This window comes from Kribbella sp. NPDC026611, from assembly GCF_040638345.1.
Taxonomy (GTDB): Bacteria; Actinomycetota; Actinomycetes; order Propionibacteriales; family Kribbellaceae; genus Kribbella.
This window is the reverse complement of sequence record NZ_JBEZYC010000008.1, coordinates 171863-394606: the sequence shown is the minus strand read 5'-3', so window position 1 is coordinate 394606 and position 222744 is coordinate 171863. Positions and strand designations below refer to the sequence as shown.

211 protein-coding genes and 3 pseudogenes (1 of these 214 running past the window's edge) are annotated in these 222744 nt (G+C 69.1%); 88 read left to right on the top strand and 126 right to left on the bottom strand.

Annotated elements, in window-relative coordinates; translation table 11 throughout:
• From AB0E69_RS31215 to nadC, 5 genes are all read right to left on the bottom strand, one after another.
• Nucleotides 1-164, bottom strand: a 164-nt coding sequence (locus AB0E69_RS31215; RefSeq protein ID WP_360151660.1) for a sigma factor, incomplete at its 3' end; no start/stop codon positions are given.
• 116 nt (nucleotides 165-280) lie between these two features.
• Complete coding sequence (locus tag AB0E69_RS31210; protein ID WP_360154175.1) at nucleotides 281-1252, bottom strand: zinc-binding dehydrogenase; 972 nt, start codon at nucleotides 1250-1252, stop codon at nucleotides 281-283.
• A 55-nt stretch (nucleotides 1253-1307) separates the two neighbouring features.
• Nucleotides 1308-2816 carry an L-aspartate oxidase gene (gene nadB, locus AB0E69_RS31205; protein WP_360154172.1) on the bottom strand — a complete coding sequence of 503 codons (1509 nt, stop codon included), beginning with the start codon at nucleotides 2814-2816 and terminating at the stop codon, nucleotides 1308-1310.
• Nucleotides 2813-3793, bottom strand: a complete 981-nt coding sequence (gene nadA / locus AB0E69_RS31200; protein ID WP_360154169.1) for a quinolinate synthase NadA — start codon at nucleotides 3791-3793, stop codon at nucleotides 2813-2815. The genes nadB and nadA overlap by 4 nt, the downstream gene beginning before the upstream one ends.
• A 16-nt stretch (nucleotides 3794-3809) precedes the next feature.
• Nucleotides 3810-4682, bottom strand: a complete 873-nt coding sequence (gene nadC, locus AB0E69_RS31195; RefSeq protein ID WP_360154166.1) for a carboxylating nicotinate-nucleotide diphosphorylase — start codon at nucleotides 4680-4682, stop codon at nucleotides 3810-3812.
• Between the two features lie 70 nt (nucleotides 4683-4752).
• Between nadC and AB0E69_RS31190 the strand changes: the two genes are divergently transcribed.
• The gene (locus tag AB0E69_RS31190) at nucleotides 4753-5457 is read left to right on the top strand and encodes an NUDIX domain-containing protein (protein WP_360154163.1); all 705 of its coding nucleotides are present in this window, start codon (nucleotides 4753-4755) and stop codon (nucleotides 5455-5457) included.
• Between the two features lie 15 nt (nucleotides 5458-5472).
• Here the strand turns inward: AB0E69_RS31190 and AB0E69_RS31185 are convergent, their stop codons facing one another.
• Nucleotides 5473-6345: an SDR family NAD(P)-dependent oxidoreductase gene (locus AB0E69_RS31185; RefSeq protein WP_360154161.1), complete on the bottom strand. Its 873-nt coding sequence runs from the start codon at nucleotides 6343-6345 to the stop codon at nucleotides 5473-5475.
• 125 nt (nucleotides 6346-6470) lie between these two features.
• Between AB0E69_RS31185 and AB0E69_RS31180 the strand changes: the two genes are divergently transcribed.
• Nucleotides 6471-7397 (top strand): aldo/keto reductase, encoded by a 927-nt coding sequence (locus AB0E69_RS31180; protein ID WP_360154158.1) that lies wholly within the window; start codon nucleotides 6471-6473, stop codon nucleotides 7395-7397.
• Here AB0E69_RS31180 and AB0E69_RS31175 read toward each other — a convergent pair.
• Together AB0E69_RS31175 and AB0E69_RS31170 are read right to left on the bottom strand one after the other, a co-directional pair.
• Nucleotides 7394-8221, bottom strand: coding sequence for an SDR family NAD(P)-dependent oxidoreductase (locus AB0E69_RS31175; protein ID WP_360154155.1), 828 nt, complete (start codon nucleotides 8219-8221; stop codon nucleotides 7394-7396). The two genes, AB0E69_RS31180 and AB0E69_RS31175, sit on opposite strands and share 4 nt — an antisense overlap.
• A gap of 58 nt (nucleotides 8222-8279) precedes the next feature.
• The gene (locus tag AB0E69_RS31170) at nucleotides 8280-9065 is read right to left on the bottom strand and encodes an AraC family transcriptional regulator (protein ID WP_360154152.1); all 786 of its coding nucleotides are present in this window, start codon (nucleotides 9063-9065) and stop codon (nucleotides 8280-8282) included.
• Between the two features lie 100 nt (nucleotides 9066-9165).
• On the opposite strand from AB0E69_RS31170, the gene AB0E69_RS31165 reads away from it, so the two are divergent.
• Together AB0E69_RS31165 and AB0E69_RS31160 are read left to right on the top strand one after the other, a co-directional pair.
• The gene (locus AB0E69_RS31165; RefSeq protein ID WP_360154149.1) at nucleotides 9166-9462 is read left to right on the top strand and encodes a putative quinol monooxygenase; all 297 of its coding nucleotides are present in this window, start codon (nucleotides 9166-9168) and stop codon (nucleotides 9460-9462) included.
• Nucleotides 9463-9754: 292 nt separating this feature from the next.
• A complete protein-coding gene (locus AB0E69_RS31160; RefSeq protein WP_360154146.1) occupies nucleotides 9755-10597 on the top strand; it encodes a PhzF family phenazine biosynthesis isomerase in 843 nt (280 codons plus the stop codon).
• Nucleotides 10598-10614: 17 nt separating this feature from the next.
• Here AB0E69_RS31160 and AB0E69_RS31155 read toward each other — a convergent pair whose 3' ends face one another.
• Nucleotides 10615-10830, bottom strand: a complete 216-nt coding sequence (locus AB0E69_RS31155; RefSeq protein ID WP_360154143.1) for a hypothetical protein — start codon at nucleotides 10828-10830, stop codon at nucleotides 10615-10617.
• Between the two features lie 112 nt (nucleotides 10831-10942).
• Here AB0E69_RS31155 and AB0E69_RS31150 point away from each other — a divergent pair, with 112 nt between their 5' ends.
• The 4 genes and pseudogenes from AB0E69_RS31150 (at nucleotide 10943) to AB0E69_RS31135 (ending at nucleotide 15121) form a co-directional block, all read left to right on the top strand.
• Entirely contained in the window at nucleotides 10943-11980 is a 1038-nt protein-coding gene (locus tag AB0E69_RS31150; RefSeq protein ID WP_360154141.1) for a hypothetical protein, read from the top strand.
• A 69-nt stretch (nucleotides 11981-12049) separates the two neighbouring features.
• On the top strand, nucleotides 12050-14014 hold the full coding sequence (locus AB0E69_RS31145; RefSeq protein ID WP_360154138.1) for a hypothetical protein: 1965 nt from the start codon (nucleotides 12050-12052) through the stop codon (nucleotides 14012-14014).
• A 30-nt stretch (nucleotides 14015-14044) separates the two neighbouring features.
• Nucleotides 14045-14722: pseudogene (locus AB0E69_RS31140) on the top strand (trypsin-like peptidase domain-containing protein); the annotation flags it as partial.
• A 147-nt stretch (nucleotides 14723-14869) separates the two neighbouring features.
• Nucleotides 14870-15121: a PDZ domain-containing protein gene (locus AB0E69_RS31135; protein ID WP_360154199.1), complete on the top strand. Its 252-nt coding sequence runs from the start codon at nucleotides 14870-14872 to the stop codon at nucleotides 15119-15121.
• On the opposite strand, the gene AB0E69_RS31130 is transcribed toward AB0E69_RS31135, so the two are convergent.
• From AB0E69_RS31130 to AB0E69_RS31095, 8 genes and pseudogenes are all read right to left on the bottom strand, one after another.
• On the bottom strand, nucleotides 15122-16681 hold the full coding sequence (locus AB0E69_RS31130) for an SLC13 family permease (protein ID WP_360154135.1): 1560 nt from the start codon (nucleotides 16679-16681) through the stop codon (nucleotides 15122-15124).
• A gap of 6 nt (nucleotides 16682-16687) precedes the next feature.
• A complete protein-coding gene (locus AB0E69_RS31125) occupies nucleotides 16688-18355 on the bottom strand; it encodes an AbgT family transporter (RefSeq protein WP_360154132.1) in 1668 nt (555 codons plus the stop codon).
• Nucleotides 18352-19851, bottom strand: coding sequence for a leucyl aminopeptidase family protein (locus tag AB0E69_RS31120; RefSeq protein ID WP_360154129.1), 1500 nt, complete (start codon nucleotides 19849-19851; stop codon nucleotides 18352-18354). The genes AB0E69_RS31125 and AB0E69_RS31120 overlap by 4 nt, the downstream gene beginning before the upstream one ends.
• 15 nt (nucleotides 19852-19866) lie before the next feature.
• The gene (locus AB0E69_RS31115; RefSeq protein WP_360154126.1) at nucleotides 19867-20349 is read right to left on the bottom strand and encodes a DUF1269 domain-containing protein; all 483 of its coding nucleotides are present in this window, start codon (nucleotides 20347-20349) and stop codon (nucleotides 19867-19869) included.
• Nucleotides 20350-20434: 85 nt separating this feature from the next.
• A complete protein-coding gene (locus AB0E69_RS31110; protein WP_360154123.1) occupies nucleotides 20435-22999 on the bottom strand; it encodes a LuxR C-terminal-related transcriptional regulator in 2565 nt (854 codons plus the stop codon).
• Nucleotides 23000-23223: 224 nt separating this feature from the next.
• Nucleotides 23224-24048 (bottom strand): c-type cytochrome, encoded by an 825-nt coding sequence (locus AB0E69_RS31105; protein ID WP_360154120.1) that lies wholly within the window; start codon nucleotides 24046-24048, stop codon nucleotides 23224-23226.
• Between the two features lie 94 nt (nucleotides 24049-24142).
• Nucleotides 24143-24367: pseudogene (locus tag AB0E69_RS31100) on the bottom strand (hypothetical protein); the annotation flags it as partial.
• Between the two features lie 320 nt (nucleotides 24368-24687).
• Nucleotides 24688-25503, bottom strand: coding sequence for an SDR family oxidoreductase (locus tag AB0E69_RS31095; protein ID WP_360154117.1), 816 nt, complete (start codon nucleotides 25501-25503; stop codon nucleotides 24688-24690).
• 71 nt (nucleotides 25504-25574) lie between these two features.
• On the opposite strand from AB0E69_RS31095, the gene AB0E69_RS31090 reads away from it, so the two are divergent.
• The 6 genes from AB0E69_RS31090 (at nucleotide 25575) to AB0E69_RS31065 (ending at nucleotide 35754) form a co-directional block, all read left to right on the top strand.
• On the top strand, nucleotides 25575-26351 hold the full coding sequence (locus AB0E69_RS31090; RefSeq protein ID WP_360154114.1) for a helix-turn-helix transcriptional regulator: 777 nt from the start codon (nucleotides 25575-25577) through the stop codon (nucleotides 26349-26351).
• Between the two features lie 128 nt (nucleotides 26352-26479).
• Complete coding sequence (locus AB0E69_RS31085; RefSeq protein ID WP_360154111.1) at nucleotides 26480-27868, top strand: amidohydrolase family protein; 1389 nt, start codon at nucleotides 26480-26482, stop codon at nucleotides 27866-27868.
• Between the two features lie 18 nt (nucleotides 27869-27886).
• Nucleotides 27887-29683, top strand: coding sequence for a serine protease (locus AB0E69_RS31080; protein WP_360154108.1), 1797 nt, complete (start codon nucleotides 27887-27889; stop codon nucleotides 29681-29683).
• Nucleotides 29676-32828, top strand: a complete 3153-nt coding sequence (locus AB0E69_RS31075) for an ATP-binding protein (RefSeq protein ID WP_360154105.1) — start codon at nucleotides 29676-29678, stop codon at nucleotides 32826-32828. The genes AB0E69_RS31080 and AB0E69_RS31075 overlap by 8 nt, the downstream gene beginning before the upstream one ends.
• A 12-nt stretch (nucleotides 32829-32840) precedes the next feature.
• A complete protein-coding gene (locus AB0E69_RS31070; RefSeq protein ID WP_360154102.1) occupies nucleotides 32841-34799 on the top strand; it encodes a DNA/RNA non-specific endonuclease in 1959 nt (652 codons plus the stop codon).
• Between the two features lie 16 nt (nucleotides 34800-34815).
• Nucleotides 34816-35754, top strand: coding sequence for a helix-turn-helix domain-containing protein (locus tag AB0E69_RS31065; protein ID WP_360154099.1), 939 nt, complete (start codon nucleotides 34816-34818; stop codon nucleotides 35752-35754).
• On the opposite strand, the gene AB0E69_RS31060 is transcribed toward AB0E69_RS31065, so the two are convergent.
• Complete coding sequence (locus AB0E69_RS31060; protein ID WP_360154096.1) at nucleotides 35747-38545, bottom strand: AAA family ATPase; 2799 nt, start codon at nucleotides 38543-38545, stop codon at nucleotides 35747-35749. The two genes, AB0E69_RS31065 and AB0E69_RS31060, sit on opposite strands and share 8 nt — an antisense overlap.
• Before the next feature lie 156 nt (nucleotides 38546-38701).
• Between AB0E69_RS31060 and AB0E69_RS31055 the strand changes: the two genes are divergently transcribed.
• Nucleotides 38702-39289 carry a dihydrofolate reductase family protein gene (locus tag AB0E69_RS31055; protein WP_360154093.1) on the top strand — a complete coding sequence of 196 codons (588 nt, stop codon included), beginning with the start codon at nucleotides 38702-38704 and terminating at the stop codon, nucleotides 39287-39289.
• Nucleotide 39290: 1 nt separating this feature from the next.
• Here AB0E69_RS31055 and AB0E69_RS31050 read toward each other — a convergent pair whose 3' ends face one another.
• The 4 genes from AB0E69_RS31050 to AB0E69_RS31035 are packed head-to-tail and all read right to left on the bottom strand — an operon-like array spanning nucleotide 39291 to nucleotide 42871.
• Nucleotides 39291-40226, bottom strand: coding sequence for a TIGR03619 family F420-dependent LLM class oxidoreductase (locus tag AB0E69_RS31050; protein WP_360154090.1), 936 nt, complete (start codon nucleotides 40224-40226; stop codon nucleotides 39291-39293).
• Nucleotides 40227-40250: 24 nt separating this feature from the next.
• Complete coding sequence (locus AB0E69_RS31045) at nucleotides 40251-40880, bottom strand: CoA transferase subunit B (RefSeq protein ID WP_360154087.1); 630 nt, start codon at nucleotides 40878-40880, stop codon at nucleotides 40251-40253.
• Between the two features lies 1 nt (nucleotide 40881).
• Nucleotides 40882-41655, bottom strand: coding sequence for a CoA transferase subunit A (locus tag AB0E69_RS31040; RefSeq protein ID WP_360154084.1), 774 nt, complete (start codon nucleotides 41653-41655; stop codon nucleotides 40882-40884).
• Between the two features lie 7 nt (nucleotides 41656-41662).
• Entirely contained in the window at nucleotides 41663-42871 is a 1209-nt protein-coding gene (locus AB0E69_RS31035) for an acetyl-CoA C-acetyltransferase (protein WP_360154081.1), read from the bottom strand.
• An 80-nt stretch (nucleotides 42872-42951) separates the two neighbouring features.
• Here AB0E69_RS31035 and AB0E69_RS31030 point away from each other — a divergent pair, with 80 nt between their 5' ends.
• Nucleotides 42952-43860 carry a LysR family transcriptional regulator gene (locus tag AB0E69_RS31030; RefSeq protein ID WP_360154078.1) on the top strand — a complete coding sequence of 303 codons (909 nt, stop codon included), beginning with the start codon at nucleotides 42952-42954 and terminating at the stop codon, nucleotides 43858-43860.
• Here AB0E69_RS31030 and AB0E69_RS31025 read toward each other — a convergent pair.
• From AB0E69_RS31025 to AB0E69_RS31000, 6 genes are all read right to left on the bottom strand, one after another.
• Entirely contained in the window at nucleotides 43838-45151 is a 1314-nt protein-coding gene (locus tag AB0E69_RS31025; RefSeq protein ID WP_360154075.1) for a HAMP domain-containing sensor histidine kinase, read from the bottom strand. The two genes, AB0E69_RS31030 and AB0E69_RS31025, sit on opposite strands and share 23 nt — an antisense overlap.
• Nucleotides 45152-45832: a response regulator transcription factor gene (locus AB0E69_RS31020; protein WP_360154072.1), complete on the bottom strand. Its 681-nt coding sequence runs from the start codon at nucleotides 45830-45832 to the stop codon at nucleotides 45152-45154.
• Nucleotides 45833-45895: 63 nt separating this feature from the next.
• On the bottom strand, nucleotides 45896-46516 hold the full coding sequence (locus AB0E69_RS31015) for a hypothetical protein (protein WP_360154070.1): 621 nt from the start codon (nucleotides 46514-46516) through the stop codon (nucleotides 45896-45898).
• A gap of 11 nt (nucleotides 46517-46527) precedes the next feature.
• A complete protein-coding gene (locus tag AB0E69_RS31010; RefSeq protein WP_360154067.1) occupies nucleotides 46528-47421 on the bottom strand; it encodes a hypothetical protein in 894 nt (297 codons plus the stop codon).
• 34 nt (nucleotides 47422-47455) lie between these two features.
• The gene (locus AB0E69_RS31005; protein WP_360154064.1) at nucleotides 47456-48043 is read right to left on the bottom strand and encodes a DUF6036 family nucleotidyltransferase; all 588 of its coding nucleotides are present in this window, start codon (nucleotides 48041-48043) and stop codon (nucleotides 47456-47458) included.
• Between the two features lie 487 nt (nucleotides 48044-48530).
• Nucleotides 48531-49352 (bottom strand): tryptophan 2,3-dioxygenase family protein, encoded by an 822-nt coding sequence (locus AB0E69_RS31000; RefSeq protein ID WP_360154061.1) that lies wholly within the window; start codon nucleotides 49350-49352, stop codon nucleotides 48531-48533.
• 81 nt (nucleotides 49353-49433) lie between these two features.
• On the opposite strand from AB0E69_RS31000, the gene AB0E69_RS30995 reads away from it, so the two are divergent.
• The 4 genes from AB0E69_RS30995 to AB0E69_RS30980 all read left to right on the top strand — a co-directional run bounded on the left by AB0E69_RS30995 (nucleotide 49434) and on the right by AB0E69_RS30980 (nucleotide 52255).
• Nucleotides 49434-49892, top strand: coding sequence for a hypothetical protein (locus AB0E69_RS30995; protein ID WP_360154058.1), 459 nt, complete (start codon nucleotides 49434-49436; stop codon nucleotides 49890-49892).
• A 205-nt stretch (nucleotides 49893-50097) separates the two neighbouring features.
• Nucleotides 50098-51456: a glycoside hydrolase family 76 protein gene (locus AB0E69_RS30990; RefSeq protein ID WP_360154055.1), complete on the top strand. Its 1359-nt coding sequence runs from the start codon at nucleotides 50098-50100 to the stop codon at nucleotides 51454-51456.
• A 38-nt stretch (nucleotides 51457-51494) separates the two neighbouring features.
• Nucleotides 51495-51983, top strand: a complete 489-nt coding sequence (locus tag AB0E69_RS30985; protein WP_360154052.1) for a DUF2505 domain-containing protein — start codon at nucleotides 51495-51497, stop codon at nucleotides 51981-51983.
• Between the two features lie 74 nt (nucleotides 51984-52057).
• Nucleotides 52058-52255, top strand: a complete 198-nt coding sequence (locus AB0E69_RS30980) for a hypothetical protein (RefSeq protein WP_360154049.1) — start codon at nucleotides 52058-52060, stop codon at nucleotides 52253-52255.
• On the opposite strand, the gene AB0E69_RS30975 is transcribed toward AB0E69_RS30980, so the two are convergent.
• Nucleotides 52252-53115 carry an alpha/beta fold hydrolase gene (locus AB0E69_RS30975; RefSeq protein WP_360154046.1) on the bottom strand — a complete coding sequence of 288 codons (864 nt, stop codon included), beginning with the start codon at nucleotides 53113-53115 and terminating at the stop codon, nucleotides 52252-52254. The two genes, AB0E69_RS30980 and AB0E69_RS30975, sit on opposite strands and share 4 nt — an antisense overlap.
• A 124-nt stretch (nucleotides 53116-53239) precedes the next feature.
• On the opposite strand from AB0E69_RS30975, the gene AB0E69_RS30970 reads away from it, so the two are divergent.
• Nucleotides 53240-53872, top strand: a complete 633-nt coding sequence (locus AB0E69_RS30970) for a TetR/AcrR family transcriptional regulator (protein WP_360154043.1) — start codon at nucleotides 53240-53242, stop codon at nucleotides 53870-53872.
• A gap of 1 nt (nucleotide 53873) precedes the next feature.
• Here the strand turns inward: AB0E69_RS30970 and pruA are convergent, their stop codons facing one another.
• The 5 genes from pruA to AB0E69_RS30945 all read right to left on the bottom strand — a co-directional run bounded on the left by pruA (nucleotide 53874) and on the right by AB0E69_RS30945 (nucleotide 59037).
• Nucleotides 53874-55502, bottom strand: a complete 1629-nt coding sequence (gene pruA / locus AB0E69_RS30965; protein WP_360154040.1) for an L-glutamate gamma-semialdehyde dehydrogenase — start codon at nucleotides 55500-55502, stop codon at nucleotides 53874-53876.
• A gap of 117 nt (nucleotides 55503-55619) precedes the next feature.
• Complete coding sequence (locus AB0E69_RS30960) at nucleotides 55620-56072, bottom strand: VOC family protein (protein ID WP_360154037.1); 453 nt, start codon at nucleotides 56070-56072, stop codon at nucleotides 55620-55622.
• Nucleotides 56069-57001 carry a Ku protein gene (locus AB0E69_RS30955; protein WP_360154034.1) on the bottom strand — a complete coding sequence of 311 codons (933 nt, stop codon included), beginning with the start codon at nucleotides 56999-57001 and terminating at the stop codon, nucleotides 56069-56071. The genes AB0E69_RS30960 and AB0E69_RS30955 overlap by 4 nt, the downstream gene beginning before the upstream one ends.
• Nucleotides 57002-57016: 15 nt before the next feature.
• Complete coding sequence (locus AB0E69_RS30950) at nucleotides 57017-57574, bottom strand: hypothetical protein (protein ID WP_360154031.1); 558 nt, start codon at nucleotides 57572-57574, stop codon at nucleotides 57017-57019.
• Complete coding sequence (locus AB0E69_RS30945) at nucleotides 57571-59037, bottom strand: wax ester/triacylglycerol synthase family O-acyltransferase (RefSeq protein WP_360154028.1); 1467 nt, start codon at nucleotides 59035-59037, stop codon at nucleotides 57571-57573. Before AB0E69_RS30945 ends, AB0E69_RS30950 begins: the two co-directional genes overlap by 4 nt.
• Nucleotides 59038-59202: 165 nt before the next feature.
• Between AB0E69_RS30945 and AB0E69_RS30940 the strand changes: the two genes are divergently transcribed.
• A complete protein-coding gene (locus AB0E69_RS30940; RefSeq protein ID WP_360154025.1) occupies nucleotides 59203-59703 on the top strand; it encodes a cupredoxin domain-containing protein in 501 nt (166 codons plus the stop codon).
• Nucleotides 59700-61025, top strand: a complete 1326-nt coding sequence (locus AB0E69_RS30935; RefSeq protein WP_360154022.1) for a hypothetical protein — start codon at nucleotides 59700-59702, stop codon at nucleotides 61023-61025. The genes AB0E69_RS30940 and AB0E69_RS30935 overlap by 4 nt, the downstream gene beginning before the upstream one ends.
• Here the strand turns inward: AB0E69_RS30935 and AB0E69_RS30930 are convergent.
• The 5 genes from AB0E69_RS30930 to AB0E69_RS30910 form a co-directional block, all read right to left on the bottom strand.
• Nucleotides 60986-62227, bottom strand: a complete 1242-nt coding sequence (locus AB0E69_RS30930; RefSeq protein WP_360154019.1) for a glycosyltransferase 87 family protein — start codon at nucleotides 62225-62227, stop codon at nucleotides 60986-60988. The genes AB0E69_RS30935 and AB0E69_RS30930 overlap by 40 nt on opposite strands.
• Nucleotides 62224-62883 carry an HAD family phosphatase gene (locus AB0E69_RS30925; protein ID WP_360154016.1) on the bottom strand — a complete coding sequence of 220 codons (660 nt, stop codon included), beginning with the start codon at nucleotides 62881-62883 and terminating at the stop codon, nucleotides 62224-62226. Before AB0E69_RS30925 ends, AB0E69_RS30930 begins: the two co-directional genes overlap by 4 nt.
• A 67-nt stretch (nucleotides 62884-62950) precedes the next feature.
• A complete protein-coding gene (locus AB0E69_RS30920; RefSeq protein WP_360154013.1) occupies nucleotides 62951-63739 on the bottom strand; it encodes a DUF4097 family beta strand repeat-containing protein in 789 nt (262 codons plus the stop codon).
• Between the two features lie 106 nt (nucleotides 63740-63845).
• Nucleotides 63846-65123 carry a P-loop NTPase gene (locus AB0E69_RS30915; RefSeq protein ID WP_360154010.1) on the bottom strand — a complete coding sequence of 426 codons (1278 nt, stop codon included), beginning with the start codon at nucleotides 65121-65123 and terminating at the stop codon, nucleotides 63846-63848.
• Entirely contained in the window at nucleotides 65123-65782 is a 660-nt protein-coding gene (locus tag AB0E69_RS30910; RefSeq protein WP_360154007.1) for an SAF domain-containing protein, read from the bottom strand. The genes AB0E69_RS30915 and AB0E69_RS30910 overlap by 1 nt, the downstream gene beginning before the upstream one ends.
• Before the next feature lie 169 nt (nucleotides 65783-65951).
• Between AB0E69_RS30910 and AB0E69_RS30905 the strand changes: the two genes are divergently transcribed.
• Nucleotides 65952-66197, top strand: coding sequence for a helix-turn-helix domain-containing protein (locus tag AB0E69_RS30905; protein WP_360154004.1), 246 nt, complete (start codon nucleotides 65952-65954; stop codon nucleotides 66195-66197).
• Between the two features lie 23 nt (nucleotides 66198-66220).
• Here the strand turns inward: AB0E69_RS30905 and AB0E69_RS30900 are convergent, their stop codons facing one another.
• Nucleotides 66221-66766 carry a hypothetical protein gene (locus AB0E69_RS30900; RefSeq protein WP_360154001.1) on the bottom strand — a complete coding sequence of 182 codons (546 nt, stop codon included), beginning with the start codon at nucleotides 66764-66766 and terminating at the stop codon, nucleotides 66221-66223.
• Between the two features lie 139 nt (nucleotides 66767-66905).
• On the opposite strand from AB0E69_RS30900, the gene AB0E69_RS30895 reads away from it, so the two are divergent.
• The 5 genes from AB0E69_RS30895 to AB0E69_RS30875 all read left to right on the top strand — a co-directional run bounded on the left by AB0E69_RS30895 (nucleotide 66906) and on the right by AB0E69_RS30875 (nucleotide 71720).
• Nucleotides 66906-68048 (top strand): LysM peptidoglycan-binding domain-containing protein, encoded by a 1143-nt coding sequence (locus AB0E69_RS30895; RefSeq protein WP_360153998.1) that lies wholly within the window; start codon nucleotides 66906-66908, stop codon nucleotides 68046-68048.
• A 1-nt stretch (nucleotide 68049) separates the two neighbouring features.
• On the top strand, nucleotides 68050-68850 hold the full coding sequence (locus AB0E69_RS30890) for an Rv3235 family protein (protein ID WP_360153995.1): 801 nt from the start codon (nucleotides 68050-68052) through the stop codon (nucleotides 68848-68850).
• A gap of 116 nt (nucleotides 68851-68966) precedes the next feature.
• A complete protein-coding gene (locus AB0E69_RS30885) occupies nucleotides 68967-69917 on the top strand; it encodes a VanW family protein (RefSeq protein ID WP_360153992.1) in 951 nt (316 codons plus the stop codon).
• Nucleotides 69918-69948: 31 nt separating this feature from the next.
• Nucleotides 69949-70656 (top strand): helix-turn-helix transcriptional regulator, encoded by a 708-nt coding sequence (locus AB0E69_RS30880; RefSeq protein ID WP_360153989.1) that lies wholly within the window; start codon nucleotides 69949-69951, stop codon nucleotides 70654-70656.
• Nucleotides 70657-70685: 29 nt separating this feature from the next.
• Nucleotides 70686-71720, top strand: coding sequence for an aminoglycoside phosphotransferase (locus AB0E69_RS30875; RefSeq protein WP_360153986.1), 1035 nt, complete (start codon nucleotides 70686-70688; stop codon nucleotides 71718-71720).
• On the opposite strand, the gene AB0E69_RS30870 is transcribed toward AB0E69_RS30875, so the two are convergent.
• The 6 genes from AB0E69_RS30870 to AB0E69_RS30845 are packed head-to-tail and all read right to left on the bottom strand — an operon-like array spanning nucleotide 71701 to nucleotide 78758.
• The gene (locus AB0E69_RS30870; RefSeq protein WP_360153983.1) at nucleotides 71701-73647 is read right to left on the bottom strand and encodes a hypothetical protein; all 1947 of its coding nucleotides are present in this window, start codon (nucleotides 73645-73647) and stop codon (nucleotides 71701-71703) included. The two genes, AB0E69_RS30875 and AB0E69_RS30870, sit on opposite strands and share 20 nt — an antisense overlap.
• A gap of 44 nt (nucleotides 73648-73691) precedes the next feature.
• Complete coding sequence (locus tag AB0E69_RS30865) at nucleotides 73692-74750, bottom strand: glycosidase (RefSeq protein WP_360153980.1); 1059 nt, start codon at nucleotides 74748-74750, stop codon at nucleotides 73692-73694.
• A gap of 16 nt (nucleotides 74751-74766) precedes the next feature.
• Nucleotides 74767-75585: a carbohydrate ABC transporter permease gene (locus tag AB0E69_RS30860; RefSeq protein WP_360153977.1), complete on the bottom strand. Its 819-nt coding sequence runs from the start codon at nucleotides 75583-75585 to the stop codon at nucleotides 74767-74769.
• A 1-nt stretch (nucleotide 75586) separates the two neighbouring features.
• Entirely contained in the window at nucleotides 75587-76465 is an 879-nt protein-coding gene (locus tag AB0E69_RS30855) for a sugar ABC transporter permease (RefSeq protein ID WP_360153974.1), read from the bottom strand.
• On the bottom strand, nucleotides 76462-77727 hold the full coding sequence (locus tag AB0E69_RS30850; RefSeq protein ID WP_360153971.1) for a sugar ABC transporter substrate-binding protein: 1266 nt from the start codon (nucleotides 77725-77727) through the stop codon (nucleotides 76462-76464). Before AB0E69_RS30850 ends, AB0E69_RS30855 begins: the two co-directional genes overlap by 4 nt.
• A 14-nt stretch (nucleotides 77728-77741) precedes the next feature.
• Complete coding sequence (locus AB0E69_RS30845; RefSeq protein WP_360153968.1) at nucleotides 77742-78758, bottom strand: LacI family DNA-binding transcriptional regulator; 1017 nt, start codon at nucleotides 78756-78758, stop codon at nucleotides 77742-77744.
• Nucleotides 78759-79047: 289 nt separating this feature from the next.
• Between AB0E69_RS30845 and AB0E69_RS30840 the strand changes: the two genes are divergently transcribed.
• Genes AB0E69_RS30840 through melA form a run of 6 tightly spaced genes read left to right on the top strand, consistent with a single transcriptional unit; the run spans nucleotide 79048 to nucleotide 85127 of the window.
• The gene (locus AB0E69_RS30840) at nucleotides 79048-79857 is read left to right on the top strand and encodes an endo alpha-1,4 polygalactosaminidase (RefSeq protein WP_360153965.1); all 810 of its coding nucleotides are present in this window, start codon (nucleotides 79048-79050) and stop codon (nucleotides 79855-79857) included.
• 34 nt (nucleotides 79858-79891) lie between these two features.
• Nucleotides 79892-81199, top strand: coding sequence for an ABC transporter substrate-binding protein (locus AB0E69_RS30835; protein WP_360153962.1), 1308 nt, complete (start codon nucleotides 79892-79894; stop codon nucleotides 81197-81199).
• Nucleotides 81199-82122 (top strand): sugar ABC transporter permease, encoded by a 924-nt coding sequence (locus AB0E69_RS30830; protein ID WP_360153959.1) that lies wholly within the window; start codon nucleotides 81199-81201, stop codon nucleotides 82120-82122. Before AB0E69_RS30835 ends, AB0E69_RS30830 begins: the two co-directional genes overlap by 1 nt.
• Nucleotides 82119-82931: a carbohydrate ABC transporter permease gene (locus tag AB0E69_RS30825; protein ID WP_360153956.1), complete on the top strand. Its 813-nt coding sequence runs from the start codon at nucleotides 82119-82121 to the stop codon at nucleotides 82929-82931. Before AB0E69_RS30830 ends, AB0E69_RS30825 begins: the two co-directional genes overlap by 4 nt.
• A gap of 1 nt (nucleotide 82932) precedes the next feature.
• Complete coding sequence (locus AB0E69_RS30820; RefSeq protein ID WP_360153953.1) at nucleotides 82933-83847, top strand: carbohydrate kinase family protein; 915 nt, start codon at nucleotides 82933-82935, stop codon at nucleotides 83845-83847.
• Nucleotides 83844-85127 carry an alpha-galactosidase gene (gene melA / locus AB0E69_RS30815; protein ID WP_360153950.1) on the top strand — a complete coding sequence of 428 codons (1284 nt, stop codon included), beginning with the start codon at nucleotides 83844-83846 and terminating at the stop codon, nucleotides 85125-85127. The genes AB0E69_RS30820 and melA overlap by 4 nt, the downstream gene beginning before the upstream one ends.
• On the opposite strand, the gene AB0E69_RS30810 is transcribed toward melA, so the two are convergent.
• The 4 genes from AB0E69_RS30810 to AB0E69_RS30795 all read right to left on the bottom strand — a co-directional run bounded on the left by AB0E69_RS30810 (nucleotide 85091) and on the right by AB0E69_RS30795 (nucleotide 91627).
• A complete protein-coding gene (locus AB0E69_RS30810; RefSeq protein ID WP_360153947.1) occupies nucleotides 85091-86047 on the bottom strand; it encodes a nitronate monooxygenase in 957 nt (318 codons plus the stop codon). The genes melA and AB0E69_RS30810 overlap by 37 nt on opposite strands.
• 1 nt (nucleotide 86048) lies before the next feature.
• Nucleotides 86049-89027 carry a preprotein translocase subunit SecA gene (secA, locus tag AB0E69_RS30805; RefSeq protein ID WP_360153944.1) on the bottom strand — a complete coding sequence of 993 codons (2979 nt, stop codon included), beginning with the start codon at nucleotides 89025-89027 and terminating at the stop codon, nucleotides 86049-86051.
• Between the two features lie 196 nt (nucleotides 89028-89223).
• A complete protein-coding gene (locus tag AB0E69_RS30800) occupies nucleotides 89224-90372 on the bottom strand; it encodes a crosslink repair DNA glycosylase YcaQ family protein (protein ID WP_360154196.1) in 1149 nt (382 codons plus the stop codon).
• Nucleotides 90373-90472: 100 nt separating this feature from the next.
• A complete protein-coding gene (locus tag AB0E69_RS30795; RefSeq protein WP_360153941.1) occupies nucleotides 90473-91627 on the bottom strand; it encodes a BTAD domain-containing putative transcriptional regulator in 1155 nt (384 codons plus the stop codon).
• Nucleotides 91628-91785: 158 nt separating this feature from the next.
• Between AB0E69_RS30795 and AB0E69_RS30790 the strand changes: the two genes are divergently transcribed.
• The gene (locus AB0E69_RS30790) at nucleotides 91786-92598 is read left to right on the top strand and encodes a serine protease (RefSeq protein ID WP_360153938.1); all 813 of its coding nucleotides are present in this window, start codon (nucleotides 91786-91788) and stop codon (nucleotides 92596-92598) included.
• Nucleotides 92599-92678: 80 nt separating this feature from the next.
• Here AB0E69_RS30790 and raiA read toward each other — a convergent pair whose 3' ends face one another.
• The 5 genes from raiA to mtrA all read right to left on the bottom strand — a co-directional run bounded on the left by raiA (nucleotide 92679) and on the right by mtrA (nucleotide 98539).
• A complete protein-coding gene (gene raiA / locus AB0E69_RS30785; RefSeq protein ID WP_360153935.1) occupies nucleotides 92679-93305 on the bottom strand; it encodes a ribosome-associated translation inhibitor RaiA in 627 nt (208 codons plus the stop codon).
• 237 nt (nucleotides 93306-93542) lie between these two features.
• Nucleotides 93543-94241 (bottom strand): phosphoribosyltransferase family protein, encoded by a 699-nt coding sequence (locus AB0E69_RS30780; RefSeq protein WP_360153932.1) that lies wholly within the window; start codon nucleotides 94239-94241, stop codon nucleotides 93543-93545.
• Between the two features lie 55 nt (nucleotides 94242-94296).
• Complete coding sequence (locus AB0E69_RS30775) at nucleotides 94297-96075, bottom strand: LpqB family beta-propeller domain-containing protein (protein ID WP_360153930.1); 1779 nt, start codon at nucleotides 96073-96075, stop codon at nucleotides 94297-94299.
• Entirely contained in the window at nucleotides 96072-97643 is a 1572-nt protein-coding gene (gene mtrB / locus AB0E69_RS30770) for an MtrAB system histidine kinase MtrB (protein WP_360154193.1), read from the bottom strand. Before mtrB ends, AB0E69_RS30775 begins: the two co-directional genes overlap by 4 nt.
• A gap of 218 nt (nucleotides 97644-97861) precedes the next feature.
• Nucleotides 97862-98539, bottom strand: coding sequence for an MtrAB system response regulator MtrA (gene mtrA / locus AB0E69_RS30765; protein WP_360154190.1), 678 nt, complete (start codon nucleotides 98537-98539; stop codon nucleotides 97862-97864).
• A 225-nt stretch (nucleotides 98540-98764) separates the two neighbouring features.
• Here mtrA and AB0E69_RS30760 point away from each other — a divergent pair, with 225 nt between their 5' ends.
• The 7 genes from AB0E69_RS30760 to AB0E69_RS30730 all read left to right on the top strand — a co-directional run bounded on the left by AB0E69_RS30760 (nucleotide 98765) and on the right by AB0E69_RS30730 (nucleotide 107533).
• A complete protein-coding gene (locus AB0E69_RS30760; RefSeq protein ID WP_360153927.1) occupies nucleotides 98765-99778 on the top strand; it encodes a hypothetical protein in 1014 nt (337 codons plus the stop codon).
• Entirely contained in the window at nucleotides 99775-100410 is a 636-nt protein-coding gene (locus AB0E69_RS30755) for a DUF4129 domain-containing protein (protein ID WP_360153924.1), read from the top strand. Before AB0E69_RS30760 ends, AB0E69_RS30755 begins: the two co-directional genes overlap by 4 nt.
• Nucleotides 100407-101540, top strand: coding sequence for a DUF4350 domain-containing protein (locus tag AB0E69_RS30750; RefSeq protein WP_360153921.1), 1134 nt, complete (start codon nucleotides 100407-100409; stop codon nucleotides 101538-101540). The genes AB0E69_RS30755 and AB0E69_RS30750 overlap by 4 nt, the downstream gene beginning before the upstream one ends.
• Complete coding sequence (locus AB0E69_RS30745; RefSeq protein ID WP_360153918.1) at nucleotides 101537-102508, top strand: MoxR family ATPase; 972 nt, start codon at nucleotides 101537-101539, stop codon at nucleotides 102506-102508. The genes AB0E69_RS30750 and AB0E69_RS30745 overlap by 4 nt, the downstream gene beginning before the upstream one ends.
• Entirely contained in the window at nucleotides 102508-103800 is a 1293-nt protein-coding gene (locus AB0E69_RS30740) for a DUF58 domain-containing protein (protein ID WP_360153915.1), read from the top strand. Before AB0E69_RS30745 ends, AB0E69_RS30740 begins: the two co-directional genes overlap by 1 nt.
• Nucleotides 103801-103875: 75 nt before the next feature.
• Complete coding sequence (locus AB0E69_RS30735) at nucleotides 103876-106467, top strand: hypothetical protein (RefSeq protein WP_360153912.1); 2592 nt, start codon at nucleotides 103876-103878, stop codon at nucleotides 106465-106467.
• A gap of 22 nt (nucleotides 106468-106489) precedes the next feature.
• Entirely contained in the window at nucleotides 106490-107533 is a 1044-nt protein-coding gene (locus AB0E69_RS30730; protein ID WP_360153909.1) for a patatin-like phospholipase family protein, read from the top strand.
• Here the strand turns inward: AB0E69_RS30730 and AB0E69_RS30725 are convergent.
• From AB0E69_RS30725 to AB0E69_RS30690, 8 genes are read right to left on the bottom strand one after another with little or no spacing between them, the layout of a single operon-like run.
• Nucleotides 107530-108231 (bottom strand): phosphotransferase, encoded by a 702-nt coding sequence (locus tag AB0E69_RS30725; RefSeq protein WP_360153906.1) that lies wholly within the window; start codon nucleotides 108229-108231, stop codon nucleotides 107530-107532. The genes AB0E69_RS30730 and AB0E69_RS30725 overlap by 4 nt on opposite strands.
• The gene (locus AB0E69_RS30720) at nucleotides 108231-109013 is read right to left on the bottom strand and encodes a VOC family protein (protein ID WP_360153903.1); all 783 of its coding nucleotides are present in this window, start codon (nucleotides 109011-109013) and stop codon (nucleotides 108231-108233) included. Before AB0E69_RS30720 ends, AB0E69_RS30725 begins: the two co-directional genes overlap by 1 nt.
• 31 nt (nucleotides 109014-109044) lie before the next feature.
• A complete protein-coding gene (locus AB0E69_RS30715) occupies nucleotides 109045-109371 on the bottom strand; it encodes a metalloregulator ArsR/SmtB family transcription factor (RefSeq protein ID WP_360153900.1) in 327 nt (108 codons plus the stop codon).
• Between the two features lie 22 nt (nucleotides 109372-109393).
• Nucleotides 109394-110338, bottom strand: a complete 945-nt coding sequence (locus tag AB0E69_RS30710; protein WP_360153897.1) for an ABC transporter ATP-binding protein — start codon at nucleotides 110336-110338, stop codon at nucleotides 109394-109396.
• A complete protein-coding gene (locus tag AB0E69_RS30705; protein ID WP_360153894.1) occupies nucleotides 110313-111281 on the bottom strand; it encodes an ABC transporter ATP-binding protein in 969 nt (322 codons plus the stop codon). Before AB0E69_RS30705 ends, AB0E69_RS30710 begins: the two co-directional genes overlap by 26 nt.
• Nucleotides 111281-112165 carry an ABC transporter permease gene (locus AB0E69_RS30700; RefSeq protein ID WP_360153891.1) on the bottom strand — a complete coding sequence of 295 codons (885 nt, stop codon included), beginning with the start codon at nucleotides 112163-112165 and terminating at the stop codon, nucleotides 111281-111283. The genes AB0E69_RS30705 and AB0E69_RS30700 overlap by 1 nt, the downstream gene beginning before the upstream one ends.
• Nucleotides 112162-113196: an ABC transporter permease gene (locus AB0E69_RS30695; RefSeq protein ID WP_360153888.1), complete on the bottom strand. Its 1035-nt coding sequence runs from the start codon at nucleotides 113194-113196 to the stop codon at nucleotides 112162-112164. Before AB0E69_RS30695 ends, AB0E69_RS30700 begins: the two co-directional genes overlap by 4 nt.
• Nucleotides 113193-114986 (bottom strand): ABC transporter substrate-binding protein, encoded by a 1794-nt coding sequence (locus AB0E69_RS30690; protein ID WP_360153885.1) that lies wholly within the window; start codon nucleotides 114984-114986, stop codon nucleotides 113193-113195. Before AB0E69_RS30690 ends, AB0E69_RS30695 begins: the two co-directional genes overlap by 4 nt.
• An 890-nt stretch (nucleotides 114987-115876) precedes the next feature.
• On the opposite strand from AB0E69_RS30690, the gene AB0E69_RS30685 reads away from it, so the two are divergent.
• The 4 genes from AB0E69_RS30685 to AB0E69_RS30670 are packed head-to-tail and all read left to right on the top strand — an operon-like array spanning nucleotide 115877 to nucleotide 119774.
• The gene (locus tag AB0E69_RS30685; protein ID WP_360153882.1) at nucleotides 115877-116470 is read left to right on the top strand and encodes a helix-turn-helix domain-containing protein; all 594 of its coding nucleotides are present in this window, start codon (nucleotides 115877-115879) and stop codon (nucleotides 116468-116470) included.
• Nucleotides 116467-117354: an ABC transporter ATP-binding protein gene (locus AB0E69_RS30680; protein ID WP_360153879.1), complete on the top strand. Its 888-nt coding sequence runs from the start codon at nucleotides 116467-116469 to the stop codon at nucleotides 117352-117354. Before AB0E69_RS30685 ends, AB0E69_RS30680 begins: the two co-directional genes overlap by 4 nt.
• A complete protein-coding gene (locus AB0E69_RS30675; RefSeq protein WP_360153876.1) occupies nucleotides 117351-118940 on the top strand; it encodes an ABC transporter permease in 1590 nt (529 codons plus the stop codon). Before AB0E69_RS30680 ends, AB0E69_RS30675 begins: the two co-directional genes overlap by 4 nt.
• A 60-nt stretch (nucleotides 118941-119000) precedes the next feature.
• Nucleotides 119001-119774: a DUF899 family protein gene (locus AB0E69_RS30670; RefSeq protein ID WP_360153873.1), complete on the top strand. Its 774-nt coding sequence runs from the start codon at nucleotides 119001-119003 to the stop codon at nucleotides 119772-119774.
• Here the strand turns inward: AB0E69_RS30670 and AB0E69_RS30665 are convergent.
• Complete coding sequence (locus tag AB0E69_RS30665) at nucleotides 119746-120516, bottom strand: DUF1206 domain-containing protein (RefSeq protein ID WP_360153870.1); 771 nt, start codon at nucleotides 120514-120516, stop codon at nucleotides 119746-119748. The two genes, AB0E69_RS30670 and AB0E69_RS30665, sit on opposite strands and share 29 nt — an antisense overlap.
• Nucleotides 120517-120586: 70 nt before the next feature.
• On the opposite strand from AB0E69_RS30665, the gene AB0E69_RS30660 reads away from it, so the two are divergent.
• A complete protein-coding gene (locus AB0E69_RS30660) occupies nucleotides 120587-120919 on the top strand; it encodes a helix-turn-helix domain-containing protein (RefSeq protein ID WP_360153867.1) in 333 nt (110 codons plus the stop codon).
• A 61-nt stretch (nucleotides 120920-120980) separates the two neighbouring features.
• Entirely contained in the window at nucleotides 120981-122165 is a 1185-nt protein-coding gene (locus AB0E69_RS30655; RefSeq protein ID WP_360153864.1) for an MFS transporter, read from the top strand.
• Here AB0E69_RS30655 and AB0E69_RS30650 read toward each other — a convergent pair.
• Nucleotides 122143-123138 carry a stage II sporulation protein M gene (locus AB0E69_RS30650; RefSeq protein ID WP_360153861.1) on the bottom strand — a complete coding sequence of 332 codons (996 nt, stop codon included), beginning with the start codon at nucleotides 123136-123138 and terminating at the stop codon, nucleotides 122143-122145. The two genes, AB0E69_RS30655 and AB0E69_RS30650, sit on opposite strands and share 23 nt — an antisense overlap.
• Nucleotides 123139-123220: 82 nt before the next feature.
• Between AB0E69_RS30650 and AB0E69_RS30645 the strand changes: the two genes are divergently transcribed.
• The gene (locus tag AB0E69_RS30645; RefSeq protein ID WP_360153858.1) at nucleotides 123221-124240 is read left to right on the top strand and encodes an RDD family protein; all 1020 of its coding nucleotides are present in this window, start codon (nucleotides 123221-123223) and stop codon (nucleotides 124238-124240) included.
• Nucleotides 124241-124296: 56 nt separating this feature from the next.
• Here the strand turns inward: AB0E69_RS30645 and ahcY are convergent, their stop codons facing one another.
• Nucleotides 124297-125724 (bottom strand): adenosylhomocysteinase, encoded by a 1428-nt coding sequence (gene ahcY, locus AB0E69_RS30640; protein WP_360153855.1) that lies wholly within the window; start codon nucleotides 125722-125724, stop codon nucleotides 124297-124299.
• A gap of 110 nt (nucleotides 125725-125834) precedes the next feature.
• Here ahcY and AB0E69_RS30635 point away from each other — a divergent pair, with 110 nt between their 5' ends.
• Nucleotides 125835-126188 carry a MerR family transcriptional regulator gene (locus AB0E69_RS30635; RefSeq protein ID WP_360153852.1) on the top strand — a complete coding sequence of 118 codons (354 nt, stop codon included), beginning with the start codon at nucleotides 125835-125837 and terminating at the stop codon, nucleotides 126186-126188.
• Here AB0E69_RS30635 and AB0E69_RS30630 read toward each other — a convergent pair.
• The 8 genes from AB0E69_RS30630 to AB0E69_RS30595 form a co-directional block, all read right to left on the bottom strand.
• Nucleotides 126185-127144 (bottom strand): cation diffusion facilitator family transporter, encoded by a 960-nt coding sequence (locus tag AB0E69_RS30630; protein ID WP_360153849.1) that lies wholly within the window; start codon nucleotides 127142-127144, stop codon nucleotides 126185-126187. The genes AB0E69_RS30635 and AB0E69_RS30630 overlap by 4 nt on opposite strands.
• 29 nt (nucleotides 127145-127173) lie before the next feature.
• Complete coding sequence (manA, locus tag AB0E69_RS30625) at nucleotides 127174-128328, bottom strand: mannose-6-phosphate isomerase, class I (RefSeq protein ID WP_360153846.1); 1155 nt, start codon at nucleotides 128326-128328, stop codon at nucleotides 127174-127176.
• On the bottom strand, nucleotides 128322-129398 hold the full coding sequence (locus AB0E69_RS30620; RefSeq protein WP_360153843.1) for an SIS domain-containing protein: 1077 nt from the start codon (nucleotides 129396-129398) through the stop codon (nucleotides 128322-128324). The genes manA and AB0E69_RS30620 overlap by 7 nt, the downstream gene beginning before the upstream one ends.
• Before the next feature lie 10 nt (nucleotides 129399-129408).
• Nucleotides 129409-129612: a Trm112 family protein gene (locus AB0E69_RS30615; protein WP_360153840.1), complete on the bottom strand. Its 204-nt coding sequence runs from the start codon at nucleotides 129610-129612 to the stop codon at nucleotides 129409-129411.
• Nucleotides 129613-130998, bottom strand: a complete 1386-nt coding sequence (locus AB0E69_RS30610) for a phosphomannomutase/phosphoglucomutase (protein WP_360153837.1) — start codon at nucleotides 130996-130998, stop codon at nucleotides 129613-129615.
• 57 nt (nucleotides 130999-131055) lie between these two features.
• A complete protein-coding gene (locus AB0E69_RS30605) occupies nucleotides 131056-131799 on the bottom strand; it encodes a ThuA domain-containing protein (RefSeq protein WP_360153834.1) in 744 nt (247 codons plus the stop codon).
• Nucleotides 131792-132880 carry a Gfo/Idh/MocA family oxidoreductase gene (locus AB0E69_RS30600; RefSeq protein ID WP_360153831.1) on the bottom strand — a complete coding sequence of 363 codons (1089 nt, stop codon included), beginning with the start codon at nucleotides 132878-132880 and terminating at the stop codon, nucleotides 131792-131794. The genes AB0E69_RS30605 and AB0E69_RS30600 overlap by 8 nt, the downstream gene beginning before the upstream one ends.
• Before the next feature lie 93 nt (nucleotides 132881-132973).
• On the bottom strand, nucleotides 132974-133420 hold the full coding sequence (locus AB0E69_RS30595) for a metallopeptidase family protein (protein WP_360153828.1): 447 nt from the start codon (nucleotides 133418-133420) through the stop codon (nucleotides 132974-132976).
• A 31-nt stretch (nucleotides 133421-133451) separates the two neighbouring features.
• On the opposite strand from AB0E69_RS30595, the gene AB0E69_RS30590 reads away from it, so the two are divergent.
• On the top strand, nucleotides 133452-133835 hold the full coding sequence (locus AB0E69_RS30590) for a DUF3499 domain-containing protein (protein WP_360153825.1): 384 nt from the start codon (nucleotides 133452-133454) through the stop codon (nucleotides 133833-133835).
• A 27-nt stretch (nucleotides 133836-133862) separates the two neighbouring features.
• On the opposite strand, the gene AB0E69_RS30585 is transcribed toward AB0E69_RS30590, so the two are convergent.
• The 4 genes from AB0E69_RS30585 to AB0E69_RS30570 form a co-directional block, all read right to left on the bottom strand.
• The gene (locus tag AB0E69_RS30585) at nucleotides 133863-135344 is read right to left on the bottom strand and encodes a DUF5719 family protein (protein WP_360153822.1); all 1482 of its coding nucleotides are present in this window, start codon (nucleotides 135342-135344) and stop codon (nucleotides 133863-133865) included.
• Nucleotides 135341-138256, bottom strand: a complete 2916-nt coding sequence (locus tag AB0E69_RS30580; RefSeq protein ID WP_360153818.1) for a glycosyltransferase family 2 protein — start codon at nucleotides 138254-138256, stop codon at nucleotides 135341-135343. Before AB0E69_RS30580 ends, AB0E69_RS30585 begins: the two co-directional genes overlap by 4 nt.
• 179 nt (nucleotides 138257-138435) lie before the next feature.
• Complete coding sequence (locus AB0E69_RS30575) at nucleotides 138436-138699, bottom strand: WhiB family transcriptional regulator (protein WP_130382502.1); 264 nt, start codon at nucleotides 138697-138699, stop codon at nucleotides 138436-138438.
• A 305-nt stretch (nucleotides 138700-139004) separates the two neighbouring features.
• On the bottom strand, nucleotides 139005-140255 hold the full coding sequence (locus AB0E69_RS30570; protein ID WP_360153814.1) for a hypothetical protein: 1251 nt from the start codon (nucleotides 140253-140255) through the stop codon (nucleotides 139005-139007).
• A 116-nt stretch (nucleotides 140256-140371) separates the two neighbouring features.
• Between AB0E69_RS30570 and cofD the strand changes: the two genes are divergently transcribed.
• The 3 genes from cofD (at nucleotide 140372) to AB0E69_RS30555 (ending at nucleotide 143123) form a co-directional block, all read left to right on the top strand.
• Nucleotides 140372-141349 carry a 2-phospho-L-lactate transferase gene (gene cofD, locus AB0E69_RS30565; protein ID WP_360153812.1) on the top strand — a complete coding sequence of 326 codons (978 nt, stop codon included), beginning with the start codon at nucleotides 140372-140374 and terminating at the stop codon, nucleotides 141347-141349.
• On the top strand, nucleotides 141346-142320 hold the full coding sequence (locus AB0E69_RS30560) for a coenzyme F420-0:L-glutamate ligase (RefSeq protein ID WP_360153809.1): 975 nt from the start codon (nucleotides 141346-141348) through the stop codon (nucleotides 142318-142320). Before cofD ends, AB0E69_RS30560 begins: the two co-directional genes overlap by 4 nt.
• Nucleotides 142321-142445: 125 nt before the next feature.
• Nucleotides 142446-143123: a DUF3105 domain-containing protein gene (locus tag AB0E69_RS30555; RefSeq protein ID WP_360153806.1), complete on the top strand. Its 678-nt coding sequence runs from the start codon at nucleotides 142446-142448 to the stop codon at nucleotides 143121-143123.
• A gap of 1104 nt (nucleotides 143124-144227) precedes the next feature.
• Here AB0E69_RS30555 and AB0E69_RS30550 read toward each other — a convergent pair.
• The 5 genes from AB0E69_RS30550 to AB0E69_RS30530 form a co-directional block, all read right to left on the bottom strand.
• Nucleotides 144228-145322, bottom strand: a complete 1095-nt coding sequence (locus tag AB0E69_RS30550; protein ID WP_360153803.1) for a mannose-1-phosphate guanylyltransferase — start codon at nucleotides 145320-145322, stop codon at nucleotides 144228-144230.
• Nucleotides 145323-145333: 11 nt separating this feature from the next.
• Nucleotides 145334-146404 (bottom strand): NAD(+)/NADH kinase, encoded by a 1071-nt coding sequence (locus tag AB0E69_RS30545; protein ID WP_360153800.1) that lies wholly within the window; start codon nucleotides 146402-146404, stop codon nucleotides 145334-145336.
• A 68-nt stretch (nucleotides 146405-146472) separates the two neighbouring features.
• Complete coding sequence (locus AB0E69_RS30540; protein WP_360153797.1) at nucleotides 146473-147534, bottom strand: hemolysin family protein; 1062 nt, start codon at nucleotides 147532-147534, stop codon at nucleotides 146473-146475.
• Nucleotides 147531-148868: a hemolysin family protein gene (locus tag AB0E69_RS30535; protein WP_360153794.1), complete on the bottom strand. Its 1338-nt coding sequence runs from the start codon at nucleotides 148866-148868 to the stop codon at nucleotides 147531-147533. Before AB0E69_RS30535 ends, AB0E69_RS30540 begins: the two co-directional genes overlap by 4 nt.
• A 46-nt stretch (nucleotides 148869-148914) precedes the next feature.
• Nucleotides 148915-149139, bottom strand: a complete 225-nt coding sequence (locus AB0E69_RS30530; RefSeq protein ID WP_360153791.1) for a twin-arginine translocase TatA/TatE family subunit — start codon at nucleotides 149137-149139, stop codon at nucleotides 148915-148917.
• Nucleotides 149140-149206: 67 nt separating this feature from the next.
• Between AB0E69_RS30530 and AB0E69_RS30525 the strand changes: the two genes are divergently transcribed.
• A complete protein-coding gene (locus AB0E69_RS30525; RefSeq protein WP_360153788.1) occupies nucleotides 149207-149896 on the top strand; it encodes a TIGR03089 family protein in 690 nt (229 codons plus the stop codon).
• Nucleotides 149897-149899: 3 nt separating this feature from the next.
• Nucleotides 149900-150688 (top strand): SDR family NAD(P)-dependent oxidoreductase, encoded by a 789-nt coding sequence (locus AB0E69_RS30520; protein WP_360153785.1) that lies wholly within the window; start codon nucleotides 149900-149902, stop codon nucleotides 150686-150688.
• Here AB0E69_RS30520 and AB0E69_RS30515 read toward each other — a convergent pair.
• The 5 genes from AB0E69_RS30515 to AB0E69_RS30495 all read right to left on the bottom strand — a co-directional run bounded on the left by AB0E69_RS30515 (nucleotide 150599) and on the right by AB0E69_RS30495 (nucleotide 158414).
• Entirely contained in the window at nucleotides 150599-153853 is a 3255-nt protein-coding gene (locus tag AB0E69_RS30515) for an adenylate/guanylate cyclase domain-containing protein (RefSeq protein WP_360153782.1), read from the bottom strand. The two genes, AB0E69_RS30520 and AB0E69_RS30515, sit on opposite strands and share 90 nt — an antisense overlap.
• Nucleotides 153854-153886: 33 nt before the next feature.
• Nucleotides 153887-154300 carry a cyclic nucleotide-binding domain-containing protein gene (locus AB0E69_RS30510; RefSeq protein ID WP_360153779.1) on the bottom strand — a complete coding sequence of 138 codons (414 nt, stop codon included), beginning with the start codon at nucleotides 154298-154300 and terminating at the stop codon, nucleotides 153887-153889.
• Nucleotides 154301-154389: 89 nt separating this feature from the next.
• Nucleotides 154390-155343, bottom strand: a complete 954-nt coding sequence (gene galE, locus AB0E69_RS30505; protein ID WP_360153776.1) for a UDP-glucose 4-epimerase GalE — start codon at nucleotides 155341-155343, stop codon at nucleotides 154390-154392.
• 74 nt (nucleotides 155344-155417) lie between these two features.
• Complete coding sequence (locus tag AB0E69_RS30500) at nucleotides 155418-157505, bottom strand: spermidine synthase (protein WP_360153773.1); 2088 nt, start codon at nucleotides 157503-157505, stop codon at nucleotides 155418-155420.
• Nucleotides 157506-157568: 63 nt separating this feature from the next.
• Nucleotides 157569-158414 (bottom strand): serine protease, encoded by an 846-nt coding sequence (locus AB0E69_RS30495; RefSeq protein WP_360153770.1) that lies wholly within the window; start codon nucleotides 158412-158414, stop codon nucleotides 157569-157571.
• Nucleotides 158415-158666: 252 nt separating this feature from the next.
• On the opposite strand from AB0E69_RS30495, the gene AB0E69_RS30490 reads away from it, so the two are divergent.
• On the top strand, nucleotides 158667-160151 hold the full coding sequence (locus AB0E69_RS30490; RefSeq protein ID WP_360153768.1) for an LCP family protein: 1485 nt from the start codon (nucleotides 158667-158669) through the stop codon (nucleotides 160149-160151).
• A 12-nt stretch (nucleotides 160152-160163) separates the two neighbouring features.
• A complete protein-coding gene (locus AB0E69_RS30485) occupies nucleotides 160164-161162 on the top strand; it encodes a glycosyltransferase family 2 protein (protein ID WP_360154187.1) in 999 nt (332 codons plus the stop codon).
• Here the strand turns inward: AB0E69_RS30485 and AB0E69_RS30480 are convergent.
• From AB0E69_RS30480 to AB0E69_RS30455, 6 genes are read right to left on the bottom strand one after another with little or no spacing between them, the layout of a single operon-like run.
• On the bottom strand, nucleotides 161159-161920 hold the full coding sequence (locus AB0E69_RS30480; protein ID WP_360153765.1) for an ABC transporter ATP-binding protein: 762 nt from the start codon (nucleotides 161918-161920) through the stop codon (nucleotides 161159-161161). The genes AB0E69_RS30485 and AB0E69_RS30480 overlap by 4 nt on opposite strands.
• Nucleotides 161907-162797 (bottom strand): ABC transporter permease, encoded by an 891-nt coding sequence (locus AB0E69_RS30475; protein ID WP_360153762.1) that lies wholly within the window; start codon nucleotides 162795-162797, stop codon nucleotides 161907-161909. Before AB0E69_RS30475 ends, AB0E69_RS30480 begins: the two co-directional genes overlap by 14 nt.
• Before the next feature lie 55 nt (nucleotides 162798-162852).
• Nucleotides 162853-163554 (bottom strand): tyrosine-protein phosphatase, encoded by a 702-nt coding sequence (locus tag AB0E69_RS30470; RefSeq protein WP_360153759.1) that lies wholly within the window; start codon nucleotides 163552-163554, stop codon nucleotides 162853-162855.
• 3 nt (nucleotides 163555-163557) lie between these two features.
• The gene (locus AB0E69_RS30465) at nucleotides 163558-164058 is read right to left on the bottom strand and encodes a hypothetical protein (protein ID WP_360153756.1); all 501 of its coding nucleotides are present in this window, start codon (nucleotides 164056-164058) and stop codon (nucleotides 163558-163560) included.
• 4 nt (nucleotides 164059-164062) lie between these two features.
• Nucleotides 164063-164383 (bottom strand): AzlD domain-containing protein, encoded by a 321-nt coding sequence (locus AB0E69_RS30460; protein WP_360153753.1) that lies wholly within the window; start codon nucleotides 164381-164383, stop codon nucleotides 164063-164065.
• Complete coding sequence (locus tag AB0E69_RS30455; RefSeq protein WP_360153750.1) at nucleotides 164380-165057, bottom strand: AzlC family ABC transporter permease; 678 nt, start codon at nucleotides 165055-165057, stop codon at nucleotides 164380-164382. Before AB0E69_RS30455 ends, AB0E69_RS30460 begins: the two co-directional genes overlap by 4 nt.
• 70 nt (nucleotides 165058-165127) lie before the next feature.
• Here AB0E69_RS30455 and AB0E69_RS30450 point away from each other — a divergent pair, with 70 nt between their 5' ends.
• Nucleotides 165128-165682 carry an XRE family transcriptional regulator gene (locus tag AB0E69_RS30450; RefSeq protein ID WP_360153747.1) on the top strand — a complete coding sequence of 185 codons (555 nt, stop codon included), beginning with the start codon at nucleotides 165128-165130 and terminating at the stop codon, nucleotides 165680-165682.
• A 14-nt stretch (nucleotides 165683-165696) separates the two neighbouring features.
• Here AB0E69_RS30450 and AB0E69_RS30445 read toward each other — a convergent pair whose 3' ends face one another.
• The gene (locus AB0E69_RS30445; protein ID WP_360153744.1) at nucleotides 165697-166878 is read right to left on the bottom strand and encodes an MFS transporter; all 1182 of its coding nucleotides are present in this window, start codon (nucleotides 166876-166878) and stop codon (nucleotides 165697-165699) included.
• A gap of 664 nt (nucleotides 166879-167542) precedes the next feature.
• Nucleotides 167543-168373 carry an SAM-dependent methyltransferase gene (locus AB0E69_RS30440; protein ID WP_360153741.1) on the bottom strand — a complete coding sequence of 277 codons (831 nt, stop codon included), beginning with the start codon at nucleotides 168371-168373 and terminating at the stop codon, nucleotides 167543-167545.
• Between the two features lie 156 nt (nucleotides 168374-168529).
• On the opposite strand from AB0E69_RS30440, the gene AB0E69_RS30435 reads away from it, so the two are divergent.
• Entirely contained in the window at nucleotides 168530-169420 is an 891-nt protein-coding gene (locus tag AB0E69_RS30435; RefSeq protein WP_360153738.1) for a helix-turn-helix transcriptional regulator, read from the top strand.
• An 11-nt stretch (nucleotides 169421-169431) separates the two neighbouring features.
• On the opposite strand, the gene AB0E69_RS30430 is transcribed toward AB0E69_RS30435, so the two are convergent.
• Complete coding sequence (locus tag AB0E69_RS30430; RefSeq protein ID WP_360153735.1) at nucleotides 169432-169920, bottom strand: helix-turn-helix domain-containing protein; 489 nt, start codon at nucleotides 169918-169920, stop codon at nucleotides 169432-169434.
• A gap of 127 nt (nucleotides 169921-170047) precedes the next feature.
• On the opposite strand from AB0E69_RS30430, the pseudogene AB0E69_RS30425 reads away from it, so the two are divergent.
• Nucleotides 170048-170404, top strand: a pseudogene (locus tag AB0E69_RS30425) (GNAT family N-acetyltransferase); the annotation flags it as partial.
• An 81-nt stretch (nucleotides 170405-170485) separates the two neighbouring features.
• On the opposite strand, the gene AB0E69_RS30420 reads toward AB0E69_RS30425, so the two are convergent.
• Both AB0E69_RS30420 and AB0E69_RS30415 read right to left on the bottom strand, forming a co-directional pair.
• Complete coding sequence (locus tag AB0E69_RS30420; RefSeq protein ID WP_360153732.1) at nucleotides 170486-171601, bottom strand: epoxide hydrolase family protein; 1116 nt, start codon at nucleotides 171599-171601, stop codon at nucleotides 170486-170488.
• Nucleotides 171602-171676: 75 nt separating this feature from the next.
• On the bottom strand, nucleotides 171677-172318 hold the full coding sequence (locus AB0E69_RS30415) for a TetR family transcriptional regulator (protein ID WP_360153729.1): 642 nt from the start codon (nucleotides 172316-172318) through the stop codon (nucleotides 171677-171679).
• A 108-nt stretch (nucleotides 172319-172426) separates the two neighbouring features.
• Here AB0E69_RS30415 and AB0E69_RS30410 point away from each other — a divergent pair, with 108 nt between their 5' ends.
• Nucleotides 172427-173872 (top strand): MFS transporter, encoded by a 1446-nt coding sequence (locus AB0E69_RS30410; RefSeq protein ID WP_360153726.1) that lies wholly within the window; start codon nucleotides 172427-172429, stop codon nucleotides 173870-173872.
• Between the two features lie 17 nt (nucleotides 173873-173889).
• A complete protein-coding gene (locus AB0E69_RS30405) occupies nucleotides 173890-175242 on the top strand; it encodes an alpha/beta hydrolase fold domain-containing protein (RefSeq protein WP_360153723.1) in 1353 nt (450 codons plus the stop codon).
• On the opposite strand, the gene AB0E69_RS30400 is transcribed toward AB0E69_RS30405, so the two are convergent.
• Nucleotides 175211-175786 (bottom strand): dienelactone hydrolase family protein, encoded by a 576-nt coding sequence (locus AB0E69_RS30400; RefSeq protein WP_360153720.1) that lies wholly within the window; start codon nucleotides 175784-175786, stop codon nucleotides 175211-175213. The two genes, AB0E69_RS30405 and AB0E69_RS30400, sit on opposite strands and share 32 nt — an antisense overlap.
• Before the next feature lie 58 nt (nucleotides 175787-175844).
• Between AB0E69_RS30400 and AB0E69_RS30395 the strand changes: the two genes are divergently transcribed.
• Entirely contained in the window at nucleotides 175845-176426 is a 582-nt protein-coding gene (locus AB0E69_RS30395; protein WP_360153717.1) for a winged helix-turn-helix domain-containing protein, read from the top strand.
• Here AB0E69_RS30395 and AB0E69_RS30390 read toward each other — a convergent pair.
• The gene (locus AB0E69_RS30390) at nucleotides 176390-176890 is read right to left on the bottom strand and encodes a MarR family winged helix-turn-helix transcriptional regulator (protein WP_360153714.1); all 501 of its coding nucleotides are present in this window, start codon (nucleotides 176888-176890) and stop codon (nucleotides 176390-176392) included. The genes AB0E69_RS30395 and AB0E69_RS30390 overlap by 37 nt on opposite strands.
• 59 nt (nucleotides 176891-176949) lie before the next feature.
• On the opposite strand from AB0E69_RS30390, the gene AB0E69_RS30385 reads away from it, so the two are divergent.
• The 10 genes from AB0E69_RS30385 to AB0E69_RS30340 all read left to right on the top strand — a co-directional run bounded on the left by AB0E69_RS30385 (nucleotide 176950) and on the right by AB0E69_RS30340 (nucleotide 184603).
• Nucleotides 176950-177867, top strand: a complete 918-nt coding sequence (locus AB0E69_RS30385; RefSeq protein ID WP_360153711.1) for a glutamate-cysteine ligase family protein — start codon at nucleotides 176950-176952, stop codon at nucleotides 177865-177867.
• A complete protein-coding gene (locus AB0E69_RS30380) occupies nucleotides 177864-178835 on the top strand; it encodes a hypothetical protein (RefSeq protein ID WP_360153708.1) in 972 nt (323 codons plus the stop codon). The genes AB0E69_RS30385 and AB0E69_RS30380 overlap by 4 nt, the downstream gene beginning before the upstream one ends.
• Nucleotides 178832-179230 carry an MAPEG family protein gene (locus tag AB0E69_RS30375; protein WP_360153705.1) on the top strand — a complete coding sequence of 133 codons (399 nt, stop codon included), beginning with the start codon at nucleotides 178832-178834 and terminating at the stop codon, nucleotides 179228-179230. The genes AB0E69_RS30380 and AB0E69_RS30375 overlap by 4 nt, the downstream gene beginning before the upstream one ends.
• 56 nt (nucleotides 179231-179286) lie before the next feature.
• Nucleotides 179287-181101 (top strand): hypothetical protein, encoded by a 1815-nt coding sequence (locus AB0E69_RS30370; protein WP_360153702.1) that lies wholly within the window; start codon nucleotides 179287-179289, stop codon nucleotides 181099-181101.
• Nucleotides 181102-181138: 37 nt separating this feature from the next.
• Nucleotides 181139-181636: a sigma-70 family RNA polymerase sigma factor gene (locus tag AB0E69_RS30365; protein WP_360153699.1), complete on the top strand. Its 498-nt coding sequence runs from the start codon at nucleotides 181139-181141 to the stop codon at nucleotides 181634-181636.
• Nucleotides 181633-182289, top strand: a complete 657-nt coding sequence (locus AB0E69_RS30360; RefSeq protein WP_360153696.1) for a hypothetical protein — start codon at nucleotides 181633-181635, stop codon at nucleotides 182287-182289. Before AB0E69_RS30365 ends, AB0E69_RS30360 begins: the two co-directional genes overlap by 4 nt.
• Nucleotides 182290-182321: 32 nt before the next feature.
• The gene (locus tag AB0E69_RS30355; RefSeq protein WP_360153693.1) at nucleotides 182322-182801 is read left to right on the top strand and encodes a pyridoxamine 5'-phosphate oxidase; all 480 of its coding nucleotides are present in this window, start codon (nucleotides 182322-182324) and stop codon (nucleotides 182799-182801) included.
• Nucleotides 182798-183502 carry a DsbA family protein gene (locus tag AB0E69_RS30350; protein WP_360153690.1) on the top strand — a complete coding sequence of 235 codons (705 nt, stop codon included), beginning with the start codon at nucleotides 182798-182800 and terminating at the stop codon, nucleotides 183500-183502. Before AB0E69_RS30355 ends, AB0E69_RS30350 begins: the two co-directional genes overlap by 4 nt.
• 73 nt (nucleotides 183503-183575) lie before the next feature.
• A complete protein-coding gene (locus AB0E69_RS30345; RefSeq protein ID WP_360153687.1) occupies nucleotides 183576-184142 on the top strand; it encodes a TetR family transcriptional regulator in 567 nt (188 codons plus the stop codon).
• On the top strand, nucleotides 184142-184603 hold the full coding sequence (locus tag AB0E69_RS30340) for a hypothetical protein (protein WP_360153684.1): 462 nt from the start codon (nucleotides 184142-184144) through the stop codon (nucleotides 184601-184603). The genes AB0E69_RS30345 and AB0E69_RS30340 overlap by 1 nt, the downstream gene beginning before the upstream one ends.
• On the opposite strand, the gene AB0E69_RS30335 is transcribed toward AB0E69_RS30340, so the two are convergent.
• Nucleotides 184580-185014 (bottom strand): MarR family transcriptional regulator, encoded by a 435-nt coding sequence (locus tag AB0E69_RS30335; protein WP_360153681.1) that lies wholly within the window; start codon nucleotides 185012-185014, stop codon nucleotides 184580-184582. The two genes, AB0E69_RS30340 and AB0E69_RS30335, sit on opposite strands and share 24 nt — an antisense overlap.
• A 53-nt stretch (nucleotides 185015-185067) precedes the next feature.
• On the opposite strand from AB0E69_RS30335, the gene AB0E69_RS30330 reads away from it, so the two are divergent.
• Both AB0E69_RS30330 and AB0E69_RS30325 read left to right on the top strand, forming a co-directional pair.
• Complete coding sequence (locus AB0E69_RS30330; RefSeq protein WP_360153678.1) at nucleotides 185068-185724, top strand: alpha/beta hydrolase; 657 nt, start codon at nucleotides 185068-185070, stop codon at nucleotides 185722-185724.
• Between the two features lie 37 nt (nucleotides 185725-185761).
• Nucleotides 185762-186688, top strand: a complete 927-nt coding sequence (locus AB0E69_RS30325; protein ID WP_360153675.1) for an aldo/keto reductase — start codon at nucleotides 185762-185764, stop codon at nucleotides 186686-186688.
• Between the two features lie 15 nt (nucleotides 186689-186703).
• Here the strand turns inward: AB0E69_RS30325 and AB0E69_RS30320 are convergent, their stop codons facing one another.
• The 5 genes from AB0E69_RS30320 to AB0E69_RS30300 all read right to left on the bottom strand — a co-directional run bounded on the left by AB0E69_RS30320 (nucleotide 186704) and on the right by AB0E69_RS30300 (nucleotide 191677).
• The gene (locus tag AB0E69_RS30320) at nucleotides 186704-187978 is read right to left on the bottom strand and encodes a hypothetical protein (protein WP_360153672.1); all 1275 of its coding nucleotides are present in this window, start codon (nucleotides 187976-187978) and stop codon (nucleotides 186704-186706) included.
• Nucleotides 187979-188024: 46 nt separating this feature from the next.
• Nucleotides 188025-188387, bottom strand: a complete 363-nt coding sequence (locus AB0E69_RS30315) for a J domain-containing protein (protein ID WP_360153669.1) — start codon at nucleotides 188385-188387, stop codon at nucleotides 188025-188027.
• A gap of 187 nt (nucleotides 188388-188574) precedes the next feature.
• Entirely contained in the window at nucleotides 188575-188889 is a 315-nt protein-coding gene (locus tag AB0E69_RS30310) for a hypothetical protein (RefSeq protein ID WP_360153666.1), read from the bottom strand.
• 54 nt (nucleotides 188890-188943) lie between these two features.
• Nucleotides 188944-189381: an Hsp20/alpha crystallin family protein gene (locus AB0E69_RS30305; protein ID WP_360153663.1), complete on the bottom strand. Its 438-nt coding sequence runs from the start codon at nucleotides 189379-189381 to the stop codon at nucleotides 188944-188946.
• 1132 nt (nucleotides 189382-190513) lie between these two features.
• Nucleotides 190514-191677, bottom strand: a complete 1164-nt coding sequence (locus AB0E69_RS30300; protein ID WP_360153660.1) for an acyl-CoA dehydrogenase family protein — start codon at nucleotides 191675-191677, stop codon at nucleotides 190514-190516.
• Between the two features lie 135 nt (nucleotides 191678-191812).
• Here AB0E69_RS30300 and AB0E69_RS30295 point away from each other — a divergent pair, with 135 nt between their 5' ends.
• Nucleotides 191813-193150, top strand: a complete 1338-nt coding sequence (locus AB0E69_RS30295; protein ID WP_360153657.1) for a UDP-glucose/GDP-mannose dehydrogenase family protein — start codon at nucleotides 191813-191815, stop codon at nucleotides 193148-193150.
• A 9-nt stretch (nucleotides 193151-193159) separates the two neighbouring features.
• Here AB0E69_RS30295 and AB0E69_RS30290 read toward each other — a convergent pair whose 3' ends face one another.
• The 3 genes from AB0E69_RS30290 to AB0E69_RS30280 all read right to left on the bottom strand — a co-directional run bounded on the left by AB0E69_RS30290 (nucleotide 193160) and on the right by AB0E69_RS30280 (nucleotide 196139).
• Entirely contained in the window at nucleotides 193160-194380 is a 1221-nt protein-coding gene (locus AB0E69_RS30290; RefSeq protein ID WP_360153654.1) for an MFS transporter, read from the bottom strand.
• Nucleotides 194381-194456: 76 nt separating this feature from the next.
• The gene (gene purE, locus AB0E69_RS30285; RefSeq protein ID WP_360153651.1) at nucleotides 194457-194957 is read right to left on the bottom strand and encodes a 5-(carboxyamino)imidazole ribonucleotide mutase; all 501 of its coding nucleotides are present in this window, start codon (nucleotides 194955-194957) and stop codon (nucleotides 194457-194459) included.
• Between the two features lie 9 nt (nucleotides 194958-194966).
• On the bottom strand, nucleotides 194967-196139 hold the full coding sequence (locus AB0E69_RS30280; protein ID WP_360153648.1) for a 5-(carboxyamino)imidazole ribonucleotide synthase: 1173 nt from the start codon (nucleotides 196137-196139) through the stop codon (nucleotides 194967-194969).
• Between the two features lie 306 nt (nucleotides 196140-196445).
• Between AB0E69_RS30280 and AB0E69_RS30275 the strand changes: the two genes are divergently transcribed.
• A complete protein-coding gene (locus AB0E69_RS30275) occupies nucleotides 196446-197006 on the top strand; it encodes a GtrA family protein (protein WP_360153645.1) in 561 nt (186 codons plus the stop codon).
• A gap of 57 nt (nucleotides 197007-197063) precedes the next feature.
• Nucleotides 197064-198275: a GNAT family N-acetyltransferase gene (locus tag AB0E69_RS30270; protein ID WP_360153642.1), complete on the top strand. Its 1212-nt coding sequence runs from the start codon at nucleotides 197064-197066 to the stop codon at nucleotides 198273-198275.
• Here AB0E69_RS30270 and AB0E69_RS30265 read toward each other — a convergent pair.
• A complete protein-coding gene (locus tag AB0E69_RS30265; RefSeq protein WP_360153639.1) occupies nucleotides 198272-198895 on the bottom strand; it encodes a PH domain-containing protein in 624 nt (207 codons plus the stop codon). The two genes, AB0E69_RS30270 and AB0E69_RS30265, sit on opposite strands and share 4 nt — an antisense overlap.
• A 142-nt stretch (nucleotides 198896-199037) precedes the next feature.
• Here AB0E69_RS30265 and AB0E69_RS30260 point away from each other — a divergent pair, with 142 nt between their 5' ends.
• Entirely contained in the window at nucleotides 199038-200432 is a 1395-nt protein-coding gene (locus AB0E69_RS30260; RefSeq protein ID WP_360153636.1) for an OFA family MFS transporter, read from the top strand.
• A 93-nt stretch (nucleotides 200433-200525) separates the two neighbouring features.
• Here the strand turns inward: AB0E69_RS30260 and AB0E69_RS30255 are convergent, their stop codons facing one another.
• From AB0E69_RS30255 to AB0E69_RS30245, 3 genes are all read right to left on the bottom strand, one after another.
• Nucleotides 200526-201335 carry a biotin--[acetyl-CoA-carboxylase] ligase gene (locus AB0E69_RS30255; RefSeq protein WP_360153633.1) on the bottom strand — a complete coding sequence of 270 codons (810 nt, stop codon included), beginning with the start codon at nucleotides 201333-201335 and terminating at the stop codon, nucleotides 200526-200528.
• Nucleotides 201335-203962: a phosphoenolpyruvate carboxylase gene (locus AB0E69_RS30250; RefSeq protein WP_360153630.1), complete on the bottom strand. Its 2628-nt coding sequence runs from the start codon at nucleotides 203960-203962 to the stop codon at nucleotides 201335-201337. The genes AB0E69_RS30255 and AB0E69_RS30250 overlap by 1 nt, the downstream gene beginning before the upstream one ends.
• 98 nt (nucleotides 203963-204060) lie before the next feature.
• On the bottom strand, nucleotides 204061-204687 hold the full coding sequence (locus tag AB0E69_RS30245; protein WP_360153627.1) for a TetR/AcrR family transcriptional regulator: 627 nt from the start codon (nucleotides 204685-204687) through the stop codon (nucleotides 204061-204063).
• A gap of 69 nt (nucleotides 204688-204756) precedes the next feature.
• On the opposite strand from AB0E69_RS30245, the gene AB0E69_RS30240 reads away from it, so the two are divergent.
• On the top strand, nucleotides 204757-205239 hold the full coding sequence (locus AB0E69_RS30240) for an SCP2 sterol-binding domain-containing protein (RefSeq protein ID WP_360153624.1): 483 nt from the start codon (nucleotides 204757-204759) through the stop codon (nucleotides 205237-205239).
• Here the strand turns inward: AB0E69_RS30240 and AB0E69_RS30235 are convergent.
• Entirely contained in the window at nucleotides 205236-206981 is a 1746-nt protein-coding gene (locus AB0E69_RS30235; RefSeq protein WP_360153621.1) for a hypothetical protein, read from the bottom strand. The two genes, AB0E69_RS30240 and AB0E69_RS30235, sit on opposite strands and share 4 nt — an antisense overlap.
• A gap of 103 nt (nucleotides 206982-207084) precedes the next feature.
• On the opposite strand from AB0E69_RS30235, the gene AB0E69_RS30230 reads away from it, so the two are divergent.
• From AB0E69_RS30230 to AB0E69_RS30220, 3 genes are read left to right on the top strand one after another with little or no spacing between them, the layout of a single operon-like run.
• Nucleotides 207085-208662, top strand: a complete 1578-nt coding sequence (locus AB0E69_RS30230) for an acyl-CoA carboxylase subunit beta (RefSeq protein WP_360153618.1) — start codon at nucleotides 207085-207087, stop codon at nucleotides 208660-208662.
• A complete protein-coding gene (locus AB0E69_RS30225) occupies nucleotides 208659-208856 on the top strand; it encodes an acyl-CoA carboxylase epsilon subunit (RefSeq protein WP_360153615.1) in 198 nt (65 codons plus the stop codon). Before AB0E69_RS30230 ends, AB0E69_RS30225 begins: the two co-directional genes overlap by 4 nt.
• 11 nt (nucleotides 208857-208867) lie before the next feature.
• Nucleotides 208868-209227: a hypothetical protein gene (locus AB0E69_RS30220; protein ID WP_360153612.1), complete on the top strand. Its 360-nt coding sequence runs from the start codon at nucleotides 208868-208870 to the stop codon at nucleotides 209225-209227.
• Here the strand turns inward: AB0E69_RS30220 and AB0E69_RS30215 are convergent.
• Both AB0E69_RS30215 and AB0E69_RS30210 read right to left on the bottom strand, forming a co-directional pair.
• Nucleotides 209224-210408, bottom strand: coding sequence for a Maf family nucleotide pyrophosphatase (locus AB0E69_RS30215; protein ID WP_360153609.1), 1185 nt, complete (start codon nucleotides 210406-210408; stop codon nucleotides 209224-209226). The two genes, AB0E69_RS30220 and AB0E69_RS30215, sit on opposite strands and share 4 nt — an antisense overlap.
• 2 nt (nucleotides 210409-210410) lie before the next feature.
• Nucleotides 210411-212114: a DUF885 domain-containing protein gene (locus tag AB0E69_RS30210; protein ID WP_360153606.1), complete on the bottom strand. Its 1704-nt coding sequence runs from the start codon at nucleotides 212112-212114 to the stop codon at nucleotides 210411-210413.
• A gap of 95 nt (nucleotides 212115-212209) precedes the next feature.
• On the opposite strand from AB0E69_RS30210, the gene AB0E69_RS30205 reads away from it, so the two are divergent.
• Nucleotides 212210-213454, top strand: a complete 1245-nt coding sequence (locus tag AB0E69_RS30205) for a neutral zinc metallopeptidase (protein ID WP_360153603.1) — start codon at nucleotides 212210-212212, stop codon at nucleotides 213452-213454.
• 4 nt (nucleotides 213455-213458) lie between these two features.
• Here the strand turns inward: AB0E69_RS30205 and AB0E69_RS30200 are convergent, their stop codons facing one another.
• Both AB0E69_RS30200 and AB0E69_RS30195 read right to left on the bottom strand, forming a co-directional pair.
• A complete protein-coding gene (locus AB0E69_RS30200; protein WP_360153600.1) occupies nucleotides 213459-213785 on the bottom strand; it encodes an MmcQ/YjbR family DNA-binding protein in 327 nt (108 codons plus the stop codon).
• 2 nt (nucleotides 213786-213787) lie between these two features.
• The gene (locus AB0E69_RS30195) at nucleotides 213788-215200 is read right to left on the bottom strand and encodes a DHA2 family efflux MFS transporter permease subunit (RefSeq protein ID WP_360153597.1); all 1413 of its coding nucleotides are present in this window, start codon (nucleotides 215198-215200) and stop codon (nucleotides 213788-213790) included.
• A 92-nt stretch (nucleotides 215201-215292) separates the two neighbouring features.
• Between AB0E69_RS30195 and AB0E69_RS30190 the strand changes: the two genes are divergently transcribed.
• A complete protein-coding gene (locus AB0E69_RS30190; RefSeq protein WP_360153594.1) occupies nucleotides 215293-215844 on the top strand; it encodes a TetR/AcrR family transcriptional regulator in 552 nt (183 codons plus the stop codon).
• Here the strand turns inward: AB0E69_RS30190 and AB0E69_RS30185 are convergent.
• From AB0E69_RS30185 to AB0E69_RS30160, 6 genes are read right to left on the bottom strand one after another with little or no spacing between them, the layout of a single operon-like run.
• Nucleotides 215841-216389 carry a hypothetical protein gene (locus AB0E69_RS30185; protein WP_360153591.1) on the bottom strand — a complete coding sequence of 183 codons (549 nt, stop codon included), beginning with the start codon at nucleotides 216387-216389 and terminating at the stop codon, nucleotides 215841-215843. The genes AB0E69_RS30190 and AB0E69_RS30185 overlap by 4 nt on opposite strands.
• Nucleotides 216386-217687, bottom strand: coding sequence for a DUF58 domain-containing protein (locus AB0E69_RS30180; protein ID WP_360153588.1), 1302 nt, complete (start codon nucleotides 217685-217687; stop codon nucleotides 216386-216388). Before AB0E69_RS30180 ends, AB0E69_RS30185 begins: the two co-directional genes overlap by 4 nt.
• Nucleotides 217684-218667 carry a MoxR family ATPase gene (locus AB0E69_RS30175; protein ID WP_360153585.1) on the bottom strand — a complete coding sequence of 328 codons (984 nt, stop codon included), beginning with the start codon at nucleotides 218665-218667 and terminating at the stop codon, nucleotides 217684-217686. The genes AB0E69_RS30180 and AB0E69_RS30175 overlap by 4 nt, the downstream gene beginning before the upstream one ends.
• Before the next feature lie 8 nt (nucleotides 218668-218675).
• Nucleotides 218676-219266 carry a hypothetical protein gene (locus tag AB0E69_RS30170; RefSeq protein WP_360153583.1) on the bottom strand — a complete coding sequence of 197 codons (591 nt, stop codon included), beginning with the start codon at nucleotides 219264-219266 and terminating at the stop codon, nucleotides 218676-218678.
• On the bottom strand, nucleotides 219263-219991 hold the full coding sequence (locus AB0E69_RS30165; RefSeq protein ID WP_360153580.1) for a DUF4129 domain-containing protein: 729 nt from the start codon (nucleotides 219989-219991) through the stop codon (nucleotides 219263-219265). The genes AB0E69_RS30170 and AB0E69_RS30165 overlap by 4 nt, the downstream gene beginning before the upstream one ends.
• A gap of 17 nt (nucleotides 219992-220008) precedes the next feature.
• The gene (locus AB0E69_RS30160) at nucleotides 220009-221220 is read right to left on the bottom strand and encodes a GNAT family N-acetyltransferase (protein WP_360153577.1); all 1212 of its coding nucleotides are present in this window, start codon (nucleotides 221218-221220) and stop codon (nucleotides 220009-220011) included.
• 96 nt (nucleotides 221221-221316) lie between these two features.
• Here AB0E69_RS30160 and AB0E69_RS30155 point away from each other — a divergent pair, with 96 nt between their 5' ends.
• Nucleotides 221317-222390 carry a GTP-binding protein gene (locus tag AB0E69_RS30155; RefSeq protein ID WP_360153574.1) on the top strand — a complete coding sequence of 358 codons (1074 nt, stop codon included), beginning with the start codon at nucleotides 221317-221319 and terminating at the stop codon, nucleotides 222388-222390.
• On the opposite strand, the gene AB0E69_RS30150 is transcribed toward AB0E69_RS30155, so the two are convergent.
• On the bottom strand, nucleotides 222387-222744 hold the 3' portion of the coding sequence (locus AB0E69_RS30150) for a maleylpyruvate isomerase N-terminal domain-containing protein (protein WP_360153571.1). 338 nt of this gene lie beyond the right edge of the window; only the last 358 of its 696 coding nucleotides appear in the window; the start codon falls outside the window, past its right edge — the gene reads right to left on this strand; the stop codon is at nucleotides 222387-222389. The two genes, AB0E69_RS30155 and AB0E69_RS30150, sit on opposite strands and share 4 nt — an antisense overlap.

Genomic DNA, 222744 nt, shown 5'->3' with positions numbered 1-222744 from the left:
CGATACAACCAGGCCCTCAGCGACGCCCGCTCTTCGAACGAGTCGAAGGCCCGCCAGGCACGCACGTAAGTCTCCTGCACCACATCCTCGGCATCGGCCAACGATCCGAGCATTCGATAGCAGTAGGCAAGCAACTCCGGCCGGTACTGACCGGCGCGCAGCATGAACTCGTCGCCTGCCAACACGGTCCCGGTCACACCGCGAACATTAGCCCGATGCCGGCTCAGGACACGCCAACGAACGCACCCACCGGGGACCGCGACCTCGCCAAGGGTTGCTGTCAGCTGACGGCCAGGACCGTCTTGGCGGGGGCCGAGCGGGACTCCAGTGCTCGATGTACGTCGGCTGCTCGCTTCAGGGGCTGTACGTCGGGCTTCGGCTCGCGGAGGACGTCGCGGGCGACCAGGTCTACGACCGCTCGGAGGGCTGTGCCGACCTTGTCGGGGATTAGGTGGGCCACCGAGCCGAGGCTGAGGCCCTGGACCTGGCGGGTGCCGTGCCAGAACGCGTCGCCCGACAATGCACGGTCGTCACCGCTTGCGTTGCCCAGGACAACCATGCGGCCGAAGGGCGCGAGCAGGTCAAAGGCCTGGGCGCGGAGCTCACCGCCGACTGAGTCGATCACCACGTCGAGCTCACTCAGCTGGTCCAGTTCGTCGGCCAGTACGACGTCGGTCCAGCCGCCGGCGTCGACGACGGCCTGGCGCTTGCCGGGGCTGCCCACCACCGCGATGACTTGCCGCGCGGGGCGCAGTGCGGCCAGGCGGCCGGTGATGCCGCCGAGACCGCCACTCGCGCCGAGCACCAGCACAGTGTCCGTGACAGCGAGTCGCGCGAGATCGTGCAGGGCCAGCCAGGCGGTGACGCCGTTGATCAGGACGCCCGCGATCACCGCGGGATCGACGTGCCGAGGCAGCGCGCAGGTCATCGACGCGTGCGCCACCACGACCTCGGCGTACCCGCCTGCGCGAGCCGTGCGGCCGAAGTCGTTGAGCAGCGCCGCGACCGTCTGCCCGACCGACAGCCCGTGGACATCGTTGCCCATGGCCCGCACCCGCCCGGTCACCTCCAGCCCAGGCACGAACGGCGTCGGCAGCCCGAACTTGCCGGCCCGGAACAAGGTGTCCACGAACCCGGCGCCGGCGTACTGGACCTCGACGGACACCTCACCCGGCCCAGGCGTCGGCTTCGGCCGTTCTCCCAGCCGCAGCACCTCCGGTCCGCCAGGCTGCTCGACCATCATCGCGCGCATCCACCACTCCTGTCGTCGACCACCTTCACATCCACTACTAGCAGACAAGGTCGTCTCAAGCCTCCGAACGCTGAAGTTGCCCGGCCGTCGGTCGGTCTTCCTCGTCGAGACGTACGACGATGTGGTCGTCCCAGCGATGGTCGGAGTGGGGATGGTCCAAGCGCCAGTGGCAACCGCGGCTGTCCTGACGTGCGGTCGCTGCCACGACGACGGACCGCGCCACCGTTGCGAGCGGTCCGGTGCCGCCGGTTTCGAGCTCGTCCGCGGCGGCGTTCAGACCAGCGCCGTCACGACGGATGCCGGCGTACCTGCTCAGGATCGTGCGGATCCGCTCCGGTTCGCGATCCTCGCCCAGCGCGACCTCGTGTGAGCCACCGTAGTCCGCCGCGGGGAGCTCGAGGGTCAGGGCCGTGGCGACGCGCCGCCCGAAGACCAGTCCCTCCAGCAGACTGTTGGAGGCGAGCCGGTTGGCCCCGTGTACGCCGGTCGCCGCGACCTCGCCGACGGCGTACAGACCTGGTACGTCGGTTGCGCCGTTGCGGTCGGTGCGAACGCCGCCGCACAGGAAGTGTTCGGCCGGCGCGACCGGGATCTGCTCGGACACCATGTCGACGCCGATGCGTGCGCAGGAGGCCAGTACGGTCGGGAACCGCCGCCGGAGTACGTCGGGCGCGACACCTGTCGCGTCCAGCCAGACGTGGTCGGATCCGTCCCGGCGCATCGTCGCCTCGATCGCCCGAGCGACGACGTCCCGCGGAGCCAGATCGGCTCGCGGGTGCAATCCGTCCATGATCCTGCGACCTTGGGCATCGCGCAGTACGGCGCCTTCGCCACGGACGGCCTCGGTGACCAGAGGCAACTGACCACTCGTCTCACCGGTGTGCAGCGCTGTGGGGTGGAACTGGACGAACTCCATGTCCACCAGCGATGCGCCGGCTCGCAACGCCAGGGCGATGCCGTCGCCGCGCACCGACGACGGATTGGTGCTCGCCAGGTAGGCATTGCCGATACCGCCGGTAGCCAGTACGACGGCGCGCGCGTCGATCTGCGTGAGCCGGTTGCCGGTCTCGACGAGCACACCGACGATGCTTCCGGAGTCCGACTGGACCAGGCCGACGGTCCGTCCGGTCATCGTCCGGACGCTGGTTCGCCGCACTGCGGTACGGAGCGCGCGATGCACTTCCGCCCCGGTCGCGTCGCCGCCGGCGTGCACGATCCGGGGACGGCTGTGGCCGCCCTCCAGAGTTCTCGACAGCGAGCCATCGGCGTTGCGGTCGAACCGAACTCCGTGGGCGATCAGCTCCGCGAGGCGCTGCGGTCCTTCCTCGACCAGCGCCCGAACGTTGCGCGGATCGCAGAATCCGGCGCCCGCGATGTCGGTGTCCCGCCAGTGGTCGAGCGGATCGTCCGCGCCGTACGCGGCCGAGACCCCGCCCTGCGCCCAGGGCGTGCTGCCGTCTCCCGCGCTGAGCAGAAGTACGTCGCGGGTCGCAGCGAGACCGAGCGCGGTCGACAGGCCTGCCACGCCCGAGCCGATCACGACCACGTCGACGGCGCGCGTCACCGAGCACCCGCAGGCTTGCCGATGGCAACCATCCGCTCGACCGAACGCCGGGCCCGCTCGACGATCTCGGGCGGTAGCTGGATCTCGTCGCGGCCTTCCCGCAGGCATCGCACCAGCAGTTCCGGGGTGATCATCTTCATGAAGCGGCACGAGGCCTTCGGGTTCACCGGCACGAAATTCGTCCGCTGGTTGACCTTGCGCAGCTGATGGAGCATGCCGATCTCCGTCGCGATCAGGGCCGTCTTCGCGGTCAGGTCGCGGGCAGTGTCCAGCATGCCGGCGGTGGACAGGATGTGGGTGCGCTCGGCCGGCAGATCACCCACGCCGGCGAGCCAGATCGCGGACGACGCGCAGCCGCACTCGGGATGGACCAGGACCTCGGCCTCGGGATCGGCCGCGACCTGAGCGCGCAGGTCGGCCGAGCTGATGCCGGCATGCACGTGGCACTCGCCCATCCACACCTCGATGTTGTCCCGGCCGGTCTGCCGCCGGACGTGTGCTCCGAGGAACTGATCGGGCAGGAACAGGATCGGCTGATCCGCCGGAATCGAGTTCACCACCTCGACCGCGTTGGACGACGTACAGCAGACGTCGGCCTCGGCCTTCACCGCCGCGGTGGTGTTGACATAGGCAACGACCGCGGCATCGGGGTGCTCGGCCTTCCAGGCCCGTAGCTGGTCAGCGTCGATGGTGTCGGCCAGCGAGCAACCTGCCTGAGCAGTGGGGATGAGCACGGTCTTGTCCGGGCTGAGAAGCTTGGCGGTCTCCGCCATGAAGTGCACGCCGCAGAACACGATCGTGGAGGCGTCCGTTTCGGCAGCGATCCGCGACAGTGCGAGCGAGTCGCCGACGTGATCGGCGACGTCCTGGATCGCCGGTTCCTGGTAGTTGTGGGCGAGGATCACCGCGTCGCGCTCCTGGGCGAGGCGGCGTACCTCGTCCTGCCAGGTGATCGCTGTGTTCTGACCAATCGTCACAACAGTTCCTTCTTCCTCAGTTGACGCCGTGGTCGCGGGCGACCAGCAGGCTGATGTCGAGTGCCGTGGCGGAGTGGGTCAGGGCGCCGACCGAGACGGCGTCGACACCGGTGGCGGCGACGTCTGCGACGGTGTCGAGCGTGATGGTGCCGGAGGCTTCGAGTTGCGCAGTGGATCCGGAGGCGTTGCGCCGCTCGACGATCTGCGCCATCTCCGCGGGCGGCATGTTGTCCAGCAGGATCCACTCGACGTGGCAGTCCAGCGCTTCGCGGGCTTCCGCCGCGGTGGTGACCTCGACCTCGATCGCCATCCCTCTGCCTTCCGCGGTCATGCCGTCCCGGACCCGGCGTACGGCCGGGAGGATGCCGCCGGCCGCGGCGAGATGGTTCTCCTTGAGCAGGACCATGGCGGCCAGGTCGAGCCTGTGGTTCGTACCGCCGCCACAGCTGACGGCGTACTTGTCCATGGCCCGGAGGCCGGGCGCCGTCTTCCGGGTGTCGAGGAGCCGGACCGGGCGCGCTCCGATCGCGGCCACGAAGGCTGCTGTGAGGGTTGCGATGCCGGACATCCGCTGGACGAAGTTCAGCGCCACCCGCTCGCCGGTGATGATCGAGCGCGCCGTACCACTGATCGACGCGAGCCGCTGTCCAGGGCGGACCGGATCGCCGTCGACAACAGCCGGCCGCACCGTGACAGTGGGATCGATCGCGGCGAACACGTCCTGGAGGAGCGGCAGACCGGCCACGCGACCCGCCTGCTTGGCGACCACCGTCGCCTCGACCTCTAGTTCGGCCGGGACGCTCCATCGCGTGCTGACGTCGTCCACCGCCTGATCCTCGGCCAATGCGGCCGTCACCGCGGTCCGGACCGTCTCCATCGTCAGTGGCATAGCGTGCTCCGACCTCTCGTGGGGTTTTCGCTTCAGAGGCGATAACTAGCTGCACGCTACCATCGGCGGCGTGCCCGCAGCCAAGAAAGGTGATCCGGTTAACTTCCCCAGCTACCCGCACGAGGTGCTGTCGGTGGTGTTGTCGGTCCGGGACGGCGGGTTGTGCGTCCTGCTGTGGAAGCGCGCACGGGACCCGTACCGCGGGCGCTGGGCGCTGCCCGGCGGCGGGGTGGAGCCCACGCAGCGGCTCCGGGACGCCATCACCAGGCACCTGGCGACGAAGGTCGACGTCCGCGACGTCGCACACCTCGAGCAGCTGGCCACCCACAGTGCGATCGATCGCGATCCGCGGGCCCGCGTCCTGGCGACGGCGTACCTCGGCCTGGTTCCGTCCGACGTACAGCCGGTGCTTCCGGCCGACACGGTCTGGCATCCGGTCGACGATCTGCCGCAGACCGCGTTCGACCATCACTACTTCATCGATGCTGCGGTCGGTCGGCTGCGCGCCAAGCTGTCCTACACGAACATCGGCTTCGCGCTGGCTCCCCTGGAGTTCACGATCGCCGAGCTGCGCGATCTGTTCGGCGCCGCGCTGGGGTATGAGCTCGGCGCCACCAACCTGACCCGCGTCCTGACCCGGCGCCACGTCATCGACCCGACCGAGCGCCGGGCCTCCCCCGGTCAGAGCGGCGGCCGGCCCGCGACCGTCTACAAATTCGTCGCCCGCGAGCTGACCGTCACCGACCCCTTCGCAGTACTCCGACCGCCCCGCTGACCGGCCCGGGTGCCCTCAGAATGCGCGGACGGCCGGCGGCAGGCCGGGGAAGTCTGCCGATTCGCTGACCTCGGCCCACTTCTGGACGTCATCGAGCGCTTGTTGGTACACGCGGGTGAGGTTCCGGACGGCTTCGGCGCCGAGGGGCAGGCGGAGCGGGGCGTCCGCCGTGTCGAGCATGTCGCGAATCACGCCCGCAGCGCGGTGCGGGTCGCCTTCCTGTACGCCGTCGGCCTCCGCCATGTTCGCGCGGACAGTACCGATCACCCCGTCGTACGTCGTGCTCTGCGCCGCCGTCTTGAGCACGTCGGCGGCGTTGAACTCGGTGCGGAAACGGCTGGGTTCGACGATCAATACTCGAATGCCGAACGGCGCGACCTCGCCCGCGAGCGCCTCGGACCAGCCCTCGAGCGCGAACTTGCCGGCGGAGTAGCTGCCGACCGCGGGAAACGACATCCGCCCGCCCTGGCTGCTCATCTGCACGATCGCACCCGTACGGCGCTCTCGCAGGTGTGGAAGTACCGCTCGCACATAGGCGGCGGGTCCGAGCAGGTGCTGATCGAGCATGTCTCGCAGCTCGTCGTCCGTGACTTCCTCGGCGGCCCCGACCTGCCCCACCCCTGCGTTGTTCACCAGTACGTCGACGCGCCCGAACACGTCCAGCGCGCGCTGCACGACCGCCGCCGCGCCAGACGTGTCGCGTACGTCGTGCTCGACTGCCAGCAACCGATCGCCGTACTTGGCCTTGAGCGCATCGAACCGGCCGGCCCGGCGCGCCGTACCAACCACCTGCTCACCCGCGTCGAGCGCTGCCTCGGCCAGCGCAAGCCCGAGTCCCGCGCTCGCGCCGGTGATGATCCAGGTCTTGATGTCGTTCGTCGATGTCATGTGCTGGACCCTAGGCATTCGAGCGCACTCAAAGGCAAGCCCAGCGCGGACGGGTCTTGAGGTGGAGTGCGCTCTAGGTTTTACGGTCGATCGGAGGACTGATTCGAGGAGAATCCATCGTGGAGATGAGAGAATTTGGGCGGCTGGGCCGCGTCAGCGCGCTCACGCTCGGCGGGGGCGGCATCGCGGGAGTCTGGGGCCGCACCGGCCGCGCCGAGGCGGTGGCGACCATCCGCGCCGCGATCGACGGCGGGATCACCATGCTCGACCTCGCGCCGGGCTACGGCACGGACTCGGAGTCGGAGCGGGCGGCGGGCGAGGCGCTGCGGCCGTCGGACGACGTCATGATCACTACGAAGGTGCACTCGCAGAACGGCGACGACGACATCCGGCGCAGTCTGCACGACAGCCTGACCCGGCTGCGGCGGGACCACGTCGACCTGTTCCTGCTGCACACGCATCTGAGCCCGCGCGACCGGACGCACCCGGGGACAATCGCCTGGCGGCACTACCGTGACGATGTGCTGCCCGAGTTCGAGCGGTTGCGTGATGAGGGGCTGATCCGGGCCTGGGGCATCACCGCAATCGGGCATCCGGACACCGTGCTCGACGCCTTGCGGGAGGCGCCGAGGCCGGACGCGGCGCAGGTCATCGTCAACCCGATGGACATGGTCGGCGACCTCTGGGTCTTCGACGGGGTGCCGCCGGCGAACGACGCGATCCGGCGGCTGGCCAACAGCAATGGGGTGGGGGTCATCGGGATCCGCGCAGTCGCGGCGGGCTCGCTGACCTCGACGCTCGACCGGGATGCGCCCCCCGATCACCCGGCAGCCGTGGACTTCGCGCGAGCCGAGCCTTTCCGCAAGCTAGCAGCCGAACTCGGCGAAACCCCCGCAACGCTGGCGCACCGCTACGCACTCAGCGTGCCCGGGGTGGCGACGGTAGTACTCGGCGTCAAGAACCGCGCCGAACTAACCGAGTGCCTCACAGCCGAGGCCCAAGGCCCGCTCACTGCCGAAGAGATGCACGCGGTGCTCGCGCTCATCACCTAAGCCACGCCGCAGTAGGCGCCGCCGTGTGTTGCAAGTGTCGGTGACGTGGCGGCCCACAGCGTCGTGGCCGCGCCCTGCTCGGGGGTTTTGAACAAGCCCGGCGTGGCAGTGCCCTCCTGGTCGATCCAGCCTGCCGCAATCATCTCTTCGATTTCCAGATGTCGTTGGAGCGGAGTGAGGATGTAGCCGGGATTGACCGCAAAGGCGTGGACATCGGCCTCAGCGCCGAGCCGGTCGAGGTGGCGGGCGAAGAGGATGTTGGCGAGTTTGGACTGGGTGTAGGCAGCCCACTTGTCGTACCCGCGCTCGAACTGAACGTCGTCCCAGCGAATGGACCAGGCCGGATCCCATCCCGAGGCGACGGACACCACCCGAGCGCCCGCGGCGGAGCGCAACGTCGGCCACAGCAAACAGGTCAAGGCGTAATGGCCAAGGTGATTGGTCGCAAACTGCGCCTCCCAGCCGGCGCCGACGCGTGTCTCGGGACAGGCCATGATACCGGCGTTCGCGATCAGGAGGTCCAGCCTGTCGTGCCGCTCCAGAAACCGTTGGCTGAAGGCGCGGACGGACGCGAGATCGGCGAGATCCAGCTGTTCGACCTCGACCCGTTCGATGCCGTCGAGCGCCTGCTCTGCGGCCTCCGGTCGTCGAGCGGGGACGACAACGTCAGCACCGGCCCGGGAAAGCTCACGGGTCAAGATCAGCCCCAGGCCCGAGTATCCCCCGGTCACCAAGGCCAACCGGCCCGCGAGGTCGACGGTGGACATGACTTCAGCTGCAGTGCTGTTGCCGCCGAAGTCGGAGTGAATAGATTGGTTAGCCACCCCAAAGACGCTAGGCGCTAGACCGCGCTCTAGGTCAAGCGGACAAAATTCCGATGATCTATGGTCGGGGCAGGCTCGGCAAATAGAAGTGTGGTTGGGGCCGGCTTAGCATTCGGCCAGGACTCTCGCCGGCCAGACGGTGAAACTCCTTGATGAAGTGGCTCTGGTCGTAGTAGCCGACGGCCAACGCGACGGGGACTGCGCTCGCCGGCGCCTTGAGGAGCATCGTCCGGATCACCTGCTGGAATCGAACGAGCCGCTGGAATTCCTTGGGTGACACGCCGGCGACCGCCGAAAATCCTCGACGTAGGTGCCGGGTGCTGACGCCCAACGCCGGCGCTAGATCTTGGAGCGAGGTCGAAGCTGGCTGTCGGTACAGCTGGTGAACGGCGGCCATGATCCGCGGATCTCTGCGCGGGGCCGGCTGTCGACGGAGTACTTGCTCGGCCCTGGCGGCACGCACCGCGAGGTCACCAGCGCCGTTCAACGCAGAGGTGAGCTGCCGACCGGCGGGGCCCAGAAGGTCATCGATGTCGACGGCCCGGTCGATCAGGTCTTCCACGGGGTGGTCAGTCAAGTAGGCAAGGCCACCGGCGCGCAGGCGGACGGCGGTGAACGCCACCATCCCATCAGCCCTCAAAGTCCACCGCTCCCGGCGCATACACAGCAGGTGAGCCCGAGGTAGCGCGACCGGACCGTCCGCACCATGTGCAGTGACCTGCGAACCTCGATGGAAGATCAACTCCGCGCCGGTGCCAGGCAACAGTGCCGGCAGCTCGCTCGGATCGCCCTCCCAGGTCCAGATCCGATCGACGTACCGCGCGAGCGCCTGCCCGACCGGCACAAACGTCCTGCGCATGCCACCTATTCTATCTGGTTCACGGCACCGGTCGATGGCCGCTTTTTCCTATTGCTCCTCCCGGGTGACGACGACCATGGTCGCCATGACCACAGTATTCGCCATCCTGAAGGCGCGTCCGGAGCGCGTGAGCGAGGTTCAGCAGGTGCTTCTCGAACTGAAGCGCCTGACGCGGGAGGAAGGGGGTTCGGTCGACTACGGGGTATTCCGTGGGGACGACGGAGTTTTCTTGGTCTTCGAGCGTTATGTTGACCAGTCCGCCTGCGATGCGCACTTCGCTACGCCGTACGTGTCCGCATTTCTTGCCAGCGTGCCGGAACTGTTGACCGGTGAACCGCAGGTCGAGTTCGGGACCGAAGTGTCTGATTCCATTCCTTCGTGACATCGACTGGAACTGGCTCTCGAACGCGGCGTGACGGGCTCAGTGGCTGCGCCCGAGACGATTCGCCGTGCGCACGCGGTACACCCGATCACCGCCGTCCAGAGCGAGTATTCGTTGTGGAGCCGAATCCTTGACGCGACGCCGGCTCAGGTCGCGTTGGCCTGGTGAGGAGGAGGTGTCCGGGAGCCGTTCCGATCCCCGGCACCACTCGTCCGGGGCGGATCGACGAGAATGTGGAGGCGCTGGCGGTAAAGCTCGACGACGGCTGACGCCCGAGGAGGGAGGACCGGTCGTGAGTCTCGAGGTGACTGTCGTGCAGGCGTGTCTGCGGTCGGGACGCGGTGGGAGCCGGACCGCGGTGGTCGAGGACGGCGACTTGAGTGACGCTGCGCGGCGGACGGTACCTGGGGCGGTCGGAGCATCCCAGGCGGTGTTCATAGCCGCGCAGGATCCCGCGGCAGTCAGGCTGCGGTTCTTCACCTCGACCGGCGAGCTCCCCGCCTGTGGCCACGGCACGGTAGCCGCACTCGCGGTACTGGCCCAGCGCAGCGGCAACGACCGGTACGACGGAGTACTGCATTCGACGACACGATCCTTGCCGGGTCACGCCATCGGCAATGCGGGCCATTACAGCGCGGCCTTCGAGCCCGGCCCGATCGACCTGCGTGCCGCGACCATCGAGGAAGCTGATCCGATTCTGTCCGCGTTACGAGTCAGCGCCGAGGTCGCCGGATGCCACGTCGCCTCCGTCGGACGACCGCGTCTGCTGGTCGAGCTCGCCGACCGGCAGACGCTCGCGAACCTGGCGCCCGACATGCCAACGCTGCAGGCGGTCACCGATCGGCTCGACCTGCTCGGCTGCTACGTCTACGTCACACCGTCGTCTGACGGCCACACCGTAGCCCGCATGTTCGCTCCGTCCATCGGTGTTCCAGAAGACATCGCCAATGCCAACAGCACAGCGTGTGCGGCGGCACATCTGTCGACTCGTGGGCACTCGAAGCTGCAAGTGGACATGGGCGACTCCCTGGGCCAGCCCGCGACCATGACCGCCACGGTTACCGGATCGCCCGGCACTCCGATCGTCGAAGTAGGCGGCACCGCGACAATCTCCGGCCGGCACCACCTCGACTGACGGGCTGGCCGTCCACATCACCCCGGGGGTTCGGGGGGTGGGACCTGGAGGACCTCGAGGATGCTGATGCCGAGCATGTCGAGGTGATTCAGGATGCCGGCCAGGGCGGCCTGGTCGGCGAGGTAGCCGTGCAGGACCGTTTGGGCGGGCTCGGGGGCGGCGGTCAGGGACGGGAACGCGTCGGTCAGGTCGCGCGACAGGCTGCCCCGCACCCGGATGACGTAGTGGCCCATGGGAACACACCCCTCTTTCGGGACCCCGAGTCGACTCTCTGCCACAAAGCCCCACGGCAGCATCCCCCGCGCCGTGGGATGCCCGCCGCACCCGAGCACCACAGCCTGGGGTGTGACCTCCACTCCGGTACGGCGGCGGATCCCGAAGCCGCTCCTGCGCTTCGGCCGGGTCGTCCTGATCGTGGTGGTCGTCTGGTTGCTCCTCCGCCTGTTGCGTGGCGTCGACTGGAGCGAGGTCGGCTACGGCCTCACCCACCTGGCCGGCTGGCAGATCGGCGTACTCCTGGTCGCGATGGTGGTACGCCGTTTCGTGGTCGCCAGCCCGCTGGCACTCCTCGTCGACGGACTCCGACCGGTCAAGGCGATGGTCAACGACGTCGCGGCCACAGCCGTCGCGATGATCGCGCCCGCACCGGGTGACGTGATGATCCGGCTGGCCATGCTGCGGTCCTGGGGCATCGGGACCACGCAAGCGGCATCCGGCCTCACCCTCAGCACCTTGCTGTTCTACGTCGCCCGGCTGGCCGCGCCCGCGCTCGGCTTCGTGGTGTTCTGGATCGCACAGACCTTCTACGCGCCGTTCGCGTGGTCGGCGCTGGTCTTCGGCGCCGGCGCGGCCGCGCTCCTCGGCGGTCTCCTGTACGCGCTCAGAGCCGAACGCACCGCCGCAGCGCTCGGCCGGCTCCTCGGTCGCCTGGTGCAGCGTGTACGTCGTTCCAGCCGCGGACCGGACGCCTGGGCGCACCGGTTCGTCACCTTCCAGCAGCACAGCGCCGGCATCATGCGGAGAAGACGCGGGCTGGTGAGCCTCAACCTGCTCGCGCTGATCGTCGCCGAGGCAGGCGTCCTGATCCTGAGTCTCGCGTTCGTTGGCGTCCGGATGGATCGACCGGTACTGCTCCTGCTCGCCTGCAGCTTCCTCGTCATCTACCCGTTGACCGGTCTGCCGCTGATGGGCGCGGGCGTGCTGGAGGCGACGTACGTGAGTTTCGTGTCCGACCACAGCGCGATCGAGACGACGACCCTGATGGCCGGGCTGATCGTCTGCCGGGTCGCAGTGCAGTTCGTACCGATCGTCGTCGGTCTGCTCACGATCCTGATCTGGCGCCGTACCACAGCTGCCGCCGGGGGCATCACCCGAACCGGGTGAGCTTGCGGCCGGATCTCAGGTCGGCGTGGGATGGTGCGCGGCAGGCCCCGCCCCACGCATCCTGTCGCTATGACGGCAACCGTCCGGACCACGGTCACGCTCGCCCTGTCGGCGTTGATCGTGCTCTGCGGCTCCGGACAAGCCAAGGCCAGCGGCCCGGATGACACCGCCGCCGAGCAACTCGCCGACCGGTACGCCCCGGTGGTCAGAATGCAGCAGAGTACGTCGCCGTGCAGGGGCGAACAGTTCCGCCCGACCGCCGTCGAAGGCGTGCTCGACAGCCAAGAGGTCGCCTTGCGCGGCCCGTGGCGTCCGCCCGACCTGATCAAGACCGAGCCGACGGCGAAGGACCTCGGTCTGGGCTATCCAGGCCATTTCCTCGACTTCCCCGGCGATCCGCTGCGCCCCGGCTGCGACTACGCCGACTGGTCCGCGCGGATCGATGCGAACCACCCCGCGACCGTCTACGCCCACGTCGCCACGGATCCGGCGTACCCCGGCGAACTCTCGCTGGAGTACTGGTTCTTCTACGTCTTCAACGACTACAACAACACCCACGAGGGCGACTGGGAGTCGATCCAGCTCGTCTTCGATGTCGCGACCCCGGAGGCCGCGCTGACGACGAACCCGACCGCCGTCGGCTACAGCCAGCACGGCGGGGCCGAGCGCGCGCGCTGGGGTGACGCCAAACTCGAGCTGGCCGGTGGGACGCACCCGGTCGTCTATCCAGCAGCCGGCTCGCACGCCAACAAGTACGGCCAGCGCCTGTACCTCGGCCGCGGCTCAGAGGGTCTGGGCTGCGACGACACCACCCGGCCGCAAGCGGGGATCACCCCGAAGGTGGCGTACGTCCCGATGGCGGACTACGTGCAGGAGTATCCGTGGCTCGCGTTCCAGGGCCGGTGGGGTGAGCGGCAGCGCTCGTTCTTCGACGGACCGACCGGGCCGAACATGAAGGCGTCCTGGACCGCGCCGATCCAGGACGCGGAGAACACCTGGCGCGACGACAGCACCGTCGTACCGGCAGGCTCGCTTCTCGGTCCGAGCAGCACAGGCGTCTTCTGCTCCGCGGTCGCCACCGGCTCCAACCTCGTCCGCGAGACGCTCAACCACGCCTGGTTGCTCGGGCTGCTGATTGCCGTGCTGGTCGCAGTCATCTGGTACGTCGCAAGCCGCACCCGCTGGACCGATGCCGATCCACTCCCCGCGCGCCGCCGCCGAGCGTGGGGCCAGACCGTGACGGCGTCGGTCCAGCTGTTCCGGCATCGCCCCGCCCTGTTCGGCGGGTTCAGCGCGGCCTTCGCCGTCCTCGGCCTGATCACCGTCAGCCTGGCGAGGCTGCAGGCCGAACGGCGCGACGCCCCGATCGATCTCGGTGCACCGACCGAGGACGCGACCGGTTTCTGGGCGTCCGCGCTCGCGCTGGCGGTCACGATCATCACGATCGCGGCGTACACGGTCCTGCTGGCGGCCGTGATGCGGACGCTCGACCAACTGGATCGCGGCAACCCGGTCACCGCGACGGCCGCGCTCCGGTACGTCGTCGACATCCGCCGGCCGCTCGCGCGCGCTGCCACGCAGTACGTCGTCGTTCTGTTCGTGCTGACGATCTTCGTCGCGACGATCCCGTTGGCCGTCTACTACGCCGTGAGTCGCGCGTTCGCCGTGCAGGCCCTGGTTGCCGAACACCTCAACGGAGGTACGGCGCTGCGCCGCAGCCGCCGCCTCGTCCGGCGCAGGTGGTGGCGAACCGCAGGTCCGCTGGCGCTTGTTGTCGGCCTGGCCCTCGCCGCCGGCCCGATCACCGGCATCGTGCTGCTCCTGGCCACCGACTGGTCGCCCGTCCTCGTCGACGTGATCTCGTCCGTCATCTTCGCGATCGCCATGCCGCTCGCCGCCACAGCCGTTGCCTACCTGTACTTCGACCGCGTCGCGACGCCCCCGCCCTCACCCGCCGCGGGGGAACCGGCCGGCGGACCGGAAACCTATTCTCGGGACGGCGAGCAGGGAGTCCAGGTGCGCGCCGACTCCTGAGGACTCCGGAGCGGATCCGAGGAGGCCGAGATGGCCGAGGCAGACACCCACCCTGCCCAACGACTGCCACTCCTCGCCGCCGCCGTAGGTCTGGTCGTCGGCGCCCTCATCACCGCCTTGATCTTTCTCGAGGTCCGCGGCAACGGCTCAAACGCCACAACCGCGTCGGCGAACACCCCGATCGCGATGTGTCCGGCGGTCCCGATCGCCAACCACGTCCTGCCGTCGGTCGTGACGATCGCCGCGCGGCGTGGGAGCCAGAGCGGTACCCGCTCCGGGCAGGTGATCAAGCAGGGCGGCTACATCCTCACCAACGACCACGTCATCTCGGTCGCCACTGCCCCCGGCGGTGCCGTCTCCGTGCTGTACACCGACGGCCACAGCTCGGCTGCCACCATCGTCGGCACCGATCCGAGCACCGACCTCGCGGTGCTCAAGTCAGCCGACGACCCGTTCCCACCGATAACGATCGGTTCCTCGAAGGACCTCCAGGTCGGCCAGCCGGTCGTCGCCCTGGGTGCTCCGCTCGGCCTGAGCAGCACTGTCACCTCCGGCATCGTCAGCGCGCTGGACCGCTACGTGCCGGTCCCGGGCGACGGCGTGACCCACCACCTGGTCGGGGCGATCCAGACCGATGCCGCCATCAACCCAGGCAACAGCGGCGGCGCGCTGGTCGACTGCGACGGCCACCTGGTCGGCGTCAACGCGGCGATCGCCACGGTCCCGAACTCCGCGGGAGTCAGCGGCGGCGGCAGCGTCGGCCTCGGCTTCGCGATCCCGGTCGACCTCGCGATGCCGATCGCCGAGCAGATCATCGCCACCGGAGCAGCGAACCATCCGACCACCGGCCTCCAGGTGCAGGAGATTCCGCCCGCCGCCGCAAAGTCCGCCGGTACGCCGCCGGGCTTGTTCGTCCTCGCGGCCGACGGCCCGGCGGTCAAGGCCGGACTGCGCGCGGGCGACATCATCACCGCGATCGATGGCGCGCCGGCCGTCAGCAGCGAGCAGATCGTCGTCGCGACCCTCACTCGCCGGCCCGGCGACACCGTCAAGCTCGAGTACCAACGAGCGGGTACGGCGGCCACCGCGACCCTGACCCTCGCGTAGTCAGAACGACCAGACCAGCGGGATGACGATCATTGCCGTAAGCAACCACCACCCCAGCACCGGCAGCCCGAGCTTCCAGTAGTCGCCGAAGCGGTATCCGGCCGGGCTCATGATCATCATGTTCGCCGGCGTCGAGATCGGTGTCAGCAGGGACGCCGCACCGGCGACCGCGATCAGCATCAGCACCGGGCGGACCGACGTACCCGTGCCGTGCGCGGCCGCGACGGCGATCGGCGTGACGATCAGGACCGTGGCCGTGTTGCTCACCACCTGTCCGAGGACGGTGGTCAGCACGAAGAGCGCGAGCAGCAACAGGTACGGGCGTCCCGGGCCGATCGCGTCGATGATCAGGTCGGCGATCCGGTCGGCACCGCCGCTGGTCCGGATCGCCGCCGACAACGGGATCAGGGCACCGATCAGGACGACGATCTGCCAGGAGATCGCGCGGTACGCCTGCGCCGGCCGGACGACCCTGGTCAGGACCATCGCCAGCGCCGCGAGCAGCCCCGCCAGTGCGGGTGGTACGGCACCGGTCGCGAGCAGCACCACCATCGCGCCGAGGATCGTCACGGCGATCGAGGCCCGGCGTCCCCACGGCACGGCCTGCCGACGGATCAGCTCCGGCGAGTCGACGAGCAGGATGTCGCGGTCGCGGGTCAGCTCGTCCAGCGCGGACCAGGGGCCGCGAACAAGCAGCGCATCCCCTTCGGCAAGCTGGGTGGGCTTGCCGCCGCGGTCCTTGCCCATCCGCTGCACCGCGACGATCACCAGATCCGCCCCACGCTGCATCCCCGAGTACACCGTTTCGCCGATCAGCGATGATCGCGGTGGGACGACCGCCTCGACGACGCCGGAGTCCCGGCTCATCAACTCTTCGGTACCGCCGAGCGCGTAGTGCAGCTCGAGCGTCTCGGCATGCCGGGCGAAGTCCACGGCCGGGTGCGCGGGCCGCGCGGACGGCAGCAGCCGAGGACCGAGCAGTACCGAGATCGCGATCGTGCCGGCCACCAGCGGTACTCCGACCAGCGCGAACGAGAAGAAGGCGAACGGGCCTTCACCGGCATCCGCCGACGCGTCCGAGACGATGATGTTGACGGGCGTACCGGTCAGCATCAGCAATGCACCCGCGCTGCCGGCGAAGCTGAGCGGCATCAGCATTCGCGACGGTGGCTGGCCGATCCGTACCGCGAGCATCACCACGAGTGGCAGCAGCGCGGCGACCGCGCCGTTCAGCGTGATCAGCGCGGACAGGACCGCGCAGAGGCTGGTGACAGCGATCAGCAGCCGGCTCCGCGTCGTACCGGCGTACCTGACGATGGCCTGGCCGACCCAGGCGGTGACACCCGTCGAGTCGATGCCTTCGCTCACCACGAAGAGCGCGGCGATGAAGATCACCACCGGGTCCCCGAAGCCCGCGACGACCTCGGTGAAGCCGAGCAGGCCGGTCGCCCACAGCGCGAGCGCCGCGAGCAGCGCGACCACGTCGACCGGCAGCCGGTTCCACACGAACACCACGACGGTGAGCCCGAGGACCAGCAGGCTCACCGTGCCGTCGTCCATCGCCGCCTAGCCGAGGTGCACCGGCGCGCCCGGACCCCACGGAATCCCGATCAGGTACCACGCGACGTAGAACAGGGTCCACGCAACCAGGACGATCCCGGTGTACGGCAGCATCATCGACACCACCGTGCCGAGACCGGCCTTCTTCCGGTACCGCTGGCAGACCAGCACGATGAACGGCAGGTAGACCATCAGCGGCGTGATCACGTTGGCCGGTCCGTCGCCGACCCGGTACGCCGCGATCACGGTCTGCGGCGCGATCCCCAGCCGGTAGAACAGCGGGATGAAGATCGGCGCCAGGATCGCCCACTTCGGGATCACGCCCGGCATGATCAGGTCGATCACGAAGACCAGCAGGATGAACCCGACCAGCAGCGGCAGCGCGCCGATGTTGGCCTGCTCGAGCAGGTCGGCCAGTCCGGTCGCGGCCAGCGTGGAGATGTTCGAGTAGTTGAAGTAGGCAATGAACTGGGCGATCAGCAGCATCAGGAAGATCAGGCCGCCGAGCCCGTTGAACGTCTTCACGATCGCGTTGATCACGTTCGTGCTGCCGGTCAGCGACCTGGCGCCGCGCCCGTACCCGAGCCCCGCGGCGAGGAACAGCATCGAGATGATGAAGAGCAGGCTGCTCATGAACGGCGACGACCCGAAGATCTCGCCGGTGTCCGGGTTGCGCAGCGGCGCGCCCGGGATGAAGGTCAGCGCGGACACGATCGCGGCGGCGATCAGCAGGTAGTACACCGACCAGCGCAGACCGCGGGACTCCAGCGCGAGCTCCTCCTCGGTCGGCTGGTGGTCGACGGGCGCGTCGGACGGCGCCTCGGCCGGGTCGTACTTGCCGAGCCGTGGCTCGAGCAGCCGCTCGGTGATCACGGTCATCACCAGCGCGCAGAAGAGCGTCGCGGCGATGCCGAAGAAGAAGTTGTGGGTGACGTTCAGGTGGATGTCGGGGGTGACCAGCTCGATCGTCTCGTTGGTCACCTCGGTGATGATGCCGTCCGCCGGTGTGATCAGGATGTTGACGAAGAAGGCCGCGCTGACCCCGGCGTACGCCGCCGCGATCCCGGCCAGCGGGTGCCGGCCGAGCGACGCGAACGCGGCCGCGCCGAGCGGGATCAGCACCAGGTACCCGGCATCCGACGCGACGCTCGAGATGCCGCCGAGCAGCACGATGATGAAGGTGATCAGGCCCTTCGGGGCGACCTTCACCATCTTCCGGATCAGCGCGGCGATCAGGCCGGCCTCCTCGGCGACGCCGACGCCGAGCATTGCCACCAGGATGACCGCGACCACCCCGAAGTCGTTGAAGTTCTGCACGGCGGTGGTGAAGATGAAGCGGATGCCGTCACCGGTCAGCAGGCTCTCGGCGGTGATCTTCTCGTGGTGCAACTCGAAGTCCGGCACCGCGACCGCGGGCGGGGCGTCGTTGCCGGGGACGCTGGTGCCCTGCGGGTACTCCGGTGCGACCTGGACCGTGGCCGGTTCGGCGACCTCGGTCGTGACGCTGGTCCCGGTCCAGGCCAGGATCTGGGACAGCACGATGACCAGGACGATCAGCGCGAGGAAGATCAGCGCCGGGTGCGGGACCTTGTTGCCGACCCGCTCGACCCCGTCGAGCACCCGTTGCATCCCACCGGGCTTGCGGTGCCGCTCGTCGACCGTCTTGGCGTTCATGACTCGACCGGGGTGAAGGCCAGCGCGAACTCGATCAGCAGCTTCGTGCCCGAGCCGGTCGCGCCTTTGTTCCGCCACGTGCGCGGCGCCGGGGCCTGCGCCGTACCGGCGATGTCGATGTGGGCCCAGGGGCGGCCGTCGACGAACTCCTCGAGGAACAGGGCAGCCGTGATCGAGCCCGCGTTGACGCCACCCATGTTCGTCAGGTCGGCGATCGTCGAGTCGAGCTGCGAGCGGTACGGACGGTGCAGTGGGAGCTCCCAGACCGGCTCATCGGTAACCTCGCCGGCCTGCTTCAGCTGGCTCACCACCTCCGAGCTGTTGCCCATCACACCGGCGACCTCGACGCCGAACGTGCGCAGGCAGGCACCGGTGAGGGTGGCGATGTCAACGATCGCGTCGACCGGTTCCTCGGTGGCGAGCGCGAGCGCGTCGGCCATCACGAGCCGGCCTTCGGCGTCGGTGTTCAGCACTTCGACGGTCTTGCCGTTGCGCATCCGCAGTACGTCGCCGAGCTTCATCGCCGAGCCGGACGGCATGTTGTCGGTGCACATCAGGTAGCCGGTGACGGCCGTCGGGCAGCCGAGGTCGCGCAACGCGGTCATCGCCGCGAGGACGGCGGCGGCGCCGGTCATGTCGTTCTTCATCTGGGCGTGCGACTCGTCGCTCGGCTTGAGGCTGATGCCGCCGGAGTCGTACATGACCCCCTTGCCGACCAGGGTGATCCGGCCCGTCGGGTCGGCCGGCTCGTACCGGAGCCGGATCATTCGCGGCGGTTCCACGCTGCCTCGGTTGACGCCGAGCAGTCCCCCGCAGCCGAGCTCGATCAGCTGGTCCTTGTCGAACACTTCCACCCGCAGACCTGTCGCGGCACCGACCTCAAGCGCGACCTCGGCCATCCGGACCGCCGACAACGTGCTGGCCGGACAGTTCGCCAGGTCCCGGCCGAGGCAGTACGCCGCGGCGATCACGCGGCCGCGTTCCGCACCAGCGGCTGCCTGCTCGGCATCATCGTCGGAGGCCACGACCAGTAGCGACTCGAGCAGTGGCTCGTCCGCGCCGCGGCCGACGAAGTACCGCCAGCGGGACAGCAGCACGCCCTCGGTCGCGGCCTGCGCGAAGTCCGCGACCGAGATGCCGCTCGCCGGGGTGGGGACCTCGATGGCGAGCCGCTTGTGCCACGGGACCGCCCGGGCGAACTCGGCCGCGAGGTCGCGAACGAGCGAGGCGTCCAGGCGGTCCGGCGTACCGATGCCGACGGCAACGCGGACCGGGCCGCCGTCCGTTGCCGCGCGGACAAGCGTTTGACCGCGGTCGGCCGTGAAGCCCACCGCAGCCAGGCCGGCGGAGTCGGCGCCGAGCTCGGCGGCCGGCTCCGCGCCGGCCGCGACCGGGACCGCCAGCGCGTCCGCCTCGGTCATGGCCTGTTTGAGCGAGCCGACGCCGACCGTCGGCCGGGACCGGGTGGAGGGAATCGGATCGAAGTCGTCCGGCATGGTGTGCTCCCCCGATCAGCCCTGCAGGGCCTGGACGAGCTCTTCCTCGCGGTCCTTCGTCAGGTTCGTCTGGATCACCGTCGGGCCGAACGGCTTCAGCGCGTCCACGACCCGGTCCACCGTCGCGGAACGGGCCAGCAGGAACACGGCCGCGTGGCCGATCTGCAGCTCGTGCCCGACGTCCTTGATCAGCTGGTCGCTGATGCCGACATCGGTGAGCTTCCCGGCGATCGCACCGCTGGCGGCACCGACGGCGAAGCCCGCGAGCGGGCTCAGGAAGATCAGGCCGATCAGCGTTCCCCAGAGCGCACCGCTGGCCGCGCCCGCTGCGGTCAGGTTCATCGTCTGCTGGATCCGGACCTTGCCCTTGGCATCCTTGTAGGCGATCGCGGCGTCCTCGCGTTGCAGCAGCTCCTGCTTGGCCAGCTCCTCGGTCAGCTCGACGACGCGTTCGGCGTCCTCGCGGCTGTCCAGACCGAGCACTACCAGATGGGTCATGACGGGTCCCTCCCGGAGTGGCGCGTCACCGTACGCGCCGGACCGCCTCATCCCATCAACGACCCCAGGCCCCGGCCTCCTCCGATTAGGATGACCCGCTTCCTGGTGGGGTCGTCAGGCCGACCTCGCGGGCGGTGCGGAGCGCGGCAGAGCGTTTCTCGACGCCGAGCTTGCGGTAGAGCGACATCAGGTGCGTCTTGACCGTGTTCTCGGTGATGAACAGCGCCTGGGCGATCTCGCTGTACGAGCTACCGAGTGCCAGCTGGTCGAGTACTTCGGCCTCGCGAGCCGTCAGGTGGATGTGGGCCCCGTTGACCACCGCGTCGAGGCGGCGCCCCGGCCGCGCGTCCGGACCAGTCCGAGCGAGCCACGTCGGCCGGGCCGAGCCGCTCCAGGCGGCCAGATGGCCGGAGAGCTTCTCTAGGGTGATGGCCGCGAACGGGTGCGGACTCGGTCCCGCGAGATGCCGGCGCAATACGTCCAGGAACGCAGGTTCGTAGCCGGCCTGGACCAGGCTGTGCAGGAGCCGTTGCGGCGCCGCCCGGTTGAGCGTGTCCACGAGTGAGGCATCGGCCGCCGTGTGGTTCGACGTACGGGCGAGCAGAACCGTGCGGAACGCGCCCGCCGCCGAGGCGAGCGGCAGGTACGCCGCAGTCGAGCCGAGCACCTCCTCGATCGTCGCCGCGACGGACCGCGGATCGTCCTCGCCGATCGTCAGGATCGCCTGGACGAGCTCGACCTCGGACGTGTTCCCGGTTCGCTCGAGTTCCGCGAGCTGCGTCGCGACTCCGCCCCGGTCACCGAGCAGCAAGGCGAGCCACAGACGTGGCAGCGCAAGGTCCCGGGACAGGAACGACGGCAGCGGTCCGGCCGCCGCGAGTTCGGCGGTGAGTGCGGTCAATGCATCGTCGAGCCGACCGGTCTCGATCAGCAGTACGGCGTTCAGCACCTTCCGCAGGCCGGCCACCACGGTGTCGGAGTCGGCCACCTCGATCTCGGCAACCCGTTCGTACCACTGCCAGGCGTCGTCCAGGTGCAGCTCACTCAGGGCCGCGAATCCCAGTACGACGTACGCGCGAACGGCGTACTCCGGCGGCAGCCCGTCCTCTCCGGCTACGTCGAGCGCCGCCTGCGCCGACTGGCCCGCGTTCTGCACCTGACCGCGCACGTACTGCGCGACGGCTCGGTGCGCGAGTCCACCCGCGATCAACCGCGCGTGTCCCGCCATCCGTCCGGTGACCACGGCCTCGTCGAGGTGCCGCACGGCGTCGTCCAGCTCGTCGGCCCAGATCTCGGCGGCGGCGAGTTCGATCAGCAGCCACGCCAGCCGCTCGGCGCCGAGCACGGCCCGGCCGCCGCCGTCCGGATCGAGCGTCAGCAGTGAGGTCGCCTGGCTGATCGCAGCCCGCACGTCGTGCCAGCCGTACCGGGACTCCCACAGGTGCAGCAGCGCCGCGTCCGCCGCCAACGCGTCGTCCTCCGGCGGCTTCGACGCGTTAGCGACCCGATCGGCCGACGCAGCGTCCAGGACCGCGCCGGCGACATCACCCGTCAGCCGGCGCAGCAGTCCACGCACTCCGATCAGGTGCGGGTACTCGTCGACGTCCGGCAGGGACTCGAAGCCCGCTGTCACGAGCGCGAGGTCGCCGCGGGCGAGCAACTCCGGACCGTGGACCAGCAGGATCCGAGCCACCAGCGCCGGATCGTCCGCACCGAGAGCGCTCCGCAACGCGGTCGCGCCGTCGCCCCGGTTCTCGAAGTACGTCGCCGACCGGTGCTGCGCTGCCACGACCATGCGCGCGGCGTCGGTGTCGGCGGCCGCACGTCGCCGGAGCAGCTCGACGAGCAGCGGGTGATAGCGGTACTGCGGTCCGCCCGGGCCGTCGCCGTACGCCGTCACCAGCAGGCCACTGCCCGCGAGATCGGCCAGCATCGCGCCTGCCTCGCTGTCGCCACTCAGGATCGTCGCGAGCTGGGCGGTCATCGTCCGCGCGCCGAACGTACTGAGCAGCATCGCCTGCACCCGCGTGTCCAACGTGCTGACGGTCTCGCCCAGCAGCAGGTCGAGCACCGGTCGCTGGTTGGCGAACGGCCAGACGGCGTCACCGGAGGTCGCCAGGGCGCGTGCCGCGAGAACCAGCGCGGCAGCCCAGCCTGCGGTCCGTTGCTGGAGCAGCTGCACGTCCTCCGAGGTCGCATGCTGGGCGTGCGCCCGGACAAGCTCGGCCGCCTCGCTGTCGCTGAAGCGCAGGTCGCCCGATCGCAGGGTCAGTGCCAGGCCGTGCAGCTCGAGCTCTGGCACCGGTAGCGGCAGGTCGTACCGGCTCGCCAACAGCAGCCGGACCGAGTGCGGCGCCTTTCGCAGTACCTGGGCCAGCTCCGCGACCGTCTCGGCCGGCAGCAAGTGTGCATCGTCCACGACGATCGGGTCCGGAGCGGCTGTGTCGTCACTGGCGAGTTGGTGGAGCGCGAGAGCCAGCGAGTCGGGTCGTTGCCCTGGTACCCAGACCACCGGGTCACCGGACCGTTGCCGACGAGCTACCCAGTCGGACAGCAGCACCGTCTTGCCAGTGCCTGCCGGTGCGACCAGCATCGTCAGCGACGAGCAGGCGCCGAGGTCGAGCGCCGAATGCAGGCGCTGCCTGGACACGAGCGTCAGCGGCGGCCGTGGAATTCCTCCGGCAACCGGTCCATCGAAGTCCTGGTGTGCTGGCGTCGGGGTCGTCACCCGCGTCGCCCCTCCCCTGGCCGACGTTCCGTGCTCTTGACCGACTGGCGTGGTCTTGACCTGCTCCCCAGGCTGAAATATCGAGACTAACCGGTTCGAGCGAATTCCGGCAGGGCCCGGTACTCGTCAGTCCTGATCAGCCTGGATCAGTCGTCGTCCGATGGCTTCGGCTTGACGCGCGGGACCTTCGCGCCGATCCAGACCGCGACGACGACGAGCAGGCCGATCCCCAGCAGCCACCCCCACAGCCCTTCCGACACCGGTCCGAGGCGGCCGAGCGGGAGCCCGCCCGGGTCGGGGGCCTGCTGCAGGCTCACGACGTAGGCGATGATCGCGCGTTTGTCCTCGGGCAGCAGGACATCGTCGGAGAACACCGGCATCTGCTGCGGGCCGGTCAGCATCGCCTGGTAGATGTTGCGCGGCGACGTCCCCATCAGCGACGGTGCGTAGCGGCCGTTCGGGAGGGCGCCGCCGCGGCCGGCGAAGTTGTGGCAGGCGGTGCAGTTCGTCCGGAACAGTTCGCCACCGCGGGCGACCTCGGCCTGCGGCACCTTGCTGACGTCGTATTGCTCGGGCGCCGGGATCGCGGGGCCAGGCGCGAGCGAGGCGACGTACGCCGCGAGCGCTGCGATCTCCTGCTCGGTGAAGACCGGTGGCTTCTGCGGGATCTGCGCGTTGGTCTGTGCCGCCGGCATCCGGCCGGTACTGACCTGGAAGTCGACCGCGGCCGCGCCGACCCCGATCAACGAAGGCCCCGCCTGCCGCCCCTCGCCGTCCGTACCACCCTCGGCGTGTGCACCGTGGCAGCTGGAACAGCCGACCGCGAACAGTTTCCGCCCTTCCTCGACCTGCTGGGACTGGGGTCCGTCCGCCCCGCCGGCCGGTCCCGGGGCGACAACGCCGTACGCCAGTCCCACGACGACGAGCGCGCCGGCGACGACAAGGCCCCGCGGCAGTCGTCTGTTGCGCATGAGCCCCACCTCCCGTCGCCGCGACCAGCAGACAGGAACCACCCCTGGCTGAGATCACCCGAATCAGGTGATCCCGTCACCACCACCTTGTGCGCTAGGTCTGTGCCAGTTGGTGAGCGGCTGATCTGGTTTCGAGGGTCATGGGGAAGAAGCATTCGATCCGGAGCTCTTGCAGGGTCACGTCCTGCGGTGTGCCGAGGGTAGTGACGGCGACCTCCGGCCAGTTGCTGACGTGGCGGCGAACGCCGTTGGGGTGGAACATGCGGCGGAGTACGTTTGCCGGCTCGGGTGGGGTCTCTCGCTGACCGGCCTGGAGGAGGGCGAAGAGGCGGCGGCGTGAAGCCGGCGCTCAGCAGGTTGACCGTGTAGTTCGTCATCGTCGAGATCGCCACGCCGATGATTGCCTCAAGCACCTGTTCCTGGGTCGTCGCCTCCAGGTCGGCGGCGTCCAGGTGGCCGCGCTGCTCGATCAGGGTGCGCGTCAGCCGGGACAGCGCGGCCATCCGGGGATCGGTCGGCCATCGAGGTGGCTCCGGCGGGCACGAAGCCGAACGCTTTCTGGAGGGTTTCGAGAATCTCGTCGGTGGTCATGACGACTACCCTGCGATTCTCGGGGAAGCGAAACAATTCCCTCGGAGGTCAATGCGCTGACGCCTGCTCCGCGAGCGGGCGCCATTCGGTCCAGGTCGCGAGGCGGTCGGCGTACGCCTTCTCTGCCACTGGGTAGGGGTAGGAGCCCAGGAAGAGGCGGAGCGGGGGCTGGTCGGTGTCTACGAGTTGCAGGACGACTCCGGCAGTGACGTCAGGCGCCGCGGGAGTGCGAGCGGCTGCCGTGGTACGGCGAGCTTCGCGGACCGGGTCGTAGGCGTCGATCGGGGTCGTGTGGACCGCGGATGCGCCGGACCAGTCGGTTCCGTAGGGCCCCGGCTCGACGATCGTCACCTTGACGCCCAACGGAGCGACCTCAGCGGCCAGGGCTTCGCTGAGGCCTTCGAGGGCCCACTTCGACGCGTTGTAGAGGCCGAGGGTGGGGAAGGCGGCGATGCCGCCGATGCTGGAGACCTGCAGGATGTGCCCACTGCCCTGGTTGCGCAGTACCGGGAGGACCGCTTGCGTTACCCACAGCGCACCGAAGAAGTTGGTCTCCAGTTGGGCGCGCGCCTGCTGCTCGGTCGTTTCCTCGATCATGCCGAACAGGCCGTACCCCGCGTTGTTGACGACGACGTCGAGCTGTCCGAAGGTTTCGGTCGCCTGCTCGACAGCCGCGAAGACGGCATCGCGATCGGTCACGTCGAGCCTCAGCGGCAGCGCTCGGTCGCCGTACTGCGTGGCCAGTTCCTTGAGGTCGTCCAGGTTGCGTGCGGTCGCCGCGACCTGGTCTCCGCGCTCCAGCGCGGCTTGTGCCCAGACGCGTCCGAATCCTCGGGAGGCACCAGTGATGAACCAAGTTTTCATACTTCGACCGTGCCGCGGCGGTCGGCCGGCAACCAGGCCCCTGCCAGGGGTAGGCAGCTAGGCTCGGAGCGATGAACCTGCTCGGCGATTTCCTCAAAGCGCGACGCGGACGGATCAGCGCGGACGAAGCCGGACTGGTGTACTCCGGCCGACGCCGCGTGCCCGGGCTGCGCCGCGACGAGCTGGCGCGGCTTGCCGGTCTCAGCGAACGGTATCTGACCAGGCTCGAACAGGGCGTCGACCGCAATCCGTCGGCGCAGGTCCTGCAGGCGTTGGCGAAGTCGCTGCAACTGAGCCCTGACGAGACCGCGCACCTGTTTGCCCTTGCCGCTGCGCCGGCCGTGCCGGGCGAGCAGACCGTGGACCTGGCAGAGATCGAGCAACTCGTGGACGCCTGGCCGCAGACGCCGGCGTACGTTCGCGACCGTCAGTTCGACGTGGTGGCGGCGAACAAACTGGCCATGGCGCTCTCGCCGCTCTACACACCCGGCCAGAATCTCGTCCGCGGCATCTTCCTCGACCCCGCGGCCCGCGAGCTGTTTCCGGACTGGTCCGACGTCGCCGCCCAGACCGCCGCCGCCCTCCGCGCCGAGGCCAACCAGCAGTCGCCGTACATCGTCCAACTCGTCGCCGACCTGATGGTCGACGACAGGTTCCGCGAGCTCTGGGCGAAGCACGACGTACGGCCGACCCGCAACGAGCTCAAGGTGTTCAACCACCCGTCGGTCGGCCCGCTGACGCTGCGCCGCCAGTCCCTGGCCGTCGCCGGCACCAACTCCCTCGTCATCATCACGTACCACGCCGAGCCGTCCTCCCCCGACGCCGAAGTCCTCACCCGCCTGCTCTGAGCGCCTCGGCTCGCTCCGAAGACGGGCCGAAGGTGTATCACCGGCGGGGTCGGCTCCCTCCTCATCAGTGGGGAGGGATCGCAATGCCGGTGGTGGATGTTCACTGTCATACGTTTAATGCAGACGACTTGCCGGTCCGGGGGTTCGTCCGGCATGTCGGGTTGCACGATTCGTTGGTCAGTCCCGCAGTTGCGGCGCTGCTCGACACTATTGTGCAGAAGGGCGCCCCGGGGTACGCCGACGAGAAGCCGCGGCTCGACGCGCTGCTCGGCGACAGCATCTTCGAGGACGTTCTGGAAGGACTGGCGCCGGCCGAGAAGCCGGTCGAGCCACTCGACCAGCTCCGGCTCGAGGTCGATGCGGAGCTGACCGATCTCCTGCAGCGCAACCCGGCACTGGTCCGCAGCGCCGCGCAGGACCTGGACACCGAGGAAGGCCTGTTCGACGTCACCCGCGCCGTACGGCGGGCGGTCACCTGGGCGAAGCTGTTCACGAAATCACGCCTGGACCTGACCGGGGTGCTGACCTCGGTCTACTCCGACGTCGACCTCTTCTGCCCGATGCTCGTCGACCTCGGTACGGCGCTCGGCGACAAGGCGCGGACGACGATCCGCGAGCAGGTCATCCTGCAGGAGCAGATCAGCCGGCTCAGCATGCTCGACCGCCTGCCGTGGCCGACGAAGGCGCGGATCCACCCGTTCGTCGGCTTCGACCCGCGGCACGAAGTACGGGCTCGGCAGGCCCGCGACATCGACACGCCGCTCGCCGTCGTCCAGGACGCGGTGCAGCGGTTCGGGTTCGTCGGCGTGAAGCTTTACCCACCGATGGGATTCCGCCCGCTGAAGAACGTTGCCGTCGGCGACATCACGCCTGACGAGGCCAGTGCGCTCAACGAAGTGCTCGACGAGTTCTACACGTGGTGCGAGGCGGAGCAGGTACCGATCACGGCCCACTGCAACAACTCGCAGTACGCCAGTGACGTCTACAAGAACGCCGGACTGGCCGGTCCCGGCGGGTGGATCGATGTCCTGAGCAAGTACCCCGAGCTGCACGTCAACCTCGGCCACTTCGGCGGCGCGCACGCGGTCGAGGACCCGGCGGCCTGGATCTGGCAGATCGCGAACGCGGCCGAGCGGTTCGACTTCCTGTACGCCGACGTCGGCGACCACAAGATCTACGACACCGCGCTGTCCGGGCCGTACCTCGACCGCCTGCACGAGATGTTCGGCCGCGCCACCACCGAGGTGATGCGGCAACGCCTGATGTACGGCACCGACTGGTTCATGCTCGCGATCCACCCGGAGTGGGAGAACTTCCTCACGACGTACCGCGACCTCTACCGCGCCCGGCTCGGACCCGGTCCGGCCGCCGACTTCATGGGCAACAACGCCCTGCACTTCCTCGGCTTCGACGACCACACCAACAAGAACAACCACCGCCTCCGAGACCGCTACACCCGCTACGCCCCTGGTCGCACGCCGACCTGGCTCGCCCGCCCTGTACCGGAAACACCATGACGACAGGGAGGTTCCCCCGTGTGGGACGATGCCGAGCTCATCGAGATCATCACCACCTGCCGAGCCGTTGCCGACGAGGCGCTGGCGGCGATCCAGCAGGACGTGGGCGTGGTGGTGAACCTCGCAGCGTTCGAAACGGTGGCCGGTGTACAGCGGTCGCTCGGTCTGGTGGCAACCGACCCGGCTGAGCTCTGCATCCGCGAGCTCGAGGCGCGCGGTCTGCTGGACGCGTTCGCCGAAGCACTTCGTGCGCGCGGCGTCGAGCTCGACAGTACGGCGGAAGGCTCCGACCGGGTCAGCCTGGAAGGGATGCAGCACTTCGTCGAGCGGGCCAAGGCCTTCCGGTGCCGGATCGAGGTGGACAACAAGTTCAGCGGCTCCGGCTGCCTGGTCGGACCGGGGCTCGTGCTCACCGCCTGGCACGTCGTACGGCGTGCCAAGCCCGGAGTCGTGGAGGACCCGCAGCCGCGGCTGACCGTGACGCTCGCCGACGGCAAGACGCACGAAGCCGCAGTACCGCCGTGCTACGAGTCCCCGTGCGGCAACGACGAGTGGGACCACATCGCTCCGAGCCAGGATGCCGACGTACTGAACCGGCACGACGTCGCCCTGCTCACCCTGCGCAGACCGGCCGCGCGGCACCTCGGGTTCGTGCGGATGCCCGCCACGGCTCCGCCCGCCACCTCCCGGGCGCAGCTCTGGCTGCTCGACTTCCCGGCCGGTGTTGACAAGGGGATGGCGAAGGGTAAGACCTGGAAGATCCCGCACGTCACAGTGCGGCTGCGCCATGATGTGAAGACCACCGAGGGCGGGTCGTCCGGTGGTGCGTGCTTCAACGAGCAGTTCGAGTTCTTCGGGCTGCACCAAGGCAAGTACCGCCACGGATCGGTCGACAAGTCCGGGCGGTTCGTCCCGGCGTCGCTCTTCCTCGACGACCTCGCCGACCTGATCCGGAAGGACATCGCACCGACCGAGCTCTGGCACCTGGACGGGCAGAGCGACCAGTTGGTCATCGGGCGGGACCTCTTCGTCCGCAGCGTCGCTGAGGCGGCCAAGGAGAGCACGCGGGTCCGTGGGATCCGGGTGAAACGCCTCAGCAGCGACGACAAGACAGGTCTCGGCTTCTCGTACCGGATCCTCGACGAGCTGCTGCTCCGGTACGGCGGTCAGCAGCTGCCGGTCTCGGTACCGGTCGGTGACACCGTGACCGACCTGGTCGCGGACCTCGCGGACCGGGTCAGGGCGTTGGGCCTGCAGGTCGTCGAGCCGCCCTCGCCCGGAGGCGTGGATCCGCTCCAGGCCGCCCCGGAAGCAGTGGCCCTCGGGCAGGCTACTCGTTTCGCGGTCGCGGTGAACGAGGCGGCGGCGAAGCTCGGGCGGACGGTGTGGTTCTTCTTCGAGGGGCCGGTCGTGAAGATGTCCGACGCGGCCCGGCTGCAGCTGGAGGGGTTCGTCGCGGCGTGTCTGACGTTGCCGCGGATTCGGGTCGTGGTCGCGGGGCTGGAGACCGTGCAGCTGGGCGGGCTCGAGTTCGGCGATCCGGAGGTGGCGAGTGGCGACGGACCCGCCGGGTTGGTGGTGGACTTCGTCGGCGAGTTCACGCGTGACGACGTACTGAACTGTCTGGCCCGCGCGGCGGCCGAGCTCGCGCCGGATGTCGGTCCGGACCAGATCACGGATCAGACCGAGATCGCGTTGCAGGGCCTAGACCACGTGAACCAGTCTTACGGGGTGGGACAGCTCGGCACTGTCGTCGAGCGGCTGCAGCCCTATCTGGCGTTTCTCCGCGCGCAGGAAGAGGCGCGTCATGTCTGAGTACGACAACGTGCTGCCGACCCGGTCCCGGGCCGAGGACTCGCCGATCGTTGCCCAGGGCATCGAGCAGGCGCGGTTGTACGCCGCCCTGTCCGGACCGTTCGACCCGGTGCAGGCCGTCCGGAGCGTCGAGCAGGTCGAGGCAGCCGGCCCGAGCGAACTCACCGCGATCGCGGCGGGGCTGTCGCAGGCGTGCGACACGATCCTGTCGGCAGTGACCGGACAGTGGTTGATGCGCGGCGTCGAACGGCAGCGGATCCTGAACGGGCTGCCGGCTGACCAGGTACGCAGTGAGGTCGCGCGGCGCTGGGACACAGCGGCGGACGACCAGCCGACGAGGGATCTGCTGAGCGCGATCCAGGCGGTCGGGATCTTCGCTGCCGACGCGGTCGCGACCGCGGTGGCCAGGGCGACGCGACCGGCCCCGGACCGCGAGGACGGGCGGGGTGCCGTCCGGGAGGTGCTGGAGCGGATCGCGATCGGGCTGGGGCGGGCCGGGCCGCTGGCACCGCAGTACCAGGAGGTGCCGCGGGTAAAGGCGGCGCTTACGCATCTCGATCTCGTGGAGTCGGCGACGGCCAACCGGGACCGTGGGTTCTTCGGACGCGATGCAGAGCTCGCGCAGATCATCCGCTGGCTCGACCAGGTCGTCACCCAACGGCCGCTCAAGGCGCTCTACATCGACGGCTTGCCCGGGATCGGGAAGTCGGCGTTGCTCGAGGAGGTCGCGGCGCGGCTGCTGGGCCAGGACGACGACTGGGTGGTCGTCCGGTTGGACTTCGACCGGGCCGGGCTCGATGTACTGGACCTCCTCGGTCTGACGCTGGAGGTCGCTCGGCAGGTGTCTGCACAGGTTCCCGGTGCCGAGCAGGCGATTCAGCACGCTCGGGACCGGGCGGCGAGAGAACTGTCGCTCAAAGGCGGCCGGAAGGGTTCCCCGGAGGATCTCGCCGCGGTGCTGGCGAACGCGCTGAGCAGTCCGCCGCGGCGGATGCTGCTGTTGCTGGACACGCTGGAGGTACTGCGGGCCCGAGGCGAGACGCACCGCGACCGGCTGTTCTTCTGGCTCGACGACCTCGCCGGCTCCCTGGGCGTGCCGCTCGTAGTCGTCGGCGCAGGACGCGGCGAGGCCCTGAACAGCATCTTCGACCGCGTCGAAGAGCGAATCCCCCTGACCGGCCTGGACGACGTCAGCGCAAATCAGCTGCTGCATCGACTCGAGGTGGAGCCGGGATCGTGGTCGGCCGTGCGGGCGGCGGCCGACGGGAATCCGTTGGCACTCCGGCTGGCGGCCAAGTTCACGAACGAGCACGGACCCCGGGCGCTGGCGAAGGCGCGGGGGCGCGGCGAGCTGGCAGTTCCGGTTCTGTACCGCGCGATCTTGTCCCGGCTCGACAACGACGCGTTGAAGAAGCTGGCGATCCCCGGGCTCGTGGTGCGGCGGATCAACGCCGACGTGATTCGGGAGGTGATCGGGCCGCAGGTTGGGCTGAAAGACCTCACCCGTGGTCAGGCTGACGAGCTGTTCCAGGCGCTGGCGGGTCAGCACTGGCTTGTCCAGCCGGACGCGGTGGCGATCGGATTCGTCCGGCATCGCGCCGATGTGCGCCAGATGCTGCTGTCCCCGATGTACGACGCCGAGCCGGCCAAGTCGGCGCGGATCGACCGGGCGGCGGCTCGGTGGTTCGGGGTGCGGAGCGAGGGGTGGGCCGCGGTGGAGTCGGCGTACCACCAGTTGCAGCTGATGCGCCGGCGGACCGCCGTACCACCGATCGATCCGGCGGTGCTGGCCCAGTTGGACCTACCAACGATCGAGGAACTGCCCGAGGTCGCCCAGGACGTCGTACTGCAGAGCCGGGGCGAGCGGTCGACGAGCTTCCGCGGCGAAGTGGCCCAGGCTGGACGACCGCTGGGTGGGAACGCGGTCGCCGAGCTCCGGGCGATGAACGAGAGGTCGGACTGGCTCGAGGGCAACTACATCTACGACCGCGCCTATGCGGGCGCTGCTTTCGACCCGACCAGCCCGGACGCCAACCCGGCAGTCACCTTCCTGTGGCGTTCAGGGCGATGGCGTGAGGCACGCGGGTTGCTCGAGCGGCAGGGTGGTTGGGATCGGGCGGGAGCGCCGGGTCGCGAGGGTCGGTCGCCGTTTGTGCCGGAGGACAACACGTCGTTCCTGGACACGATCTGCCGGCTGGAGCTGGGGGCCGAGCTCAGCTTCGACGCCTGCGTGGAAGCCCTCGTCGAGGATCCGGCGGTCGGGCGCAGCGCGATGAGCCTGGCGATGGAGTCGACCGCTTCCGGGTTGGCGAGCGCGGCGCTGCGGTTCGCGTTCCAGCGGGCCGGGATCGAGTTCCAGCGGACCATCAAGCAGTACGACGTGGCGGCCAACGCCACGACGTGGTGGGAGCAAGGCATCCGGACGACCGTCTTCTCCGGCGAGAATCCGGGCTGGGAGCGCATCACCGGGCGGACCGGCCCCCTGGAGGTCAGCGGCGCCGATCCTTCGGTGGTGACAGCTCGGGCGTTTGCGGTGCTGACGCCGTTCACCGACTTGGTCGCGACGATGAGTCAGTTGCCGGGGCATGAGTACTTCAGTCGGTGGGCGACCTCGGTCGGGCGGGCGTTGGACGAGCTGGGGTATCTCGCACCGCAAGGCTCAGAACCGTGGCACAACCGCGGGTCTGTGCAGCCGCCGCAGGCGCTGGCCGACATGGGGTTGCTCGCGGAGACGATCGGAGCTGCGGCGTACCTGCATGAGGATCCCGACCTGCGGCTGGTGGCGCAAGCGGCTGAGCGTTGGCGGCGTACGACGGCCGGCTCGTGGTCCTACAGAAGCACGAAGCCGACGGCGTGGGCGCGGCCTGTTGACGTCTCGATTGCTGATCGGGTGGAGGGACTGCGGGACGGGTCGGACAGCTACGCGAGGGCAGAAGCGCAGTTGGAGGCGTGGTGTCCGGAGCTGCGGGCTGACGACGTACTCGAACTGCTGCGCCGGCGCGCGCCGAAGATCTACAGCGATGCGGGACAGGTTGCTCGCAAGGACGTCATGGGCGCGGCGGCGCTCCTATTGAGGCGAAATGTGCCGAGTGCGTTTGTGCCGCCGTTCGCTGTGCTGCTTCGGCGGCGGCATTTCCAGATGTAGAGGGGGAAGACCATGACAGAAGGACAGGACGAGGCCGTACGCAAGGCCCGGCTGAGTGCGCGCTTGCAGAACGATGCCCTGCGCAAGGAGATCCTGCGGGCGATCGCCGCGGGTGAGGTTCCGCCGGTGCTGGTGTCGGAGCGGGATGCGGAGGTGCTCGACAAGGGTGACGACCTGGAGAGCGTGCTTCCGGTCGACGAGTTGGAGGCGATCGTCCGGCGGATCGGCCGGCCGCCGTTGCTGGTCGAGAACGATCTCGTCGTCATGCAGCCGCTGCCGGAGTTCGCGGTCGACACCGAGATCCGGATCAAGGCGGTCCAGTCGTACGTGAAGTCGGTCGGGCGGCTGGAGTTCGTCAACTACGAGATGGACTGGGGCGGGACCGGGTGGGTGATCGACGAACCGAGTCCGGGCAGCCGCGTGGTCGCCACCAACCGGCATGTCGCCGAACTGGTCGCCGCGCGAGTGGCGGACGGCAGCGGGATCTTCGTCCGTGCGCCTGCCGGTCCGTTGTACAAGGCAAGGATCGACTTCGCTGAGCAGGTGCATCCCAAACTCGGCGTCGCGCAGCCGGTCGAGGTCACCAAGATCATCTACCTCGCCGACAAGGCGTCGCCCGACGTCGCGCTGCTCCGCATCGAGGGCGCCGGCCTGCCGTCGCCGCTGCCACTGGCCGATCAGGAGGCCGTCCGGGACGAACGGGTCGCGCTCATCGGTTACCCGGCGTACGACTCGCGGAATGACCGGGACGACCAGATCCGGTACTTCCAGGGTCTGTTCGACGTCAAGCGGTTCGCGCCTGGGTTCGTCATGCAGGCGTCCGGCGACGGGGCCGCGCTGCGCCACGACTGCACCAGCCTGGGCGGGAACTCGGGCTCGCCGCTGGTCAATCTGGAGAACAAGAAGGTGGTGGGGATCCACTTCTCGGGGAAGTACAAGGAGGCGAACTTTGCGGTCGGTGTCGGCACGTTGAAGCGACTGCTGGCCGGTGACCGGCCGGCCGTCGCGGTCAGGGCGCGGGGGCCGGTCGCCAAGCCCGAGGCCACGGACGGAACGCACGCCATCTCGTTCTTCGACGGGCGGCAGGGGTACGACGCGGGCTTCCTCGGGGAGGAGCTGGCGGCGCCTTGGCCGGGGCTTGATGCTGCCACGGAAGGGTTGCTGGCGCTGCCGAATGGTGGAGGTTTCGAGCTGCGGTACACGCACTTCGGTGTGAAGTACTACGCAGATCGGCGACAGCCGTTGATGACGGCGGTCAACATCGACGGCAAGCACTCGGTGCGGATCAAGCGTGTGCGGGACAAGTGGTTCGCGGACCAGCGGATCCCGGCCGAGATCCAGCTCGGGCAGGACGACTACAGCGACCCGCAGATCGATCGTGGACACATGGTGCGGCGCGAGGATCCCAACTGGGACGTCGATGCGACGAGCATCGATGATGCGACCGCGCTGGCGAAGGCGGCGAACGCGGATACCTTCCACTACACGAACGCGGCGCTGCAGCACTCGCAGCTCAACCAGGGCAAGCTGCTCTGGCAGGGCCTGGAGAACTACATCCTGGACAGTGCGCGGACGGAGGGCTTCAAGGCGTGCGTGTTCACCGGGCCGATCTTCCGGTCCGACGATCCGGACCTCGTCCCGAAGCTGCAGATCCCGCGGGAGTTCTGGAAGCTGGTGGTGATGCCGGCCACCGGCGGCAAGAAGCTGCACGCGACGGCGTACCTGCTGAGCCAGGGCGACCTGATCCGCGAACTCCTGGAGAAGCGTTCCCGGGTCGAAGCCGTCGAAGGCTTCGTCCTAGGCCCGTACCGCACCTTCCAGATAGCCATCGCCGACCTCGCCGAAGCAACCGGCTACGACCTGAGCCCGTACGTCGCCGCCGACCCCCTCGCCCATCCGCCAGACGAATCCGCCGAATCCCGCGAGCCCGCCTTCGTCCCCCTGGAGACCTTCGACCAGATCGTCGTCTGATTCCTGCGTCTAGTAGTTGGTCGGTCAGCCAGCCCATGAAGACGAGGAGAGGGCGCTCGAGAAGGAGGCGGGTGAGCTCTGGGGACCACGCCTGTACGACGTGATCGTCTGCGGCCAGCGGCCCGGTGCGGCCGTCCGCGGTCCGGGCGGGCTGGAGCTCTTCGACATCAACACGCCGTACGGGCTGGACGACGCGCGGACCGCCGACACCATCGTCGTACCGGGTGGGGACGAGGTGAGCGACCCGCCGGCCGAGGTGGTCGAGCTGCTCCAGGATGCACACCAGCGGGGCGTCCGGATCGCCTCGATCTGCGGCGGCTCGCTGGTGCTGGCCGAGGCCGGCCTGCTCGACGGGCTGGTCGCGACAACGCACTGGACGAGCGCCCGCGTTCTCGCCGACCGCTACCCCAACGTCACCGTCGACCCGAACGTGCTCTTCGTCGACTCCGGCGACGTACTGACCTCAGCCGGTGCCGCGACCGGTCTCGACCTCTGCATGCACATGGTCCGGCAGGACTTCGGTTCCGCCGTCGCCGCCGAGGTCGCGCGCCACATCGTGCTGCCGCCTCTGCGCGACGGCGGCCAGGCGCAGTTCATCGTGCATCCCGACCCCGGCCCGGAGTGCGGCTCGCTGGAAGCCACCATGCGCTGGATCCGCGACCACCTGGGCGATCCGATCACCCTCGCCGACATGGCCGCGCACGCCGCCGTCAGCCCGCGCACTCTGAACCGCAAGTTCCGCGAACAGACCGGCACCACTCCCCTGCAATGGCTGCTGCGCCAACGCCTGCACCACGCCCAGGAGCTGCTCGAGACGACCACGATGCCGATCGAGGAGATCGCCCATCACTGCGGATTCGGTACGTCGATCAACATGCGACAGCACTTCGGTCGCCAGCTCCAGACGTCCCCGAACGGCTATCGCCGCGCGTTTCAGACTGGCCGGGTCAGCTGAGTCCGTTGCGATGGGCAACGGCGGCGGCCTCGGTGCGGGTGGTGACCTGGAGTTTGCGGAGGATGCGGGCGACGTGGGTGGCGACCGTGTTCGGGGAGACGAAGAGCTCGCGGGCGATCTGGGCGTTGGAGAGGCCGCGGGCGAGGGTGCGGAGGACGACGAGCTCGCGGTCGGTCAGACCGAGATCAGGCTCCTCGGCCTCGGCACTGGTTGCCTCGAGCCCCGCCCGCGCAGCCAGGTCGTTGATCTCGGCAAGCAAAGGCGCCGCGGCGAGTCGAGTACCAAGCGCGCGAGCCTCGTCCAGCCGGCGGCGCGCGCCGGGCTTGTTGTTGTTGCGTAGAGCAACATTTGCCGAACCCACGAGAGTGGCCGCCACCTGGTACGTGTCCTTGACCTCGCGCCAGGCCCGCACCGCCGCATCCCACGCCGGCAAGGTCCCCGCCGCGAAGGCGTCGCCGGTTCGCAGTACGGCGGTCACGACCGGCCAGTGCGATGCCTCCGGCAACATCCGCCGTACGTCGACCGACCGGGCCGGGACCTGTCGCCGGCGCCCGGACCGCTCGCGTTCGAGCTCGAGCGCGGCCAGGTACACCGTGGCGACCGAACGCGGATCGAGCCCGTCCCGGTCGCCCAGCTCGGCCAGGGCATCCGCGAGCAGCTTGTCGGCCGCCGGTACGTCGCCCCGCCCGACCTCAAGCGCCACCGCGATCGGCAGCCGTTGGAGCGCCAACTCGCTCCCGGCTCCGGCCGGTGGCGTGATCATCTGCGCAAGCTGACCGGCCGCCTCGTCGTACTGCCCACGCCGGACGTGGACCTCCGCGATCCCGAAGCGCAGCGCCGCGTCGTACCAGGGCGACGGCCCGTCCGCGAGCGCGCCGTACGCGACGTCGAGCGCCTCGTCCCACTCACCGAGCCGGATCAGCGCCAGCGAGCGGTTCTGCGCGAGCATCGTCCCGCGGGCTCGCGCGCGACCCCACCGCTCAGCCTGCTGCTGAGCCTGTTCGAGCAGTACGACGGCCTCGGCCGGCTCGCCCGCATCCGTCAAGGTCTGGCCCTCCCACTGCAGGGAGGTCAGGTAGGTGTGGTGGTCGCGCACCGCCTCCGCCGACCGGCGAGCCTCCAGCAGGTACTTGCGAGCCGGCTCAGGTCCACTGCGGTGCAGGCTGATGCCGCCGAGGATGAGCTGCGCGTCGGCCAGCGCTTGGCGGTCGTCGAGGCGCTCCGCCAGGGCCAGAGCGTCGTGTGCGTGCTGGGCCATGTCAGGCGCCGGAGCAGTGACGAACTCGGTGAAGGCAAGTGCCGACAGCACCCGGCTGCGCAGGACGGTCTCCTCCGGGACGAGGTCGACAGCTCGGAGCAGGTCGTCCGTGCCGGTGCCGTCGATTCGGCAGCGCAGAAGGCCGCGGACGCGCAGGAGGGCGGCGACGCGATGGGGTTCGGCGGCCGGGTCGATCGCGGCGAGTGCAGCGGTGGCGTGATCGACGCCTGCCTGGGAGCGGCCGGTGGCGAAGGATGCCTCGGCGGCGAGCTCCTGGACCTTGGCGCGTTCCACCTCGATCAGGCCATCGGTCCAGAGCTCGAGGACGCGGTCCAGCATGTTGAGTTGCTCGTCGTACGCGTACTGGCGCTCGGCTCGGTCCGCCGCTCGCCACGCCGCCACCAGCGCCTTGGCCGGTTCACCGGCGACCATCCAGTGCCGGGCCAGCGCAGCGGACGCGTCAGGGTCGGGCTCGATCGCTTCGGCGTACCGCTTGTGCAGCTCGCGCCGCTCACCGGGCAGGAGGTCGTTGTAGACGGCCTCGCGAATCAGGTCGTGCCGGATCACGTACTGCGAGCCCACGACGGAGATCTGCTGGCGGCCGGCCAGTTCGCGGATCGCGACGTCCACGGACTCGTCCGAGACCTTCGCGAGCAGGTCGTCCGCGACGGTGCCGCCGGCGACCGCGATGGTGGTGAGGACCTGGCGCGCGGACGGGGACAGGTCGGCGACGCGGTTCAGCAGGAGCGTGGTGAGGCCGTCGGCGGACGCCGTACCGGAGGCGAACAGAGCCTCGACGAAGAGCGGATTGCCGGTGCTCCGGCGGTAGATCTCGCTGCTCGCGACAGGATCCGGCTGACGGCCGTCGATGGCTGCGAGGAGAGCGGTGACGTCCTGTCTGCCGAGTGGCTCCAGCTCGAGTGCGACCACCTCCGGGCGCCGGCCAAGCTCGGACAGGAGCTGCCGAGTCGGGTGCCCGGCTGGGAGCTCGCCGGTACGCACGGTCGCGACCAGCAGTACGGCGGAACTCGCGAGGTTGCGGACCAGGTAGACGAACAGCTCGCGGCTGGACGCGTCCGCCCAGTGCAGGTCCTCGATCACCAGCACCAGCGGGCGCTCCTCAGCGGCCCGGGTGAGCAGGCCGAGGACCTCGCCGAAGAGACGGACCTGACCGCCGGCACCTTCCGGAAACGACAGCTCGGGCAGCCAGCCGGCGAGGGCCGACCCACCGGCCGGGAGCGCGTCGAGCAGGCGGTCGCGACCCCATTCGCGCAGCAGGTTGCGCAGGATCGCCAGGAACGGGACCCACGGCGTACCGTCCGCGCCGAGCTCGAGGCAACCGCCGGTCAGCACCAGAGGATCGCCCTCGAGCGCCGCGACCGCGGCCTGGGTGAGGCGTGACTTGCCGATGCCGGCCTCGCCCGAGATCAGCACGGTGCCCGATCGCCCAGCGCGTGCCTGCGCGTACGCCGCGTGCACGGCCGCGAGCTCGGTCCGCCGGTTGACCAGCACTGGACTGACAACGGCCCGCATACCGGCCATCCTCGCATCTCCCGGGTCCCCGACCCCCGGCAAGCTCGCCGGGTGCAGATCGTGCGGAGCCGGGTGGGATGTCGTTCGATCTGGTGACGACCGGGAGCGGCATCGACGGCGAGGGTGGAGGTACCTCGACGCGAAGGAGACACCGAAATGAGCAACAGGACCGTGGTCGGCAACATCACCCTCTCGCTGGACGGCAAGGTGAACGGGCCGGGCGGCGACTACGACATGGGCTGGATCGCGCCGCACGCCATGACGCGGGGCTCGCTCCAGCACATGAGCCGGGTGACCTCGACGGCCACGACCGCCCTGCTCGGGCGGAAGAACTACGAGGGCTTCGGCGGCTACTGGCCGACCGTGGCCGACGACGAGAACGCGCCGGTGGAGTGCCGCGAGTTCTCCACCTGGCTGAGCCAGGTGGAGAAGGTCGTGTTCTCGACCACGCTGGAGGAGGCTGCCTGGGAGAACAGCCGGCTCGCGTCCACGGACCCGGTCGCGACGGTCAAGGAGCTGCGGCAGGAGCAGGGCGGCGACATCATCGTGCTTGCCAGTTCGAGCGTGATCCGCGCGCTGCTCGCGGCCGGTGAGCTCGACCGCCTGTCGGTCACGCTGTGCCCGGAGCTCGTCTCTGGCGGCGTCCCGCTGTTCGACGAGACGGTCGCGGCGACGTCGTGGACGCTCACGCACTCTGCACCGACCGAGAGCGGCGCCCTCTGCCTGCTGTACGACCGCAAGTAGGTCAGAGGACGCCGAGCAGCGACTCCACGGCCGGGACACGGTCGCGCCAAGGAGTGTCCTTCATCGACCAGAACGCCTCGGTGACGCCGAGGGCCTCCAGCTGCTGGAGGTCCTCGGCGATCTGCTCCGGAGAGCCCGCGAGCGGCAGGCGGTCGCCGGAGAGCGGCTGGGGCGTGATCTCCTCGTTCACGCGGATGACGATCGGCTGTACGTCGGGATCGTGGCTCGCGCCGGCCGCCGCGTTCTTGAAGGTGGTGATCATCGACTTGAGGTCGTCGAGCGGGGCGGTGTTGAGGTTGATCCCGACGCCCGCGCGGCCGGCCCGCTCGAGCCCGGCCGGGGACGCCGTCCCGACGACGATCGGCGGGCCGCCGACCTGGACCGGCTTCGGGTTGACGTCGGACTCGGCGATCTCGTAGAACCGCCCGGAGAACGACACCGGGTCCTCGGCCCAGACCGCGCGCAGCGCTTCGAGGTACTCGCTGAAGCCGGCCCCGCGGCGCTTCATCGGTACGCCGACCGTCTCGAACTCCTCCTTCATCCACGCCTGTCCGAGCCCGACCACGACCCGGCCGCCGCTCAGCTGGTCCAGCGTCGCGAACCGGCGTCCGAGGATCGCCGGCGCGTGGAAGAGGGCGTTGACGATGCTCGTGCCGAGCCGAACGCGGCTGGTGCGAGCGGCGACGAACGCGAGGGTCTCGAGCGGGGTGTACGCCGACTTGTAGAAGTCGGGCAGCGGGAACGACGGCCCGCCGGGTGCGTACTGGACCTCGGCGGTCGGTCGCAGGATGCGTTCGTACGTCCAGACGCTGTCCAGCCCGATCCGCTCCGCACGTTCGGCCGTCTCCACGATGGCCTCGGTCCCGGCGTCGTCGCCGTACGTCGGTAGCGCGATCCCCAGCAGCATGTCGTTCCCCTCCGGTTGCGGACTCGTCACGTCCATCATGGTCATGCAGCTGGGTCAGTGGTGCACGACCCCCGCGGTGGCTTCGATCACGTTGGAAAGGGTGACTCCGGGAGCTAGCTCGATCAGCTCGAAGGCACCTTCATTGACGTCGAGGACGGCCAGGTCGGTGATCACGCGGTGGACGACGCGGCGGCCCGTCAGCGGGAGGGTGCAGGTCTCGACGAGCTTGGGTTCGCCGGTGCGGGTACGGTGCTCCATCAGGACGACGACGCGGCGCGCGCCGCTGACCAGGTCCATCGCGCCCCCCATGCCCTTGACCATCGCGCCGGGGACGAGCCAGTTCGCGAGATCGCCGGACGCCGAGACCTGCATGCCGCCGAGGATCGCGACGTCGATGTGACCGCCGCGGATCATCGCGAAGCTGGTCGCGGAGTCGAAGTACGACGCTCCGGGGACGACGGTCACGGTCTGCTTGCCGGCGTCGACCAGGTCCGGGTCGACCTCGTCGTCGTACGGGAACGGGCCGACGCCGAGGATGCCGTTCTCGGCCTGCAGCATGACGGACGAGCCGGGCGGGAGGTGGTTGGGGACGAGCGTGGGCAGGCCGATGCCGAGGTTCACGTACTCGCCGTCGTGCAGTTCCTTGGCGGCTCGGGCCGCCATTTCGTCGCGGGTCCAGGCCATCTCAGGCCTGCTCGCGGGTTCTGGTGGTGCGCTTTTCAATGCCTTTGCGAATGGCTTGTTCTGGGGTCAGCTGTACGACGCGTTGGACGAAGACGCCGGGGAGGTGGATGGCGTCGGGTTCGAGTACGCCGGTGTCGACGACCTGCTCGGCTTCGACGATGGTGAGGCGGCCGGCCATGGCTGCGATCGGGTTGAAGTTGCGGGCGGCGGCGTGGAAGACGCAGTTGCCGGCGCGATCTGCCACGGCGGCGCGGACCAGGGCGACGTCGGTCACGATCGCTTCTTCGAGGACCATGTCGCGGCCTTGGATCGTGCGGACTTCCTTGGGCGGGGACTCGACGGCGACGGTTCCGTCGGGGGCGTAGCGCCAGGGCAGACCGCCTTCGGCCACGAGGGTGCCGACACCGGTAGGGGTGAAGAACGCGCCGATCCCGGCGCCGCCTGCTCGTAGTCGTTCGGCGAGGGTGCCTTGGGGGGTGAGCTCGACGGTCAGTTCGCCGGCCAGGTACTGACGGGCGAACTCCTTGTTCTCGCCGACGTACGACGCGATCACGCGGCTGATCCGGCCTTGCTCGAGGAGCAGCCCGAGGCCGGCACCGTCCACGCCGCAGTTGTTGGAGACGATGGTCAGGTCGTTGGCGCCTTGCTCGAGCAACGCTTCGATCAGGAACCACGGGATGCCGGCAAGGCCGAACCCACCGACCGCCAGGCTGGTCCCGTTGGGGATGTCGGCGACGGCTTCGGCGGAACTCGGCACGACCTTGTCGACACTCATCCGACGATCACCGGACGGCCTCGAAGACGGCGGCAATGCCTTGGCCGCCACCTATGCAGATGGCTTCCAGGGCGTAGCGGGCTTCGCGGCGGTGGAGTTCGTGGGCGAGGGTGGTAAGGATGCGTGCTCCGGTGGCGCCGAGCGGATGGCCCAGGGAGATGCCGGAGCCGTTGGGGTTGAGGCGGTCGTCGGTGGGGTTGAGTTTCCATTCGCGGAGGACGGCCAGAACCTGTGCGGCGAAGGCTTCGTTGAGCTCGATCAGGTCCAGGTCGTCGAGGGTGAGGTCGGCGCGGGCGAGGGCGGCGGCTGTTGCGCCGACCGGCCCTAGGCCCATCACCTCGGGCGCGACACCGGCTACTGCCCAGGAGCGGAGAGCCAGGAGCGGGCGGAGGCCGCGGCGGTCGGCTTCGGCTCGGGTGGTGACTATGCAGACTGCGGCACCGTCGTTCTGGCCGCTGGCGTTGCCTGCGGTGACGGTCGCCTCGGGGTCGTCCTCGAGCATGATCGGGCGGAGGGCGGCGAGGCTTTCGAGCGTGGTGTCGGGGCGCGGGTGCTCGTCGGCGGTGACCAGCGTCGTCGTACCGCGGCGGCCGGGGACCTCCAGCGGGATGAGCTCGTCGGCGAAACGGCCCTCGGCCTGGGCGGCTACTGCGCGCTGGTGGGACAGCAGGGCGAGTTGGTCCTGTTCTGCGCGGGAGATCTGATAGTCCCGTCGCAGATTTTCTGCGGTCTCGATCGTCCCGCCCGGGACGGGATGGTCTTTCCCTCCGGCCGTCTGGCGGGCACGGATCAGGCGGTCCTCGAGTTGCACGCTGCCGCGGACGCCGGTGCGGAGACCGAGCGCGTAGTGCTCGACCTGCGACATCGACTCGGTGCCTCCGGCAACGACAAGTCGGGCAGCGCCGGTCGCGACCATGCCGGCGGCGTACAGCACCGCCTGCAGGCCGGAGCCGCAGCGGCGGTCGACCTGGACGCCGGGGACACCGATGCCGAGGCCCGCGTTCAGCGCGGCGATGCGGCCGATCGCGGGCGCCTCGGCGTTCGGGTAGCACTGGCCGAGGATGACGTCGTCGATATCACCTTCGCCGAGGCCGGTACGCCGTACCAGCTCGGTCAGGGCCGCGGTGGCGAGGTCCGCTGCCGAGAGCGCCGACAGCGCGCCGCCGAACCGGCCGACCGGCGTACGGATCGGCGCACAGATCACCACATCGCTCATGCCCTCGACGGTAGGCCGCGGGAACCGATATGGAGAAATACTCATATACGCCGAATCAAGACTCTGCGAGTATCAATCCCATGGAGCTGCGCCACCTGCGGTACTTCGTCGCCGTCGCCGAGGAGCGGCACTTCGGCCGTGCGGCCGCCTGCCTGCACATGGCCCAACCCCCGCTGTCGCAGCAGATTCGACAACTGGAGAGCGAGCTCGGACTTCAGCTCCTTCGCCGGACGACGCGACGGGTCGAGCTCACGCCGGCCGGCGAGGCCTACCTCGTGCGGGCGCGGCAGATCGTCGCCGCGGTCTCGTCGGCGGCGGGCGAAGCGCAGCGGGTCGCGGCTGGGTTGCAAGGACGGTTGGTGATCGGGTGCGTGGGGTCGGCGACGTACAGCCTGTTGCCGCAGCTCGTGCGGACGTTGCGCGAGGAGCTGCCCGATGTCGAGGTGTCGGTGCAGGGCGAGATGCTCGCCCCCGCACAGGTCGAGGCGCTGCTGGACGGGCGGATCGACCTCGGTCTGCTCCGGCCGCCGGTGGACGAGGAGGCGCTGAGCCTCGACGTACTGCGCGCCGATCGCCTGATCGTCGCCGTACCGGACGCGCATCGGCTGGCTGCACGGAAGCGGATCCGGCTGACCGAGCTGGCCGACGAGGACTTCGTCATCCACGCCGGCGGCGGCCGCTCGGTCATGCACGACACCGTCCTCGCCCGCTGCCGAGCAGCTGGATTCGAACCCTGCGTCCGCCACGAGGTCGCCGAGACGTCCACCCTCGTCACGTTTGTCGCGGCCGGCCTGGGGATCGCGATCGTTCCGGCGCCGGTCGCCGAACTGCTGGTTCCAGGCGTCGCCTACCGCGCCCTCACCGGCCAAGCCTCAGTCGAACTGGCAGCCGCAACCCGAGCCGACGACGAGGCCCCACACCTGCGCCGCGCCCTGGCAGTCGCGAAAATCCTCGTCACTCCGCCGGCTAAGCGTCCCTCGAAGATCTGAGGGTCAGCACGACCTCGTTGCGGTGAATGGTGAGGTTGCCGCCGGCCGCTTCGGCGCACCTTCTCGCAATGTCGAGGCCGAGGCCGGTGGAGCCGCGATCGCTGCGCCCGCGTTCGCCGGCGCCAAGGGGGATACCGGGACCGGTGTCGGCGACGGAGATGCGCACGCCGTTGTCCTGGCGGGTGAGGGTGATGTGGGCTGGGGTGCCGTCGGGGGTGTGGGCTACGACGTTTTCCACCAGGGCGTCGAGGGCTGCGGCGAGGTCTTCGGCGGAGGAGCGGACCATCGCGGGTGGTTGCGGGAGGTCGAGGGTGAGTTCGCGGCCCTGGTCCTCGAAGAGGGGCTCCCAGAAGGCGGCTCGGGCTCTCGTCACTTCGACGGCGTCGCTGTGCGGGACGCGGCCCTCGCGCTGCGGTCTGCGGGCGGCACTGATGACCGAGGTGAGGGCGCGTTCGAGGGTGTTGACCTGGGTGTTGAGCTCCTCGGCGCTCTCCCGGTCGGGGAGCGCTTCGACCTGGAGGCGGAGCGCGGTGAGCGGGGTCCGGAGGCGGTGCGAGAGGTCGGCGACGGCTTCGCGTTCGACGGCGATCACCTCGTCGATGCGGTCGGCGAGATCGTTGAGTGCGGCCCCTACTTTCGCGACCTCGGCCGGGCCGGTGGTCGGGGCTCGGGCGTCGACGTCGCCCTTGGCGAGGCGTTCCGCAGTACTCGCCGTTTCCTCCAACGGGCGTGCGAGTCGGCGCGACACCAGCTCTGCTCCGAGGATGCTCAGGAGGAGTACCAGGAGGGAGCCGCCGACGAGGATCAGGAGCCTGGGGGTGAGGCCGTCGTACAGCTCGTCGGCGGTCAGGTACAGGCAGACGGACGCCGGGCCGTTCGGCGTGTCCACGCCGACGTCGACAGCTGTGCCGCCGTCGACGTCGCGGTAGTCGGCGTCACCGACCTTCGGCGGTCCTTTGTGCTCGTCGCCGTCGTCGTCGCCGTAGTCCGCGGGCATCGTCTTGGGTTGCGGTACGCCGCCGGGCGGCGGGTTGCCGAGGGTAGATCCGTCCGGCATCCGGACGGAGATCCGGCCGGACACGTTCGCGAGGCCGTCGATGTAGGCGTTGATGTCGTCGGCGGTGTGGTCCTTGTCGCCCACGTAGTACGCGACGCTCTCGGCCTGGTATCGGGCCTTGTCCTTCGCCTCGTTGGCCGTCGTACTGCGGAGCAGCAGGATCAGGGGTATGGCGAACGCGAGCACGACCAGCGTGGTCATGCCGACGGACAGCAGGAGGATGCGGCGGCGCACTCAGGTCTCCGAGAGCTTCACGCCGACGCCGCGGACGCTGTGCAGGAAGCGTGGCTGAGCGGCGGTCTCGCCGAGCTTTCGCCGGAGCCAGGAGAGGTGTACGTCGACAGTCCGGTCGCCGCCGCCCCACGGGAGTCCCCAGACCTCGGCGAGCAGTTCGCGCTTGGTGATCACGGTCCCGGGCCTTCTCGAGAGCGCCAGCAGGAGGTCGAACTCCTTGCGCGTCAGCTCGACCGGCCGCCCGTCGACCGTCACCTCGCGGCTGCGCGGGTCGATCTTCAACGCGCCGACCTCGACCGTCGACTCACCTTGCTGGTCCTGCCCGAGCCGCCGCAGTACGGCGCGGATCCGCGCGTCCATCTGGGCGGCGCTGAACGGTTTGATCACGTAGTCGTCCGCGCCGGCATCCAGCAGTCGCACCACGCTCGCGTCGTCGTCGCGCGCGGTCGCGACGATCACCGGGACCTCACTGACGGCCCTGACCATCGCGAGCACGTCTTTGCCGTCGAGATCCGGCAGTCCCAGATCCAGCAGCAGTACCTCGGGCTTGTCGCGGGCCACGGCGGCGATTCCCTCGGCACCGGTGGCCACGGTCGCGACGACATGCCCAGCGGTCGTCAGGGACTTCCCCAACGACAACCTGATCGCATCGTCGTCCTCGACGAGCAGTACCCGCGCCATGCCATCGAGCCTAACTTCACCACCGTCAAGAAACCCTCAAGCGGCAGTTAACGCACTGGTGGTTCAGGTAGTGGCAGGGGTCCGGGGTGGTTTGAGGCCGTTGGTCCGGAGCTCGAGGGTGGCCAGCTTGGCGATGATGTCGCGGTCGCCGTCGCGCCAGGCGGTGACCGGGTCGGAGGAGATCTTGGCGAGCTTGTGCATCGGCTGGTTGGCCATCGCGCGCAGTGCGAACAGATCCAGGTCAGCCGCGTTGTCGATGAACTTCTGCACCGCCGTCGCCCGCCGCGCGAACCGGATCCGTGGCGGCAACCAGATCAGCAACGCGAACAGAATCGGCAACCCGATCGCCACGCCCGCCAGCACATAAGCGAGCTGCTCGACCGCATGCGCCTGATCCCGCCCCGCCTGCGCCAACTTCCCCGCCGCACTCGCAGCCCCGTCAACCGGCGCCCGCAGCTGGTCGCCCACCACCGGCACCTTCCCGATCGGCTCGGACAACTTCCGCAGGTCCCCTTGCAACCCGTCCCCCGCCTCAGCCGCCTTCCGCCCCGGCGCCCCCAACGCATTCGTCACCCGAAACACCAGCAACCCGAGCTCGACACACAACCACCCCCACCCCACCACCACCAAATCCCCCACCACCTGCCAAAACCGCCGCACCCCAATCTCGGAGTAAACCTTCACAACACAACTCCTTAGAGGCGGTAGGTAGGAGGATGTTGCCTGGGCTCAGGATCCCAAACACCTGAGGCCCAAGCAGTGAGGTACCCGCTTCCGAAGTCTCGCAAGCGTGGCCAGTACTCGTCGGGTTCAGCCAGGTCCGGACGCGTTTCGATCTGCAGCTGATCCAGCAGGTCGTCCAGCGTCCTGCTGACCCGATGCGCTTCAACCATCAACACTTGATCGGGTAGCGAAGCCGAAGCATCCTCGAGCTCGACGAGTACGGACGTCATGTCCAGCAACGCACTCCACGACGGCCGGTAGCGCGGGAGGGCTCCGACGAAATCGTGAAGCGCGGCCGGCCGAGCGACGGAGTAGTAATAACGGTTGGCGCGTGAACGCCGCCGTAGGAGTCCGGCCTTCTCGAGTAGGTCGCACTCGCGGACAACATTGGCCTTTCCGTAACCGGCCCATTCGGCGATGCCCGCGGTCGAAGCGAGCGTAGGTCCCGAAAGGAAGTAGCGGAGGATCTCGGTCCTGGCGCCGACGCCGAAGACTGCCCTCATGCGCAACCATGCACGCGACGGCTGTTCCATCGTGAGCAATGCGGAGCGACCGGTTGTTTCGTACGCGATCGCTTCCGTTGCATCCGGCCAGCGCGCGGCCGAATGCTCGTTGACCGTCGCCGCGAACCAGCCCCAGGCGTCCAGGACGTCACTCGACCGTCCGCGGAGCAGCACGCGCAGCCGCGCGCGCGACACATATCGCCAGTAGTGGATACACCAGTCAAGCACTTCGTCGCGGAGCCGTGGATTGGCATCCGCGACCTGTGCTGTCCGAACGATCAGCGGCTCCGGGTCGATCGCCCAATTCTGGTGCGTCCGTCCCCAACCTGAGACTCCCAGCTCAGCCCACGCGCCCCAGAGCAAATCGCTCTCCAACTCACGGAGCGAGGTTGGCCACTCAGTCGAGGGTGACATCCTCGGCATCCAATCCAAGTTGGGCCAAGACGCTTGTCAGGTTGAGCAAGAAGCCTTCCGATGCATCCTGGGTCCTGGTCCAGCGTGCAGCAGCCAGAAGAACTTCCTGGTTCGGCGCCAACGCACGCAGGTCGGACAGATGCTTACTCTCGTGTGGCCCGAAGCGGTCGACGGCCGCGTAGAGCTTGAAGCAGACCAGGTCGAACCGGCCGACCAGATGGACCTCGAGCGCTCCGTAGTTCCGGACGTCGACCCGAGCCTCATACCCCGCCGGCAGGCCGAAATCGAACAGCCCGGCCGGCTCGTTGTTCATCCAGCGTTCTGAGAGGCCTAGCGCAGCACCCACGTCCCGGACCGCGGCCTCCAGCGAGGCAGGGATGTGGTCAGCCTTGACGTAGTAATTGTCGCGGGCAAGGCCAATGACATCGACGTCAGCGGTTGGCCGCTTGACAACCCCCAGGAGCAGCAGGCTGCTACCGCCGGCCACCAGGATCCGACTCTGCAGACGACGGCTCTGGAGAACGGCGCCGAGCGTGCTCAACGCCCGCTCAAGCTCCTCCAGTGCGAACACTCGACTAGATTACCGAGGCAAATCGAGTATGTAAAGTAGTCGAAACGCCTATCTTGATCGTCCGGAACCGCCTTGGATCGCCATCAGACAGACGAAGCCGAAGAGGGAACGTGGGTGGGGCAGGGTAGTCGCCCTCACCTCCTTGTCCGACGCCAAGTAGCCGGTCCGCGCGAGCTACCACGCCGGCTTCCCTCCACGCGCTGAGATCTCCGGAACAAAAATGCCACCTGGTGGCACTTAATCTCCGAAGATCACCCGTGCCCTCCAGGCTGAGTCGAACCACCGCAGCCCGTCACCAGCAGTACGGCGAGTGGTGCGCCAGCCCGGGGTATTCACCCGCGAGCGCCAGCTCGCAACCCGCCAGCGGTAGCTGGCAGCATGCCGGCGGTAGCCGGAGGGTGGGTGGGAGCGGGCGTAGTGGTCGCGTAGGAGGAGCGGAGCGACGACAGAGCGGCCGCGGAGCACGCGTGGGTGGGCTTACCAGCACCTACAGGGTTGAGCGGAGGTTCCAGAGGAGGGGGTAGTAGCGGAGGTCTAGGCGGCTGCGGAGGTAGGTGGCGCCGGAGGAGCCGCCGGTGCCGGGTTTGGTGCCGATCATTCGTTCGACCATGACTACGTGGCGGGCTCGCCAGGCGGCGGCCAGTTCGTCGTGTTGGAGGAGGGCTTCGGAGAGTTCCCAGATTGCCGCGTACTGCGACCGGTCGCCGGCCACCTTCCGGAGGGCGTGCCGTACGGCGTCCTCGGTGTCGGTGTCGAAGCCGGCCTTGCGGAGGACCTCGAGGTACGCGTCCCAGAGGGTGGGTTCGTCCAGCCGGCGGTGCAGGCGGTCGGTTTCCGCGGTGGTGAGGCCGCGGAAGCGGCGTACGAAGGACGGGTCCTTCGCCCCGGACAGGAACTCGATCTCGCGGAACTGGACCGACTGGAAGCCGGAGGCCGGCGACAACCGGTGCCGGAACTCGCCGAAGTCCTGCGGCGTCATCGTCTCCAGGATGTCGACCTGCTGCGTCAGCGTCCGCTCGATCGTGTGCACCCGGCGGAGCAGGTGCTCGGCCAGCCACAGCTCACCGGACAGCATCGCGTCCCGCGAGGCGGTCAGCTCGTGCAGGACCTGCTTGAACCACAGCTCGTACACCTGGTGGATCGTGATGAACAGCAGCTCGTCGTGCGCCGGCGGTGAGGACTCGAGCCGCTGCTGGTCCAGTAGTTCGCCCAGCCGCAGGTAGCTGCCGTATGTCAGCCGCCCGCCCTCCTCACCGAAGTGGACGTCGGCTCCGCCCCACTGTCCCGCGACCCCGTCACCAGTGCTCATGACACGGAGACTAACCGACCTGTTCGTGACTGGTCAGCGATTGGATCGTTGCACCTGGAGTACGCCGAGTTGAGGAGTTGCATGTCCGCCACGGTCGAGACGCCGATCATCCCCGGTCCGATTCAAGGGCCGACCAGGGAAGAGCCGTTGATCGAGGCGTTGCTGCTGGACGACTACCGCGCGCTGGTCCACCTCGCCTACCTGATCCTCCCGCCTGCGATCAGCCGGGCGCGGCGGGTGGCGGCGGCGCATGCCGTCGTGCAGGGTGCGGTCCCGCCGGGTCTCGCCGTACCGGCGATCGAGCCGCGTGAGGTCCTGCGCCGGCGGGTCGTCGCGCTGGCGACCCGGCGGGCGGCGGAGCGCACGATCCTCGAGCGGGTCGGCAGTGTGTTCGCGCCGAAGGACGACCTCGGGTTCGACCCGTGCGCGCTGACCGTCGATCGTACGACGCTCCGCCGCCGCAGCCGGCGCGGCGCCCGAGTCGCCACCGCCACCGCCCTCGCGGTCGCCGCAGCACTCCTCCTCGCCCTCCTGACCTGACCACCGGGCCCGGCCACGTTCACCCTGTCAAAGCCTTGACGTGATGTGGCCGTCCACCTACCTTCGGTGACACCCCACTCTTCCTACCGCCCCAGGGAGAACTCTCATGCTCGTTGGAATCGTTTCCAGTATCGTCTTGCTCACCACCCTCACCCCCCTCGGAGCACCAGCACCGGCCCAGCCGTCCGGCACCCCGGGAGACACCATGGAGCCGCAAGCAACGATCTGCAACAAGTACTGCGACGCCCGCGACCCCGCCCTCTCCCCCGGCGACCGTGTCCCGGTCTCCACCACCCTCTTCGGCCGCACGTTCAACCTGCACTTCGACGACACCGACGCGATGGGCTGGGCCTCGATCGAGAACGGTGACCCCGGCGACCAGGTCTGGCTGGACCGTTCGATGAACGGCGGCCGCACCTGGGAAGGCATGCTCGGCATCACAGCGATCCCGAGCGGCCAACGCGGCTGGCGCACGCAGATGTTCAACGTCGACGACTGGAACAACCTCGGCGTCGGCGCGCTCCGCGTCTGCGGCAAGGCCGGCAACCGCGCCGACATCGCCTGCTCCCCCTGGGCCCGGACGAGGTGGAACGCCTGGGATCGCCGTACGGCGGCCGCGACCGCGCTGATGCAGGACTACAACCTCTCCACCGGACTGTTCGACACGACCGGCTGGTGGAACTCGGCCAACGCCCTCAACGCGATCATCGACAACATCCGCGTCAGCGGCATGCACAGCTACGAGTACGCGATCGGCCGCACCTACGACCTCAACCTGACCAAGGCCGAAGGACAGTTCCGCAACGACTACATCGACGACACCGGTTGGTGGGGCCTCGCGTGGGTCGCGGCGTACGACCTGACCGGCGACGCGCGGTACCTGCAGACCGCCCGCGCCGACGCCGACCACATGGCGGCGTACTGGGACAACTCCTGCGGCGGCGGGGTGTGGTGGAGCGAGGCGAAGACGTACAAGAACGCGATCACCAACGAGCTCTACATCCACCTCAGCGCCGCGCTGCACAACCGGATCGCGGGCGACACCACCTACCTGCAGCGCGCGGTCGACGGCTGGAACTGGTTCCAGCAGACCGGGATGATCAACAGCGCCAAGCTCATCAACGACGGTCTCGACAGCGCCTGCAGGAACAACGGCCAGACCACCTGGACCTACAACCAGGGGGTCGTCCTGGCCGCCCTCACCGAGTTGTCCAAGGCAACCAACAACTCGGCGTACCTCACCACTGCCCGCCAGCTCGCCGACGCGTCGACCACGGCCGCCGCGATCCACACCGCCGACGGCATCCTCCGCGAGCCCTGCGAGACCGGCGACTGCGGCGGTGACGGCCCGTCCTTCAAGGGCATCTACGCCCGCGGCCTCGGCAAGCTCAACGCCGCGCTCCCGGACCACCCCTACACGCCGTACCTCCAGCGTCAGGCAGACCGCGCGTACGCCGCCGACCGTACTCCGCTGGACCACTACGGCCTGCGCTGGTCCGGCCCGGTCGACCAGCTCGATGCCGCCCGCCAGCACTCCGCCCTCGACCTCCTGAACGCCGTGTGAGGCTTTGGTGACCGAGCAGTAATGCCATGATGGGCGGCATGGAGCTGAAGCTGTCGGCGTCGTACGACGCCTCCCCCGAGGAAGTGTTCGCGATCGTAACGGACACCACCTTCCGCGAGCAGGCCTGCGCGAAGACCAAAGCGCTGTCGTACGACGTGCAGGTGAGCGAGTCCGGTGGCAACACGGTCGTCCGGGTCAAGCGCGAGATGGCGGCCACCGACATCCCGGACATGGCGCGGAAGTTCGTCGGCCAGACGCTGACCGTGGTGCAGACCGAGACCTGGCGCCCGGCCGCTGCCGACGGCTCGCGGACCGCGGACGTGACCGGCGAGATCAGCAACACCCCGGTCACGCTCAAGGGCAAGGCGAGCATCGGCGCGCAGGGCGGCAAGACGGTCCAGGCGATCGACCTGGACGTGAAGGTCGCGGTCCCGCTGATCGGCAAGAAGCTGGAGCCGTTCGTGGTCGACGCGATCCGCTCCGGCCTGCAGAAGGAGCACGACCTCGGCCGCGAGTGGACGCACTGAGAGTGTCGCTACGCTGACGAACTCGCCTCCGGTGGCAACCTGATGAGAAGAGTTGCTCCGGAGGTGAGCCAGTCATGCGAAAGAAGCGTGCGCGGACCGCGCCGGCCGACGCGGACTCGCAGTACTGCGTGTTCTGCGCGACGGTGATGCCGTTCGAACGGATCGAGGCCGCGGATCACCTGGTCGACGAACCCGACGAGTGGATCTGCGTGCAGTGCGGCTCCGCCCTGCTCGTCGATCCACCCGCACAGGAACTGCACCGCACCGCCTAGAGCGGCGGGCCGAACGCGCACACCACCGGGAGGGCGTGCGCGGGGTCGAGCGCGTTGGCGACCAGCTGCGCCACCGTCGGGTCGAACGCCAGACCGACGTGACCGACCGGGTCGAGCGGGCAGCTGTCCTGGACGTACTCGTTCCGGACGCCCGGCTCGCGGATGAACGACGTCTCGTGCGGCGTGACGAGCGCGTCGAACCGGGACGCGATCACCGTGTACTTCACTCCGGGCTGCGCGATCGGGCCGTTGATCACCTGGGCGACGGCAGACCCGCCGACGATCAGCTCGTCGCACGCCTGGCAGCCGAACTGGTTCAGCACCTGGTCGACCAGCGGACCGAGTCCGAGGTAGTCACCCACGCTGACGAGCCCGCCGAACGTCGTACCGTGCGTCGGCGGCGCGAGCGCGACCACCTTGCCAACCTGACCGGCGTACCCGCGGACCTTCGGGCCGTAGATGCTCTGGAACGCACCCTCGGAGTGGCCGACGAGGTCGACCTTCGCGGCGCCGGTCGCCTGCCGGACGCGCTGCACGAAGGCCTGGATCTCGGCCGACGACTGGCTGATCGAGACGGTGCCGCCGACCGGGATCGCCGGGGTCGCCTGGCCGTAGGTGAGGGTGAAGGCGCAGTACCCCTTGGCGGCTAGGAACGGTCCGAGGTACGAGTAGTTGCCGGGGCCGTTCCCGCCGAGGCCGTGTAACAGGACCAGCGGGTCGGGATGGGCGGTGGAGGGCTTGCAGGACCAGTTGTCGACGCCGGACGACGGTACGGCGGTGGCGGCTGGTGCCGTGACGACGGTGGCGACCAGGGCGGCGGCCACCACGGCCGGGGCGATTCGGCGGAACAGGTTGCGCATGAGAGACTCCCCGTGACGAGTGGATCACGGAAAGTGCAGCACGATCTCCGGTTACAAACAAGAGGTCGTGTTCGAAACAAGTTCCCTCGGTTACGGATTCGGTACACGGGGTAACGTCCAGCGCATGAGTAGGACCATACGGGGACTCGACGCCGGCCAGCGCCGCGCCGAACGCCGCGAGCAGCTGCTGGACGCGGCGCTCCGGCTGTTCGCCGCGCACGGCTATCTCGGCACATCGATCGAGCAGATCTGCAGTACGGCGTACATCGGGACGAAGAGCTTCTACGAGCTGTTCGCCAGCCGCGAGGAGTGCTACGTCGCGCTCCTCGCCCGGACCTCCGAGCGGCTCCAGGAGCGGATGGTCGCGGCCGCCCGGGACGCACCCGGCAACGAGCGCGAGGCGGCGCCGCGGCTGCTGGCGACGTTCGTGCACGCGCTCGTCGACGATCCGCGGATCACCAACGTGACGTTCGGGATGGCGGCCGGGATCTCGGCGGCGGTGGAGCGGCAACGCCGTACCAACCGGCGCTGGGCCGCGGGCTTCCTGACCAGCCTCTGGGACCGGTTCGACGGTGAACCGACCGCCGACCAGCGCGCGGTCCGCCACAGCGTGGCGATCGGGCTGGTCGGCGGCATGTTCGACCTGATCTCGGACTGGCTGCTCGAGGCCGAGCTCAGCAACGAACGCCAGGTCGAGGCCCTGATCGACGACCTGACGACCTTCTACATCACCGTCCGCAGAGGTCTGGCTCGTTGAATTAACCCTGGTGCGGGTAGCGGTAGTCGGTCGGGGGCGCGAAGGTCTCCTTCATCGAACGCGGGGACGCCCAACGGATCAGGTTCCACATGGAGCCGGCCTTGTCGTTCGTGCCGGACGCCCGCGCCCCGCCGAACGGCTGCTGCCCGACGACCGCGCCGGTCGGCTTGTCGTTGACGTAGAAGTTCCCGGCCGCGAACCGCAGGTAGTCGGCGGCCTCGGCGATCGCGTGCCGGTCCTGAGCGATCACCGCACCGGTCAGACCGTACGGCGCCGAGTGCTCCATCCCCTGCATCACCGAGGCGTAGTCCGCGTCGTCGTACACGTGCACGCCGAGGATCGGCCCGAAGTACTCCGTCGTGAAGATCTCGTCGGTCGGGTCGTCCGAGACCAGCAGCGTCGGGCGGACGAAGTACCCCTCGCTGTCGTCGTAGGTGCCACCGGCAACGACCTCGATGGCGTCGGTGGACCGGGCCCGGTCGAGCGCCGCCTTGTGCTTGGCGAACGCGCGGTCGTCGATCACCGCGCCGAGGAAGTTCGACAGGTCGGTGACGTCACCCATGGTCAGCGACTCGGTCTCGGCGACGAGGTCGTCGCGGATCCGGTCCCAGACCGAGCGGGCGACGTACGCGCGGGACGCGGCCGAGCACTTCTGGCCCTGGTACTCGAACGCGCCGCGGACCATCGCGGTCTTCAGTACCGCCGGGTCGGCCGACGGGTGCGCCAGGATGAAGTCCTTGCCGCCGGTCTCGCCGACCAGCCGCGGGTAGGTCTTGTACCCCGCGATGTTCGTGCCGACCGTCCCCCACAGCGACTGGAACGTCTTGGTGGAGCCGGTGAAGTGGATACCGGCCAGGTCCGGGTGGGTCAGCGCGGCCTTGCTGACCTCGATGCCGTCGCCGGTGACCAGGTTGATCACGCCGGCCGGCAGGCCCGCGGCCTCGAACAGCCGCATCGTCCAGTGCGCCGCGAACTGCTGCGTCGGCGACGGCTTCCAGACGACGGTGTTGCCCATCAGCGCGGGCGCGGTCGGCAGGTTGCCGGCGATCGCAGTGAAGTTGAACGGGGTGATCGCGTAGACGAAGCCCTCGAGTGGCCGGTAGTCGACCCGGTTCCAGATGCCCGGCGACGAGATCGGCTGGTCGCTGACGATCTGCCGCGCGAACGCGACGTTGAACCGGAGGAAGTCGATCAGCTCGCAGGCTGCGTCGATCTCGGCCTGCTGGATCGTCTTCGACTGTCCGAGCATGGTGGCCGCGTTCAGGGTGTCGCGCCACGGGCCGGCCAGCAGGTCGGCGGCCTTCAGGAAGATCGCGGCCCGGTCGTCGAAGGACAGCGAGCGCCAGGCCGGCGCCGCCGCGAGCGCCGCGTCGACGGCCGCCTGACCGTCCGCCTCGGTCGCGTTGCCGAGAGTGCCGAGCACGTGCGCGTGCTTGTGCGGCTGCACCACCTCGATCGTCGCGCCGCCGCCGAGCTTCTGCTCGCCACCGATCGTGCAGGTCAGGTCGATCGCTCCGGCCGCGGTCAGCTCCTTGAGCTTCGCCTCCAGACTCGTACGCTCGACCGAACCCGGGGCGTACCCCTTGACCGGCTCGTTCGCGGGCGTGGGGACAGCGGTGACGGCATCCATGGGTGCGGTGCTCCTCGATCGACGTGACTGGTTCGCAGCGTCTTTCATGGTGCCATGTCCAACTCCAGACCACGAACCTGACAGGTCCGGTGCGATCGCGGTCACAGAGTGCTGCTGTTAAGGCCGCCAGGGCATGTGTTGGAGCGCCCAGGTGTTGCCGTCCGGGTCCGCGAACCAGGCGTAGAAGACGCCACCGAGGTCTTCGGTTCCGCTGACCTCGACGCCGCGGCCGATCAGCTCCTGGCGCGCGGCCTCGATGTCCTTCACCACCAGGTGCAGCCCGCGCTGGGAGCCGGGCTCCATCGCCATCTGCACCAACCCGGTGGTGAGGCTGATCGAGCAGTAGGAGCCCGGCGGCGTCAGCTGCACGATCCGAACGCCTTCGGCCGGGCTCACGTCGACGTCGCAGACGAAGCCTGCCTGGTAGGTGTAGAAGGCCTTGGCCCGGTCGATGTCGCTGACCGGGACCGGGATCAGCTCGAGCAGGTAGGACCCCGGCGTCACCGGCGGGTGCGCCGGGTCGACCGGGATCTCCGAGCTGTCCGCGGGGATGTCGGTCCGCTCGCTCATGCGGACTTCTTCGCGGCCTTCTTGGCAGTCTTCTTCGCCGGAGCCTTCTTGGCGGCGGCCGCCTTCTTGGCCGGAGCCTTCTTGGCCGCGGCCGCCTTCTTCGCGGGAGCCTTCTTGGCCGTCTCGGCGTCTCCGGACCCGCCACCCGCACGCCGGGCCTTGGCTGCCTCGACCGAGGCACGCAGCGCGGCGACCAGGTCGACGACCTCGGCGCCCTCCGTCTCCTCCTCGTCGGACTCGGGCAGCGGCACACCCTCGGCCTTGGCCATCACGACCTTCTCCAGCGCCTCGCGGTAGTCGTCGTGGTACTGGTCCGGATCGAACTCACCGCGCAGCGTGTCGATGTACGACGACGCCATCGCCTTCTCCTGGGACCGGATCTCCACGTCCTCCGGTGGCGCCGCGAACGACTTGTCCCGGATCTCGTCCGGCCACAGCATCACCTGCAGCACGAGGACGTCGTCGACGGTCCGCAGCAGGCCAAGGCTCTCCCGCGACCGCAGCGCGACCTTCACCAGGGCATACAGCTCGGAGCCGTCGAGGGCGTCGCGAAGCAGTACGTACGGCTTGGCGCCCGGTCCGCCGTCGGCGGCCAGGTAGTACGACTTGCCGAGGTAGAGCGGGTCGACCTGGTCGGCCGGCACGAACTCGAGCACGTCGATGACCTTCTTGCTGGACAGCGGCAGGTCGGCGAAGTCGTCCGACTCCAGCACCACCATCCGTCCGTCCGGCATCTCGTACCCCTTGCCGATGTCGGAGTACGGCACCTCTTCACCGTCGATCGAGCAGACCCGCTTGTACTTGATCCGCCCACCGTCGGCGACATGCACCTGACGGAACGAGATGTCCTTCTCCTCGGTCGCGGAGAACACCTTGATCGGGATCGTCACCATCCCGAACGAGATGGCACCCTTCCAGATCGCCTGCATCGCCATCAGCTCCCGTCAGTTCGACCCTTGGGCCTCTGCCGATCCCTCTGCCGATCCGTTGCGCCCTCGCGGCCCCTCCGCCGCGAGCAGATCGGGGATCTCCTGTGTCGCGTACCACATCAGGTCTTCACCCTCGCACGAATCGAGGGCGAAGAGCGCGTCGTCGTCGCCGTTCTGCGCCGCCTCCCACTGGTCCGCGGCCTTGCCGATCACCGTGGTCGCCTGCGGGGCGTCCAGGTGGACCGACGCCACCGACCGCCACGGGATCACCACGTGCAGCTCCAGCCGGGCGTCACCCAGCTCCATCGAGCCATCGGCCGGCGGTACTGCGCTCACCTCGGCGGCGATCACCACTCGCCGCCGGGAGGTCTCCGGGTCCGCGGCCAGCAGCCCGACCGAGGCGCGGGCGGCCTGTGCCATCGCGGCGTACTCGAGCTCCTCGTCGTCGCCCTCGGCGTACCACTCGCGGAGCGCGGGCGTCACGGCGTACGCCGTCAGCGGCGCCGGGCCGAGCTCGGCGGCGTTGCACGCGGCGCTCAGCAGCCGCAGGGTGGATGGGATGTAGACCCTCATGAGCCCGCCTTCTTGGTGGTACTGCGGGGCTTCTTCCGGCCCCGGGAGGCCCGGTTCCGGCTGCCCTTGGTGGTGTCCAGCAGCTCGTCCAGCGCGTCGGTGACGCACTGGGCGAAGACGGCCAGGTCCGGCATCGCCGTCCGGTCGGCGTTCAGCCCGTAGTAGACCTTGCCGTCGTACGACGTGACGCCGACGGACAGGCCCTGACCGGGCATCAACGGGACCACCGGGAACGACGCCAGCATCGGAGCGCCCTGGGCGTAGAGCGGGAACTGCGGACCGGGCACGTTGGTGATCACCACGTCGTCGATCGGCCGGACCGTGGCGGTCGCGACCCGGGCGGCCAGCGCGTGCAGCGTGGTCGGGGCGAAGCCGGCGATCCCGACCAGCGACCGGGCGCTGACGGCGCGGCCGGTGTCCTTGTACACCTTGGTCTGGTACGAGATCTGGTGCAGGCGCATGACCGGGGAGTTCTCCCCCACCGGGAGCGTCACGGTCGAGGCGATCACCCGGGAACCGAGCGAGGTCGGCTCGTCGTCATCGTCGTCGCGGATGCTGACCGGGACCACGGCGCGGACGCTGCGGGTCGGGCCGACGCCTTCGCCGCGGGTCATCATCCAGGCCCGGAACGCGCCCGCGACCACGGCCAGGATGACGTCGTTGACGGTGCCGCCGTGGGCCGCGCGGATGGTCCGGTAGTCCTCGAGGTCGGTCTGCACAGTCGTGAACCGGCGCTGGCCGGACGTCTTCACGTGCAGTGAGCTCTCCTGTGCGTGCCGCTGCGCCGCCAGCGAACCGACCACGCCGCCGAGCACCTCGCGGACCGAGGTCGAGCCGGTCAGGCTGGCCAGCTCGGCGCGGGCCAGCTCCAGGACGGCGGTCGGATGCCGGCTCGCGTCCGAGAGCACGCCGATGAGCAGCTCCAGCGCGGACGGCGGGTGGTCGGGCTGCCAGGTGTCGGTGGGGGTCTCGTTGGGGTGCGCGGTCGAGTCCAGGACGACCTGGCCGATGTCGACCGTGCTGTTGCCGTCGACAAGCGCCTGGTGGGACTTCGAGATGATCGCGAACCGGTCACCTTGGAGGCCCTCGACCAGGTACATCTCCCAGAGCGGGCGGGCGCGGTCGAGCCGGCGGGACATGATCCGGGCGACCAACTCGAGCAGCTGCGCGTGCGTCCCCGGCCGCGGGAGCGCCGAGCGGCGGACGTGGAAGGTGATGTCGAACTCTTCGTCGTCCACCCAGACCGGTCCGGCGAACCGGCCGGGCACCTGCTGCACCCGCTGCCGGTACTTCGGCACGAACGCGATCCGGTCCCGGATCAGCGCGACCAGGCTCTCGTAGTCGAACCCCTCGTCACCGTGCACCGGCGGCTCGAAGATGTCGACCGTCCCGACGTGCATCGGGGTGGCCGGCGACTCAGCCTTCAGGAAGGTGAGGTCCAGCGACGTCAGCCGGTCGGGCATCCGGGTCACCTTCCTCTCTCTGATTGCTCAACCCTAGCGGCCGGCTCGGACAGTGTGCTGCAACACTGCTGCTACGGGAACACTGCGGTATCGGTGTTCGTCAGGCAAGAGGGTGTGTCTTGCACCCCGAGAAGATCGTGAACCCCTCGAAAGGCTGCTGGACCGATGCGTTCGACGCTTACCCGCGGTGCTGCCACCGCTCTCCTGCCCACCCTCGGCATGCTGGTCCTGGCGGGCTGTGGTGGAGGCGACTCCAGCAGCGGCAGCACCCCGTCGCCGAGCAGCCCGGCCTCGACCCCGTCGACCACCTCGGGGACCACACCGTCGGATGCGCCCTCGACGCCGACGTCCGGGAAGCCGACGGACACGCCGTCGAACACCGCCGACCCCTCGGGTGAGCAGGCCGACGTGACCATCAACGTCACCGTTGCCAACGGCAAGGTCAACCCGAGTGGCGCGAGCATCAAGGTCAAGGCCGGGCAGACCGTCCTGGTCACCGCGGTCAGCGACGCCGAGGACGAGCTGCACATCCACGGCTACGACAAGGAGCTGGAGCTGAGCCCGGGCAAGCCCACCTCGGTCAAGTTCACCGCGAACATGAAGGGCACCTTCGAGGTCGAGACCCACAAGAGCGGCAAGCTGGTCGCAAAGCTCGTCGTCTCGTGATCATTCCAGTCCCACTGCACGGGATTGGTGGGCGGCAGGATCTGCCGGTTCCGTTTGGGCTGGCGGTCGGGGGCGCGGCGGTGGCGGTCGCGCTCTCGTTCGTCGTTCTCGGGCTCGCCTGGCGGAGTCCGAAGTACCGGGGCAACCTGTCGGGCAAGCCGTTGCCTGCCGCAATCACCCGGACGGTCGACGCGGGCTGGTTCCGCTGGGTGGTCCGGCTGGTCGGCCTGGCGATCTTCCTGTACGCGATGGTGTCGCTGATCTTCGGCGTGGACCGGCTGACGAACCCGATCTTCGGGTTCATCTACATCCTGGTCTGGGTCGGGCTGGTACCGATCTCGATCGTGCTCGGCCCGGTCTGGCGGACGCTGAACCCGCTGCGCACGATTCACCTACTGCTCTCGAAACTGCTCCGCCAGCCCCCTTCCAAGGGACTACTGGAGCTGCCGCGATGGGCCGGGCTCTGGCCGGCCGCGCTCGGAATCTTCGCGTTCACCTGGCTCGAGCTGGTCGCACCGGACCGCGCGACGATCCCCGTCCTGCAGGCGTGGATCGCTTTGTACGTGGTGATCACGCTCTTCGGCGCGGTCCTGTTCGGCGACCGTTGGTTCGCGCAGGGCGACCCGTTCGAGGTCTACGCGACGCTGATGTCGCGCCTGTCGCCGTGGGGTCGCCGTACCGACGGCTCGCTGGTCGTACGCCGTCCGCTCGAGAACCTCGACGGCCTCAAACCGCAGCCGGGCCTGGTCGGGATGGTGGCAGCACTGCTCGGCTCGACGGCGTACGACGGGTTCTCGAACTCGTCGACGTGGATCGGCTGGGCGCAGAACCAGGACATCTCGATGACGTGGCTCGGCACCGGCGCGCTGATCGTGTTCATCCTCTTCGTGCTGGTGACCTACTCCAGCGCCACGGTCCTTGCCGGCCGGTTGTCGGACAGCTCGCGGACGTCGCTGCCCGGGCTGTTCGCGCACTCCGTCGTACCGATCGCCTTCGGGTACGTCGTCGCGCACTACCTCACGCTGTTCATCCTCGAGGGCCAGCGGACGCTGATCTACCTGAGCGACCCGCTGAGCAACGGCGCGAACATCTTCGGCACCGGGCTACTCGCGGTAAACACCGGGATCACCAACCACAGCACGGCGATCGCGGTGACCCAGGTGGTCGCCGTTGTCGTCGGCCACCTGCTCGGCGTCACCTCGGCGCACGACCGGGCAGTCGCGCTGTTCCCACGGGCGAAGGCACTGGCGGGTCAGCTGCCGTTGCTCGTGGTGATGGTCGCCTACACCTGCGGTGGCTTGCTGCTGCTGTTCTCTTCCTGAGTCTTCGGCAGCTTGAAGCTCATGACCGCCAGCAGGATGAAGGCGATCATGCCGACGATCAGGTGCGAGTTGCCGGGGATGGACTGCCAGAAGGACCATCCCAGCTCGCGGTCGTCGCGGTACGGCACCCACCAGATCGACCGCAGCACGAACAGGCCGTAGAAGAGGACACCGGTGACGACGGCGGGGTTCAGGCCCCAGACGCGGTTGATGGCACGGATCAGGCTGACGCCGAGCGGGATGATCCACACCCAGTGGTGGCTCCACGAGATCGGCGACGCGTACAGCACGGCCAGCGCCATCACCGAGATCGCAGTGACGCGCTCGTCGGCCAGCCAGTAGCGGCGCGCGATCCACAGCACCAGCAGGCCGAACACGGCCGACAGCACGAACCAGGTCGGCTGGACCCAGCCCGCGTTGTTGCCCAGCCGATGCAGGAAGCCGTTGAACGACTGGTTGCCGGTGTAGGCGATCCCGCCGACGCGGTTGGCGTCCAGGATGACGTCGGTCCAGTACCGCCAGGACTGGTGCGGGACGACCGCGAAGCCGATCGCCATCGTTGCCAGCAGCCCGAAGACGGCATTGCGCAGCGCGCGCCACTGCTTGGTGATCAGCAGCAGGGCCAGGAACGGCACCGGGGTCAGCTTGACGCCGATCGCCACGCCGAGCCAGAAACCGCGCAGGCGGGCGTCGTTGGGCCGGACCAGGTCCAGCAGGATCATTGCTGTCAGCAACAGGTTGATCTGGCCGAACTGGATGGTCTGCCAGACCGGCTCGAGCAGCAGCGACAGGACGGTCAGCGCGACCAGGACCGCGGTGCGCTTGCGGGTGTGGACGAAACTCCAGAACGTCTTCGGCAGGCTGGTCCGCCAGAGCGCGGTGATGCAGAGCACCGAGATCGTGGTCCAGACGACCAGCGCGACCGCCCACGGTACGGCGGCCAGCGGGATCATCGCGATCGCGGCGAACGGCGGGTACGTGAACGGGAGACCGGAGCCGGCCAGGTGGGCGTCGTACAGCGAGTCGCCGTGCAGGAGGACCGAGCCGCCCATCCGGTAGACGCGGAGGTCGATCATGCCGCCGAACAGGCTGCCGATCCAGGCGCCGATCGCGACCAGGACCGCGCAGGCGACCACGGCGACGATGACGCGGCGACGGCCGGCCGGAAGGGTTGGGGAGGAGGGAGGGGTGGTCACGGTCACGTCAGGTCGGCTCCGAACAGGGACTCCAGCGCTCGCCGGGTCTCGTCGTACTCGGTGTGCAGGATCGCGGTCATGCCGACCGCCCGGGCGCCGTCGACGTTGAGCTGCAGGTCGTCGATGAACACGCAGTCCTCCGGCTTCAGGTCGAGGCGGCGGGCGGCGAGCAGGAAGATCTCCGGCTCGGGTTTGCGCAGTCCGACCTCGCCGGAGATGACGATGTCGTCGAACATGCCGTGCCAGGTGTCGCGCGGGTAGGTGTTGCCCCACGAGTTCGACAGCAGCGCGGTGCGGATCCCGGTCGCCTTGGCCCGGCGGATCAGTCCGGCCATGTCCGGCTGGTGCTCGAAATGGGCGAACATCCGCTCGATCAGGCCGTCGGCGGGCACCGGCGTACCGTCGCGGCGGACCAGGATCGAGGCGAGCTTGCGCTCGAAGTCCGGTACGGCGATCTGCCCGCGCTCGAGCGCGTGGACCGGGTTGAGCTCGGCCGTGTCGGCGGTCTCGCTGGGCAGCCACTTGAGCACTGCCTGGAGGTAGGAGTCGAAATCGAAGTCGTCGAGCTCGGCCCACTTGCGCAGGGCCGCGTCGAGGCCCGAGGTCAGCACGCCACCCCAGTCCACCAGCAACCCGCGCGGTACCGCGCGCACCTCAGCCATGGCGGCAAGCCTACTCAGACCGGGATCCCGGTCACCGTCCCCACCCTCGTGGCCACGTGCTGTCGCGTCAGTGGTTGTACTCGATGGTGACGTCGCCGCTGGAGGTTTTGGCGTGCAGGGTGCGGGTGCTGCTCGGGTCGACCTTGACGTTCGCGGACTCTTCGCCGGAGGAGGTCTTGGTGTCGACCTGGTACGACTCGTCGCCGGACGGGATGCGGATCGAGACGTCACCGGAGCTCGACTTGGAATCGACCGACTGCGGGGCGACGGTGAAGTCGAGCGCGACGCTGCCGGAGCTGCTCTTCGTGGTCACGGAGGTCGCGGTCAGGCCGTCGGCATCGATGTCTCCAGAGCTCGACTCGAGCGTCAGCGGACCGCCGGCGTCGTGGACCTCGATACTGCCGGAGCTCGCCTTGATCGTCGCGCCGGCGGGCATCCCGGACAGGTTCACGTCGCCGCTGCTGCTCTCGATCGTCAGCCGCAGGTCCTTCGGCACGGTCAGCACGTAGCTGGTCTTGCACCCGAACCAGAGGAAACCGCAGCCGCCGGAGTTGAGCTCCAGCTTGCCGTCGCCGTACTTCTCCTTCGGGTCGTGACCGAGCGCGGTCCGCTCGAACTGCCGCTCGACGTGCATGTCAGGGCCGTCCCCCGCGCGGATCTCGAGCTCGGCCGACCCGTTCTTGATCACCAGCGCGTCGCCCTGCACCGGGTAGTTGTCGGCGCTGCTCTTCTCGCCGTCGCTCAGCCCGGTGAGCGCCCAGTACAGCCCGCCGAGGATGAGCGCGACGGAGATCGCGATTCCGTACCGCCGCTCGTTGCTCATCGTGCCGGGCGACCGGCCCTGGACCTCGGACATGCTGCTCCTTGAAGTACTGGTCGTACTGGTGGGGACCTCTCCACCCTGACACATCCGGGCGGACCTGTCGGTGGGGTTTACCCCCGGCCTGACCCTGAGTCCGGGGTCAGACGGGAACCGGGGCCAGGTCGTGTGCCACGGCCGCGGCCAACTGCTGGATGGACTTCCGGAGCTTGCTGGATCTGGCGGCCTCGCCGAGGCTGCGGCCGTGGGACATCGCCGCATCCACAGCGTTCTGGTCGAACGGGAGGTGGGCGGCGACCTCGACGCCGGCGTACTGCGCCAGGGCCTCGTTGGCGGCCTCGGCCGGCGAGCCGCCGAGCGCGCTGGAGCGGACCCGGTTCACCACGACGCGAAGGTTCACGGAGGGTACGACGGCGCGAATCTCGTGGACGGCCCGGATCAGGCGGGTCAGGCCGACCGGGTCCGCCGTACCGACGACGATCACCTCGTCGGCCTCCTCGAGCGTGGACACCGTCGCGCCGTTGCGGCGTGGCGCGAGCGAGTCGAAGGAGATCTCCTCGTCGGTCTCGATGCAGAACCCGACGTCCGCCACTGTGAACGGCGCGAGCGTCCTTGCTGTCTGCCAGATCGACTCGACGGCCGCCGGTCGCAGCTCAGTCCAGCGGTCCGCACGGCTCAACCCGGTCAGCACCAGCAGGCGCGGCTCCATCTGCCGGGCGTGCTTCGCGAGCATGATCATGTCGAGCGAACCGTTCGAGGCCGAGCGCGCCGCCGCCGCCAGACCGGAGGTCTCGTCGAGCATCCCGAGCATCTGCGCGACGGTGCCGCCGTACACGTCCGCGTCGGCGAGCATGGTCGGGGTGCCCTTCGCGGCGAGCTCCCAGGCTAGGTTGACCGCGACCGTCGTCCGGCCGGGTGCCCCGGTCGGGCCCCAGACCGCGATCAGCCGCCCACTCCCCTGTGGATAGGTCGGCCGCGGGTTGGCCGCCGTCTCCGGCGTGAGCGGTACGAAGCCGCCGCCGAAGTGGGACGACGTCGCCATCGGCGGGCCGGACTCGACCGCCTCGGTCACGGCGCGGGCGAGGTCGCCCGGGCTGACGTCGGCGGGCAGGATCCGCTCGATGCCCATCCGGCTGAGCCTGTCCTCGGCACCGAAGGGAGCGCCGTTCTCGGTCGGGTCGACCATGGCGAGGACGACGATGCCGCGGGCGTGCAGTGCGGCGACGGCGTCGGAGGAGAGGCGGGGTAGGGCATCTGCGATGACGACGGCGCGGGCCTGTCCGCTCGCGGCGGCCGCCATCACGTCGGCGATGTCGACACAGCGCCGTACGACTCGGATGCCGGCGGCGCGCTCGGTCCGGCGTACGACGTCTGCTTCCCACGGCGCGCCGGTGATGGCGAGGAGGATGGGCGTCGACATCAGCCGGCCTTCCGGACCAGGGTCGGCTCGCCGGTGCTCATCGCGGTGAGGGCGGCCGGGAGCCGGGTCAGGTCGTCCTTGGTCAGGCCGACCAGGACCTGTCTGCGGGCTGTGCCGCCCGAGACGCCTTTGACGGAGTCGATCTGGAGGACCTTGACGTCGCTCCACCAGAGGGTGGCCTTCTGACCTGCGTCCTTCGGCACCACCCAGATGTCCACGGTGTCGCCGTTGGCGGTGTCGGACGGGAGGCGGCCGGTCGCCACCGAGAGCGGGAGCTCGGTGCGGTCGCGGTTGGCCTGAGAGGTGGCGGCGTCCTTGGGTACGAACTCGCCGGCGTCGATCGGGCGGGCGACGATCAGGCCCTTCAGGTCGGCGTCGGCTGCAACGTACCGGCTCGCGTCGTTGCTGCTGGTGAAGCGGACGCGGACGGTGGTGAGATCGGCGGCGGTCAGGGACGTGCCTGGGGTGAGGTCGTGCTTCGCGGCCCAAATCGTGGTGGTGTCGTCGGCGGCGCTGAGGATCTTGGCTCCGGCCAGGGCGGTGATGGCGACCAGCAGAACGCCGAGGACCAGGCGGCCGTCCTTCCACCGCGCCTTCCGGTTGCGCTGGGCCGGGGCGGACGGCGCTCCGAACCCGCTTCGCACTGCTGTCTCGACCACGGCTCGACTCCCCAGTTGTCCTCGACCTCGCTTGCGTCATTCTGCCTGGTTCGGGAGCGCGGTGTGCTCGGTCATCCACAGGGGGTGAGGATTGGGGACAAACGCGGTCGTCCGGTCGTCAACCATGGCAAACTGCAGGAACCAGCCACTACGTGAAGGAGCAGGACGGATGCCGACTCCCCGATTCCTCCAGCTCGCCGATGTCGCCGAGGTGCTCAACATCTCCGCGAACCAGGTGTACGCCTTGGTCCGGCGTGGCGACATCCCGGCGGTCAAGATCGGCGGCCGCGGTCAGTGGCGGGTCGAGTCGACCGAGCTGGAGAAGTACATCGAGCGGCTCTACACGGAGACGAAGCAGTTCATCGACACCCATCCCTTCGGCGACGAGGCCGAGGTCGCGGACGAGGCGCACTAGGTGGCCCGTTGCTTGGGCTCTGATCAGCGGCGGCGGAGGGCTTTGAGGGCCTGGGTGGGGACCAGGCGGACGTTGTAGACCTCGGTGCGGCGGCGGGGCGCGTCGAGCGGGTGCTCGGCCAGCTCCAGGAAGTCGGCGCCCACGCGGTCGATGGTGCCGGTGACGGGAGTGCCGCCGGCGCAGAACAGCGTGACCGGTGAGCGGTCGCGCGCGATGCCGCGGAGCAGGTGGGCCAGGCCGAGCTTGCCCTCAACGGCTCCGGCCGGCTCGGCCCACGGGCCTAGTTGGTGTACTGCGACGAGCGCGGCGGCCGGGATCAGCCACTCCTCGTAGCGCTCGGTCTCGATCAGCAGGCAGTCCTTCCCGACCCGCGTGAGCGTGCCGCGGACCGGGTCGGCGTCGCTCAGCTCGACGCGTACGACGGTGTCGACGGCACCGCGGAGGCGGTCCAGGACAGTGATCTTCCCGACCTCGGCGCGCATCCGGTCGGCGACCTCGCCGTACAGGTCACCGTCCTGCAGCGCCTCGAACTGCGACTCGAGGTCCGCGAACAACGCATCCCATCGCATGCCCGCGAACCTACCGGGTCCCGCAGGCCGCGGTGGTGACTCTGCGTGGGCCAAAGACTTGCTAAACGCGACCATTGCCAGTCTATAGTGATCAAGCCAAGGCAAACTCAAGCAAACTCATAGATCGAGGGTTAACCAGATGACTCGGGTAGTGAAAGGCGGGGTCGCGGGTCTGGCGCTGGTCGCGCTCGGCTGCCTGCTGCGCTGGATGACGGCGGGTTCGATCAGCGGCCTGAAGACGTACGACCTGGACTCGATGACGGTCCTGGCGGTCGGCACAGTCGCGTGGATCGCCTACACCTGGCTGACCCTGGCCGTCGCGGTGACAGTCCTCGAACAACTCCCAGGCGCCCTAGGCGCTCTAGCCGGCGCCCTAGCCAGCCGAATCACCACCCAAACCGCCCAAACCCTCCTCCGCTCCTCCATCGGAGTAGCCGCAGTCACCCCCCTAACAGTCACCGCAGCCCACGCCACCCCCAACCCCTCAACCCCCACCTACCGCACCACCGAACCCCCATCCACCCTCCACCTAGCCGCCCCCAGCCCCCACGACTCAGCCGGGACGCCGTCGCCCCGCCCCGACAACTCCGCAGGTTCTCTCGCCCACCCCAACAACCCCACCGGGTCCTCCGCCCACCCCCGCACCACCGCCCGGCCTTCTGCCGGGGCCCGCGACACCAAGTGGGCTGCCACCGAGCCCCAGTCGACGCTCCACCTCACGTCCTCATCCAGCACGCCGGACTGGCGTTCCACCGAGCCCCCGTCCACCATCCACCTCGCCAACCAGCCCACGCCCTCGGTGGAGACCGCTGGCGGGCGCACCTTCTCCCGCAGGACTGCTGGACTGTCGGACGAGCGCACGCCGACAGCTGCAGACGACCGGGCCTCGCACGACCCCACCGGAAACCGCAGGGCTACTGATGGCCGGGTTGGGGACGTGGGTGGGTGGGGGCGGGTGGGTGACCGGCCGGGTGGGCGGGGGCGGCGGGTGGGGGTGCCGGATCGGCCGGCTGAGGGGGCGGGGGTGCGGTACACGGATCTGCGGTCCGGGGTGCCGGGGCGGGTTGTGGTGCGGGAGGGGGACTCGTTGTGGGCGATTGCCGCGCGGGAGCTCGGGCCGGGGGCTTCGAACGCGGAGATCGCGGCGCGGTGGCCGGATTGGTACGCGGTCAACCGCCGGCTGATCGGGCCCGATCCCGAGCTGATTCTTCCCGGCCAGGTGCTAAGAGTTCCGCCCGTTTCCGCCGGTCCTCACGTTCTGCCGAACCAACAGGAGAAGTGACATGAGCCAGCCACAGAACCTCCGTGCGGACGACCTCCAGCACCGGACAAACCAAACCCCCAGCACCTCCGCCACCCCGGACGACCTGGTAGCACTCGTAGGCGTAGCCACCCCTCGCCTCCACACCGGCGACCACACCGTCCCCGCCACCGTCCACCACGCCGACAAACTGACCACGGACGCCCTCGCCCTCCGCCTAACCGCAATAACCCGGCTAGGCGTAACCGCCACCCCCACCACCCTCTCCACCCTCGCCGCCTACACCACCCTCCAACCCCAATCCCCCACACCCCCGGAGGCCACCGCGACACCGGCGGCTCCGGCTGATGAATCGGCCGAAGAGGAAGCCGTCGAGACACCGGAGCTGGTTGTCGTGGCGGGTGGTGACGACAGTGCTGCTCCCGCGGTGGAGCCCGAGCTGCGGCGGCTCAGGGTGGTGGAGCCTGGGGCTGCTTCTGGGGTGCGGGTGCCGGAGGTTCGGGGGTGGGGTGGGCGGTTGGTTTTGGCGGTTTCTGAGGTGTTGGTGGGGGATCGGCCGGTTTCTCAGTTGGTGCGGTTTACGGATGAGGCGGTGTTCAGTGAGTTGAATCGGCGGGTGCGGTTGCTGGGGTTGAACACGACTGCGGTGACGCGGAGTGGGAAGGAGCGGACTGTCGTGCGGTCGGTTCGGGTTTGTCAGCCGGCGCCCAACGTCGCGGAGGTTGCGGCGCATGTTCGGCACGGTGGGCGGTCGCGGGCGATCGCGCTGCGGATGGAGATTCGCCGGAACCGCTGGGTCTGTACGGCGCTCGAGCTCGGATGAACCCGGCCGTACGTCGGATTCATCAGTTCGTAATGGAGCCGCGCCGAACCTTACTGACAGCTGCGGCATCGTACTGAGCGCGATCCGATACCAGCCTTCTCGTTTCGGGGGAACGAATGTCCGAGAGCACCATCACCATCCCAGCGCCCACCACCCTCCCGTGGCGAATCGGGGTGGAGGAGTTGAGCGACGCGGAGCGCGCCCGGGTGCTGCCTGCGGTACGCCGTCGCCGGCTGAGCGAGCGCCTCCCGCTGCTGTACCCCCTGGCGATCCGCTACCACCGCGGCATCAAGCGACTCGAGTGGATGCGGTCGGCCACGCCGTACGCGCACACCCGGCAGCCGAACGACCTCCCGGTGCGCATCAAGCGGCACAAGTCCCTCCTGCTGCGTCAGCTCGGTGAGACCGAGATGTGGATGCAGCACAACAAGGTCAAGAACCTGCGGCTCGCGGCCGCCCAGATCGACGGGCTGATCATCCGCCCGGGCGAGACGTTCTCGTTCAACAAGCTGGTCGGCAACGCGACCCGCCGCAAGGGCTACCTGAAGGGCATGCGGCTGTCGAACGGCCAGGCGCGCCCCGGCATCGGCGGCGGTATCTGCCAGCTCGCCAACCTGCTGCACTGGATGGTCCTGCACTCGCCGATGACGGTGACGCAGCGGTCGACGCACAGCTTCGACCCGTTCCCGGACAACGGCCGCGTGCTGCCGTGGGGTGTCGGCTGCAGCATCGTCTACAACTACGTGGACCTGCAGTTCCGCAACGACACCGACCAAACCTTCCAGCTCAAGGTCGGCGTCGGCGAGCGGTACCTCGAGGGCGAGATCCTGGCCGACGTCCCGGCCGAGTCGTCGTACCGGGTGTTCGCCAAGGGTGAGCGGTTCCTGCGCGTCGGCGCGGACTACTTCCGGCGGAACGAGATCTGGCGGACGGTGATCGACCGCCGCACGGGTACGCCGGTCCGCGACGAGCTGGTCCGCGAGAACGTTGCCCTGGTCAAGTATGTCCCGGTCGACGTACCGGTCCTGGACGTCGTCCCGCCCGAGCAGTACCCGCCGCGGAGCTGAAACTGTCGGTGGGGCGTAGCAGACTGGAGACGTGATCGAGGTTGTCGCGCCGTACCGGGAGCGCCCCGCGCGGATCCCGGGCGCCGACCTGTGGACGCGTGAGGCCGAGGGCGGCGACTACCGGATCCTGCCCGACGGCTGCATGGACCTGCTGCTGATGCACGACGACCTGTACGTCGCAGGTCCGGACAGTCACGCGTGGATGGGCAACGCCGAGCGCGGGACGCGGTACGCCGGCATCCGCTTCGCGCCGGGTGCCGCGCCGGAGTTCCTCGGCGTACCGGCCCGCGACCTGCTCAACCAGCGAGTCCGTCTTGCCGACCTCTGGTCGCCCACCCGCAGCCGCAAACTCCGCGACCGGATCCTGACCGCCGAGGATCGCGCCGAGGCGCTGGACCTGGGGGTTGCGACCCTGGTCGGGGACCCGTCGGACGGGCTGGTTTCCCAAGTACTGCGCAGCGTCCGTGCCGGTCGGCTACGGAAGGTCGCCGGCGTGTCCCGCCTCGCCGCTGCGCTCGGCCTGAGCGAGCGGCAGCTGCATCGGCGGTGCCTGGATGCGTTCGGGTACGGGCCGAAGTTGCTGGACCGGGTGTTGTGGATGAATGTCGCGCTGGACCAGGCGCGGACCGGGCTGGCGCTGGCGGACGTTGCCGTGCGCACCGGATACGCCGACCAGGCGCACTTCACCCGGGACGTGAAGGCGCTGACGGGTCTTCCACCGCGGATTCTGCTGGGCTGACCGACGCCGGCGTGTCAGCATTGCTGTTCATGACGGGCGAGATCAGTACGGCGACGACGCTGCGGCACAACCCGCTCAACGCAGTGACCGCCACCGTCGAGCGCATCACGTACGGCGACGGACGCAGCGCCGTACGCAAGGAACTTCGCCGGCCGAGCGAGCCGCAGAGTGGTCCCTGGGCCGCCACGACCGACCCGCGGCACTGGAACTACTGGCGGCGCGAGCTCGAGGTCTACCGGGACGACGACCTGCGCGGGCACCTGGCTGACGCCGGTCTCGTCCTGCCCAACGCCGACGTCGAGGAGCACGCGGACGGCGCCGTACTGCTGATGGAAGACATCGGCGGCACCCCCGGTACGCAGTTCAGCCTGGCCGAGCATGCAGCGCTGGCACGCGCATGGGGTCGCTGGCAGGCCCGCCCGGCCGGCGAACGCGACTGGACCTCCATCGGGTTCCTTCGCGACTACTCGACCAGCCGCGAGGTCCCTTGGCACTTGCTGGACGACGACATGGCCTGGCAACAACCCCTGATCGCGGAGACCTGGCCGGCCGGGCTCCGTGAGGGCTGGACCCACCTGCTCGCCAACCGCGACCGCCTGCTCGACCTGGTCGCAGCCCTCCCCCGCGCTCGCTGCCACCTCGACTTCTGGGTCTCCAACGTGGTCCAGCGCCCGACCGGCGAGCTCGCGCTGTTCGACTGGGCGTTCACCGGCGACGGCGCGCTGGGCGAGGACATCGGCAACCACATCCCGGACGCCGTCTTCGACCTGTTCTGGCCGGCCGAGCGGCTGCCCGAGCTCGCCGAGACCTGCGTGGCCAACTACCTCGACGGGCTTCACGAGGCCGGCTGGCACGGCAATCCCGACGATGTCCGGCTGGCGGTCGCCGCGTCGGGGGTCAAGTACGCGTGGCTGCTCCCCGGCCTGCTGGGTCGCGCTGCGGACACCAACCACAACGCGTACCACCAGCAGGCCAATAGCCAGCACCTGTTCCGCCAGCGCGGTCAGGCGCTCGCCTTCGTCGCCAACTGGTGTGCGGAGGCGCTCACCCGAGCACCACGGTGAACCCGCCCGGCGGTACGACGGTACGCGCCGGGCTGCCGTGCGCGTACAGCTCGCCGTACGCCGTGTAGGAGTAGGCGACGCGACCAGGCAGGCTCACCGTGCGCGGCTGGGTGTCGACGCTGACGAGGAGTACGGCGTTGGCGATGCGGAGGCTGCTGATCGTCGGGAGCAGCAGGAGCGCGTCGAGCTGCGCCGTACCAGAGGCGGTTGCGGTGAGCTCGGTCGCGCCTGCTGGGAGGAGGTGCGGGAGCGTGAGTGGCTGGAGCGCGCCGGGCGCAGCAGAGATGCCCTGCGGACCGCACACGTGGGTGATGGTGCCGAGGGCGCGAGAGCCTGTGGTCCAGCTCGTCCGTGGCGGGGCCGTGTCGACGAGGTTGACAACCGGTAGGACCAGGCGGGGCTGCTGTGCTGGAGGCAGGGTCCACGTGGCAGTGGTGGAGAGGGACAGGTACGCGCCGTTGCTCCACTGGGACTCGCCGGTCCACGCAGAAGGCGGCGTGACGACCTGTCCGCCGGTAGCGGTCTCGGCCTCGACTGTGCGCAGGCCGTTGTACGTCGGAGTGCCGGTCAGGCGGGCGACCTCCGGGTGTGCGTCAAGAGCGAGCATGGAGAGCTGGCCGTGGATGGTGGACTCGGCGCCGGAGTTGCGGTTGACGACGCCGTCACCGGAGACGCCGTCGTACGTGCGACCGGTGGCTGGGTCGTACATCGGGGTGCCGGCGCGGTTGGCGCCGAAGTACCAAGCGGCGACAAATGCGGCGACCTGCTTCGGGCCGGGGCGGTTGACGGCGAGGAGGGCCTGCAGGCGGGCGTCGACGCCGTACGCGATCTGGGTGCGGTCGATCGGGACCGGGAGCCAGCCGTTGTCCGGGCCGCCGGCGGTGAGCAGGAGCGGGGTGAATCCGGCGGTGTCGCCGACGGCGGGGTCAAGCAGCCTGCGGTTGTTGAGTGCTGCAGAGGCAGCGGCGAGGGCGGTGGGCATTTGGGCGGCCCAGGCGTGCCAGTCGGAGATCGACTCGGCCCAGGGCATCAGTGCGCGGAAGGGCCAAGTGCGGGTCGTGCCCGCGGCCATGTCCGCGATGCCCTCGGCGAACCGGGCGAGAGCCGTGCGGGCTCGCGGTGAGCCGCCCGCCGCTACGTAGGCAGACAGCCCGAGCACGGCTTCGGCGGTGGCGTCGGCGCCGTTGACGATCAGCCAGGCGGGGAGGCGGCGGCCGTCGACGACGTTGTACTTGCCGTAGTTGACGAGGACCTGGCGGTCGAGGGCGGCGATCGCCAGCTCGAGGCGTTCGCGGAGGAAGCCGGCGAAGGCGCGGTCGGTGTTACGGAAGGCGGCGTACCCCTCCCCTAGTGCCCAGACGGTTCTTGCCAGCCAGTAGGACGGGCCGGAGTCGGACGGGTCGGGAAGCTCGACCGGGTCGGCGCTGGGGTTGAGGGTGCCGTCGGGTTGCATCCAGAGGACGACGTTGCCGTTGGTGGACTGGAGAAACGTCAACCCGCGGAGGAGTCCGTGGGCGGCGTCGCGCGAACTGGCGGCGCCGAACTGTTTCCAGTGCCGGATGTATACGACGGTCGCCCGCCCGATGTCGTCGGCGTTGTACGCACCCTGGCCGTAGGTGTTCGTGGCTGGGTCGTAGGTGCCGCCACCGATGCGTTTGTAGGAGCCGTCTGGTTGGCGGTCCGCATACGTCCAGAGGACACCCAGCGGACCTTCGCCGAACGTGGTGTGACCAGCAGTCCTGGGAGGCGTGACCCAGGACCGTAGGAAATCCAGGTGGCCGAGGTTGGAGAGGCGGCCGGTCCCGGTGGTCGCGGCCCGCCCGGCTTCGCTTCGCTCGCCTGGTGAGGCGGTGGCTGGGAGCGCGCTCGCCACGGGCAGTGTGCTCGCGGCGAACGCGCCGAGGACCGTGCGGCGGGTGGGTGTCATAGCAGGCGATCCGGCAAAGCCGAGGACGGTTCGGCTGGTGGGATTCATGGGAGGCGGTCCAATCTGGCGACGCCGATGGCGGTGTCGGCCATGCCGTAGAAGACGTACGGGGTGCCGTTGACGGTTTCGATCGCGGTGGGGAAGACGACGTTGCCGACGGTGCCGATCTTCTCCTCGTCGGTCTCGGGGACCAGGAGGGGCTCGGCGGTGCGGTCGAGGACGCGGGTGACGTCGGACGCATCGAGCAGCAGCGCGCCGGCGGCGTACCGGACCTTTTGCGTCGTGGGGTCGAAGCCCTGGGGCTGTTCGCCGGTGACGCCGTGGTGCAGGACCAGCCAGCCTTCGGGGACTCGCAGCGGCGCGGGTCCGGCGCCGATCTTGAGCTCCTCGAACGGGTACTCCGACATCGCCACCAGCCGGTGGTTGCGCAGGTGCACCAGGTTCCTCAGGTCGGTCTCGACCGCCGAGACCGGCACGAACGACACCCAGATCCCCGGCCGGTCATCCGTCACCCCGGCCGGCAGGTGCACGCCCTCGCCCTCCCGGAACCACCCCAGATCCCACATCGGCCGGTGCAGCATCGCGTACGACGGCTCGCCGTCGGGACCCGGCACCGGCTCCGGAAAGAACACCGTGTCCTTGTTCGGAAACAGGTTGAGATCCGTGTCCAACGAAGCCTGGTACTCGAAATGCAGCGGCCCGAGTCGACGCCAGTTGCGCAGATCCGAGGAAACAGCGAGGGCCGGCTTGGGACCCAGCGGACCGTACGCGACGTACGTCATCACGTGCAGCCCCAGCGACGGGATGAAGGTCACGCGCGGGTCCTCGACGCCGGCATTGTTCTTGCCTCGCTCCCAGCCTTCGTCCGGGGCCAGGACGACGCTTTCCCGCTCGACGCCGACCGGTACGCCGTCCTTCAGCTCGACCCGGGCCAGGCCCACGCGCGACACGTTGCCCTTAGCAACCAGCCGGGGCAGCAGATAGAGCTGTCCGTCCGGCGTGTGCCCGGTGGCCGGGTTCAGCACGCCCTCGGCCTCCAGCGAGTTGCCCGGCTCGGCGGTCATCAGCACGCCGACACGGGTGAGGGTGTAAGGAACAGTCACGAGAAGCCTTTCGAAGCTAGCCTTTGACGCCGGACGACAGGTTCGTCGAGATGAACCGGCGCTGGAAGATGATGAACAAGGTCACGGCGGGCGCCGCCAGCACACAGGCCCCGGCGAGCACCGCACCGAACGGGTTCGCGGCCCGCGCCGACACCGTCGTCAAATAGTTCGACAACGACACTGCCAACGGCTGCAGATCCTGCTGTTTGGTGATCAGGAACGGCCACAAGAACTCGTTCCACGGCCCGATGAACGTCAGCAGTACGCCGGTCAGCAACGCCGGCCGCACGAGCGGTACGGCGACCCGCCACAGGATGCTGAGCTCCGACGCACCGTCGATCCGGGCCGCGTCGAACAGCTCGGCCGGCAACTGCAGGAAGTACTGCCGGAACACGAACACCGCGGTCGAGTTGATCGCGAACGGCAGGATCATCCCGAGATACGAATCGGCGAGCCCGTAGCTGCGCACGATCAGCACGTACAGCGGAATCGTCAGGAGCTGGAACGGCACGACCTGGATCAGCAGCATCAGGTTGAACACCAGCCCACGCCCGCGGAACTGCAACCGCGCCAGCGCGTACCCGGCGAGCACCCCGAACACCAGCGTGCCGAGAATCACCCCACCGGTGAAGATCCCGGAGTTGATCAGCGACCGCCCGAGATGGATCGACGTGTTGATCTCGCGGTAGTTGTGCAGCGTCAGGTTCCCCGGCGACGGGAACGCCCCGCCGACCGACGGATCCGGTTCGGCCTGCAGCGAGCCGATCAGCATGTAGTAGAAGGGAAACAGGAACACGAAGGCCCCGATCAGCAGCGCGACGAACTTGAGCTTCATCTCAGTCCTCCCTCCCCACGAAGCGGCGTTCGACCAGCGCGAGCAGCAGCACGCCGATGACGAGCAACACCCCGATCGCCGATCCCACGTCCGGGTTTCCTTGCTCGATCCCGCGTTGATACATGATCAGTACCGGTGACGCGGATGCTCCGTCCGGACCACCACCCCCGGTCAGCAGGTAGGGCTCGGTGAAGAGGTTCGCACCCGTGACCGTCGCCAGCAGTACCACCAACGTCGTGGCCGGCCGTACGCCCGGGACCGTGACGTTCAGGAAGCGTTGCCAGCGCCCGGCGCCGTCCATCTCGGCCGCTTCGTACAAGTCTCCCGACACATTCTGCAGCGCCGCGAGGTACAGCAGGATGAAGAAGCCGAGCTGTTTCCAGGTGACATAGATCGCGACCGTAGGCATGGCCAACGACGAGTTCACCAACCAGGACGGGTCCGGTGCGAGCGGACCGAGGACTGAGTTGACCAAGCCGTTGGAGTTGAAGAGGAACAGCCAGACGCCGACAACAGCCACGCTGGCGGTCACATAAGGCACGTAGTAGCTGACCCGGAAGAACGTGCGCCAGCGGATCGCCGCGTTCAGCGCCGTGGCCAGGCCGATCGACAGGACGACGGTCAGCGGGACGTTGATCACCAGGAAGACCAGCACGTTCCCGAAGGCCCGCCGTACCGCCGGATCCGACAACACCGTCACGTAGTTGTCGAACCCGACGAACGGCCGGTCCACGATCGCCCCGGGCGCCGCGAAGAAGTAGTCGTGGAACGACATGTAGACCGCGAAGCCGAGCGGGTACGCGAAGACCGCCAGCAGGAACACGACGTACGGCGTGACGAACGCCGTGCCCACCGGATGATCGCCGAGGAGCTTCCTCATGACTGCTTGACGAGCTCGTCAATCTTCTGCGCGGCCCCGTCCAGGGCAGCGCCCGGATCCTGCTGGCCGAAGATGACGGACTTGGAGTAGGCGTCCCGGAACGTCTGCCAGATCGTGATCGAGTTCGGCACGTTCGGCACCTCGACCGTGCGGGAGGCCTGGTCGGCGAACACCTTGTAGTCCGGGTTCTTGGCGAAGTAGTCGGGGTACGTGCCCGCGACGTCCTTGCGCAGCGGCATCTGCCCGGTCAGCTGCAGGAACTTGCCGTCCTGATCCTTGCTCGTCGCGAACTTCAGCACGTCCGCGGCGGTCCCACGGTTCTTGCAGGCGGAGTACATCGCGACGTTCTTCGCGTCGCTGAAGGTGTGGATCTCCGACGCCGGCTTGCCCGACGAGGTCGGCACCGGTACGACGCCCCAGTCGACCTTCCCCTTGTACGTCGCGATCGCCCACGGACCCACGACCGCCATCGCGGCGGTGCCGTCCACGAACGCGTCACCGGTGTACTTCTCCGGCGACGCCAGCTTGTCGGCGTACATCGTCCGCCAGAACTGCGCGACCCACTTCCCCTCGTCGGAGTTGAACGTCGCCTTGCCATCGGCAACCAACTGCTTGCCGCCGCTCTCGGCCGCGTACAGCGGGTAGAAGTCGAACCAGGACTGGTAGAACTCGTTGCTCGGCGCCGGGTAGATCGCGAACTTCGCCGCCTTCGCCGCGACCACCTTCTTGGACGCCGTCAGGAAGTCGTCGTACGTCGTCAGCTGCGGAGTCGCGATGCCGGCCTTCGCGAACGCCTTCTTGCTGTAGAAGATCATCACCGGGTTCGACTTCCACGGCAGTTGGTAGTACTTGCCGTCCGGCGACTTGTACTGCTTCGCCACGTCACCCGACCGGTCCTCGATGTACGACGCGTCCAGCGGCACCAGACCACCCTGCTTCTGGAACTGTGACACCGACGCCGGCGACGTGTTGAAGATCAGGCACGGCGCGTTGCCGGCCGTGATCGCCGCGCCGATGACTTCCTCGGACGACTTCCCGGTCGGGATCTCCTGCGCGGTGATCTTCTGATCGGCATGCTCCGCGTTCCAGGCCGCGACCATCTGCTTGCCCCAGGCCACTTCCTCGGCGTTGTTCGAGTACCAGATCGAGATCGGCCCACGCGCCTTCGCGGCGGCGTCGGCATCACCAGAGCCGCCGCTACCACCACACGCAACGAGCGACCCGGTCAGCACCAGGGCCAAGAGTCCAGCTTGCACCTTCATGGGAATTCCTCCAGTTACACAGGGCCGGTCGAGCGTCGGACGACGAGTTGCGCGGGGGGCAGCTCGACATCGGGTACGTCGGACTCGCCGTCGACGACCCGGTTGAGGGTCTGGGCCGCCGCCTCGCCGAAGCGGAACGGGTCGGCGCGGACCGTGGTCAGGCCGGGATGCACGTACTCGGCGAGCTCGCTGTCGTCGAAGCCCGCCACGCTCAGGTCGTCCGGCACGGTCAGGCCGGCCGCCTGCGCCGCGCCGAGACCGGCGATCGCCATCCGGTCGTTGGCGTAGACGATCGCGGTCGGCGGCTTCGGCAGCGCGAGCAGCCGCCGGGTGGCCGCGATCCCGCCGGCCGCGGTGAAGTCACCGACCTCGACCGCGGCCGGCTCCAGACCGGCGGCCGCCAAGGTCTCGACGAGAGCTGTCGACCGAGCGGTGGCGTGGACGAATGCGGACGGACCAGCGACATGCGCGATCCGGGTGTGCCCGAGCTCGAGCAGGTGCTCGACCACGGCCCGGGTCCCCGGGCGGTCGTCCAACGTGACGGCCGGGAACGGCGACGTACCGTCCGGCCGGTTCAGCGTGACAGCGGGCAGGCCGAGCTCGACCAGCAGATCGATCCGCGGGTCGTCGTGCCGGAGGTCGGACAGCAGCACGCCGTCGACCCGCCCGTCGCCGGCGAGCCGCCGGTAACCGTCCTCCTCGGACTCCCCCGCGGTCACGACCTGTAGGACCAGGGCCTGTCCGCGCGTGGAGAGCACGCTCTCGACCCCGGCGATGAAGGCCGGGAAGAACGGGTCCGACGACAGCACGGCCGGGTCCCGGGTAATCACCAGACCGAGGGCGAACGCCTTCGAGACCGACAGCGACCGAGCCCGGTTGCTCGGCCGCCAGCCGAGCTCGTCGGCGGCCGCGAGGATCTTGTCGACAGTCGCCTGCGCCAGCCCGGGCCGTCCGTTCAGCGCGAACGAGACCGCGCCCTTGGACACCCCGGCACGCTGCGCCACATCTGCGATCGTCGGCCGCTTGCTCACGGAGATCCTCCATTTAAACCGGTTTAACCAGCATCTAAACCGGTTAAAACCCACACTGTCAAGACTTCGCTCGATTGCGCAGTACCGCAATCTCCGGCCAGTTCCGCGCACTCGTTTGCAGCCAAGTGCTTGACGGCACCGGCGCGCCCGGGTCTACCCTGGGTCGGCAGTGACGCACCCAGCCGGTAGCGGGCCAGCCAGTGGCACAGGCCCGAAGTCCGGTTTTCAGGCGCCAGGGCTCAGGTGAGGCCCGAGGCGGGGTCGCGTCCCCGGGACCGATGGAGCAATCGTGTCCAGACTCTCTCGCCGCCTTGTCGTCCTCACCGCGGCCGCCGCCCTCACAGTCACCGCCTCCGCCTCCGTGCTCACCCGAAGCCCCGCCGACGCGGCCGTGACGCTGCCGCCGACGCACGCCAAGTTCGACTACCAGATCGGCGGCGCGTACACGCCTCCCGCCGGCGTCCAGGTGGTCACCCGCGACCGCACCGCGGCCCCCGCCGCGGGCCTCTACAACATCTGCTACGTGAACGCCTTCCAGGTCCAGCCGGGCGAGGAGGGTCAGTGGGACTCCGACCTGCTGCTCCGCGACGCCAAGGGCAACGTGGTCATCGACCAGGACTGGGGCGAGGCCCTGCTCGACGTCCGGACGTCCGACAAACGGAACCGCGTCGCCGCCAAGGTCAACGGCTGGATCGACGGCTGCGCCGCCAAGGGCTACAAGGCGATCGAGCCGGACAACTACGACAGCTACACCCGCTCGAAGAATCTGCTCACCGCCGCGCAGGCCAAGGGGTACCTGACCCTGCTGGCCACCCACGCGCACTCGAAGAGCCTGGCCATCGCGCAGAAGAACACCGTCGAGCTGGCCGGTGACCGGCAGGCCGTCGGCCTCGACTTCGCGGTCGCCGAGGAGTGCGGCCAGTACAACGAGTGCGGTGACTACGTCGATGCCTTTGGCAACAACGTGATCGTGATCGAGTACACGAACAAGGGCCGTACTACGGCCTGCTCGCAGTACGGCAGCACGCTGACGATCGTGCAGCGTGACGTGGACGTCTCCGTCCCGGGTGACTCCGGGTACGTCCGCAAGACCTGCTGACCCTTCCTTCATCCCCCCGGCACTGGAGACCGCCATGTCTCAGCATGCTCGTACCCTGTCCCGCCGCGACGTCCTGCGCGCCGCGGCTGTCGCCGCAGCCGCCGCAGCCGCCGGTTCGCTGGCCGCGTGCGGCAAGAACGACGACCAGGGCGCAGATCCGAACGGCGTGGTCACGCTCGACCTCTGGCACGGCCAGGTCGACACCGGCAAGGCCGCGATCGACGCCCTGATCACTGCGTTCAACGCCGCCCACCCGAAGATCAAGGTGGTCGGCGGCGGGGGCGGGGTCACCGCGGACAGCATGCTGCAGAAGGTCACCGCCGGCTTGGCGGCGGGGTCCTACCCGGATATCGCGTACATCTTCGGGTCGGACCTCGCCAGCCTGACCAAGAGCCCGAAGATCGCCGATCTCACCGGTCAACTGAAGATCGACGACTACTGGCCGGCCGCCAAGGACGCGGTCAGCGTGAAGGGCAAGGTCCGGGCCGCGCCGGCCTTGCTCGACTCGCTCTGCGTGGTCTGGAACAAGAAGCTGTTCGCGGCGGCCGGTGTGCCGGCGCCGAAACCGGGCTGGACCTGGGACGACTTCACCGCGCTGTCGAAGCAGCTCACCAACCCGGCCAAGGGCATCTTCGGCACCGGCTGGCCGGGCGTCGGCGACGAGGACACGGTCTGGCGGATCTGGCCGATGATCTGGGACCTCGGGGGCGACGTCGTCAGCGGCGACGGCAAGAAGGTCGGCTTCGACCAGGTCGGTGAGAAGGCGCTGCAGACCCTCGACCGGCTGCGCACCGACAAGTCGCTGTACGTCGACCCGAAGCCGGGCAGCGAGCAGCTCTACCAGGTGTTCCTCGGCGGCCGGATGGCGATGGTTGCCACCGGCCCCTGGCAGCTCCCCGAGCTCAACGACAACAAGATCGACTACGGCGTCGTCCCGCTGCCGTCGTACTCCGGGAAGCCGGTGACGATCTCCGGGCCGGACACCTGGACCGTGTTCGACAACGGCAAGGCGAAGGTGCAGGCGGCCACCGAGTTCGTGAAGTGGCTGGCCGAACCCGCGCAGGACATCCAGTGGGACACGAAGGGCGGCAGCCTGCCGATCACGAAGGCGACCGCGGACCTACCGGCCTGGAAGAAGCACTCGAGCGAGACCACCGGGCTGGACGTGTTCGTGCAGGCGCTCGACACCGCGAAGGTGCGGCCGACGATCCCGCAGTACCCGCAGATCTCGCAGCACCTCGGGCAGGCGATCGCCGCTGTGCTGCTCGGGAAGCAGAGCCCGGCCGACGCGGTGAAACAGGCCGTTGACCAGTGCAACCAGGTGCTGGCGGTGCCGAACTGATGGCCAGCGTGGTCGGGACGTTCACCCTCGACCCACGGAGCAAGGCGGCCAAGCGGCGGGCGCGTGGCGAGGGTGCGACCGGGTGGGCGTTCGTCAGCCCGTCCGTGGTGATCATCCTCGGGCTCAGCGTCGTACCGGTGCTGTGGTCGTTGCTGCTGTCGTTCCAGGTGAACGATCTGGTCTCGCCGTCGGAGTGGGTCGGGCTGGCGAACTACCAGGCGCTGATGAAGGACCCGGCCTTCGGGTCGGCGGTCGCGCACACGTTGATCTACACGGTTCTCTACGTGCCGCTGAGCGTGGTCGCCGGGCTGGCGATCGCGATCGCGCTGGACCGGAAGATCGCGTTGATCGGGCTCTACCGAACCCTGGTGTTCGTGCCGTTCGTGGTGTCGGCGGCGGCGCAGGGCGTGCTGTTCTCGTTCGTGCTCGACCCGGAGTTCGGCGTGGCGAACTCGGTGCTGCACAAGGTCGGGCTGCCTGGGCAGGGCTTCTTCAGCGATCCCGGTCAAGCGCTCTACCTGCTGGTCGCGATCTCCTTGTGGAGCGGGACCGGGTTCTGCGTGATCGTCTACCTGGCCGGCCTGCAAGGGGTTTCGAGCGACCTGGTCGAGGCGGCGCGGATCGACGGCGCCGGCCGCTGGGGCGTACTGCGTCATGTCACGCTGCCGACGCTGACGCCGGTGTCGGTCTTCCTGCTGCTGTTCCAGACGATCAACGCGTTGCAGGTGTTCGACCTGGTCTTCGTCACCACGAAGGGCGGACCGCTCGGGTCGACCACGGTGATCGTGTACTTCATCTGGGAGAAGGCGTTCAAGGCGTTCACGGCCGGCTACAGCGCGGCGGCGGCGTACACCTTGGCGGTCGGGTTGCTGATCGTTGGCGTCGCCCTGCAGATCTACCGGCGAAGGGCGGCGGCGCGATGAAGAGATTCAGCGCCTGGCATTTCGTGCTCGCGCCGCTGGCGTTGCTGTTCGCGCTGCCATTGGTCTGGCTGCTGGTCAGCTCGGTGATGAGCAACGCGGAGATCAACCGGTTCCCACCGGCGCTGTGGCCGCACGCGATCAACCTCGGCGGGTACAAGTACGTGCTGGGGAACGCTCTGTTTCCGCGCTGGTTCCTGAACTCGTTCATCGTCTCCGCGGTCGCCGTGACCGCGAACCTGGTGCTCGGGACGCTCGGCGGGTACGCGTTCGCGCGGATCCGGTTTGCCGGGTCGAAGGTCGTGCTCGGGCTGATGCTCGCCACGATGGTGATCCCGTTCCAGCTGACGATGATCCCGACGTTCCTGGTGATGAAGGATCTCGGGCTGATCGACACGCTCGGCGCGCTGATCGTCCCGTCGCTGGTGACACCGCTGTCGGTGTTCCTGTTCCGGCAGTTCTTCGTCTCGCTGCCGCGCGAGCTCGAGGAGGCGGCCTGGATCGACGGGTGCGGGCGGCTGCGGATCCTGATCTCGATCGTGCTGCCGCTGGCCCGGCCGGCATTGAGCACGGTCGCCGTACTGACGTTCCTCGCCACCTGGAACGACCTGACCTGGCCGCTGATCGCGATCAACACCGACACGACGTACACCCTCCAGCTCGGGCTGACCACCTTCCAGGGCCAGCACCACACCCAGTGGGCCGCCGTGATGGCCGGCAACGTCATCACCGTGCTGCCGGTCCTGCTCGGCTTCCTCCTTGCCCAGAAGGCGTTCATCCGCTCGCTGGCCTCTACCGGACTCAAGGGCTGATATGACTTTCGACCTTCTCGTGATCGGTGACGCGAACCCTGACGTGGTGGTCGGGCCGGTCGCGCAACCGATCCTCTTCGGGCAGCAGGAACGGCTGGTTCCCTCCGGTTCGCTGGTGCTCGGCGGCTCGGCTTCGATCATGGCCTGCGGCGCGGCCCGGCTCGGACTGCGCGTCGCGTTCGCGGGCCGGGTCGGTGACGACGCGGCCGGCGAGTTCGTCCGTACGGCGCTGGCGTCGCGCGGAGTCAACGTCGACGCAGTGTTGACCGATCCGGCTCTGCCCACGCCGCTCACCACGATCCTCACCTCGGGCGACGATCGCGCCATCCTGACGTCGCCCGGATGTCTGCCCAGCACAGTGGCGGAGGATGTGCCGCGAGACCTGATCCGGTCCGTACGGCATGTGCATGCGGGCTCGTTCTATCTGCTGCCCGAGTTGGCAGTCGGCCTGGCCGGAATCTTCAAGGAGGCCAAAGCCGCCAAGGCGACCACCTCACTCGACCCGAACGACGACCCGGCGGGCCGATGGGACCGGATGGTTCTCGATCCGATCCTGCGCGTCACCGACTACTTCCTCCCCAACGCCGCCGAGGCTCTCGCCCTGACCGGCCATCACTCCGTGGTGGACGCCGCCGGCATCCTGGCCCGTCGTGGTCCGCTCGTCGTGGTGAAGAACGGCGCGGAGGGCGCTCTTGCCCACAACGGTTCGAGGGTCATCACCGCACCGGCGGTGAAAGTGGAGGCGGTCGACACCGTCGGCGCAGGTGACAGCTTCGACGCCGGCTGGGTGGCCGCCGTACTCAAGGGCATGAAACCCGACCGCGCCCTGGCGATCGCCGCCGCCTGCGGTTCGCTCTCCACCCGCGCCGCCGGCGGGACCGCGGCCCAACCGACCTGGGAAGAAGCGACAGCATGACGACGATTGCGTTCATCGGCGCGGGCAGCGTGGTGTTCACGCAAGGCCTGCTCGCCGACCTGTTCGACCTCGACCTCGGTCCGCTGCACATCGCGTTGCACGACATCGATCCGGAGCGGCTCGACACCGCCGCGGCGGCTGCGGCGTACCTCGCTCAGGACCGTCCGGTGCGGATCACCGCCCACCTCGAACGGCGCGCAGCGCTCGACGGCGCCGACTTCGTGATCAACATCGTGCAAGTCGGGATGAATGCGGCGACGCAGCTCGATTTCGAGCTCCCCGCCCGCTACGGCGTCCGCCAGACCATTGGCGACACCCTCGGTGTCGGCGGCGTCTTCCGCGCCCTGCGCACGTACCCGGTACTGCGCGGCCTCGCCGAGGACATCGCCGCGGTCTGTCCCGACGCCTGGCTGCTCAACTACACGAACCCGATGGCGATGAACGTCTGGTACCTGAAGGCCCTCGGCGTACGGAACGTCGTCGGCCTCTGCCACTCGGTCTACTGGACCATGCAGGGCCTCTCCGACCTGGTCGAAGTCCCCTACTCCGACGTCACCTACCAGGCGGCCGGCGTCAACCACCAGTCCTGGGTACTGCGCTTCGAGCGCGACGGCGAGAACCTGTACGACCGGCTGGACGCGGCGATCGCCAACGACCCCGAACTGCTCCGCCGGGTCCGCGTCGACATGTACAGTCGGCTCGGCTACTACCCGACCGAGACCAGCGAGCACTCCGCCGAGTACGTTCCGTGGTACCTCAATCATGCGTCCGAGGTCGATCGTCTCCGGCTGCCGATCGGCGCCTACCTCGGCATCGTCGCCGAGAACCTCGCGTCCTACGAGCAGACCCGGGTGGCGCTCAAGTCCGGCGAGCCGCTGTCCGTAGATCCCACGATGGAGTACGCACCGCAAATCATCCACAGCATGGTCACCAACACGCCTCGCACCATCTACGCCAACGTCCCGAACCACGGCCTGATCCCCAACCTGCAGTCCGGGGCTACGGTCGAGGTCCCTTCCCTGGTTGACGGTTCGGGCGTGCAACCCACTGCAGTCGGTGCGCTGCCGGCACAGTGCGCCGCGCTCAACCGCTCCTATTTGAACGTCTGCGAACTGGTGGTGAAGGCAGCAATCGAACAAGACCCGCTGGCCATCCGCCAAGCAGTCATGATGGACCCGGCCACCGACCTCCCGGTCGAGCAGATCTGGGACCTGTGCAACGACCTAGTGCTTGCTCACAGCAACTACTTGGACCCGTCGCTGAGGGCGGCCCTCAAGTAGTCCCGGTACGTCGCGAACCCGGCGACGACCTCGGCCGCAGTCGGCTGATCGGTCAGCGCCCCGACGCCCTGGCCCGCGTAGATCGATGCGCGGGCCGGGTCGGCGGCCTTCGTGCCGTCCACGTAGTCGGCGTGTCCGGCGTCGTCCGCCTTCAGCTCCTGCTCGCGGCCTTCCCAGCGGTCGAAGTACGCGTTCCGCAGCGCCCGTCCGCCGAACTCGTCCGGCCAACCAGCGCGCGACGCCGCGTCGAACACCGTCCCGTAGACGGTGTCGGTCTCGTCCGCCGCGATCACGCGCTCGCGCACCGGCTCCGACGTCAGCGCCTCGACGCAGGTGAGGAACGCAGTACCGATCCAGCCACCCGCGGCGCCGGCTGCCAGGACAGCGGCCAGTCCGCGCGGGCCTGAGATTCCGCCGCCGGCAAGCACCGGAAGGTCGGTCAGGTCGAGGATTGCCTGCAGCAACGGCAGCGTGCCCACTGCGTTGCGGCCATGTCCGCCGGCCTCCGCGCCGCGGGCGACGATCACGTCCACCCCGGCGTCGACCGCCTCGCGCGCATCCGCAACCGTCCCGGCCTGGGTGGCTACGGTGATGCCCGCATCCTGGAGCGCCCGGACGTACGGCGCGAAGTTCCCGAAGCTCAACGAAACCAGGTCAGGCTTCAGCTCCAGCACAGCGTCCAGATGCTCGGGACGCTTGGTCACAGACCACGCCATCAACCCGATACCCCAGGGCTTCCCGCCCGCCGCGGCGATGGCGCCCTCGGTCCGGATCCAGTCAGCGGTCACCGCAGAGCCGGCGCCGAGCATGCCGAGCCCACCCGCGGCCGAGATTGCCGCGGTCAGCTTCCCGCCGCTGACGTTGGCCATGGGCGCACCCACCAGGGGCACGCCCAGGCCGAACTTCTCCGTCAGCCACATCTCAGAACTTGTACACGTCCGACTGCGGGTCGCCGTGGCACCGCTTGTACTTCTTGCCCGAGCCGCACGGGCACGCGACGTTACGCGGCGTACCGGCGTACATCAACGAGCCCTCGTCGACCGCTTCCTCGCGCTGGGCCACCTCGTCGTCGCCGTCGATGCTCGGCGCCGAGTACGACAACCGCTGCGGGCGGCTGTCACCGGTCAGGCCCTTGGCCCGTAGCCGCGGCGTGTCCCGCGGGCGTACTTCGTCCTGCGGGCGCGCCTCGTCCCGGCCGGGGAACTCGGCGACCGGTGCGCCCGGGGTGAGGATGTCCTCGATCCGGCGGCCGGCCAGGCTGTTCTCGTCGGCCAGCTCGGCCTCGGAGGCGAGCTCCATCTCGGCCCGCATCGCCTCCAGGTCGACCTCGACGTTGAAGATGAAGCCGACCGACTCCTCCTTGATCGACTCCATCATCGAGGCGAACATGTCGTAGCCTTCGCGCTGGTACTCGACCAGCGGGTCGCGCTGCGCCATCGCGCGCAGGCCGATGCCCTCACGCAGGTAGTCCATCTCGTACAGGTGCTCGCGCCACTTGCGGTCCAGCACGCTCAGCACGACCCGGCGCTCCAGCTCGCGCATCGCGTCCTCGCCGAGCAGCTCCTCGCGCCGCTCGTACGCCGCGGTGGCGTCCTCGAGGAAGCGCTCGACCAGGAAGTCCTGGGTCAGGCCGGCCTTCTCGCCACCGGCCTCCTCGATCAGCAGCTCCTCGGTCAGCTCGGTCTGGTACAGCGTCCGCATCGCGGTGAACAGCGCGTCCAGGTCCCAGTCCTCGGCGAAGCCGTCGGCGGTCGCGCCCTGCACGTAGCCGGTGACGGTCTCCTCGAGCATGTCCTGCACCTGGTCGCGCAGGTCGGCGCCCTCGAGCACGCGGCGGCGCTCGTCGTACACGACGTGGCGCTGCCGGTTCATCACGTCGTCGTACTTGAGGATGTTCTTCCGGGTCTCGAAGTTCTGCGCCTCGACCTGGCCCTGCGCGGAGGCGATCGCCTTCGTGACGACCTTGTTCTCCAGCGGCTGGCTGTCGTCGTTGTTGCGCGACATCGCCCAGTCGACCATCTCACGCTTGAACAGGCGCATCAGGTCGTCCTCCAGCGACAGGTAGAACCGGGACTTGCCCGGGTCGCCCTGACGGCCGGCGCGACCGCGGAGCTGGTTGTCGATCCGGCGCGACTCGTGCCGCTCGGTGCCGAGGACGTAGAGGCCGCCGAGCGCGCGGACCTCCTCCTGCTCCTCCTTCACCTGCTTCTCGAACTGCTCCAGCAGCGCCGGGTACTCCGACTCGTACTCCTCGACGTCCTCCGCCGGGTCGAGCCCGCGGGCCCGCAGCTCCTTGTCGGCCAGGAACTCCGGGTTGCCACCGAGGATGATGTCGGTACCACGACCGGCCATGTTGGTGGCCACCGTGACCGCGCCCTTGCGGCCGGCCTCGGCGACGATCGCGGCCTCGCGCGCGTGCTGCTTCGCGTTCAGCACCTCGTGCTTGATGTTCTCCTTGAGCAGCTGCCGGGACAGCCGCTCGGATTTCTCCACGCTGGTGGTGCCGACCAGGATCGGCTGCCCGGTCGCGTGCACCTCGACGATGTCCTTGACCACCGCGTCGAACTTGGCGTCCTCGGTGCGGTAGATCAGGTCCGGCTCCTCGACCCGGATCATCGGCTTATTGGTCGGGATCGCGACCACGCCGAGCTTGTAGACCTTGGAGAACTCGTTGGCCTCGGTCATCGCCGTACCGGTCATGCCGGCCAGCTTGCTGTAGAGGCGGAAGTAGTTCTGCAGGGTGATCGTCGCGAGGGTCTGGTACTCCTCCTTGATCTCCACCTTCTCCTTGGCCTCGATGGCCTGGTGGAGACCCTCGTTGTACCGCCGGCCGTGCAGCGTGCGGCCGGTGTGCTCGTCGACGATCAGCACCTCTTCCTCGCCCGGGCCGCCGACGACGACGTAGTCCTTGTCCCGGTGGAAGAGGTCCTTGGCCTTCAGCGCGTTGTTCAGGTAGCTGATCAGCGGGGTGTTGGCCGACTCGTACAGGTTGTCGATCCCGAGCCGGTCCTCGACCTTCTCGATCCCGCGCTCGAGGATCGCGACCGTGCGCTTCTTCTCGTCGACGTCGTAGTCGGCGACCCGGCGCTTGGTCTCATCGATCTCGTGGTCGGTGATCCGCGGGTTCTTCCGCTTCAGCTCGGCCTCGTCGGCCAGCGTCCACGCCTTCAGCTTGTTCGCGACCTGGGCCATCTCGACATACCAGCGCTGCGAGTCCTCGGCCGGGCCGGAGATGATCAGCGGGGTCCGGGCCTCGTCGACCAGGATCGAGTCCACCTCGTCCACGATCGCGTAGTTGTGCTCGCGCTGGACGCAGTCCTCGATGCTGCCCGCCATGTTGTCGCGCAGGTAGTCGAAGCCGAACTCGTTGTTGGTGCCGTAGGTGATGTCCTTGGCGTAGGCCACCCGGCGCTCGGCCGGCGACATCTCCGGCAGGATCACGCCGTAGTCGAGGCCGAGGAAGTGGTACACCCGGCCCATCCACTCGGCCTGGTACTTGGCCAGGTAGTCGTTCACCGTGACCACGTGCACGCCCTTGCCGGACAGCGCGTTCAGGTACGTCGGCAGCGTGCCGACCAGCGTCTTGCCCTCACCGGTCTTCATCTCGGCGATGTTGCCGAGGTGCAGCGCGGCGCCACCCATGATCTGGACGTCGTAGTGGCGCTGGTGCAGCGTCCGCTTGGCCGCCTCCCGGACCACCGCGAAGGCCTCCGGGAGCAGCTGGTCGAGGGACTCGCCGTTCTCGTGCCGCTGCTTGAACTCCGCGGTCTGGCCGCGCAACTCCTCGTCGGACATGTTGACGAAGTCGTCCTCGATGGAGTTGACCATCTTCGCGATGCCCTGCAGTTGGCGGAGGATCTTGCCCTCACCGATCCGCAGAACCTTGTCGACAACCTTCATGACGGGAGTTCTCTCCTTGCTGCTGAAACCTGGGATGCGGCCAACGCCGACAGGGCACGCCGGCTCCCTGGGAAGGGCGTGCGTCCCCCATCGTACGGGGCCGGGTGTGCCAAGCCACGCGCGCAGCGTGCCTCTGTGGATGTCGGCGCCCCGTTGAACCCACGCTCAGGCGGCCGGAAAAGTTCCCGTTGCCACGTCAGGAACCGCGCAGAGCGTCACTGAGCGCTGGCGAAAGGTCACCACCGCCGGCCACCCGGACCTGGTCCAGCCCGAGCCAGTCGGCCAGCTGGATCAGCTCGGCGGCCAGCTCCTCCGCCGTCTCCACCGGCGCCTTGGGCTCCGCGTGGGCCGACTGGACGAGCAGCACGCCGCCGGTCCGGTCCGCCTTGAGGTCGACGCGGGCGACCAGGCGGTCGCCGAGCAGGAACGGGAGCACGTAGTACCCGTGGATGCGCTTCTCGGCCGGGACGTAGATCTCGATCCGGTACCGGAAGTCGAATAGCACCTCGGTCCGGGTCCGCTCGAAGACCAGCGAGTCGAACGGGCTGACCAGCGCCCGGGCATTGACCCGCCGCGGCAGCCGCGCGTCCTTGTGCAGGTACGCCGGGCGCTTCCAGCCTTCGATCTGGACCGGCAGCAGCTCCCCCTCCTCGACCAGCTCGGCGATGGCCTGCAGCGTCGGCTCCGGTGCGGTCCGGAAGTAGTCCCGGAGGCACTGGGCGGTCGCCACCCCATGCGCCTGCGCGGCGATCGACACCAGCCCCCGGTGCGCCTCCGCCACGGTCGGCGTCGGCGTGGCGAGCACGCCGGCGGGCAGGACCCGCTCGGGTACGTCATACATCCGCTCGAACTGCTGGTTGCGCCGGGCGACCGTGATCTCGCCGGCGAAGAACAGGAACTCGAGGGCGCGCTTCACGTCCGACCAGTTCCAGCCCCAGTTGTCCTTGGTGCGCTCGACGTCGTCGTCGATCTCGCGGGCCGTCAGTGGACCGTGGTCGCGGACGTCGGCCAGCACCTGCTTGAGCAGGTCGGGCCGCTCCTTGGCGATCGACCGCGGGCCACCCCAGGCCTCGGTGGTGGCGCGGGCCATCCGCCAGCGCATCAGCGGGTGCGTCTCGACCGGGATCAGCGACGCCTCGTGCGCCCAGTACTCCACCAGCCGCCGCGGGGCCTTGCCGGCGGCGCGGTCGAGCAGGTCCCGCGGGTACGGCCCGAGACGCGAATACAGCGGCAGGTACTGCGTCCGGCTCAGCACGTTGACCGAGTCGATCTGGATCAGCTTGATCCGCCCGAGCACCCGCTGCAGCGCCCGCATGTCCGGCACACCCTTGGGCCGCGGATCCATGAAACCCTGCGCCGCCAACCCGATCCGCCGCGCCTGAGCCGTCGACAACACTTGCGTACTCACCCCCAGAATTCTGCCGGGCCCCTCCGACAGAAACCGATCACGGCTGGTTCCTGGGCGGCGTGCCGATCACGATCGCCGCCTGGACGGCGGCCGAGACGATGGCAATCATTTCGCCCGCGAGCACCAGGTCCGACCAGAGGGCCTCGCTGTTCTCCCACCCGCTGAACAGCAGCACGACCGCGCAAAGGTAGACCGCCGCGGACAGGGCCAGCCAGACGCTCCGGCGCCGGATTGCAAGCACCGCGAACAAGACCGGGCTACCGAACCCGAACGTCACCAGGGGAACGACCGCACCACCCAACTGTGCCCAGACAGACGCCCTGGCTCGACGGGTAGGCCGCAGGCGTGGCATCGGCGGCAAGGGCGGTCGCGCCGGGAGGGCCTGTCGCTGGATGGCGCGGGGTGGCAGGGAGTGGAGGGACGGGTCGGAGCGAACCATGCGCTCCCGCAGGTCGTACAGGGCTGCTGAGGGCTCCCTGCCGGTGGTGCGGAACAGGAGCTCACGGTAGTTCTCGTACTGGAACAGAGCATCCTGCTGCCAGCCAAGGCTGTAGAGAGCGATCATCACGGCCGTGCGCAGGCGCTCTCGCAGGGGGAACTCGACCACCGCCGCCATCAGGTCCCGCAGGATCAGCTGCGGCCGGTTCGCGTCCAGCTCGGCGCCGAACAGTTCCTCGAGCACCTCGGCCCGCAGGTCCTGCAGGCGCTCGCGCGCCGTGGCGAAGCCCGGGCCGTCCAGTCCGGCCAGCGGCTGACCGCGCCACCGGCCGAGGGCCGAGCGGATCTCCCTCGACGCCTCGTTCGGGCGCCCCTCGGCGCGGAGCTTGCGCGTCGTCTCCAGGCTGTCCTCGACGACAGTCACGTCCAGCTCGGTCCGGCGCACCTGGAGGACGTACCGGCGGTCGGGGGTCGTGGTCAGCTCTCCGTCGCTGGCGGCCTCACGGTGTGGGTCGACCAGGTCGCGCACCTCGCGCACGAGCGTGCGCAGCTGCTGCGGGCCGTCGTCGGGTGTGTCGTAGCCCCAGACCGCCACGAGCAGGTCGGCGATCGACACCGGGGCGTTCGCGTGCAGGACGAGAGCGGCCAGGACCCGCCGGTGCCGGTCGGTACCCAGGTCCAGGAGTACTCCGTCCTGGAAGACGGCCAGCGGGCCGAGGACGCGGTAGCGCAGTACCGGAGCAGGTAGTTGCATCGATTCCTCCCACCGGACCAGTCCAGAAAATGCTAAGCGCGCGGTGGGGGCATAACTCTGGTGTTACCGCAAGTGGGAGGTGTGCTACGGAGTGTGTTCGGGAGAGGCTCCCGGGGAGGTCGCCCGCCCGCGCGGCCCCTAGGAACCTGGAGTGAGGCATGACAGGAAGAAAGCAGCTGGTGCGCGCTGTCGTCGCGGCCGGTGCACTGACCGCGGCGTCCCTCGGTGCGGTGGCCGTCGCCGGCTCTGCGTCGGCCGCGCAGTCGCCCGACGTACCGAAGACCCGGATCGTCGGCGGCACCGTCGCGCACACCGCGGACTCGCCGTGGGCCGTGGCCCTCAACAACAGCGGCTCGCCCTCGCCGAGCGGCCAGTGGTGCGGCTCGACGCTGGTGAAGGCGAACAAGATCCTCACGGCCGCGCACTGCGCACAGGAGGCGGTTGCCACCTACACCGCGATCCAGGGGCGCGACGTGCTCACCCAGACGGGTGGCAAGGAGTCCAAGGTCAGCAGCATCTGGGTAGACCCGGAGTACGGCAAGCAGCCGGGACATGATGTCGCCGTACTCACGCTGGCGACACCGTTCGACGGCGTGCCCACGCTGGCGCTGGAGACGGACAAGGCGGCCGACACGGCCGGTGCTGCGTCGGTCGTCTTCGGCTGGGGCTCCACGGAGGGCACCGGACCGGAGGACACCTTCCAGAAGGTCGACGTACCGGTGCTGGGCGACGCGTACTGCGAGAAGGCGTACGCCAGCCAGGGATACACGGCCGACGGCGAGATCTGCGCCGGCTACGAGGCCGGCGGCAAAGACTCCTGCCAGGGCGACTCCGGCGGCCCGCTGGTCCTCAACGGCCGCCTCTTCGGCGTCGTCTCCTGGGGCGTCGGCTGCGCGGACGCCGGCAACCCAGGCGTGTACGCCGAGGTCGCCACCTACGCCACGGAGCTGCAGCAACAGATCGACAGCTGAGCACCTCTTGCAGGGGAGAGGGAGAAGGGGCCGGGCAGTTCACCGAACTGCCCGGCCCCTTCGGGTGCTCCTCCCGGGGTCTAGACGGCCAGGCGGATCACGCCGTAGTCGTAGCCGCGCCGGCGGTAGACGACGCTCGGCTGGTTCTCGTCGGCGTCCACGTACAGGTAGAAGTCGTGCCCGACCAGCTCCAGCTCGTAGAGCGCCTGGTCCAGGGTCATCGGCTTGGCGGTGTGGGTCTTCTCGCGCATGACCAGCGGGCCGTCGCCGGTGACCAGCAGCGAGCCGTACTTGTGCGTGGCCACCTCGTCCTCGGTGGCTGGTTCCTCCACTACAGGTGCGTTGCCGTTGATCGGCTGCTTCGCGTTCACGTGCCGAAGGCCCTCCGGCGCTCGCTCGCCACGGTGCACCCGGCGGCGGTCGGCCGCCTTGCGGACCTGGGCGCGGAGACGGTCCAGGCAGACGTCGAACGCTGCGGTCTTGGTCTCACCGCACGCTTCGGCGCGGACCACCGGACCCTTGGTGTACATGGTGAGCTCGACACGCATCGCCCGGTCGTGCTGTCGCGGGTTCTTTTCCTGACTGACTTCCACTTCGCACCGCAGTACCCGGTGATCGACCTTCTCGATCCGTTCGAGTTTTTCCTCGACGTACTGCCGGAAGCGGTCACTGACCTCGCAGTGATGACCCTTGACAACGACGTCCACGGAAACCTCCATCGATCGGCGACTTCTTTTACGTTTCCGGACCCCCGTCGGAGTTACCCGTGCTTCGCCGGTTGCGGTTGGGGCGCCCGAAACGAGAACACCCGCCATCGAGCCGGTCGGACTCCGCGGCCAGGAATCCGGCTGATCCGGTCCTGCGCCACTTCACTGCCCGACAAGCCCGTGCGGGTGTCATAGGCCAACGCTAGTCGGCTTCGGCGAAAACCGGTAGGGAAGTTCTCATGAACCAGACGGTGAACGCCGCCGGGTGGCCGCCAGCACGGCGCAGCCGAGGACCGGGATTCCCCGGGATTCCAAGGCGCGGCACGCCTCCGCGAGCGTGGAACCGGTGGTGATCACGTCGTCGACCAGCAGGACCGGCTGATCCGTCAGCGTTTCAGCCCAGCGCGAACGCGCCGCGAAAGCCCCGGCCAGGTTGGCGGTACGCCGTTCCGCGGACAGCCCGGCCTGGTCGTCGGGACGCCGTGCGACGTGCAGCGCGGACGCCCGGCGGGCGTCGATCCCCTGTCTGCGCAGGGATCGCACGGCGGCCTTGGTGATCCGCGTCAGCGGGTCGTGGCCGCGCTGCCGGACCGTCGTCCGCGACGACGGCACCGGACACAGCCAACCGGCCCGCCGGTCGCCGAGAGCCGCGCGGACGGCCGTGGCGAGCACCTCGCCGAGCGGCCGGGCGAGGGCGTAGCGGGCGTTTTCCTTGTGCGCCAGGATCAGCCGCCGGAGCTCCTCGCCGTACGGCGCGGCCGCGGTCGGTGGCGCCAGACCTACCGGCGACGGGTCCGGCCAGGCACGGAACGGAGTCAAGGTTCGCAGTAGCTCTCGGCAACCACCACAGAGCGTGACGCCGGGCCGGTCGCAGCCCGCGCAGCGTCCACCCAGCACGAGGTCCACGAACGCGTCCCGGGCGGCCACCGCACCCACGATCCGCGATCCTGGTGCCGCCCGGCAACCGGATCGGCCCGAGCCTGTGGACAACTCAGCCCGGGTAGGTGGGGATGACCGTGGGGCCGGTGCCGTCGGGTTCCATCGAGACCCAGGACAGGTCGCGGCTGAGCCAGTGCACGTGCCCGTCCTTGTCCTGGATCACCGGCAGCGTGTCCTGGTTCGTGTTCGACGCTACGCGGGTGGCGACGAAGTCCTGCGACGACCCCGGTAGCTGCTGCAGCTTGGAGCCGTCCTGGTTCACCTGCCACGCCTGCCGGACCGCGCTCTGCACCGGCGCGGTGGTGGTACCGATGACGAGGATGCCCAGCTTGTTCCAGGCCGCGTCGGTGATGTCCTTCAGCTGCAGCCGGAGCGGACGGAACTGGCCGAGCTGCACGTTCTTGGTGCCGATCACCGGTTGGACGGTCCCGGTCTCGACGTACGTCGACTTCTTGCCGGACTTCGACCGCATCACCAGCAGTGCCCGGACCCCGTCCGGTGCCATCCGCAGGACGAGTGGGGCGTCCCCCTTGAAGTCGACCGCGACCGGGCTGAGGTTCCCGTCCCGGCCGCGGACCCGCAGCCGCGGCTTGGAGCTGTCGGCGTGGTCGAGGATCCACAGGTTGTCCTGGGCGTCGTACGTCGGTGTCAGGGTCCTGCCCTCGACCGGGATCCGCTTGACCTCGTCCGGCTTGTCGGTCGAGTCCAGGCGGGCGTACGCGACCACCTCGTCGCCGTCGGAGTTGGTGGTGACGATCGCACCGGAGTCGCCGCGCAGGTTCACCGCGAAGGACTCGGCGGTGTAGTCGTGCAGCTGGCTGGAGAGGAGCGGTTGCGCGGCGATGTTGGACGCCCCGTCCAGGCCCTGGATCCGCTGCACCTTGCCGCCCTGCAGGCCGTAGAGGTTGGTGAGCGAGCCGGCCGGGGCGGTCGGGTCGTACTGGTTGAAGTCGGAGAACGGCAGGATCTCCGGGTCGTCCGGCAGCAGCGGTGCGCCACTGACAGTGATCTTGGCCCGCAGACTGATCTGGTTCAGCGTCCAGACGATCTGCGCCGCCAGGAAGTGTCTGTCCTGGTCCCGGAGCGACCCTGCGGCGTCGTTGAGCGCCACGGTCGCGACACCGAGGTCCACCGGGACCGACACCTGCACTTCGGTGCCCGGTGGTGCCAGCGAGATCACACCGTTCCCCAGGCGGCTGGTGGGGCCCTTCAGTAGCTCCTGGATCAGCTGGGTGGCCGCCTGGCCCGGTGACAGGTTCAGCGGCAGGTAGACCGGGTCGGGGACCAGCATGCCCAGGCTGGGGTTGAAGAAGAACAGGTCCCGGGACGCGAGCTTCAGGTCCACCTGGTTGCTGCCCAGCATCGCGCCGGCCGGTGCGGAGTCGACCCGGAGCTGCCCGTCCACCTTCTTGATCTTGAAGAAGAAGTCGGCGCGCTCCCCCGGCGCGGCCGGGATCCACTCGCCGCGCTCGTCGATGGTGGCGATCTTGGGGGCCGTCAGCTGGATGCCGTTGCCCTTCTTGGCGAGCTGGTCGGGCTGCTGCTCGTAGACGATGGTCTGCGCCTCCGGGTGCCAGTTGGCCGCTGCCTCCGGGGTCATGTACAGCTTGGCCTGGTCGAACGCCTGCGAGTCCGACATGGCCTCCAGGAAGCCGCTCACGATCCCATTGGCATCGCTGCCCGGGCGCGGGGGCTTGGCCTCGACGCCGACGCCACCCAGCTCCGGCGCCAGCCCTTGCCGGCTGCCGCTGCGGATGGTGCCCTTCGTCGGTACGGTCGCACACCCTGCGAGGAGCAGGAGAGCCACCAGCACGGCCACGAGCCGCCTCACCGGTCCTCACCACCGTTCAGCTTCTGGTACGGCGCTCCGACGTCGACCAGGTCGGTGATGACCCGAGCGGCGTCCGCGGGCCGGGCCGGCAGCGGCGAGCCGGTCAGTGTCACGTCCGGCCGGCGCGGCAGCGTCAACCGGAAGTACGCGCCCTCGCCAGGCGATCCCCACGCGTCCAGCCGGCCGCCGTGCAGCCTGGCGTCCTCCAGCGCGATCGACAGACCGAGGCCGGTGCCACCGGTGGTCCTGGCCCGGGCCGGGTCGGCCCGCCAGAACCGGCTGAACACCATCTCGGCCTCCTCCGGCCGGAAGCCGATCCCGTGGTCGCGGACGGCCACTGCGGCGGCATCGTCGTCGTACGCCGTGCTGATCCGGATCGGGAGGCCCTCGCTGTGCTCGATGGCGTTGCCGATCAGGTTGCGCAGGATCCGCTCGATCCGGCGGGCGTCCACCTTGGCCCGGCACGGCACGGGCATGTCCAGCACGACCTCGCAGCCCTTGCGGCCGAGCAGGGTCTCGTGGTTCTCCAGGACGCGGGTGACGATGTCGCGCAGGTCCACGTCCTCCAGGTCGAGCGCGGCCGCCCCGGCGTCGAACCTGCTGATCTCCAGCAGGTCGGCGAGCAGCTCCTCGAACCGGTTGAGCTCGTTCTGCAGGAGCTCGACCGAGCGGCGGCTGATCGGGTCGAACTGGTCCCTGGTCTCGTGCAGCAGGTCCGCGGCCATCCGGACCGTGGTCAGCGGCGTCCGCAGCTCGTGCGACACGTCGGAGACGAACCGCCGCTGCAGCCGGGACAGCTCCTCCAGCCGGCGGATCTGCCGCTGCAGGTTGCTGGCCATCTTGTTGAAGGAGACGGCCAGGCGGGCCAGGTCGTCGGTACCGCGGACCTGCATCCGTTCCTCGAGCTTGCCGGCCGCCAGCCGCTCGGCGATCCGCCGAGCCATCCGGACCGGCGTGACCACCTGGCGGGTGACCAGCCAGGCCACCGCACCGAGCAGGACGATCAGCAGCAGACCTGCGGTCACCAGCGCGCGCTGGACGACGTCGAGCGTGTCCTGCTGCGCGGTGAGCGGGAAGAGGAAGTACACGGCGTACCGCTCGTTGGTGGCGGGGATGCGGAGCTGTGAGCCGATCACCAGACCGGGCACGCTCGGGGCGTCGCGGTAGTTGATCTCCGTGTAGGTGTCGTACAGCTTCGAGTCGTCGGTCATCACCGAGGCCGTCAGCGCCTGCGGGATCGAGTTGCTGTCGACCAGTCCGGTGTAGCGGATCGCGTTGGACGCGGACTTGTCCGTCGGCACCAGCACGACGTCGTACAGACCCGGCCGGTTGGTGCCCAGGACCAGCTCGGACAGCTCCTGGTTGATCGTGTTCTTGCCGGCGGCATTGATCGTGTTGGACAGCTGGGTCAGCTGCGCCAGCGCCTCGGCCTGGGCGCTGTCCCGGCGTGACTCGAGCACGCCGTCGGTGACCTGGCTCATCATCACCCAGCCGACCAGGATCAGCACCAGCGTCGACATCAGCAGGGTGCCGGTGACGATCCGGGCCTGGATGGAGCGGCGCCAGATGTCCGGCCAGTGCTTGGGGTGCGTCCGCCAGAGCGGCTGCGGGTAGGCAGGCCAGTCCGCCGCGGCGGCGGTCAGCTCCAGCTCGGTCCCGCGGGACTCGGTCCCGTGCTCCTCCGGCGGGACCGTGGGCTGCTGCGCCGGACCGGGGGTCGTGCCGGTGACCGGCTCGTCGGCCGGTCCGTCAGCAGCCTGCGACTCTTGGCCGCGTCCGTACTCGATCAGTCCGCACCCGCCTTGTAGCCGACCCCGCGCACCGTCACCACGATCTCCGGGTGCTCCGGGTCCTTCTCGATCTTGGACCGCAGCCGCTGGACGTGTACGTTCACCAGCCGGGTGTCGGCCGCGTGCCGGTAGCCCCAGACCTGCTCCAGGAGCACCTCACGGGTGAACACCTGCCACGGCTTCGAGGCCAGGCAGACCAGCAGGTCGAACTCCAGCGGCGTGAGCTGAATCGTCTCACCGGCCCGCTTCACCGAGTGGCCGGCCACGTCGATGGTCAGGTCCCCGATGGTCAGCGACTCCGGCCCGGGCTCGTCCATCCGGCGCAGCCGGGCCCGGATCCGGGCCACCAGCTCCTTCGGCTTGAACGGCTTGACCACGTAGTCGTCCGCACCGGACTCCAGGCCCAGCACCACGTCCACGGTGTCGCTCTTGGCGGTCAGCATCACGATCGGTACGCCGGACTCGCCCCGGATCGCCCGGCAGACGTCGATCCCGTCCATGCCGGGCAGCATCAGGTCGAGCAGCAGCAGGTCGGGCTTGAACTCCCGGAACGCCGGTACCGCCTTGTCACCGGTCGCACACAGATAGGTGTCGTAGCCCTCGTTGCGCAGCACGATGCTGAGCATCTCCGACAACGCGGTGTCGTCGTCGACGATGAGGATGCGGCCCCGCATCGTCCGGTTACCGTCTGCCACGCCCTACTCCTTGCCGTCCGATCGGTGTGCGGCCGGCGGGTGCCTGCCGTACGCACTACGGATAGTGTCCCATTCCCCGGGTAGTGCACACGCCGGATCGCCGTATGACCCCGGGTTTGGGCTGTGATCATGGTGCACTGCGGGGGTTCACCACAACTCACGCACCAGCCGGTACGACGGTTCACCCCCGAAGGAGGGTAGTCAGTGGCCGACGGGGACATCTCTCTGTACGAGGACATGGCCAACGAGCCGCTCCGCCCGTGGCTGCCCGCCGACCTGCTCGACAACGCCGCCCGGACCATCTCCGACAACAAGACGATCATGCTCGGGCTTCCGGTGCTGGCCGGTATCTCCCTGGTCGCGGTCCAGGCCGCTCTGACCGAGGTCGCCGTACCAGGTGGGCTCAGCGGGTTCTTCGGTGCGGACGACCCGTTCCAGCAGGCCGGTGCGGCGTTGCTGCTCACGTACGGCGTGCAGCTCGTGCTGTTCTCGGTGGTGTCGAGCATGCTGGCCGGGATCATCGCCCTGGCCGCAGTGCGGAGCCAGCTGGCGCAGCGGGTCGGTCCGAAGGAGCTGCTGCGGCTGGTGCGGCCCGCGCTGCCTTCGCTGGCCGCGGTCGGGCTGGTGCAGTCGCTGTCGTTCATGCTGCTGATCGGTGGCTGGGGTCTGGCCATCCTCGGAATCGGGGCGGGTGCTGACGCGACCGGCTCGTCCGACGTGGCCGGTGCGGTCGCGCTGGTGATGATCCTGGTCGGCGGAGTACTGGTGCTGGTGTTCGGCATCCGGCTGGTGCTGGCCGGGACCGTCGTACTGCTCGAGGGCCGGCATGCTCCGGACATTGGGCTCTACATCCCTGCCAGAGTGGGCATCTGGGGCGCGCTGCGGCGGTCGTGGCGGCTGGTGAAAGGCAAGTTCTGGCGGGTGTTCGGCATCCTGCTGTTCGGCGGTGTGGTGGTGAACATCGTCAGCTACGCGCTGCAGTATGGGATCACCGCGCTGGTCATCACGCTCGGCCGGTGGAGCGACGGCAACGACAGCGACGGCGCCGGGGTGGTGGCGTTCGTGCTGGCGGTCGCGGTCGGGTTGGCCGCGGTCATGACGGTGATCGCCAGCCTCGCCTTCATGTCCGCGGTCCAGGCGCTCATCTACCTCGACCTGCGGGTCCGGCGCGAAGGCCTCGACCTGTGGATGCGGCCGGTGCTGCGGGGTCCGTCATGAGGTACCTGCTGGACGAGCCGCCGGTCGACATCGGCCGGGACCAGGCGGCCCAGGAGGCGGCCAAGGAGCTGTCGAAGTCGGCGTACCGGGAGTCCGGTGGCTCGCTGCTCCAGCGGGGCCTGCAGAAGGTGCTGGACTGGGTCGCCGACTTCCTGGACAGCCTGAGCGGGACTTCCAGCAACGGACATGCCGGTCTGGGGATGCTGATCGGTCTGCTCGTTCTCATCGTCGTCGTGGTGCTCTGGCGAGCCGGCATCCTGCGGACCAGCGGGCGGAAGCGGGGCTCGCAGGCGGTGTTCGACACGGACCGGCCGCAGCGGGCTTCGGAGTACCGGGCGCTGGCTGAGCAGCAGGCGGCCTCCGGTGAGTACGCGCTGGCGGTCCGGAGCCGGTTCCGGGCGTGTGTGGCCGAGCTGACCGAGCGGACGGTGCTGGACGAGCGGCCTGGGCGGACGGCGTACGAGGTGGTCGCTGACGCGGTGAAGGTCGCTCTCGACCTTGGCGAGCGGCTGCAGCCGGCCGCACTGATCTTCACTGAGGTTGTCTACGGCAACCGTCCTGGGACACCCGAGCGGTACGCCGCTGTGGTGGCGGCGGACGACGTGGCGCGGACTGCGCGGGTGCGGGTATGAGCACGCCGGTCGGCCGGAGCGTCGGCGAGAGCTGGCGGGTGCTGCGGATTCCGCTGCTCGTCACTGGGGTCATAGTGCTGGCGGCATTTGTCCTCCTGATTGCGTCGAGTGCCAGCACCTCTGGTCCGTTCAGCCCGGACTCGGCGCAGCCGGACGGTGCACGGGCGCTGGCGGCGCTGCTGAAGAACCACAACGTGTCCGTGCACGGCACGGAGGCGTTGACCGCCGCTACCAGCGAGGGCGAGGGCAAGGCGCTCATCATCGGCCCGTCCGGTGCTCTGGACCGTGCCGACTGGCAGGACATCGCGCAGTCGGACTGGGACCACATCATCCTGGTCCGGCCGAGCAGCCGCGCGCTGGAGGTCCTCGCCCCCGGCGTGCACCCGACCGGGAACACCATCGCGTCGCGCAGCCGCGAGCCCGGGTGCGAGCTGCCGGCGGCGGTCAAGGCGGGTACGGCGACGGTCAGCGGGCCGACGTACTCTGCTCCTGGTGATGCGCAGGCGTGCTACGGCGACGGGGTCAACAACACCGTGATCCGAGTACAGACTGCCGGACGGACCGTTGATGTGGTGGGGACCGTCGGCACGTTCACCAACGCGCAGCTGGCCGACGACGGCAACGCGGCGCTGGCGTTGAACCTGCTGGGTACGCACCGGGACCTGACCTGGTACCTGCCGCAGTTCCAAGCGACTGGCGGTGATGACTCCGCGGCTCCGCTGATCCCACCGGACGTTCGGTACATCGCGTGGGCGCTGGCGTTCGCCGTACTGGTCGTCGCGATCTGGCGTGGGCGGCGGCTCGGTCCCGTGGTGGCAGAGCGGCTGCCGGTGATCGTGCACGCGGCCGAGACGACCGAAGGACGCGCCCGGCTGTACCGGCGGTCGCGGGCACGGGACCGTGCCGCGGTTGCTCTGCGCGAGTCTGCGTTGGGGAAGCTGCAGAAGGCGCACCGCATCCCCCAGCGGTCCGAGCCGGTGGCTCTGGTCGCCACCGTGGCCGCACGGACCGGACGGGACCCGGCCATGCTGTACCAACTGCTCTACGGTGAGCCGCCGGCCAGCGACGCCGACCTGATGTCCTTGTCCTACGAACTCGACGTACTCACGCAGGAGGTACGACACCCGTGACGACTACCGAGGTCACCGCCGACCAGGCCAGGCAGGCGCTGGTCGCGCTGCGGACCGAGATCGGCAAGGCAGTGGTCGCTCAGGACACCGCCGTGACCGCACTGGTGCTCGCCCTGCTCTGCCGCGGCCACGTGCTGCTGGAGGGCGTCCCTGGTACGGCGAAGACGCTGATGGTGCGCGCGCTGTCGATGGCGATGCGGCTGGACACCAAGCGGGTGCAGTTCACCCCGGACCTGATGCCGGGTGACGTGACCGGGTCATTGGTGTACGACGCGAAGACGTCGGAGTTCGAGTTCCGCCCGGGGCCGGTGTTCACGAACATCCTGCTCGCGGACGAGATCAACCGGACCCCACCGAAGACGCAGGCGGCGTTGCTGGAGGCAATGGAGGAGCGGCAGGTCAGCGTGGACGGCGTACCGCGCAAGCTGCCGGTGCCGTTCGTGGTGGCGGCGACCCAGAACCCGGTGGAGTACGAGGGTACGTATCCGTTGCCTGAGGCCCAGTTGGACCGGTTCCTGCTGAAGGTGACGATGGACATCCCGCCGCGGGACGCGGAGATCGCCGTACTGGCGCGGCACGCGCAGGGGTTCGACCCGCGCGATCTGGAGGCGGCCGGGCTACGTCCGGTGGCCGGTCCGGAGGACCTGCTCGCCGGCCAGAACGCCGTACGTCGCGTGGCCGTCCGCGAGGACGTGCTGGCCTACGTCGTCGACCTGTGCCGCGCCACCCGTCAGTCGCCGTCGCTCCAGCTAGGCGTCTCCCCTCGTGGGGCTACTGCGTTGTTGGCGGTGTCGCGGGCCTGGGCCTGGCTGTCCGGCCGCGACTACGTGATTCCGGACGACGTCAAGGCGATGGCGCGTCCTTGCCTGCGGCACCGAGTGCAGGTGCGCCCCGAGGCCGAGCTGGAAGGTGTCAACGCGGACGCGGTGCTGGAGAGTGTGCTGGCGACAGTCCCGGTACCACGCTGATGGTGCTGACCGGGCGGACTGCTCTCCTCGCGGCGGCTGGGGTGGTGTTCGTCGCTGTAGTGCTGCCGTCGTGGAGCGGGATCGGTCTGGTTGTGGCTGCGGTGCTGGTGGTGTGCGCCGTCGACCTACTGCTGGCTGGGTCACCGCGGCGGTTGCAGTTCAGCCGCGAGGGCGACACCGCCGTACGCCTCGGCGAGCCGGCTGTGGTCTCGATGCTGGTCACCAACCCAGGCCGGCGAGTGCGGGGGTTGTTGCGGGACGCCTGGTCGCCGTCGGCCGGAGTACAAGACCCACCGCACAAGCTGGACCTGCCGTCGGGTGAGCGCCGACGGGTGACGACGCACCTCATCCCCACCCGACGCGGCGACCGCCAGGCCTCCCGGGTCACGGTGCGCTCGATCGGCCCGCTCGGCTTCGCGGGCCGCCAGGGCTCGCATCAGGTGCCGTGGACCGTGCGCGCGCTCCCGCCGTTCAACAGCCGCAAACACCTGCCCTCCCGTCTGGCCCGCCTACGCGAGCTCGATGGCCGCACTGCGCTCCTCGTCCGCGGCCAAGGCACCGAGTTCGACTCACTCCGCGACTACGTACCCGGTGACGACGTACGCAGCATCGACTGGCGGGCCACGGCCCGGCGCGGCAACGTCGTGCTGCGAACCTGGCGCCCGGAGCGCGACCGCCAGGTGGCCATCGTCATCGACTCCGGCCGGATGTCCGCCGGTCGCGTCGGAGACGCGCCGCGGCTCGACCACGCCATGGACGCTGCCCTGCTGCTGGCTGCGCTCGCGACCCGCGCCGGCGACCGCGTGTCGTTCCTGGCCTGCGACTCCGCCGTCCGCGCCGACGTACGCCGCCCTGCACCGGAGGACGTCCTCCCGTCCTTCGTCAACGCGCTGGCCAACGTCGAAGCCGAGCTGGTCCAGACGGACTTTCGCATCGTCGTCTCCCAGGTCCTGGAACGCCTGGGCCAACGCTCCCTGGTAGTCCTCCTCACCGGTCTGGACCCAGCCGTCATCGAGGAGTCCCTCCTCCCCGTCATCGGCCCGCTCCTCCGCCGCCACGTCGTCGTCCTGGCCTCGGTCGCCGACCCCCGCCTGGACGAGCTCGAGTCCACCCGCACCGACCTCATCGACATCTACAACGCCGCCTCAGCCGCCCGAACCCGCCTCGACCGAGACCGCCTAACCGCCCTCCTCACCCGAGCCGGCGCCACAGTCGTCGACGAACCCCCCGCCCTCATCGCCCCGGCCTTGGCCGACACCTACCTAGCTCTGAAGAAGGCCGGGCGGCTCTGAGAAATCGAGCGCGATTCAATCGTTCGCTCCAGCTCAGGTAACACAATGCGGGATTTTTCGATAGTCAGGGCATAGGTGCGGCCGCGAGGCCGCAGCGGGAATTGCTTTCGCCGGCGGGCTACTCACATCGTTATGAGTTCACATGATGTCTACATTCGCTTGACCAGTGCTTTTGCCGACGTCGTCAAGGCGGGCGGAACACAGACCGCGCAAAACTCTCCGATGGTCCTCTCGCAGCTCTGCGACCTGACCGTTGGTCTGACCAATCGATCGCCGGACGACACCGCCAGGCGCTGGCGTCAGGTACTGCGCGACCTTCCGGTCGACTTCAGATTCCTGGACGCTCAGCTGAATCCACCGCAACTCGGCGAGCCCGTGGCCAACTCGCTGGAGCAAGTCCTGCTGTGGTGGTGCAAACAGCGAGATCAACTGGACAGCTCGCACGCCCAGAGCCACGAACTGTGCGAGCTACTCGGCTTCGTCGGACTCTTCCTGCTCGTCTGCTTCGGGATCCAGGAGTCCGAGGCGCGGAGATCGGTGACCGCCGATCTCCCCATCTTTCTCCAAGCACCGCAGGCAGCCACTCACAACTGCACCGCTACCTGCGGTGAACTCGTGCAGAATATCTTTGTGCAGAACGCGATCAGCCGCGTTTACGACCCCCTGCTGGATCCCGCTCCCAGTCCCGCGACGGATGCGTACAAAGACGCATTGGAGATGTGGAGTCGCCTCGATTTCAGCACCTGCCGGTTCCATCGACACGGAACCACGTCCGTCATCCTCAGGGCGCAGTCAGACCACAAGCACGACCCGGAACTGGCCGTCAAACTGCTGCTTCCACCCTTCCAGAACATCGATGTCATCGCCGAGGCAACCGCGACGTACGCCGATCACTACAGCCCACGTGGGTCAGCCTCCGAAGCCATCGGGTCGCAGGAAGTTCCTGTCGTACGCGCGCTGGCAAGCACCAGATCGTGGATCACCATGCAGTTCCTGCCTGGCAAGACGCTCGCCGAGTTCCTGCAGGCCCATCGCAGCAGCACCACATCTGCCACGGAGCCGGCGCCAAGACATGGAGTCAGCGCGCTTCTGGCCAAGATGAAGCCCAACGCTGCCGACCGGACTCGAACTGGTGTCTCCGGCAGCGTCGATTTCGAGGAGTTGCGTAAGTGCGGTAATGCGCTCTTCCACGCCTTGATCGGCTTCGACAAGCTCGCCGTGGAATTCCAGACCCGCTACCACGCAGATCTGTCCCCCTCGAACATCATGGTCACCCAGATCGGCGACACCTACAAAATGGTCTTCATCGACCTCGGACCGAACTACCTCTACACCCGCTCGGTCAGCGGTACGGACGGTGCCGACTCGATCTTCGTCGCGCCTGAGGTCAAGGCAGCCAAGAGCTCTCTCGCCAAAGCTGACTTCTACTCACTCGGGCAGCTACTCATCTTGTTCGGCGGACTCAGCCCAAGCCAGGACGGCGTGGTGCCGGACGTCTTCTACGCCGACACTCCATCGATCGCACGGTTCCTGGAGGACATCCTCGATCGAGATCCCGCGAAGCGTCTGCTCAACCTCCCGCAGACCGCCGGCAACCCGGCAACGTCTGTCTACGAGGCACTCGACGAGGTGTTCAGGATCGAGATGGAGATCGCGGTTGCGAGTCAGGCCGAGTACGGCGTACTTGCCCGCCGGTTACCGTCGAGAGTCCGCGAAGTGCTGCTGCCCTTTCAAGGCGAGCTGGGCCGGCAGCGGGAGCTGATGCGCGTCCTGAGACGACAGCACCGGGCGCCCGAGCAGACCCGCGTTCTGCATCGCCTTTACCGGTGGTCGTGGATCTCTGGGGTGGTGTCGTCGACCACCACCGTCTTCGTGCTGTGGTGGCTGTTCAGGGACGCCAACTGGGACTGGGGCAATCCGCTCGTCGAAGGCTTGAATCGGCTGGCCCAGGGAAAGGCAGTCGGCGCGGTGCAGGACGGCTTTCCGCTGATCGACCGCATGCGGGTCAGCGGGTACGTCGTACCGGACTTCAGCCACAACTGGCTCGCCCGTGCCGTTGGCCTCAGCTACGCGCTGCTCGGCATCAAGATGTACCAAAGCCCGTTCGCACGAATCTCTCCGCTTGCCGCGGCCGACAAGACGCCGAAGCTCAGGTTCCGGGCCTGGGCCGCTGAGCTCAACATGCGGCTGTTCGCGATCATCAACGCCGCGCTGGTGCTCTCGGTCACCTTCGTCGATGCTCGATTCTGGCCGATCGCGTCGGCGCTCGGGCAGACGTATGCACTCGTCCTGACGGTCGCGGTCGTCAAGTTCTCCGAGTCCGCCTTGGCAGTCGCCCGAACGGCCGACATCAGCACCGTGCCCGATGAGAACAGCGACGTCACCGGGTTGAAAGAATTCGCGGCCTGGATCCCGAGCTCGCTGTTCTACTCACTCATTGTGTGGATCATTGGAATTCTGATCTACATCGGCAAACTGCAGGATGTCGAACTGTACGCCGCAACCGTCGCGGCGGTGAACCTTGGTCTCTTCTACGTCATCAAATGCGGGCTCGGTGGCCGAGACATCCGCATCGCGTTGCAGCGGGCCGTCCTGGCCGCGGAGAGAGTCAGCCGCCAGCGCGCGTGCCAGAAGTCCGGATGCGCATCGACAGCTGTCCACACCTGAGACTCGTCGGCAGGGGGAGAATATGGGAGGAGAGCTACCGTGGGCGGCGGATCATCCCGTTCTGGAGGTACTGCGGGCACGTCGAGCGAGCGGGAGCCGGCCGGGGCGCCGTCGGGACCCGCATCGGGTCGCCCTCGCCGTCGAAGGCGGTGGGCTGCGTGGGGTGGTCTCAGCAGGGATGCTCGCCGCGCTTGACGACCTTGATCTCAAGGACGCGTTCGACGTCATCTACGCGTGCTCGTCCGGTGCGATCAATGCGGCCTACTTCACCGTCGGCGAGACCTGGTACCCCACCTCGATCTACTTCGAGGATCTGGTGTCCAAGGAGTTCCTCGACTTCGGCAGACTACTGCGGAAGCAGTCCGCGATGAACCTGTCGTACGCGCTCGACACTGTCGTCGGTGGGCGCAAGCCACTCGACTACAAGAGCGTGCTCGCCTCTCCGGTACCGCTGTACGTCATGGTGACCGACGTCGACGCGCTGACGACCCGCGTCATCACCGAGTTCACGTCGAAGGACGATCTGTACGACGCTTTGCGGGCCACCATGTGGCTGCCGCTGGCGACCCGGGGCACTGCCCGGTTCCGCGGGTACGACGCAATCGACGGAGGCGCGCTGACAGCCCATCCGTTCATGCTCGCGGAGTCCGATCCGAGCATCTCGCACATCCTGTCCTTGAGCACGCGTCCGGTGGGAACCACCACTTCGACCGTTTCCGCGCTGAGCTATTTGGCGGGCTACCGTCTCAACCATCTGCGGAAGGGCTTGGGCGCTCGCTACATTCAGGCAGTTCGAACCTACAAGCACTCCAGGCTCCGGATCGAAGCTCAACGTCTGACACCGACCTCGTCGCCGGCCATCCTCGATCTCGCCCCGCTCGAGAACCACACCGAAGTTCTCCGTCACGAGATGCGCTCGTGGGCCCTGCTGGAAGGCGCCCGAAGCGGCTACGAGGTCATCTACGCCGCGGTCGAGAAGCGCCTGCGCCGTCCGATGCTCCGCCTGGTGATCCCAGATCACGACCGCGCCGACTTCCCGTTTCCGGTGACACCCGCCGACGGCTAGCCAAAATTGCTGAGCTCCGCCTCGAAGATGTGGCGGTTGGTGTAGGTGAAGGCGTGGGCTTCGCGGGACCAGCGGATGCGTTCGGCGGCTTCTGGGGAGGGGTGTTCGTGCCAGAAGCGGGCGTTGCGGAGTTGCTGTTCGAGGGTGGCGTCGATGACGGCTCCGCGTTGGACTGGGCCGTAGGCGTCTACGAGGACCCTGACCTGGTGGGCCTGGCGGTCGGGGTCGTTGTGTTTGGCGGCTATGCACCAGGTCCAGGCGGCGTAGCCGAGGTCTTCTAGGGGGCTGCCGGGTTCGGCCAGGTCGTAGTCGATCAGGGCGGCGGGGAGATCGTTCTGGAAGACGAAGTTGGTGGGGCCGGGGTCGTGGTGGCAGACGACCTCGTGGTGGGCTGCTAAGGCACTTCCTCTGGTGGCGTCGTGGAAGGCGCGCAGGAGCTTGCCTACGGCAGCTATCTGGTCGTCTGACCAGCGCTGGAACCTGGCGGGGACCCAGCCATCGAGGTAGGTGAGCATGTCCCGCCCGGACTCGTCCTGCCCGAGGTAGCGCGGGGCTGCGGTGAAGCCGCGGTCGTCCAGCAGCCGCAGGAGGTCCGCTGTGAAGGCGGACTTGACCGACGCGGGCCGTCGTACCGTGTCACCGACCCGCACCACGCCCGGCGTCAGCCGGCCGCCCGCCAGTGGCTGCTCTTCAGCCATCAACGCTGGGTGGGGCGCGCCTGGACGAAGGTCCAGTGGTGACCTTCCAAGTCCTCGGCCTCGTACGCGGAGAAGCCGTGGTGGTGGATCGGCTCGACGATCTTCGCTCCGCGGGACTCGGCGTGGGCGAAGTGCGCCTCGAGGTCGTCGACGTACACCCAGACCGTGTGGTCCTTCGTGACGGGCTCGGTGCGCTTGAAGAGCAGGACGGCCGCGTCGCCGACGTGGAGCTCGATCCACGAGGGGAGGTACGGCTCGCTGTCCCACGAGGTGAGGCTGAAGACGTCCTGGAGCCAGCGGGCCGCGGCGGCGGGATCGTCGTAGTACAAGGCGATCGACAGCCGTCCGACCTCCCGCCGCTCCGGCGCCGTCGTACGACGCTCGGCCCACGCAGGCAGCCAGCGCACCACCCGCGGCCAGAAGTAGAACGCCTTCCCGTCCGGGGTGATCAGGGACTGTACGACGGTGACGCGCGTACCGGCACCGGCCGCCTCGAAGGTGATCCGGGTCTCGGTGTCGTCGACGGTACTGCGGTAGCCGAGGACCGAACCGGGTTCCCAGTCGGTGATGGTGGCGAGCTCGAGCACGTCGTCACCGGAGTACACCTCGAGCACACGCCCGCCGACACCGGGCTCGATCCGCATCGCGGTCACCCGTCCGGAGTCGAAGAAGTTGATCGGGTTCCGCAGCCACCACTGATCGATCTCCTCGGTGAAGATCCGGAACGCGGTCGACGGATCGGCCGCAACCTCAACGGCCGCGCTGGCAGAGGGTTCGGTCATCACAAACTCCCGTTCAGGATCGAGTGCGGAGTCATCGGGCCTCCACGTGGCGTTTGAAGGCGTCCAGCTGGTCGCGCCAGTGAGCTTGGACCTGGTCGAGCCAGGCTTGGACGGCGACGACCGGTTCGGGGTTCAGGTGGAAGAGGCGGACGCGGGCGTCGTCAGGGACGCGTTCGTCGGCGACCAGGCCGGCTTCCAGGAGGATCTTCAGGTGGCGGCTCATGGCGGGTGCGGACGCGCCGGTCGCGGTGGCCAGTTGGCCGGCACGCTGCGGACCTTCGCCCAGCAGGCGGACCACCTGGCGACGCGTGGGGTCGGCGAGCACCTCGAAGAAGCGGTCCACGGAAGCTTCCGTCATACCGCAATAGTTCTATCAGCTGTTAACTATTGTCAATAGCTGGAACCAAGTGGCAAGCCGTCTGATGGGCAAGAGCGGTGGGGAGGACGGGGAGGGAGACCGTAGTGCAGGCCTGGATGGTGGAGGCGGGACAACGGGGGTGGAAGCGGCAGGCGGTGGGAATGCGGGTGGGGTCCGGGGGCTCGCCGGTGAGGATGATGCGCGCGGGCGACTCCGGGAGGACCGACAGGAGCGCCTGGGTGTACGGGTGCTGCGGGTTGGTGAGGAGCTCTTCGGTGGGGCCCGACTCGACAATGCGACCGAGGTACATGACGGCGACCCGGTCGGCGATGTTCCAGGCGAGGCCGAGGTCGTGGGTGACGACGAGCGCGGACAGGCCGAGCTCGTCGCGCAACCTGAGCAGCAGGGCGAGGATCTCGCCACGCACCGACGCGTCGAGGGAGGCGACCGGCTCGTCGGCGATCAGCACCTTTGGGTCGAGCGCCAGCGCACCGGCAATCACCACTCGCTGCCGCTGACCACCAGACAGCTCGTGCGGGTACCTGTGGAAGAACCGCTCCGGCGGACGCAGACCGGCGCGGGACAGCGCATCGGTCACCACGCTCTCCTCGTCTGACAGCCCATGGATCCGAGGACCTTCGGCTACGGCTTCATAGATGGTATGGCGGGGGTTGAGGGAGCCAGTGGGGTCCTGGAGGATCAGCTGCACCTGGCGGCGGTACGCGCGCAGGGCGCGGGTGGAGTACGTCAGCGGCCCGCCGTCGTACGAGACAACACCCGACGTCGGCCGCTCGAGGCCGAGGAGGGTGCGTGCGAGCGTCGTCTTGCCGCACCCCGATTCGCCGACCAGCGCCACGATCTCCCCGGCGCCGATCGACAGGTTGACGCCGTCGACCGCCCGCGCGCGCCGACCAGCACGACCCGGGAACTCCACCCGCAGATCAGTTGCCTCGAGCAAGCGACTCACCTTCCTCGACCAGGACACACGCAGCAGAGTGACCAACACCGGCCGGAAGCAGCTGTACGTCGGTAGTCGCACACGACTCGAGCGCGACCGGGCACCGCGGATGGAACGCGCACCCGCCCGGCAACTGCTGCGGGTCCGGCGGGTCACCCGCCAACCCGCGCGGAGCAAGCCGAGACGCCGGATCGCCGACCGTAGGAAAGGCGGCCGCCAACGCCTGGCTGTACGGATGCCGGAATGGCGTCGACGAGGGCCCGACCTCGACCAGCCGACCGGCGTACATCACTGCCAGCCGGTCGCACACGTCCGCCAGCACCGAAAGGTCGTGCGAGATCATCAGCAGCGAGATCCCGTGCTCGGCGATCAGGTCCTGGATCAGCGTCAGCACCTGCGCCTGCACCATCAGGTCGAGCGCGGTCGTCGGCTCGTCCGCGATGATCAGTCGCGGCGAGCACGCCAGCGCCATCGCGATCATGACTCGTTGCCGCTGGCCACCACTTAGCTCGTGCGGATAACTTCGCGCCCGCCAAGCCGGAAGACCTACCTGCTCAAGCAAATCCCGCACACGCTTGTCCGCCGCCGCCCCCGAAGCGAGCCTGTGGACAACCAAAGGCTCCGCGATCTGATCCCCGATACGCTGGACCGGGTTCAGCCCATGCTGTGCTCCCTGAAAGACGATCGACGCACCCGACCACCGAACTGCCCGCAACCGCCCCCACTTCATCGTCAGCACGTCCTCGCCGTCCAGCAACACCTGGCCGGTCACCACAGCCGATCGCGGCAACAGCCGCAGCAAAGCCATCGCCACCGACGACTTCCCCGACCCCGACTCCCCTGCCAGCCCCAACGCCTCACCATCGGCCAGCTCCAACGACACCCCACGGACGGCAGGCACCGCGCCGGACGGCAACTGATAGGAGACCGACAACTCGTCCAGAGAGAGCATCACACCGCCCGGGTCCGCAGTCGCGGGTTGAGAACTGTCTCCAAAGCCCTTCCACACAAGGTGAAAGCCATCACCACGATCACGATGCACAGACCGGGAAGGAGGATGTACCACCACGCACCGGCCGTCGCCGCACCCCAGTCGTAGGACCCGCGAAGCATCGTGCCCCACGAGGTGTTGTTGGCGCTGACACCGAGGAACGCCAGCGTCGACTCGGTCACGATCGCGCTCGCCACCTCCAGTGTGGTGCTTGCCAACAGCAACGGAGCGACGTTGGGCAGCACGTGCCGCGTCGTGATGTGCCAATGGCCGGCACCGAGCGCAAGCGAGCGTTCGATGTACGGGCGCGCCTCGACCGCCAGCGTCTGCGCGCGGATCAGCCGAGCCGTCGACGGCCACGACGTCACGCCGATCGCCACGATGATCGTTGCCGTCGAACCGCCCAGGATCGCCGCCAGCACCAAGGCCGTCACCAACGAAGGAAGGACGAGGAACCAGTCCGTCACCCGCAGGATCACCGCACCGACCCACCCGCGGAAGTGCCCGGCCGCGATCCCGAGCACCGTCCCGATCACCATGCTCAGCAAGGCCGCCAAGAACCCGATGAGAAGAGAGGTCCGCGACCCCCACCAGATCATCAGCAGGATCGACCGCCCCGACTCGTCCGTCCCCAATGGGTCGTCGAGGCTCGGTGGCGCCAGCTTCGCGCCCGTCCCGCTCACCACGTTCGTCACACCCGAGTCGATGAAGATTGGAGCGACCAACGCCAGGACGACGGCCACCGCGAGGATCGCCAGTCCGGCGACACCCGCGCGATGCGTTCGGAAGTCCGCCCAGAACCGGCCCATGGACCGCCGGCGACGTACCCATGCCACAGAGCTCATGCCGACCTCACCCGTGGGTCGAGCACGTGGTAGATCACGTCCGCCAGCGTGTTCATCACGATCACCGACACCGTGATCAGGAGGAACGTTCCTTGCATCAACGTGAAGTCCGGCACCCGGATCGCCTCGTAGAACAGCTGCCCGAGCCCCGGCCAGCTGAAGATCGCCTCGACCGTCACCGCACCCCCGACCACGAACCCGATCCGCATGAACACCAACGTCACGGTCGGCAGCAGTGCGTTCGGTACGGCGTGCTTCCGCCGTACCTCGTCGTCTCGCAACCCCTTCGCCCGCGCCGTGGTGATGTAGTCCTGACCGACCTCGTCCAGCACCGACGACCGCATCACCAGCAGGTACTGCGCATACACGACTGCGACGAGCGTCAGACACGGCAGGACCATGTGCTGCCCGACATCCAGCACGCCCGCGAACCCGTCCGGCTTGTCCACGCTCGAGCTGCCCCGGGTCGGGAAGATGCCCGGGATCGGCCCGATGCCGGCCGCGAACACCATCAGCAGCAGCAACCCGAGCCAGAACGTCGGCACCGACCACAGCACCAGCGAGATCGCCGTCGACACCTTGTCGAACCGGCTCCCCGGACGCCAGCCCGCCCGCGCGCCCTGCCACAGCCCGAGGCTGACGGCCAGGACCAGCGCCGTACCCGTCAGCAGCAGCGTCGATCCGATCCGCTCGCCGATCAGGTCGACCACCGGCCGCTTGTACTCGTACGAGACACCCAGGTCGAACTGCAGCGTCTTGCTCACGAAATGCACGAACTGCTCCGGGATCGGCTTGTCCAGGCCGAGCCGCGCCCGCTCCAGGTCGAGCTGCTCCGGCGTCATGTTCCGGCCCTGCGCGAGCGCCCGGACCGGATCGCCCGGCAGCAAGCGGAACAGGAAGAACGTCGCGATGATCACCATCGCGATGCTCAGCAGCGCACCGCCCGCCTTGGTCGCCGCGTACCGCAGCAGACCGTGGCGGGCAGGGCGCTCGTCGAGCGCCTCGACGGCACTCGTCTCGGTGACCGTCATTCGCGCTCGTCGGCCGCGCCACGGCGGCGACGCAGTACGAGAAAGGCGCCGATCAGGAGTACGACGACGGCCGCGGAGACGCCCGCGATCACGCCGGTGTTGCTGCCGCCTTCCTTCGCGGTGTCAGTCGACACAGCTTCGAGCGTGTAGAACGGCCAATAGCTCGAGCCGCCGTACAGCAGGCCCTTGTCCTCCGGGATGGGGGTGATGCTCGCGATGCGGTCCTTGCGGTACCCCTCGAGGTCGTTGGGGTAGTACAGCGCGATCACCGGAGCGTCGGTGTAGAGCCGCTCCTCCATCTTCTTGATCGTGTCGGCGCGCTTGGTCCGGTCGAGCTCCTTCTGCTGCTGCAGGTAGAGGCTCTCGTACTGCGGGTCGCAGTAGAACGACTCCGTACCACCGCCCTGGCCGGTCGCGGTTGGACGGCGGCTGCACAGGTGCGTGCCGAGTACCTCTTCGGGGTCGGGGTTCACCGACCAGCCGCTGATCGCGAGGTCGAAGAGCGCCGTCGTACCGGTCTCCTCGGTGAACTTGCTGGAGTCCAGGCGCTTGGTGGTCAGCGTGATGCCGATCTCCTTGAACCAGCCGGTCAGGTACTCCGACAGCTTCTCCTCGATCGGGGTGTCGGTGTGGATGCTGAACCGGAACTGCAGCTTGCGCGAGCCGTCCGGCATCGTGCGAACGCCGTCCGGGCCCTTCTTGTAGCCGGCGTCGTCGAGGATCTTGTTCGCCTTGGCGAGGTCGAAGGTGATCTTCTCGTCACCCTGGGCCTCCCAGAAGAAGTCCTTGTACAGCGGCGGGATGATCGAGCCGTCGGCCGGTTTCGCAAGGCCGCCCTGGACCTCGTCGACGAGCTTCTGCTTGTCGATCGCGTAGTGCAGCGCGGTCCGCACCTTCGGATCCTTGAGCGCGGGATGCCCGTCGCCGATCGGCTTGTTGTCGCTGGTCGTCGCGCCGTAGTTGACCTGCAGGTACGTCGCCCGCCGGCCCTGCGTGTTCCACTGGACGATGTTCGGGTCGCTCTTCAGCGACTCGAAGTCCGGCGGGTTGAGCCGGCCGATCAGGTCGATGTCGCCCTTCTTCAGCCCGACGATCGAGGCGGCCGGGTTGTCGTAGAAAATGATCTGGAGCTCGTCGATCTTCGGGCGACCACGCCAGTACGCCGGGTTCGCCTCGAGGCGGACGAACTGGTCCTTCTTGTGCTCGACGGCAACGTACGGGCCGCTGCCGACGGTCGGGTACACCTCGGCGTCGTACTTCGAGATGTCCTTGATCTTCTCCCAGACGTGCTTGGGCATGATCGGGACCGGGTTGTCGAGCATCGACGCCTGCGGGGTCTTGAGCTTGATGGTCAGCTCCTGCCCGTTCGCGCTGACGCTCTGGAAGTTGGCGACCGCGGGACCGTTGCCGGTCTTGGCGCCGTCGTCGGTCATCATCTTGTTGAACGTCCAGGCCGCGTCGTCGGCCGTGATCGGCTGCCCGTCCGACCACTTCGCCTGCCGGATCTGGAACGTCCAGGTCAGCCCGTCCGGCGAGGTCTTCCAGGACTCGGCAAGGTCCGGACTCGGCTGCAGCGTCTTCGAGTCCGGCACAGTCAGGAACCCGTAGATCATCCGTTGGATCGACCCCGTCACCAGCCGCACGGCGAGAAACGGGTTCATCGAGTCGACGGACTGCGTGACCCCGATCTTGATGACTTTCTTCTGCGCCCCAGGCTCAGCAGCAACCGCCGTACCGGGCCCCACCGCCAGCAAACACAACGCCGCCAGCACCGCCAACAACTTCCTCATCGCCCGCCCAACCTTCCCCAGCCGGTGTCGGAGTTTGAGGAAGAAACCACACCACCACCCCCACCCCTGTCAACAAATGTCAAAACTTCGTCACACTTAAGTAATCTTCTTACAACCCCACGCACGCTCCGCGGGCGCTACGTTCGTCGCTACGCTCCTCACCGCGTCCACTCCGCGAGCTCCCACCCACCCCCGGCTTAGCGCCGTACCCTCGGCTGCGCCGGGCTTCGGCTGCGCCGAGCTTCCGGCTACCGCCGGGCGTTTCGGCTAGCGCCGTTTTCAGGCTATCGCCGAGTGCTGCCGGCTGCCGCCGGCGTGCTGCGGGCTATCGCCCGCGAGTTCCGGGCTACCGCCCGGAGTTGCGTGCTGCCGCACGCGGTGACTGCAACCCACCCGCGCCGGATCCGGATGAGATGGGTGGACCGTGAAGACGGGTCAGTGGGCCAGCGACGTGTGCGGCGTCGGGGTGGTACGGGCTGACGCGGACCAGCGGCTGGGTTCGCCTACGCGGACGCGCGGCCCGGTATCCCCGCAGCGCGGCTCCGCTCGCGCGGACGGATTGGCGAGGCGCGGGTGGCAGTCGCTCGCGGGCGCCAGCCAGCAACTCGCCGGCGGCAGCCGGCAAGCCCGGCGCAGCCGAAGACCCGGCGGCAGCCGGAAGACCCCGGGCGCCAGCCCGGAGGACCCGGGCGGCAGCCGGGAGCTCGGCGCAGCCGGGAATACGGCGCTAAGCCGGGGGTGGGTGGGAGCTTGTGGAGTGGGGGCGGTGAGGAGCGGAGCGACGAGATTAGCCCGCGCGTAACGAGCGTGGGTCGACTGCCAGGGCTTGACTACACGATTGTGTAGTAGTTTGCTTTTGTGTGTAGGAGGGAGTGGGGATGGATCGGCCGGTGGATGATCTGACGGCTCGGGCGCGGATTCGGGATGCGGCGATCGGGTTGTGGGGGGAGCGCGGGATCGAGGGGGCTTCGATTCGGGATATTGCTGCGGCGGCGGGGGTTTCGTCGGGGTTGGTGCGGCATCACTTCGGGTCGAAGGAAGCGTTGCGGGATGCCTGTGACGAGTACGCCAAGGAGCGGATGGCGGAGGTCGGGGACGAGTTGTCGACGGCCGAAGGGGTGTCGGGGCTGGATCCGGGGAGCTTGCACCCGCGGGTGTTTCGGCTGCAGATCTACCTGGTGCGGTCGATGATGGACGGTTCGGAGACGGCGACCGCGCTCTTCCTCGGGGCCGTGGACACGATCGAGCAGTGGACCACGCAGTACGGGATCGAGCCGAGTGACCGGCGCGCTTATGCGGCGGCCATGGCGGCGATCAAGTTGAGCACGTTCGTGTTCCGGGACCAGATCTCGAAGGCGATCGGCGACGACATCACCAGCCCCGAGGGGTACGCCCGGATCGGCCAGGCGCTGCTGGAGGTCTTCACCATCCCGCTGCTGGCTCCGGACCAAGTCGAAGAGATTCGCAAGAAGGGGAAACGATGATCAGCACGGAAGGTCTGGTCAAGCGGTTCGGGCGGACGCGCGCCCTGGACGGTCTCGACCTCGAGGTGCGGACGGGCGAGGTGCACGGGTTCCTCGGGCCGAACGGCGCGGGCAAGACGACCACGATCCGCATCCTGCTGGGGATGACCCGAGCGGACGCGGGTACGGCGAAGGTCCTCGGCGGCGACCCGTGGTCCGACGCGACCGACCTGCACCGCCGGCTCGCGTACGTACCAGGCGACGTGACGCTCTGGCCGAACCTGTCCGGTGGCGAAGCGATCGACCTGCTCGGCCGGATGCGCGGCGGGGTGGACAAGAAGCGCAAGGCCGAGCTGCTCGAGCGCTTCGACCTCGACCCGCGGAAGAAGGCCCGCGCGTACTCGAAAGGCAACCGGCAGAAGGTCGCACTGGTCGCCGCCTTCGCCTCCGACGTCGAGCTGCTCCTCCTCGACGAACCCACCAGCGGACTGGACCCGTTGATGGAAGAGGTCTTCCGCGAAGTGGTGCAGGAGATCAGTGACCGCGAGGGCCGGACCGTCCTGCTGTCCAGCCACATCCTGTCCGAGGTCGAGGCGCTGTGCGACCGCGTCACGATCATCAGGGCCGGTCGCGCGGTCGAGAGCGGAACGCTGAGCGAGCTGCGCCACCTCACCCGTACGTCGATCCAGGCAGAGTTGGTCGGACCAATGAACGGGCTCGCCCAGCTGACCGGCGTGCACGACCTCCGCGAGGACGACGGACGCGTCCGCTTCGACGTCGACACGGACGAGCTCAACCCGGTGCTCAAGCGGCTGACGGAGATCGGCGTACGGAGTCTGGTCAGCCAGCCGCCGTCACTCGAGGAGCTGTTCCTGCGGCTGTACGAACCGGAGGCCGTCAAATGAAGGCGCTCGCGGGGACGACCGGCCTGATCCGGCTGATCCTGCGCCGCGACCGGATCGTCCTGCCGCTGTGGATCGTCCTGCTGACAGCCATCTCGGTCAGCTACGTCAAGGAGTACGGCGATCTCTTCCCGACGCCGGGCTCGCGGCTGAAGTACGCGAGCAACGCCGGCTTCATCACCCTGTACGGCGAGTTGTCCGGCACCAGCCTGGGTGAATTCGTCACCTGGCGACTCGGGTTCGTACCGGTGATGGTCGGGCTGATCAGCCTGCTCACGGTGATCCGGCACACCCGGGTCGAGGAGGAGACCGGCCGCCGTGAGTTGCTGGGGGCAACGGTTGTCGGCCGGCACGCACAGCTCGCCGCGGCGCTCAGCACGGTACTCGGCGCCAACGTCGTCCTTGCCGTCCTGCTCGCTCTGGGCATGCACAGCCAGGACCTGCCGGCCAATGGGTCCATCGCCATCGGGCTGGTGTACGCCGGCGTCGGCTGGTTCTTCGCGGGCGTTGGTGCCGTCGCGGCACAGTTGACTGCCAGCGCCGGCACCGCGCGTGGGATCGCGATCGGAGTGCTCGGCGGCGCTTATGTACTGCGAGCCGCGGGTGACACGAGCGCGCACACGGACGGCCCGCTCGCGTGGTTGTCCTACATCTCACCGATCGCCTGGGCCCAGCAGATCCACCCGTACGCCCAGAACCGTTGGTGGCTGGCAGTGACACTAGTTGCAGCGACACTAGTTCTGATGACACTAGCTGTTCAGCTGGCGGTACGGCGCGACGTCGGCGGCGGACTGCTCCCCGACCGGCTCGGCCCGGCGGACGGCACGATCGGCTCCGCCATCGGGCTCGCGTGGCGGCTGCACCGGGGACTACTGGTCGCCTGGACGGTCGGATTCGCCTTGCTGGGCTTGCTGTTCGGCGGAGTGGCCAAAGGCGTCGGCGACCTGATGCGCGACGACCCGACGATCCAGGAGATGTTCCAGCGGATGGGCGGAGCCGCCGGGCTGATCGACTCGTTCCTGGCGGGCGTCACGGTGCTGGTCGGCCTGATCGCCTCGGCCTACGCCGTCCAAGCGACCCTGCGGCTCCGCGCCGAGGAGACCAGCGGCCGCGCCGAGCCGGTGTTGGCAACGGCAACGAGTCGCTGGCAGTGGGCCGCGAGCCACCTTCTCTTCAGCCTGCTCGGCCCGGCGATCGCACTCCTGGCCGCCGGAGTGGCCGAGGGTCTCGCGTACGGCGCCGCGATCGGCGATGTCGGCGGTCAGCTGCCTCGGCTGATCGGCGCCGCGCTCGCGCAACTCCCCGCGGTCTGGGTGCTGGCCGCGCTCGCGATCCTGATCGTCGGCTTCGTCCCGCGGCTGTCGATGGTTTCGTGGGCCGGTCCCGTGATCTGCATCCTGATCGGTCTGGTCAGCGCCGGTGCCGCCACCGCCGACTGGGTTCGCGACATCTCGCCGTTCACCCACCTGCCGTCGCTGCCCGGCGGATCGGTCACCGTCACGCCCCTGATCACGCTGACCGCGATCGCCGCCGTACTCAGCCTGGCCGGCCTGATCGGCCTGCGCAAACGCGACCTCCCGGCCGGCTGACATCGAGGCCTGATGTCGGGAACTTGTCGAGAACATGGCGCCGGCTCCGACGTCACCAGCATGAGACCGCACGAACGAGCAGTTGACGACAGGACAGCACTCCCGCCGGTCGTGGACCGGGCGACGTTCGACGCCGGCGTCGGCCAGTTGCGCAGCCGGGAGAAGGCACACTCCCGCGAGGGCGACGCGATCGCGGCACAACGCCGACGGCTACCGATGGTCGAGGTTGATGCGGGTCTCACGGTGACCGGGCCGGACGGGCCGACCACCCTCCTCGATGCTTTCGAGGGGCGCAAGCAGCTGCTCGCCTACTACTTCATGTGGCACGCGGGCCACCCCGCGGCCGACCAGTGCCAGGGCTGCACGTGGTGCACCACGCAGGTCGCCGAGCTCGCCTACCTGCATTCACGGGACATCACGTTCGCGGTCTTCGCCCAGGGTCCGTACGCCGAGAGCCGCGGGTACCACGACTTCATGGGCTGGACCATGCCGTGGTACTCCGCGCTGGACTCGATCGACGGGCTGCTGGCCGGACGCAACTTCAACCAGATGTACCTGATCTCCTACGTCCGGCAGGGCGACCGGGTCTTCGAGACGTACTGGACGACGATGCGCGGCGTCGAGGTGATGGACAACAGCTGCCACCTGATGGACCTGACCGTGTACGGACGTCAGGAGCCGTACGAGGACTCGCCCGCCGGCTGGCCGAAGCAGTGGGCCACCGAGGATCCGGTGCTGCCGAAGACGATCGACGGGCGGCCGATCGCGCAGTGGTCGCGGATCGAGGCCGGGCGCGACGACGACCTCAGCGCTTCGCGTGCCGGGACCAACTGAAGGCGTACAGACCGAACGCCGCGAACCCGAGCGCCAGCACGGTCAGCAGCACGGGTCCGAGCGGCTGGTCCTTGACCGTGTGCAGCGCGGTGTCGAGGCCGCCGGCCTTGTTTGGGTCGTAGGAGATCGCGGCCCAGCCGAACAACCCGCCGACGATCACGAACGCGATGCCCTTCGCGGCGTACCCGATCCGCCCGAGCAGGATGGTCAGGTCGGAGGCTCCACCGGTCAGGTCCTCGGTGAACTTCTTCTTGACGGCCTTGTAGATCTGGTACCCGCCGATCGCGATGATCGCCAGCCCGATCACGACGACCAGCACCCGGCCGGGACCGTGCGCCATCATCCGCGCGGTCACGCTCCGCTGCTGGCCGGTGCTGGAGCCACCGGAGCCGACCGCGACCTTGACCGCGCTGACGCCGAGCACCGCGTAGACGATCCCCCGGCCCACCGAGGAGACCTTCTTGCCGGTGTCCAGATGACCCCAGACGAGTTCGAGGGCGCGCCAGACGACGAGCATGAACAGGCCGATCGCAACCACCCACAGCAGGACGCCGCCGAGCGGTTTGCCGGCCAGCTCCCGGAGCGCGCCTTGCTGTGAAGCCTCCTCCGACGACTTGCCCCAGGCGAGTTGCAGCGCGATCCACGCGATCAGCAGATGGACCACGCCGTACGCGATCAGCCCGACCGTGATCGCAGCGCCGTACGGCCGGCTGTACCTGACTTCTTGGGCGGTAGCACTCACCTCTGAACAGTGCCCACGCGGCAAACAACTTACTGTTGCTTAGCTACTTACTATTCATTAGTATCCCCTCGTGGACATCACCGACACCGCGTTCTGCCCGCGGTACCACCACGCCGTCGAGGTGATCGGCAAGCGGTGGACCGGCGCAATCCTGCGGGCCATGCTGCTCGACGTCACCCGGTTCGCCGACCTGCGCGCGGTGGTCCCCGGCCTGAGTGACCGGATGCTCGCCGAGCGCCTGAAGGAGCTTCAGGACGAGGGCATCGTGGAGCGGACCGTCCACGCCGAGACCCCGGTCCGGATCGAGTACGGGCTCACCGAGAAGGGCCGCGAGCTCCACGACGCGGTGTATGCGCTGAGTCGCTGGGCCGACCGCTGGATCCCGCTCGAAGCGGTCACCTGACCCGAGCCGGTAATTGCTTAAGGCAACAAACAACCCGCTTCCCTTGACAATGGAGGTCGTCATGTCCGTGTCCCAGGAGGTGCGGCGGCCGACGCCGCGGATGTGGTTCGGAGTGCTCACCGTTGCGCTGGGTATCTTCTCGATGATCACCGCCGAGCAGTTGCCGGTCGGCCTGCTGCCGGCGATCTCGGACCAACTGGGTGTCCCGATCGGTACTGCGGGACTGACCGTCACCGTGCCGGGTGTGGTTGCGGCCGTTGCGTCGATCGGCCTGCCGCTCGCGGTGGGCAGGCTCGACCGCCGGACACTGCTGTCCGGGCTCCTCGCGGTGATGGCGATCGCGAGCACGGTCTCGGCGCTCGCGCCGTCCTTCACCGTGCTGCTCCTGTCCCGGTTGTTCGTCGGTATCACCATCGGCGGGTTCTGGGCCATCGCCGGCAGCCTCGCCGTGCGGCTGGTACCGGGACCGTCGGTGCCGCGGGCGTTGGTGCTGATCTTCGGCGGTGTCGGGGCCGCCGCAGTGCTCGGCGTACCGGCCGGGACGATCGTCGGCGAACTGGTGGGCTGGCGTGGCGCGTTCTGGTCGCTGACCGGACTGAGCCTGGTCGTCCTGGTCGCCGGGCTGATCCTCCTGCCGCAACTGCCGGCCGACGAGCCCGTCCGGGTGCACGCGATACGTGCTCAACTGCGCAACCCGGTCCTGGTGGCCGGGATCGTCGCCACCGCGCTGCTGGTCGCCGGCCACTACGGCGCCTACACGTTTGTCAGTCCGGCGCTGCTCGACATCTCCGGAGTCGGGAGCGCGACCATCGGCCCGCTGCTGCTCGGGTACGGCGTCCTGGGCATGGTCGGCAACGCTGTCGCCGGCTCCTGGGCTGCTCGAGCGACCGGACGGACGATGGCGACGATCGCGCTCGTGCTCGGCGCCGCGCTGGTTCTGTTCCCGCTGCTCGGCACGAGTCCGTGGTCCGGCGCCGCTCTGCTGCTGGTGTGGGGCCTGGCGTACGGCGCCGCGCCCGTGACCCTGCAGACCTGGGTACTGCGTGCATCGCCGCAGAGCGCGGAAGCGGCAACGGCCGTCTACTGCTTCGTGTTCAACCTGGCGATCGCGTTCGGGGCGTTGGCCGGCGGCGTGCTGGTCGACACGCTGGGCATCCGCAGCATGCTGTGGATCGGCGCGGCGCTCGTGCTCCTGGTACTGACAACCGTGCGGCGGGCACCGACTACGCCGAGAGCGGTGCGCTAGCCTCGCGGTCGGCCTCGTCGACGTCGCCGTACTCGCCCTGCCGGTAGGCGCGGCGGCCGAGCGTCCAGACGTACGTGAGGAAGCCGAGCTCGACGAGTACGCCGATGCTGATGCGGACCGGACCGGGCAGGAACGGCGTGACGAACCCCTCGATCAGACCGGTCACCAGCAGTACTGCGGCCAGTCCGATCGCCATACCGATCGTCGCGCGCCCGGTCTGGGCGATCGCCTGCATCCGGGTCCGCGCGCCGGGGACGATCCAGGACCAGCCGAGCCGGAGACCCGCGGCGGTCGCGACGAAGACCGCGGTCAGCTCGAGCAGCCCGTGCGGGGTGATCAGGCTGAAGAACAGCGCACCCCGGTCGTTGGCGATCATCAGGCCGGCGCTGGCACCGAGGTTGATCGCGTTGTCCCAGAGCACGAACACGGACGGGACCAGGAGGATGCCGAGCGCGAGGACCGCGGCGCTGAGGGTCGCGTTGTTGATCCACACCCGCAGCGCGAAGTCCTGGGCCGGGTTGTCCGAGTAGTACGACTCGAAGTCGTGCTCGACGAGCTGTTTGATCTGGTCCGGCGTACCGATCGAGTCGATGACCTCTGGGTGGACCAGCACCCGCCAGGCGGTCCACGCTGTGACCAGGTAGAACAGCAGGCCGATGGTGACCCACCAGCGTCTGGATGCGTAGAGGGCCGCCGGGAAGCTGACCAGGAAGTACTTCGAGATGTCGCGCCAGACAGGTGCCTGCGCACCGGTCACGGCGCCGCGGGCGTCCGCTATGAGGCCGGAGAGGCGGCCGATCGACACCGGGTCCGCTCCAGCGGCTCTGAGCGCGGCGAGGTGGGTGCCCACGCGCTGGTAGAGCGTGACCAGCTCCTCGGCCTCAGCCCCGGTCAGGCGGCGCTGGCGACGGGTCAGGTACGCCAGGCGGTCCCACTGCGGCTGATGGACCGAGACGAACGCTTCGACGTCCACCGCCGTACCTCCTCCACCCGTCTGGCTCCTTGCGCTGGCAGACTAGCCCGACGGGGTGTCCAGGGCGGAAGGGGGCGACGGAGTGTCTCAGCTGGTCACGGGCGAAGCCGTGGTCCTCCAGGTGCGGATCGCCCGGATGCCGACGCGCGCGCTGGCGTGTGCGATCGACGTCATAATCCAGGGGATCGCGCTGTCGGTGCTGATTGCGCTGCTGTTCGGGTTCCTGATCAGTGGGGACGCCAGTGAGGCGCTGGGCATCGCTCTGGTGTTCATCACGGTGCTGGTGGTGGTCGTCGGCTACCGGCTGGTGATGGAGACACTGACCCGCGGGCGGACGGTCGGGAAGCTGATCCTCGGACTGAAGGTGGTCCGGGACGACGGCAGCTCGATCCGGTTCCGGCACGCGCTGGTGCGGACGCTGATGTGGTTCTTCGTCGACTTCGCCCCGTGGTTCGCGGCCAGCCCGGGGATCGTGGCGAGCCTGATGAACAAGCAGGGCAAGCGGATCGGTGACATGGTCGCCGGTACGGTCGTCATCCGCGAGCGGCATCAGCCGATGGCGTCACCGCCGCTGTTCGTACCTGGTCACCTGGTGCAGTGGGCGCAGTCGCTCGAGCTGTCACGCCTGTCGGACGAGCTGGCCAACGCCTCGCGTGACTACCTGGCACGCTTCACCGAGCTCCAGCCGGAGGCCCGGATCGCCCTGGGCGAGGCTCTGGCCGCACGGGTAGCCGCCGTCACCGCTCCCGCTCCACCGGTCCACATCATCGCCCCCGCCTACCTCTCCGCAGTACTGGCCGAACGCCGCCGCCGCGAGCTGCACCGCCTCTCCAGCATCCCCCGCCAGCTCGGCCCCTTCGCCCCACCCCAGCCGGCGTACACCAGCCAGCCAGCACCTCGGTACGCCGCCCAGCCAGCACCTTCGTACGCCGTCCCGCCCGGGCCGTTCGCCCCGCCCAGCCCGTACGGCCCACTCGCACCACCTCCCCCGGCACCAAGCCCGTTCGCACCCCCGCCACCGGTCTCCCACCCCCGCCCAGCCGCCGTCAACGCCCAGGGCTGGGCAGCCCCCGGCAGCAACGAAGCCGGCCAGTGGTTCTGATGCCGACACGCAAAGCGCCCCACCCAGAGCTGGGTGGGGCGCTGCGGTAGTGGAGCTCAGTAGCGGTATGCGTCGGGCTTGAAGGGGCCCTCGAGTGGGACGCCGAGGTACGACGCCTGCTCCTTGGAGAGCTCGGTGAGCTTGACGCCGAGGGCGTCGAGGTGGAGGCGGGCGACCATCTCGTCGAGGTGCTTGGGCAGCACGTAGACGTCGGTCGGGTACTCCGAGGTCTTCACGAAGAGCTCGATCTGGGCGAGCACCTGGTTCGTGAACGAGTTCGACATCACGAACGACGGGTGGCCGGTCGCGTTGCCGAGGTTGAGCAGCCGGCCCTCGGACAGCACGATCACCGTGTGGCCGTCGGCGAACCGGAACTCGTCGACCTGCGGCTTGATGTTGGTCCGCTCGGCGATCTTCACCAGCCCGGCCATGTCGATCTCGTTGTCGAAGTGGCCGATGTTGCCGACGATCGCCTGGTGCTTCATCGCCGCCATGTGGTCGGCGGTGATCACGTCGCGGTTACCGGTCGCGGTGACGAAGATGTCCGCGATCCCGACCACGTCGTCGACGGTCGAGACCTGGTACCCGTCCATCGCCGCCTGCAGCGCGCAGATCGGGTCGATCTCGGTGACGATCACCCGGGCGCCCTGGCCGCGGAGCGACTCGGCGCAGCCCTTGCCGACGTCGCCGTACCCGCAGACGACCGCGACCTTGCCGCCGATCAGCACGTCGGTGGCGCGGTTGATGCCGTCGATCAGCGAGTGCCGGCAGCCGTACTTGTTGTCGAACTTCGACTTGGTGACCGAGTCGTTGACGTTGATCGCCGGGAACAGCAGCGCGCCGGCCTTGTGCATCTCGTACAGCCGGTGCACGCCGGTGGTGGTCTCCTCGGTGACACCCTTGATGCCCTGACCGACCGTGGTCCAGCGCTGCGGGTCCTCCTGCAACGTGCGGGTGAGCAGCTTCAGGACGACGCCGTACTCCTCGGAGTCCGCGGTCGACGGGTCCGGTACGGCGCCCGCCTTCTCGAACTCGGTGCCCTTGTGGACGAGCATCGTGGCGTCACCGCCGTCGTCGAGGATCATGTTCGGACCTTCGCCCGGCCAGCTCAACGCCTGCTCGGTGCACCACCAGTACTCCTCCAGCGTCTCGCCCTTCCAGGCGAACACCGGGACGCCGGCGGGGTTCTCCGCCGTACCCTCCGGGCCGACGACGACCGCAGCGGCCGCGTGGTCCTGGGTGGAGAAGATGTTGCACGAGACCCAGCGCACCTCGGCGCCGAGCGCCGTCAGCGTCTCGATCAGCACCGCGGTCTGGATGGTCATGTGCAGCGAGCCCATGATCCGCGCGCCGGCCAGCGGCTTGCTCTCGCCGTACTGCGCCCGCATCGCCATCAGACCGGGCATCTCGTGCTCGGCCAGCCGGATCTCCTTGCGCCCGAACTCGGCGAGTCCGAGATCCGCCACCTTGTAGTCGAAGGTCATGCCGCTCCCCTGGAACTGTGGTTGTTTGCCTGCCTGAGCCTAGAGGGCGCAGAGAGGTGGTTTGATCGGCTCAGGCGCGTTTTTGACACTGAAATGTCAAGATTGGAGTCATGCGCATCACCGAGGCCGCGCGCCAACTCGGCACCACCCCCCGAATGCTCCGCTACCGCGAGGCGCTCGGCCTGCTGCCGCGCACCCGCGGCACGTCCCAACGCCAGTACGACGACCGCGACCTGGCCGCGGTCAAACTCGCGCTGGACCTGGAACGCCGGTACGACGTGACGCCCGCCGCCCTGTCCTTCGCACTGAAAGCCCTGGCCGAGCCGTCCGTCGCCGCAGACCTCCGCAACCTCGGCTACCGCATAGGCCGCCTCACCGCACCCCCAACCCAATCCCAGATAGACCGCGACAGGGCCCTGAGGTGGTTGGGAAGATCCGGGGTGCTTCCGCCCAAACCTCATTAGTGAGACGGCGCCTCGGGGACGGCGGGGCGGGCGTCGGGGACGTAGTTCTCGGTGTAGATGTCGGGTTCGAGGTAGATCTGCTGCGCCATCGGGTCAGCCGCACGGATGGCGCGTTCGGCGGCGTCGATGGTGGCGGCCACGACCGAGGCATCCGTGGTGGGTTCGACGGCGAGCTTGGCGGCAACCAGGATTTCCTCCGGGCCCAGGTGCAGGGTGCGGATGTGGATCAGCCGCTGGACGCCGGACGTGTTCTCGATCGCGGCCACGATGCGTGACTGGGACTCGCTGGTCGCGGACTCGCCCAGCAGCAGCGACTTCATCTCGACCGCCAGGAAGATCGCGACGCAGACGAGCAGCGCGCCGATCGCCATCGAGCCGAGGCCGTCGAAGACTCCGTTGCCGGTGGCAAGGGTCAGCACGACCCCGATCAGCGCCAGCACCAGTCCGGTCAGCGCGGCGAAGTCCTCCAGCAGGATGACGGGCAGCTCCGGAGCACGGGCGTTGCGGACGAAGCGCACCCACGACACCGACCCGCGCAGCTTGTTCGCCTCGACGATCGCGGTCCGGAACGAGAAGCCCTCCATCACGATCGCGAGCACCAGCACAGCGACCGGGACCCACTTCCAGTTGTCGATCCCGTGCGGGTCGTGCACCTTGTGGTAGCCCTCGTACAGCGCGAACAACCCACCCACGCTGAACAGCACGATCGACACGATGAACGAGTAGACGTACCGCTCCCGCCCGAACCCGAACTGGTGCAGCTCGTCCGCCTCGCGCTTGGCCCGGTTGCTCCCGACCAGCAGCAGCACCTGGTTCCCGGCGTCGGCCAGCGAGTGGATCGCCTCGGCGAGCATCGACGCCGACTGGGTCAGCGCCCAGGCGGCGAACTTGGTGACCGCGATCCCGGTGTTCGCCAGCAAAGCCGCGACAACGGCCTTGTTCCCGCCACCAGCCATGGTGTCCAGATCCTCCGAAACGATGGAAATCAGCGTGCGGACACGACGAACGCCGTGCCGGAACCACGCAGGGTACAGGGTCCTTCGGGTCCCGCGGCGAACGCGGACTGACCCGCGGACAACGTCACCACGGAATCTTTGCCCCCAGCATCGATCGTTCCGTCCACACAGCACACGATCCGCGGCCCGGCACCGTCCACGACCCGCTCGCCGCCGTCCAGGTCGACGCGGCGGACCGCGAAGTACGGACAGCCGGTCTCGTAAACGCCGTCCCCGTCGGCGGTCAGCACCGGGTCGGTCAACGGCTCGAAATCGACCACCGAGACCAGCTCCGGTACGTCGATGTACTTGCTCGTCAGCCCACCACGCAACACGTTGTCCGAGTTCGCCATCACCTCGAACCCGAGCCCGTGCAGGTACGCATGCACGTTCCCCGCCGGCAGGTACACGGCCTCGAAGCGTGACAGTCGCACCCGGTTCAGCAGCAGCGCCGCGAGTACGCCGGGATCGTCCGGGAAGTCCGCGCACAGCCGCGCCAACGTCTCCCGCTCCAGCTCGAACGCGTCCCCGGCGTACCGCGCGACCGCCTCGCCCAGCGCGGCCACCAGCGGCCGGATCGAGTCCCGGTCCCGGCTCATGAAGTCGGTGAAGGCCTCGCGCAGCTTCCCGTCGCGGAGCAGGTCGACGAGCTCGTCCAGTCCTTCGGGAGCCAACGCGTCCAGCAGCGCGACCGTGCTCTCCAGCGGCCGGAAACCGACCAGCGCGTCGAAGTCCTCGAGCGCGATCAAGATCTCCGGCTTCGGCCAGGCGTCCTTGTAGTTCCGGTCGGCCGCGTCCCGTGGGATCCCGGCCTCCTCGTCCCGCGCGTACCCGTCGATCGCCTGGTCGCGCGACGGGTGCGCCTGGATCGACAACGGCTGGCCCGCCGCCAGCAGCTTGGCCAGGAACGGGAACCGCCCCTCGAACCGCTCCGCCGTCTCCTCCCCCAGCACCGCGGCCGGGTCGGCAGACACCACGTCGAACAGCGAGTCACCCGACGGCAGCACCGACGGCGCCGACTCGTGCGCGCCCATCCACAGCTCGGCCTGCGGCGTCCCGTCCGGTTCCACGCCGATCAGCTCGGGGAGCGCGGTCCGCGACCCCCAGGCGTAGTCCCGGATGGTGTTCTGCAGCCGCACTACCACGCCGGATCCTCCGAGGGGTTCCTCGGCTCGACCGGGTCGTCCACGGTCGCCATACCGTGCCGGCCGAGACCGATCCCGAGGTACGCCGCGGCGTACCGGCCCTGCTGGGTCAGAGCGGCGTACCGGGCGACGTCCGTGCCGTCGGCCTGCGTGATCGTGTGCACGCGAACGTCGTGTGCCTCCGCCTTGGACTCCAGCTTGCGGCGGTGCTCGGCAACGCCGGCCTCTTCGATCCCGTCGTCCAGGATGATCAACGCCGGCCGCAGCTCCGCCTGCTTCTCGAACGGGTCCGCGAACAGGTCCCGCGCGGGCTGGTTGAGCACCGGCAGCAGGTGGCCCGCGTCAGCGGCCAGCGCCGGCCGGCCACTGGCCAGCCGCAGCGCCTCGACCACCCGGCGAGCAGCACGCGCAGCCAGGACAGAGCCACCCCAGACCAGCGGCAACGCGTCCGCCAGCACCAGCGCGAGCTCCTTGGCCGGATTGCACGACACGTCGTTGTTGGGCGAGCACTCGATCGCCACGTCGTCCAGCAACGACGCAACGGCCTTGTGGTCGACCTCGGGACCCAGCTCCATCTGGTGCAACGCCTGCAGTACGGCGACAGCAGCAGCCAGTTGGTCGTCCGACTGGGACGGCAGCCGGATCGCATGGCGGAGACCGGCCGAGGCGATCGCCACTGGAGAGTCTTCCGGCGCGGCCACCATCAACCCGCAACCACGCCGTACCGCTTCACCAGCGGCCGAGACCGCGTCTGTGTCCTCGGCGGCACCGCCCAGCACGATCACCAGGTCCAGCGGGCCGGCCCAGCCGGGCAGACCCGGACCGGGCCACGCCAGGAACGGCACCGGGCAGACCGGCTCCAACACGGCCCGGACGAGGCGCGCGTCTCGGCCGGCCGCGACCACAGCCCGCGGCCGGAAGCCGTCAGACTCCAGCGCGGAAAGCACGTCGGCGGACGCCTCCAGCTCGGCGCGGATCCGGGCACCGGCCATGGCCAGCCGGCGGAGCAGGTCGTCCGCCGCCTCGAGTGCGGCCGGGTCGTCCAGCCGCGTGTCGTCGAAGACGCTCATCAGCTCTCCGTCAGCTCTCTGACCCGGCCGGTTCCCTCGTGTCCCGGGCCTCGTCGATCAGCAGCACCGGGATGTCGTCACGCACCGGGTACGCCAGCGCGCAGCCGGCGTTGGTGCAGACCAGCTCGTTCGCCTCGTCGTCCACGCGGAACTCCGACCGGCACTTGGGACAGACCAGGATGCTCAGCAGGTCCGGGTCCAGATTGACTGCCATTCAGTTCTCCTCCACCGGTGCACCGGTGATCAGGGCCAGTACTTCGTCGCGGACACGTTCCATGGTCGGCCGGTCCGCGGCCTCGACGTTCAGCCGCAGCAGCGGCTCGGTGTTCGACGCGCGCACGTTGAACCACCACTGTCCCGCCGAGACGGTCAGACCGTCCAGGTGGTCGACGCTGATCCCGTCGACGCCAGCGTAAGTGTCCTCGATCGCGGCGACCGTGGCGGCCTGATCGGCGACCGTGTTGTTCAGCTCGCCGGACGCGACGTACCGCTCGTAGTCGGCGAACAGCTCGCTGGCGGGCTTGTCCTGCTCACCCAGCGCGGCCAGCACGTGCAGCGCGGCCAGCATGCCGGTGTCGGCCCGCCAGAAGTCGCGGAAGTAGTAGTGCGCGGAGTGCTCGCCGCCGAAGACCGCGTCGGTCTCGGCCATCTTCTGCTTGATGTTGGAGTGCCCGACCCTGGTCCGCACCGGCGTGCCGCCGTGCTCGGCGATCAGCTCCGGCACGGCCTTGGAGGTGATCAGGTTGTGCAGGACGGTCGAGCCGGGATGCTTGGCGAGCTCGCGGACGGCGACCGCGCCGGTGATCGCGCTCGGCGAGATCGGGTCGCCCTGCTCGTCGATCACGAAGCAGCGGTCGGCGTCGCCGTCGAAGGCGAGGCCGAGGTCGGCACCGGTCTCGCGGACCTTGGCCTGCAGGTCGACCAGGTTCTTCGGGTCGAGCGGGTTGGCCTCGTGGTTCGGGAAGTTCCCGTCGAGCTCGAAGTACATCGGGATGATCGTGACCGGGCCGTCGGCGAAGACGGCCGGGACCGTGTGGCCGCCCATGCCGTTGCCGGCGTCGACGACCACCGTGAGCGGGCGGATGCCGCTCAGGTCGACCAGGTCGTGCAGGTGGTCGGCGTACGCAGTCAGGAGGTCCTTGTGGGTCACGTGACCGCTCGCGGAGCCGGACACCGGCACGTCGGTGAGGGCCTTGGCGACCAGGTCGGCGATGTCGCGCAGACCGGAGTCCGAGCCGACCGGCGCGGCGCCGGCCCGGCACAGCTTGATGCCGTTGTACTTCGCCGGGTTGTGGCTGGCGGTGAACATTGCACCGGGCAGGTCGAGCCGGCCGGAGGCGAAGTACAGCTGGTCGGTGGACGCCAGACCGATGTCGATCACGTCCGCACCGGTGCTGGTCACGCCCTCGGCGAAGGCAGCGGCCAGCGCCGGGCTGGACGGGCGCATGTCGTACCCGACCACGACCGCCCCCGGACCGGAGAGGACGTCCAGGACCTCGACGAATGCAGCGCCCGTCGCGCGAGCCACCGACTCGTCCAACTGGTCCGGGACGACCCCCCGCACGTCGTACGCCTTGAAGATCGCCGCAACATCAGCCATGCGTGGACCCTATCCGGCCCACACCAAAAGCTGTATTTGAGGCCGGGAAAGCTGTATTCAGGCCTTCTCGAACCAGTTCAGGTCCTTGCGGTGGTGGACCGTCGGGAGCTGGCGGGGTACCACGGGAGCCGCCCAGCGGGCCGCGTTGGCGATGATCTGCTGGACCTCGGGCTGGTGGTACGTCGGGAACTCCTGGTCGCCGGGTCGGAAGTAGAAGACCCGGCCCTGGCCGCGGCGGTAGCAGCAGCCGGAGCGGAAGACCTCGCCGCCGCTGAAGGAGCTGACGAAGACCAGTTCGTCCGGCTGCGGGATGTCGAACAGCTCGCCGTACATCTCCTCGCGCTCGATCACCAGCGGGTGCGGGATGCCCTGCGCGATCGGGTGACCGGCCGCGACCGTCCAGATCAGCTCGCGGTCGTTCTCGGCGCGCCAGTCGAGCGAGCAGGTGGTGCCCATCAGCCGGATGAAGATCTTGCTGAAGTGCGCGGAGTGCAGCGCGATCAGGCCCATGCCGGACAGTACGTGCTGCTGCACGCGGTCGACGATCGCGTCGTCGACGTCACCGTGCGCGGCGTGCCCCCACCAGGTGAGTACGTCGGTGTCGGCGAGGACCTCCTCGGTCAGACCGTGCTCCGGCTCCTGCAGCGTCGCCGTACGGACGACCACGTCCGCACCGAGCTTGTCCCGCACCGCGGCCGCGATGGTGCCGTGCATGGTGTCCGGGTACAGCTTGCGGACGGACTCGTCCCGGCTCTCGTGGACGTTCTCGCCCCAGACGGTGATGCGGATGGGGTCAGTCATGGAGTACCACCTCTCGGCCCGCCTTCGCGGACGCGTAGCAAGCGTCGATGACCTCGGTCCGGAGCAGCGCCTCGGACCCGTTCTGTCCTTCCCACTCGCCGGACCGGACGATCCGGACGAACTCGCGGACCACCCCGCGGTGGCCGAGCCCCGCGCCGGTGGCCGGCTTCACCTCGGCCGGGACACCGGCCACGTCGGTGAAGATCCGCAACGTGTCCTCGGTGGTGTAGTTCTGCACCTCGATCTTGGCGCCGCCGTCGGTACCGAACAGCTCGATGCCGAAGTTGTCACCCGGTGCGCGGTACGTCGCCCAACTGGTCTCCAGCTGCAGCGCGCCGCCACCCTGCAACCGCAGGTACGCCGTCGCCAGGTCCTCGACCTCGAACTTCGAGCCGAGCGTGTCGACGGTCGGCCGGTCCACGCTGCTGGAGCTGCCCTTGCCGCGCGGACCGAGCTCGGCGAACGTGCTCGCCGAGACCGTGGTGACCTGCGGCTCGCCGAGCAGGTGCAGCGCCAGGTCGAGGATGTGGACACCGAGGTCGATCAGCGGACCGCCACCGGAGAGCTCGCGGTTGGTGAACCAGCCGCCCATGCCCGGGATGCCGTTGCGGCGCATCCAGTGCGCCTTCGCGTAGTAGATCCGGCCCAGCTGACCCTCGTCGATCTGGTGCTTCAGCGCCGCGACGTCGCCGCGCTCGCGGTGGTTGAAGACGACTTTGAGCACCCGGCCCGCCTGCTTCGACGCCTCCACCATCGCGGTGCCCTCGGCCACGGTCCTGGCCAGCGGCTTCTCCGACAGCACGTGCAGGCCCTGCTCCAGCGCCTTCAGCGCGATCGGGGCGTGCAGCTGTGTCGGCGTACCGATGCTGACCGCTTCCAGGCCGGGCGTCTCGAGCAGGTCCTCCCAGCGCTCGTACAGGTGCGGTACGCCGTGCTTCTCGCCCAAGCTGGTCAGGGTGTCCTTCTCCAGCCCGGCCAGCGCGATCACCTCGACGTCCGGCAACTCAGAGAACGCCTCCAGGGCGGTACGCCCCGCGAAGCCGAGGCCGACGACACCGACGCGCAGTTTTTGATCGTTCACAGTCCACGATCCTCTCCCGCTGACAACGTTGGACACAATCAGCTTTCCACACTACGGAACAGGATCGAACGCGAACGGGGTCAGCGCCCCCGGTCAGTCCTCGTCGGTGTCGAAGTCCGGGTCGATCTGCTCGGGCGACAGCGCGAGCACATCGGCCAGCTCCAGGACCAGGGCGGAGCGGACCAGCCAGGACAGGCTGTTGCCGGACCGCTCGGCGCGGAGCTCGATCGGCCGCCGGAAGACGACGATCCGGTACGGCTCGTGCGAGGTGCCGCCGGTGGCGTGGGTGAGCGGGATCTCGGTCGCGTCGAGCTCCAGGTTCGGCACGTCCTCGATGGCGAACTCGACCCGCGCGACCACCTGCGGCAGCCGCTTCTCCAGCCGGGTCACCTCGATCGCGACCACCTCGTCGAACTGCGCCGCGCCGGACCGTTGCAGTGGCAGACCGCGCGGCGCGAACTTGCTCGGCCGGCTGATCGGGCCGAGCATGCCGCGGCCGTGGCGGTCGATGTGCCTGCGATGACGGCGAGCCTCGGTCACGCGCTCAGCCTAGTGGGGGTAACGTCTGGCCGTGAGCATCGCCAGGATCTGTTCGCGCGCCGGATGCCAGAAGCCGGCCGTCTCGACGCTCACCTACGTGTACGCGGACTCCACCTGCGTCCTCGGCCCGCTCGCGACGTACGCCGAACCGCACTGCTACGACCTGTGCGCCGACCACGCCGACCGGCTGACCGCACCGAACGGCTGGGAGGTCATCCGGCTCGCTCCGGACCCCGCGGCCGCCGGTCCGTCCTCGGACGACCTGGAAGCGCTGGCGAACGCGGTCCGCGAAGCCGCCCGGCCGCTCCCGCCGCGCTCGAACGCACCAGGCACCCCGGGCGCTCCGGTCGAGATCGCTCGCCGCCGGCACCTGCGCATGCTGCAGGACCCCGGCGCCAACTCGTCCGAGGGCTGAGCCCGACCGCAGTGCCTACCTCAATGCCTACCGCAGGGCGGCGCTGACGTCCGGCTGCGCGCCCAGCTGGGCCCGGAACACGAGCGACGTGTTCAGCGGCCACGCAGCCGCCTGCGGCGTGTCGCTGTCCTTGGGCTTCTCGGCCGGCATCAGCGTCACGCCGGCCACGACGGTCCCCCGCGTCTGCTGGACCATCAGGTAGGTGGCCCGCGGCTGCGGCTTGAACGCGATCTTCGTCGTACCGCCGTTGACGACGTCGAGGTTCTGCGTCTGCAACGGCCGACCGGCCGCGTCCCGCAGCTCGAACTTCACGCTCGCCTGCTTGCCCGGTGCGGTCACCTGCAGCAACGCCGGTTGCACGTGCGCGGGAATGACCAGGTACGCCGGACCCGTCAGCGGATCGGTAGACCCGATCGACGCGAACTCGGTGCGGGCCGCGTCCGTCATCCGCATCGACGCGGTCACCGGCTGGTCGGACGACACCGTGATCCCACTGGGGTCGCCCTGCAACACCTGGTCGAGCATGACCGTCTTCACCGAGCCCGCGGCGATCTGCACGGTCTCCAGACCAGCCGGCTTGAACGGTCCGTTCGGGCCGTTCACGGTCAGGCTCGCGGTCGCCTGCAGATCGGTCGGGTTGGCGATCGCCAGGACCCGCAGCCCCTTACCGGGCGCCACACCAGGCACGAACACCTTGGTCCCAGGTGCGGCAGAGGTGTTCAGCCAGTCCACACCGGCCGGCTGGCTGCCGTTGGTCGCGTTGGAGCGGACGGCGGCGGACACGCGGCCCCCGGTCGACTCCACGTGCAGCGCGATGTCCCGGAGATTCGGTGCGACCAGCCGCAGGTACACCTCGGTCGACCCGCGTGCGGGTACGACGAGGCCCCTGGCCGCAGGCAGGTCCTGCGGACCGGTCCGCGCGTACACGCTGACGTTCACCTCGGCGTTGATGCTGTCGAGGTTGGTCAGCACCAGTACGTCGCGTCGGTCGCTCGCACCGGACGCGCCGACGAACCAGAAGTCCGACCCGGGGACCTGGCACGGCACGCTGGCCATGCCCTTGTTCACTCCGTCAGTGGCGGTCGTCGTGCTCGTAGCGACCGTGCCTGCGGCGAGCGGTCCGGTGCCCTTGATGGACAGCGGCTCCGGCTTGACCGCCGCAGCGGTGGTCGCGACCTTGCCACGGACCAGCACGGACCCGACTGGGTCGGACGTGGCCGGTAGCGGTGCGATCGACAGCGGCTGGTCGGTGCCGGTCGCGGTCGGGGTACCTTCGGGCAGCGTCGGCGAGACCGCGCTGACCAGGCTGGTCATCTTGCCGCCCGGAGCGAGCGCCGGGCAGGCCAGCGCCGTACGGTTCACGACCGTCCGCTGGGGCTCGGCCGAGGCTTGCTGGGTGTCCGTAACGGGCTTCTTCGGGTGGGTGACCACGCCGAGGCCGGCGATCGCAGCCATCGCGAGCACGACGACTCCGAGCCGGACGCGGGCGTCCGACAGCAAGCGGGTCACCGGGGGTCCCTCCTCGCGTGGGTGCCGTGCGGGACGGCGACGGTCCGGCGAACGGTCGGCAGGCAGAAGATCAGGGCGATCAGCCAGCCGATGATGCCGAGGACCCGCCAGACCGTGTGGGTCTGGTCCTGCAGTGGCGTCTTGCCGGTGATCTTCGAGCGGTCCACCAGCCAGGATGCGTCGCCGTCGTTCGCGCTGGCCCGGGTCAAGCCGGGCAGTGAGTCCAGCGTGGACTGCAGGCTCGGGTCGACCGGACCGGGCAGGTAGATGTAGTCGATCGCGAGCCCGGCGAGCTGACGGCCTTCCTCGCCGCTGCCGCCGCCACCGAGGGTCGACAGGACATCGGTGATTGGCTTGGTCTGGGCCGCCGAGGGCGCAGCCTCGAGCGAACCCATCCGTGGGCCGCCGTCCTTCACGAGGGCGAAGCGCATCTCGCCACCAGGCGCCTTGCGGACCACGAGGATCGACTGGTTCTCCGGTGGGTCCTGCGAGGACACGAGGTACGCCGGAAGGTCCTGAGCGGGGCCGCGCCACAGCGGACCGTCCGTGCCCCGCACCAGCCAGAAGCCGGCCGTGACGATCGTGGTCAGCAGCACCACGCCGAGCACGCCCTGCACGATGATCTCAGTGGATTTGCCGACCGAGTCCCAGGCCACCGTCACGGCCACGATCCAGCCGGCTGTCATGAGGAACATCAACGGACCGCTACCGCCGCCGAGCCTGCTGGCGACGAGCGTCGCAGCCAGGCCGGCCAGTGCGGCGAACCAACCGAGCATCTCGTACCGCTGCCGCGTCGGCCGCATCAGAGCGACCAGCGCCACCACGATCAGCGGTACGGCGAGCCACCAGGGCGTCGGCGCGCCAATCGGAGTACCGGTCAGCAGGTGCTGCAGGCTGTCGCCCGGACCGACCGCAGCGGTCGGCGGACCGCCTGCCTCCTGGCCCAGCCGCGACGGGTGCTTCACCAGCTCGATCGTCCACGGCAGCACGAGCAGCAGGCCGAGAACGACGGAGAACACGAGCTGGCGACCTTGCCGGCGCCAGCCGAGCCCCAGGACCGCACCGAACACCAGGATGACGCTGATCAGCAGGCCAAGCGCTGGAGTGAACGCGAACAGCACGGCCTGACAGATGCCGGCGAACCACGCGGCCCGCCAGCTGCCCTGGATGATCACGCGACGCCGCCTGGCCACGGTGTGCAGCGCAGCACCGAGCAGCGGCAGCACAATCGCCGCCACGCACGTCCCGAGCCGTCCCTGCGAGATCGCGCCGTTGGTGAACACGGCCAGCCCGTACGCCGATGCACCCCAGGCACGCGCCACGCGGTCGACGACAAAGGCTCGCAGCAACGCCCACGCAGCCAGGCCTGCCAGCGGAACCGCACCGAGCAGCAGCAAGTTCGTGGCACCGCTCGGCCCGAACGACACCGTGGAGAACGCCCAGAACTGCGCCAACCAGGCAGGCGGCGTGGCACCGGGCGGAGCCGATGCAGCCGCATGCCAGAGCGCAGAGATCGTCTCGTGTGCCGGCAGCAGCAGGTTGGACCGCAGTACGCCGCCACCGATCAGGTCACGCGCTGCCACGACCGCACTGATCGCCAGCACGACCCAGGCGATCAGGAACGGGCGACGGATCAGCTGACGACGCCAGCGGGGCTGGTCCGCGGCCACGCGAGCGGTGGACTTCGCCCGACGGGCAGTCGTGACGACCTGCTCCTCCGGCTCGTCCGCCCAGGCTTCACGGATCCGCTCCGAGATCGTGCTGGTGGTTTCCTCCAGGTTGTGCCGCAGGGCGTGCACGGACCGGGAGAACAGGCCCTTGATGTCGTCGTACGGGACCTGGTCGAGACTGCGGCGGTTCTTGCGGGCTTGCGTCCAGCCACCGGCCAGCAACGTGCCGAGCAGAGCGGTCCACTCGTCGACCGCACCGGACGGCGTCTTGCCGATCAGGAACCAGGCCGAGCGCATGAAGGTGCCGAGCAGGAACCGCAGCATCAGCAGCGGCAGCAGCTTGCCCGGTGCGTTCGCCAGAACCGTGTAGTACGCGTGGGCGCGGTCCAGTTGGTACGCGTGCCGTCTGGTGCCGGCCAGCGCCCGCTCGCCGGTCGCTGCGGCCTGTGCGTGGTAGACGACCGCATCGGGTGCAACGCCGACCTGGAACCCGGCCCGGCTGGCCCGCCAGCCGAAGTCGATGTCGTCGCGGAACATCGGCAGCCGCGGGTCGAACCCGTGCAGCGCCTCCCAGACGTCGCGGCGGACCAGCATGCCGGCCGAGCTGACCGCCAGCACGTTCCGCGGCTGGTCGTGCTGGCCCTGGTCGAGCTCGCCGATCTCGATGCCGGTGTCGCGGCGGCCGCCGAGCGACGTGGTGACGCCGACCTCGAGCAGCTCGCGGTCCCGCGGCCAGAGCCGCACCTTCGGTCCCCAGACGCCGGTCCCCGGCGACATAGTGGCCTGGAGCAACAATTTCTCCAGCGCCTTCGGGGCCGGCGCACAGTCGTCGTGCAGCAGCCACAGCCACTCCACCACGGGCATGTTGCCGTCGTCGCCGTACGGGCCGTAGGGGCTCGGGATCGGCGCGAAACCGTGCGTCTCGAGACCGCGGGCGACCGCCATCCCGAAACCGGTCCGCGCGGACACGCTGACGACGGGTTCGACACCCGGCATCGCGGCCAGCAGCTCAGCGGTCTCGTCGGTGGACCCGGTGTCGACCGCGATCAGCCGGTCCGGACGCGGGTTGAGCGCCCACAACGCCTCGGACAGCCGGGGCAGCCAGGCCGCGCCCTCGTGGCCGACCACGACCGCGGTGACGACGTGCCGGACCCGCGGACGACCCATCGGATCGTCGGTGTGGTCGGTCGGGAAGTCGACGGAGTCGAAGAACTCCCACCCGGCCGGGGCTTCTTGTTCCATGCGGAGCTGTGACACCTCGATGCGTGCGGACGGTCACCGCGACCGCAGGTCCCGGCGAGGACTCACCATACAGCGGGTCAAGGAGCCTCCGGAAAGCCGCGGGCCCCGGTGACTGTGCGTCCCGGGGCCTCGCGGAAAGTCCTGATGAAGTTGTGCTGGGTACTACCGGCTGCAGACCGTCAGACGGCCTTTTTCTTCAGCTTGCGGCGCTCCCGCTCCGACAGTCCGCCCCAGATCCCGAAGCGTTCGTCGTTCTGCAGTGCGTACTCCAGGCACTCGCCTCGCACGTCACAGCCGAGGCACACCTTCTTGGCCTCGCGGGTGGATCCGCCCTTCTCCGGGAAGAACGCCTCTGGATCGGTCTGGGCGCACAGCGCCCGTTCCTGCCAGTTCGGCTCCTCCTCGATCGCCTCACCGTCGACAATCGCCATCAGCTCTGTCACGGTACGACCTCCTCGACCCTGTTCGTTCCCCTGTACATGTGGGTTTGCGGTCCACATGCCTGACCTCGTCCGTCCTGCGCTCTGCAACGGTCCCCGATACCGAGTGTCCAACGAACGACACGGTTGAAATTACATTCCTGCAATCCACGAAAGTCAAGCCGTGCTCTGCTATTGGGATCATCCGCAACATGCCCGCAAAAGAACGAGAGGCCTGCAGCCACAGGCCTCTCGCGGTGTGTACCCCAGGATCAAACTCGATCCCGATTGCTCTTTTGCCGCACCTTCGGTAAGGGCTTGCTGCCCGGTCAGGAAGGCTGGGACCACCAACCCTGCTGATTTCCGCCCTGCTGCGGGTTCTCGTCGCCCTTGGTGGCGTCCGTCGCCTGCGGGTCGATCCGGGTCTCGTCGGCAGGCTCGGTCGCCGCGTGCTCCGGCTGTGCGGGCGTCTCGGCAGCGGGGGTCTCCTCGGCCGGCCAGGCCTGCTCCTGCTGCCAGGTCTGGGCCTGCGGGGCCTCTGCCGGCGGCTCGTGCGAGCCTTCCTCCGGTGCAGCGTGCTCCGGCTGGGCGGGCCACTCCGGCTGACCGTGCTGCGGCTGCTGGCCGTAGTCCTGACCCCACTGCTGCTGAGCGGCGTCACCAGAGCCCCACTGCTGCTCCTGCGGCCACTGCTGGCCCTGGTCCTGGCTCCACTGCTGCGGCTGGCCTTCTGAGCTCCACGCCTGCGTCGGCTCGGTGCCCTGGCCCTCAGCGGTCCACGCCTGCTCGCCGGCCCCGTGCTGACCGGCCTGGTGCTGGGCGCCGGATTCGGCCTCGCCGGCAGACCAGTTGTGCTGCTCACCCTGGTTCCAGCTCTGCTCCTGCGGCCACTGCTGCTGCTCCCCCTGCGCAGCGGCGTACCCACCGGCAGCACCTGCGGCACCGGCGCCGGCCGCTCCGGCGTACCCGCCGTACTGGCCCTGGCCCTGGTCGTACTGGCCGCCGAACTGCCCCTGCTGGGGCTGCTGGCCGTAGCCCGGCTGGCCGTACGGCGGGCTCTGGCCGTACTGCCCCTGCTGCTGGCCGCCGAACTGGCCCTGGCCCTGCTGCGGGGCGAACTGACCCGGCTTCGGCACCCGCACCGGCGCGGGCAGCGACTGGAAGGTCTTGAAGATGTAGAAACCGGCAGCGCCGTACAGCACCAGGCCGCTGAGCGCGTAGACGAAGCCGACCACCTTCAGGCCGGCGGTGCTGGTCTCGCTGAAGCCGGCGAACGCCGTGACGAGGCCGAGCAGGATGATGAAACCGGTCATGGCGAGCGCCGCCAGTGCGACGGTCCGTGCGTTGGGGGTCCGTTCCCCTTCGTTCACCAGCCACACCGCGGCGACCAGCGCGAACAGCACGACCAGCGCGCTGAGGCCCGGCGGGACGATGAAACCTTGCACGTTGCCTGCGGCGGCAGCGAAGCCGGCACCGCCGGCGAACAGCCGGATCAGCGACGCCAGCGTGAACAGGGCGACGAAGGCGAGCAGGATGTACGCGACCGGCTCTCTGAGCTTCTTGGTTGCGTCGGTGACCACGAGGGGCTCCTCGGATGTTGGGGGGCCGTACAACTGAGCTGTGCGGATGGTTCGGACCCACCGCAGCATAGTCGTGCGGTGGTCCGGCGCATTGACGACTCGTGCAGACTCTTCCCATGCGATTGACAGTGCTGGCCGGTGGCATCGGCGGTTCCACCTTCCTACGCGGGCTGCTGGCGGCCCGCCCGGACGCCGAGATCACCGTGGTGGGGAACACCGCTGACGACATCACCCTGTTCGGCCTGCGGGTCTGTCCCGACCTGGACACGGTGATGTACACGCTGGGTGGGGGCATCTCCCAGGAACGCAAGTGGGGCCGTGAGGACGAGACCTGGGTGATCAAGGAGGAGCTCGCGGAGTACGGCGTCGAGCCCACCTGGTTCGGCCTGGGCGACCGGGACATCGCGACGCACCTGGTACGCACGCAGATGCTCGACGCGGGCTACACCCTCACCGCGGTGACCGAGGCGCTCTGCACGCGCTGGAAGCTGCCGGTGCGGCTCCTGCCGATGAGCGACGACCGGATCGAGACGCACGTGGTGGTGGACGACCCGGAGCAGCCCGGGCGGCGCAAGGCGATCCACTTCCAGGAGTACTGGGTGCGGTACCACGCGGAGATCCCGGCGCACCAGATCGTCGCCGTCGGTCAGGACAAGGCCAAGCCGGCGCCCGGCGTACTCGAGGCGATCGCCGACTGCGACGTACTGATCGTGCCACCGTCCAACCCGGTGGTCTCGGTCAACACGATCCTCGGCGTACCAGGGATCCGGGAGGCGGTCCGGGAAACGGCCGCACCGGTCATCGGGCTCTCACCGATCATCGGCAGCGGTCCGGTGCGCGGCATGGCCGACAAGGTGCTCGCCACGGTCGGTGTGGCGTCCACTGCGTCGGCCGTGGCCCGGTACTACGGCTCCCGGACGTCCGGCGGCGTACTGGACGGCTGGCTGATCGACACGTCCGACGCGATGCAGGCGGACTCGATCGCGGGCGCCGGAATTCACGTCCAGGCGGTGCCGTTGTGGATGAACGACGACACCCTGACCGCCGCGATGGCCAACGCGGCGCTGAACCTCGCGGAGGCCGTACGGCGATGAGGAAGCACCTGGAGATCGTCCCGGTGACCGGACTGCCCGAGGTGGCGACAGGGGACGACCTGGTCGCGCTGGTGGGCGACGGAGCGGACCTGCGCGACGGCGACATCGTCTCCGTGACCTCCAAGATCGTCAGCAAGGCCGAGGGGCGATTGACCCACGGCACGCGACAGGAGGCGATCGACGCCGAGCTGGTGCGCGTGGTGGCCCAGCGCGGCGAGACGCGGATCGTCCAGACGCGGCACGGACTGGTGATGGCGGCCGCTGGTACCGACACGTCCAACACGGCGCCTGGCACGGTCCTGTTGCTGCCGGTGGACCCGGACGAGTCGGCTCGGGTCCTGCGCACCGGTCTCAAGGAGCGGTACGACGTCAATGTCGGTGTCGTGATTACGGACACATTGGGGCGGCCCTGGCGCAACGGTCAGACCGACCTGGCGATCGGTGCTGCCGGGGTGCGGGTCGTCGAGGACCTGCGCGGTACGACGGACAGCCACGGCAACGTGCTGGCGGTGACTGAGCCCGCGCTGGCGGACGAGATCGCCAGCGCGAGCGAGCTGGTCAAGGGCAAGGCGGACGGCGTACCAGTGGCGGTTCTGCGCGGGCTGGAGGACGTCGTACTGCCGGCTGGCGAGCACGGGCCGGGTGCACGGGCGCTGGTGCGGGACGCGGAGCAGGACATGTTCAGCCTGGGGACGCGGGAGGCGGCGCGGGCCGCCGTCCTGGCGCGCTCTGCTCCTGGTGGTGTGCGCGAGGTGGATCCGGCGGTGTGGGCCGGGCTGCTGGACGAGGTCGATGACGTGCACCTCGAGGTGGGCGACCACACCGTCACGGTGTTCGGCGACGAGCCGGTCGCCGTGGGCGTGATCGCCGAGAAGCTCGCCGTACTGCTGCACGCCGAGGGGTACGGCGTGACGGTGCGGACCGGGCCGGGGAACGAGGCGACGGTCACGTTCGGCTCACGGTCGCAGTAGTTTTCTAGGCAACTTCTTAGGCTGGCCTCGTACACTGCTCCCGCACGGCGGCGCGGTGGCCGCCCTGAGCCGGGAAGACCAACACTGTGGGTAAAGCGTCGTCGCAGAAGCAGTCCCGTCGCGAGATGATCGAGAAGATGCAGCGGGACCAGGCCCGGACGGACCGCCGCCGCACGATGCTCATCGTGATCGCGTCCATCGTGATCGGCCTGGCCATCATCGCCTACCCGGCGATCCGGCTGATCCAGGACTCGCGCGCCAAGAACCAGGCCGTCTCGGACTTCGGTGTCGCCGCCTCCGCGGCGTCCTGCGACACGCCGACCAACGACGACGGCGGCGGCACCCAGGACCACCGCCCCGACGGCGAGAAGATCGCGTACGCCGTCTCGCCGCCGTCCTCCGGCCCGCACTACGCCGTCTGGGCCCCCTTCGACAAGAAGTTCTACTCGATGAGCGACCGGCCGCCGGTGGAGAACCTGGTCCACAACCTGGAGCACGGCTACACGCTCCTGTGGTACCGCGACACCCTGCCGAAGAAGGAGATCGACCAGATCGAGAAGCTCGCCAAGGCGAAGCTTCCCGACGGCTCGGCCAACAAGTTCATCGCGGCCCCCTACAAGCAGTCCGAAGGCAAGGGCTGGCCCGACGGCAAGAACGTCGCCTTCGCCCACTGGAGCGCCGCCGACGCCAAGGGCAAGTCCCTCGGCCACCGCCAGTTCTGCGGCTCCGTCAGCGGCGAAGCCCTCACCAACTTCATCCAAAAATACCCAGCCACCGACTCCCAAGAACCCAACGGCGGCTAACACTCCCCACGCCGGTCATCCCACGCGGGCTACGCGGTCGCTCTGTCGTCGCAAGCTCCTCCGACGCGCCCACTCCGCCCGCCCCCACCCACCCTCCGGCTTACCGCCGGCTGTTGCCAGCCAGCGCTGGCGAGTTGCGGGCTGCCGCCCGCGGGTGACGGCTGTGGGGCGGGCGTCCGCGGGCAACGGACTCGTGATGCCGGGTGAAGGTGGTAGCCCCACGCGGTACTACGCGCGGCTCCTCCGTCACAGGCCCGGCGCCACTCCCACCTACCCTCCGGCTTGGCGCCGACTTTTCCCAGCTAGCGCTGGCTTCTTGCGGCCCGCTGGTGACTACTCCTGGGGCTGGCGTCCGCGGGCATCGGACTGGTGGTGGGGCCGTGTGCGCGTCGGCCCGTCAGTTGTGCGGCCGGTGATTACGTACCGAACGCGCGGCCAGGCGGTGGACGCGGGCGGATCGTATCGTCAGGACCTCGCGCAGGGCGCGCCGGCAGTCGACCGTGGCGGGGTCTCCACGCTGACGAGCTGCGTGGGGTCGACCAACGATGGCACCGGCGATCTGCGGAACTTTTATGCCGCTATGTGGCTTTTTTGTTCCGGAGATCTGCTCCCGGCAACAGACGCTTTCGGAGTCAACAACCAGGTGCCGGTGCAGGGTCCGCTCGGCCCCGCGGGATCAGCACCACGCCGGATTGAACCACTTCCGCCACTCACCACCAGCCCGTTACCCCGCGGACGCCACCCCGAGGTAGTCACACGCGGGCGGCAGCCCGCAACAAGCCAGCGCTAGCTGGGCAGCAGGACGGCGCTAAGCCGGTGGGTGGGTGGGAGCGGCGCGTAGCAGACGTGGCGAGGAGCGGAGCGACGAGTGCGGCTGCGTAGCACCGCGTGGGGCCGAACCACGTCCACCCATCACCACCAGCCAGTCACCCACGGACACCGGCCCGAAGTAGTCACCCGCGGGCGGCAGCCCGCAACACGCCAGCGCTAGCTGGCAGCACGCCGGCGGTAAGCCGGGGGATGGGTGGGAGCGGGTGGAGCGGCCGCGTCGGAGGAGCTTGCGACGACAGAGTGGTCGCGTAGCACGCGTGGGGAGGACGTGGGTCAGATGTAGTTGGAGTGGTCGGATTGGACTTGGGCTACTAGGTCTTTTACTCGTTCTCCGTCGGAGAGGGGGCAGACCATTGTTACGTCTTGGGTGTGGACGATGATGTGGCTTTGGAGACCTACCGCGGCGACCAGGTGGTTGGGGTCGTCGGTGACGATGATGTTGTTGTGGGAGTCCAGGAGGCAGCTGAGGGTGATGCTGTCGGTGCGGTTGCCGTTGGGGTCGGCGGTGTAGGTGTCGGCGAGGGCGGCCCAGGAGCCGACGTCGAGCCAGTGGACGGGCATGGGGACGACGACCACGTCGGCGTCGACCTTGCCCTGGGAGGCTGGTTCCATGACCGCGTAGTCGACGCTGATCTTGCGGAGGCCGGGGTAGATGTCGGCGAGGACCGTGTCGCGTTCGGGTGTGTCCCAGACGGACGCCACCTGGCGCAGCTGGGCGGCTGACTCCGGCAGCAGCGTGTCCAGCACGTTCAGGACCGTGGAAGCCCGCCAGACGAACATCCCCGAGTTCCACCAGAACCGCCCGGTGGCGAGGTACTCCTCGGCCGTCGCCCGGTCGGGCTTCTCGCGGAAGCGGTCCACGACGAAGGCCTCGAAGCCTGCCAGCGCGGCTCCGCGCTCGATGTAGCCGAGGCCGGTGTGCGGGTGCGTCGGCTCGATGCCGAAGGTGACCAGCGACTGCGGCCGCGCCTCCACCACCTCGAAGCCCTGCGAGATCGCCGTACGGAACTCGTCCTCCGGGCTGATCAGGTGATCGGAGCCGACAAACGCGACGACAGCGTCCGGGTCGTTGCGCGCGACGACAGCCGACGCCAGGCCGACGGCGTTCGCGGTGTCCCGACGGGCCGGTTCGCCGATGATGTTGTGTTCGCCGAGCTCAGGCAGTTCCTTGCGTACGACGTCGGTGTACGCGCCGACCGTGCACACGTAGATGTTCTCCGGCTCGACCAGGCCGCGCAGGCGGTTGTACGCCACCCGCAGCAACGACTGCCCGGCTGCCAGCGGCAGCACCTGCTTGGGCCTGTCGTCCCGCGACATCGGCCACAACCGCGTCCCGGAACCTCCGGCCAGGATCACCACGTTTCGCATGAGGAGAGACCCTACCGGTCGTTACCAGGCGGGGGCGGAATCCGGAGGTGTTGCAGGTCCGGCGGCACCGGTGAGTCGGCCGGCTGCCAGAACAGCTCGGACTGGCCGTCGACCCCGGTCGCGGGGGCGTCGGTGAGGCGGAAGCGGTCCCTCAGCCGGCCGTAGAAGTCCGTTGGTTGGAGCCGGACGAGCCGGAGCGGGCGCTGGGAGCCGTAGACCCCGATCCAGTCCCCCGGGTCCAGTACGCCGCGCAGCTGGCCGTCGATGCTCACCGCGGCCTGCCCGGAGTGCGGCAGGACGCGCAGCGCGATCGGCTCGTCCGGGGCCGCAACGACCGTGCGATTGAAGGTCATGTGCGGTGCCACCGGCGTGAACACGATCGCCTCCATGTTCGGCGACAGGATCGGCCCACCAGCGGCAAAGCTGTACGCCGTGGATCCGGTCGGCGTCGCCACGATCACCGCGTCAGCGGAGTACGACGCCAGCAGCCGGCCGGAGAGGTAGACCCCGAGCGCCACCTGATGGTCCCGCGCCAGCTTCTCCACCACCACGTCGTTCAGCGCGGTCACATCGAGCGCCAGCCCCCACCCGGCGCCCTCGACGGTCTCGTGCCGTACCGGAGGCGGCGGCAGCGCCGGACCGTGCCCGTACCGCAGCAGCGACTCGATCCCCGCCGGGATCTCCAGCGGGCGGGACGCGCGCATCGTCAGCGTCATCCGTTCCTCGTACGTCGCTCCGCCATGGTGTACCGCTTCCAGCGCGGCCTCCACGTCCCGGCACGCCACCTCCGTCAGGAATCCGACCTTGCCCAGGTCGACCCCGAGCACAGCCGCGTTGTTCTTCGCCGCGATCCGCGCACCACGCAAGAACGTCCCGTCCCCACCGAGCGTGACGACGAGGTCCGGATCACCGGCGTGGTGCAGCTCGTCGGTCCCGCTGCGCCGCTCCTTGTGGTCCTTCCAGACGTCGATATCGGTGCAGCCGATGTGGTGCTCCTCCGCCCACTTGCGGACGGTCTCGGCGGTCTGCACCGCCACCGGACGGCCCTGGTGAACGACAAGCCCCAGCCGGCTGATCGGCACGGCAACCTCCTCAGACGACGCAGAACAACGAGACGACACAGAACAACGCCACAGACAACGCTGACGCCCTAACGGTAACCATCCCGCGAAGCGCTGACGATCGGGTCGGTCTCGTCGTCGAACTCACCGATCACCTCCTCCAGCAGATCCTCCAGCGCGACCACACCGATCGTGTCGTCGCCGCCACAGACCACCGCGAGCTGCGAACGCTGGTCCTTCATGGTCCGGATCGCCGTCGCCACCGGCGTGGTCTCGGCCAGCCGCAGCGGCGGCGTCATCAGATCCGACGCGAGCAGCGAAGCCTCACCATTCGTGGTCGCCCGAGCCGCGTCGCGGACGTGCACGATGCCGCAGATCGTCGTACCGGCGCACACCGCCAGCCGGGAGTGCCCCTCGCGGCGGCTGGTGCGCTCGACCTCACGGGCCGACGCAGTCGACGCGACGGTGGACACCGAAGCCAGCGGTGTCATCACCTGGCCGACCGTGGTGTTCTGCAGCGCGAGCATCGCCGTCAGCAGGTCGTGCTCCGGCGCCTCCAACGTGCCGTGCGCACGCGAGGAGGAGATCAGCAGCCGCAGCTCCTCCGGCCCATGGGCGTTCGCGATCTCGTTCTGCGGAGTCACCCCGATCAGGCGCACACAGAGGTTCGCGAGCCAGTTCAGCACGAGCAGCAGCGGCCGGAACACGTACGTGAACCCACGGAACGGCAGGGCCAGCGTCAGCGCCGCCCGCTCCGGGTCGCTGATCGCCCACGACTTCGGCGCCATCTCCCCGAGCAGGACATGCAACAGACCGATCCCGCCGACCCCGATGACCAGTGCGATGACTTCACCAACGCCAGCAGGCACATGCAGCAGGTGGAACAAGGGGTGTAGCAAGTGCGCCACAGCAGGTTCGCTCAGCGAGCCCAGACCCAGCGTGCACAGTGTCACCCCGAGCTGCGCACCCGCCAGCATCACCGACAGCTCGCTGACCCCAGCGATCGCCGCCCGCGCCGACATGCTCCCGCCAGCCGCCGCTTCCTCCAGCCGGTGCCGCTTGGACGCCACCAGCGCGAACTCGGCAGCGACGAAGAACCCGTTCAGCGCCAGCAGCACCACGGAGATGACCAAAGCCAGCGAGGTACTCATGCCAGCAGCTCCATGACAACCAAGTCCGGCACCCGGCGCTCGATCCGCTGCACCGTCAGCCGGACCTGCTCCACCGGCAGCGGCCGACCGTCGTGGTCAATCCGGTGCGGCAGCTCGACCACCACCTCGTCGCCCACCACCGGGATCCGGCCCAGCAGAGCCATCACCAGGCCGGACACCGTCTCATAGTCGTCGCTCTCCGGCAGCGTGACGCCCGTGGCCTCCTCGACCTCGTCCATCCGCCACCTGGCCGGAACCACCCACGACCCGTCGCCGCCTTGGACCAGCCCGGTCTCCGGCAGGTCGTCCTCGTCCCGGATCTCCCCGACCAGCTCTTCGGCGATGTCCTCCAGCGTCACGATCCCGGCGAACCCGCCGTACTCGTCGATCACAATCGCCAGCTGCCGACGCGCCACCCGCAGCCGCTCGAGCACCGCGGGCAGCGGCAGCGTGGTCGGGACGGCGACCGGCTGCGACGCCAGCGAGCCGACCGAGATCCGGGCCCGGTCGGCCGGTTCGATCTCGACCACGTCACCGATTGCGACGACGCCGACCACCTCGTCGACCGACTCGCCGATCACCGGGAAGCGGCTGTGCCCCGAGTCCTGCAGCTCGACCACTCGGGTCAGCGGCTCGTCCCGGTGCATCGTGACCACGTCGACCCGCGGCACCATCGCCTCGCCCGCGGTCCGGCCGCGGAAGTCGAGGCCGCGGTCCAGCAGCCGCATCGTGTCCTCGTCCAGCAGCCCCTGCTCGTACGACTCGACGATGATCCGGTCCAGCTCCTGCGGCGTCGCGCCCTGCGGCAGCTCCTCGACCGGCTCGATCCCGACCCGGCGCAGGATCCGGTTCGAGGCGGAGTCGAACACCCGGATCAGCGGCCCGGCCACGGTCAGGTACACGAGGGTCGACCGGGACAGCCGCAGCGCGAGCGCCTCGGAGCGCGCGATCGCCAGGTTCTTCGGCGCCAGCTCGCCCAGCACCATCTGGATGATCGTTGCCAGCAGCAACGCCAGGATCACCGACACGGACAGCGAGACCGCGGACGGTACACCGGCCGCACCGAGCAGGTGCTCCAGCCCCGCTCCGAGGTACGGCTCGGCGAAGTACCCGGCCAGCAGCGCAGTGATCGTGATCCCGACCTGCGCGCCGGAGAGCACGAAGGAGAGTCGTCCGGTCACTTTCAGCGCCCGCGCGGCGGCCGCGTCACCACCCTCGGCCAGCGTCTCCAGCCGGCTCCGGTCGACCGCGACGTACGCGAACTCCTGCGACACGAAGTAGCCGGTGGCAACGGTCAGCACCAGGATCAGCGCCAGGCCGGCCAGGATCAGCATGCCCCGACCTTATGAGAACTCGGGGCCCCGGAGCACCGCGGGGTGGCTAGGTCGCGTTCGTCGGCCCGGGCGGCGGGGTATCGGTGGCCGGCCGGGTCACCTCGGCGGGTTTCTCGTCGTCCTCGTGGTTGCGAGCCTTGTTGAACTCGTTCACCGCCTTGGCCGCGTTCTTGGTCAGCTCGGGCAGCTTCTTCGCGCCGAACAGCAGGACCACGATGACCAGGATGACAATCCATTCGCCGCCTTCGGGCAGCGCGAGCAGTGACACCATGACACGCCTTCTCTCCGGTGATTCCCCACCTACGGTACGTCGGCCGCCGAACCGTAGGGTGGGCCATATGTCACGAGTCCTGCCCGAGCTCTTCGCGGCCGCGGTCCGCCGCGACGGCGGCGCCCCGTTCCTGACGTACTACGACGACGCCAGCAGCGAGCGGATCGAGCTGAGCGCGGTCACCACCGCCAACTGGGTCGCCAAGACCGCCAACCTGCTCGTCGACGAGTACGACCTGGAGGCCGGCGAGACGGTCGCGATCGGCCTCCCGCCGCACTGGCTGGGCGTGGTCTGGGCGCTGTCCGCGTGGTCGGTCGGCGCCTCGCTGACCAGCGGGACCGGTGCGCTGGCGATCACCGGACCGGACTTCGCGATCCGCGGCGAGCGGGAGACCGTAGCGTCGGCGCTGCTGCCGCTCGGGGGTCGGTTCCGCGAGCCGTTGCCGGACGGCATCCAGGACTACGGCGCCGAGGTCTACAACCACCCGGACGTCTTCGTCCCGTTCGACCCGCCGACGGCCGAGTCACCGGCGTACGACGAGCTCACCCACGCGGACCTGATCAACCAGGCGGACGCGGTCACCGACCGCATCCTCGTCACCCGGACCCTGACCGATCGGGACGGGGTGAGACTGCTGACCGGGGTGATGTCCGGAGGTGGTTCGATCGTGCTCTGCCGCAACCTGGATCCGGCCAAGCTGGAGCGCCGGGTGGCGGACGAGAAGGTCGACAGGGTTATCCAGGGTCTGGAGGGGTAACGCGTGCAGAGGTTCGAGGGACGGGTCGCGCTGGTGACGGCGGCGGCTCAGGGCATCGGAGCGGGGGTCGCGCGGCGGCTGGCCGCCGAGGGCGCGGCCGTGGTGCTGACCGACCTGCAGGAAGACAAGCTCGCCGAGCTTGCGACAGAGCTTGGCGACCGGGCCCTGCCGATCACCATGGATGTGACCAGCCGCGAGGACGTCGACGCGGCGGTCGCCGCGACCGTCGAGCGGTTCGGCCGGCTCGACGTCCTGGTCAACAACGCCGGTGGCTGCATCGTCACGACCGTGCCCGAGGACGTGACGTCGGAGGAATGGCACGCGCAGCTGGACCTGACCCTGGTCGGTGCGTCGCGCTGCATCCAGGCCTCGCTGCCGCACCTGGTGAAGTCCCGCGGCAACGTCGTCACGATCAGCTCGGTGAACGGCCTCGCCGCTTTCGGCAACCTCGAGTACTCCGCTGCCAAGGCCGGTCAGATCGCTCTGACGGTCAACTACGCGGCCCGCTACGGCAACCTCGGCGTCCGCTTCAATATCGTTGCCCCCGGCACCATTCGGACCCCGAACTGGGACAATCAGCCGGGCACCCTGGAGCGGTTCGCGAAGATGTACCCGCTCGGCCGGATCGGCGAACCGGAGGACATCGCCGCCGCGGTTGCCTTCCTGGCCTCCGACGACGCCTCCTGGATCACCGGCCACACGCTACCCGTCGAGGGCGGCGTCCTGACCGGCCCCGGCGCCGTCGACCTGACGCCGTCGGGACCGTTCCGAAAGGACTATCCCGAGGTCTAGGGCCGCGGTCAGCGCCGTCTCGTCGCCGGTGGTGCGCCAGACCCCCAGCAGGGCATGGGCCTGCTCGAGCTTGTTGCCGAAGGCACCCCAGTCCGCGGCGGCCTGGGTGAATCCGGCCGCCGCGGCCGCCGACTCACCCCGGTACTCCGCAAGCAGGGCCTCAGCGGTGACACTCGCGTACTCGCGCTGCGGGAGCACCGGATCGAGCAGGCCGGCCAGAGCCGCGGCCATCTCGGGTTCACCGACGGCCAGCGCGGCCCGGACAAAGGACGGCAAGCGGGCCTCGAACTCGAGGCTGCCCGGGAGATCCGGCAACGAACGCAGCAGCTGCAGGATCTCCAGCACCCCGTCGTGGTCGTCGTCACGGGCCCGGATCGTGGCCGCCGGCGACGCGGCGACCGCGATCAGGTCCGGCCATCCGGCTTCGACCGCGAGCGCATAGGCCTCCTCGGCGTACTCCCGGCCGATCTCGACCTCCACCGCGGCGAGCGCCGACAGGACCTCGATACGCCGCAGGACGGTGAACGCCGGACCGGGATCGGCGAGGCGCGCGAGGCATGCCGCGACCGCTTCCTGCGGCCGTCCTGACTCGATCAGCATCTGCATCATCGTGCAGCCGATCTGCTGCTCCAGCTCCACGAGCCGTCGGCGCAGGGCGAACTCGCGGGCGGTAGCCAGCTCCGCGGCGGCGATCACCGGGCCCTCGATCTGCCAGAGCACCCAGCCGTAGTTGAGCCACACGACCGCGGCGTCCCGCCCGCTGCCCAGGTCGATCAGCGCGGACAGCGCCTCCTTGATGTCGACCAGGCCGCCGGTGTCGCCCAGACCGACCCGGCCGAGCCCGCGGGACTCCAGCGCCCGGTGCGGTACCGGCCACCCGTGCTCGGCCGCCATCCGGAGCGCGCGGTCGCCGGCCTCGATCGCATCGTCCCGGCGGCTCGCGGTCAGCAGGATGCTGGCCCGGCCGGACAGCAGCTGGACCAGGTCCTCGCTCGGCCCGAGCTCCTCGAGCATGGCGACCGCGCGGTCGATCGTCGCCAGGCTCTCGGCCATGTTGCTCATCGCGTACGTCGACGCGCGCAGGACGCGGGCGAGCCCACGGACGTCGCCGTTGGCCTCGAAGCCGGCGGCAGCCTCCCGGTACGCCGACTCCGCGTCGGCGAGCCGCCCGGCCAGGAACGCGGCCCATCCCCAGCGTGACAGCACAGCCGGCCGCTCCGGGTCACCGACCGGCGTGAGCTCGAGCGCACGGTCCAGCAATGCGGTCGCTTGTCCGGTGTCCAGGTTCATCGCCTGCTCCGCCGCCATCAGCTGGTACTGACGGGCTCGGGGTGCGATCGCTGTGACAGCCTGCGTGTCGTGCGCCGCGGACGCCAGGTCCAGTGCGGTGCTGAGGTGGTGCGCAATCATCGCCGGGGTCTCGGCCTGGCAGGCGGCGCAGCGCAGCTCCAGCCAGTCGGCCGCCGCGAGGTGCCCGGCTGCGCGGGCGGACCGCGGTACCTGGCCGTAGGCAACGTCCCGTGTCAGCGCGTGCCAGAAGGTGTACTCGTGCTGGCCGAGCAGCGCCGACTGCCGGACCGGGCGCACCAGCTCCTTGCGGGCCAGCTCCTGCAGGGCGTTGACCACCTCGCCTAGCTCCCGGCCGGTCATCTCGGCGACGGCCTCGGCCCAGAACACCCGGCCGATGACCGCAGCGTCGGCGAGCAGTGCCTTGCGATCGGGCGGCAGCGTGTCCAGCCGGGCCGCGATGATCGCGGCGATCCCCGCGGGCAGCTCGTCGGAGGCCGCCCGCTCCGGACCGCAGTCGGCCATCATCCGGGCCAGCTCCTCGGCGTACAGCGGGTTGCCATCCGCGCGGGTCACCAAGCGACGCAGGGTCTCGTCCGGGATCGTCTGACCGGCCAGCCGGGTGCGGAGCAGTACTGCGGTCTCGTCCTCGGTCAGCCGGGACAGGCCGATGGTCAGGGAGTTCTGCGAGCCGCGCATCCACCCCGGGCCGCGTTGCAACAGCTCGGGCCGGCTGGTGACGACGACGACCAACGGCAGGTCAGTCGTCCACTCGGCGAGGTGGGAGACGAACGCCAGCAACGGATCCGGCGCCCAGTGCAGGTCCTCCAGCACGATCACCGCGGGTCCGCCCACTGCGAAGGACTCCAGCAGCTGCCGCCACGCCGCGAACGACTCTTCCTGAGTCACCGAACCAGGCTCGCTGACCGCATCGGCACCGACCAGCGCTCCCACGCGGGCCCGCAACCAGGCCCGGTCCGCTCCGTCGGGCAGGATCGCGTCCAGCTTGGCGGCCGCCTGGTCGGGCGGATCGCTGTCGAGGATCCCGGCCTGCGTCTTGAAGAGCTCCGCGATCGGCCCGTACGGCGTCTCGCCGTACGGCAGGCAGCGGCCTTCGCGCCAGGTGACCAGCTCTTCGTGGTCGTCCAGCCAGGCGCCGAACTCGGCCACCAGCCGGGACTTGCCGATCCCGGGCTCGCCGAGCAGCGTGACGAACTGCGGCGTGCGCTCGGCGACCGCCCGCTCGAAGGTCGTGGTCAGCAGGGCGAGGTCGCGCTGCCGGCCGACCATCGAGGTCGTGAGGTCACGGATGACGTCCGCGCCGAAGCGCGCCCGCGGCGGCCCGGCCCGCCAGCGTTGCACCGGCTCGCTGATGCCCTTCGCGGCGACCGGCTCGAGCGCCTCGTACCCGAACACCAGATTGGTCGCGGCGTGCGTGCCCGGCCCGACCACGACCGCACCGACCGGCGCGGTCGTCTGCAGCCGGGCGGCCCGGTTCACCACCATGCCGGTGACGAACGGTTCGCCCAGCTCGGGCCGGGCATCGAGCGACACCAGCGCCTCGCCGGTGTCGATCCCGATCCGCACCTCGAGCGGTCCGTCCGGCAGCGCGGCCACGGCGTCCAGTACGGCGAGCCCGGCCCGGACGGCGCGTTCGGCGTCGTCCTCCCGGGTCCGTGGCGCGCCGAACACGGCCAGGATCGCGTCCCCGGCGAACTTCTCGACGGTTCCGCCGTACCGCTCGACTGTCGTGCGCAGCGTCGAGTGGTACGGCGCGAGCCACCGCCGCACGTCCTCCGGGTCGGCCGACTCCGAGGCGGTGGTGAAACCGACGAGGTCGCAGAACAGCACGGAGACGACCTTGCGTTCCTCAGCCATCGCGCGCGCCGTCCGTCTCCCCAGGGCTCAGCTTCAGGACTCCAGCGAGCGGATCCGGGCGGTCAGCGCCTTCAGCAGGGTCTGGGCCACCTCGGAGTTCTCCCGCACGACCGGCGCGAACGCCAGCGACGAGAGCGCAAACGTGGACAGGCCGTCCGGCCCGGCCACGATCGTCGCGGACCGCGGCAACCCGTCGATCAGCGAGATCTCACCGAAGTAGTCGCCGACCCCCAGCGGCTCCCGGACCACGCCGTTGACCGTGACCTCGGCCGATCCCTCCAGGACGACCTGCAGCCCGGCGTCGTCGGCGCCCTGGTCGACCGCGTGGCCGCCGGCCGGGATCTTGAGCGTGGTGCCACGCTCGATCAGGTCCGACAGCGTGTCCTTCGACAGACCCTCGAAGAGGTCGATCTTCGCCAGGAACTGCGGCAGGCTCTCGTAACTCATGGGATCGCACCCCTCGATCGGTGCCCGGACGACGGGCAACAACGTGAATGCGGCACAGAGTACAGCCCGGCAGGGATCGTCAGGACCTTTCAGCTTCTCGGCCAGGCCGCCCAGGCGGTCGCGAACATTTCGTCGACCGTGAAGGTGTTCTTCCAGGCCAGGTCCCGGGTCGCGGCGTCACCGTTCGCGACCACGCGGGACGGGTCGCCCGGGCGGCGCGGGCCTTCGGTCGGGGTGAAGTCGATCCCGGTCACCCGGCGGGCGGCGTCCATGATCTCGCGGACCGACGTACCGGTGCCGCTCCCGAGGTTGTAGACGCGCTCCAACTCCTTGCCGGCCTCCAGAGCGCGGGCGGCCGCGACGTGGGCCCGGGCGAGGTCGGCGACGTGCACGTAGTCCTTCACCGACGTGCCGTCGGGCGTCGGGTGGTCGGTGCCGTAGATCTGCGGGACCTTGCCCTGCGCCAGCAGGTTGCAGACGATCGGGAACAGGTTGTAGGGGCTGGCGTCGTAAACCGACGGGTCACCAGAACCGACCACGTTGAAGTAGCGCAGCGAAGTGTGGTGCAACTCGCTGGCGGCAGCCTGATCGCGGAGCAGCCACTCCCCGATCAGCTTCGACTCGCCGTACGGCGACTGCGGGTCCGGCGGCGTCTGCTCGGTCACCACCTCGTCCTTCGGCGTCCCGTAGACGCCGGCGCTGGACGAGAAGACGATGTTGTGGATCTCCTGCTCCGCCATCGCTTCGAGCAGCGAGACCATGCCCGTCACGTTCTGCGTGTACGTGTGCAGCGGTCGCTCGACCGACACCCCGGCGTACTTGAAGCCGGCCAGGTGCACGACTCCGCTCACCCCGTCGAGCGCCTCGCGTACCGCCGGACCGTCGAGCACGTTGGCCAGCACGAACGGCACGCCGTCCGGGACGAACTCGGCCTTCCCGCTCGACAGGTCGTCGATCACCCGCACGTCGATCCCATCGCTCCGGAAGGCCCGCACCACGTGCGCACCGATATATCCCGCACCACCAGTCACAAGCCAGGTCATGTCACCGATGGTGCCAGGACCACCCAGCCGCGCACACGCAGGCGGGCCGAACCCGTACCAGCGCTAACTCCTCGCTAACTCAGCGCGTACCGCGTTCGCCGGGTCAGCAGGAACGCCCCCGCGTACAGGACCGCGGCGATGATCAGCAGACCGTGGAACCCGATCAGCAGGTCGGCGTACTCGAGGCAGCCGCCGAGCATCGCGCCGAGCAGGTTCGCACCGAACGAGGCGGTCGCGTCCTTGGTGTCGGTGAACCGCTTCGCGAAAATCACGTTCGCCGCGAAGATCGGCAGGAACGCGATCAGTACGGCGACCAGCGCCCGCAGGCCGACCGGCATCGCGAGCAGCCAGCTGTCCGGGAAGATCCACGACAGCGCGAGACCGCCGAACAGGATCGCGAACATCACCTTCACCGGTGGTGTCCGGAAGCGCCTGGTCACTTCGACCGCGGCCAGCACCGCCACCAGCACGCCGGCGAACACGATTGCGTTGACCACCCACGTCGTACCGAACAGCAGTGCGAAGCCGGTGATGCTCTTCGTCTCCAGCAGCATGAAGCCGGCGCCGAGCAGGAACAGATCGACGTACGGACGCATCCGCCGGTACGACGATCCGCCGCCGGCGATGCCGACCCCGATCACGCCGGCGACCAGGATCAGCCCGAGCGTCACGAGGTACAGCCCCGGGATCCGGTCCGTGAACAGGTAGAGGAACGGACGGTTGTCGGTGGCCGGCGGCGGCGTGATCGCCGACGGGCCCGGCCAGGCCGCGCTGCAGGTCTGGTCCTGCTCGGTCAGTCCGACCGTCACCACGGCCTGCTGCAGGTCGTCGCCGACCTTGTCCACGCAGGGCTTGTGCCCGAAGGCCGACTGGGCCGTCGAGGCGAGCCGGTCGATCAGCCAGGTCTCCCGGTAATAGTTGTACATGGCAAAGGCACCACCCGGGTTCAGGTGCTCCTTCGCGGACTTGAACGCCTGCTCGGTGAACAGGTAGCTCTCCAGCCGCAGCGAGCTCGCGCCGTTCACCAGCGTCAGCGAGTCCGGCAGCGCCAGCAGGATCAGGTCGTACTTCTTGTCCGTCCGGGACAGGAACGCCCGCCCGTCGTCGATGTGCGACGTCACCCGCGGATCCTGGTAGGGACGGTCCGGGTTCAGCTGCTTGCCGAGGTTGCGGATCCGCGGGTCGATCTCGACCGCGTCCACGTGCGTCGCGCCCTTCTTCAGCGCGATCGCGACGTCCGACCCGGAGCCGGCCCCGATGATCAGGACGTTCTTCGGCTGCTTGCCGGCGTTGGCCCGCTCGTACGGAAGCCCGTACTGCGGCTCCCACTGCAGCCGCGCGTCCGCCGGGATCGCCTGCTGGTGCGGTACGCCGTTCACCGTGATCGTCAGCAGCGGCACCCCTTCCCAGGTGTACTGCTTGGTCTGCACCTTGTAGTACGGCGACCAACTCAGGTCCGCCTTGGTCGACTCGTGGAACAGCACGCCGAGCATCACGATCAACGGGCACAGCACCAGTACGGCGCTCAGCCCGGTGGCGACCACCCGGCGACCGGGCACGCCGGACGCCCGCGGGATCATCAGCGCGGCGAAGACGACCGTCACGACAGCGCCCCACCAGATCGGCGGCGCCCCCAGGAACGACAGGGCCGTGAACGTCACGATCCCGACCAGGCTGCCGACCAGGTCGAAGCGGTACGCCGTCAGCCGCGGCACCTCACCGAAACAGCGCCCGACGAGCTCGGCCGGACCGGCCAGCACGATCGCCGCGGCCACGAAGATGATCGGCAGGATCACCCAGACCGGCGGGCCGGTGGTGTTCAGGCTGGTGAAGTAGATGACGCTGGAGGAACTGCCCCGGTCGACCGTGACCGGTTTCCAGGCGATCACCAGGACGAGCAGCCCGAGCATGATCGGCGAGTAGTACGGCAGCCACTTCGCGCGACCGGACCGGAGGAAGCCGATCCCGATGCCGAGGAACGAGCCGAGCAGCACGAAGTTCGAGAAGTAGCTGAGATGGACGACGTTGGAGCCGGTCCAGCGGATCAGTGCGAGCTCGGTGAACAGCATCAGCGCACTGGAGGCGACGAGCCGCGTCCGTACTCCGAACGGGCTCGACCAGCCTGGTGTCACGACCTGGTGAGTGGATGAGTCGACGGCCATGCGGGGCGACGTTACCGGATATCGAAGTGGTCTGCGTCACCCCGCACAGCTGGTGACCGACGGTCAGCGGCCGGCCGGCTTCGGCAGCTGGCAACCCGACTTGTTCAGATCGATCGCGCGTGTCGCGGTCAGGCAGGTGTAGAGCCACCACGTTTGCTGGCCGTACGCCGCACCCTGATCGACGGTGACGTTACCGTTCGCGTCAACCTCGCACGGGTTGTTGATCGTGCAGGTCTCGCCGTCCTCGTTGCCGGTGTTGTTGATGCCGATCATCTCACCGGTGGTGGTGCTGACCACGGGCGATCCGGACGTACCGCCGATGGTCTCGCAACCGGGCTGCTGGTACTTGATCGAGTTCTGCCAGGTCCAGTCGCCCTCGCGCAGGGTCGGGATCGTCTTCTGCACCGAGCAGGTGTAGATGCGCTTCCAGTAGCCGGACACGACCGCCATACCGGCGCCGTCGGCCGGGCCCTGCTTGGCCAGCGTCAGCGGGCTGACGTTGAGCCGGCTCTTGATCGACGCGTAGGACTCGTTGATCCGGTAGACGATCATGTCGGTCTTCGTCATCGTGCCGAACAGGATCCGGTTGACGCGGATCGTGCCGGCGCGGCTCGAGTCCGGCCGCAGCAGGGTGATCGAGCGCGACGAGGCCTTGTTCACCAGCACCTGGCCGGGCTGGAGGAACCCGCCTTCGTAGCAGTGCCCGTTGGTGAGCACCAGGGCGCTGTCGGTGCTGACGGACTCGGCGTACCGGACGAGCGAGGCGGAGCAGTTGCTGAGCGCCGCGATCCCGGTGAAGTCGGCACCAGGAGTCTGGACGGCGGGTTGCGCTGCTTGGGCGGTGGTGGCGCCGAGCAGCGTGAGGGAGGCGGCCGCGGTGGCAGCCAGGAGTGAACGGAACAGTTTCATGGGCGGTTTCCTGTTCTCACTGAATGTGCTTGCAGGACTTCGTAACGCATCTGCCCGGCTCCGGCCATCACAACTGCGTCAAGCCGGGTGATTGCAGGGGTTTTCCTGCGCTGTGTGTCGGCCCTGCTACTCTTCGTCTCCGGATCCGCCTTTGTCCGAACCATCTTCCGGCCCGGCACGTCGTAACTGGTGACGGGTGCGGGACAAGGTACGGTCGGCAGCAGCCCGCCCGGAGGAGAACGGAAGGACGTCATGCCGCAGGAGAAGCCAGACCTGCGCAATCTCCGCGAGCCGGTGCGGTTCAAGCGGGCGGTGACGCTGGTTCTGATGACGCTGGTCCTCCCGGGATCGGCGCAGATCGTGGCGGGCAGCCGGCGGACCGGGCGCTGGGTCTGGCGGGTGGTCGCCGGGCTGATCGCGATCGTGGTCTTCCTGGTCGTGCTCGGGCTGATCTGGCGCTCGGGGACGATCAACTTCCTGGCCCGGCCGGGCACCCTGCGCGGCGTCCAGCTGCTGCTGATCGTGCTCGCGATCGGGTGGGCCGCGCTGTTCGTCGACGCGTACCGGCTCGGTCAGCCGCTGACGCTGGAGCGGAACCACCGTCTCGTCACCAGCATCCTGGACGGCGTGCTGATCTTCGTGGTCGTCGGCGCCCTGATCTACGCCAGCGTGATCGTGAACACCCAGCGCGACTTCGTCGCCAGCGTGTTCGGCAGCGGGAAGTCCTCGAAGGCCGACAAGGGCCGCTACAACGTGCTGCTGATGGGCGGCGACTCGGGCGCGGACCGGATCGGCACCCGGCCGGACAGCATGACCGTGGCCAGCATCGACGCCGACACCGGCCGGACCGTCCTGATCGGCCTCCCGCGGAACCTGGCCAAGGTCCCGTTCCCCGCCGGGACGGCAATGGCCAAGCAGTTCCCCGACGGTTTCCAGTGGAAGAAGTGCGCCGCCGAGTGCCTGCTGAACGCCGTCTACACGTACGCCGCCGGCCACAAGAACCTGTTCCCGGGTGACCCGAACCCCGGTGAGACCGCGACCACGCAGGCCATCGAGGCGGTCACCGGGCTGAAGATCAACTACTACGTGCTGATCGACCTGGCCGGCTTCCGTGACCTGCTGAACGCGGTCGGCGGGATCACGCTGGACATCGGCAAACGGGTCCCGATCGGCGGCGGCACGTCGCCGATCAAGGGCTACATCGAGGCCGGCAAGAACCAGCACCTGGACGGCTACCACGCGCTCTGGTTCGCCCGGTCCCGGGCCGAGTCGTCGGACTACGAGCGGATGGCCCGGCAGAAGTGCGTGATGTCGGCGATGCTGAACCAGCTGTCGCCGTCGACCGTGCTGACCAAGTTCCAGGGCATCGCGTCGGCCAGCAAACAGGTGGTCAAGACCAGCATTCCGGCCGGCGAGCTAGGCACCTTCACGGATCTCGCGCTGGACGCGAAGAAGCTGCCGGTGTCAAGCTTCTCCGCGGTCCCCCCGCTGATCCGCACCAGCGACCCGGACTTCGCGCTGATCCGTACCAAGGTCGCCGAGACCATCGCGAAGTCGGAAGCGCTGGACAAGGGCGGCTCGGGAGGGGACGGTAAGAACCCGAACACCACGCGTAGCAGTCCGACCACGAGCACGACCAAGAAGCCGAGCACGTCACACAGCACCAGGAAGCCGACGAGCTCACCGACCCAACCCGCCACCGGCGTCGACGACGTCGCATCGATCTGTAAGGCCTGACCTGATATGCCGTTGTCCCACTGGCCACCCGTCTCCGTCGTGATGCCCGTGCTGAACGAGGAACGTCACCTCGAGGAAGCCGTCGGCCGCGTCCTCGACCAGGAGTACCCGGGTGAGCTCGAAGTCGTGCTCGCGATCGGGCCGAGCAAGGACCGGACCCAGGAGATCGCCGACAAGCTGGCCGAGAAGGACCACCGGATCAGCATCGTGCCGAACCCGACCGGCAAGACGCCGGCCGCGCTGAACGTCGGAATCGCCCACGCCAAGCACGACATCCTGGTCCGGGTCGACGGCCACGGCGCGCTCACCGACGGGTACATCCAGCGCGCGGTCGAGGTGCTGGACGAGAGCGGCGCGGACAACGTCGGCGGCGTGATGGCGGCCGAGGGCCGGACGCCGACCGAGATGGCGGTGGCGTGTGCGTACCGGTCCCGGCTCGGGCTGGGCGCGTCGACGTTCCACCAGGGCGGCAAGGCCGGACCGGCCGACACCGTGTACCTCGGCGTGTTCCGGCGGGCCGCTCTGGAGCGGGTCGGCGGCTTCGACGAGACCATGCACCGCGCCCAGGACTGGGAGCTGAACTACCGGATCCGCAAGACCGGCGGCCTGATCTGGTTCAGCCCGGACCTGTCCGTCACCTACCGGCCGCGCTCGTCGCTGTCCGCGGTGGCGAAGCAGTTCTTCCACACCGGCCAGTGGCGGCGCGAGGTCATCCGCCGGCACCCGGAGACCGCCAACAAGCGGTACCTGGCTCCCCCGGTCGCGGTCATCCTGCTGGCCGTCGGCACCATCCTCGGCATCGTCGGCCTGGCCACCGGGGTCAGCTGGCTCGACCTCGGCTTCCTGGCACCGCTCGGGTACGCCGTACTCCTGCTGCTCGGCAGCGCCGTCGAGGGCCGCTACCTGCCCTGGAAGGCGCTGTTCTGGATGCCGCTGGTCTGCGCGACCATGCACGTCTCCTGGGGCCTGGGCTTCCTCGTCGGACTGCGCGAGAAGCCGAAGGCCGTCTAGCCCCTGGTCGACTTGATGTAGGCCTCGACGACCTCGTGCACCGGGCCGTCGAGGCGCAGTACTCCGGCGTCCAGCCAGATCGCGCGGTTGCAGGTCTCCTGGACCACGTCGAGGCTGTGGCTGACCAGGAAGACCGTGCCGGCCTGGTCGCGGAGCTCCTTGATCTTCCGCTCCGACCGGACCCGGAACTCGGCGTCCCCGGTCGCGAGCGCCTCGTCGACGAGCAGGATGTCGTGCGTCTTCGCGGACGCGATCGCGAACTTCAGCCGCGCCGCCATCCCGGACGAGTACGTCGACATCGGCAGGTCGATGAAGTCGCCGATCCCGGAGAACTCCACGATCTCGTCGTACCGGCGCTGGATCTCGGCGCCGGACATGCCCATCGCCAGGCAGCCGAGGACGACGTTGCGGTCGCCGGTCAGGTCGTTCATCATCGCCGCGTTCACGCCGAGCAGCGACGGCTGCCCGCCGGTGTAGACGGCACCGCCCGCGGGCGGCAGCAGGCCGGCGATCGCGCGCAGCAGCGTCGACTTGCCGGAGCCGTTGCGCCCGATCACGCCGATCGCGTCGCCCTTGTAGGCGATGAAGCTCATGCTCTTGACCGCGTGCACCTCGCGGATCGTCGGCCGGTCCTGGCGGTTCAGGATCCGCCGGAACGCGGTCGCCGCCGTACCCTTGCCGCCCTGCCCCGCGATCACCTTGTAGATGATGTCGAGCCGGTCGGCGATCACGGTCGGCTCTTTGTCAGCCTCGGCCATAGCGGTCCTCCGCCTGCCAGAAGTAGAGGAACCCGGCCGCGAGCATCACGAACGACCAGACGATCGCGATCGCCCACGCGTGCGGCAGCTCGTTCGCCTTGTGCTCCTCGAGCAGCGACCGCCGGACGATGTCGATGTACGCCGAGATCGGGTTGAACGCGAGTACCTGCACGACCCAGCCGGGCGCGTCGACCTGGTCCAGCTTGGCCGGCAGCGAGAAGAAGATGCCGGACGCGTACAGCCAGGTTCGGGTGACGAACGGCAGCAGCTGGGTGATGTCGGTGACGAAGGTGCCGATCCGCGCGAACACCAGCGTGATCCCGACGTTGAACATCACCTGCAGCAGCATCGCCGGGACGACGAGCAGCCAGCGCCAGGACGGACCGTCGGTGAAACCAACGACCACGAACAGGATCAGCAGCGAGACCAGCATCTGGTTGAGCTCGTTCAGCACGTAGGCCAGCGGGAGCGTCGCGCGCGGGAAGTGCAGCGTGCGGATCAGCGAGAGGTTCAGCGCCAGCGAGCGGGAGCCTTCGGTCATGCAGCGCTGGGTGAACGTGAAGACGAAGATCCCGCTGAGCAGGAACGCGACGTAGTTGTCGATCCCGTTCTTGGTGCCGAGCAGGACACCGAAGGCGAGGTAGTAGACGGCCGCGTTGAGCAGCGGCGTCAGCACCTGCCAGAGCGAGCCGAGGCGGGCCCCGGCGTACATGGCGTAGGTGCGTGCGGTGGCGTAGCTGAGGACGAACTGGCGACGGCTCCACAGCTCGCGGAGGTACGAGCCGAGCGGAGGGCGGATCGAGCTCTTGGAGAGTCCGTAGCGTTCGGCCAGGGCCGCGGGGCCGGTCGCCCCGGTCGGCGCTGCGGCGGTCGGCATTGCGCTAATCTACTGCGCTGCGTGACGCGGTGCTGACAGAGGTCTACCCGACGGTCTACTCGACGAGGCGCTCGCGCAACCGCTCGAGGTCGGCGTCGGTAAGACCACCGAGCCGCAGGTATGCCTCGGATCCGCCGTACTTGGTGTCCAGGTGGCGCAGGATCGCGACGATCGACTCGGCCCGGGTGTCGCGGAACTCGAGCATCTCGGGGTGCTTCGTCGGGTCGGGCTCCGCGGCGAGCTGCTCCTCCAGCCAGGGCGCGAGCCGTTGCTGGGTGAGGAAGTAGTCGGCAACGATCTCCTCCTCGGGTACGCCGGCCACGCTCAGGGCCAGCGCAACGACCATGCCGGTGCGGTCCTTGCCGCCGTGACAGTGCACGACGACGGCACCGTCCGGCTCGTCCGCGATCGCCTTGACCGCGGCGGCGAACAGCTCTGGGCGCTGGTCGAGCATCCAGGTGCAGGCCTCGACGATCGTCGGCCGGCCGTGCTCGGGGTCGGCCGGGTCCTGCAGACGCTGCCGGACGGCCAGTGGGGTACCGGTGAACGGGGTCGGCGCCAGCTCCACTTCACGGTCACCTCTCAGGTCGAGGATCCGCGCAACCGGAGAACGGCGTACGGCGTCGACGCCCTCGTCGGTGAGGTACTGCAGGCTGTCCGAGCGGATCAGGACGCCGCTGCGAATCGTGCGTCCGTCCGCGGTCGGTAGGCCGCCGACGTCGCGGGCGTTACGGCAGCCGGGCCAGTCGAGGTCCATCCGTCACCGGTCCTGCAGACGACGGCCACGAACGATCCCGATGGCGAGCAGGACGCCGCCGACGATCGCGAACAGCAGGAACGAGCCGATCGCGCCGAAGATCGACAGGACGAACTGGAGGACGCTCGAGCGCGGACCGACGGCGTACGTCGCGCTGGTGGCCGTGTCGTTGCAGGTGACGACGTAGTCCCCCGGCGGCACCTTGTGCTGCGACTTCGCGACGACGTACCAGGTGTCGCCGTAGAGCGTGATCGTCTCCGAGCCCTTCGGGTGGTAGATCGGGACCTCGGCGTCGTTGGCGTCCTTCGCCGTGCAGGGCGGTCGCAGTACCGGCACCGACGAGTAGATCGTCAGCCCCGGCTTGTCGAGCTTGACGTGGACGCCGCCGTCGATCGGGGTCGGCGACCTCGGCACGTTCACCACGATCCGCCAGACGAAGAAGCCGGTCAGCGCCAGACCGACCACCCAGCAAGCGATGGCGATCCGCGTCAAAGTCTTCTGCACCGGACTACGGTACGCCGAGAACTCGCAGCACGGCCGCGGTCGCCGCGGCGGCCACCACGACCAGCACGAACGGCGCCTTGCGCCAGGCGAGCACCCCACCCACGAGCACCCCGGCCGGCCTGGCGATTCCCGCCGGACCGTGGCCCGCGGTCAGCGCACTCGTCGCAACCAGCGCGGCCAGCAAGACCACCGCCGCGACGGCCAGCACCTGCTGCACCCGCTCCGGAATCTCGACCCGGCTCCGCAGCGCAGGCCCGGCAAACCGGAGCGAAAAGGTGCCCAGAGCAAGGATTCCGATCGCGACCAGCAGCACCGGGGTGTTCATGCGGGCACCTCGGCTTTCATCTTGTAGAAGAGCAGTCCGGTGAGCGCTGCGAGTACCGGCAACCCCGCGGGCAGGAACGGGGTCGTGGCGAGCGCCACGACGATGCCCACCAGCGCGGCCTTCCGCGTCTGACGCTCGCGGAGCGCCGGCAGGACCAGCGCCAGCAGCACGGCCGGGAACGCCGCATCGAGGCCGAACACATCGGTGTCCGTGATCACCGACCCCGCGAGCCCACCGACGACCACGCCGACGTTCCAGCAGACGAAGATGCCGATCCCGCCGGCCCAGTACGCCGCTCGCTTCTGCGTCGGGGATTCCTGGCCCATCGCGAATGCCACGTTCTCGTCCGTCATCAGGTGACTCCCCGGCCACCGGCGCCAGCCCGACCCGATCACGTCGCTGACCGCGAGCCCGAACGCGACGTGCCTGCTGTTCACCAGCAGCCCCGCGATCATCGCCGCGATCGGGCTCCCGCCGGCCGCCACGATCCCGACGAACAGGAACTGCGAGGCACCCGCGAACACCACGACCGACAGCAGCACCGGGACCCACAACGGCAACCCGCCGCCGACGCTGATCGCGCCGTACGAGATCCCGACCACGCCGTCGGCCAGGCAGACCAGTCCGATGTCCCGGGCCAGTCCCCGGTCGAGTGTTCGCCAGATCGAACGCATGGGCATTATGATGAACGCAACGCCGCCCGTTCGTCAACCCGAACGACCGTACCGATGGAGCGAACACCTGATGGACAGCAAAGCACCGCTCGACGTGATCGCCGCGTCCCTGCGGCGGCACCGGGCGCGGGCCGGGCTCTCCCTGAGCGAGGTCGCGAAGCGGGCCGGGGTCGCCAAGTCCACGCTCTCGCAACTCGAGTCCGGCACCGGGAACCCGAGTGTGGAGACGCTGTGGGCGCTGGCCGTGGCCCTCGATACTCCGTTCGCGAACCTGATCGATCCGCCGCGGCCGAAGGTGCAGGTGATCCGCGCGGACGAAGGCCCGGTCGTCTACTCCGAGCACGCGGAGTACAGCGCCACGCTGGTCGCGTCCAGCCCGCCGAACGCCCGGCGCGACCTCTACCGGATCGTCGCGTCACCCGGCCCCGGCCGGAGGTCCGAGCCGCACATGCCGGGCGTGGTCGAGCACGTCATTCTCGGATCGGGCCGCGCACTCGTTGGTCCCACCGACGATCCGGTCGAGCTGCTGCCGGGTGACTACATCGCGTACCCCGGCGATCTGCCGCACATCTTCCAGGCGCTGGAGGAAGGGACGGCGGCGACGCTCGTCTCCGAGCACGTGTAGGTCCCGCGGCTCGGTCAGCGGTTCGGCTTCAACCGCCAGCCGATGCCGACCAGTGCGCCGGCCACGGCGACCGCGCTGACGATGTCGATTGCTGTGGGCAACGAGTAGGCGTCGCTCAGCAGGCCGGTCGAGATCGCGGTGGCGGCGACACCGAGGTACACGCAGGTCAGGAAGGCGGCGGTCACCTCGCCGCGGCGCTCGCCCGGTGCGAGTTGGTTGATCTCGGCCTGTGAACCGAAATACGTCAGGCCGAGGCCGGCACCGGCGAAGATCGCGGCAGCGACGACCAGAAGTAGCGACTTAGCCGGGAACGCGCCGACGAGCGCGGCGAGACCGACGATCAGGGCGACGAGGCCGGCGGGTTGAGCGATGCGGGGTGCGAGCTGCACGCGAACCGAGACCGCTTGCACCGCACAGGCCGCGGCCAGCATCATCGCCGCGACGGCGCCCAGCAAGGCGAGATTGTGGTTGTGCAGCAGCTGCGCGACGTACGACGGGACGACGGACAGGAAGAGGCCGCCAACCGCCCAGACGGTCGCGCCGCTCAGACTCGCTCGGGCGAAGTCGGCGCGAATCTCCGCAGGTACAGACGGGCGCTGAGGACGCCAGCGGCCGCTGGTTGCCTCACTCGGCAGCCGGAGTACGGCGATCGCTGCGACGGCGGTGAGGACGAGACCCACGCCGTACGGCAGCTGTCGCGGGGCGGGCGCCCACTCCGCCAGCATGCCCGCCACCAACGGACCAGCCGCACTGCCGCCGCTCTGCGCCAATACGGTCGCCAGCGCGGCCTTACCGTGATCGTCATCCGGCTCCAGCTCGACGAGCGACGCAGCCGCCGTACCCGCAGTAGCGCCGAGGGCAACGCCAGCGGCAATCCGCCCGGCGAAGAGCCAGGCGGTACTCTGCGCGGCACCGAGCACGACCAGACCGATCGCACCCAACGTGAGACCGCCAAGCAGCACCCGACGCCGCCCGACCTGATCCGACAACTGCCCGAAGACCAGCAACGACGGCACCAACACCGCCATGTAGACGGCAAAGATCAACGTGAGCTCGGTCCCCGAGAACCCGAAACGCTCCCGGTAGACGCCGTACAGCGGGGCAGGCAGATTGCCGTCGAACAACAACACAAACAACGCAAAAGCAGTGACGAGAAACGGCCCACGACGGCGCGTCCTAATAAGTTCTACAGTCACCCACTGCGAGTACCCGACCGCCATATGCCAAAACCAGCACCCTCCACGACCTTGGAGACCACGGCGGCCCCAGGTCGCAGGTGGTGGGGAACAGCACCCACGTAGTACCGCGAGCCAACCACCCGAACCCACTCACCACAACCAGTCCACGTCACCAGCTCCACCCAGTGGCTTTCACCCGCGAGCGCAGCGAGCAACCCCCGGCGCCAGCCGGTACGAACGGGTGGATGGTGCCACGCAACACCGCGCAGGATGAACGACCCGCACCCACCCACCACAGCCAGCCCACGTCACCAGCCCCACCCGCGGCTTTCACCCGCGAGCGCCAGCGAGCAGCCCCGGCGGTAGCCGGGAACCCACCGGCGCCAGCCGGTAGAAGACGGGTGGGTGGGGCGGCGCGTAGTGGGTGCCGTGAGGAGCGCAGCGACGAACGGCACCCACGCAGCACCGCGTAGGGCGAACCACCCCACCACCCACCACATCCAGTTCACCTCACCAAGCCCGCCCGGGGCTTTCACCCGCGAGCGCCAGCGAGCAGCCCCGGCGGTAGCCGGGAACCCACCGGCGCCAGCCGGTAGAAGACGGGTGGGTGGGAGTGGGTGGAGCGGGTGCGTCGGAGGAGCGTAGCGACGACAGAGCGCCCGCGTAGCCCGCGTGGGGAGGACTAGAGTTTGCGGCCGACGGCGGCGGCTATGCATTCCTCCACCTGGTTGAGGGGTTTGATTCGGGGGCCGTCGGGCCACCACTCGTCGCACAGCGCAAGGCCGGGCGGGATCAGTTCCTGGTCGGGGAAGAGTTCGAGGAGTTCCTTCCGGGTGCGGAACTTGCCGCTGCCCATCGGGCTGTGGAGGAACTTTTCTTCCATCTGGCGGGCGATCGCCGAGTGTTCGGGGGTTTCCGGGTCGAAGAAGTGCGCCACGACCGTGTACGAGCCGGGCACCACGGCGTCGACGTACTTCTGCATGATCGCCGGTCCGTCGTCGCCGATGTAGTGGTGCAGCGTGCCGTTCTGGATCACCGCGATCGGCCGGCTGAAGTCCAGGAACTCCTTGACCTCGGGCAGGTTCAGCACCTCGTCCGGGTCGAAGATGTCCGCGCTGACGAACAGCGTGTTCTCGTTCTCCTCCAGCAGCGCCCGCCCGTGTGCGAGCACCACCGGGTCGTTGTCGATGTAGAGGACCTTCGCCTCCGGCGCCAGCCGCTGCACGACCTGGTGGGTGTTCTCGGCGGTTGGGAGGCCGGAACCACAGTCCAGGTACTGCGTGATGCCCGCCTGCCCGGCCAGGAACCGGCAGGCGCGGATCAGGAAGTTCCGGTTCGACCACGCGAGGTCGTTGACCTGAGGCGCCACCGACGCGACCTGCCGGAGCACTTCACGGTCGATCTCGAAGTTGTCCTTGCCGTTCAGCGCGGCGTCGTACACCCGCGCGATGCTGGCTCGGGTGGTGTCCACGCCCACCGGGTTCGAACTGGGTGCCTTGGTGGCATCGGCCATCGGCGGAACCTCGCAGAGAGTAATCGGGATGTGTGCCACCGACTCTACTGACCGTGCGGGCGCGCGGACACCGAGTCAGCGCGTCGGGCTGGACCGATTCACAATCCGTTGTGAAATGATCTACAACTGCACCGGGTGAACGCTGGGAGGCGAGGGGTGACCGAACCGGGCGCGTACGGCGGCCCGACCGTCCTGCGCATCATGCTCGGGGTCCATCTGCGCCGCCTTCGCGAGGCGGCCCACGTCAGCCGGAGCGAGGCCGGCTGGGCGATCCGCGGCTCGGAGTCCAAGATCAGCCGGCTCGAGCTCGGCCGGGTCGGGTTCAAGGTCCGCGACGTCGAGGACCTGCTCACGCTGTACAAACTGGACGACAGCCAGGAACGCGAGCGTCTGCTCAACATGGCCCGGGAAGCCAACAACCCGGGCTGGTGGCAGCGGTACGACGATGTCACGCCGACCTGGTTCCACTCGTACCTCGGCCTCGAGATGGCGGCCGACCTGATCCGTACCTTCGAGCTCCAGTTCGTCCCCGGCCTGCTGCAGACCCCCGACTACGCACGCGCCGCGATCGCCCTGGGTCGCCAGGACCGCCCACTGTCCAAAGCAGAGCAGGAACGCCTTGTCGCGTTGCGCATGAACCGCCAGCAGGTGCTGACGAGACAGCGACCTGCCCGGCTGTGGGCCGTGATCGACGAGGGGGTATTGCGCCGCCCGATCGGCAGCCGCGCAATCCTCAAGGACCAGCTCGAGTACCTGCTGGAAGCGTCCCACCGGCACAACATCACGCTGCAGATCATCCCGTTCGCGAAGGGCGGCTACACCGCGACCGGCAGCGCGTTCACCCTGCTGCGGTTCAACGACACCGATCTCCCGGACATCGTCTACATCGAGCACCTGACCAGCGCCGTGTACCTCGACAAGCGCGAGGAGCTGGACGCGTACGTCGTCACGATGGACTCGGTCTCGATCAGCGCTGCCCAGCCGCGCGAGACCGAAGGCATCCTCCGCCACGCCCTCGAGCTCCTCGACCAGCGCGGCGAGGCCTAGGGAGACACGCCCTAGCTGCGCGGTTTGGCGCCCGGTCCAGGTTGCAGTGAGACCTCGCGGGGCGTCGGTTCATGACCGCCGTCGCATTGCAAGGCGACAGAGACCTTGCCGCCACAGTCGCCACGGTGCGTAGGGATCAGCGGTGGACCATCGTCCAGTGGCAGATACTGATCGGCCCACTGGATCATCGCCACCAGCACCGGATACAGGTCGAGCCCGGCCTGCGTCAGCCGGTACTCCGAACGCTCCCGCTGCCCCGGCAGCCGGTACGGATGCCGCCGGATCAGCCCGCGCTCGATCAGCGCCGCCAGCCGCTCGGTCAGCACCTGCCGCGGAATCCCCGCCCGGCTCCGGATGTCCTCGAAACGCCGGACGCCGACGAACACCTCGCGCAGGACGTGGAACGTCCACTTGTCGCCGAGGATCTCCATCGTGCGGGAGATCGTGCAGTTCTCGGTCGACCAGTTCATCGCCGCCGACGGCTGCTCGGTCATGGTCATACCACCAGGATAAGTCTGCTTGACAGACTCAGCCAAGTGGAGTCAGGCTGAATCCGTGAACCAGACCCAGGTGGGACCGCCCGTCGTCCGCCGCGCCGGTGAACCCGACACGGACGAGCTGGCCCGAATGCTGATGGGGCTGACCGACCTCAGCCTCTACTTCCGGTTCCAGACCGCGATCGGCCGGCCACCGCGTCCGGCGGTCCTGCTGCGGATGCTCTGCCCGACCGGCGCCGCCTTCGTCGCCACCCGAACCGACGAATCCGGTCGCGCGGATGCAGAGGCGGGAGGCGAGACCGTCGTCGGCCACGCGATGTGGGCCTGGGCGCCCGGCGAGGCGACCGCCGAGCTCGCGGCCGTGATCGCCGAGGCGGAGCAACGCAAGGGGCTCGGCATCCGGATGCTCTCCACCGCGGCCGCGGACGCCTTGGCCGCCGGAGCCCGGCGCTTCCTCTTCGTCGTTGGCGCCACCAACGACGCCGCACTCCGGATGGTCCGGCACCGCTGGCCGGAGGCAACCGCCGAGCGCGACGGCACGGTAGTCAACTTCGTCGTCGACGCCCGCCTACCGGACCAGCCGGAAGAACGCGCGGATGTCGTCGACGAGCAGGTCGGGCGCCTCCAGCGCGGCGAAGTGCCCACCGCGGGTGAACTCCGACCAGTGGACGATGTGGTGCTGACGGTCTAGCACCTGCCGGATCGCCGGATCGGTCGGAAACACCGCGACGCCCACCGGCACTCCCGGTCTGACGACCTCCGCAGCCTGCCGGTTCTCGTAGTACAGGTTGGCTGACGTCGCGCTCGTGTTCGCGAACCAGTAGATCGACACATCGGTCAGCAGATGGTCCAGCGCGACCGCATCCTCCGGCAGCTCGCGCGCCGGGTCGGTCCACTCCCAGAACTTCTCCAGCACCCACGCCAGCTGGCCGGCCGGCGAGTCGCTCAGCCCAAACGACACCGTCTGCGGCCGGGTCCCCTGCAGCTCGGCGTACCCGGTCCCGACCGCACGCAACCGCTCGGCCGCAGCCAACCGCTCCCGCTCGACGTCGGTCAACACGTCCCCTGGCTCCACAGCAGGAAACGCCAGTCCCCCATTGATGTGTACGCCGACAACGTGCTCCGGATCCACCTGCCCGACCAGCGGCGACACCACCGACCCCGTGTCGCCACCCTGCGCGCCGTACCGCTCGTAGCCCAGGCGCGACATCAGCACAGCCCATGCCCGCGCGATCCGCCCGTGGTCCCACCCGTCCTGCAACGGCACCGAGAATCCGTGCCCAGGCACCGACGGCGCCACCACATGAAAGGCGTCCCGCGGATCGCCGCCATGAGCCGCAGGATCCGTCAGCGGACCGATCACGTCCAGGAACTCGGCCACCGACCCCGGCCACCCGTGTGTCAGCACCAACGGCAACGCGTCCGGCGACGGCGACCGCACGTGCAGGAAGTGAATCAGCTGCCCATCGATCTCCGTCACGAACTGCGGATACGCGTTGAGTCGCTCCTCCCACTTCCGCCAGTCATAAGCAAGCCACCGCTCGGCAACAGACCGCAGATAGTCAACCGGCACACCACGGGCCCACCCCGACCCAGGTAGTTGCCGAGGCCAACGAGTCTGCCGCAGTCGCTCCCCGAGGTCGTCCACGGCCTGCTGCGGTACGTCGATCCGATACTCACGCACGCGCCGAACCTACCCCGGCGCGCGGACAGTTTCAGTCCTCGAGGACCGCCGGCGCCGGGCACCCGATCAGCACGCTCACGTCGTCACCGGCGCGGTGAGCATGCCGACGATGCCGTCGATCAGCCCGTCGGCCATCTCCCGCCAGGTCGCCCGCGTGGTCGGCCGGCCCTCCGCCAGCGCCCGCTCGAACTCTGCGGTCATCTGCACGATCAGGTGCCGGGCCATGTCGCCGCGCTCCCTGCGCACCGGCTCCGGCAGGTCGGCGAGCAGCTCACCGAGGCCGTCGACGATCCGCAGCATCGACGGTGAGTTCAGCGACAGCTCGATCTGGATCATCCGGAGCGCCGGATCGTTCATCAGTTGCGCGCTGAACCGGGCGAGCCAGCTCGGCGTACCGAGGCCGGCCATGTGGTCGGTCGACGACCGGACCAGCACGGTCACGAAGTCGCGCAGGTCCGGGGTGTCGCCGATCTCGGCGAGCAGCTCGCGCCGGCGCGCCTCGATCGGCTCGGCGTGCTTCTGGACGATCGCGCGGATCAGGTCCGCCTTGGTGCCGAAGTGGTACCCGACCGCGGTGTTGTTGCCCTGCCCGGCCGCCTCGCTGATCTGCCGGTTCGACACCTCGTGCACACCGCGCTCGGCGAACATCCGCTCGGCTGTCGTCAGGATCAGCTCGCGGGTCGTGTTCACCCGCGCCGACCGGACCGCCTTCGCCATCATCATCTCCTCCAGTGTGCCTCGCGGACTTGTTTAAGTCAACTGCCTGACATAATGTATGGTTGCAGAAACCAACTACCTACCGCTGTCCGCCTTCGGAGGCTCTCGATGTCCGCTTCAACTGCGCCGGCCGTGCGCTCAGGCGCCGTGGTACCGGTGCTCGCCTCGGCCGGCATCACCGTCGCGCTGATGCAGACCCTGGTGATTCCCCTGGTCCCCGAGCTGCCGCGGCTGCTGCACGCGTCGGCCGCCGAGACCGCCTGGGCGATCACCGCGACCCTGCTCGCGGCCGCGGTCGCGACGCCGATCATGGGCCGGCTCGGCGACATGTACGGCAAGCGCCGGATGCTGCTGATCAGCATCGGCCTGCTGATCAGCGGCTCGGTCGTGGCCGCGCTGAGCAGCTCGCTCGGCCCGATGATCGCCGGCCGGGCACTGCAGGGCATGGCCTCCGGAGTGATCCCGCTCGGGATCAGCATCATGCGCGACGAGCTCCCGACCGAGCGGCTCGGGACGGCGACCGCGCAGATGAGCGCGTCCCTCGGCGTCGGTGGCGCGCTGGGCCTCCCCGCGGCGGCGTTGCTGGCGGAGAACTTCAACTGGCACACGCTGTTCTGGGTGTCGGCCGGGCTCGGCGTGATCGTGTTCGGGCTGGTCGTGCGCTTGGTCCCGGAGTCAGCGGTGCGGTCCGGCGGCCGGTTCGACCTGCCGGGCGGGCTGGGGCTGTCGATCGGTCTGGTTTCGTTGCTGCTGGCAATCTCTCAGGGTGCGACCTGGGGCTGGACCGGCGGTCGCACGCTCGGCCTGTTCGCGCTCGCCGTGGTCGCGTTGCTGGTCTGGGGCTGGTGGGAGCGTCGTACGCCGCAGCCGCTGGTCGACCTGCGCACGACGGCGCGGCCGCAGGTGCTGCTGACCAACCTGGCCTCGATGGTATTCGGGTTCGCGATGTTCGCGATGTCGCTGGTGCTGCCGCAACTGCTGCAGATGCCGAAGGCGACCGGCTTCGGGCTGGGCCAGTCGATGCTCACGTCCGGTCTGGTGATGGGACCGTCCGGTCTGATCATGCTGGTCACCGCGCCGTTCTCGGCGAAGATCTCCAAGGCCCGCGGCCCGAAGGTCACGCTGATGCTCGGTGCGGTCGTGGTCGCGGCCGGATACGGCGTGGGCGCCGCGCTGATGAGCGAGGTCTGGGAGCTCGTGCTGGTGTCGCTGCTGATCGGCGCGGGCATCGGCCTGGCGTACGGCGCGATGCCGGCGCTGATCATGGCCGCCGTACCGGTGTCGGAGACGGCCGCCGCGAACAGCTTCAACACGCTGATGCGGTCGATCGGTACGTCGGTGTCGAGCGCGGTGGCCGGCGTGATTCTGGCCAACCTGACGATCAGCCTCGGCGGGTACACGTTGCCGTCGCAGACCGGCTTCCGCGTGGTGCTGCTGATCGGTGCGGGGGCTGCGCTGACCGCGCTGGCGGTGGCGTCGTTCATTCCGACGCGGCGTACATCTTCCGAGGTACCGGAGAGCATCCGTTCGGTAGACGCCGAGCCGGTGGGGTAGTTCCTAGCGTCAGGTGCATGAAAGCACTTGGTGTTGCGGCCCTTCTCCTCGGATTGACTGCCTGGCTGCGGTTTCCGGACGTACTGCTCGACCTCGACCCACGGTGGGTCTGGTGGCCGGCCTTCGTCCTGGTCGCGATCGTGCTGCCGCTGCTGCTGACGGCCTGGACGCTCCGCCGCCCCGGACGCGTCCTACGGGCCGTTGGGGCGGCGGGGCTGGTCGTCACCGCCGCCCGCTCGCTGGTCTGGCTGACGAACGCAGCCCTACCACCGGACCGCGGCCTCTACCTGACCTCGGCGATCCTCACCACCGCGTCCCTGCTCTTACTACCGGTGTGGCTCGTCTGGCTCAGCGGACTGCGTCGACTGACCGCGGCACTGGTCACACCGCTGGCCGTCATCGTCTACGCCGTCGCCACCATCCAACTGACCCCGGCTCGACCATCCAACCGGGTCCCAGCCGTCCCCAGCGCGATCGGATCGGTCTTCTACCTCGTCCCGATGGCCTTCCCACAGGTCGTCGGCCTGCCCGAAAACCCCAGTGAACTAAGGGCTTCCAACCAACGCACCCTGGCCGAACCACCCGCCGTGCAATCCTGGGCGACCCGCACGGATATCTCTGCCAACGGCGTTCGCAGCGAGTGGATCTGCGCCCGCACCGCCACGAAGGACCACGCGATCCTCTACCTCCCCGGCGGCGGCTTCACCTCCGAAGCAGGCAACGGCCCTCGCCGCTGGGCCGCCACGATCTCCCAACAGACCAACGCCTGCGTCCTCCTGGCCCACTACCGTCTCCTCCCCTATCCAGCCGGACACGATGACAGCATCACGGCGTACCGTTGGCTGCTCCAACAAACCGGTAGCGCGGACCGCATCGCGGTCATGGGCGACTCGGCCGGCGGCAACCTCACTTTGACCACAGCGCTGACGCTGAAGAAGTACGGCGTACCGCTGCCGGCCGCCCTGGTCTCGCTGTCGGGCGTGGCCGACCTGAGCCTCACCGGCAAGACCTTCCGCACCCTCGCCAATCGCGACCCGATCCTCTCGCCCGGCCAGCGAAAGCTCGTCTACGACAGCTACACGAAGAACGGCACCCTCAACACCCACGACCCGCTCATGTCCCCGCTGTACGCCGATCCCACCGGGCTACCGCCAACCATGCTGATGGTCGGCAGCCAAGAGGTCCTGCTGAGCGACATCCAGACCCTCGCCGCCCACTTCAAGTCCGCCGGCGTCCACACCGACCTGACCGTCTGGCCCGGCATGCTCCACGCCTTCCCACTGGTCCTGGAAGAGGCACCGGAAACCACCCTGGCCAACGCCCGGATCGGCCGCTTCATCACGCAGGCGTGGTCCGCGCGAGGAAACTGAGAGTCCGCTCGGTCATCAGCTTCGCCGCGGCCTCGTCGTACGCCGGGAGGGAGGAATCGGCGAACAGGTGCTCCTTGCCGGGGTAGAGGAAGAGCTCGGCGCCGTCGACCGTCTCCACGAGTGCCTTCGCCGCCTCGGCGTCCTCCAGGTAGAACTCGTCCTCCTCCTTGGCGTGGACCTGGACCGGGACGCCGGTCGGCCACTCGCCGAACTCCTCCGTCGGGAGGCACGAGTAGTAGAACAGGGCACCGACCGCACCGGGCCGGGTCTGCGTCAGGTTCTGCGCGGGCATCACGCCGAGCGAGAAGCCGGCGTACACGACTCGCTCCGGCAGGCTCTGGGCGGCCTCGATGCCGCGCTCCATGACCGCGCCGAAGCCGGTCTTCTTCGCGTACTCGATCCCCTCCTCGAGTGTCGCGTAGGTGTGGCCCTCGTACAGGTCCGGCGTGTGCACGGTGTGGCCCGCTTGCCGTAGCTCCTCGGCAAACGCCTGCACGCCGTCGGTCAGTCCCTGCGCGTGGTGGTACAGCACGATCTCAGCCATCGTCAGCTCCAATGATCCAAATATCTCGAACAATCCGCGATGTTAGTCTATTGGCATCATGGCGATCAACAGGCCGGTGCCGGACTACGAGCTCGCGGACACCGTCGAGCTCACCACCGCCGAGCAGGTCCGGGCCATCAGCGACCCATTGCGGACGACGATCCTCGGCCTCCTGCACGAGCGGGCCGCGACCGTCACCGAGCTGGCCACCGCGGTCAAGCGGCCGAAGAGCACGGTCGCGCACCACGTGAAGGTGCTGACCGACGCCGGGATCCTGCGAGTGGTCCGGACCCGGAAGGTGCGCGCGATCGAGGAGCGGTTCTACGGGCGCGCGGCCCGGATGTTCTACGTCGGCCTCGGCCGGCAAGGTGCCGAGGGACAGCTGCCGCACGACTTCAACGACTTCGAGGTCGCGGCCGAGGAGTCCAAGGCGGCCTACGACGCGGGCGAAATGCGCTCGTTCATCCGGCACGCGCGGATCCCCGAGGAGCGGGCGCGCGAGTTCTGGCAGCAGGTCGACCGGCTGATCCACAGCTTCGACCAGCTGCCGCGCTCCGGTTCGACGACGTACGGCTTCACCGTCGGCCTCTACCCGATTATCGACTACCCGACCCTGCCGCCCGCCGGCGACGAGGTCTGAGCCTCCTCGGCGGCGTACCGCTCGAGGACCTCTGGCAGACGGTCGAGTACGTCCCGGACGACGGCGTACTGTTCCACGCCGAACTCCTGCTCGAGCCGACGGTCGAGCTCGAACAGATAGCGGAAACCGTCCGCTGCGACCGCCGTCCCGTGCTCGGAGTAGTCGACGACCTTGGCCCGGCCGTCGTTCGGGTCGGCCCGCATCTCGAGCAGGCCGAGGGCGACCATGTCGCGGATCACCTCACCCATCGACTGGCGGGTGATCCCGGCCCGGGTGGCCATGTCCGCGGCCCGGGCGCCGCCGGCGTGCAGGAAGCCGAAGACCGAGTTGTGGGCCATCTTGACCTCGGTGTGCCCGTCGGCCTGCGCCCGGCGCACCATGTCCGACTGCAGCGCGCGATGGGCGCGCTCGACCAGCGCGATCAGCGGTTTGCGATCAGGACGTGGTGGCTGAGGGCTTGACATGTTGTAAGGATACCTTCCAATATTTTGACAGGAATCCTTACGGTATCAGGGAGGGCCCGATGGATCACGGGGAGCTTCACCCAGTCGTCACCGGCTTGTTCGCCCGCGGGCGCCGGCGGACGGTCCGCGTCGCCCTCGAGCAGGAGTACGTCGTCTCCGCCGCCGACGGTGGCGTGGTGCCGATCGAGCGCGTCCGCGCCGCCGCCGCCGGATCGAGCGCCGCGCCGTACATCTCGTTCGAGCCCGGCGGCCAGCTCGAGCTGAGCCTGCCGCCCGCGCTGGATCCGGTGCGCGAACTGCGCGCGCTGACCGCGGATCTGCGCCGGCACCTGATCGCGGCAGGCATTTCGCTCGCACCGGTCCCGGTCGATCCACGGCTGGACGTGCCCTTGCAGCTGACCGCGCCGCGGTACGTCGAGATGCAGCGGCACTTCGATCGGATCGGCCCGGCCGGTCGCCGGATGATGCGGCGTACCGCATCCACCCAGGTCTGCCTGGACTGGTGGCCGGGCAGCGCAGGACTCGAGCAGTGGCGCGTGCTCAACCTCGCCGGCCCGTTCCTGGCAGCCGCGTTCGCACGCCCGGGCGGTCGACTCAGCACCTGGCTGGAGGTCGACCCGGCCCGCACCGGCTTCGACGACCGCGTGCTGTACGGCGACGACCCGGTCGCGGCGTACATCGCGTTCGCTGCCGGCGCTGAGGTGTTCGTCGACGGTCCGGACGGGCACGTCAGCACGCTGTTCCCGCCGGTCCGGCCGCGCGGCAGCTACCTCGAGGTCCGCTTCCTCGACGCTCAGGAACCGTCAGACACCGAATGCGCGGTCGCCGTCCTCACCAGCTTGATGTACGACGACGCGCACCGGCGCAACGTCCTCCGGAGCCTCGAACCCGAGCGGCACCACCTGGCCGAGCACTGGCGAGCCGCTGCGGCGGGCGACCCGGCCCTGTCCTTCCGCGGTGCGGAGGTGGCGGCATGAGCGGCGTCCTGTTCGTCACCGATCCGATCGTCGGACTCCAGGCCGACATCGACGCAAGCATCGGGCTGATGAGCGCCACGCAGGATCTGGGGTACGACGTCTGGTGCTGCGAGCCGGAGCACCTCGCCGTGGTCGACGGGCGCGTCCGCGCCAACGCGCGCCGGATCCGGCTCCGGCCGCGGCGCCCGGCCGGCGGCGACCACCGCTGGCTGGTCGACGCGACCTGGTGGGACGACGCCGGCAGCGCGGTCATCGACGTGGCGTCCTGCGAGCTGGTGCAGCTGCGGATCGATCCGCCGGTGGACGCGCGGTACCTGCACACGACGTACCTCCTCGACCTGGTCGAGCGGGCCGGCACGCGGGTGATCAACCGCCCGGAAGGCATCCGGGCGATGCACGAGAAGCTGGTCGCGCTGCACTTCCCCGAGCTGTGCCCGGCGACGTACGTCGGTGCGGACCCGCGGGAGCTGCGGGCGTTCGTGGCCCGGGTCGGCGCGACGGTCGTCAAGCCCGTCGACGGGTTCGCCGGACGCGGCGTGTGGCTCGTGCCGGACGACCGGAGTGCGACCGCGCTGCTGGAGTCGGCGACCCACGGCGGGCGCCGGCAGGTGATCGCCCAGCAGTACCTGGAATCCGTTGCGCAGGGCAACAAGAGGCTGTTCCTGCTGGACGGCGAGATCATCGGCGCGGTGCTGCGCCGGCCGGCGGCCGACGACTTCCGGATCGGGCCACCGGTCACGGCGGCCGAGATCGACGCCGACGACCGCCGGATCGTCGCCGCGCTCGGTCCGGTCCTGCGTCGCCACGGCCTGGCGATCGCCGGTCTGGACGTGATCGGCGGCCGGCTGATCGAGGTCAACGTCACCTGTCCCGGCGGCATGCACAAGACCGACGCCCTGCTCGAGACCGAGCTCAGTCACACCATCGTGCGCCAGCTGGCGACCGTTCGAGAAGGAGTACTCACATGACTATCAGTACCGTCACTGTCTGCTGCATCGCCGCGCTGGGGATCCTGCTGTTCCTGCTCGGCGCCAACGTCACCCGGAACCGGGCTCTGCGCGGTGCCGGGAACCAGCTCCCGACCGACCCCACGGATCGGTTGATGATCGCGGTCCGGGCTCACGGCAACGCCGCCGAGTACGTGCCGACGATGATCGTGCTGCTGCTCGTCTGCTCGGCTCTGTCGGACAGCGTGCTGATCGACATCCTCGCCGTCGCGGCCCTGGTGGTGCGGGTCACGCACGCGGTCGGCATGCTGACCTCCCGGACGCTCGCGACGCACGGTCCGCTCCGCGACATCGGCGCCATGGGCACCTACCTGGTCGGCATCGCGCTCGGCGTGACCGCGATCGCGACGATCTGAGATCTGGTCTAGATAGGACCCCAACGCCCGGCGGGAGCTGTTCGTCTTGGGTGGGCGTGGAGACGATTGTCGGGTACGCGTTCGACCGGGGTTCCGGTCGCGCGACTGCTGGAGTGGAACGAGTGGAGGCGTACTACCGGACGCTGTGGGGTGACGACGTCGTCCGGGACCGGTGTGACGCCGGTGCGGTCGGGCTGATCAGCTGGAGGCGCGCGAAGCCGCTCTCCAGCTGGCCGGCTTGGCAGTCGGCGGACGGGTTGTGCGTGGCGAGTCTGTACGCGCCGCTGGGCTACGAGTCGATCGTGGGGGACGTCGTACCGTCGGAGGCCGCCGTACCACTGGCGCGGGCTGCTCTTGCTGCGCCCAGTCGGTTGCTGGAGCTGGCTGCGCCGTTCGTGCTTGGCGTGGTGGACGAGGTGGCTGAGCGGCTCGAGCTGTTCACCGACTCGGTGGGGTTGGGGCGGCTGTTCCAGGTGCGGACACCGGACGGATGGGTGTGGAGCAACCGGCCGGTCGCTGCGTGCCTGTTCGCAGACCTGCCGGTGCGGGCCAACGCTGAGGGCTGGCAGTACGCCGCTGGGTGCGGCTGGTTCATGGGCGACACCACGCCGTACTCCGGTGTGCAGGTGGTGCCGGGCGCTACGCACATCGCGGTCGATCGACGGCGGCGGATGGTCACGCGGATCGATGCGACGAGCATCTGGTCGGGCTCGACGAGGGTGGAGGAGACCGCGGAGGCACTGCGTGGTGTGGCGCGGTCCATTGGTCGGCTGTGGCCAGGGACTCCGACTGTGGACCTCAGTGGTGGACGGGACTCCCGGGTGGTCGCGGCCGCGTTCCTGTCGGCCGGTGTCGACGTACGGCTGAACAGCTACGGTGCGGAGGCACCGGTCGCGGAGGAGTTGGTTGCTGCGCTGCCCTTTGAGGTGGAGCACGTGGTCAAGCAGCCTCAGGTAGTAGCAGTGGGGTCACCGATGCTTCCGGCGGTGGTGGACCGCGTACGGCGATGGCATCGGTATAGCGAAGGGCTGCGGCCGGCGTCGTACCTCTTCCACGGTCCACCGGATGACCTGGTCGGTGTGGATCACCTGGCGATCGGTGGTGCGGGCGGGGAGGTCGCGCATGGGCACTTCTACCCGCGCGACGTGCTCACGCTGGGCGCGGACATCGAGGTGTTCACGCAGCGGCTCCTTGCGCGGCTCGTGCCTGCGAGCGGTCCGGCCGAGGCGGCGCGGGAGGCGGTGCGGGCGCAGATCCAGCGGGTACTGCGGGAGGCCACGGACGGAGGGCTCGACGACGCGCGGATGCTCGACCACTTCTACATCGTCGAGCGGCTGCGGCGGTGGGGCACCACAGGTGAGCGCAGCGGAGTCGTGTCGCCGTTGCTGGTGCCTGCGTTCATGCGGGGCGCGTTTGGATTGACCACGCGGGAGCGGTTGGGCAACGAACTGCATCTGGCGTTGCTGCGGGAGCTGGTGCCGCAGTGGGCGGACATCCCGTTCTACAAGCCGACCGCGTCCGCACCGCCGCAGGTGAAGCGGCTGGGCGCCGTACCGGACTCTGCAGAGGTACGGGCTCGGCTTGGTGGGTCTGCTGACTTTGACGACTCGGCGATCGAGGCGCTCTGGGCGTTGTCGGCGGCTGGGAAGAGCACTACGGCTGACGAGGTGGCGCTGCGGCAGCTGCTGTGGCGGTCGGTCTTCGACGACCACCTGGCTGAGGTCAACCAGCACGTCTCGCAGCCGCCTGCACAGGCGGCCACACCGGTGGTCCGGGCGAGTCCGCTGAAGCAGCGGGTCCGAAGGAGTCCCGCAGTACGGCGACTTGCGCGGACGCAGGTGTGGCGCTCGATCAGAAAACATCGGCGCTGACCCAACGCGTCAGCGCCTCAACTCGTCCTGGTAGGTGATGGCTGACTGGGAACGAGTCTTCAGGGAGCTGCTAGCGGCGCGGGGAGCCGCGTTGCGGGCGTACGCGTACCTGCTCACCGGCGAGTCCGCCGCTGCGGCCGACCTGGTGCAGGAAGCACTGCTTCGGGTGTTCGGGCGGCTCCGGGTCGGTGACGACATCACCCAGCTGGAGGGGTACGTGCGGCGGGCCATGCTCAACCAGTTCGTCGACGGACGACGCCGGGCGCGGCTGTGGCGGGCGAACCGGCACCTGCTGGTGGCGCCCGACGTACACCACGACGACGACCAGACGCTCGCGGACGAGGTACGGCGGGCGCTCGCCACGCTGTCGCCGAAGCAGCGCGCCTGCGTGGTGCTTCGGTACTACGAAGACCTGTCGGTACTGGAGATCGCGGAGGAGCTCGGATGCGCGGAAGGCACGGTGAAACGGCACCTCGCCGACGCGCGGACGAAGCTCGCGACCCAGCTCACGGTGCCCGAGGAGGCAGTGCGATGACATCTGACGAGACAGCTGACGACCTGCAGCGCCTGTTCCGGACGATGGCCGACGAGGGCAGCCAGACAGTCGCCGTGGACGAGGACGTGCTGGTCCCGCAGATCCGGCGCAACCGCCGGCAGCGCGGGGTCCTGGCGACCTTGTCCGCAGCGGTCGCCATCGCGGCGGTTACCGCGGGTGCGTACGCCGTGCTGCCAGAGTCCCAGCCGCCGCTCGCCGCGCCATCTGCTGTGACGACCTCGTTGCCGACCAAGGATCCGGGGCGACTCGGCAATGGACCGGTCTGCGGGGGGATGTTCGACAAGGGTTTCCCGCCACGCATCCCGAGCGGGATGGACGGGCTGGACGTCAAGCCCGCCAAGGTGCACCGGACGACTGCGGGCGGCTGGACCGGGAGCCTCGAGATCGAGGTGACTCCGCCGACGCGGGTCGACCAGCTCCGTCGGACGGTGCGGCTCGACGTCACATGGCAACGGAAGGTGGTGGGGCACGCGACGCTGACCATGCGGCCGGGCGCCGGCCGGCACAGCATCGTGTACCACGTCGAGATCGTGACCTGCGACCAGTCGATCCCGCCGGGAACGGTCGTGCTCTACGGCGAGCTGCGGTCACCGAAGAACCCGATGACGATCTTTCCCGTCCAACTGGGTTGAGAACCGGACCGCGGTCCGTTAGTTTGGCGGACGTGGACACCCGAGCAGGACTCGAACGGATCAAGGAGCTCGGCCGGCGGGATTTCTGGCTGGCCGTGGCCATCACCCAACGCAGGTCCGGCGAACCGGCCGCCTCCGTGGTCAATGCCGGCGTCATCGATCATCCGCTGACCGGTGAGCCGGTGGTCGCGTTCGTCGCCCGCGGGCGGACCGCGAAGCTGACGCACCTACGGCGTACCCCGCAAGCCACGCTGGTGTTCCGGGCCGGCTGGGAGTGGGTCGGCGTGAGCGGTTCGGTCGAGCTGGCCGGCCCGAACGACCCGTTGGCGGGGATCGACGCGGAACGGTTGCGGGTGCTGCTGCGCGACATCTACGCGGCCGCCGGCGGCGTACATCCGGACCTGGAGGAGTACGACCGGGAGATGGTGGCGGACCGGCGTACGGCGGTGCTGATCACGCCGGAGCGCTTCACCAGCAACCCCGCGGGCGCGGATCACCAGGAAGACGCGTGAGCACCGGACCGCTCGCCGAGACGACGTCCGGCGGCGTCTCGGTCACACCCGGGACCGTGCAGGTCTGGTCGGATCTGCTGTGTCCGTTCGCTCATGTGGCGATCCACCGGCTGCGCGCCGCGCGGGACCGGCTGGGGCTCTCGATGCAGCTCGATCACCATACGTTCGCGCTGGAACTGTTCAACGGCCCGCACTCGCGCCCCGGGACGGACAGCGAGGCAGTCGGCCTCGGAGTACTGGCTCCGGAGATCGGCTTCCGCCTGTGGACCCAGCCCGACTGGACCTACCCGTCGACAGTCCTGCTGGCTGCTGAGGCTGTGCACGCAGCCAAGGAGCAGGGCCTACGAGCCTCCGAGGACCTGGACGCGGCCCTCCGACGAGCGTTCTGGTTCGACTCCCGCTCGATCGGCCACCGCCAGGTGATCCTCGACATCGCCGAGGAGGTCGACTCGGCCGACGCCAAGTCCCTGACGGACGCACTCGACGACGGCCGAGCCCGGAGCGCTCTGATGGCAGACCACGCGATCGCCGTCACCGACATCATCCAGGGCAGCCCGCATCTCTTCCTTCCCGACGGCACCAGCACCCATAACCCCGGCATCAAGGTGCATTGGGAAGGCCCTTGGGCCTCCGGCTACCCGATCGCCGAAGCTACCGATCGAGACTGGCCCGAACACCTCCTCCACACCGCTGCGGGCTAGCCCTGGTTGATTAACTACTGGCGTTAGTTTATGTTAACTAACACCAGTAGTTAATGCTCTCAGGGGAGTGGACATGCCTCGACCACCGCGGATCGATCGGGCGAGCCTGCTCGCCGCGAGTCTCGAGTTGCTGGACGCCGAGGGGGCCGGCGGGTTGTCGATGCGGGCCGTGGCGGACCGGCTGCAGGTCAAGCCGGCCTCGCTCTACAACCACGTCACCGGCAAGGAAGAGCTGAATCAGCTGATCGCCGACGCGGTCTGGTTGCGGGTCGTCGACGGGCTGACGGCCGGCACCGGCTGGCGGCCGTTCCTCAGTGCGCTGGCCCGGCAGATCCGGGAGACGCTGCGGGCGCACCCGGGCGCGGCCCAGATCCTCGCCGTCACGAATGTCTCGGCGGCGACGTACGAACCGCTGATCCCGGTCGTCGCCGACGCCTTCAGCACCCTCGACATCGCGGCCGAGGACGCGCTCTTCATCGCCTCCTCGCTCAGCGTGCTGGCGATCGGCCTCGCGCTGGCCGAGTTCGGCGACGCACCCAACCCACCGGTCGCCCCGCGGGAGTACTACGACCACTGGTTCGAGCTGGCCGTCGAGACGTTCCTCGACGGAATCGCCGCCCGCTTCCCCCAGGAGAACTGATGCTCACTGTCTCGATAGTGCTCATCGTCGTCGCACTCGCGTACTTCGTCACCACGACGCTCGTCGACCTCGGACCACTCAACAACGTCAACGCCGCCACCGCGCGCGAACGCCGTACCGAGGTCGCGATCAACGTCCCGATCCTGATCCTCCCCGCCGTCCTCCTCGCGCTCGGCGGCACCCTCGGCAAGAGCTGGCTGGTGTACGCCGGCGCCGGCGTGCAGGGGCTGATCTTCCTGTCCGGGCTGGCGTTGTGGTGGTTGCCGTACCTCGTCGGCTACACGGCGCCCTGGGCAACGGCCGGCACGGGTACGACATGGAAGGAGCTGCACGCCCGCACCTATGCCCACACGATCATTGTGCTACCCCGGATCGGCGACCGGCCGCGCCCGAATCTCGAGCACATGATCCTGCACTCGCTCTACCTGGCGGCCGCACTAGCCGGCCTGGCCGCCGCCTAAGTCGTTGCTAAGAGCAATGTTCAACAGGTCGCCGAGCTGATCGAGCTGGGCGCTGCTGAGGGAGCTGAAGGACGCGGCGAAGACCTCGTCCACGGCATGCTGACCGGCCGCTCGCAGGCGGGCGCCCTCCTCGGTGAGGCGATGCTTGACGGCCCGGCCAGGCCCCGGGACGCGCTCGATCAGACCGCGGTCGGCCATCCGCGTCGCGAGCGAACCGAAGGACTGGTCGGTCTGGAAGGTCAGCACCGCCAGGTCGTGCAGCGAGGCGTCCGGGTGCTGATCCAGGTGCCGCAAGGTGTCCCACTGGATCAGCGAGAGACCGAGCGGGGCCAGCACCCGGTTCAGCGCGCGGTGATGCCGATGCTGCAGACGCTTGACGGCGAGCGAGACCTCGCCGGGCTTGTATTTCATGAGGCGACTATATCAGGTTGCTTATCTCAAGAAGCTGATCTAAGGTTACTTATATGACCTCCTCTTATCTTCTGCTGCACGGCGGCGGTGGGGTGGCGACGATGCAGTCCTTCGGGAATCTGCTCGCCACCCACACCGGCGCCGATGTCCTGGTCCCCACCCACCCCGGCTTCGGCGGCACCGACAGACCAGCCGACCTCACGTCCGTCCCCGCGCTGGCCCAGTGGTACGCCGACCAGCTCGACGGCGACGTCACCGTCATCGGCAACTCGTTCGGCGGCTGGCTGGCCGCCGAACTCGCACTGACCGGCAGCCCTGCCATCGCCCGGGTCGTACTCCTCGACGCGATCGGCATCGAGGTCCCCGGCCACCCGATCACCGACGTCAGCAAACTGACTCTCCCCCAGATCCAAGCCTTGTCCTGGCACGACCCGTCCAAAGCCCCAGGCGCGAGCGGACCCAGTCCGGACATCCAGGCACTGATCGGGTACACCGGACCCACCATGTCCGACCCGGCGTTGCTCGACCGGCTGCGCGGGATCGCCGTACCCACGCAGGTGTTGTGGGGTGACAGCGACGGGATCGTCGACCCGGAGTACGGGAAGGCCTACGCGGCCGCGATTCCGGGGGCGAGCTTCGCGCTGGTTCCGCGGTCCGGGCATCTGCCTCAGCTCGAGACGCCCGGCGAGTTGCTCGAGCTGCTGGGATAACGTTTCCAGCGTCAGCTTCGAGCTCAGGAGGTCGTACGTGTCGACGGTTGCGTTGGGTGCGAGCGGGACGACCGCTTCGCGGGTCGTGCTCGGGCTGATGCGGATCAAGGAGCTGAGTGACGCCGAGGTGCGGACGCTCGTCGGCACGGCGCGGGACGTCGGTGTGACGATGTTCGACCACGCGGACATCTACGGCGGGCCGCACGGCTGCGAGCAGCGGTACGGCGACGCGCAGCCCGTCCCCGCGGCCGAGCGGGACCAAATCATGATCCAGTCGAAGGTCGGTATCCGGCCGGGGTACTTCGACTTCTCCCGCGAGCACATCGTCTCGAGCGTCGAGCAGTCGCTGGCCGCGCTGCGGACGGAGTACCTCGACGTACTGCTGCTGCACCGCCCCGACACCCTGATGGAGCCGGACGAGGTCGCCGCCGCGTTCGAGGACCTGCATGCCGCGGGCAAGGTCTCGTCGTTCGGCGTCTCCAACTTCACCCCCGGCCAGATCGAGCTGCTCAGCCAGTCCGTCCGGCAGCCGCTCGTCGCCAACCAGCTCCAGTTCAGCCTGGCGCACGCGCAGCTGGTCGCGCAGGGCCTGGCCGCGAACATCATGGGCCTCGAGCAGTCCGGCGACCGCGACCTCGGCATCCTCGACTACAGCCGCCTCAAGAAGATGACGATCCAGACGTGGGGCTCGCTGCAGAAGCCTTCACCGGGCGGCGTCTTCATCGGCGACCGCGAGCGGTACGCCGAGCTGAACGACGTACTGGACGAGCTCGCGCAGACGCACAACTCAACGCCCACTGCGATCGCCCTCGCCTGGATCGCGCGTCACCCGGCCGAGATGCAGATCGTCATCGGCACCACCACCCCCGCTCGGGTCCAGGAAGCCGCCGACGCGATGTCGGTGACGCTGAGCCGGCAGGAGTGGTACCGCCTCTTCACCGCGGCCGGCCACACCCTGCCGTAGCCGCCCGTCCTTGGGTCAGGCGGGAGAGATCCGGTAGACCTGGGCGTAGCCGTTCAGACCGACAACCAGCCAGTCGCGGGAGACGTGCGCGAGCTGCTCGGCCTTTCGCATCGCCGGCGTGCAGGCGGCTCCGGTGCGGTCCAGAGCGATCAGTCCCTCGAACTGGGTGTCCTCCGGATCGCTGCCTCGGTACGTCTGGGTACGACCCCAGATGTACGGACCGACACCGTACGCACCATAGAACGTGATGCCGTGGTGCCGGTGCCTTCCCTTGGTCGGTGAGCCTTTGGGCAGGGTCTGGGTGACGAAGCCGTTCGGTCCCTTGGCCCACCAGTTCATCCCGCTGTCCCAGACGAGCAACGGCGGATCGGAGGCCACTGCCGCGGGGATCTCGTCGCTCTCGAACTTGAGTTGCTTGCCGGTGGACAGCCGCACCACCTGGACGACGCCTTTGTCGGTCGGGCACAGAACGGTGTGGTCGGCTGCCGTTCCCTCGTGGTCGATCGCCCCGACCAAGCGAACTGTCCCGGTCCAGCGAACCTCTCCGGTCCGCGCGTCCCGGACCTCCGGCAGCCACTCCGCCGACGTTCGCTTCGCGACGACGACCGAGTTTCCGTCTCCCGACAACCCGACGACGTCCGTTGCCCGCCACAGCTCGGCACCGGTCTTGGCGTCCAGCGCGATCGTGGTCGGCCGATGAGTTCGATCCGGAAAGAACGGTCCGAACGGCGCGCTGACGGTCGCGAGTACGACGGACTCGGCGACGGCCGTCACCATCGTGCGGTCCGTGGACGCCGTGGACATCGCCCGGTACCCCCAGACCGGATCGCCGGTACGAACGTCGACCCCGGCGACACCGCTGGTCGTCGCACCCTTGGGCGCGGCCGCGTAGGCGACCGGAAGGATCCCCTCCGCAACTTGCACGGTCGGCCGCTGCACGGGCTTGGAGGAGTACCCCAGAAACGCAGGCCCGACGACACAGATCCACCCATCGCCTACCCCTGGCACCGACATCGGTCTACCGCCGTCGATCACCCAGGCCTTGGTCCCGTCGGCCGCACCGAAACAGACCACCCGGCCGGTCTCCGTCCCGGTTCCGTCAGCCAGCAGCACCGAGTCACCGACGATCCGCGCCCGACCAGGCAGCCTGTCGGCCGGCACGGTGAGCCGCTCCTGCCAAACCTTCTCGAGCTTCAGCTTCGGCGCGGCCTTGTCGGCAGCATTGGCGCACGCCGCGACCAACGGCACTGAGGCGGCGGCAAGGAGAACGGTCCGGCGACGTAAGAGCACAGCCGGACCGTAGCAACCCCAAAGCTCAGTTGCTCAAAGCAACGACTCAACGGCTGCTGGGTGGGCGCGATGGCTCCCAGTAGACCGGTCCCAGGCGGATGGCCGGTTCGGGTCGGGTCGGGTCCGTGGCCTCCGGCTGGGCTCCGTAGGTTCGCCGTATGCGCACGTTGTTCGTCGGTGCGGGTCTGGTCCGGTCGTAGGCGGTACGGCGGATCGGGTCGCGCAGCGTCGCGTACGCGGTGAGGAGCTCTTGCAGGCGTTGGTCGGCGTATTCGTCGGACTCCGGCATCCCGCGGGTGTCGGGATGAAGGCGGCGTACGAGGCGGCGGAAGGCGCGGTCGAGGTCGTCGCCGGAGGCGTCGACGGTGACACCGAGCAGCGCGTACGGATCGGGAGGTCGCTCGGTCATCGCGCTGTTCACCTCCGTTGATCGCGTCAGCTCGTACGGCCGGAGGACCGGGGTGATGCGGCGGCCCGCCTGGAGCTTCGTCCAGGAAAGGACACGCGGCGGAATTGGGGGGGTCGTCGCCGGTCGAGGGGTGACTGGCGGGCGGCCGCATCACCGGGTCAGAAACATCGTCGATTGTCGGTTGCACTCACCTCCTTTGCTGTCGCTCTTTGCTGTCGCTCCGCAGGTCCTGCCGGGGGCGCGGAGGACCTCGCTCGCGGCCGCGTGGCCGTCGATGCGGCACGCGACCAGGACGGATGACGGGTTGCGCCGGCCACCTCGCCGGTCGTGGTGCGGCCCATCCGCCGTCGGGTGGGCAGAGACGGTCCGAGGGTGGCTCGCGCGGCGATTCCCAGCAGTCAGCAATGAGGTCGTCGAACTCGGCCCGCATCAGCTCGTCGTCGCCGAGCACGAGGTCGACGAAGACCTCGACGTCAGCTGTCTGCTGCTGGAGCGCAGTCATCGATCTCACCTCGTCGACAACTTTCCTCGTCGAGTGGCGTTGCGTGGAACCGGGTCAGGCGTTGATCTGCTTGCGGTCGTCGCCGGTGTGCGCGATCGCGATCTTGCGCGGCTTCGCCTGCTCCGCGATCGGGATCCTCAGCGTCAGCACGCCGGCCTCGTAGTTGGCCTCGATCCGGTCGGCATCCAGCGTGTCGCCGAGGAACAACTGCCGGGAGAACACCCCGAGCGGCCGCTCGGAGACCTGCAACTCCACACCCTCACCGGTATCGAGCGGCCGACGCTCGGCCTTCACCGTCAGCACGTTGCGCTCGATGTCGAGCTCGATCGCATCCGCCGACACCCCCGGCAGATCGAACGCCACGACGTACTCATCGCCATGCCGGTAAGCATCCAACGGCATCGGAGTCGGCCGCGACCAGGTCCCCGGCGTCTGATTCCCGAACACCTGCTGAGCAAACCGATCCAACTCCCGGAAGGGATCAGTGCGCATCAACATCGTCCCCACACCTCCTCTACCGTCATCACGGGTGGTGTCAACACGCACTTCTTAAATACCACGTCATCGATTGGATGACAAGCACTTTGTCATCCATCCGATGACGAACCTGGCCAAGCGTCGACGCAGGACGCCGGCTTGGACAGCCACCGCGAGCGAAGCGAGCGAACCCGGCACTCACCGGGAACACCGGGGCACTCGCCCCCGAACAAGCAGGGTGGGGTGGGGCGGCGCGCAGTGCGGCGACGAAGGAACCGTGCGTAGCACCGCGCTGGGACTACCTCCAGCACCCGCGGTACGACGAGTAGTACGCCAGCCCGGGCCAGCCGCCCTCACCACCTTGTCCGACGCCAGCAGCCGATCCGCGCGAGCTACTACGCCGGCTTCCCTCCACCCGGTGAGATCTCCGGAACAAAAATGCCACCTGGTGACACTTAATCTCCGAAGATCCCGCGCACCCCAGGCTGAGTCGACCCACCTCAGCCCATCACCAGCAGTACGGCGAGTGGTGCGCCGGCCCGGGGTAGTCGCCCGCGAGCGGCAGCTCGCAACACCGCGAGCGCAGCGAGCGAACCCCCGGCACTCGCTGGGAACACCGGGCACCTGCCCGAACAAACGGGCGGGTGGGGCGGCGCGCAGCACGGCGACGAAGGAGCCGCGCGTAGCACCGCGATGGGACTAACACCTGCACTACCACCAGCAGTACGAGATGTAGTGCGCCCGCCCGGTGCAGTCACCGCGAGCGCAGCGAGCAACTCCCGGCGCCAGCCGGAAACCGCGAGCGCCAGCTCGCAACTGCGAGCGCAGCGAGCAGAACCCCGGCGTCAGCCGGGAACACCGGGGCACCAGCCCCCGAACAGACGGGTGGGTGGGGCAGCGCGTAGCTCGGCGACGAAGGAGCCGTGCGTAGCACCGCGATGGGGGGCTAACACCTCCACCACTCACCAGCAGTACGACAAGTAGTACGCCAGCCCGGGGTCGTCACCCGCGAGCGGCAGCGAGCAACCCGCCAGCGGCAGCTGGCAGGAAAGCCGGCGCAAGCCGGAGGGGGGTGGGAGCGGGCGTAGTGGGCGTGTCGGAGGGGCGGAGCGACGACAGAGCGGGCGCGTAGCCCGCGTGGGGTCGACTAGCCGAGGCCCTTTAGCAGTTGGCGGGCCATGACGATGCGTTGGACCTGGTTGGTGCCTTCGTAGATTTGGGTGATCTTGGCGTCGCGCATCATGCGTTCGACCGGGTAGTCGTGGGTGTAGCCGTAGCCGCCCAACAGTTGGACGGCGTCGGTGGTGACGGCCATGGCTACGTCGGAGGCGAAGCACTTGGCGGCGGCGCCGAAGTACGTCAGGTCGGAGTCGCCGCGCTCGGAGCGGGCGGCGGCGGCGTACGTGAGCTGGCGGGCGGCCTCGATCTTCATGCCCATGTCCGCGAGCATGAACTGGAGACCCTGGAACTCAGCCAGAGCCTTGCCGAACTGCTTGCGTTCGGCAACATAACCGAGCGCGTAGTCGAGCGCCCCCTGCGCGATTCCGAGCGCCTGGGCGGCGATCGTCACCCGGGTGTGGTCCAGCGTCGCCATCGCGGTGGAGAAGCCGGTGCCGAGCTCCCCGATGAGGCGAGACGCGGGGATGCGGACGTTGTCGAAGTACACCTCACGGGTCGGCGAACCCTTGATGCCGAGCTTCTTCTCCGGTGCGCCGAAGGAAACACCCTCGTCGGACTTCTCCACCACGAAGGCGGAGATGCCACGCGAACGCGCAGAAGGATCGGTCACCGCAAACACGGTGTAGAAGTCAGACACCCCCGCATTCGTGATCCACCGCTTCACACCGTTCAGCACGAACGAGGAGCCGTCCGCAACAGCGCGCGTCTTCATCGACACCGCGTCGGAGCCGGCCTCAGGCTCCGACAAGCAGTACGAGAACATCGCGTCCCCAGCCGCCACCGGAGGCAGGTAGCGAGCCTTTACCTCCTCGGACGCGGCCAGCAGCAGCGGCAGCGAGCCGAGCTTGTTCACCGCCGGGATGAGCGAGGTCGATGCGCAGGCCCGCGCGACCTCCTCGATCACGATCACGGTCGCCAGCGCGTCCGCCCCGGCGCCGCCGTACGCCTCCGGGATGTGCGGCGCGTGGAAGTCGGACGCCTTCAGCGCGTCGTACGACGCCTTCGGGAACTCGGCCAGCTCGTCCACGTCGCCCGCGTGCGGCGCGACCTTGGCGTCGCAGACGTCCCGGACGGCCTCGCGGATCGCCTGGTGCTCCTCGGACAGCGCGTACAGGTCGAATGAGTTACTCACGAGTCACACAGTACGACGAACAAACCCGCAGTACAGGACGTCAACAGCCGAAAGTGACGAAGTCCGCACGCCCTGGAAGACCGGGGGCAACCCGCCGGTCACCGGCTGATAACCACGATCGGTAGAGTCCCCAGCATGAGTGAAGCGACGTCCCGTCCGCTCCGGATCGCCGTCATCGGCACCAACTACCTCGGCGCGAACACCGCCGCCGGGATGGCCGAGTTCGGTTTCGACGTGATCGGGGTCGAGATCGACGAGCACCGGCTGAAGCTGCTGAACGACGGCAAGGCCCCGCTGTACGAGCCCGGGCTGGACCCGCTGCTGAAGAAGCACACGGACTCCGGCCGGCTGCGGTTCACCAAGGACTACCACGAGATCGCCGACTGGGCCGACGTGCACTTCATCTGCGTCGGCACCCCGCAGCTCGAGGGCAGCGAGGCCGCCGATCTCGCCCAGGTGCACTCCGTGGTGAACATGCTCGCGCCGCTGCTGACCAAGCCGACGCTGGTCGTTGGCCGGTCGACGGTCCCGGTCGGTACGTCGAAGATCGTCGAGGCCCGCTTCCACGCCGAGGCCCCGGCCGGTACCGGCGTCGAGATCGCCTGGCAGCCGGAGTTCCTCCGCGAGGCGCACGGCGTCGACGACACGCTGCGCCCGGACCGCCTGGTCTTCGGTGTGCAGTCGCAACAAGCCGAGGCCAAGCTGCGCGAGGTGTTCGCCACCCCGATCGCGTCCGGTACGCCGGTCGTCGTCTGCAACCTGCCGACCGCGGAGCTGGTCAAGGCGGGCGCGAACGCGTTCCTGGCCACCAAGATCTCGTTCATCAACGCTCTCGCCGAGATGGCCGACGCGACCGGTGCCGACGTGACCCAGCTGGCCGACGCGCTCGGTCACGACAAGCGGATCGGCCGCGGCATGCTGAACGCAGGACCGGGGTACGGCGGTGGCTGCCTGCCGAAGGACCTGCGCGCGTTCATGCACCGCGCCGGCGAGCTCGGCGTCGAGGAGATCATCACGTTCCTCCGCGAGGTCGACGACATCAACCAGCGCCGCCGCGCCGGGATCGTTGACGTCACCCACGAGATGCTCGGCGGCGAGTGGGTCGGCAAGAACGTCACCGTGCTCGGCGCCGCGTTCAAGGCCGGTACGGACGACGTCCGCGACTCGCCGGCGCTCGACGTGGCCGGCCGGATCCAGCTGCACGGCGCGAACGTCACGGTCTTCGACCCGGAGGCGATGGACAACGCCCGCCGGGTCCGCCCGACGCTGCGGTACGCCGACTCCGCGCTGGACGCCTGCCGCGACGCCCACGCCGTACTGCACCTGACCGAGTGGCCCGAGTTCCGCGAGCTCGACCCGGTCACGCTGAAGGAGATCGTCGCCACCCCGGTGATCGTGGACGCCCGGCTCCTGCTCGACCCGGCCACCTGGCGGGCCGCGGGCTGGACCTACCGGGCCCCCGGCAAGCCGTAACCAGCCTAGTCAGCTGACGGTCGCGGTCCGGAGCACGGGTCGCGTCAGGACGACGAAACCGGCGAGTGCCGCGGCGATCGAGATGCCGAGGCACACACCGGTGATGCCGACCCCGCCGACGTCGGCCAGGCTGCCGAGCACCGGGTTCATGATCACGACGGCAAGGCTCTGACACAGGACGACGATCGACTGCAGGCGGGACTGGAACTCACGGTCCACCGAGTTCATCAGCAACGGCAGCACGTGGCCGGTGAACGTGCCGACGCCGATCCCGCTCAGCATGCCCGCGGCGAACGTCAACGGCAGCGGGTCGAAGACCGACAGACCGAGCAGACCGCCCGCGGCCACGACCAGACCGATGCCGGCGAAGATGCCGGGGCGCGGAAAGGCGCCCCGCATCAGGATGCGCAGCGCAATCACGCCGACGCCCAGGCTCCGGCTCGCGACCAGCAGACCCGCGGTCGCCGCGTTCCACCCGTGCGACCGGGCGAGCAGCGGAAACAGCAAGGCGTCGAGCGGCATCAACAGCCCGGCCGCCACGGTCATCGTGATCAGCAGCGCCCGCGTCAGCGGCCGCCCCCACGCGACGCCCAGACCGGCGAGGATCGACCGGAACATCCCGGTCGGCATCCGGCCGGGAGGCGCGATCGTCTTCCGCAGCAGGAAGAGTACGACGATCATCACGCCGAAGGTCAGCGCGTCGAAACCGGCCGCGGCGGCCAGTCCGGACCAGCTGACCAGCACGCCGCCGACCGCCGTACCGCTGACCGCGAAGACCACGCCGACGACCTGAAAGCTGGCCAGTGCCCGCGGCACCTGCTCCGGCGGCACGAGCAGCCGCGGCATCGAGCGGGAGGAGGGCAGAAAGAACGCATCGATGACGCCGACGACCAGCGCGAGGCCGAGCAGCAGCGAGATCGGCTCGCCGAGCGCGAGCGTGGTCGGAACCAGCGCGCCGGTCACCACGAACATCGCGACGCAGCTCGCCATCAGGACGCGGGGAGCACCGAAGCGGTCGCCGACGGCGCCGCCGACCAGGAGGAGGGCTGCCCGCGGGGCGGCGGCGAGCAGGAGCACGAGACCGGCGACCCGGCCACCGTGCTGGCTGGCCGACCATCCGATGCCGAAGGTCATCGTCAGGTCACCCAGCAAGGACACGGCAGCACCGAACAACCAGATCCAGTAGCGGACCGGGATGCGCTGCGTGTCCGGTTCAGTGGGCGGAGTCACGATCGACGACCTTAGACGACAACCATTGGGATCTCACGACTACCCGTCCTCGTCCTGTGGAAAACCCGAAAGGACTTCAGCCTTTACGCAGCTCTGCCGCCCCGTCACGCACGGTACTGCCCTTGGCCCGGGCCACCTCCGCGAGCGACTCCTGGAAGGCGATCATCCGGTCCCGCAGCTTCTCGTCGGACGCGGCCAGGATCCGCACCGCGAGCAGGCCCGCGTTGCGCGCGTTGCCGATCGAGACCGTCGCCACCGGCACCCCGGCCGGCATCTGCACGATCGACAGCAGCGAGTCCATCCCGTCCAGGTACTTCAACGGCACCGGTACGCCGATCACCGGCAGCGGAGTCACCGCCGCGAGCATGCCGGGCAGGTGCGCGGCGCCGCCGGCACCGGCGATGATCACCTTGAGCCCCCGCTCGTGCGCTGACCGTCCGTAATCGATCATCTCGGCCGGCATCCGGTGCGCGGAGACCACGTCTGCCTCAAAGGGCACGTCGAACTCGGCGCACACCTCGGCCGCGGCCTTCATCGTCGGCCAGTCCGAGTCGGACCCCATCACGATGCCAATCATCGGTCATCCCTACTCGTCGATCGTGCCGGTCAGGTACGCCGCCGCGTGCCGGGCGCGCTCACGCGTCGCGTCGAGGTCGTCGCCGTACGCCGTGACGTGGCCGACCTTACGGCCCGGCTTCACCGACTTGCCGTAGAAGTGGACCTTCAGGCCCGGGTCGCGGGCCAGGCAGTGCAGCAGGCCGCGGTGCATGTCCTCGACGTCGCCGCCGAGCACGTTGACCATCACGGTGTACGGCGCTCGCGCGGCCGGCGAGCCGAGGGGCAGGTCGAGCACCGCGCGGAGGTGGTTCTCGAACTGGGACGTGACCGCGCCGTCGATCGACCAGTGCCCGGTGTTGTGTGGCCGCATCGCCAGCTCGTTGACCAGCAGGCGGCCGTCGCGAGCCTCGAACATCTCCACCGCGAGGATGCCGACCACACCGAGTTCACCCGCGATCCGCAGAGCGGTCTGCTGGGCCAGCGCCGCCTTCTCCGGCGCCAGGCCGGGGGCAGGTGCGGTGACCTCGACGCAGATGCCGTCCTGCTGCACCGACTCGACGATCGGGTACGCGACCGCCTGACCGTGCGGCGACCGGGCCACGATCGCGGACAGCTCGCGGACGAAGTCCACCTTCTCCTCGGCCAGGATCGGTACGCCGGCACCGAACGCAACCGCGATGTCCGCGTCCTCCGGCCCGTCGACGAACCAGACGCCCTTGCCGTCGTACCCGCCACGGGTCGTCTTCAGGATGATCGGGAACCCGCCGACCCGCTTGGCGAAGTCGGCGACGTCGGCCGCGGACTCGACCACCTGGTGGGCCGGCGACGGCGCGTCGAAGCTGTCCAGCCGACTGCGCATGACCGCCTTGTCCTGCGCGTGCATCAGCGCGTCCGGTCCGGGGTGGACGCGGATGCCGTCCGCCTCGAGCGTGCGCAGGATCTCGGTCGGCACGTGCTCGTGGTCGAACGTCACCACGTCGCACTCGGCGGCGAACCGCCGTACCGTCTCGAGGTCCCGGTAGTCGCCGACCGGGGCGTCCGCGACCGCCTGGGCCGCGGAGACGGCCGGACCCTCCGCGAGCACCCGGAGCTGGATGCCGAGGGCGACCGCGGACTCCTGGGTCATCCGGGCCAGCTGTCCGCCGCCGACCATGCCGACGACCGGCGTACCGACTGGGAGGTCTGTGCGAGGAAACTTCACAACCGGAGCCTAGTGCCCCGCGTTGGAGGTTGTTCGAGTGATTGCGGTGTCCAGGTGCGTGCATCGCGGTGGCGGAGGAGCGGCCTCGATGCTTTTCCATCGTGGCCGTTCCTCCGCTGCCGCGAGGTGCGTGCCTGGGCGCCGCAAGCGCCGAAGAACCTCCAACGCGGGGCACTAGTCCATACAACAGGGACCGGTCGGGGGCCACCTCGGCACGCGGGCGATTTCTGTGTCGGCCCGGGCGGACGGTACCGTGGGAAGCTGCCCCTCCCGTCGCGATGTGATCACAGAAGGTACCGGAGACCGTTGAAGCTCGTCAGGACGCTGTACCGCCAGTTCGAGCATCTGGTGCACGAGGTCGCGAAGTTCGGTCTGGTCGGTCTGCTCGGTCTGGTCGTCGACCTGCCGATCTACAACTGGCTGGTCTTCAACAACCCGCTGGTGCTCGCCGACTCCGGCGAGGGCATGCTGCACCACAAGCCGCTGACCGCGAAGCTGATCTCGACCACGGTCGCCACCGTCGCGACGTACTTCGGGAACCGCTACTGGACCTGGCGGCACCGCGAGCGCAGCGGCCTGCACCGGGAGTACGTGCTGTTCTTCGTGCTGAACGGCATCGGTCTGCTGATCGCGGCCGGCTGCCTCGCCTTCTCGCGATACGTTCTGGACCTGCACAGCTGGCTGTCCGACAACATCGCGGCCAACTTCATCGGCCTCGGCCTGGGCACGCTGTTCCGGTTCTGGTCCTACCGCAAGTTCGTCTTCCGCGAGGAGATCGCGCTCGAGGAGGCCGAGCACTCCCCGGCGCCCGACTCGCCCGCGGAGCTCGACGGCGAGTCCACCGGCGACCTCCCCGTCGTCCGCTGACTTTTCGGTCCGGGGCGAACCCGGGCGATTGTCGGCGCTGCATGTGAGGATGCCCGTATGGGCGAGATTCAGGTGCGGGTGGCAGGCGCAGAAGAGTACGAGGCCGTGCAAGGGGTGTTTGCGCGGGCCATGATGTTCGAGTCCTCGATGGACGACCTGTCGCGGCAGATGTTCGAGGCCGAGCGGGCGTTGGTGGCCACCGACGGGGCGGAGATCGTCGGGACCACCAGGGCGCTGACGCGGGACCTTTCGGTGCCGGGGGCGGTTGTGCCGGCGGCGCACGTGACTGGCGTCGGCGTGAAGGCGACGCACCGGCGGCGGGGCGTGATGTCCGCGCTGATCTCGCAGCAGTTGCGCGACGTGCCGGAGGCGTTCGCGGTGCTGTGGGCCAGCGAGCCGGCCATCTACGGCCGCTTCGGGTACGGCGCCGCCGCCTGGGGCACGGCGTACGAGGTCGACCTGCACCGCGTCGGCCCGCCGTCGTACCGGGCCCGTCCCGGCGAGCTGGGCGAGCTGACCGTCGACGAGGCGCTCAAGGAGCTGCCGCCGCTCCTGCGTGCTTTCCAGGAATACCGGCCGGGTGTGTCCGGCCGGTCTGAGCTCAAGTGGCAGCAGCACCTCCAGGACAAGCCCGAGGACCGCCACGGCCAGCTGGCTCGCCAGATCCTCGTGCACCGCGACGAGGCCGGCACGATCGACGGCTACGCGCTCTGGCGCGGCAAGCTGAGCTGGGGCCCTACGGGTCCCGCCAACGAGGTCTCGGTCGAGGAGCTGGTCGCTGTGGATCCCACGGCGTACCGGTCGCTCTGGCAGTACCTACTGACCCAGGACCTGGCCGCGAAGCTCAGCTACGGCTACGCGGCGATCGACGAGCCGCTCATGCAGCTCGTCACCACGCCAACCGCCCTGGACCGCCGCGTGAGCGAGTCGCTCTGGCTGCGAATCACCGACGTACCTCGTGCCCTCCAGCAACGCCGGTACGCCGTCTCAGTGGACGTCGTCCTCGACGTGACCGATGAACTCATCTCGACCAACACCGGCCGCTTCCACCTGGTAGCCGACGGCTCATCGGTCACCTGCGAGCCAACGGACGCCCGAGCCGACCTCGCCCTCTCCATCACCGACCTCGGCTCCGCCTACCTCGGCGGCCGCCCACTAGCCGAATTCGCAACCACCGGCCGCGTAGTAGAACACACCCCCGGCAAACTCGCAGCCACCACCATGGCCTTCGGCTGGCCGCTCGCGCCGGTCAACCTCGAGGTGTTCTAACGCTCGTCGTCTGAGCTGAAGATGGTTGAGCCTTCGGGGTCGGGGAGTTGGGGTTGGGGTTGGGGGTCTGGGCGGCGGCGCATGTGTTCGGGGGGCTCTTCGTCGGCGAGGATGCCGTCGCCGGGGCGGCCTTCGGGGCCGCCGAAGAGGAGGTCGGACATCTGCAGGTGGAGGTGCTCGACGTGCGGTACGTCGGGCAGGTCGACCTGGCCGCGTTCGCCGGCGGACTCGATGTGCAGCGTGCCGCAGCCGAGCATGCGGTCGATCAGGCCGTGCTCGTAGGAGACGTCGTTGATCCGCATCAGCGGGATGTCCCGGCCGGTGCGGGTGAAGATGCCGTGCCGGGTGATCAGCCGCCGGTTGGTGACCGTGTACGTCGAGAAGTACCAGTTCAGGAACGGCTTCAGCGCGAACGCCACCAGGATCACCACGCCGACGGCGAGGATCGCGATCCGGCCCGGCGTCCGGAACGACCCGGCCGGGATGATCGCGGCCAGGAACCCACCCGCGGCCGCCACCACGAGCAGCAGGAAGATCGGCCCGAGCAGCGCCTTCCAGTGCGTCCGGGTGCTGACGACGACGTACTCGTCCTCACCCAACAGTTTCGCCGAGATCGCCATACCCCCAGTCTCACAGGTCACCGGTTCGGTTGTCCTCCCCCGACACGATCGGGTCAAGAAGTGATTCAACGCTTCACAACATGCATACAGTGGGCGAAGATGCGCGAGGGGTAACCACTGGGGGGCAGGAGAAGGAGCCGTGATGGCAATCTTGTCGGTGCTCGACCGGGAGCACACCGTCGCTCCGCCGGGCTACAGCCGCTGGCTGATCCCGCCGGCAGCGCTGGCCGTCCACCTCTGCATCGGGCAGGCGTACGCGACCAGCGTCTACAAGACCTCGATGGTGAAGCACTTCGACACCAGTCAGACCGCGGTCGGCGTGGTGTTCAGCATCGCGATCGTGATGCTCGGACTGTCCGCCGCGATCGGCGGCACCTGGGTGGAACGCAACGGCCCGCGCAAGGCGATGTTCGTCGCCGCGTGCTTCTGGGGCACCGGCTTCCTGGTGGGTGCCCTGGGCATCGGTACCGGCCAGCTCTGGCTGGTCTACCTCGGGTACGGCGTGATCGGCGGCATCGGCCTGGGCATCGGCTACATCTCCCCGGTCTCCACGCTGATCAAGTGGTTCCCGGACCGCCCGGGCCTCGCCACCGGGCTGGCCATCATGGGCTTCGGCGGCGGCGCACTGGTCGCCAGCCCGCTGTCGCGTCAGCTCCTCGGCCTGTACGACGCGAAGTACGACCCGAACGTGAGTACGTCGGTCGCCGGCGGTCCCGCCCTGGTCGGACTGTTCGTGACGCTCGGCATCGGCTACTTCGTGATCATGATGTTCGGCGTCGTCAACATCCGGGTGCCCGCCGACGGCTGGGCACCGGCAGGCTTCGACTCCGCGGCGGTCAAGGCGAAGCCGCTCGTCACCACCGCGAACGTCTCGGCCGCGAACGCGATCAAGACCCCGCAGTTCTGGTTCCTCTGGGTGGTGCTGTTCTGCAACGTCACCGCAGGGATCGGCATCCTCGAGCAGGCCAGCCCGATGATCCAGGACTTCTTCCGCGGCGCGGACGGCAAGTCGAGCGTCGCGGTCGCGGCGGCGGCCGGGTTCGTCGGCCTGCTGTCGATCTTCAACATGGCCGGGCGGTTCGGCTGGTCCAGCACGTCGGACCTGATCGGGCGGAAGCCGATCTACGCGATGTACCTCGGCGTCGGGATCATCGCGTACGCCCTGCTGGCCACGGTCGGGCACAGCAGCACCGCGGTCTTCGTGCTGCTGGCCGCGATCATCATCTCGTTCTACGGCGGCGGGTTCGCGACGGTTCCTGCGTACCTGCGGGACCTGTTCGGCGGGTACCAGGTCGGCGCGATCCACGGCCGGTTGCTGACCGCGTGGTCGGCGGCCGGGATCGCCGGTCCACTCATCGTCAACGGTTTCCTGGACCACGAGGGCAAACCGGGCACGCTGACGGCGTCGGCGTACCGCCCGGCGCTGTTCACGATGGTCGGCGTGCTGGCGGTCGGGTTCATCGCCAACCTGCTGATCCGCTCGGTCTCCGAGCGGTACCACGAGAAGTCTGAGCCGACGGTGGAGGCCGCGTCATGAACCAGACCCCACGCCTGGTGATCTCCTGGCTCCTGGTCGCCGTCCTGCTCGGCTACGGCATCATCGAGACCCTGATCACCGCGGCAAAGATCTTCACCGAGTAGTTCGTAGGTGGGTGACGTCGCCCGCTGCCAACGGACGAGGACCGTCCGGTGAGTCCACGATGAGCCGGCCATCGTCCGCGAGGTCGCGGGCGACGCCTTCCAGGAAGGTGCCGTCCGGGAGCTCGACGCGGACCTTCTGCCCCAGCGTGGCGGAGAGTTCGCGGTACTCCGAGAGCACCGCGTCGGGCGAACCGTTGGCGTCAACCCAGGACTGGTAGCGAGAAGCCAGTTCGCGAAGCACTGCCGCCATGACGGTGGCCCGGTCCGTCGTGGCTGCCTGTTCGAGGGCAAGCGAGGTCGCAGCGGGGTGAGGCTTTTCGGACTCGCGGAGGGTCACATTGAGGCCGATGCCGAGGATGGCGGCCGGGCCGTCGACGCGTTCCAGGAGGATGCCGGCGAGCTTGCGGTCCTCGACCAGGACGTCGTTGGGCCATTTGACCAACGCAGGGATCTCGGCGACCTGGCGTACCGCGGTAGCGACCGCCAGCGGGACCAGCAGGCCCAGCCAGGGCCAGCGGGCCGCATCGACAGTCGTCGGGCGCAGCAGAGCGGACATGAGCAGCGCAGAGCGCGGCGGAGTAGTCCAAGTGCGGCCCAGACGACCACGGCCTGAAGACTGGTGCTCCGCTACGACAACGAGACCCTCAGCAGCACCAGCGGCCGCAGCGGCAGCCACGACCGCGTTGGTAGAGGGCGTGTCGGCGAGTACGTCGAGGTGCGTCCACAGCGAACCGGGACGCACCAGCCGCCCCCGCAGGAACTTCTCGTCCAGCGGAGGGCGGTCCAGGTCGCTGAACATCAGCCGGTGTTCTGCAGGCCGGCGGCAACACCCGAGACGGTCAGCAACAGCAGCTGTCGGGTGCGGACGATCTGCTCCTCGTCCAGCGAGTCATCGGTGCGCAGGCTGCGCAGCGCCCGGAGCTGCAGGTAGCTGAGTGCGTCGACGTACGGGTTGCGCAGCTCGACCGCACGGCCCAGCACGCGACGGCCCTGCAGCAGGCGCTCCTCGTCGAGCACCTTCAGCACCCACTCGGTGGTCAGCGCGTGCTCGTCGAGCATGAGCTTCGTGAGGTCGTCCCGTCCGCCCAGCTCGAGGTAGCGGCCGAGGATGCGCCGGTCCGTCTTCGCCAGCGACATCTCCGCGTTCTCCAGCATCACCTGGAACAGCGGCCAGTTCTGGTTCGCGTCCTGCAGCAGCGCGACGTCTCCGACCGCGGCGAGCGCAGTACCCAGGCCGTACCAGCCCGGGGCGTTCACGCGGGCCTGCGACCAGGCGAACACCCACGGGATCGCCCGCAGGTCCTCCAGCGACGACACGGCCACCCCGCGTCGCGCCGGACGCGACCCGAGCGGCAGCTGACCGAGCTCCTCGAGCGGTGTGACCCGCCCGAACCACTCGGCGAAACCGTCCGCTTTCACGAGCCGGTGGTACGCCGTCCGCGCCGCCTCGTCGAGCGTCTTCTCCGTCACGGCGAACCGGTCCGCGGCCGCAGCGGCCCGCTCCTCGATCGCCGGCGTCGACGCCAGCAGAGTCGCGGCTGTCACCTGCTCGATGTGCCGCTGCGCGATCGCTGCATTGCCGTACCGCGCCGGGATCGCCTCGCCCTGCTCGGTGAGCTTGAACCGCCCAGCAACGGATCCAGGTGCCTGCGCCAGTACGGCGCGGTTCGCCGGACCACCGCCCCGACCGAGCGCACCACCGCGCCCGTGGAACAGCGTCAGCCGGATCGCGTTCCGCTGCGCCCACGCCGTGATCCGCGCCTGCGCGTCGTACAGCGCCAGCGTCGCCGACACCGGCCCGACGTCCTTGGCCGAGTCGGAGTACCCGAGCATGACCTCGAAGCGCCGGTCGTTCGCCGTGAGCCGATGCCGCACCCGGGTGAGCTGGATCGCGTTGTCCAGCACCTCTACCGAGTTCTGCAGGTCCTCACCGGTCTCGAACAGCGGTACGACGTCCAGCTCGATCGGGCGGCCGTCCAGCGCCGCATCCGCGAGCTCGTAGACCGCTGCGAGGTCACCGGCGTTCCGGGTGAACGAGACGACGTACCGACGGCACGCCTCCGGGCCGAAGCGCTGCTGGATCTGTCCGATCACCCGCAGCGTCGCCAGCACCTCTTCGGTCTGGTCGGAGAGCTCGCCGCCGCCCAGCACCTCTTCGAGGGCCTTGGCGTGCACCGACGAGTGCTGGCGGACCTCCAGCTCGGCCAGGTGGAAGCCGAACGAGTTGACCTGCCAGATGAGCTGCTGCAGGTCGCCGTACGCCTGCCGTGGTGCGCCGGCGGTCACCAGCGAGTCCTGCAGCACCTTGAGCTCGTGGGCGAAGTCGGCGGCCCGCGGGTAGCCGAAGTCCGCGTCCCGCGCCCTCGTCGCGGCCAGCCGGCGCGCGGCGAGCAGCAGGAGCTGCCGGTGCGGCTCGGCGGGCGACCTGGTCTCGATGTCTGCGATCAGCTCCGGGTTGACCGCCCGGGCGTCCTCGAGGATCCGGCGGACCGGCGCTGAGGGCGGTGTGGTCGCGGCGTCCAGCGTCAGCGCCCGGCCGAGCACCTCGGTGGCCTGCTCGAGCGCCCGCAGGACGTGGTCGGCCTGGATCTGCATCGCCTCGCGGGTGATCGCGGCGGTGACGTTGGGGTTGCCGTCTCGGTCGCCGCCGATCCACGAGCCCAGCCGGACGAACGGGGCCACCACCGGCGTCCGCGTCCCGGCCGCGTCACCGGCCAGCGCGTCGTCCAGCCGCCGGTAGACGTTGCCCACGACGTCGAACAGGGTCTCCTCGAACACCGCCATCGCGGACCGCACCTCGTCCAGCGGCGACGGCCTGCTGGTGCGCAGCTGCGACGTACGCCAGAGGATGTCGACCTGCTCGATCAGGCGGCGGCGGTTCTCCGCCAGCTCGCTGTCACCGGCCCGCGGGTCGTGCCGCTCGTCCAGCAGCGCGGTGATCCGGCGGATGGTCGCCAGTACGGCGCGGCGGCGCGCCTCGGTCGGGTGCGCGGTCAGCACCGGGCGGAACTCCAGCCCGTTCAGCAATGCGCGGGCCTGCTGCTCGCCGCTCTCGCGGGTGATCTGCTCGACCGCCTGGGCCAGCTCGGACACCACCGCTTCGGTCCCGGCGTGGTCGCGCTCGCGCAGTACGCGCGCGCGGTGCAGCTCCTCGCTGAGGTTCGTCAGGTGGAAGTAGCAGGTGAACGCCCGGGCCACGTCCTCGGCGCGCTCGTGCGGCCAGGAGGCGACCAGTTGCTCGGCCGCAGCGCCGTCTCCGGCGATGGTCAGCTCGCGCAGCTTCTCCACGTCGTCGAGCAGCGGCTGACCGGCGTACTCGACCAGAACCTTGCCGAGGATCTCGCCGAGCAGGCGGACGTCGGCCCTGAGCTCCTCAGGCACCTCGAACCGCGCGCGGGTACGGGTCTCACTTCCGGTCTCGGTCACGTTCGCCCACCCTATCGGCGGGCGCACGCGCGCGCCGCTCCGTCCGCCCACTGGAAGCCGATCGTGACCGACTGTTCAGCTACTTCACAGTATGTGCGCTAGACATTGCCGAAACCGCCGCCGACCACCTGCGAGACGGTCTTGGCGAGCTCCTCCGGGGACCGGTCGGTGCCGTCCACCACGAGGAGGCGGGCGCAGGCCTCGGTCATCGAGGCCAGGAGCTCGGCGAGGACCGGGAGGTTCGCGTCGGGGTCGGTGACGCCGGGCAGGGACTGGACCAGGGTCAGCCGCAGGCTCTCGACGAGGAACGCGCGGGCCGCGCGCACCCGCTCCGCGACGGCGGGTGCGGCGCCGTACTGCGCGCCGAACACGATCCGCCAGGACTGGGGAGTGTTCTGGACCGCGGTGAGGAACGCGGTCAGGCCTTCGAGGACGTGTTCCTCGGGGGTACCAACGGTCGGGTTGGCCGGCAGCGCGGCAACGATCGAGACGACCAGATTCTGCTCCTCGCGGGCCAGCAGTGCGAGCAGCAGCTCGTCGCGGTTCGAGAAGCTGTCGTAGACGACCGGCTTCGTCACGCCGGCCGCATCCGCGACCGACTGCATCGTCGTACCGGCGAAGCCCTTCGCCGAGAAGACCTCGAGAGCAGCGTCCAGAATCATCGGCCGCCGCCGCTCAGGCCCCAGATGTTGCGCCCTGCGGCGTTTCTCGGAGTCCCCAGCCACTTGACAAAACCTACAGCATCGTAGGAAATTCCTACGGTCTGGTAGGAACGCTGCCGCGGGGGTGGTCGGATGGCCGAACGGGGCAGTGCCGGGTGGCTCGAGTCCGAGGGGATTGCGACCTTGGAGGCGAGTGAGCTGGCGAGATTGGTCGACCGGACGTCGGAGCGGGAGCTTCGGCATCGACTCATCGGGGGTGTGCGAGAGGTCGCGTTGCGCGAGATCTTTCGCCGGATGCCGGAGTACCTCCGACCCGCCCGGGCCGCCGGGTTCGATGCCGTGATCAGTTGGCAGATCACCGGCGCGGGCGGGGACGGTACTCCGGAGACGGTCGACGAGTACCGGATCCGGATCCACGACGGGCGCTGCACGATCCTGGACGAACGGCCGGTCGCGCCGGACATCTCGATCCGCACCGATCCGGCCACGCTGCTCCGCATCGTCACGGGCAACGAGGACCCGGTCCTGGCGGTGCTCAAACAACGCCTCTCGGTCCGCGGCGACCTCGCCCTGGCCGCCCGCCTGACCAAACTCTTCGCCGTCGGCCCGGCCTAGTCAGACTCCCGCTCCCGCGGCGCGGCCTGAGCACCCGGACCCGGCCGCGTGCCGGACGGCGACCGACCCGAGCGGGTGACACCGCTCGGGTCGGTGCTCGCGGGATCGCTGCCCGGAGCGAACCGTCCGTCGACCTGGGCGTTCTTGGCCTGTCGGCGCTCCTCCTCCTCGACCGCCGACCTGGCGAACCCGGGGTTCGCGGCATACGTCTTGGGTGCGCGCTCCGCGACCTTCCCGATTCGCAGGCCTTCCCGGTGCGGGTCGTCGACCGGGAGCGCCTCGAACCCGCGGTCGATCTCGCCGGCGATCATCTGCTTGGCGAACGGCCCCTCCACGTTCAGAACGGCCGATCCGGCCACCAGCGCCTCCGCCGCCACCATCGCCATCCGGGTCCGGCCTTGACCGGCCATCTCCCGCAGCGTCTCCCCGCGCTGCCGGTCGGTCGCAGCGTCGACAACACTCGCGAACGCCCGTGCGGCAGGCGCGAACCGGCGGTCAGGCTCGTGCGGCGCGCGCCGTACCTGGTACGCCAGCGCGGGCGGCAGCGTCCGGTCGACGATCTCGCCGAAGTGGTCCTCGGCGAACGCGGTCCCGACCGCCCGCTCGACGGCGAGGAACTTGGGCGCCAACGTCCGCGCCTCGGCCTCGTCCGTGCGCCCGTACTCGGCCGGCACCGCCAGACCCGTCAACGACGCCGCAGCAGACTGGATCCCGGCGCGCGCAAGGGTCGCTTCCTCGGCGTCCAGCGGCCGACCGGCGACGAGCTTCTCGAGCGCGTGCTGCTGCTCCTCGGTCACCTGGATCGCCGCGTCGTCGGAGCGCGGCGGGAACTCGACCCGGCCGTTCCACCGCGACTCCGGTACGCCGGTCAGCTCGCCGACCGCACCTCGAATCCGCTCGTAGAGCTCGTGCATCGACCCGGGCCGCCGTACCGGCTCCGGCCAGCCGCCTTTGTCGAAGAGCTCGGCGATCTCTGCCGTCGCACCGATGCTCGCCGCCGTGATCGCCGCGGAGCCGACCCCGACCGCCGCCTGCCGGTCCTGCAGTACTTCGATCGGGTCGCGGCCCGGCTCCAGCCGGTGCCGCTCGGTCCCCTCGAACACCGCCTCGAGCTGATCACTGATCAACCTCTGCACCGCACCGCGCGTCGCGGCCGGCAGCGCTTCGTACTCCGGCCGGAACTGCAGGAGCATCTCCGCTGCAGCCGGCGCCACCGCACCGCGGCCGGCGGCGACCAGCTCGGTCAGGACCGCCTGCTCGGACCCGCTCTTGCGCGCGATGATCGCGATCGCGAGTGCACGGGCCGACGCAGCGTCGCCCTCCAGCACCGGTTGCGGGAACAGCCCGAGATCGTCCTGCTTCCAGTCCCGGCCCAGCTGCGCCACAAGCCGCGGTGTCGCGAACGCCGCGTACGCGCGGCTCATCGCCATCCCGAGCCGGTTGCGACCGAAGACGTGCTCAGTCGCGGCGGGCTCCACGTCCGGCTCCAGGACCGCGGCGCAGTGCGCGACCAGCTCGGTCAGCGCGCCGCGGATCTCCGGCCGCCGGTCCACCTCCCCGGGCCCGGGAGCCAGCCGTGCCGGTACGTCGAGGTTGTCGGCCAACGGCCGCAGCCGACGCTGGTCCGAAAGCGTCAGCCGGCGGGCGATCTCGTCGGCGGTGGCCGATGACCACCCCTTGGTGTCCTCGGCAACCAGCCGGCTGACCGCCCGCACCAGCGCGTGCAAGTTCGCATCCGCCACGCCGGAAACCTACCGCCCGGCGAGTCCAGACCGTCTCGCGGCGGTGTGTTGCGGTCGATCTCACAGCGGCAGGACCGCCTACTGACGCGTAGGCTGCCGGTTCATGGGAGAGACCTCGAATGTCCACACCACTGCGGGGAAGATTGCGGACCTCGAGCAGCGGCTCGACGAGGCTGTGCATGCCGGGTCGGAGCGGGCCGTGGAGAAGCAGCATGCCCGCGGCAAGAAGACCGCTCGGGAGCGGATCGCGCTGCTGCTGGACGAGGGTTCCTTCTCCGAGCTGGACGAGTTCGCCCGGCACCGCTCGACCAGCTTCGGCCTGGACGCGAACCGGCCGTACGGCGACGGCGTGGTGACCGGCTTCGGCACGATCGACGGCCGGCAGGTGTGCGTGTTCGCCCAGGACTTCACCGTCTTCGGCGGCAGCCTGGGTGAGGTCTTCGGCGAGAAGATCGTCAAGGTGATGGACCTGGCGATGAAGATCGGCTGCCCGCTGATCGGCATCAACGACTCCGGCGGCGCCCGGATCCAGGAGGGCGTGGTCAGCCTCGGGCTGTACGGCGAGATCTTCCGCCGCAACGTCCGCGCCTCCGGGGTGATCCCGCAGATCTCGCTGATCATGGGCCCGTGCGCGGGCGGCGCGGTCTACTCCCCCGCGGTCACCGACTTCACCGTGATGGTCGACGAGTCGTCGTACATGTTCATCACCGGCCCGGACGTGATCAAGACCGTCACCGGCGAGGACGTCAGCCAGGAGGACCTGGGCGGCGCCCGGACGCACAACACCAAGTCCGGTAACGCGCACTACCTCGGCAGCGACGAGGAGGACGCGATCGAGTGGGTGAAGGCGCTGGTCGCTCACCTCCCGCAGAACAACCTCGAGGACCCGCCGGTGTACGACGCCCCGGCCGACCTCGAGCCGACGGACACCGATCTGGCGCTGGACACGCTGGTACCGGACTCGCCGAACCAGCCGTACGACATGCACACCGCGATCGAGGCGGTCGTCGACGACGGCGACTTCCTCGAGGTGCACGCGCTGTTCGCGCCGAACATCATCGTCGGCTTCGGCCGGGTCGAGGGCCGGCCGGTAGGCGTGGTCGCGAACCAGCCGCTGCAGTTCGCCGGGACGCTCGACATCGACGCGTCCGAGAAGGCGGCCCGGTTCGTCCGCACCTGCGACGCGTTCAACCTGCCGATCCTGACCTTCGTCGACGTGCCCGGCTTCCTGCCCGGCACCGACCAGGAGTGGAACGGCATCATCCGCCGCGGCGCCAAGCTGATCTACGCGTACGCCGAGGCGACCGTCCCGATGATCACCGTGATCACCCGCAAGGCGTACGGCGGCGCGTACGACGTGATGGGGTCGAAGCACCTCGGCGCGGACATGAACATCGCCTGGCCGACCGCGCAGATCGCGGTGATGGGCGCCCAGGGCGCGGTCAACATCCTGCACCGCCGCGAGCTCGCCGCCGCCGACGACGTCGAGGTCCGCCGCCAGGAACTGATCACGGAGTACGAGGACCACCTCGCGAACCCGTACATCGCGGCCGAGCGCGGGTACATCGACGCCGTCGTCAAACCGAGCGAGACCCGGGCCGAAATCATCCGCGCCCTCCGCCTCCTCCGCACCAAACGCGACACCCTGCCGCCGAAGAAGCATGGGAACATCCCCCTGTGAACACCGTCCGCGTCACCAAAGGCGACCCGACCCCCGCGGAACTGGCGGCCCTCGTCGCGGTCCTCGCAGCTCGCTCTGCCACGCCCGCACCGGCTGCACCGGAGCGGCCGAGCAACTGGGCGACCTACTGGCGCAACACCCGGACGCCGTTCCACCCCGGCCCGGGGCAGTGGCGCGCAAGCGCTCATCCGTAAACACTGGCGGTATGGCTAAGTACACGGTCAATCCCGAGGCGGTCGACCACGCGCGGAAGCTGATCGACGGGCGCCAGTACGTGCTGGACAGCGACTGGGGTGAGGTCCAGCCGAAGGCCGACGACCAGAACTCCTACCTGGACAAGCACGACTGGGCGGAGTACGGCGCCTGGCACCTCGGCCTCACCGACGGCGCCGGCGAGGAGACCAAGGCGCGCTACGCTTTCGTCTTCGGCGACTTCCGCCGCATCCACCGCACTGCATTGATCGCCTCGGTCTACCGCGCCGCCGAATGGCGCCACAAAGCCGTCGAACTGGCAGCCCACGACCTGCTGCAGTACCTCGACACGAAGACCGGCCTGAAACCCTAGGTACGGCGGAAGCGGACCACCGGGTAGACCGGTGACTGGTTCGTGTTCCGCGTCGGGCCGACGAAGGTGGTGGCGCCGTCGAGGACGAGGCCGTGGCGGGCGGCTGCCGCGACCAGGTGCGACAGCGCGTCCTCGGCGCGGCGGTTGGTGGGGCCGCGGCCGTCGGCGTAGCGGCTGACGTCGGACTTGTCCGCGGTGGTGATGAAGACGCCGTCGGTTCGCAGTACCCGGGCGACTTCCTCGATCACCGGCTCGCTGTCGGCGAGCAGGTGCAGCAGCCACACCGCGACCACCGCGTCGCACCGGCGGTCTGCCACCGGCAACCGCGCCGCGTCGGCCGCGGCTACATGACCGGGCAGCCGGACCCGAGCTCGCTGCAACATGGCCTCGGACAGGTCCATGCCGTGCACCAAGTGGCCCAAGGCAACCAGTTCGGCACCGACGATCCCGGTGCCCACGGCCAGCTCGAGGACGCGGCCGCCGGCGGGCAGCAGTGCATTCACCGCACGCGCCGCGGCCTGCGCACGCCCGGTCCCGCCACGGGTCTCGTCGTACGACTCGGCCACTGTCTCGTCGTAGACGTACGGCGCTCGGGTTTTCCAAAGGGCCGGCCACGGAATGCCGACCTCGATCAGCATGGTGCGGAGGAGCGGGAGGGAGAGGCCGACCACGTTGTGGTAGTCACCGTCGACGCCCGCGACGAACGGGCCGCCCAGACCGTCGACGGTGAACGAGCCTGCGACCACGAGCGGTTCGCCGGTGGCGACGTACGCGTCGATCTCCTCGTCGGTCAGGTCGGCGAAGTGCACCGTCGTCGACGCCAGCTCGCGGAGCTCCTGCTTGGACTCGGTATCGATCAGGCAGTGCCCGGTGTGCAGGACGCCGCTCCGTCCGCGCATCATCCGGAGCCGGTCGCGCGCGACCTCGGGCTTGCCCGGCTTGCCGTACGCGACGCCGTCGATCTCCAGGACCGAGTCGCAGCCGAGGATGGTCGCGTGGTCGGTCAGGGTGGCCATCACCGCGCGGGCCTTCAGCGTGGCGAGCAGGCGGGCGAGCTCGCCCGGGCTCTCCGCGGTGATGTTGTCCTCGTCGACGCCGGAGACGATCACCTCCGGCTCGACGCCGGCGCCGCGCAACGTCTTCAGCCGCGCCGGCGAGGCCGACGCGAGCACGAACCGCACGCTCACAGCTTCGCCAGTGCCCGGCGCAGCGGGTCCAGACCGATCGACCCGAGGTTCAGCGCGTCCCGGTGGAACTCCCGCAGGTCGAACGCGGATCCCTTGCGCTGCTTGGTCTCCTCGCGCGCCTGCAGCCAGATCCGCTCGCCGACCTTGTACGCCGGTGCCTGCCCCGGCCAGCCGAGGTACCGGTTCAGCTCGGCGCGCAGGAACCCGGTCTCCATCCGGCAGTGCGCCCGCAGGAACTCGAACCCGAGGTCCGCGTTCCACGTCTCGCCGGGTCGCCAGCCGAACGGGTTGTCGCGCGGGATCTCCAGCTCCAGGTGCATGCCGATGTCGACGACCACCCGGGCGGCCCGGAAGCCCTGTGCGTCCAGCATGCCGAACAGCGCGCCCTTGTCCTCGAGGTAGCCGAGGTCCTCCATCAGCCGCTCGGCGTACAGCGCCCAGCCTTCGCCGTGGCCGGAGACCCAGCAGGCCAGCCGCTGCCAGCGGTTCAGCAGGTCGTTGCGCAGCATCGTCTGCGCGACCTGGAGGTGATGCCCGGGCACGCCCTCGTGGTAGACCGTCGTGACCTCACGCCAGGTGGCGAAGTCCTCGATCCCGGCCGGCACCGCCCACCACATCCGGCCGGGCCGGGTGGTCAGGTCCTCGCTCGGCTGGGTGTAGTAGATCGAGCCGTCCGACGTCGGCGCGATCCGGCACTCCAGCGTGCGGATCTCGTCCGCGATGTCGAAGTGCGTGCCGCCCAGCTCGACGACGGCCGCGTCGGACAGCTGCTGCATCCAGTCGCGGAACGCTTCCTTGCCGTGGATCTGCCGCGCCGGGTCGTTGTCCAGCAGGGCCGCCGTCGCCTCGATAGTGCGGTCGCCGCCGTTCAGACCGGCCGCGATGTCCTGCATCGCCGTTTCGATCCGGAACAGCTCGGCCCAGCCCCAGGCGTACGTCTCCTCGAGGTCGACGGTCGCGCCCAGGAAGGTGCGCGACGCCAGCTCGTACCTCTCCCGGCCGCAGGCGTCCCGCTGCGAGGCCCGCGGCGCCAGGTCGTTGGTCAGCCACTCGCCGAACTGCTCGAACGCCTTGCGCGCCGAGCCCGCGGCCGCGTCGACCGCCCGCTTGACCGCGCTGTCCGGCGCCTGCGCCGCCAGCCCGCCGAAGAAGTCGTCGCCCTCGGCACCGGTCCAGCTGGTGATCCGCTCGGCCAGCCCGGTCACCTGCCTGAGCGCGGACACGTTGCCCTGGCCGGCCTGATCGAGCAGCGTCTCGCGGTACCCGTCGAGCGCCGTACCGATCTGGTTCAGCCGGATCGCGATGGTCTCCCAGTGCTCGTCGGTCTCGGTCGGCATCAGGTCGAACACCTGCCGCAGCTGCGCGGGCACCGACGAGATCGCGTTCAGCTCGTACTGCGGTACGCCGGCCTCGAACCGCTCGAGCTCCAGCCCGAGCCGCTCCAGGAACGCGTCCTTCGCGACCTCCTCGCGCGGGCTGCCCGGCTCGATGGCCTGCGCCCCGGCGACGGATCGCCGGGTCAGCTCGGCCGCCGCGGCGTACCCGTCCGGGGTGTAGTCGGGCAGCTCGTGGTCGTGACCCGAGATCCCGAGGTAGGTGGCCTCGATCGGCAAGAGCTCGACGTACTCCTCGAGGTACCGGTCGGCGAGCTGGTCGATCGGGCTGTTCGGCGTGCTGCCGTTCTGGTGCGCTTCGGTCACCTGGCCGACCCTACCTCCCGGGGGTGCGCGGGGCTGACCTGTTTGTTGCCGATACTGTTGGCGGTCGCCGTCAGCGTTGGAGAGAGGAACGGGCGTTGAGCCAGCCACCGTACGGGCCGCCCGGCCAGAGCCCACCGCCGTACCAGCAGCAGCCACCGATGCAGCAGCAGTACCCGCCGCAGTACCAGCAGGCGCCGTACCAGCAGCAGGGTCCTTACGGACAGCCGCAGTACGGCGCTCCGCAGTACGGGCCGCCGCAGGGACCGCCGCCCGGCCCGCCGCAGGGCCCTGGCTTCGGGTGGGGTGCCGGGTTCCAGCCGCCGCCGCGGAAGAAGTCGAAGGCCCCGCTGGTCGTGATCCTGTCGCTGGTCGGCGTGGCGATCGTCGGCGCCTGGATCCTCGGCGTGATCAAGAAGAACGCCGACAACGACTACACCCCGCCGGTCAGCTCGCGCTCGTACAGCCCAGAGCCGACCGAGGGACCGACCTCCAGCGAACCGACCGAACAGCCGACGGAGCAGCCGACGGAGCAGCCGACGGAGCAGCCGACGGAAGGGCCGACCGAGGAGCCGAGCAGCTCCAGCACGTCCACCTCGCCGTCGAACGGCCCGTCGGACGCGACGATCGTGGCCAAGAACGCGCTCTACCGGGTCGGCCAGATGCGGACGGTCAACTGCAAGGAGCCGCGGGTCCGGCCGACCAACGCCCGGAACGCGGCCGCGTACTGGGCCGCGATCAAGCCGTGCCTGGACCGGTCCTGGGCGCCGCTGGTGGCGAAGGCCGGCTACAAGTTCACCGCGCCGCGGATGACGTACTGGTCCGGCACCAGTACGTCGAACCCGTGCAGCAGTGGGCCGGTCGACGTGCCGTTCTACTGCTCGGCGAACCACATGATGTACATGAAGGTCGACAACTTCGTCGAGGCGTACACGAAGTACAACGACTCGACGGACCGGGCCTACGCGCGGATGTGGTACTCGCGGTCGATCGCGCACGAGTACGGGCACAGCGTGCAGAAGATGACCGGCATCCTGGACGCGTCCGACAACCTGCGCTACGAGCAGGAGGACTACGCGGGCCGGATGCGGATGACCCGGCGGATGGAGCTGCAGGCGAACTGCTTCGCCGGTGTGTTCCTGGCGGTCAACAAACGCAGCTACCCGATCAACGGCGAGATGCTCTATGTCTGGACCAAGTACGTCGTGACGTCCGGCGACAAGCCGGAGGAGGGCGACCACGGCAGCGTGGCGAGCCAGGGCCGGTTCATGGGCAAGTCCTTCAAGACCGGCAACCCGGCCAGCTGCAACACCTTCTCGGCGTCCCCGAAGAACGTCAGCTAGCCGCTCAGCCGGCGAGCTCCGGCGGCGCGACCTGCTGCCAGGAGTCGAGCAGGATGTCGTGCAGCTCGTCGGCGTCCTCGAGCGCGGCGAGGCGGGCCCGAACCCAGTTCGAACCCGCCTCGTGCGGCGGAACCCAGAACTTCCCGGGTTCCGCCGCGATCAGCTCCGCGCGCTCCAGCCGGGGGCACCGGACCGCGAACGACGTCTGGTCGTCCGGCACCGTCACGAACATCCGCCCGGCGACGTCGAACGTCGGATGCCCCCACCGCTGCTTCTCCACCGTCTCCGGGAAGGAGAGCGCGATCCGTCGTACGTCGTCTGCGTCCAGCACGGTCACACAATAGAGCGCTTGCGGCCCGGCAGGAGCAGGGCGACCAGGGCGCCGGCGGCGACGATGGCGGCGCCGGTCCAGACGGCCGGGATCACGCCGTCGGTGTAGCTGGCCGGGGACGCGTACGAGCCGGCCGAGGCGAACACCGACGCGAGGACCGCGACGCCCATCGCGACGCCGACCTCACGGATGGTGTTGTTCGTCCCGGACGCGACCCCACGGTCCGCGTCGGACGCGCTGCCCATCACCACGCTCGCGGTCGGTGCGAAGGTCAGCCCCATCCCGACGCCGGCCAGGATGAACGGCACGACCAGGTCGCCGTACTGCGTCGTCGTGCTGGCGGTCAGCGCGACCCAGCCGAGTGCCACGGCCAGGAACAGCTGCCCACTGGCGATCAGGACCCGCGCCCCGACCCGGTCCACGATCAGACCGGCGATCGGCGCGACGATCAGCGGCGCCGCGGTCCACGGCAGCGTCCGTACGCCGGACTCGAACGGGCTGTAGTGCTGCACGACCTGGAAGAACTGCGCCAGCAGGAACACCGAGCCGAACGCGCCCATCGAGAACGTGAACGACACGACGTTCACCACGCTGAAGGACCGGACCGAGAACAGCCGCAGCGGCAGCATCGGCGCCGCGGTCCGCCGCTCCCAGCCGATGAACACGGCCAGCAGCGCCACACCCGCGACCAGCGACCCCAGCACGCCGGCAGAGGTCCAGCCATCGCCGGCGCCGTGCACAACACCCCACACGATCGACAGCACACCCGCGGTGGCCAGCACCAGCCCGAGCAGGTCGAGCCGCTTCCGCTCACCCTTCGACTCGGTCAGCACGCGCGCGGCGAGCAGTACGGCGATCACGCCGACCGGCACGTTCAGCCAGAAGATCCACTGCCAGTTCAGGCCGTCCACGACGGCTCCGCCGACCACCGGGCCGACGGCGACACCGAGGCCGGAGATGCCGCCCCAGATGCCGATCGCGGCGCTCCGCTGCTTCTCCGGTACGGCGCTCGCGAGCAGCGTCAGCGACAGCGGCATCACGGCCGCCGCACCGATGCCCTGGATCGCGCGGGCCGCGGTCAGCATCCACGGGTCGGTCGCCAGCGCGCAGACCGCGGAGGCGGTGGTGAACAGCGCGATCCCGGCCAGGAACAGCCGCCGGCGGCCGACCCGGTCGCCGATCGCGGCCGCGGTCAGCAGCAGCGCGGCGAAGGCCAGCGTGTAGGCGTTCACGAACCACTGCAGGTCGGACAGCGAGGCGCCGAGCTCGGTCTTGATCACCGGCAGCGCGTTGGTCACGACCAGGTTGTCCAGCGTGACCATGAAGGTCGGAATCCCCACCGCAGCCAGCACCAGCCCGAGGCCACGGCTGCGCGCCGGCGTCAGTTCCCTCTCCTCGAGGACGGTCGAAGTCATCTCTAGCTCCTAGTTGTAATTCACTGATAACAAGCTTGATGACGAGAGTATGCATTGACTGATAACATGTCAAGGGAAGCGAAGGAGCAGCGATGACGAGCAGGGTGCGACTGACCGCGGCGGAGCGTGGCGAAGAGGTGCTGCGGGCCGCGGTGCAAGCTTTTGGGCGGTCCGGGTACGAGGGCACGAAGACCGACGAGATCGCGCGGATCGCCGGGGTGTCGCAGCCGTACGTGATCCGGTTGTTCGGGACCAAGCAGCAACTGTTCCTCGCCGCGGTCCGGAGCGTCTGCGACCGGATCGACCAGATCTTCCGCGAGGCGGCGAAGGAGTCGGCCGACCTGCGCACCCTCGGGCAGAACTACGAGGTCCTGCTCGCCGAGCCCGAGGTGCTGCTGGTCCTGCTGCACGGCTTCTCGGCCAGCGCCGAGCCCGCGATCGGCGACTGCGTCCGGGAATGCTTTGGCGGCATCTACCGGCTGGTCCGCGAACTGACCGGCGCCAGCGCCAGGGAGGCCCGCGAGTTCCTCTCCGCCGGCATGCTGATCACAGTCATGTCCGCGATGCAGGTCCTCGGCCCGAACGCGATCAGCATCCCCTGGGCCGAAGAGATCCAGAAGACGCTGGGTCAGGACGAGGACTAGTCGCGACCGATCTTCTGGCCCGCGGCGAACCAGATGGCCGTCGTCGCGAGCGCAAGGGCTCCGACCGTGAACAGCAATGAGCCCGCGACGTCCGCGCCCTGCACGGCCGCGGCCGCGACCGCGGCCGTCGGCACGATCAGGACGGCGATTGCCGCTGGCAACCACCAGCGCTTGAGTGCGTCCCGGTGCACCCGCGCGTACGACGGGAGCTGAGCGGTGAATGCCGTCGCCAGGTGGACGACCACCAAGGCAGCTGCGGTGATCCCCAGCCCCCAGCTGATCTCCCCCGGCGCGCGCATCAACCACCCGCCGGTCAGGATGACGATGAAGAGCAAGCCGGCCAACGAGTCGGGCAGCACAACGGTGACGACCAGCATCGGCGCAGCAAGCATCGGCACGAGGTCCATCTGGTCCCAAGGCTGCAGCGACGACACCACCAGCGCCACCACGCCGGCGGCCATGATGACCAGCCGCGCGAGCAGCACGGCTCGCCCCGACGCCCGCACCTGCGCGAGCCAGAGCGTGATCTTCTCGGCAGCGGTCACGAGCGGATCCTCGGTGCCGCGGACAGGCGGGCGGCGTCTCGCAGTACCTCGTCGAGCGTCCCGGCGCCACGCCAGGGCACGGTCGGTACGCCGAGGTCGCTGAGCCGGTCCAGATCGCGGCGACGCTCGAGCAACCGCAGTCGCCAGGCGAGCGGCCAGGTCTTCGCGTCGTGCTCCGCGAGGTCCATCACGGACACGGCGTCCGGCGGCAGGGTGTCGACCGCGATCACTGTGCAGCCCTGGTGGACCAGCGTGACGATGTAGCCAAGCATCACCTGCCGCAGCAGCGGGCTCAGGATCAGCACCAGGCTGTCGGACCGGATCCGGTTCCGCCGGGCGAGCTGTGCCTCGTCCTGCTGCCGTCCCCGCCGGTCGGCGTGCACGAGCGCGTCCAGGATCCGGCGGAGGTGCCCGCGTCCGCTTCCGGACCGGACCCCACGGACCAGGTTCCCGGTGTCGATCAACCGGACCCGGTCGCCGTGCCGCAGGTAGTGCTCGGCGATCGAAGCAGCCGCTCGGACCGCGGTGTCCAAACTGCTCGACCGGCCGTCGATGCCTTCGCTGATCCCGATCTCGCCGCCGGTGTCGAGCAGGATCACCACCTCGGTGTCACGGTCCGACCAGGTCGAGGTGACATGCAGCTCGCGGGTCCGCGCGGACACAGCCCAGTTGATCCGCCGCAGCCGGTCGCCGGTCCGGAACGGCCGTACGCCGGCCAGCTCGGTACCTTCACCTGGTCGACGGGACCGGTGCAGCCCGACGAGCCCGGCCGGACGCGGTACCGAGTCGATCGCCTCGAACCCTTCCCGCAACGGCAACGTGGACACGGCCTGGGCGCCGGTGGACCGCACCTGGATCCGGTACGCGCCCAGCGCCGACGTTGCCGCAACCGTTGGCCGCTCCAACGACCTCAGCCCCCACCGCTGCGACCGTACGCCGACCTCCAGCGTCACCTCGCCGTTCGCCACCGGCTCCGCGATCGCGGCCTGCGGCGGGTCGTACTGGAACCACGGCGACCGCGGCAGCGCCGCCACGATCAGGTCGATGTCCGGGTCCACCGTCCCGGCCACCCGCAGCCGGTACGTCGTTGCCTGGCCCTCGAACAGCACGTCCGCGTCGAGCTCCGTCGTCACCTCGGGCCGCTCGCGCGGACGGAAGTACCGTCCCCAGACTGCGACGAAGGCCAGCGGCAGCCCGAACACAGCCGCGTCCGGCCGGCGCGCCAGGACGGCGATCGCCAGCAGGAACGCCGCCGCACAGATCGCCCGGACCTGTGCGTGGGTCGGCTGCCACTTCATGCGCGGGTCGCGCCGACCACGGTAGGCGGCGTCGCCACCGCACCGAGGACGGTCCGCACCACGGTCGCACCGGTCACCTCATGCAGCCACAGCTCCGGCCGCACGGTGATCCGGTGTGCCAGTGCGGGCACGGCGACGGCTTTCACGTCTTCGGGTACGACGTAGTCCCGGCCCTGGATCACGGCGTACGCACGCGCGGTCAGGAGCAGGGCGAGCGAGCCCCGGGGTGACGCACCGACGAGGACCTGCGAGTCGCGGCGGGTGGCTGCGGCGAGGTCGACGCAGTACTGGCCAACGGTGTCGTCGACGGTAACGGTCTCCACTGCACGCTGGGCAGCGAAGAGGCCCGCGGCGTCGGTGACCGCATCGACGGTCTGGTCTTCGGTGCGGCGACTCATGCGGCGTCGCAGTACCTCCCACTCCTCCGCTGCGGTCGGGTAGCCGAAACCGATGCGGAGCATGAAGCGGTCGAGCTGGGCCTCCGGGAGCGGGTAGGTGCCTTCGTATTCGACCGGGTTGGCCGTAGCGAGCACGTGGAAGGGGGTGGGCAGCGGGAAGGTCTGGCCTTCGACCGTCACCTGGTGCTCCTGCATGGACTCCAGCAGCGCGGCCTGGGTCTTCGGTGGGGTCCGGTTGATCTCGTCGGCCAGCAACAGGCCGGTGAAGATCGGGCCGGGCCGGAAGACGAACTCGGACTGCTTCTGGTCGTACACGAACGCGCCGGTGACGTCCGACGGCAGCAGGTCCGGCGTGAACTGCACCCGGCGGAACTCCAGCCCGAGCGCCTGCGCGAACGACCGCGCGGCCAGCGTCTTCGCCAGTCCCGGGTAGTCCTCCAGCAGCACGTGGCCGCCGGCCAGGATGCCCGCGAGCACCAGCTCCAGCGCCTCGGCCTTCCCGACCACGGCCTGGCTCACACGCGCGAGCACCTGCCGGCTCAGCTCGGACACCTCACCGAGCGTCAGCTCGCCATCAGTCACGGGTTTCCTCACAGGTTCTCGATGGTGTGGATCGCGGCCTCGATCTCGCCGAGGGACGCCGTACGTTTCTCGTCGCTGGTGATCAGGTGCCAGAGCTGGTCACCGGTGAACTCCCGCGCCCGCTCCGGATCCCGCTCGAGGTCCACGCCGTGCCGGGCCCGCAAGCGGTCGGCGGTCAGCTCCAGGAGCAGCGGCCGGACCCGGCGGGCGAATGTCTGCGACCCCTCACCGGCTCGCCGCTCGCGCCCAGCCTCCTGCAGCCAGGTGGCGATGAACTGGGTCCGGTTGTCGTTGGTCCGGGTCCGCATCGCGACCAGCTTCTCCTCGTGCCGACCGGGCCAGCTGGTCTCCAGCACCTCCGGCAGCAGCAACCGGATCGCCAGCGACCCGAACCCGATCGCCAGAGCCGCGGCGACGAACCACAAGGGCCGCGGCGCCATCCCGGCCGCGCCGAAGACCGCCACCAGCGCCAAGCCGACCAGCACGGTGATCCCGACGTGCTGCAGCAGTGTCTTGTTGACTCCGAACGCCCGGACCTTCTTCTTCGGCTCGGGCGGCGGCCCTTTCTCCTCCAGCTCCGACCAGCGGTACGACGTCACGGCGCGACCTCCACGCCGTTCTCGCTCCTGGGCCGGGCGGCCGCCAGCTCGTCACGCAGCCGCAGCAGCGCGGCCCGCGCCTCGGTCCGGGCCGCTTCGCTCGAGCCATGCGTGCTGTACCGCGCCTCGCGATACAGCTGCCCCAGCCGGTCCAGCTGCGGCTCGGAGATGCCGCCGATGCCGAGGACGCGCACAGTGAACTCGGCAGGCGTCTCTGCCGGGTCCCGCGCGACCCCAGCCGAAGCCGCCGCATCCTCCAGCGCCACCCAGCACGCGATCACCGCGTCGGTCGGCGTCCCGCTGTCGATCAGCGCGAGACCACTGTCGACCGCCTCAGCCAGCCGCTCGGTCTTCACCCGATCCCAGTCCGGAGCATCCGGCTCGCTGTCCGGCAACTTCACCGCGCGCGCGATCCGGTAGATCACCAGCCCGATGAGCAGCAGCACCGCGGCGATGACGAGCCAGACGAACGCCTGCCACAGCCCAGCCAGCCAGGTCGGCATCGGGCGCGCCTTCACCGGCCTCGCCGGCGGCGTACCGACCGGCGGAGTGCGGGTTTGGGACTGCGTCAAGGTCGGCAGCGGCCGCGGGCTCGCGGTGAGCGTGCTGTCGCTGACCGGGCGGACCGGCCCACTCGCCGAAGCGAGCACCACGAAGCCGGCCGCGACAACCCCCAGGAGCAGTACGACGGCCACCGCCAGCGCGCCCCGACGCTGCGTCTGCATCTGGGCAGGTTAGCCGATCAAAAGCCCGTATCGAGGATGGGTAGGCGGGTTGTGGAAAACGCTTCACCCACCGCAGCCAACGCTCCCGCGGTGTGTTCGTCGACCAGACCCGCGCGGCCGAGCCGGGCCAGGCCCGGGCGTCCGAGGTAGACGGCTCCCAGGTCGCGGACGTCGAGGGTCAGATCGGCGGCGCGGTCGGTGGACTCGCACTGCGCACCGTCGGAGCCGCCGGTGAGGTGCCACTTCCCTGCATTCCAGGGCAGGAAGTCGTCGCGGATCTCGAACACCACATCGATGTCCCGCGCATACGTCCGAGCCGCCAGCGCCCGGCCCACGTCGACGGGCCGCACCCACACGCCGTCCCACGTCCTGCGGCCCAGCGCCCGCGGATCGAGCACCAAGTCCAGCAGCGGGTCGTCCACCGCGAGCTTGTCGAAACGCGTCTCGCGCATCAGGTCCTGGTCGAGCAGGTACCGCCAGAGCGCGGCGTGCGACGCCAGGTCCGCCGCATGCAGACGATCGACCTCCACGCAGTTCGTGTCCACCCGCTTGGTCCGGTAGTACGTGTAGCCCGTCAGCTCACCGTCGCGCTCGGCCACCACGCACCGGAGCTTGGAAGCCCCGCTCGGGTCCATCGTCACGTTGTCGCGAATGGCGTACTGCTGCCACCGCTCGTCGTGCTGGAACATACCCGGCCGGTCCGCCGCGAGCTTGTTCCGCAGCTCGGCACAGCGGGCGACCGACTCGTGTACGTCGACCTGCCGGAGCTGCACGTCGTCGATCCCGGCCACCGGCCACAGCGCACGCGACTGCCGCGGTACGGCGACGCTGTAGTGCTCGGACGCGAGACCGTAGCCGAAGCGGGGGTAGATGACCGGCTCGCTGGCGGTTAGTGCGGCCAGTGGTTCGTTACCCGCCTCGTGGATGTCGGTCAGCTGCTTGCGCATCAGGTCGCGCAGGATGCCCCGCCGCCGGTGCGTCGCCCGTACGCCGACCATCGTCACGCCCGCCACCGGCACCTGTGCTCCCGGCACCGTCATCCGGTGTGAGAACGCCCCGGTGTGGCCCACCAGCTGGCCGTTGTCTGTCGCGGCGATGCTCCGCTCGTGCTCCCAGACCCCCCGCTCCGCCTCGTACTGGTCACCGCTCCACGCTGCCGCGAACACCATGTCCAGGAGCTCCAAGAGCTCGTCCCACTCCCCGGTGTACCGCCCGATCTCGATCGCCATACCCCCTGCCTACCAGACGACATGGATCAGGACGTAGGCATTCAATGGTTAAGACGAGCCCTGGACTGATGAAAACCGTTTTCATATACTCGGGAGATGACCGCCCGGGAGAAGACGCCGTTGTCCTTGCTGGTGGGGCTTTCCGCGACGTTGCGGGAGCCGGTGCTGGCGGCGATGACGGACGCACACACAGTGGTCGTTGCCGTGGGCCAGGACGACTTGCCGTCGCGCGGCGTGCTGTCGTGGCGCGTGTACGACGCGTCGGGGCCGATCGACGCCGGCGAGTTCACGGTCGGGGACGACTGTGGGGCCTGTCAGTTGGTGGAGTCGCTGGTGCCGCTGCTGGAGACGCTGGTAGCGCGTGGGCATTGGGATCACGTCGTACTGTCGGCGCCACCCGGGATGGAGGCGCGGCCGCTGGTGAGCACGCTGGTGGCGGTGCTGCCGGAGCTCGTGGTGGACACGGTGACGTGCGTGGTCGACGCCGTACTGCTGGTTGAGCAACTGTCGGGTGATGAGCTGCTGGCAGAGCGTGGGCTGGCGCTCGGCATGCCGGATCGGCGGAACGTGGCGGAGCTGACCGCCCGACAGGTGGAGTACGCCGACGTGTCTGTGCTGGCCAACGCGCACCGGAGCGCGGTGGTCGACCGGTTGCACAACCTGTTGCTGCACTTGAACCCGCGGACCAGGGTGGTCGAGGCGGACGTTGCTGGGGTGCCTGGTGGATCGGTGGCGAGGACCGGGCGGTTCGACTTCGTAGCTGCGGAGGCGTGGGCCGGTGAGCTCGCGACGTCGGACCGTGTGCAGCCGAGCGGGGACGGTGTCACCACGGTCCTCTGGCGCTCGACCCGGCCGCTGCATCCGACTCGTCTGAACGACGCGTTGGAGGACATCGTCACCGGTGTGGTCCGCAGCCGTGGTGTGGTCTGGCTGGCCAACCGCCCCACCCAACGGGTCCGCTGGGAGTCCGCCGGCTACAGCGCGTCCCTCGGCATGCTGGGCGAGTGGTCCGACACCGAACACCTGGCCGAGTGCACGGTTGTCGCCACCGGCGTGGGCCTGGACCCCGCCCACCTGCAGTCCGTTCTGGACGCCTGCCTCCTCACCGACACAGAGCTCTCAACGCTGAACTGGCAGGAGCTCGAGGACCCCTTCGCCGGAGTCTTCTAGCCAAGCAGTGGCAGGCGGGTGGCATGGGCGCCGAGCATGTCGAGGTCTTCCTCGGTCAGCGGCTCCCGGCCGGTTGCTTTGAGGATGTAAGTCGTGGTGTCCCAGGTGATGATGTCCCAGGCCTCTGGACCGAACAGGCCGTCCAGGGTGCGTGCGGTGACCTGGAGTGCCTCGGGGTCGGGTTCTGGAGCGTTGGGGAGGTTCACGATCAGGTCCAGGTGATGGACGGTTGCTTCCAGCACCAACGTGGCGACGAAGTCGGCAGCGCGCAGGACATGCCCCTGCGTCTCGACCCGATGCCCTTTCTCCGCCAGACCGAGAGCAGCCGCGCGAACAGCCGCCTCTGACACCTCC

Bases quoted from the DNA above. Each gene is read 5' to 3' on its own strand.
- AB0E69_RS31210 (WP_360154175.1), bottom strand. From the start codon at position 1,252: ATGCGCGCGATGATGGTCGAGCAGCCTGGCGGACCGGAGGTGCTGCGG.
- nadC (WP_360154166.1), bottom strand. From the start codon at position 4,682: ATGCCACTGACGATGGAGACGGTCCGGACCGCGGTGACGGCCGCATTG.
- AB0E69_RS31185 (WP_360154161.1), bottom strand. From the start codon at position 6,345: ATGACATCGACGAACGACATCAAGACCTGGATCATCACCGGCGCGAGC.
- AB0E69_RS31180 (WP_360154158.1), top strand. From the start codon at position 6,471: ATGAGAGAATTTGGGCGGCTGGGCCGCGTCAGCGCGCTCACGCTCGGC.
- AB0E69_RS31165 (WP_360154149.1), top strand. From the start codon at position 9,166: ATGACCACAGTATTCGCCATCCTGAAGGCGCGTCCGGAGCGCGTGAGC.
- AB0E69_RS31155 (WP_360154143.1), bottom strand. From the start codon at position 10,830: ATGGGCCACTACGTCATCCGGGTGCGGGGCAGCCTGTCGCGCGACCTG.
- AB0E69_RS31145 (WP_360154138.1), top strand. From the start codon at position 12,050: ATGACGGCAACCGTCCGGACCACGGTCACGCTCGCCCTGTCGGCGTTG.
- AB0E69_RS31130 (WP_360154135.1), bottom strand. From the start codon at position 16,681: ATGGACGACGGCACGGTGAGCCTGCTGGTCCTCGGGCTCACCGTCGTG.
- AB0E69_RS31125 (WP_360154132.1), bottom strand. From the start codon at position 18,355: ATGAACGCCAAGACGGTCGACGAGCGGCACCGCAAGCCCGGTGGGATG.
- AB0E69_RS31120 (WP_360154129.1), bottom strand. From the start codon at position 19,851: ATGCCGGACGACTTCGATCCGATTCCCTCCACCCGGTCCCGGCCGACG.
- AB0E69_RS31115 (WP_360154126.1), bottom strand. From the start codon at position 20,349: ATGACCCATCTGGTAGTGCTCGGTCTGGACAGCCGCGAGGACGCCGAA.
- AB0E69_RS31105 (WP_360154120.1), bottom strand. From the start codon at position 24,048: ATGCGCAACAGACGACTGCCGCGGGGCCTTGTCGTCGCCGGCGCGCTC.
- AB0E69_RS31095 (WP_360154117.1), bottom strand. From the start codon at position 25,503: ATGAAAACTTGGTTCATCACTGGTGCCTCCCGAGGATTCGGACGCGTC.
- AB0E69_RS31090 (WP_360154114.1), top strand. From the start codon at position 25,575: ATGAACCTGCTCGGCGATTTCCTCAAAGCGCGACGCGGACGGATCAGC.
- AB0E69_RS31075 (WP_360154105.1), top strand. From the start codon at position 29,676: ATGTCTGAGTACGACAACGTGCTGCCGACCCGGTCCCGGGCCGAGGAC.
- AB0E69_RS31070 (WP_360154102.1), top strand. From the start codon at position 32,841: ATGACAGAAGGACAGGACGAGGCCGTACGCAAGGCCCGGCTGAGTGCG.
- AB0E69_RS31060 (WP_360154096.1), bottom strand. From the start codon at position 38,545: ATGCGGGCCGTTGTCAGTCCAGTGCTGGTCAACCGGCGGACCGAGCTC.
- AB0E69_RS31055 (WP_360154093.1), top strand. From the start codon at position 38,702: ATGAGCAACAGGACCGTGGTCGGCAACATCACCCTCTCGCTGGACGGC.
- AB0E69_RS31045 (WP_360154087.1), bottom strand. From the start codon at position 40,880: ATGGCCTGGACCCGCGACGAAATGGCGGCCCGAGCCGCCAAGGAACTG.
- AB0E69_RS31040 (WP_360154084.1), bottom strand. From the start codon at position 41,655: ATGAGTGTCGACAAGGTCGTGCCGAGTTCCGCCGAAGCCGTCGCCGAC.
- AB0E69_RS31035 (WP_360154081.1), bottom strand. From the start codon at position 42,871: ATGAGCGATGTGGTGATCTGTGCGCCGATCCGTACGCCGGTCGGCCGG.
- AB0E69_RS31030 (WP_360154078.1), top strand. From the start codon at position 42,952: ATGGAGCTGCGCCACCTGCGGTACTTCGTCGCCGTCGCCGAGGAGCGG.
- AB0E69_RS31020 (WP_360154072.1), bottom strand. From the start codon at position 45,832: ATGGCGCGGGTACTGCTCGTCGAGGACGACGATGCGATCAGGTTGTCG.
- AB0E69_RS31000 (WP_360154061.1), bottom strand. From the start codon at position 49,352: ATGAGCACTGGTGACGGGGTCGCGGGACAGTGGGGCGGAGCCGACGTC.
- AB0E69_RS30995 (WP_360154058.1), top strand. From the start codon at position 49,434: ATGTCCGCCACGGTCGAGACGCCGATCATCCCCGGTCCGATTCAAGGG.
- AB0E69_RS30990 (WP_360154055.1), top strand. From the start codon at position 50,098: ATGGAGCCGCAAGCAACGATCTGCAACAAGTACTGCGACGCCCGCGAC.
- AB0E69_RS30985 (WP_360154052.1), top strand. From the start codon at position 51,495: ATGGAGCTGAAGCTGTCGGCGTCGTACGACGCCTCCCCCGAGGAAGTG.
- AB0E69_RS30980 (WP_360154049.1), top strand. From the start codon at position 52,058: ATGCGAAAGAAGCGTGCGCGGACCGCGCCGGCCGACGCGGACTCGCAG.
- AB0E69_RS30975 (WP_360154046.1), bottom strand. From the start codon at position 53,115: ATGCGCAACCTGTTCCGCCGAATCGCCCCGGCCGTGGTGGCCGCCGCC.
- AB0E69_RS30970 (WP_360154043.1), top strand. From the start codon at position 53,240: ATGAGTAGGACCATACGGGGACTCGACGCCGGCCAGCGCCGCGCCGAA.
- pruA (WP_360154040.1), bottom strand. From the start codon at position 55,502: ATGGATGCCGTCACCGCTGTCCCCACGCCCGCGAACGAGCCGGTCAAG.
- AB0E69_RS30960 (WP_360154037.1), bottom strand. From the start codon at position 56,072: ATGAGCGAGCGGACCGACATCCCCGCGGACAGCTCGGAGATCCCGGTC.
- AB0E69_RS30955 (WP_360154034.1), bottom strand. From the start codon at position 57,001: ATGCAGGCGATCTGGAAGGGTGCCATCTCGTTCGGGATGGTGACGATC.
- AB0E69_RS30950 (WP_360154031.1), bottom strand. From the start codon at position 57,574: ATGAGGGTCTACATCCCATCCACCCTGCGGCTGCTGAGCGCCGCGTGC.
- AB0E69_RS30945 (WP_360154028.1), bottom strand. From the start codon at position 59,037: ATGCCCGACCGGCTGACGTCGCTGGACCTCACCTTCCTGAAGGCTGAG.
- AB0E69_RS30940 (WP_360154025.1), top strand. From the start codon at position 59,203: ATGCGTTCGACGCTTACCCGCGGTGCTGCCACCGCTCTCCTGCCCACC.
- AB0E69_RS30925 (WP_360154016.1), bottom strand. From the start codon at position 62,883: ATGGCTGAGGTGCGCGCGGTACCGCGCGGGTTGCTGGTGGACTGGGGT.
- AB0E69_RS30920 (WP_360154013.1), bottom strand. From the start codon at position 63,739: ATGTCCGAGGTCCAGGGCCGGTCGCCCGGCACGATGAGCAACGAGCGG.
- AB0E69_RS30915 (WP_360154010.1), bottom strand. From the start codon at position 65,123: ATGTCGACGCCCATCCTCCTCGCCATCACCGGCGCGCCGTGGGAAGCA.
- AB0E69_RS30905 (WP_360154004.1), top strand. From the start codon at position 65,952: ATGCCGACTCCCCGATTCCTCCAGCTCGCCGATGTCGCCGAGGTGCTC.
- AB0E69_RS30900 (WP_360154001.1), bottom strand. From the start codon at position 66,766: ATGCGATGGGATGCGTTGTTCGCGGACCTCGAGTCGCAGTTCGAGGCG.
- AB0E69_RS30895 (WP_360153998.1), top strand. From the start codon at position 66,906: ATGACTCGGGTAGTGAAAGGCGGGGTCGCGGGTCTGGCGCTGGTCGCG.
- AB0E69_RS30890 (WP_360153995.1), top strand. From the start codon at position 68,050: ATGAGCCAGCCACAGAACCTCCGTGCGGACGACCTCCAGCACCGGACA.
- AB0E69_RS30885 (WP_360153992.1), top strand. From the start codon at position 68,967: ATGTCCGAGAGCACCATCACCATCCCAGCGCCCACCACCCTCCCGTGG.
- AB0E69_RS30875 (WP_360153986.1), top strand. From the start codon at position 70,686: ATGACGGGCGAGATCAGTACGGCGACGACGCTGCGGCACAACCCGCTC.
- AB0E69_RS30870 (WP_360153983.1), bottom strand. From the start codon at position 73,647: ATGACACCCACCCGCCGCACGGTCCTCGGCGCGTTCGCCGCGAGCACA.
- AB0E69_RS30860 (WP_360153977.1), bottom strand. From the start codon at position 75,585: ATGAAGCTCAAGTTCGTCGCGCTGCTGATCGGGGCCTTCGTGTTCCTG.
- AB0E69_RS30855 (WP_360153974.1), bottom strand. From the start codon at position 76,465: ATGAGGAAGCTCCTCGGCGATCATCCGGTGGGCACGGCGTTCGTCACG.
- AB0E69_RS30850 (WP_360153971.1), bottom strand. From the start codon at position 77,727: ATGAAGGTGCAAGCTGGACTCTTGGCCCTGGTGCTGACCGGGTCGCTC.
- AB0E69_RS30835 (WP_360153962.1), top strand. From the start codon at position 79,892: ATGTCTCAGCATGCTCGTACCCTGTCCCGCCGCGACGTCCTGCGCGCC.
- AB0E69_RS30830 (WP_360153959.1), top strand. From the start codon at position 81,199: ATGGCCAGCGTGGTCGGGACGTTCACCCTCGACCCACGGAGCAAGGCG.
- AB0E69_RS30825 (WP_360153956.1), top strand. From the start codon at position 82,119: ATGAAGAGATTCAGCGCCTGGCATTTCGTGCTCGCGCCGCTGGCGTTG.
- AB0E69_RS30820 (WP_360153953.1), top strand. From the start codon at position 82,933: ATGACTTTCGACCTTCTCGTGATCGGTGACGCGAACCCTGACGTGGTG.
- melA (WP_360153950.1), top strand. From the start codon at position 83,844: ATGACGACGATTGCGTTCATCGGCGCGGGCAGCGTGGTGTTCACGCAA.
- AB0E69_RS30810 (WP_360153947.1), bottom strand. From the start codon at position 86,047: ATGTGGCTGACGGAGAAGTTCGGCCTGGGCGTGCCCCTGGTGGGTGCG.
- secA (WP_360153944.1), bottom strand. From the start codon at position 89,027: ATGAAGGTTGTCGACAAGGTTCTGCGGATCGGTGAGGGCAAGATCCTC.
- AB0E69_RS30800 (WP_360154196.1), bottom strand. From the start codon at position 90,372: ATGGATCCGCGGCCCAAGGGTGTGCCGGACATGCGGGCGCTGCAGCGG.
- AB0E69_RS30795 (WP_360153941.1), bottom strand. From the start codon at position 91,627: ATGCAACTACCTGCTCCGGTACTGCGCTACCGCGTCCTCGGCCCGCTG.
- AB0E69_RS30790 (WP_360153938.1), top strand. From the start codon at position 91,786: ATGACAGGAAGAAAGCAGCTGGTGCGCGCTGTCGTCGCGGCCGGTGCA.
- mtrA (WP_360154190.1), bottom strand. From the start codon at position 98,539: ATGCGGGGCCGCATCCTCATCGTCGACGACGACACCGCGTTGTCGGAG.
- AB0E69_RS30755 (WP_360153924.1), top strand. From the start codon at position 99,775: ATGAGGTACCTGCTGGACGAGCCGCCGGTCGACATCGGCCGGGACCAG.
- AB0E69_RS30750 (WP_360153921.1), top strand. From the start codon at position 100,407: ATGAGCACGCCGGTCGGCCGGAGCGTCGGCGAGAGCTGGCGGGTGCTG.
- AB0E69_RS30740 (WP_360153915.1), top strand. From the start codon at position 102,508: ATGGTGCTGACCGGGCGGACTGCTCTCCTCGCGGCGGCTGGGGTGGTG.
- AB0E69_RS30730 (WP_360153909.1), top strand. From the start codon at position 106,490: ATGGGAGGAGAGCTACCGTGGGCGGCGGATCATCCCGTTCTGGAGGTA.
- AB0E69_RS30725 (WP_360153906.1), bottom strand. From the start codon at position 108,231: ATGGCTGAAGAGCAGCCACTGGCGGGCGGCCGGCTGACGCCGGGCGTG.
- AB0E69_RS30720 (WP_360153903.1), bottom strand. From the start codon at position 109,013: ATGACCGAACCCTCTGCCAGCGCGGCCGTTGAGGTTGCGGCCGATCCG.
- AB0E69_RS30715 (WP_360153900.1), bottom strand. From the start codon at position 109,371: ATGACGGAAGCTTCCGTGGACCGCTTCTTCGAGGTGCTCGCCGACCCC.
- AB0E69_RS30705 (WP_360153894.1), bottom strand. From the start codon at position 111,281: ATGCTCTCTCTGGACGAGTTGTCGGTCTCCTATCAGTTGCCGTCCGGC.
- AB0E69_RS30700 (WP_360153891.1), bottom strand. From the start codon at position 112,165: ATGAGCTCTGTGGCATGGGTACGTCGCCGGCGGTCCATGGGCCGGTTC.
- AB0E69_RS30695 (WP_360153888.1), bottom strand. From the start codon at position 113,196: ATGACGGTCACCGAGACGAGTGCCGTCGAGGCGCTCGACGAGCGCCCT.
- AB0E69_RS30690 (WP_360153885.1), bottom strand. From the start codon at position 114,986: ATGAGGAAGTTGTTGGCGGTGCTGGCGGCGTTGTGTTTGCTGGCGGTG.
- AB0E69_RS30680 (WP_360153879.1), top strand. From the start codon at position 116,467: ATGATCAGCACGGAAGGTCTGGTCAAGCGGTTCGGGCGGACGCGCGCC.
- AB0E69_RS30675 (WP_360153876.1), top strand. From the start codon at position 117,351: ATGAAGGCGCTCGCGGGGACGACCGGCCTGATCCGGCTGATCCTGCGC.
- AB0E69_RS30670 (WP_360153873.1), top strand. From the start codon at position 119,001: ATGAGACCGCACGAACGAGCAGTTGACGACAGGACAGCACTCCCGCCG.
- AB0E69_RS30655 (WP_360153864.1), top strand. From the start codon at position 120,981: ATGTCCGTGTCCCAGGAGGTGCGGCGGCCGACGCCGCGGATGTGGTTC.
- ahcY (WP_360153855.1), bottom strand. From the start codon at position 125,724: ATGACCTTCGACTACAAGGTGGCGGATCTCGGACTCGCCGAGTTCGGG.
- AB0E69_RS30635 (WP_360153852.1), top strand. From the start codon at position 125,835: ATGCGCATCACCGAGGCCGCGCGCCAACTCGGCACCACCCCCCGAATG.
- AB0E69_RS30630 (WP_360153849.1), bottom strand. From the start codon at position 127,144: ATGGCTGGTGGCGGGAACAAGGCCGTTGTCGCGGCTTTGCTGGCGAAC.
- AB0E69_RS30620 (WP_360153843.1), bottom strand. From the start codon at position 129,398: ATGAGCGTCTTCGACGACACGCGGCTGGACGACCCGGCCGCACTCGAG.
- AB0E69_RS30615 (WP_360153840.1), bottom strand. From the start codon at position 129,612: ATGGCAGTCAATCTGGACCCGGACCTGCTGAGCATCCTGGTCTGTCCC.
- AB0E69_RS30610 (WP_360153837.1), bottom strand. From the start codon at position 130,998: ATGGCTGATGTTGCGGCGATCTTCAAGGCGTACGACGTGCGGGGGGTC.
- AB0E69_RS30605 (WP_360153834.1), bottom strand. From the start codon at position 131,799: ATGACTGACCCCATCCGCATCACCGTCTGGGGCGAGAACGTCCACGAG.
- AB0E69_RS30580 (WP_360153818.1), bottom strand. From the start codon at position 138,256: ATGGAACAAGAAGCCCCGGCCGGGTGGGAGTTCTTCGACTCCGTCGAC.
- cofD (WP_360153812.1), top strand. From the start codon at position 140,372: ATGCGATTGACAGTGCTGGCCGGTGGCATCGGCGGTTCCACCTTCCTA.
- AB0E69_RS30560 (WP_360153809.1), top strand. From the start codon at position 141,346: ATGAGGAAGCACCTGGAGATCGTCCCGGTGACCGGACTGCCCGAGGTG.
- AB0E69_RS30555 (WP_360153806.1), top strand. From the start codon at position 142,446: ATGATCGAGAAGATGCAGCGGGACCAGGCCCGGACGGACCGCCGCCGC.
- AB0E69_RS30550 (WP_360153803.1), bottom strand. From the start codon at position 145,322: ATGCGAAACGTGGTGATCCTGGCCGGAGGTTCCGGGACGCGGTTGTGG.
- AB0E69_RS30540 (WP_360153797.1), bottom strand. From the start codon at position 147,534: ATGAGTACCTCGCTGGCTTTGGTCATCTCCGTGGTGCTGCTGGCGCTG.
- AB0E69_RS30535 (WP_360153794.1), bottom strand. From the start codon at position 148,868: ATGCTGATCCTGGCCGGCCTGGCGCTGATCCTGGTGCTGACCGTTGCC.
- AB0E69_RS30530 (WP_360153791.1), bottom strand. From the start codon at position 149,139: ATGGTGTCACTGCTCGCGCTGCCCGAAGGCGGCGAATGGATTGTCATC.
- AB0E69_RS30525 (WP_360153788.1), top strand. From the start codon at position 149,207: ATGTCACGAGTCCTGCCCGAGCTCTTCGCGGCCGCGGTCCGCCGCGAC.
- AB0E69_RS30515 (WP_360153782.1), bottom strand. From the start codon at position 153,853: ATGGCTGAGGAACGCAAGGTCGTCTCCGTGCTGTTCTGCGACCTCGTC.
- AB0E69_RS30510 (WP_360153779.1), bottom strand. From the start codon at position 154,300: ATGAGTTACGAGAGCCTGCCGCAGTTCCTGGCGAAGATCGACCTCTTC.
- galE (WP_360153776.1), bottom strand. From the start codon at position 155,343: ATGACCTGGCTTGTGACTGGTGGTGCGGGATATATCGGTGCGCACGTG.
- AB0E69_RS30500 (WP_360153773.1), bottom strand. From the start codon at position 157,505: ATGGCCGTCGACTCATCCACTCACCAGGTCGTGACACCAGGCTGGTCG.
- AB0E69_RS30495 (WP_360153770.1), bottom strand. From the start codon at position 158,414: ATGAAACTGTTCCGTTCACTCCTGGCTGCCACCGCGGCCGCCTCCCTC.
- AB0E69_RS30490 (WP_360153768.1), top strand. From the start codon at position 158,667: ATGCCGCAGGAGAAGCCAGACCTGCGCAATCTCCGCGAGCCGGTGCGG.
- AB0E69_RS30480 (WP_360153765.1), bottom strand. From the start codon at position 161,920: ATGGCCGAGGCTGACAAAGAGCCGACCGTGATCGCCGACCGGCTCGAC.
- AB0E69_RS30475 (WP_360153762.1), bottom strand. From the start codon at position 162,797: ATGCCGACCGCCGCAGCGCCGACCGGGGCGACCGGCCCCGCGGCCCTG.
- AB0E69_RS30470 (WP_360153759.1), bottom strand. From the start codon at position 163,554: ATGGACCTCGACTGGCCCGGCTGCCGTAACGCCCGCGACGTCGGCGGC.
- AB0E69_RS30460 (WP_360153753.1), bottom strand. From the start codon at position 164,383: ATGAACACCCCGGTGCTGCTGGTCGCGATCGGAATCCTTGCTCTGGGC.
- AB0E69_RS30455 (WP_360153750.1), bottom strand. From the start codon at position 165,057: ATGCGTTCGATCTGGCGAACACTCGACCGGGGACTGGCCCGGGACATC.
- AB0E69_RS30450 (WP_360153747.1), top strand. From the start codon at position 165,128: ATGGACAGCAAAGCACCGCTCGACGTGATCGCCGCGTCCCTGCGGCGG.
- AB0E69_RS30440 (WP_360153741.1), bottom strand. From the start codon at position 168,373: ATGGCCGATGCCACCAAGGCACCCAGTTCGAACCCGGTGGGCGTGGAC.
- AB0E69_RS30430 (WP_360153735.1), bottom strand. From the start codon at position 169,920: ATGACCATGACCGAGCAGCCGTCGGCGGCGATGAACTGGTCGACCGAG.
- AB0E69_RS30415 (WP_360153729.1), bottom strand. From the start codon at position 172,318: ATGGCGAAGGCGGTCCGGTCGGCGCGGGTGAACACGACCCGCGAGCTG.
- AB0E69_RS30410 (WP_360153726.1), top strand. From the start codon at position 172,427: ATGTCCGCTTCAACTGCGCCGGCCGTGCGCTCAGGCGCCGTGGTACCG.
- AB0E69_RS30405 (WP_360153723.1), top strand. From the start codon at position 173,890: ATGAAAGCACTTGGTGTTGCGGCCCTTCTCCTCGGATTGACTGCCTGG.
- AB0E69_RS30400 (WP_360153720.1), bottom strand. From the start codon at position 175,786: ATGGCTGAGATCGTGCTGTACCACCACGCGCAGGGACTGACCGACGGC.
- AB0E69_RS30395 (WP_360153717.1), top strand. From the start codon at position 175,845: ATGGCGATCAACAGGCCGGTGCCGGACTACGAGCTCGCGGACACCGTC.
- AB0E69_RS30390 (WP_360153714.1), bottom strand. From the start codon at position 176,890: ATGTCAAGCCCTCAGCCACCACGTCCTGATCGCAAACCGCTGATCGCG.
- AB0E69_RS30385 (WP_360153711.1), top strand. From the start codon at position 176,950: ATGGATCACGGGGAGCTTCACCCAGTCGTCACCGGCTTGTTCGCCCGC.
- AB0E69_RS30380 (WP_360153708.1), top strand. From the start codon at position 177,864: ATGAGCGGCGTCCTGTTCGTCACCGATCCGATCGTCGGACTCCAGGCC.
- AB0E69_RS30375 (WP_360153705.1), top strand. From the start codon at position 178,832: ATGACTATCAGTACCGTCACTGTCTGCTGCATCGCCGCGCTGGGGATC.
- AB0E69_RS30365 (WP_360153699.1), top strand. From the start codon at position 181,139: ATGGCTGACTGGGAACGAGTCTTCAGGGAGCTGCTAGCGGCGCGGGGA.
- AB0E69_RS30360 (WP_360153696.1), top strand. From the start codon at position 181,633: ATGACATCTGACGAGACAGCTGACGACCTGCAGCGCCTGTTCCGGACG.
- AB0E69_RS30345 (WP_360153687.1), top strand. From the start codon at position 183,576: ATGCCTCGACCACCGCGGATCGATCGGGCGAGCCTGCTCGCCGCGAGT.
- AB0E69_RS30340 (WP_360153684.1), top strand. From the start codon at position 184,142: ATGCTCACTGTCTCGATAGTGCTCATCGTCGTCGCACTCGCGTACTTC.
- AB0E69_RS30335 (WP_360153681.1), bottom strand. From the start codon at position 185,014: ATGAAATACAAGCCCGGCGAGGTCTCGCTCGCCGTCAAGCGTCTGCAG.
- AB0E69_RS30330 (WP_360153678.1), top strand. From the start codon at position 185,068: ATGACCTCCTCTTATCTTCTGCTGCACGGCGGCGGTGGGGTGGCGACG.
- AB0E69_RS30315 (WP_360153669.1), bottom strand. From the start codon at position 188,387: ATGACCGAGCGACCTCCCGATCCGTACGCGCTGCTCGGTGTCACCGTC.
- AB0E69_RS30310 (WP_360153666.1), bottom strand. From the start codon at position 188,889: ATGACTGCGCTCCAGCAGCAGACAGCTGACGTCGAGGTCTTCGTCGAC.
- AB0E69_RS30305 (WP_360153663.1), bottom strand. From the start codon at position 189,381: ATGCGCACTGATCCCTTCCGGGAGTTGGATCGGTTTGCTCAGCAGGTG.
- AB0E69_RS30295 (WP_360153657.1), top strand. From the start codon at position 191,813: ATGAGTGAAGCGACGTCCCGTCCGCTCCGGATCGCCGTCATCGGCACC.
- purE (WP_360153651.1), bottom strand. From the start codon at position 194,957: ATGATTGGCATCGTGATGGGGTCCGACTCGGACTGGCCGACGATGAAG.
- AB0E69_RS30270 (WP_360153642.1), top strand. From the start codon at position 197,064: ATGGGCGAGATTCAGGTGCGGGTGGCAGGCGCAGAAGAGTACGAGGCC.
- AB0E69_RS30265 (WP_360153639.1), bottom strand. From the start codon at position 198,895: ATGGCGATCTCGGCGAAACTGTTGGGTGAGGACGAGTACGTCGTCGTC.
- AB0E69_RS30260 (WP_360153636.1), top strand. From the start codon at position 199,038: ATGGCAATCTTGTCGGTGCTCGACCGGGAGCACACCGTCGCTCCGCCG.
- AB0E69_RS30255 (WP_360153633.1), bottom strand. From the start codon at position 201,335: ATGTTCAGCGACCTGGACCGCCCTCCGCTGGACGAGAAGTTCCTGCGG.
- AB0E69_RS30240 (WP_360153624.1), top strand. From the start codon at position 204,757: ATGGCCGAACGGGGCAGTGCCGGGTGGCTCGAGTCCGAGGGGATTGCG.
- AB0E69_RS30230 (WP_360153618.1), top strand. From the start codon at position 207,085: ATGGGAGAGACCTCGAATGTCCACACCACTGCGGGGAAGATTGCGGAC.
- AB0E69_RS30220 (WP_360153612.1), top strand. From the start codon at position 208,868: ATGGCTAAGTACACGGTCAATCCCGAGGCGGTCGACCACGCGCGGAAG.
- AB0E69_RS30195 (WP_360153597.1), bottom strand. From the start codon at position 215,200: ATGACTTCGACCGTCCTCGAGGAGAGGGAACTGACGCCGGCGCGCAGC.
- AB0E69_RS30190 (WP_360153594.1), top strand. From the start codon at position 215,293: ATGACGAGCAGGGTGCGACTGACCGCGGCGGAGCGTGGCGAAGAGGTG.
- AB0E69_RS30180 (WP_360153588.1), bottom strand. From the start codon at position 217,687: ATGAAGTGGCAGCCGACCCACGCACAGGTCCGGGCGATCTGTGCGGCG.
- AB0E69_RS30165 (WP_360153580.1), bottom strand. From the start codon at position 219,991: ATGCAGACGCAGCGTCGGGGCGCGCTGGCGGTGGCCGTCGTACTGCTC.
- AB0E69_RS30160 (WP_360153577.1), bottom strand. From the start codon at position 221,220: ATGGCGATCGAGATCGGGCGGTACACCGGGGAGTGGGACGAGCTCTTG.
- AB0E69_RS30155 (WP_360153574.1), top strand. From the start codon at position 221,317: ATGACCGCCCGGGAGAAGACGCCGTTGTCCTTGCTGGTGGGGCTTTCC.